Raw genomic sequence first — 200,717 nt, forward strand, 5'->3', positions numbered from 1 at the left:
TTTTGGCTCCTTTGGGCAAAGTGAGGTGCAGCGCAACTTGATATTGATGGGAGTGTTCGATCTCCAATACGTTAATTTTATCGCTCTTGCGGGCTGCGACTAAGTGCGCTGGTAGCCGACAAAATCCAGCGCCTTGCTCTACGGCGTGAAAAGCGTGGTCGAAGTTATCGACGGTAATACGCTGACGTGCGCGTAACCAACCCACATCTCTTTTCGTTTTGTCTGAATCGCCTAAGTCACGGATGACAATTTGGCTGGTGGTTGCAAAATCGTCGATGGAAACATGCGGATTTTTAGCGAGTGGATGGTGTGCTGCGATTACAGGCAGCATGGTTGTTACGCCAAACGCTTCGGCAGGGTAGTTGGTTATCGGTAAGTTGATGATTGCGATGTCAGCGAGCTCATTTACGACCATTTCGGTTGTTTTGCTCAGTGACGTTTCAACCACTTGAACGGAGGTCGTGTTGTTGTCCTCCAAAAATTGACTGAGTGGTGCATAAAGCCAACAAGGGTCACAAAGATGATCTACTGCGACCGTGATTTGAGATTCCACCCCACTTTTTAACTGCTCGCTGATGACTTCCAGTTCCCGCGCTTGTTCAAGCATGGATTGTGCACGACGCAGTATGGTTTTGCCGTGCTCAGTCAAACCTGCTTTGCGCCCTCGTACTTCGATAAGTTGAATACCAAGTTGGTCTTCCAACTTCCTCACCGAGTAGATTAATGTGGTATGGCTCTTGTTGAGCAGCAAAGCTGCGGATTGAATGCTGCCTTTTTGATCAATCGCTTGTAGCGTTTGCCATTGTTCTAAGGTCGTTTTTAGTCTCATGAGTCAATTTTTTAGACAGTTAATGGCAAAATTATGAACTTTTTTGTCAGTTTTATAAAGGTAATAATCTTGTCATCGAAAGCGAGTCAATTAAGAAGAGGAGACTCAAGATGGCGAAATTACTGCAAGTTGATTTTGAATTTCATGGTCCGTTTGGTGAAGAGATGTCGAATGCTCTGGTCGACTTAGCTCAGTCAATTAACCAAGAGCCGGGTATGATTTGGAAAATTTGGACGGAAAGCGAAAAAGACAAACTCGGTGGTGGTATCTATCTTTTTGAAGATGAAGCCACGGCGCAAGCTTATCTCGAAATGCATGCCGCACGCTTACGAAAAATGGGCGTAGTCGAAGTACGAGGTCAAATCTTCGATATCAATGTGCCGTTAACGACGATTAATCAAGGGCCTATTGGAGGATAAGGAGATGATGACCAACCGCACTTTTCTAACCGTTCATGGTGTCATATATACGGTATTCGCTTTTGCGTTGTTTTTTGTACCAACCATGATGTGGCCGATGTATGGCGTACAAATCAACGACCAATACGCGCTGTTTTTATCGCAACATACATCGATCTTTTTAGGTGGAATCGCTGCGGTGAGTTTGATGCTACGTGATGTGGAATCAGGGCATACTGCGAAACAGCTGTTTAAAGCATTATTGATTACTAATGGCTTAGGGGCAGTGATTACTACCTATGCCGGCATTATCGGAGTATTTGTCGGTTGTGGTTGGAGTGACCCAATATTCTTTGTCTTGCTTAGTTTGATTACGTACAAGCAATTAAGAGTGCAATAGAAAAAGCCCTGCTGTTTCTAGCAGGGCTTTGTCATATTTGGTTTAATTAGCGATCTAAATTCAAGTTATGATTCGCTTTTGTACGCGTAGTTATAGTAGCCGTATCCATAGCCGTATGAGTTAGATGCTTTTTTCTCAACTGCATTGAGAATCATACCTTTAACTTCAACGCCTGATTGCTCGAAGCGACCTTGCGCGACTTCAATCTCCTTCAAAGTCGTTTGATCAAAACGAGCGACCATCAGAGTTGTTCCTGCAAGCGCGCCAACAATGCTTGGGTCGGTAACTGCGAGTACAGGCGGCGTATCGATGATGACTAGATCGTATTGTGCAGACATCTCGTCAACAAAGCTCTTGAAGCGAGGGTGCATAAGAAGTTCTGACGGATTTGGTGGTACTTGGCCGCGAGTCACAACATCTAAATTATCAATGGATGTAGATTTAATGATGTTGCTAAGGGATGTCTTACCGCTCAAGTAATCAGAAAGACCGTTGTCCCAACGTAGACCGAAGCATTGCTGCAAATAACCTTTACGCATATCCGCATCAATAAGCAGCACTTTCTGACCGGTTTTCGCAGCGACGGCCGCAAAGTTGGTCGATACAAATGTTTTGCCGATAGATGGTGCAGGACCTGAAATCATAAGAACGTTATTCTTCGCTTCCATCATTGCAAAGTGCAAGCTAGTGCGAAGACTACGTAGAGCCTCAATGGAAAGATCGGCTGGGTTAGCTTCCGCTAGAAGGACTAGCTCATTGTTGCTGCCTTTGTTGCGCTTAAGCTTGTTTGCAAATTCCAGTTGTTGAATAGATTTTGGAACGCTTGCGTAAACTGGCATGCCAATCTGTTCAATTTGATCTGGTGTTTCCACACCACGGTGGAATGCTGCACGAATTAATACGAAAGCAACGCCTGCCATACCGCCAAGCAGTGTTGCTAGCACAACGATAAGCGCTTTTTTCGGCTTAATTGGCTTAGAGAAAGATTGAGCGTTATCTAAGATTCGAACGTTGCCAACTGTTCCGGCTTTAATAATGTTGAGCTCTTGAACCTTGTTCAATAGTTGGATGTAGATTTGTTGGTTTACTTCTACATCGCGTGTCATACGTAGAACTTCACGCTGTGTTTTCGGTAACTTTTGAACTTGTTTATTAAGACGTTCTTTCTCTTTTAGTAGTGTTTCACGTTTATCAAGTAGCGACTTATAAGCTGGGTGATCCTGTGTGAAGCGTTGGCTGATCTCACTTTCTTTGAATGTAAGCTCATTTAGCTGTGCTTCTAACTCAACCATTACTTTCAGCGTTGACTGAGCTTCAAGGCCTAAATCGATAGATTCATTTTCTTGACGGAATCGATTTAAAACGTCTTCAGAAGCGGTCAGTTTTGTTTTGATGTCTGGGAGGTGACCTTTCAAGAACTCGAGGCTTTGCTCGGCCTCTGCAGAATTTCTTTGAACGTTTTGTAAGAAGTAGTTTTGGCTAATGTCGTTCAAGATATCTTGAATCTTAGCGCGGTCTTCACCAGAGAAGCTTAAAGATATAATCCCGGTTTGCTTACCACGTTCGCTAATCGATAAGTTTTCTTGAAGTTTATTAATTGCATCTAATTTACTGATTTTGCTGACCGTGAATGAGTCACCAGTTTGAGCCACAAGTTCAGTCGCCAAAAATTGGTATCCATTCTTCTCAAGCAGTTCACCTACTTTACCTTCTAAAATGACGTTATTGTCATCTTCTAAGAGCCTGAACGTCTGTTTTTCAGAATCAATAACTTCAAGAGTTAAAGGAACGCCAACTGCGTAAGAAGGAGCATTAAATCGTGAAACGCTCAGACTGATTTGCTCACCTTGTAGTCGAGCTAGGCCTTTACCAATAATTGGCATGTAGTTTGGAGAAACGACAGTCGTTAAGTTGAACTTATCAACAGTACCGCCCAAGATCATACGAGATTTGATGATCTCTATTTCTGTTGTCGCTGATGATTCTGCTGAAAACAGCTCTCCCATATCACCAACCATCGCTGAAATACCACCTGAACTCTTACTTTCGATTTGGATAAGAGCGTCAGCTTTATAGATAGGTGTTGATAGAATGGCAACGCCGACGCCTATAATTGAAAATAGGACTACGGTACATAGAATGAGCCATTTGGCATCGAGAATGATCCCAAATAACTTTCCCAAATCGATCTCATCGTCGGCTTGACGTGATTGCTTAATAGTTTGTGTTGTCATTACTTTAACTTCTTAAATACCTTGCCATTGGCGTTTATTTAGCCTTGCGGCTTATAGTTTTTGAGACCACGCTTTTGCTGCTTTTTCTATAAGCGTATATGCATGTTCGAAAGCTTCTCTACTTTGTCTGTATGGATCAGGGATGTTTTGTTCATTTATCCACTGTCCAAACAGCATAGTTTTACCTCGTGCCTCAGGAGCGATTTTGGTTAAGGCTTCTAAATGACCTTTTTCCATAACCAATATCAGATCGTATTGAGCGCAAAGCTCAGGTGTTAATTGTCGTGCTTCGTGTCCATCTAAGCTTACGCCATGTTCGTTCGCGATAGTGGTTGCCATCTCGTCAGCAGCTTTTCCCGTTAGATGGCTCTTATCTACTGCGATTCCTGCTGATGCGACATGTTTGTTTGGTAGTAAAGACTGCAAAAGCCGCTCTCCTGTTGGAGAGCGGCAAATATTACCGACACAGACGACAAGAATATTAGAAAACAAATGCTTACCCTACTTTAAGTTGTATGCTTATGATCTCAACTGAATTGCTGGCTTCTTTATATTGCGCAATTGAGCTGAGTAGCTATCGATTACGTGCCGCAAGAGATAATTTCTTGCGGCACGTTGTTTTACGGCCAAGTGCGTACTCGTAGTACACCTTCAGTTAGTTCATTAAAGCCGGAAATGGTTGGAACGAGCTGAGCAATCACACGATTCCAACGACTAACAGGTGCAGCCGTCACATAGACTATGTCGTAAGGGTTGAGATCAAACTCAGTACCAATCACCAAAGCAGAAGCGTCAGAAACATCTAGCTGATAAATGTCCGCCATTTTAGCTTCTTCTTTTGAACGTCTGATGACAAACACACCGGTAGCATCTGCGGAGATTTCACTGATACCACCAACGCTGCTAAGAGCCTCAGTAAGGCTCATGCCGCTACGATCAATTTTGAGTAATTTCGGATCGTTAACCTCGCCCATAACAAATACTTTTTGCGCATCGTTTCGAGGAATATGAACAATATCGCCAGGCTTTAGAAGGCGGTTTTGAGTTAAATCGCCTTGTTGCATCAGAGCATACAAAGAGACGTTTTCAACAACGCCATTGCGTGTCAGTGTCGCATTACGCCAATCAGCCTCGGCAGCCAGTCCGCCAGCTCTATTCACAGCATCTAGAAGTGTAAGGGGGATGTTTGTAATTGGTTGTTGTCCTGGCTTGTTAACTTCGCCAGTTACATAAGTCTTTTTAGAGCGAAATGCCGCAACGCTTACATCGACCTGTGGGCTCTCAATGTATTTTGCAAGGCGGCTTGCAATGTCTGCACGAATCTGACGTACGTTTTTGCCTTCAACATGTACGACACCTATGTAAGGGTAGAAGATCGTGCCATCCGAATGCACCCAGTTACCCGCTTCGGCTGAGCTTCGGTATGAGCCCGCTGGGATCGTTAGCTCTGGGTGATCCCAAATAGTGATATTTAGGATATCGCCAGGTCCTACTTCGTATTCATATTTTGCGATTTCAATATCTAACTCTGGGTTTGGTTTTGAAAAAGGGTCCACTGAATTTAAAGACGTTACGCGCTCCAAAGTTAAGGGATAAACGGTAACCTGAGACTCTATATCACTCGATTCAGTGCTCATGACTGTTTTGTCACTGACCGAAAGGTGGCTACCAGGCAAAGTACACCCTGTAAGAAGGATAGGAAGTACTGATATCCCCAAAAATTTATTAAATGTGTTCATTGGTTTATAACTACCGAAAGAAAGTTTGCCGACTGAAATTGATTCATTCTAATTGAACTGCATTTCATCAATATTGATGATTTACTGCAGTTTTAAGCCTTTAGAAAGCGAGTCCATTCAGAATTATTTGTGTAATAAACACTCCAAATGGCTGCTAGCGACTTAGAGCTCTTAGTTTCATTAATGAAGGTGTGAAAATCCGACCCACAAAAAATAGTCAACTATTATCCATCTGGTTGCAATAAAGGCAACAAGTTACTTGAAAAAATACTGACGAATACATGACAAAATTGTGTCTATTTAACGTTATTGAGATGAATGCATGATTTTGCACAAGCAAACAGGCAAGAATGTGAAAAAACTCATGCCAAAGTTGTATGCATCCTATTTACACTATATGCAACTGCCGTTATGCTTCCTGTTGCGGTCGGATATAACAACAAATATTGGAGCTAATTTTGAAAATCAAACTTTTAACGGCAAGTGTGGCAGCAGTCCTACTAGCAGGTTGTGGTAGTGACAGCGACCCTGAGGTAAAAAGATACTCAGTTCAGGCTTATGACCCAGCTGTTATCGGCATGAAAGTTCAAGCAGTATGTGGTGGTGAGACATACGACGCGATTGAAAATACAACAAACTATGAAGGTATGGTTGGTAAAGCGCGTTTTGAAAATATCAACGTTGTAAATGCGCCAGGTGATTGTGCTTTCGTATTAACGCACACAGAAGATAGTAAAGACGCGTCAAATGGCAAACCTATTACATCTGACTACAAAATCCCTCAAGGCCTAGCCCAGGCGGATTCATTGGTAACAGGCTCTCCATTTACGACTTTGGTTGCTAACTCTTTAAAAGATGGTGAAGTATACTCTTCTGATATCGCTGAAAAAGTATTCGAGAATTTGGGTATCGATATCAATGCAAGTGGTAAAACAGTTGACGAAATCCTTCGTGATACAGAATCTGTAGTAGCAGGACTTGGCAGTGAGGGTGGTAACAGCGCACTTGCTACTCAGCTAGTTGCAACAGCAAACGTTGTATCAGACATCATCAAAGCGAACCCAACAGCTTCGCCTGAAGCTGTAGCTGTTGCTGCAAAAGCAATAACAGAAGATGTAATCGCGGCGAACCCAAATTATCCTGAGAATGATTCAGGTGACGTTATCTACGTAACGATTCCAGCTGAAGATACTCAGAAAGTTGTTGCTGATGTACAAGAGGCTATCGATAACGACATTCCATTAGAAGATATCGAACCTGACGTACCACAAATTCCAGATGCGGAAGTCGGTGAGCCAATTGAACCTGAAGATCCACCGGGTCCAGGCACTGGCGCGACAGGCGGTAACTAAGCAAGTTTTTGCTGATAAATTCTAAAGGCCTCTTCAGAGGCCTTTTTTGATCCTATCGTATTGTGGTCATCACCTTTTAGTGAGTCCTTTACTGTTTAAGTAAGGCAGGATATGCGGACGTGATTCCCCAGCCAGTTTACTGGTGACTTCTTGCGACCAAGTACTCTGTTTTTGATTGCTCGAACGGTTTGCATAGTAGTTTTGCATAGTTTGGTCATACGTCTGAATATCATCCAAGCTTAGGTCTTGATACTGATTTTCATGCACCACGACATGCTTAGGTAGGCGAGGTTTTACTTCAGGGGCTTGATCTGGATGACCAAGACACATACCAAATAAAATGGCGGTATTTTTAGGTAAACCTAATAATTCGTCTACTTTTTGGGCATTGTTTCGTAAACCACCAATATACACACCTCCTAGTCCCATCGACTCCGCCGCAAGCAAGCAATTTTGTGCCATGATGCCCGAGTCTACAGCGCCTATTAGCGTTAACTCGGTAAAATCAGCTTGAACATCTGGGTTGATACTGGCGTGGCGTTGGTAATCAATGCAAAACACCAAAAACTCAGCCGCGCTTTCTACGTACCCTTGATTTCCGGCATATTGAGCTAATAGCGTACGTTTTTCTTTGTTGGTCACGCGGATAATTGAAACGACTTGCAACATGCTTGATGAGGACGCCGCAAGGCCGGCTTGAAGAATGGCATCTAATTGTTCACTCTCAATCGGTTGTGAGGTGAATTTTCGAATTGAGCGGTGATTGAGAATTGTTTGAATCGTGCTGTTCATGGTGACTTAACATCCCCTGTTACGTTAAAGGCTGAAGACTCACCTTAGCGACATTTGATGAGTCGGTAAACTATCTCAAAAGAAAAACAATGCTTGGTGCATAAGTGTGAAGACGAATCGAGAATACACCACTCGTTCTGTTTGAGAGCGTATATACTGTTTTTAGAATCAATAATTTAAATGCAGTGGAAAATATGAAAGAACTCATTGTTCATACAGTTACGGTGTTTATGGGCTTCTTTGCCATCATGAACCCTATCGCCAATATTCCCATCTTTTTGAGTTTAACTGCTGATGAAGATAAAGAAACCATCCGTTCCATTGCGCTTCGCTCGGTTTTTATTGCATTTATTATCATCGCGATATTTTCTATTGCCGGTAAGTTAATTTTTGATTTGTTTGGTATCACGCTTTATGCATTGCGAATAACAGGCGGTATTTTGGTGTTTTTGATAGGTTTTAACATGCTTCAAGGTGATTCGACGCATCAGAAAACCAAAGAGAAGGCGTATTCACCAGCTCAGCAACGGGCGGCATTGAGTATTGCTGTGTCTCCACTGGCGATGCCAATATTAGCTGGGCCTGGAACGATTGCTACCGCGATGAACTTTGCGACAGCGGGTGGTTTCGATCAAACCATTATTACTATCGTTTCTTTCGCTGTCCTGTGTGTGATCACCTATGTACTGTTTTTATTTGGAGACAAATTGGTCAAAGCGGTTGGACCAAGTGCTCTAAATGTTGTGACTAAAATGATGGGCTTAATTCTAGCGGTTATTGGTACTCAAATGTTCATTGATGGCGCGGGCGAAGCCTATAAAACGGTTTTCTCCTAGATTTCTCTTAGACCTTGCCACCTTGGTTAAGCCCGCAATTACATTTCTAACGGGTACGGATTTTTTGAACTTTAGTTTTCATTTTCTAAGAGAGAAATAAATAGACTTCACCTATTTCAATAATAAGAATATTCAATTGTTGTGATTGCACGAATTTCATTACTCTTTTGGCAAGGAGAATGGGGGAAATATGGCAACAAAAGCAATTGTAGTAGAAGGTGGCGCGATGCGAGGCGTCTTCGCAAGCGGAGTGTTAGATGCGTTTTTAGAGCAGAGTTATAAACCGTTTGATTTTGCAATCGGTGTATCTGCTGGTGCATCAAATTTGATTGGGTATTTGACCGACTACCCGCATCGCAGTATTAACGTCATTACTAAGCTGGCCACAAGCAAACGCTTTTTTGACCCGACTCGCTTCGTTAAAGGTGGGGACCTCATCGATGTGAAGTGGTTGTTTGAAGAATCTAATCGCTTGTATCCCGTCGATGAAAATAAACTGTTTAATGGCGTTCCTTTTCTCGCAGCGACAACAAATGTAGATACAGGGCAGGCAGATTATTACCGCGTGACACGTGATAATTTTCACCATGCGATTGAAGCGACAACAGCATTGCCGATTGCCTACAAGCATACCCCTTGTTTTTCTGGCGGTTGTTATACCGATGGTGGGGTCGCTGACTCTATACCAGTGCGTGAGGCTTATCGTCGAGGGGCTCGCGACATAACCGTAGTACTCTCTCACCCGCTGAATTATGCCAAAAAGCCAGTTAAGACCACATGGCTGATGAAGAAACTTTTTGCGGAGCACCCCAAAATGGCGGATGCGATGTTAAGACGTGCAGATAACTATAATCAATCATTAGAGTTTATTCGTAACCCTCCACCAGGAACACATGTTAGGGTAATTGCCCCACCAGATAATTTTCATGTTCAGCGCTTATCAATGCGACAATCCGTTTTACTAGAAGGGTATGAAATGGGACTGATTGAGGGGCGAGCGCATCTCACTAGTTTATCTGGTGTTCATGGTTTAGACCGGGAAAGCTGTCATTTTTGCGTTTGATTATAAAAGAGCCTCATCGTGAGGCTCTTTTTACTTAACGTTCAAAGGGTGATTTAGTTGACTTTATCCCAAGCCATCTCCCAGTGTGAACCTATTCCAGGCTCGTAATGATTTGCGCTTTCTTTCCACTGCATACAGTAACCAGAGTATGGGAAAGGTTTACATTGATAAATGCCCCCGTCGCTGGCAAGCACTTTTGTGCCCGCCGTGTAGCTAGATAGTCCTTCAGGGAAGACAAAATCGTACTCATCAGATGGTGGTGGAGTAACTGACTCTTCTTTTAAGTGAAAGTCGAGTGTTTGCTGATCCACCAAGTTGCCATCTTTATCCTTAATACGTGTTACGAGCATATGGTGACCCGGCTCCGATTTACTTAAAGCGAGCGATATCGCCTCTACCGAGCCGTCTTTCATTTCGTTTGCCCAACTTGCAAGTGGTTCGCGATGGTGATTGTAAACGGTGAGTTCTGCATTTAAATCGCCTTCAGCAGTTAGTGTCAGATCCAACGTTGTCGGTGTTGACTCAATGATATATTCGTCTGCTAAGCCATCTACTGTGAGTGAGTATTCTGGAACAGGAGTTTCAATGTTATAGCCGATCTCTACTCGCTCAAGGCCGCTATTTGCTTGCAGATACACCGGATTAGTACCATAAACAGGAGTGAATTTATCCTCTGCATACTGCCCGGCTTGCAGTTTTGCTTGTTCTTGGTTTAGCTTAGTCGCGAGTGCGTAAGACCAGTTTTTCGCTTGGCCCATTGCTGCATCGGTAATTTCTAGTTCAGTTCTATACGCTATGTTTTCACCTGCTTGATCAAATACGCGCGTATAAACCGAATCCCCAATATTTAAATCCATTGTAGGAATAATTTGACCGCCTTGCTTCCAATCTGGAATAACGGGACTGTCACCATCAAATTTCACATCGATCACGTTATAAAATGAGGCTGCAGTGTCGCCAACATCCCATACTGCCAGGATGACATGGTATCCCTCGCGAGTAGGCACATTACATTGATGGCTTACCTGTTTCGGGGGTTGAACCATATTGCCGTCGACGACACAGAAAGGAGTTAGATCAAAAGAGTCTCGTGATAGTGAAGCGTTTGGGTTCCAATCAGGCTTGGTGATGTAATATTTCCAGTCGCGCGTCACGTGGTTAGCGGTAAATGTCCATTCAAAAGTTTGTGTACCTGCTTGAATAGGGCGTTTTACCCAACGGTCGGCAGTTTGCTCATCAAGGGCGGCTGCTAAAGCGGTTTCGGCACTCGCTATTTTACCATCGCGAGGCCCTGTTTCGGGAAAGCCATCAGGGCCTTCAACGCTTTGCGGTTCATATTGAATCGCACCGCAGTTATTATTTTTTTCGTTAGTATCTGGCGTTGGATACTTACATAGTGCCGAGCGACTTGCAGCGACACCACCATTGGTTTCTGATACATAACCGTGAGCCGCAGCACCTGAGCTAATGCTTGCAAGTGCTAACGCGAGTACGGATTTGGTTGGAAATGATTTCATCACATGTCCTCTGTTATGGCTGACAAACTAGTGTCACACCCCGGCACATGCTGAGCATAAAGCAACGCTACAGAAATTGGACTTCTGTAACACTGCGTCATGGTAACCCCGCTATCATGAGCATTCTTTTAGATTTTTAAATGCTGACAGACCGGAAGCTTTGCGTCCCACCCTTTCGAATGGTTTGCCGAAATGTGATTGAGCAGCCAAAATTTAGCTTAAGAATTTACATGTGGAAAAGTAAACGTCACTGACATGGAATCCTGTTCTCAAATTGAAAGATAACGATATCTTAACCTCGTCAATATTGTGCAGTGTCGTCTTGCAAGATATTGATTTTAATTTTGTTTTTATCTTTTTTATAGCCACGGTGAATGAATGGAGGTTTGTTGGGGATAAGTGGAGAGGAATCGTGCTAAGGGTGGAAGAAGTTCTGTCTAAAGGGCGGAGTGTCCCGCCCTTTGAATGGTGTTATTTCGGCATGATGACAGTATCAATCACGTGAATGACACCGTTTTTAGCTTTCACATCGGTTGCAATGACATTTGCATCGTTAACCATGACTTTATCGCCCATGGTTTTAATCATCACATCTTGCCCCTGAACCGTAGTCGCTTTGTCTAGCTTAACAACATCGGCAGCCATCACTTTCCCTGGGACGACGTGATAAGTCAAAACAGATACTAACTTGTCTTTGTTTTCCGGCATTAAGAGCATGTCGACTGTGCCGTCTGGCAGTTTTGCAAAAGCGTCATCCGTTGGTGCAAAAACAGTAAATGGGCCTTCCCCTTTGAGAGTGTCAACCAAGCCCGCTGCTTTTACCGCAGCAACAAGCGTATTGAAAGAGCCGTTTTCAGCGGCAACGTCGACAATATCGGCTTTCATCATGCCATGCTCATGAGCCTTGACGGGAAGCATAAAAAATAACGTCGCCATCAGTGTCGCCGCGATAACTAAGATACGTTTGAACATAATGTGTTCCTTACTAGTTGAGGGTACAACGGGTTCCCTGGAGTGTGTTTGCATTTGTACGCATTGTGATTGAGAGATGATCATCGCGTCCTACTTTCTTTTGAGGGTCTAACATGTCGCGCAAGAATTCGTCTGCCTTCTTGTTTCACATCGGCTCGTTTCGGCCACGTCCATAAGCGCTCTCTTGCTGCCTTAGCTGCGTTGTCTGGTGTGATAATAGGTGCAAGGTAACGGCTATCTGGCTGCAACTGATACATGACAGCTTCCATCTGGGTCATTGTCCAAGGCTCGAATAAAAGAGGGGGAGGAACCATTTGCAATTCAGGTACCCACTTGTAGATGAACGTGCCGTCAGGATCATGTTCTTGGGCTTGCTTGATCGGATTATAAATACGGATTGTGTTAGTCCCGGTTACTCCTGCTTGCATTTGGAATTGTGGGTAATGAATTCCGGGCTCAAAGTCGAGAAACAGTTGCGCTAAATGCGTTACACCTACTCGCCAATCCATGTTCATGTGGTGAGTAAGAAAGCTAACCAGCATGGCACGCATGCGAAAGTTAATGTAACCAGTGTGGTGCAAACAGCGCATGCAGGCATCAATCAAAGGTACGCCAGTATGCCCGGATTTCCATGCTGCTAACTTTTCTTCATCGAAAGTACTACTTTGTTTAATCAATGGTTCGTAAGCCCGATTAACGCAGTAAAACTCCATGTCGTATTCCGATTCGAATTTTTGGATGAAGTGACAGTGCCAATGAAGCCGTGAAGACAATGCAATTAAGCTGCGACGAAATCCAGCGACTTGCCAGTGTTTCAAAAGGTATTGATAAACTTCACGCAAGGATATGTTACCCCAAGCGAGGTATGGAGAAAGTCGAGTACAGGCTGTGCGTGAGGCTGTGGGACTAGAAATGCTTCGATAGTAATCACGACCTCGACGATGAAAAAAGTCCTCTAGTGTTTTCCAAGCGAGCCGGCTTCCTCCCGTTTGCATTCCTTTGCATTTTGATAGCCAGGATGATGGTGGCGAAAACGAACAGCCGAGAGCTTCTGCATCCAATGAATGCAATAAGTCGGTTTGGAGCTCAATAGGGCTTATTGAGGCTCTCATGACAGAGTCCCAATGTTTGTCCCAACCTTGCCGGTTTTTTGCACCTCTGATAACAGCACCGTGTTCGAATTCAAACCAGTCGATGTTCTGCTCATACAGCCAAGCGGCAACTTGTTTGTCGCGCTCAAAGGTGCAGTTGAGTCCTATTTCTTGGTGAGAAAAAACAGCGTTGATTTGATATTGCGCTTGAATTGATTGGAAACATGCTAAGGCATCGTCATACAGCACCGTGATTCGATGCCCATAGGCTTTGAGCGTCTCATCCATGTCTTGCAGTGATTGCCAAACAAATCGCCAGTGGCGCTCAGAATAGTGTGGGTTGTTCAATAGCAATGGTTCAACAATATATAAAAGCACAGTTGGGTGCTTTGTTGATAATGCTTGAGTTAGTGGTTGATGGTCAGTCAGCCTTAAATCTCGTTTTAACCACACGACATTGATTGTTTGCATCGGAATCCTCTTTGTTTCCCGATGTTGTACGCAAGTAAACCGAAGAAATCTCATCCAATGATCGGTTTTATTCCACAAAACGTAGAGGTAACTTTTAGGGAGGTGACACATGGCAATAGCATTGAGTAAGTTACAAAAATACTTCTATGTAGACAAATTGGTCATTCATTCGCTTGATCTCGCATTGTATCAGGCATCTGTTGTGATTGATGGAGAAGCGCAATTTATCACTGATGACAACGGTATCTTTTTGAGGGCTCATTCCCTGATCGAGATGCAAAAGAAGTGCAGGAATATCAAAGCAAATAAGCAGGTTTTAGTGCATCAAAGTGCTTATGATGAAATGGTGGGGCTACCCGAAGGCAAAAGAGGCAATCGACTAGAGGTATTGGTGAGGGATACAAAATTGTATTGAAAGAGTATTGGTGCGTAGTAAAAGCGAGCCACCTTACGGCAGCTCGCTAAATATAAGGAGAGTTAGGCTTAGTCTTGTTTACGCTGCGCTTCTTTTTGCGCGTACTTAGCGGCACGTCGGGCTTCTCTTTGCTTGGCACTTTCACCACCAACATGCTGCTCGCCTCGCTGCTCTGCAAGAACAATTTGTTTTTCACGCTCGCGGAATCGAGCAATTTGTTCTTCTGAGTGTGTGCCGTGACATTTTGGACAGCTCACGCCTTGCTCGAACAATTCTGACCGTTTGTCTTCTTCAGTTATCGGTAGACGACAAGCGTTACATAAATCATAATCTGCTTTTTCTAGCTGGTGGTTCACGGCAACACGCCCGTCAAATACGTAACAATCGCCTTCCCACATGCTCTCTTCTTGAGGAACTTCTTCAAGATATTTAAGAATGCCGCCTTCTAGGTGGTAGACCTCATCAAAGCCCTGTTCTTTCATGTAAGCCGTTGATTTTTCGCAGCGGATACCACCGGTACAGAACATCGCAACTTTCTTGTGTTTTGCCGGGTCCATGTTTTCTTTTACATAGTCTGGGAATTCACGAAAGGTTTCAGTATTTGGGTTTACAGCGCCTTTGAATGTCCCGATCTCGATTTCGTAATCATTACGTGTATCGACAACAAACACTTCAGGATCAGCAATAAGATCGTTCCACTCTTGAGGTTTCACGTAAGTACCCACTACGTGGCGAGGGTCTATACCTTCAACACCTAATGTTACGATCTCTTTTTTCAATTTCACTTTGGTGCGATTGAATGGCTGGGTCTCAGAATACGACTCTTTGTATACGGTGCCAGTCAAACGAGGTTCGTTGTTTAGCCACTCCAGTAGCGTATCAATACCTGCACGATCAGATGCAACTGTGCCGTTGATACCTTCACTTGCCAGTAGTAATGTTCCGCGAATATGGTGTTTTTCCATCAACGCAAGTAATGGCTCGCGTAGCTCTTGATAGTTATTCAGCTCAACAAACTTGTACAGCGCACAAACTACATACTGACTCATGAGGTTTCCTTTAAAAATACAGGTGGTCAACGACCTTAAAATTTTAGCGGCAAGAAGTATACCTGACTAAACTAGTCGGAAATACGGACAAATTATACGGATATTATGAGTAGGCGGGGCCTGGCGGTCTTTGATAGGGGGAGCATGTCCGCAGGTGAAGCCGCTATGTGTTCAAATTATAAGCATTAATTATAGTGGGTTAGGTAGGTTGGAGCCGATACTTTTGGTTTAGATTTATGCTGTTATTCTGTTTTAGGCCCTTCAAAAAAGTTAGGCGCAAGAAGCACCAAATAATCACCGGAGTCATTGACAAGGAAAGGACATGTCGCAGTTTTATACATGAGGTGGTGAGGGATAAAGGTTTAGGGACAAAGAGTGAATGACTGATCGCCATTGTTCATAAACCGCTATAAAACGCCTTTTCACCACATACTGAAAAGGCGTTTTTCTAACGTCTGCCGTGCTTATTTCAACGTAGCTGCGGTCTGTTTACCCATGGCTATGAGCCTATCGAGAATACGTTCACCGTCGGCACGTAAACCGTTGTGCTCGTACTCATTGGTGATCCACGCTTTTGAATTTGGTATTAACGCGAGCGTCTCTCGACTGATATCCATTTCAACAAACATATCATCGGCGTAAACGGCGCAACTGACAGGCACTTTGTTTTGAGCCAGTTGTGTTTGATCGTACAGCGCAGCCCAATCTTCTTTCGCGGCTAATATTTCTGCGGCGTCTTTTAGTGGCTTGAGGTTAACGTATTGGTCGAACATCCATGGGAAGACCATTTCCCCCGTAAAGTAAAATGGCTTGCCAGATTCATAATTAAACTCTGATCGGGTTTGGCGAACGCGGTGCGCACTCCAATTCGACGCGAAGCTTTGACAGTAAATCGATTCATGCAAAATGGCGTAGATCGGGTTGGTTTGGAAGTTTTGCTGCGCCAACATATCGTTTAAGAACTCATAACGAAGTTGTGGTTTGCCGTTCACTTCAATCAACGCGCTTTCTAGCCAATAGTAAGTTGGTAAGAAAGTATCACTCACACCAAAGTTGATGCCGATTTGTTGAAATTGTTCCACCGTGAAGCGTTGACCATTTGGTAGGTACTCTTCATTTTCTAGCAAGTGATTCGCAATGTTTTGGCAAAGTTGCTGTGCATTGGGAAATTGTTGGAAGAACGCTTGGTTTTTCTCCATGGTGCGTTTGAAAGTGGCTTCATACACATCGTCGGCATGACGCGAGACTGATGGCACGCCACCTGTGATGTAGCTTTGTAGCAAGCTGTCTGGGAACAAAGACAAATAGGTGAGGGAGCAAAAACCACCAAAGCTTTGACCTAAGATCGCCCATTTTTCGACGCCAAATTGCTCACGAATGTATTCCGCGTCGCGCACGATGTTATCCGCTCGGAAGTGGCTCAAGTAGTCTGCTTGTTGCGCTGGCGTAAGGTGAGCAAGCGTCTGGTGATTAATTACGCTGCTGTTGCCCGTACCGCGCTGGTCGAGAAGCAAAACTCGGTACTCTTGCAGGGCGCGTTTTACCCAGCCGTTATTGCCGTTTTGACGCGGAGAGGGAAAGCCAGGTCCGCCCTGAAAGTAAACCAACCAAGGTTTGGTCGATTCTTCATCGCCAACTAGGCAAACCGCACGGGCGAAGACTTCAATGGTGTCTTTGCTCGCGTCTTGGTAATCCAGAGGAACGGTAAAACTGTGGGGAGTGTAATGCAATCCTGCGTCGATAAATGATTGAGCGTTCATTGTTATCTTTATTTCCTTATTGAGGGGTAGCGCTACTTTACTGCGAATGGCATGAAGAACCAATGCTATTTCCCAATTGCCTCTTCAGTTCTATACCTTGATCAAATCAATGTAAGTTCAAGAAAATGAAACGATTAGCGACTGGTGCAACTGGTTGAGTGAGCTATGCTCAATAGAGTTGCGACAAAGTAAGAGCATGGAGGAAGTCGGATGAAAGTGTCACTGGCTCGATGGACAATTGTGACTTGTTTAATAAGCGTACCTACTTTTGCCGTTGTTACGCCCAACCCACCTCAGTTACAGGCAAAAGGCTACGTATTAATGGACTTTCAATCCGGTGCCATTATTGCCGAGCATAACGGGCGAGCAGGCCTTGCTCCGGCGAGTTTAACCAAGTTGATGACCGCTTATGTAGTTGGACAAGAAATCAAAGCGGGGCGTTTGAAATGGGATGATGTTGTCACCGTGAGTGAAAACGCGTGGTCGGCCAAGTTTCCCGGTTCTTCTAAAATGTTCATCAAACCGAAAGATGAAATTAGTGTTGCGAACTTAATGCGCGGCGTGATCATCCAATCAGGAAATGACGCGTGCGTTGCACTGGCTGAGCATGTTGCAGGCAGTGAACGCGGCTTTGTCGCCTTGATGAATGGTTGGGCGGAGAAATTAGGACTGCAAGACACCTATTTTGTGAACTCCCATGGTCTTGATAGTGATGGCATCCAAACCTCACCAACCGATATGGCAAGACTCATGCAGTCGATCATCAGCGATGTTCCTGATGTGTACGCGCTATACAGTGAGAAAGTCTTCAAGTGGAACGACATTACGCAGTACAACCGCAATAAGTTGTTGTGGGACAATTCCATTGATGTCGACGGGGGAAAAACCGGCTACACCAGCAATGCCGGATACAGCTTGGTGAGCTCGGCCAAAGAAGGAAGAATGCGCCTTATCTCGGTGGTGATGGGTACGCCAAGTAAACAGGCTCGGATCAGCCAATCGAAGAATCTACTCAGCTATGGTTTTCGCTTTTATGACACCAAGCAAGTTGCTAAACAGGGGGAAGTTGAGTCTAAAGTTCGCGTTTGGAAGGGAAATGCTAATCAAGTTGAGGCGATCTTTGCTAAAGATGCCTATCTCACTCTGCCTCGTTCAATGACGGCTGGGCTTGATAAGAGTGTGGTGTTAAATGAACCGTTGATTGCGCCGATCGCGCAAGGAGATGAGATTGGTAAGGTCGTTTGGAAAAGCGATGACAGTACCGTGGCGAGTTATCCCTTGGTCAGCAGCCAAGCGGTAGAAGAGGGCTCGTGGTTTGGTCAGCTTTGGGACAGTTTGGTGCTGTGGGTGAAATCATTCTTTAGCTAGAATAAAAACGAGCAGAAGTTTCCTTCTGCATTCTTTTGTTGATGACCGCCCAGTCATAACGCTGGGCGGTGTCTTATTTAACGGTTTATTCCGACAAGGTGATGATTGGTAAATCGTCCCAAATCTTACTTTCATCCGATGCGCCACCGGAGAAGTTCCAAGGGCCTTTGTTTTGTTCTAGCGGACGGTAAGTTGCTGAAAGACCGTCTAAGTCCCAAGTCGTGACATAGAAACGGATACCATCGAGCGAATCTGGGCGGCCTAGTGCATCGCTAGCAAAGTCCATTGAAATGGTGTTGTTGGCTTTGTCTACTGTCACTGTTGGTGCTGGCGTTACGGCTTCTCCCCATGTCGTCGCATTTGCTCCTTTGGTGTTGTAAATAGAGCTTTGCCAGCCAAAAACAACCGCATTGCGACTCCAGGTTCCGCTTGGCATAGAAGCGTTGATCTTCGGTAGCTCAGACAAGTTGGTTGCGGCTTCTTCAGGTAAATCAATGAAGATGGTGAAACCTACGTGGTCGAAGCCGTTTGGTGGTAACCAAGTGTCGGTGATTTTGTCCATAGTGAAGGTCAAACGTACGTTACTGCCAACGGTAAACACTTCTGCTTTATTGATTGCGAGTTGGCTGTTGTCTTTGTCGAACGTTGGATCAGTTGGTAGCGAGTAGTTACCATTAGGGCCGCCCATGCCGCCCATGCCGTCTTGTGCATCGCCTGCATCATCAATGGTGTCATCCGGTGTGTTTGACCAGCTTAGGTTAGAGACAAAATTCACGTCCTCGATGCCTGCTTTTTTCTCGGTGGAGTAAATCGCGAAGCGGTGTTGCTGTTCGCCAATTGCAAAGTGACGAGTCGACAGCGTGACGCTAAACTGACCATCAGCGCCTACAGTAATGGTTTGTGCTGTTTCCAAGTTACCATCGACGACAAGGTTCAACTTCTCGTTGGCGTTCGCACTACCCGCGATAACAATATCACCAGTGATGGTTTTTCCTTCCCAATCTTGCGCTAGTTGGATGTTGAGGTCTGGCGTATCTACAGATTGATTGCTGCTTGTTTTTGAGTAAATCACTGCAGACTTGGCTGGTAGCTCTAGGGTTACATGACCGTTTTCATCGGCGACTAACTGCTCTGGAGCGTCTGCCCAGTTCGACATGATTTGCTGTTTGAAGACGGTACCGCCCGCTTGCTCTACATCGAGTTGGTTCATCAACATCGGCGAGTTGGATGTGTTCATGACCACCAAGACTTCGTCGGTATCCAACGTTCGGGTAAAGGCGAACACGCCCGCGCCCGCTTTGTCGCTGCCAATCACCTTCATTTCGCCGCGTGTCATGACTTTGTTTTCGGTACGTAACTTAGCAAGCTCTTGGATGAACAAGTACATCTCGCTGTTTTGGTCGAATGAATCTACGTAGTCGCCGTCTTCACGGTAACCGCCAGCAAACATCGCATCGCGCGCTGCTGGCATCGCTTGCTCTGTACCTTGGTAAATCACAGGAATACCGGGTACGCTCATCATGGTGATCAGAGCTTGCTTCATATCGTTGACACTGCCTTGCGATAGAAAACGTGGCATATCGTGGTTATCAATGAAGTTCGGCATGATGTATGGATTTGGGAACATCTCCATCATTTTCTCAAGACGGAAACGTAAGTAATCGGTCGGTTGCCCTGATGCAAATACGCGCGTCATGGTCGCTTGCAATGGGAAGTTCAGTACCGAGGTTAGCTGTTTCGGCGAGCCACTTTCACCGATGTAAGTCAGCATCTTCTCTTCGCCTTCGGTGTGGTAAGGCGTCGATGTTTCGAATACTTCACCAAAAGTGAGGAAGTTGTCACGACCGGTATCAACCGCTTGCGTCATCACACCATCGTCGGCGTGTAGGAAGTCATTCCAGAAATCGTGTTCAACAAACTTCACCGTATCGATACGGAATCCGTCGACGCCGACTTCGCGAATCCATTTTCGGTAGCTCTCTTTTAAGTAAGCGCGCACTTCGGGATCGGACGTATTAAGGTCATCCAAATCAGAGAGTTGCCAGGTTTTTTCTTGTACCGGATCGTTGTGGTCGGTGATGGTTGGCGTCCAGTGGTAGCTGCCTGTGCCGTCTGTTTTACACTCGTTCATGTTGAGCGGGTATGGCAGTTCTTGCCCGGCGTGTAGCGCATTTTCAATCAAACGGAAGCCTTGGCAAGGTAGGCTTGGATCATAACTGTAAGGATCATCGTAGGTGAAGAAGTTGCCTACATGGTTGGTCACGATGTCCTGAATTAAGAACATGTTACGCGCATGCACTTCGCGTGCTAACGCTTGGTAGCTTTCCATGTCGCCAAAGTGTTCATCCACTTTTTGGAAATCGCGCGCCCAGTACCCGTGGTAGCCGCCGTAGTTTTGCTCTGCATCCCACCATTGGTTAGCAACTGGCGGAGTAATCCAGATCGATGTGGCACCGAGATCTTCGATGTAGCTTAACTTATCACTCACGCCAACGAGGTCGCCGCCGCTGAATTTTTTATCCGACGTCGGATCGAATTCGTTTTGCCCTTGATCATTGAGAGCGCTGTCGCCGTCGTTAAAACGGTCGATCATCAGGAAGTAAATGATTTGATCTTGCCAATCAGGAGATGCCACGTGGCTGCCTGTATCGATTGGTGTGGTTTCGTCGCTTCCACAGCCAGAGAGAGCAAGAGCGATCGCTAAAGGAAGTATTTTTATTTTATTCATTGGGTTAGGTAGAGTTTCAAACACAGTTTCTGCCTCCGTTATGCAGTAATGCAGAAACGATAAAGCAAAGGTTTGAAATTGAGAGTGTCATTTCACGCCAAAAAAGACGTGAAATGATGTCACGAAGAGACGATTTTGATCTGACCGACAGTTTTAATTGAGCGGTTGCACAATAGGATATTGTATCGGGTAATGCTCTTTCGCGAGCTCGTTGCCGGATTCATCATAAAGGCGGAAACGGCACTGCTTTGTAGTTTGAGTGAGCGATAATTGCAGCACCCAACAAGCATAATGTAGCGAGTGTTTGGTTAAGCGCATTGCGTGAGGTGTGGGGTCATCATCGGCGTAACAGTCAATCCTCGCAACGTTTTCAAGTCGGCATGCCAGTTCGATAAAGAGCGTATATTGCGCCCCAATGTTAATAAGTTGCCGAGTCGGGACAATATATTCCGTTGCGCCAATTAAAAGCCCCTTAGAAACTACATAATCACGCTGGTGGTTATTCTCAATGTAACGCTCCCCATCGACTTCGTAACACAGGCGAAAGGTAAGGGGATGCGCCACCGGAAGTTCGGTCGTTGCCCAGAGTTCGGTGCCATGACTTAAAAAACGCTCGAAGAAGGCGGGGTAGCGCCGCCATGCGCCATCACGGTCACGGCATTCTACCGAGACCACTTTTTCAAACGCAATATTGTCCACTTCCATCCAGATTTTGCCGACAGGTTGGTCGATGTGGTTATCGTCGAAGGTATTGGCTTTGGCGTAGTACAAGCGGATCGGTTGCTGATTTAGCTGAGTTCGGTTATCCAAACATTGTTGGCGATACTGCATGGGTGAAAACGGATACCAACGACGAAAAGTGCGGTGAAAGTTCGATGGTTCTTCGTAACCAAGTTGATAGGCGATTTGCTGCGTTGTGAGTTGGGTGTCGGCAAGCAAAGTGAGTGCTTGCTTTCTTTTCGCGAAATCAACGCATTGAGAGTAGCTCATTTGCTTCTCTTGCAGTCGACGTTGCAAGGTGCGTTTGGAGACGCCCAGTTGCCTTGCCGCTTGCTCTAACTTGAGCGCGTAATTACTGTTTTTGATGAACAAGGCGTTCAAAACACTCAGCAATTCTGGCTGTTCAATTGGTTGGTGAGAAAGCAGCAAATAAACATGTTTCACCAGTTCAAACACGCTTGAACTCGTTTTAGAATCTCGCGTTTCCTCTAGAAAAATATTGGCCGCGAGTGGATTGTTGGCGTGAACTTGTACCTGTATTGATTCGCTTAACTCAAGCATTTCCAACTGCATTTTGAGCAAGCCAAACACCGACTCCGCCCAATTTGGCATATCGCCCGTTCTACATTCGACTTGCAGATGGATTTGGGCATCACCATGTTGCAATGTGACGTACAAACGGCGGTCGAATAATGAGACACTTTTACTCCACCAAAGCAGCCCTTCTTGGAGGTTAGGCGCTTCTTTCAACATCATGCATTGCAAGGCCACCAACTTCTCAATGTGCCAATATTCGCCGGCAATTCGAAGGTGATTGTGACCGAGCTTTTTGCACAGAAAGGATGTAATAACGTTATCTTGAGGCAGCATGAGTTGAGTTTGGTTGCGAGCAAACATGCATTATTGCCGAAAAGATGAAGAAGTTCAGTGAGAACGCTCAAAGCCTTTCTTATCGTTTTATTTTCAAATTTATTTTGAAAATGTTTTTAATCGAAATCGGTTTTTCCCTTTATCTCATGAGGTTATGCTGTTACTCAGCTTAAACTCATTAATTGGAGAGCCTCATGGATATCGTACAAGCTGCAAAATCTCGTTACTCAACGAAAGTGTTTGACCCAACGCGCAAGCTATCTCAAGAAAAAATCGATGCAGTTAAAGAGCTGATTCGTTTTAGTCCATCGAGTGTGAACTCTCAACCTTGGCATTTCATTCTGGCAAGCACAGAAGAAGGCAAACAGCGCATCGCTAAAGCGGCGCAAGAGAACTACGCATTTAACGCGGCGAAGATTCTCAACGCTTCTCACGTATTGGTGTTTTGTGCGAAAACAGGCATTGATAACGACTACATTGAAGCGCTAATGGTGCAAGAAGAAAAAGATGGTCGATTCCCAACTGAAGAAGCGAAAGCGGCTGTACGCGGTGGTCGTAGCTACTTTGTGAACATGCACCGTTTTGATCTGAAAGATGCAAACCATTGGATGGAGAAACAAGTTTACCTCAACGTGGGTACGTTGCTGTTGGGTGCTTCGACGTTAGAAATCGATGCAGTACCAATTGAAGGGTTTGATCCAAAAGTGCTGGATGAAGAATTTGGCTTGCGTGAAAAAGGTTATACCAGTGTTGTGATCGTGCCGCTTGGCTACCACGCGGAAGATGACTTCAACGCGAAAACGCCAAAGTCTCGCTGGGACGCAGAAACCGTATTCACCGAGATCTAATTCGAGCTTACTTGCAGGTGACGTAGAACCTTGTAATCAATATATAAATCGCAAAAGAGTGATAAAACGATGATCCACTTAGTCGCAGAAGTGAAAGCCTATCCAGATAGTAAGGATCAGGTGGTGAATTTGCTTGCTGGTTTACTAGAGCCAACTCGCAAAGAAGAAGGCTGTTGCCAATACGAGTTGTATCTCGACGAAAAAGTTGATGGCCTATTTATGTTCCAAGAAATCTGGGCATCGCAAGAGGCCTTGGATAAGCATTTGCAAAGCCCGCATATGGCGACGTTTCTTGAAACATTGGAAGAGAATGATTGGGTTGAATATACCCAGATTCGTCCTCTTCGATTTATCGCCTAATGACAGAAGGTTGCCAGCACGTTGGCGCGTTGCTGGCAGCATTTTTGTTGGATAAAGTCGCGGAAAGTCCGAATCGTTGGCGTCAATAATCGACGATCGGCACATACCATGTAGAGCGGCACTGGGCCGCAATCCCACTCTGGTAACACTCGTACCAATCTTCCCTCGATTAAGTCTCGGCTAATGTCCATCAATGATTTATTCGCAATGCCTTTGCCTTTGATCGCTAACCGGTGTGGCAAGTCACTATCGTTGCTCAACAAGTTACCGCTGACCACGATTTGTTCTTTCTCGCTGCCACGAGTGAGCGTCCATTTGTTGTAGACCGAATCCGCGACCATGTAGCACAAGCAGTTGTGTTGCGTTAAATCGACAGGAGAGGCGAGTTCTGGATGTGTAGCTACGTACTCTGGCGATGCACATAATATCCGTTCGTTTGACCCACACAATGCCAATACGACCAGATTGGAGTCGGCCGGTTCGCCGTAGCGAATCGCAATATCGACAGGCTTGGTATACATATCCGTCAAGCTATCGGACAGCTCTAGTTTAATGGAAACATTTGGGTAGAGATCGATGAACTCATCCACCCAATCGAGCAACATATTGCGACCAAAATCGGAGGGTGCAGTAATGTGCAGCTGACCAGATAACTCGCCACGCGCGCTTGAGATCTGATCCAACCCCTCTTGCAATGTTGCCAACGCTTGCATGGTTTTGTCTAAAAACAGTTCGCCCTCTGAGGTTAAACGCAGGCTTCGGGTGGAACGCACAAACAACGGGAAACCGATTTGCCCTTCAAGACGCTTAATCGATGCGCTAATGGCGGCAGGTGTCATGTCCATGCTGTTAGCGGCTTTTGAAAAGCTGCCTTGGCGCGCGGTTTCGACAAAAATATTGAGGTCGTTGAGGGCTTTCATAATGAAAAAGGCTTTTAAGAAGTTTGGGCTACTATAGGGGAGAGTCGTAGGCCAATTCAAGGTTAAAACATTAGGTTGCACGGCGAGTTTGAGTTAGATTAGCGCGCAACTTCACTTTACCGGATCAATAGCATGAGCCAACAGCAGCCGAATAACCCACTTCACGGGTTGAGTTTAGAGAAAATCGTCACCCGACTAGTTGAACACTTTGGTTGGAATGGCATGTATGAGCGCGTTCGTGTGAACTGTTTCAAGAAAGATCCTTCAATCAAATCGTCGCTGAAGTTCCTGCGCAAAACGCAATGGGCCAGAGATAAGGTGGAAGCTCTGTACATCGAGACATTCTGCTAACCGCTCTATGGTCTGCAGCAAGCGGTAAGTAGACTCTTAGTCTCGCTTTGGCTCGCTAGAATGACGCCACTTTTCTTATCGCGTAGGCTAGAAGAGTCGCTCTGCTGTTATGTTTAAAGCGTGATTCAGAATCTACCCTCAGATTGTATTGAGTTTATTCATAGCTCTATGGCCTGCAGAAGCGGTAAGTAGATTCTTAGTCTCGCTATGGCTCGCTAGAATGACGAAGTTTTTCTTATCGCGTAGGCTGGAAGAGTCGCTCTACTGATACGTCTAAAGCGAGATTCCGGATGGTCACATAGGCTTGTCTGGAATCGCTTTTTTAGATGGTTTTGTAGAGGTCAGAGTCAAACTCGAACCGTCATTCTGAACCGCGAGGAACGAGCGTGAATCAGAATCTACCTTCAGATTGTATTGAGTTTATTTATGGCTTTATGGTCTGCAGCAAGCGGTAAGTAGATTCTTAGTCTCGCTATGGCTCGCTAGAATGACGCAGCTTTTCTTATCGCGTCGGCTGGAAGAGTCGCTCTGCTGATACGTCTAAAGCGAGATTCCGAGTGACTCACTTAGGTTCTTCTGGAATCGCTTTTTTGGATGGTTTTGTAGAGATCAGAGCCAATCTCGAACTGTTATTCTGAACCGCGAGGAACAAGCGTGATTCAAAATCTACCCTCAGATTGTATTGAGTTTATTCATAGCTCTATGGTCTGCAGCAAGCGGCAAGTAGATTCTTAGTCTCGCTTTGGCTCGTTAGAATGACGTAGCTTTTCTTATCGCGTAGGCTGGAAGAGTCGCTCTACTGATACGTCTAAAGCGAGATTCCGAGTGACTCACTTAGGTTCTTCTGGAATCGCTTTTTTAGATGGTTTTGTAGAGGTCAGAGCCAAACTCGAACCGTCATTCTGAACCGCGAGGAACGAGCGTGATTCAGAATCTACCCTCAGATTGTATTGAGTTTATTCATGGCTTTATGGTCTGCTGCAAGCGGTAAGTAGATTCTTAGTCTCGCTATGGCTCGCTAGAATGACGTAGCTTTTCTTATCGCGTAGGCTGGAAGAGTCGCGCTGCTGATGCGTCTCAAGCGAGATTTCGGATGGTCACTTAGGCTTGTCTGGAATCGCTTTTTTAGATGGTTTTGTAGAGCTCAGAGCCAAACTCGAACCGTCATTCTGAACAGCGAGGAACGAGCGTGATTCAGAATCTACCCTCAGATTGTATTGAGTTTATTCATGGCTTTATGGTCTGCAGCAAGCGGTAAGTAGATTCTTACTCTCGCTATGGCTCGCTAGAATGACGCTAGTTTTCTTATCACGCGGGCTGGAATGGTACCTCAGCATCATTCCCGATAGCGATGAAGGAGCGCTGTCGGGAACCTCGCCTTTAATCTCTCGTTTCTTGCTACTCCAAATGATGCGTACTACCCACGGTTCCTTCCAAGTCTAAAATCGACTGGCGAACGTGATCTGGAATCGCAGCTTTAACGTTGTTCTTAAAATCAAACATCACACCAGTGGCGGTCGCGATGGTCGCAATTTTCCCCCACTTCTTACTCAGCACTTGGTACTCCATTGTGATGCGATCTTCTTGCATGTCGATTACGCGAGAACCGACTAATAGCGTGTCTGGGTAAGTAACAGGCAATTTGTAGCGGCATTGAGTCTCGCTCAGTACTGGTCCAATTTGCGAGGTCTGCAGGTCGACCAGCAGGTTAATTTTGTTGAAGTAATCTAAACGTGCGGTCTCGAAGTAGCGAAAATAGACCACGTTATTAACGTGTTGCAGAGCATCCATTTCACCCCATGCGACTTTTATCTCTGTGATAACGGGAAAGTCCTTTAACAGTGTGTCCATTTTTATTGCTCCTTTTTCATCTGCTTTGCCACAAATTGCGACGCGACTTATCACTTTGAGCATTTATTCTAGATGTAATCATTTAATATGTAATAAAATTGTTTTTAAAATGTGAAATGAAATAGTGGTTTGATTATGTAAACTAGAAACTTTACATAATTGAGTTGAAGGCGTAAGTTTAACTAAGAGTAACCAGATAGGAGGTGTCTCATGATTGAACTCAAAGGTTTCAACCTCGCAAGAGTTGAGAAACGCATCGATTGGACAGGTGAGCTGTTCAGTTTGAGAATATCTGGCGCGCCTCTTTCCTTTAAAGCTGGCCAATTCACCAAGCTTGCTTTGCTTGATGATGAAGGTAAGCTGATCAGCCGCGCTTACTCTGTGGTTAATGCGCCAAGCGAGCAATTCGATTGGTTGGAGTTTCTAATAGTAGCCGACCCTCAAGGACAACTTTCTCCACGGCTCCAAAAGCTTAAATCTGGTGATAGCATTTATGTCGGTGCCACCGCACATGGCGATTTAATCCATGATTCTATTCCTAAACAGGCTCATGACCTGTGGCTGCTATCTACAGGTACGGGGATTGGACCGTTTTTATCGCTGCTGGATGATATAAACTTACCGCCTCACAATGAGCGCATTGTTCTGGTTCATGCCGTTCGTTTCGAAAAAGATCTGGTTTATAAATACCTAATTGAACAGCTTCAGCAACGATATGAAGGCAGATTAAAGTATATACCGATAGTCAGCAGGGAAGTGGTTGATGGTAAATTACAAGGCCGAATTCCTGAACTCATCGAATCGGGTTTACTGTCCAACGCCGCTGATGCGCCATTCTCAGCTCAGCGTAGCTTTGTCATGATGTGTGGGAATCCACAAATGATCAAAGATACCGTGCCCGTCTTACAAGAGCTAGGCTTGGAAAAGTATCGCCATCAAACAGGGGGAAATATCATTTACGAACGTTACTGGTAGCGTTTTGTTAAATTGATACGGTTATGCTCAAGATGTAATGATTACTTTTGAGATACGACCGCGATTTAGTATGTTCTTAGTTGAATATTATGTTGGCAATACCTAAACTGCGCTCACCATTGCGCGTCTGTACACTCAGTCATTCTCGCTTAACCAATTACATTGAGGTGACTGAAGTCCATGTATGCTTTTATCGCGAGCAAGCAACAGAGAATCATTGCTGGTTTTATCGACCTGCTCTTTACGATGGTGGTCGTGTTAATAATTGCATTGAGTATTAACTCTTTTCTTAACGACTTTCAGCTCTCTTTAGCAGATAACCTCACGCTTGTTCGTGAAACTCAGGCGTTTTACTTGCTTTCTTTACCAACGGTTTTAATGATCAACTGGAATGCATTGAGTCATGGGCAAACCATTGGTATGCGCATGATTGGTATTAAAGTTGTAATGAAAAATGATAGTAAGGCAACGAAAGTTACAGCAGGGTTAAGGCTTGTTATTAGCTACTTAATGGAGATGCTCATTCCGGGGATCCCGTTGGTAAATTTGGCATTGTTGTTCTTTCATCCGGAGCGACGTTTGTTGCATGACTTGATCGCCAATACTAAAGTTGTCCAAGTTTCCTAATTTTTTGATCGAAAAAGCCACGTGAAGTGGCTTTTTTAATATCGATAAAGTTAACCAGATTTACTGTTGATTAACATATTTCTTAAAGCGAGCTTTGGTTTCTGCGTCTGCTTTTTGGTACCAGAAGTGCAGCATCTCTTCAGCTGTCGAATCCGCTTTAACCGCAGTTGCTCTCACTTGCTTCATATCCGCAGGAACCTTTGCAGGAAGCGTGACTGGCTGCATGGTCGCTGCGCCAGCAAAAGCCACGGCTGCTGCACCGCCAGCTTGGTTATAATCTTCGATTTCACGTACGTAATCACGACCGATTTGCATACCCGGTTTGAGCAACTTGTCCTGGTCAACCGCGATTGCGTTGCCTGAATCATCAACCAGTTTCCAATCTAAGTCTTTGATCTTCTCTTCCGCATCACGTAGGTTGCGGTATTCTGGCATTTGTAGAGTGAGTTCGGCATTGGTCGCGTCAAATCGTGTAACGATAACATCGCTTTCAACACTTAAACGGTCATTACCTTGGTTGAAGTAAGGGGCGAAACGAAATACGACTTGGTTAAGGCCATCAGGTAACGTCAGTGTTCTTTCAGAGGCGAAAAAACCACCCGAAAGATCTGCTTTTTCACCGTTAGCCGCTAATACTGAAACGTTGTCAGGAACACTTACGGTTACATCGGCGAATGCCATGCCACTCATTGCGAGAGCAAGCGCACAAGTTAAAGGCTTGATCAATTTCATTGTTTTTATCCTAAGCAAATTAGTGGTCATCGAGAGTGCATCGTTCATTGCCCGATTGCAACTCCCAAGTGTAATAAGTATGAAAATTTAACAAGAACGTCATTTTTATCGCATTTATTACGACGAAACTGTGATCCAAATAGAATCAAACCGCTGAAATGCAGCGGTTTGATATCATAAGTTATAGATTAAGTTTCTTTCTAACTTATTGATTTATTAAATGCCAGCACCGTGTCCAGGTTCTGATTGGTCATCAGAAGCGTCTTGTTGTTCTGCCATTTCTTCTTGCTGTTGTGCTTTCTCAATGCTCAACCACCAAACAAATAACTCATACCAAATTGCTAGGATAACGGCACCTAAGAACAGACCAACGATGCCGTAGAAAAGCATACCACCGATGGCACCGAGCAGAATCACAGGCATTGGCACGTCGACGCCACGTCCCATCAACATTGGTTTGAACAGGTTTTCAGAAAGAGCCGCAACTACGACCCAAACAGTAAACATGGTTGCTGTTGAGGTGTCTTGGGTCATGTACATGAAGCCAATCACAGGTAGCACAGCGAGCAACGCCGGGAGCTGAGCGATACATAAGATCATTAGAAGCAGTGTGAGTAAACCTGCTGCCGGAACGCCAAATACGAAGAAACCAGCACCGATCAACAGTGCTTGAATCGCCGCTACACCGACTACGCCAAGCAGTACGCTTTTAATTGTCGCAGCGATAAGCGTGGTCCAGCTTTTTGCGTTTTCACCAGCGGTACGAATCGCGATGGTTCTTAGGCCTGATGCCGCAGATTCAGAGTACGTCATGAAACCTGCTGCAATCGCAAGTGACAAGATTGAAAGCAGTAAACTTCCCAATACGCCCCCCAGTGTACCCAGTAAAGATGTGAGTCCTGCCTTTATTTGTGGCATAAAGGTTTGAATCGCTTGCTCAAGATTAGTAGCGAATAGGGTCCACACTTCGTAGAGCTTATCACCCACGATAGGCCAATCCGCTACGGAAGGTTTTGGCCCTGGTATTTTCACTTGACCATTTTGTAGTACTTCAAGCGCGTGCGTTGCACCATCCACAATGGAGCCTGATACCATAACAAGTGGCGTGACAAGGAGGGCAATACCAAGTAAAGCAATGGTTGTGGCTGCCAGACCTCTGCGACCACCATATACACGCTGCAATTTTTGGGTAAGCGGCATTAAAGCGACGGCTATAATAGCGCCCCAAATAACCGGAAGTATGAAGGGTTTGATGATGTCGTACGTAAACATCAGCAAGACAAAGATCAAGCCAATGCGTATTGCTGATTCCACCATATTACTGATGAAAAGCTTACTGTCGATTTTTACCGATTGTTTATCCATTTTTGTTTACCTGATGATCAATGTTAGAACTGACGAGACTTGAAACAACAATCGCCATATAAAAAACACCTGTGATGGCCTCTAAATACACCACGACTTGAGCCAGTGGTGTTAGAGGACTAATGTCGCCATAACCGAGCGTGGTTAAGGTAACGAAACTGAAATACGCTGCATTGGAGAAGTTCTGCCCCCAAGAAATCGCTTCCATACCGGTAAAGGCTTCAGGCGAAAACTCAAGCAGAATGAGGTAGGCAATCGCCCACATCAGACCAAGTAGCAAGAAAAGCGCTACCGAGCCAATGACTTTGTTGCTGTTGACATGGCCGGTGAAAAGAATCTGTCTTGCGATGGATTTAAAAGTGCCGAAAAAGAACGCAAAGGTGAGGGCAAGCATCACCACATTCATCTCTCTGATGTTGAAAACGGTCTTGATCACAATCACAAGAACCCAAACACCAAACAGGCTATAGAGGAAACGAGACCAGGTTTTGTCAAAGCGAAGGCTCGCAAAACAGACGATAAACGTCAGAACCGTGAAAGCCTGAAGTATGTGTTCAATCGTCCCTTCACCTACGACTTGTGCCATCGCACTTCCTAACAACAAAATCACTAGCGCTAAGGTTAGATAGAAGAAGTTGTTTTCTTCATTAATGTTTTTGAGGTTTTTACCAATGACCATGGCTCTTCTCACTTAGTTATTGTTCACTTTCTGCGGATGACTCTTTCATCACCATGATGGACGCAGAAAGCCCGAATCGAAGATCAACATCTTCAGGAAGTTCTTGTAGGGAGATTCGCACCGGAATACGTTGTGCTAGGCGAATCCACTGAAAAACAGGGTTTACGTTTGGAAGAAGGTTGTAGCCGACCGTGCCGTCTTTGGGCGCAATACCCCAACCAATCGAGTCAACCGTCGCGTCAATTGGCGTGTCTGGGTGAGACATCAAAGTGACACGCGCTTGGCTGCCAGGTTCGATTTGCGCAAGTTGGTTTTCACGGAAGAAACCAAATACCCAAAAGCTGTTTTTGTCGATCAGTGCGAGCAGTGGTTGGTTTGCGACCGCTTGCGTACCGTTTCTAATATCGAGGTTAGATACAAAACCATCGACGGTCGCATAAACTTTGGTAAAGCTGAGGTTTAGGCGTGCTGATTTTAGTTGTTCTTCTGCAGATTTGATTTGCAGTAGCGATTCTTCGTAAGCGATTTCACGACGAATCAGATCCTTGTGAGAAACCGCGCCACGGTCTTTGGCACGAATGTCTTTTAGGCGGTCATATTCGATTTTTTTACCGCGAGAGCTAACAATGGAGCGATCCAGTGCTACTTCGGCTTGAGATAACGCAACCTGGTAAGTAGCAGGGTCGATTTCAAACAGTAAATCCCCCGTTTTTACTTCTTGGTTGTCTTGCACCGCGACATTTACAATTGGGCCTGAAACGCGAGGAGCCACTTTGATGACGTTAGCACGCACTTGTCCATCTCGTGTCCATGGGTTATTAAAGTATTCCTCAAACTTTTGATAGCCGAGCCAAGCTGCGCCACCAAGAATGACAAGATTGAGTGCGATTACGAATAGTTTTTTCATCTTGTTTGGCACCTAAAATTGAATATAAAAGCTGTCGATGGCCACCACATAACCGACCATGATGGCAATAAACGTCAGAGACGGAAAAGTGATGAAGCGAGACAAACGTGTCTTGTTCAATATCATCACCGTTATCCACGTGGCCGTGACGGCGAGAAAGAGCACCAGTAACGTGGGAGAAAAGTAAACGTCTCCCCAAGAAAGTTCATGAGGCATTAGAGATCCTCCGTTTTGTTTTCATCACTGGTCTCAGCCGGAGTTTCGAGGCGCAAAGGCGGCAATACGCGGTTTTCTTCATTTAAATAACCATCCCAGTCAGTTCGTTCTGTCATTTGCTTGGCAATAGATTCACTGAGGAAGGGTTTGCCTGTTTGGGTTTGCCAGCCTCCACCGAGGGCTTTATAGAGTGCAACAACTTGGTTCGCCACGTTCCCTTTGATCGTTGCGTAGCTGTCTTCCGCACGGGTCATTTTTTCTACCGAGTTAAGCAGACGTTCGAATGAAATTTGTCCGTTTTCGTACTGTGTCATGGATATGTTGAACGCACGAATGGAAGAGTTGACCGATTGCAAGCGTAAATCTTTTTGTTGCAAATACAGGTCATACGCTTCGATTGCATTGGTGACTTCATTAACGGCTTGCAGTACCTTTTTGTTGTAGTTCGTCAGCGTTTCTTGGAAGCGAGCATCTTCGAAACGAATGTTATTTTTCACGCGTCCGTATTGGAAAATGTTCCAACTGAACGTTGGGCCAACCACCATGGTGAGCGAATCGCTAAAACTGAAACTGCTGCCATCGGGAACCGTACTGTCGATACCGATGGAACCGAACAACGAAAAGCTTGGGTACAGAGCGGTTTCTGCCACGCCAATCTGCGCACTTTGCGCGCGAGCTTGCATCTCAGAGACTTGCAAATCCGGACGTCGCATCACTAAGTTAGCATCCACTTGCGTATCCAAAAGCGGTGGACGTGGCACAATGGAGCGCTCGTCGGTGCCCGATAGCGCCGATTTTCTGCCCGTTGATTTGAACTGGGCTTCGTACTCAGCGATTTGCTTGTGCATCCCATCCGACTGTAGCAGTCCATCTACTTCTTCTGGTAACAGACCCAGTAGCAAAGCCAACACAGTACGTGATTGCTTCATTGCCACTTCGAGGCTCGGTAGCGCTGCTTTGGTGGTGTAGAGTTGGTTTTTAGCTTGTTGAACGTCCAATTCTGTAACGTTGCCAGAGTCGAACTGCACCTGTGTAATGCGGACGACACGCTCTTGAATCTCGATATTGCGGCGAGACAGCAAAATACGTTCTTGGAATGTGCGATAGTTGATGTAATTGCGTGCCACTTCGGCGGTTATGGTGACCATGATGTCGTGATACGATGCGATGGATGCGTAGTAACCCGCTTCTGCCGACTCAATACCGCGAGCATACTTGCCCCAAACATCCATTTCCCAAGCAGCATCAAACGACAAAGTGGCGTTATTCACGCCCTGATCATTTACGTAGGCACGCGCTAGGTTTCCTGACACGGTTTGAACTTGTGGGTATTGCAAGCCCGTCGAAATACCAAGCAATGAACGTGCTTGGACAATTCGTAGCCCTGCGGCTTCTAAATCGAGGTTTTGTTTGCTCGCCAACTCAACCAGCTGATTAAGAGTCGAGTCATTAAATTGCTGCCACCATTGTTGTAGCTGTTGCTCTGATTGCTGCGTATCTTTGGCTGCTTTTTGCACCGACCAGTCACTTGGCAGTGGCGCCTGCTTTGGATGAACATAATCTGGTCCTACCGTGGTACACGCACTGAGTCCGAGCAAAGAAAGTATGGCGAGGCTTGGTTTGGTTAGTTTTGGAAGCATCATATCCCCACCTTTAAAAACGCTTCTGTTGTAAGTTCACCCAATCGATATCCTCGTAGGTTTGCTTGCAATGCTTGATTGCTTCGAACACGTTCCGTTTTAAATTCAGCAAGATATAAAAACCGGCTATCTCTGAATAAGCGTAGTCAGATAAATCCAACTCACTAAAAAAATCTTCCAGTTTATCTTCGAATGTTTGGTAATCTTGACTGTATTGGTCGAATACGGAGTCGAGTTCTTGTGTTGCTTGATGGCTGGCTAAAGCGCCCGCCATCAAAGGAATGATGGAATCGCGGTGCTGTTGGCGAAGCTGAGTAATTAGTGGATTGGTCATCAACTTTTTCTCGGCGGCCATTAAGATGTTGATGTGATTACTGAGTACATCACACGCTTTGCTAAACGCGCCAATCGCTTCTGGCGTGGTTTTATCAAAGTGTTTGTGGTTGATTTTCGAACCCCAGACTTTGAGCTTTTTCGATGAGACATTGAGCGTCACCAAGTGCAAGGCCCGTTTGAGCGGCGTAATAACCGAGCTGGACTGCTGTTGATAGGTAGTGAACAGCTCTCGGGTATGTCGGAAGTAGCGTTCTTTTATGGTCAAAAAGAGGTGTTCTGGTCGTGAGCTAAACGGGAAGTAGTGCGCGAAAATAATCATGAACACCACCATGTAGAACAACAGCATGATCGTCATGAGGATCCCGAAGTGATAAAACATGTTGTTGTCTAAACCAAGAACAAACAAGCCAATCATATAGAAAATCGTCACTGGCCCGTTAAACAGATAAAAGCCGATAAAGGTGTAGATAAAGATGAACAGGCCAAGTTCTAACCCGAGATCCAATTGCGGAAGAATGAAGACGTAAGAAGGCACCGCGAACAAGAAGCCGAAAGTGAACAGCACAAGTAACAATATCGGGTGCACAGGCACGAACGACAGCAAAGACATAAACATGGTCGAGAAGACCACGAACGAGTAGCCGCCTGGTGGATTGAAATAAATCCAAATCAGTCCAGCAACCCAATAAGTGACAAAGGTTTTGACCGCAGTTTTAAAGTTTTCTGCGTCCCACCATAGAAACTTGCCTTTCGGTTTCGGCAGTGGCACGTCAAAGGAGACATTGTTCGTCACAGAGTCAATACAGCTAATGCTCTCCGCTAAACGCGACAAGTTTTGATGCATCAGTTCCAATAGGTGACCAAGCGTAAGCGCAGAGCCTTTCTCTAGGTGCGCTGCGTTTTCTAGCAACGCTTGGTTGTATTTGACTTTGAATTCCTGAGCACGATAAGCGGGTTCTTTTTCGTCCCAGACTTGTTGGCAGGTATCAAATAGCGCGTCAATTTCCGCCACGGCTTGATCAAAGTTGCTGATGCTTTCACGGTCTTGTTGGTGGCTAAAGTGGCTGTGCGCCGCAACGGTCAATTGTTGCGTTACTTGCTTGTTCAAATGAACCGCCAAGCGCCACTCTTTCATGTAGGCCGACACGTCGCTGCATTCCACACTGACTGTGGCAAAACGCTGTTCGAGCGCATTTTGGGCGGCAAACATCTGTTCGATGAGAGTGTCCACGCTAGGTTGTGGCTCTTCAGCTTCTGGATTTTCTTCTCCGCCTTCTTGAGGAGAGATTTGCCCTGCCGATTTTTGCTCGAAATTTTGCAAGATAGCGGTGAACAACGCGCGTTGTGCTTGGTTGAGTTGTTCGATGAGCTGCCTTAGGTTTTGTTCTGTTTTGGTCGGGAATAAGAAAGTCCCCACGAGTGTGTAAACCACCACCCCAAACACCGTCATATAGGCGCGGTCAACGCCATAAAGAAACGCACCTTCTGCGTCACCGCCATTGGACATCATCAACGTCATCACGCCGGTCAGCATGAGTAGCGTTGGATCTTTTTGATAGGCATTACGGAAGTAAAAAATGAATGAGACCACAACCGACACGCTCAACATGTACAGCAAGCGGTCTTGAGCAAACAATCCCACCAGTAACAAGCCAACGACGGCGCCAACCAACGTACCGAACACGCGTAAGGTACCTTTGGCGAGGGATTCACGACGACTGCCTGTGGATGCAATCAGCATCACTGTGGTTGCGGCCGTCGATGCTTGCGGCCAACCCATGGCAAACGGGATCAGATAAGCCAGAGTCAGGCTAAGCGATACTTTAATAGCGAATTTTATTTTGTCGTTCATAGTGTCAAAGTTTGCTCAGGCTTATCGTTATAAGTTGATGAATTTCTTATATGAATAATCAGAATCTTGTTCTGAATAAATTCGGGGGGCGGAATATAGCGGGTGAAAAAGTGTGCTTTGTAAACCCTTTGTCAAAACAAAAAGTGCGTATTTGGCTTGATCTCGTGCTAGCCCTTGGCGTTATTGGTGAAACGCCTAAAACGAGCAAATTCGCGATCTGTGATGATTCTCACTTTTGAAACAAAATCGTTGCATTGTGTGAGCCAATGCTCACCTTATATTCTTCGCCTGGTACCAAAGCAGACCACTTATACCATCTGCAATGAGCTTTACTGCTTTAAAAAGCATAGATGATGAATGGGTATTTGAGAGGGAAAGTTATTACTTTTTATCGGCTTGCTGATTGTTCGTTTGTTTTTTTGGATCGAGATAAAAAAACCGAAGCGATCCCACCAAGAATGATGCCGCTGGTTAAAAGAGTGTGCAGTGAAAGAGGCTCGTGGAGTACGACGGTGCCGAGTAGCAAAGCAATGGCTGGCACGGAAAGTTGGCTGACGGCGGCTTGAAGTAAAGAGAGCTTACGCATGACTTGATACCAAAGCGTATACCCAAGGCCAGATGCAATGGCGCCAGACGTGATAGCGAGCAACACTCCGCTCAAAGAAAGGTGGATTGAGGACAAGATTAATGGCGAAAGGAGCACGCCAATTATTGATGCAGCGATGAATCCCCACGTGATCCCACTACTTGGAGAAGGCGCTTGTTTACCGAGCGCAGTAAACGCAGCCCAACAAACGCCAGAAATCAACATGAGAAGTGCAGAGCTAATATCGGGGCGAGTGGCAGATGGCAACATCAACCAAACAAATCCAACAATTGAAAGGCCGATACCGATGATTTCGAGAAACTGAAAGCGCTCACCTTGCAACCAATAGATCGCCAGTAATGTAAGTTGCACGGCACCAAACAAAAGCAAAGCACCAGTTCCTGTCGCCAGTTGTAAGTACGCGAAAGAGAAAAGGGCAGCGTAACCAAATAACGCCACGCCAGCAAAAAAGCGAAAGCGAGAAGTTGGCCGATCGGTTTTCCACTGGCCTCTCACGACAAGCATTGCGATTAAGGTAATCGCGCCAGATATCAATCGAACGAGCGTGAAGCTTCCTGCATCAATTAACCCTTCTGCCAAGGCAATTCGACACAATAATGAATTGGCAGCGAACGCCAGCATTGCAATGGCAGTGAGTAAAAAGGTCGACATCCTTGATCCTTAGCGTGTAAATGAACAGCTAGTGTAGATCCAAAAGAACATTTTTATTAGTTGATAAAGTGATTAGTTATAGCTATCAGAGCAAGAAAGTCATTAAAAATAACCAGAGAAAACCTGACCTTAGCCTGAGTCTTACTGTGGTTGGGAAGGTTGTTTGTACAATGACTTAATGGTGTTTTTCAACCATAGCAATTTGGGATTGTACGCATTGCGTTTATGCCAAATCATGGTAAATGGAATCAGTAACTTGTCTTGTTGAGCTTGGTCTAATGGAATTGGCAAGCACACCAAATCGAGATGCAGCTTTTCTGTGTAACTTTTGCAATAGTGCGGCGCGGTGGTGATCATGTCATGCGTCGGCTGCGCTGCCATAAAAAGAGATTGCTCAAAGTTGGACATCGTCAGCCCGATAGAGCGCTGTAGCCCTAGTTCCGTTAATACTTCATCCAACGCCCAAGTTTCACTTTTTTCCCAAACAATATTGATGTGTTGGTAGCTCAGAAAGGTCTCGAGATTCCACTCTTGCTGTAATGCCGGATGATCTTTATGTAAATACACCATCGGCAGGTCATAAAATAGAATCTCAAAATCCAAGAAATAAGGCAGAAGATCCAACGACTCTTTCGATCTAGGGTGACTTTCTCGGCCGGTAAAACCGATATCCGCCTCGCCTCGAATGATGGCGTCGAGTGAGTCGTAATCCCAGTTACTGGTTTTTACTTTCGCTTCAGGGTATCGCTGGTGGATAGCGACGATGAGTCTGTCCAGCACTGTGAGCACTAATGGCGACTCAATCGTGATATCAAAACGCACTCCTTTAGGCGTAATATCGCTGCGTTTTTCTGCAATCTGGCTGCCAATTTGCAGCCATTCTGCAAGATCTTGCTCCATGCTTTGTGCCAAAGGCGTTGGCGCAAGACCTTTAGGTGTTTTGACAAACAAAGGATCATCGAACCAATGACGAAGTTTGTTGAGCGACTTACTTACGGTAGAGGGCGTAACGTTCAGCTTTTTCGAGGCTTTCGAGACGCTTTGCTCTTGCAACAATAATTGCAGAGTGAACAGTAAGTTTAAATCAAGTCGCGCTAGGGATTTCTTCATAATGGGTATCGTGAACAGGCTTTGGAATCAATAGTATTAGAGCAAGGCTGATTACGCTACCTAGCACTAAGATAAACACCAACATATTCAGTGCAGTAACGCCGATGAAACCCATAAACCAAATATAGAACGCGGAACTACAAACTTGAGCAATGCCCAGTAACGAGCTCGCCACGCCAGCTTGTTGAGAGAATGGGCTGAGCGCTTGGCTCATGGCCACGCCAAAGCCACAAGCGAAGCCTGCGCAAATCAGCCCAAGTCCGAACACATAGTAAAAAGGTTGTCCATCATGGAAATGGGCTGCACTGAGCACGATGGCTGAACAAACGAGCAATACTTGAGAGCTCATCATTAAGGTTCGCTGCTTGAAAATCCCCAATGCCAATGGCGCCGAGAACGAAATCAACATACTGATCGTCGCAGTCCCCGCCATGATGGAAGAATAGCCACCGCGATCAAAACCAAGCATACTCATCACAACAATTGGTGAAGCGTTAACAAAGGTCAGGATGGTGGTCACTCCCAGTGCAGTAATGATCAGCCTACTGATAAAAAATCGCTCGAAGAAAGTCTCTTGATGGCTCTCTGGCGTTGTCTGTTCTTCACCTTGTTGGCTGGGTAGTGATTCCTTGAGAACAAAAATGGCCAATACACTGACGAGAATGCCCATTCCTGCCATCGTGGTAAACAAACTCGGCCAAGGAAATTTCAGCATAATCAAGTGACCAATCACGGGTGCGATCACTGGAATGATACAGGTGATGCCATTGAGCATCGACAATACTTTCGCGCGGCGTTCATCGTCTAACGTGTCGCGTAAAATCGCGAACGCGACGACATAGCAAGATCCAGCACCGATGCCTTGGCAAAAGCGAGCAATCAAGAAAGCGTTTGGTTGCTCAGCCATTCCGCCGAGAAAAGACGCGAGCACGAAGATCATCGCGCCGCCGACGGCAACAGGCTTTCGTCCCACAGAGTCTGCAATTTTCCCCGCGAATAACATCGTCGTAGCCATGCCAGCTAAATAGATCGAAAACGCAATATGCAACTGAGATTCACTGGCGTTGAGATCTGACGCAATTTGAGGCAAACCAACAAGATACAAATCAATGGCAGTAGGGTAGAGTAAGACGAGTGCAAAACTGCAAAGTAAAAAACGGGACATGGAAACCTCTCTATCGAATGGCGAGGATAATAGAGTGCTAAACGTTTGCCTGCGAGTGGGAAATACGACACTAGGTATTTCTATTTACGACATACCCTGTATGAATTGAGCATAAAAACAACAAGGAAGATTATGATTACTATTGAAAAGTATTCGCCTGAGCGACATGAACAAACTTGCGAACTTAGCGTTCTAGAAGAGCAATCGCAGTTTACGGTCGCGGATGTGGGTGAAATGCTTACACGTCTTGAACCCACAGAGCTTCCGCATCTGATTTTGGCAGACGATGACGTGGTTGGCTTTTTTCTATTTGATGCTGCTTACAGCGAGAAATACGATTTTTGCCCGAAAAACAGTTTAGGCGTACGTGCTTTGCTGGTGGATCACCGTCATCAAGGCAAAGGCATCGCCAAGCAAGCCATTCAACAGTTTTCCGATTTCGCCAAACGCCATTATCCCGAGTTTGATGCGCTTTATCTCACTGTGAATTGCCGCAACATACCCGCTTATCAGTGCTATTTAAAAGCAGGGTTTGAAGATACCAATGAGCTTTACCACGGCGGCCCCGTTGGACCGCAACACATTATGAGACAGCCGCTTTAGCTAGGAAAAACCAAGGATGGAAAGATGAGGATTGAAATCGACAATTTAGAACGGCCGCAAGTGATAGCGCTGTTGGAAGGACATTTACAGGACATGTACGCCACGTCACCACCAGAAAGCGTGCATGCGTTAGATTTAGATAAGCTCAAAGCGCCAGAAGTGACGTTTTGGACCGGATGGAAAGGTGAGCAACTGCTTGGGTGTGCGGCGATTAAAGAGTTGGATGACCAACACGCGGAGCTGAAATCCATGCGCACCACGCCTACGGCAAGAAACCAAGGTGTGGCATCTCAATTATTGATTCATGTGATTGAGCAAGCGAAGCAAAAAGGTTTGCAGCGCTTGAGTTTAGAAACGGGCTCGATGGAGTTTTTTAAACCAGCGCGCCTGTTGTATGAAAAGCATGGCTTTGTGTACTGCGAGCCGTTCGGGGATTACGAACTCGATCCGAACAGTCAATTCATGACCCTAGAACTGAGCTAGGGCCATGAATTTTTAGAAGCTAAATCCAATCGATTTAGAAATTCAGATTCAAGTTGATGGTTGGCGACAAGAGGCTTGAACGCTCGTCAGCCAATCGCTTTCTCTTCTCTTTCAGTCTCTTGGCATTATCTTTGTCTGGATTGCCATCAAGCTGATTATCGATGACCGAGATTTCAGTATCGATTTGTTGGATGCGTTGCTGGCGTTGATATTCTTGATGACCTAACTGGTAGTTCTCAATAAACTCTTTGCTGCTGCATACACCGTAATATTCTTTGCCTTCGATACCGACAGTGTACCCATTGTCTGGTGAGCAATATTGGATAGTGCCTTTATCAAAGCCTTCTTTCCATTTCGCTCGGTCGGGTGTCACACCCGCTTCACCACAGTCTTCGGTATAGCTATTGATAATGTTTGGATCGTTGCCATCTCGGCCATCTTGATAACCTACGTTGTACCAGTTCGCCGTTTTGCACTCATCCGGAGACATGCTGGCGCAACCTGAGAGCAAAGTCAGTAAAGCCAGGGGGATTAGCGCTCTTTTCATCAGTGACTGTCCTTTAAATAAAATCGAATTGATAACTTGAGTTTAAAATGAACACTGTTCATATCAATGGTTGAAATCATTGTATTCACAATTGTGGTGACTCATTAATCTAAGTGATAAATTTATTATGCTGAATAGAAGTGTGTTTGATTAGTATTATCCACGAACTGCGCCTTTGCTGCATCAATCCACTAGCCTTGGCCCCAAATTAAGTGATAATACCAACATAAAGATAAACACCGTCAATGAGGCTAAGACATTGAGCGAACAACCCACCGTCCTTATTATCGAGGATGAATCTGCTATCGCAGAGAACCTGATTCATGTATTAGAGATGGATGGCTACCACGCAGAGTGGTTTACAACAGCAGGAGAGGGCTTAGCTTTTTTGCAGCACAACTCCGCAGCGTTACTTGTCTTAGACGTAGGCTTACCGGATGGCAATGGTTTTGAATTATGCAAAACCATCCGTGAGTTTTCTGATATTCCCATAATCTTTCTCACCGCAAGAAGCGATGAAATTGACCGCGTAGTCGGTTTGGAAATTGGCGCGGATGATTACGTGACTAAGCCATTTAGCCCGCGCGAAATGTTGGCTCGCATTAAACTTCGAATCAAAGCTAAAGCGCCAATGATGGAGGACAAACCAGAGCCTGTAGCTGTTCCAGAACAACCTCCATTGAACCATGATTTAGTTGCGCAGAACTTCGACTACGGTGTTGGCGGGCAAATGCTTGGGCTGACCGCGGTGGAGTTCAAAATCCTCGATAAACTGATTTCTGTCTCTTCCAATGTATTGAGCCGAGAGCAACTTATGGTCGCTGCTGACATGGCGCCGGAAGCTGCATACGAGCGTAATATCGATACCCACATCAAAGCCATTCGCCATAAGTTGAAGCCGTTTGAGATGTCTGAACGCATCTGTACCAAACGTGGCTTTGGTTACTTTTACTGCATTAAAGGTGAATGATGAATCGCTGGCCGAAGATCCCGCTTGGACTCAGACTGTTTTTTCTCTACTTCATCTTAGTCGGGATGACGGCTTACATGGTGAGCAAAACGGTTGTCCAAGAACTTAAGCCAACCGTGCGCCAAACCACCGAAGAGACGCTGGTGGATATGGCGAACTTACTCGCGGTATTGGCGGAAGAAGACGTCGCGAATGACAAGTTGTCTGAGAGTCGCTTCTCCAAACTATTAACGGCTTATGGACAGCGAGAGCCTCAAGCGCGCATTTGGGAAATCGGTAAAAAAGCGATTAACCATCGAATTTACATCACCGATAAACAAGGCATTGTGATTGCGGATTCTTGGCAGCAAGACGTAGGCAAAGACTACTCGCAATGGAACGATGTTTATCTCACGTTGCGTGGTCAATACGGCGCGCGCAGTACCATCGAAGACCCGAAAGATCCGCTCTCAACCGTTATGCACGTGGCTGCGCCCATTTACCACAAAGGTGAAATCATTGGCAGCGTAACGGTGGCAAAATCCAATCGCTCAGTACAACCTTTCATCGATCTTTCTAAACGCAATGTATTGTTTTGGATGGTGTGGATGAGTGGTTTAGTGCTATTGGCAGGAGCATTATTTGCTTGGCGAATTCACTCGGCATTGAACAAGCTAGAAGACTACGCGACCAAAATGGGTGAGGGTGAAAAGGTCTCTAAGCCGACATTTCGTATCTTTTATGAGTACGGCACGCTAAGCGACGCATTGGAGAAAATGCGCAATCAGCTCGATGGTAAACAATATGTGGAAGAGTACGTACAGACGCTGACTCATGAGCTGAAAAGCCCGTTATCAGCGATTAAAGGCGCGAGTGAAATATTGCAAATGCCGTTGCCTGAAGAAAAGGTCACGCGCTTTGCTGGCAACATTGAGCGAGAGAGCGATCGCATGCAGTCATTGATTGATAAGTTGCTGGAACTTGCTCGTCTTGAAAAGCGCCCTGAGCTAGAGCAAGTCGAAGCTATCTCGCTAGAACAAATGGTCAATGAAGTGGTTGAGTCGGCGGATGCGCGTTTGAGTGCTAAGTCGGTCACTGCCAACATCCAAATTGATGACCATCTCTCCGTACTTGGTGATGCCTTCTTACTGAAACAAGCCGTTTTTAACCTGATGGACAATGCGCTGGATTTTGTTCATTCAGAGGGATGCATTGAATGGAAAACTGAGGTCACGAAAGAGAAAATGTGCCTGTCGATTTTCAATTCAGGTCCTCACATTCCCGACTATGCAATGCCTCGTTTAACCGAGCGCTTCTACTCCCTCGCTCGGGAAAATGGTGTTAAGAGCACTGGGCTCGGGCTTAATTTTGTTGAGCAAGTGATCAAGCTGCACAAAGGTCAGTTGCAAGTCGAAAACGTCGATGCTGGCGTGAAAGTGACCCTGATTTTACCAACTCCATAGAAACTCCACATTAGCTCCATTCGTTCTCCAAATTGCTGATTTAGATTACTCCCATCAGCAAATGGAGAATGAAACATGAAAAAGATCCTCAATAACCAACTCGGCACGAAGTTCGCCTTCGTGCTGTTTTTGTTTGTCTTACTGCAAATCCCGCTTTCAATGGTCACAGGGCTGATCTCAGAACGCTCATATCGCCAAGATGAAGTCAGAAACGACATCGCACGCAGCAGCAGCGGCGAACAGCGCATCATTGGTCCATTCATCATGGTTAACTACACCGAAACCAGTTACCGAGATGACAAAGTACAGATTAAAGAGCGTCGTAAATTCCTCCTACCTAGCACTTTTGATATGAGCGCGAATCTGGACAGTTTTGAAAAGTACCGAGGCATTTACCGTGCGCGTTTATACAAAGCACAAGTGGCGCTGAAAGGTACTTTTGATGCAGACGATCTCTCGGCATTGCAGGGGCTTGATATTGAAAACATGAGCCTAGTGGTTGGCATTGAAGACAGCCGTGGATTGATTCGTTTGGATGACATGACCATGGCGAGCTCTGATATCGAAGTCGCACCGGGAACAGGGTTAGACCAGTTGCCACAAGGCTTCCATAGCGCTCTGACTCTCGCTGACCTGAACATAGAGCAACCTTTGGCTTTCGATCTTAACTTCTTGCTGCAAGGGATGGGGCAACTTCAAGTCACACCAATCGGCAGTCAAACAACGGTTGAACTCTCTTCAACTTGGGCACATCCAAGCTTTATCGGTGATTACTTACCGGTGTCGTCAGAGGTATCTGAAGATGGATTTAACGCACAATGGGCGAGCAACAACTTCTCTACCAATATCGCGCAGCTGTTCCAAAGCTGTTTGTCATCGAGTCATGCGTGTCACGAGCTTGAACAGCGACAAATGGGCGTAGATTTGATTGATCCCGTTGACCATTACTTGAAGTCTCACCGAGCTGTGAACTATTCACTGTTGGTTATCACATTAGTGTTTGCAAGTTTCTTCTTACTGGAGCTATTACAAGCGCGTCCGGTTCACCCAGTGCAATACGGCTTTATTGGTCTGGCTTTAGCGCTTTTCTATCTGTTGCTGATTTCGATGAGTGAACACCTCGGCTTTAACTGGGCGTATGTGGTGTCAGCAGTCGCATCGACGGGGCTTTTAAGTGTGTACGTGAGTGGTATGTTGAGCAACACCAAACACGGAGCGATATTCGGAGCCTGTTTACTTACTCTCTACGGATTACTGTTTGGCTTGCTACAAGCAGAAAGTTACGCATTAGTCATGGGGACATTACTGTGTTTCGCGATTTTGAGCTTCACTATGGTCATTACACGCAACATCGACTGGTACGCACGAAATAAGAAAGCAGAAGAAAGTGCAAAGGCGAATCATGAAGACGTTTAAGCGAGCAGTTCTCACTGGGCAGCCAAGCGATATGGTGGAAGAGACGTCTGCTATCCGCCTGCAATTTTCTGCAAAAAATGGACTGAAAAGCTTGGTGTGTTTTATCACATTGGTCGTTATTGCGCTCTATGTTCGAGACAGCTTTATTCGCCCGACATTTGGTGATGTTCTCGTTGTGGTTTGGCTCTACTACTTTCTTGCAAGTATGTTCTCTATGCCCGTTAACTGGCTGGTTTCATTGGCGGTGTTGATTGCGTTTGCTGTCGAGTTGGGGCAATTGCTTCAGGTCGCAGCTTGGCTTGGTATCGAATCTTCATCGCCTCTGGCTGTAATTTTGGGTGCCACATTTGATTGGAAAGATCTGCTGGCTTACTGCATCGGAGGTCTACTGTGTTGGTGGATGGAAAAGAAATGAAAACCGAGATGAAAGCTATTGTGCTACCAGACCGACGTCGACATTCCAAACGAGGTATTCGTAAAAGGATCAAAATCAGTTTACTCAAGCGCGTGTACCTTTGGTCACTGACCAATAGAGAACTGCTGTAAACCTCACCTGTTTATATGAAATACAAAAGGGAATCTTAAACTCACCGGCGCACAGGGTGAGTTAAGATTCCCTTTATTAATAGGGTCTATTGAGCTTTCAAGCTGATTTTTGCAGCTGTTTGTGGGTAATTTATATGAGGCAGAGACATTTGAAATGTAGTTGGTGTAACTGATAAGCCGGTAATGAAGTAGAAATGAACCACAAACGCTGCCCGAAGGGTTCGGCTAAAAGCGTTTTACTCTTTGTTGAGAGGTAATTGCTTAGAATGACTAGGCGGCAAACCTCTCGCCGCGATTAAAACGCTTTTATCTCGAACAAAATTTAACCATGAAAGTTCAATAGACCCTAACTAAGACATCTAGCTGCTACTTTTAATTAGCTTTCAAATGAAAGTTTCTCGCCGAACATCTCTTTCCAGTCTTTATCGAACTGTTCAACCGCCGGTTTTACTGCTGGGTGAGCGAACATTTGTGCCGCCACATCAGTTGGTAGAGTAATCGCTTCGATGCCCAGTTTCATCACCTCCATCGCTTGTTGAGTGTTCTTGAAACTGGCTGCCAAAATCTTCGCTGGTAGTTGGTTTTGATCGAGCAACAATTGAAGATCTGCGACCACTTCAACACCGTTGCCGTTCATCGCATCAATGCGGTTTACGTAAGGTGCTAGATAGTCTGCACCGCACAGTGCTGCAAGGAAACCTTGTTGAGCTGAATAGATAGCGGTGGCAAGAACCTGAATTCCCTCTTTTTTCATTAGCTTAATTGCAGCTAAGCCTGTTTCTGTGGCTGGCACTTTTACCACCATATCGTAAGGCAATTCATTCAGTTGGCGCGCTTCTGCCACCATGCCTTCGACGGTTGAACTCACGACTTGAGCGTGAAAGCGAGGTGTACCGCCAAGTGCTTCTTGCATGCCTGCTAGGGTTTCATTCAGTCCCTGTTTTGACTTCGCCAAAATGCTTGGGTTTGTCGTCACGCCTTTTAGCGGTAGGCACTGGTTAAAGCGTTTTACTTCTGCCACATCAGCAGTATCTAAATAAAGTTCAATCATGGTTTCTACCTTAAACAAAATCTTCGTTTTGATGATGGGATCACTATAGATCTGACAATCGAACGAGATCTTGATTTTGATCAATTGAAATTTCATTTGAAACTATAATAATTTCATTAAATGAAAGCTAAGTGAAACTTGTAAATGCTCAAATGAAGCTTTCAGTTCGAACAAAGAAAAGCCGTTCATAAGACTTAACCAGCACAAAAAGAAACGAATTAAGTAAAAGCGGTAGCACAGACCAAGAGGCAAGCAGAGATGTATTTCAATATTCAACGATTCTCTACCCATGATGGCGATGGCATTCGTTCCATTCTTTTTCTTAAAGGATGCAGCTTGTCTTGCCCTTGGTGTCAAAACCCAGAAAGCCGCAGCGAAAAGCATTCACTGCTGTTTGATCAGCGAAGCTGTATGGAAGGTTGCCAGCTGTGCGTTTCTGCTTATCAAGCTATAGCTCAATCTACTGCGGGTAGTGAAACGGTGAGCGATGGTATTCAACGCATCGACAACCAGATCATCATCAATCGCAAAGCCATCAAAGAAGACCAACTGATCGCGCTGCGAAACGTCTGTCCTACGCAAGCACTGACCGTCTGCGGTGAAGAGGCGAAATCAGACATGCTGTTCGACACCTTAATGAAAGACAAACCTTTCTACGACCAAAGCCAAGGTGGCGTGACCTTCTCTGGTGGTGAGCCACTCATGCAAGCAGATTTGGTAGCAGAACTCGCACAGCGTCTGCATGACAACCAAGTCTCTACCGCTATTGAATCGTGCATGCATGTGCCGTGGAAGAACGTTGAAAAAGCCGCGCCACATATCGATTGCTGGTTGGCGGATTTAAAACACACCGACGAAGAAAAGTTTCTTAGTTGGGCGAAAGGTTCACTAAAACGCATCAAAGACAATTTCCGAAAACTGGCACCTATCGCAAAACGCATTGTGATTCGTGTTCCCGTTGTGCCAGGGTTCAATGACACCATCGAAGAGTTGAAAGACATCATCGATTTTGCGGCTTCACTAGAAAGCTGCCAAGAACTTCACTTGCTGCCGTACCACACGCTCGGCATCAATAAATACCGTTTGCTCGATATGCCTTACGAGTGTTCTGACAAGCCATTAAACAAACCAGAACTGCTAGAAAGCGCCATGCAATACGCAAGCGAAAACACCCAACTTAACGTGATTGTAAGAGGTTAACTATGGACCTGAATTACCTTCCTGAGCGTATCAAAGCGCACAAATCGGCACTGGTAAATATCGTAACGCCACCTGTCTGTACCGAGCGTGCAGAGGCATACACTCGTGCTTATCAAGCAAACGAAGACAAACCTGTAATTGTCCAACGTGCGCTAGCACTGCAAGAGCACTTACGCACTCGTACGATTTGGATTAAACACGATGAATTGATCGTCGGTAACCAAGCGAGCAAAGTGCGCGCTGCGCCTATTTTCCCAGAATACACTGTACGTTGGATTGAAGCGGAAATTGATGAGCTAGCCGATCGCCCAGGTGCAGGCTTTGCTGTTACTGAAGAAGATAAGCAAAGCATCCACAGCATCACGCCGTATTGGCGCGGTAAAACCGTTCAAGACCGTTGTTATGGCTTGTTCACTGATGAGCAGCAAGAAATCTTAGCCAGCACCATCATTAAAGCTGAAGGCAACATGACTTCGGGTGACGCGCACCTTGCCGTGGATAACGAGAAAATCTTGAAGCTAGGCATGAACGGCTTGCTAGAGGATGTTCGTCAGCACCGTGCTAACAATGATGTTTCGACCTTTGAAGGCTTGAAGAAAGAGCAGTTCTACAAATCGGTCGAAATTGTACTGCTTGCCATTCAAGACCACATGGTGAGCTACTCTGAATTGGCGGCAAAAATGGCGTTAGAAGAGACACGCCCGCTGCGCAAAGCTGAGTTAGAAAGCATTGCGGCAAACTGTCGTCATGTCGCGAGCCACGCACCAGAAAACTTCTGGCAAGCACTGCAATTGAGCTACTTCGTTCAGTTGATGCTACAAATCGAATCGAATGGTCACTCGGTTTCTTTCGGTCGTATGGACCAATTCCTAAACGAATTTTATGTTCGCGATATCGAAAACGGCGCGATTGAAAAAGACTTTGCACTAGAGCTTTTACAAAGCTGCTGGTTGAAGCTGCTTGAAGTAAACAAGATTCGCTCTGGCGCGCACTCAAAAGCATCGGCAGGTTCTCCGCTGTACCAAAACGTGTGTATCGGCGGTCAGAAGTTGAATGAAAAGGGTGAGCCTGAAGACGCAGTGAATCCACTTTCTTGGGCGATTCTGGAATCTTGCGGTCAGTTACGTTCGACGCAACCTAACTTGAGTGTGCGCTACCACGAAGGTTTGAACCAAGAGTTCTTAATGGGTTGTATCGAAGTGATTAAATGTGGCTTCGGTATGCCAGCGTTCAACAACGATGAGATTGTTATTCCTGAATTCATCAAGCTTGGCGTAGAGAAAGAAGACGCGTACAACTACGCATCTATCGGTTGTATCGAGACGGCGGTTCCGGGCAAATGGGGTTACCGTTGTACGGGTATGAGCTTCATTAACTTCGCTCGTATCCTGCTCGCTTCATTGAACGAAGGTGTGGATGCAACAACGGGTAAAGCTTTCTTGCCGCACGATAAGTCATTAGCAAAAGGCAACTTTGAGAGCTTTGAGCAAGTGACGGCTTCTTGGGCAGAGCAAATCCGCTACTACACCCGTAAATCGATTGAGATTGATACGGTAGTCGACAGCGTACTTGAACAGCAAGCTCAAGACATCTTCTGTTCAACGCTGGTGGATGACTGTTTGGCTCGCGGTAAAACCGTGAAAGAAGGTGGCGCGAAATACGATTGGGTATCTGGCTTGCAAGTCGGTATCGCGAACTTGGGTAACAGCCTAGCAGCAATCAAACATCTTGTTTTCGATGATGCGCAAATCACCCAACCAGAGCTTGCAAAAGCATTGGCTGAAGATTTCGACGGCATGGAGAACGAACAGCTTCGCCAACGTCTTATCAACTTTGCACCAAAATACGGTAACGATGATGATGCAGTAGACCAACTACTGGCAGACGCTTACCAAGTGTACATTGATGAGCTAGAGCAGTTCGTTAATACGCGTCATGGGCGTGGTCCAATTGGCGGCGGTTACCACGCAGGTACATCAAGTATCTCGGCAAACGTCCCATTCGGTGCTTCAACCATGGCAACGCCAGATGGTCGTAAAGCGAAAACGCCATTGGCAGAAGGTGCAAGCCCGTCATCTGGCTCAGACCGTTTAGGCCCAACGGCAGTGTACAACTCGGTCGGTAAGATCCAAGCGAATAAGATCCTTGGTGGCGTGCTGCTTAACCAGAAGTTAAGCCCAGCAGCGGTTGAGTCTGAAGGGGATAAGCTCAAGCTTTCTATGTTGATTCGTACCTTCTTCAACCACCACAAAGGTTGGCACGTGCAGTACAACATCGTTTCTCGTGAGACCTTGCTGGCTGCGAAGAAGAACCCTGAACAATATCGTGATCTTGTCGTGCGAGTTGCAGGCTACTCAGCGTTTTTCACCGCGCTATCACCAGACGCGCAAGACGACATCATCGCACGTACCGAGCACGAGTTGTAAGTACACTCACTAAGTAAAACAAAAGGCACCGATAGGTGCCTTTGGTTTGAATACTTAATTCGCGAATGACTATACCTGACCGCATTACAGCTTGTGCAAAATGGTCACGCATTTCTTCGTGACGTTGTCGTATTCTTTCGTCATGTAAGCGGTAGTGATCGCGCCCTCTTTCATGATGCAAATGGCATCGAGTAATGAAGCGTTGTCTGATTTGAGATAGCGTTGAATTAGCTCTCTGACTTGCTGCTTATGGTAGCGGCAATACGTTGCGATCTCGCCACTGTCGTCACTGAATTCCGCGGACGTATTGATGAAAAAGCAACCGCGAAACTCGCCCAACTTTTCTTCAGAGCCATGAAACCAGCCGTTGAGTGCTGTAAATAACTGATCGATCACTTCCGCGCACGTTTGTGCTGAAGAAAGCTTTTCCTCCAACCATTCCATAAATACTTGGTGGCGTTGTTCTAATGCGGCGATGATAAGCGCTTCTTTGCTCTCAAAATGGTTATATAGCGTGCGTTTAGCCACGCCAGAAACATTGAGGACTTCATTGATGCCAATAGAGTTGATGCCTTGTTTGTAAAACAGTGACAAAGCTGTGTCGATCAATAACTGTTTCTTTTTGTTCATAACTATGTCCTCAAAAAGTTCCATAAACACATATTGACAAAGGTAGACAGATTTGTCTATTTTATTTTGTAGACAATTCGGTCTACTTTGAGGTGTTTATGAATAATTTAATTTTATCGTTGGTTGCCGGGCTTGGCGCTACGTTGGCTATTGGCGTATTGTCCTACGCTGAGGTATCACTGACGGAGGTTGTACTCCTGATGGCACCATTTGGTGCTACCGCAGTACTGGTGTTTGGGGTGCCTAGCAGCCCTCTCGCTCAACCAAAAAACGTGATCATTGGTCACTTCATCACGGCATCTATCGGTATTGCGTTTAGCCAGTATGTTGACGTCACGCCGGTCACGCTCGCGATTGCGACGGGGCTAGGTGTGTCTGCGATGTTGATTACGAAGACCACTCATCCACCTGCGGGGGCAAATCCAATTTTGATCATGGCGTCTGGGCAGGGATGGAGTTTTCTCTTCACGCCTGTCCTGATTGGCGCGGTAGTGATTGTTCTGGTCGGTAAAGGGCTACAGTTGCTCCAAAGTCAGTACTTAAACCCTCGACTGAATGGTCAGAAGACCTAGTCGGATTGTAGTTAGAGCCGCGAAAGGGAGTGATCTCTTTTGCGGTTTTATCTTTTGTCGGTTTGCAAAAACAAAATCTGATTCTCTCTTGGTATTCAGTCGTATACATCAACATGGTAGTTAAATTGGTACAATGCGATGAACAGAATCCACCCTAAGAAACTATTGCACAGTAAATGGACGGCAATTTCACCTAAAAACAAAGAGAAGCATTTTGTCGTGACAGAAATGGAACTAGATGAAGATGGTAACGTTGTGAGATGTGTCATCGAGGCAGTCATGAGTAAACGCGACCGAGAGATGAACTGGCAAGACCTAAAAGACTCTGAGCAATGGATGCAAGGGTGGAAGTGAGTGACGCTTCGTTGTTGGGCGAATCAAGCAGAAACGTGCGTTGCGAGTAGGCAAAAGTGGTGCTATCTGATACGTTGATAATTCGTTCTAACGCCCACTCAAAGGATTAATTATGATTGATTTCGACAATTCCTCTGTATTTAAGCTTAAGCCGATTGACGTTTCTAATGCCAGAGAAGACTTCCTTAAGTTCTTGATTGATGGTGAGACTATTTTCGCTGCTTTTAAAACAGTTCGTGACCAAGTGGTGTTTACGAACAAGCGAGTGATAGCGGCAAATGTGCAAGGGATTACCGGCTCAAAAGTGGATTACACTTCTTTGCCTTACAGTAAGATCAATGCATTTTCTATCGAGACCTCTGGTACTTTTGATTTGGATTGTGAAATCGAGTTCTTCATGAGTGAGGTGGGAAGAGTGCGTTTTGAAATTAAAGGCTCGTTTGATTTGATTTCTTTCAACCGTATGGTTAGTGAGTATGTACTAGGTTAAGGGATTAGAAATGAGAGCTTCGCTGAGAGACAAAATTATAGAGGTCTGTGACAAAAAGATCGCGAGTAAAGGTGAATTGGTTGGTCTCTCATTTTATGCGTTTTTCGCTAATAAAAATGACGACCCAGAGCTGTTGATGGAAGCGGCTACGTGGTGGATTCAGACTCATCAGCTCGACCACTTCGAAAAAGCAGTAAAAATAAAATCAATGGTCGAGTCGGGGAGCTAAATTAAAAAAAAGAAGTAAAGAAAGCAGACAAATGCTAATAACGTTGCGGACAAAACAGGGTAGATAATGTAAGAGTCCTGCTTGTTGGTTCGTTGAAAACATAGCGAAACAAGTAAGACGTTATAAACAACAAGTAACAAGCTGATCATGGTTCCACTGTTTAGTGTCATACTTGATAGCTGAGTTAAGAAAAACGCCAATAAAAGGTAATCGAAGACAATGAGCCATAAAAAGGCTTTCTTCAGTAAGTCGCTTTTTCTTTTTTCGGATGATGTTATGTGCATATAGAACTCAACTAAAAAGTCACAGTAACAGAGGCTTTGGTTAGAGAGGTCACCATCAGAGTGGTGACCTTTTAAGATTATAATTCTTGAATTTTTACTTCGCTGGTGGCGGTATCGCCGGAGTAATTGATGACTTCTTGACGAATGACTGGTTGGTTGAATTCAGCCTTATCTTTCGCTTTTTGCAGTTCACTTTCTTGGTGGTTGCCAAAAAGGGTCTCAAGCACTTTAGCGGCAGGAGTCGTTAAAACAAACAGCTCAATACGACGGTTTTCGCTAGAATCTGGCTCATCAGGATTAAGCAGCGCTCTATCTGACATACCCGTTACCTGCATTACTCTATCATCCGGCATACCGCCTTCAACTAACGTATTTCTTGCTACGTCTGCTCGAGAGGCTGATAACGCCCAGTTAGATTGACGACCAAAACGCTTTTTAAATGGAATTGCATCTGTGTGTCCGCTGATGATCAGAGGGTTGTTAACACGATGAAATACAGGTGCTAGTGCGAGCAGTAAATCTTCAAAAAAAGGAGTAAGTTCTGCACCACCACGGCTGAACATATGCTGTTTGTAATCATCTTGAAGGACGATACGCAAACCTTGTGGTGTCACCGTGACGTTTACATTTCCCTGCGCATTAATTTGGGCAGTCATTTGCTCAATTACTTTCGCTAGTGCGGCAAGTTGCTCTTGAGTATCGAAGTTACCAGGAATCAAAGAATCAATTTCTGGTCCATCCCCATCACCTTTAAAGTAAGAGCTTACTACATGGTTGGAGTTGTGTTTACTTGGCACAGAAGAGTCCTGTGCCAAGTCGATAGGAGAAATACTTTGTGACGTATCAAATGGGTTGCCGTAACTCTTGTCGAATACGCTTGAACTATGCAAGTGGGCAACAATCGCTTTACGCTCTTCTTTGTCTACCACCTGCATAACCCAAAGTACAAGAAACAGCGCCATTAGGGCGATCATGAAGTCAGCAAACGCGACTTTCCACGCGCCGCCATGAGACGACTCATCATGGCTGTATACTTTGGCACGTTTGAACACTACATGCTCTTGTTTTTGCATTATCCCTCCTGTTCAGCTAACCACTTCTCCATTTGGTTGAATGTTGGTTTGATGTCTAGCTGAATATGTTTACGACCAGCGTCAATGGCGAGCAATGTCGGCTTTTTCGCTACGTAGGCAACCAAGGTTGCACGAACGCACTCAAAAGCAGTCATATTACGTTTTACTCGCTGAGCCATGGCGTTACTTAGTGGATCTAAGCCACAGTAACAACCGAAAATACCAATGAATGTACCAACGAGAGCTGCCGCAACGTGATAACCAATCATAGCGATTGAGCCATCAATAGCTTGCATGGTGATAATGATGCCACCAACTGCTGCAAGAATACCGAAGCCAGGTAGTGCTTCTGCTGTACGCTGTAGTGAGCGTGAAGGTAAAAGCATTTCGTTCTGTATTGCTTCGATTTCTTGCTCTAGCAGTCCCTCTAATTCATGAGGCGACATCTGTCCCATTGCCATTAAACGTAAATTGTCAGTAATGAAAGAAATTAGGCGATGATCTTCTGCGATCGTCGGGTAAGCGAGGAACATAGAGCTTTGCTCCGGAGCCTCAATATGAGAATCCAGAAACTTGTATCCGCGGTTTCTCGCTGTCTCTAGCAAGTTGTTGAGTAGTGCCATTAATTCCATGTAGTACTCATGCTCTTCTGTTGGACCTTTAATGGTCGCTGGCACTTGGCGACGCATTTCTTTCAGTACATGAGGCGGATTACCGATGATCAGAGAACCAGCAGCGGCGCCAATAATGATAAGGAATTCGGCTGGCTGCCAGATAGCACCTAAGCTACCACCGGCCCACATATATCCACCGAAGACGCACACCAGGATAGTGAGCACTCCAAAAAACTTTTGCATCTTGTGACTCCTAAGAGGACATTAATTGGTTGAGTTGTTTCAGCGCTTGTTTGTGAAGCTGACATATACGAGGTGGTGTCAGATCCAATACCAGAGCTATTTCGTGTAAGTTGAGTTCATGTTGATAGAACAGAGTCAGGAGCAGTTGATCACGCTTAGGTAACTTACCCAAAGCACTGTCTAAACTACGACGAATATGTTCATGTTCCATGCCATCGTATTGTCCGCCAATGTAGCTATCACCGCTGCTCTCCATCAGTTGATCAAGGCTTTGCATCTCGCCTGCGAGAGCGGCATTTTGACGGTTGTAATAATCTTGCTCATTCGTCCCTAAAGCCTGGATGATTTCGGCATCCGTTGGCATTCGACCTAACGTTCGAGTGAGATCTCGAGTCACGTCGTTGAGCTCGTGGGCTTGTTGACGAGTCTTACGTGAACGCCAATCTAGTCGGCGTAATTCGTCTAAAATAGCTCCCCGAACTCGACAAACGGCGAAAGCAGGAAAGTGAGGATCGTCAACATCGCCATATCGGCGTCCAGCCTCGACTAGAGCGATAAGGCCTATCTGCTGCATATCTTCAATACTACAGTGAGAAGTGGCATGAACGCGCAGCTGGTTAACTACGCGTTTTACCATGACCTGATGACGTTGTAGCAATGCGTTTTCATCAATTGGTCGTGACGGTGTTGTCACTTCCTCTTCTGTGGTGTAAGTGTCTTGTACATTCATGTCTAACATGGTTGTGCTCCGTTATTGCACAACATATTTAGTCAACAAAACATCGTCGATTTCTCGGACGATGTCTGTTTTAGCAAAAGCGAGTAGAAGCGTTTGCTTCACTTCGTCTTGCAGAATATCGATGGCACCCGCTTGCTGTAACTGATCAAACGTTTTGTCGCTAAACAGTTTTAATAGAGAGTTTTGTACCATAGGCATGTATTCATCGATCTCTTTGATACGCTCTGGACGGCGTGTCTCAATTGCCAGTTCTAGCATCACAAAGTGAGTCTGTTTCTTGCCTTTAACGGTCAAAACGACTTTGTCCAAAGGATGGAAGCTAGGACCTTTACTTGTCGGTTGTTCTGTGACCAAAAAAGACAGTGGAGAGTCTTCGATCAGTGAACCAGAGTCAGGTGACTCTTGAGCGTGTTTGTTTAAGTACCAGATTCCGCCCATAATTGTGACGGCCGAAACGAGGGCACTGGTGATGATCATGGCGATAAACAGGGCGATCATTTGTTGTTTGGTCATAACCTTTTTCCTCGAAGATTTACTAAGCTTGAGTGCTTAGCCAGTGTTCTGAATAGTTAGTTGTTGTCGTGGTTTGGAATGCACCAGATTCTCGTGCGGCGAAAATATTGGCGTCTTCTTCGTTTGCATGTGGGTCATTTCGACCTTGGTTTTGATCAGAGCCAACATTGACATCGACATGAACGAAGTTTTGCTCTTGTAACTCAGTACGCAATCGTTCCGAAACTTGCATTAAAGCTTCTCGTGTTGCTGCGGCATTGGCGTTGATGTGGACACTCAATCGGTCACCTTCAACACGTACAAGTAAATCCAATTTCCCTAAGTCTGGTGGGTCTAGGCGGATTTTTGCTTCTTGTACATTTTGTTGAGCTTGGAGCGTCACGCGATCATGTAATACTTGCATCATTTGCTCCCCCCACTTTCCGGCAGTGGTATCAACACGCACCGCTGCCCACTCAGAGCCTTGAGCTTGAACATGACTCGTCGCAACCGGTGAATGTGCAGATTGTGTTGTAGGAGCTTGTGCTTGAAGTAGAGATGCGGTTGGTTGCCCTTGAACAGGTTGATTCAAAAGAGTTTGAAACTCAGCACCGGAGATAGGCAAACGCGAACTCGATGAAGTCGGCAGACTTTGCTTCACATCTTGTTTTGATGATGTGTTTAACATAGCGTTAGACGAATCTTGAGTAACAGACTTAACTTCGCTCGCAGTCATTAAAGATGACGCTTTTCCTAGTTTCTCAGCCTGCTTCTCTGCCATGGTAATCATACCCTGGGTTAAAGCTTGAGCTTGCGCTGCAAGATCAGTCGATTCTGTTAACCCTGGTGTACTGGTCAAGTTGGCATCCGGATCTGAAGCTGAGCGGTCATCAGTATCAAAACCATGACTTTGTACTTTGTTTGCGCTGTTCAAAGTAGAGGCCGTAAGGTGAAAACTCGGTACCGCTGACGCAGAGTTAAAGTCTTGCTCACCATTCTGCTTGTTCCCTGATTTAAAACCATGAGAAAAGCCGTGTACCGAGTTCGCTTGCTTGATGTGACCCTCATTGTTAGCTGGCGAATTACCCGAGTGCTGAGTTGAAGAAGGTATGATCATTGAGTTAGCTCCATGGTCATTGCTAATTGATAGGCCATAGCGCGTTCTTGATGGTCATTGACCATGTTCATCTCTTTTTTCAACTCGTTGGTCGACTTCTCTAATACTGCGAAGGCATTAGCGTGCACTGTTTTCGCTCGCTGGATTTCAGGTGCAAGCTTAGGATCTTTCAAAAAAGGCTTGTGACTGATCAAAAGCTCTCGCAACTGCAAGTCGTACCGCTTGAGCGCATGCCAATCGGCCGTTTTTGCGGCGAACTGGATGAGCTGAGATAAATGACGGAATCGCTCTGGCGATACTTTATGCTTGTTGTCCAAAATTCATCCAACCTTCACGAATGTTACCCATTACACGCTCAACGTTAACCAAGCGATTTGCATCGTTTTGCACGCTAGCGTAATAAAGTTCGACTTGGCAGAAGTCATACAGCTGGCGTAGGTTTTCCGCAATTTCACCGCCGTTTTCATCATCTAAAGCACTTGTTAGTCCAATCAAGATGTTCATGCATTTGTTGATTCCATTCCCTTTCTCGGCCAAACGATTTGCGGCTAGGTGGCCGCGAATACGTTCAACTTCATCGAGTAGGCCATCGATTAGCATGATGACCAATTGGTGTGGATTTGCTGCTGCCGCTTGAGCGTCGAGATCGACTTGTTGGTACGAATCGTAACCAGAATCCATAAGCATGAATATTTCTCCTAAATTTGGAACCAAATGTCTTATTTTTGAGCATTAAACATGGACATGGTTTGGTTCATTTGGGTCATAATTGAATTCATTTGAGTGAATTGTTTGAGATAGCGGTTGTACGACATTTCGTACTTACGCTCTAAATTGATTTGTTTATCTTTGATTCGGTCTAAGCTTGACTGTATTGCGTCTTTACGCGTGCTGAAGGTACCTGATGAGAACTTCAAGAAAGGCTCTACCATCGCGTCAAGAGAATCTAGCAAAGCGTCATCCCCATTAAACAACGCCTCTAAGCCTGCGCTGTTTGTTTGTTGAGCTTCTTTGAACTTTTCTTGATCAACTTTCATTTTACCGTTGCGGTCTAGGCTCACGCCGATTTCGCTTAGGCGCATACCATTGTGTTCACCTCGGATTAACCCCGTTAACTGACTCTCAATAGAACGCAATGTCGAGTCGCTAGCGAGCACGCCGCGTTTCTGATCTTCACCGCCAATTTGGGTGTACTGATCGATAGTCGAAACAAGGGCATTGTAGGTTTCCACAAACTTATCTAGTTGTTCTTTAGTGCCTTCGCTATCAGCTCCAATTTTTAAACCGATTGGCGAATCTCCCGCGGCTTGCGGTTTAGATACGGTAATGTCAACACCGTCGATGACACCTTCAAAAGTATTACTTGCGTTGGTTAGTTTCAGGCCTGAGTCTTTTGCACCTAGCCACATAACCGCATCTTGCGGAGCGTTGATTTGCTTGAGGTTGGTGAAGGCGTCTTCAAACCACGCTTGGCCAGTACCCGATGCAGATACGTTGATCTTATTTTCGACACCAGTTTCAGTGCTCGATAGCATAAAGTGTGTTTGACCATTCGAGCGAACTAGAGTGGCGTTAACGCCAGGGTTATCCGTGTGATTGTTAATCGCACTGGCTAAATCGCTGATCGTTGCAGTGCCGTCACCATTAACATCAACGGAGGACAAGTCTAGAGTCATTGTTTCACCGTTGATGGTGAATTCTAAAGATCCAGTTGTTGGTACTTCTGTCGTTGCCTCAAGGTCTGCAGGCATACCTGTAGATACTTGATGCGCCGTTGCCACTTTTTCTACAAAAATCTGATAGTTACCCGTTAGCGCTTTAGCATCCGCGTTTGCAGTAAAGTTACCTTCTTGAGAGAGTGTCGCACTGTTTTTGATGATGCTGTTTGTGCTGTTATTCATCTCTTTCATTGCAGTACGAAAATCACGTAGTGCGCTTTCAACTTTATTAAAAGCTGACAGTTGTGACTGGTACACATTAGCTTGCGCTTGGTAACGGTTTTTGAATGGGTTTGTGTCCAATTGTGCGAATTGGGTTGCCATTTTTACTGGGTCTAAAGAACTCATGAGGTGTGCTCCTCTCATCTCTTATTGGCTTGAATACTTTGAATGCTACGCCTTAGTTTAATTATCAGTGGCAAGATGCGTGCCGTATATTAAATTCAATTAAAACAAAGGTTTAAAGCTATTTTGTTTTCTTGGGAGGAAGTGGTGTTTCCACCTTGTTTGTTCCGCCTTCCTCCATGGAAAAAGTAATTTCCTTATAAGAAAAGGCGACCTAAACAAAGAAAATATTTAATTGTATTGACGGTTCTAATTAGGAGAGATGTTTTAATTAGACGTTATATTCAGCCTTTACTTCAGCTTGATTCAGATAATTCTTACAGAGTGCATTAATTGCGTTCTGATATTATTTTTGATAGTGCGATGTGCAAGTGTTCTCACTAAAAATTAAATTTTTTACGTTTCAAAGAATGTCAGTTATGAATGAATTTGCGTTGCGATTGATGAAATGTGCTCGTGCATATGAAGAGTTCATTAACAAAAAACTATTAAGTAAACAGAGCATCAATTCTGATGAGATAGCTAGTATCTTAAAGGAAGCTAAGTTCAATTTTCCTGAACTTAGAGATAGTAAAATAGGAAGCAAATTAGAGACGATAGAATTAGAACTGTTTAATAAGGTTTTATTTAATATTATGTTGAAATTCGGATTCAGAGTGCCTGAATCTCACAAAGATAATACGAGCTCTATTTATATTCGTAGATAAAAATAAAGCCTTCCATAGGAAGGCTTTATAATTAAGACGATTTAAATTAAGCGCACTATTAACTAAGTAATTAGCGTAGTAGTGACATTGCCATGCTTGGAAGCTGGTTAGTTTGAGACAGAACAGTTGTACCTGCTTGCATCAACATTTGGTTCTTAGTCATGTTTGAAGACTCTACTGCAAAGTCTGTATCCATGATACGACCTTTAGATGCTGTAACGTTTTCTACCATGTTACCAAGGTTAGCCATAGTGTGCTCAAGACGGTTGATGTTCGCACCGAAGTCTGCACGAGAGCTACCAATTTTTTCTACTAGACCGTCAGCGCCGCTGATTTTGTCTAGTGCTGCTTTTGCTTTAGTCGCGTCATCGATACCATCTGTAATTGCTGCATCAGCAAGAATAGTAGTGATTTCACCGATACCTGCGCTTGCGCTTACAGTCAATGTTTCAGCAGAAGATGCACCGATTTGGAATGTTACGTCACCTGCACCGAAGCCGCCGCCTTTAAGAAGGTTTTGACCACCGAACTTAGTGTTGTCTACGATGTTGTTTAGTTCTGCAGTAAGCTGTGTGAACTCTTTGTTAAGAGACGCACGGTCTGTTGCACTGTTTGAACCGTTCAACGATTGTGTAGCAAGGTCGTTCATACGGTAAACGATGTTTGTCATTTCATCCATCGCACCTTCAGCAGTTTGCATCATAGAGATGCCGTCTTGTGCGTTACGCATTGCTACTGACATGCCGCGTGTTTGCGCTTCTAGACGGTTAGCAATTTGAAGACCAGCAGCGTCATCAGCAGCTGAGTTCACACGGTAGCCTGTGCTTAGACGTTCCATTGCTGTGTTTAGAAGTCCGCTTGTTGTGTTCATTGTGTTTTGAGTTACAAGCGAAGCGTAGTTAGTGTGCATTGATAAAGCCATCTTAGTCTCCTTAGTTAGTCACTATATCTTTCAGGCCTCGGGATATTCCCTTGTCACTAACTAGAGGCGGTCGGTCGGCTTTAATGATTAATTTGAAAATTAAAAAATTTCTAAAAAAGATAAAAATTGATGATTTTTAGTGATTTGTATTCCATGAAAACCGGGAAAATCATCATATAAGCCTAAATTTTTTAGTTAAGTTAAAGAAACTATTGCCCAATGATCTTGTGGTTATCCGTTATAAATAAAAAAACAGCACGAATAAATCGTGCTGTTTTAAATATAAATGGTTGAGTTTCAACTATTCCTCATCAAAAGACTGAAAGGAGAGAGAGGTTGGGATATCGCTGAAATAACCAAAATAATAACTGGCACCCAATAAACGATAACGGTTAAGTTCCGTTTGACTCGCTACACGTCCGGCAACCCAAGTATATTTATGCTTTCTTAAGAACTTAGCAATAGGTAGGAAAGCGTGTCTTTCTTCTTTATCCTCTAGTGTGACTGACAATTTGATCATATCGGGACTAAAGTCTGCGACGCGCTCGAAGTTCACTTGCGATGTCGCGACTTCAAACCAAAGTGAATATGCATTCTCTTTTAACTTTTTGGTGAGTGTGGCGACTTTATCACGATCACATAACGTTTCATCAGCTTGAAGAGAAGGAATCACATGTTGAAAAGCAGAAGAGTGGAATTGAATCGTCTGTTCGAGAAAATAAACCCCAGGCTCCCACAGTAATGCATCCACGCGAATCGGCACGACAACATTACTAATCAAGTCGTGGTGAAAGGCTTCTAACTGAAATTGTGTTTGTCTTAGTGCAAGGTAAAGACTGAACAAATCCAGGCAGTACTGCATTTGTTCAGAGAGTTTGAATTGATAGACACTTTGTTCTCCACGCATACCAAATCTCAACGTCAGGTGTTGGAATTCTACTTCCCCTGATTGAGCTTCCCTAATTGCTTGGCATGCGTGTTGGACATCATTGTGTTTTAAAGCATCAAAGACTAATTGATCGTCATCCGTGACGATATGTTGTACTGCGAGACCAACCAAATGTTCGTACATCGCATGTGTTGAAATAAGATTAACCAAGGTTTCCTACCACATTGATTTGTTTGTTTTCTGGGATTTCGTTGTAAGACAATACTGCCAGCCCTTGTGTAAATGTACGAGCGTAACGCGCTAGAAGAGGGCGCAGCTGTGGCATAACGAGAAGGATCGGAGGTAGCCCCTGTTGCTTAAGCTGTTGTCTGATCAATGGCAAGTTTTGTTGGAACTGACCAAGAATGTTTGGCTCAATTGGGAAGCTATCTAGTGTTACCGTACCAGAAGATTGTGCTTGTTGCAGTGAAGTTAGTAGCATTTGTTCTAGCTCATCAGACAGTGCGTAGACATTTAACTCGTTCTTTTGTCCTGCAATTAAGTTAACAAGCGTACGCTTTAGTGCACAGCGCACATCAGATGCAAGTAGGATCGGGTCCTTTGTATTTTCCGCGGATTCCAACATTGTGTTGGCAATCGTGCGAATATCTTTTAGTGGCACTTGGTCCAATAAAAGCTGACGATATACTTTCAGCTGCTGTGCTGGATTAAGTGCTGCTGCTAATGCTTCTGCTAGTTTCGGGGCTTGTTGTGTCAAACGCTGGGTTATTGCTTCCACATCGTCGTGCGTAAACAATTCTGCAAGGTTTGTCTTCATGATTTTACTAATATGAGTGGCTATAACAGTGCCATCGTCGACAACTTGGTAACCCATATTAAGTGCTTTTGCTTTATCTTGATGCTCAATCCACACAGCTGGCAACTGATAAGCAGGATCGCTACCCAAAATGCCATCTACCTCACCGTAAGTTTCGCCAACCGCTATCGCCATTAAACGCTCTGGTTCAATAAAACCTTGCTCAATGACTTCGCCATTTAGAGAAATTGTGTATTGGTTTGGCTTGAGGCTCAGGTTGTCACGAATACGAACTTCAGGTAATAAAAAGCCAACTTGTTCAGAAAGGTTTCGACGCACACCGCGGATACGTTGTGATAAAGGAGCCCCTTGTTCTTTGTTGACTAGATGGACGAGTCGGTAACCAAGCGCAAGTGATAATGTTTGGACGTGAGGAATATCATCCCATGTCAGCGGTGTATCATCGTCTTGCATTGCTTGTGAAAGTGCTTCGACCTCTTCAATCTGGGAGTCTTGCACTGGCTTCTTGGTTTGACGCCACCCTGCGAACGCTAATGCGCCAGCAAACGCAAAAAAGGCTAGGTGTGGCATACCCGGTACCATACCGATTACCGCCATAATACCTGCGACAGTAAATAGCGTTGCAGGAGTTGCCAGTAATTGCTTTTGCATGGTTTCCGACATGCCATTATCGCTATCATTAATTCGCGTAACGATAATCGCGGCAGCCGTTGCCAATAGTAGTGAAGGAATTTGAGCAACTAGACCATCACCGATTGTGAGTAGGGCATAAGTTTTAAAGGCGTCAGACGCAGCGAGTCCATGCTCGAAGACACCAATACTAATACCACCAATGATATTGATAAACAGAATCAACAAACCTGCGATGGCATCGCCACGCACAAACTTTGATGCACCATCCATCGAACCATGAAAATCGGCTTCGTTGGCGACTTCTTTACGGCGTAAGCGAGCCGTTTCCTGATCGATAAGGCCAGCGTTTAAGTCGGCATCAATTGCCATTTGTTTGCCTGGTAAAGCATCCAACGTAAAGCGGGCTGAAACCTCAGAAATACGTTCACCACCTTTGGTGATTACGACGAAGTTGATGATCATCAAGATGACGAACACCACCATACCAACGACGTAGTTACCGCCAATGACGACTTCACCGAATGCTTGAATGACCTTACCCGCTGCGTCACCACCATTATGTCCTTCTAAGAGTACAATTCGCGTAGAAGCCACGTTCAATGTTAGACGTAATAATGTTGCGACCAGCAAAATAGTTGGAAAAACAGAGAAATCTAATGGTCGCTTTGCGGTTGTGCTGACCAGCAATACTAGGATTGCTAAGACGATATTAAAGGTAAACAGCGCATCCAGTAGCAGAGGAGGCAAAGGAAGAATCACCATTGCTAATATCATTAGCAAGACGATTGGAATGCCAACGTAGCCTTTGGTTGATGTTTGAAGTTGTTTTAACCGGTTAAGCATACTTTCGTGTCCTTGGATAAACGCGGGTTAATCAGTGCTGCAAATGTTTTGGAATCGAAAAATGAGGTAAAGGAATTGGCTCTTTTCCCTCACCTTTACGAAAGGCTTTCAATTGCAAAACGTAAGTAAGAATATGTGCCACTGCGATGTACAGTTGGCTTGGGATTGCTTGTTCAATCGCCGTCGTGTGATAAATCGAACGGGTAAGTGGCGGGGAGTTAATGATTTCCACTTTGTTTTCTCGGGCGATACGTTGAATGTGCATAGCGGTTTCGTCTACGCCTTTTGCGACGACAAAGGGCGCGTCAGAAAGCGAAGGCTCGTATTTCAGTGCGACTGCGTAGTGCGTTGGGTTTGTGATGATCACGTCAGCCGTCGGCACCATTTTATCGATCTTACGGCGCGCAAACTGTTGCTGTATTTGACGAATACGTTGTTTTACTTCCGGACGACCTTCATTATTTTTAAATTCCTCTTTCAATTCTTGTTTCGTCATGCGGAGTTCTTTTAGGTGTTCCCAACGCTGATAAGGAATGTCGATAACCCCAAATAACAACAATGCAAAGCCCATTAAGAGTAAGCCTTCAAACAGAATTGACATTACTAGAGAAAAACCTTGGCTGAGTGGGAGGTTTTGCATGCCAAGTAATGGCTGTAAGTGGTTGTCTAAATAGCCATATAAGATGCCGAAGATCACGGCTACTTTGAACGTCGACTTTAAGAGCTCAACCACTGAGCGGGTCGAAAAAATGCGCTTTATCCCGCTCAAAGGATTAATTTTGCTGAGCTTTGGCATCACGTTCGCGGGACGGAACATCCAGCCGCCTAGCACAAGGCTACTACCACAGGTCACGATAATAATGACGGTAAACAATGGTAATAGCATGTCGATGATGACCGCTAAACTTTGTCCCAATTGCTCGACAAGTTGTTTAGGATTTTCTAGGTCGGCTCGCGTCAGCATCATGTTGTAGCGAAAGATCCCCGACATGCTTTCCCAAATACTATTAAGCTGAGAGTAAAAGTAGAGCGCCACCGCTAGAAATATAACCGCAGTAGTAAACTCTTTCGCGCGAGGAATTTGTCCTTCCTGGCGGGCTTTCTTTACCTTCTGCGGTGAGGCTTTTTCAGTTTTGTCTTGAGAAGATTGATCGCTCATGCTCCCCCCAACATAAAGTTACTCAAGTGTCTAATGGTGTCGTGAACGAGCGCCGTGTAGCGACCAGGAACACCAGAAACTGAGATTAATACGCTGAATAGACCCAGCAGCATCGTCATAGGAAAACCTAACGCATAGACATTAAGTGATGGTGCGGCTCGGTTCATTACACCAAAACTGATGTTGGCTAGAAGCATGGAAACAATAGCGGGCAAAGCCAAAGCGAGTGAAGAGGCAAACATCCAACCGAAAATATTGACAACACCTTGCAGAGAAAGCGATGTGATACCAGATCCGACTGGCCAAACAACAAAGCTTTGAATCACGATATCTATGACGAGTAAGTGTCCTTCTAGCGCAAGAAACAACAAGGTTGAGAAAATCAGAAATATGCGTCCCAAAATGGCGACAGAAAGCCCGTTAATAGGATCATTCATCATCGCCATACCTAAGCCCATTTGCAGAGAAATCACCTGACCAAGCATGGTGAAAACGTTAAAGAGCATGTGCAAAATTAACCCAAACATTACCCCCCAAATAGCTTGCTCAAAAGCAAGGAACAGGGAAGTCATAGAGAATAACTCGACTTGTGGCATGGGTGGCATTAACGGTCCAGTAATGACAACGATCGAGAGGGCCAGTAAAGTACGAACCCAAACAGGAATAATCGCATCACCAAAGAAAGGCATTGAAATAAATACGGCTCCCACACGAAAAAACGGCCACCAGAGTTGACCGAGTATCGCCGAGAGCTCTGCAAATGTGATGGCCATTAGCCAATCATCCCTGGTATGTTGTGGAACAAGAAATCAAACAGTTCCATGATCTTACGGAGCATCCAGTGACCTGCAAAAATCACCATTAATAAGGTAACGAGCAAACGTGGCAAAAAGCTGAGTGTTTGCTCGTTGATTTGTGTGGCAGCCTGAAATACGGCGATACACAAACCGACAATTAAGCCTGGAACAACCAATACGGCAACCATCAAAATGATCAGCCATACTGCATCGGAAAATAACGTTACGGTTAGTTCTGGGGTCATAACTGCTCCTAGTTAACCGAAGCTGGCAGATAAGGTGCCAACTGTCATTGCCCAACCATCCACGAGTACAAATACCACCAACTTAAAGGGAAGTGAGACAATCAAAGGTGATAGCATCATCATACCCATTGCCATCAGGACACTGGCGACAACCAAGTCGATGACCAAAAACGGGATGAAAAGCATAAAACCAATTTGGAAGGCGGTTTTCAGTTCACTAATGACAAATGCAGGCAAGACAACGGCAAATGAAATATCCTCAACGTTTTGGTCGAGAGGCTCATTGGCAATACGTAACATTTGTTCAAGAGAGCTTTGGTGCGTCTGTGCCAACATGAACTCTCTCACTGGTTTCTCTGCAACAGAAAAAGCCTGTATTAGCGTGATTTCGCCGTTGTCGTATGGCTGAAACGCATTTTCATAAATATCGCTCCAGACAGGGCGCATAATCAGTAACGTCAATGCGAGAGCGATCCCGACCAACACTCTGTTAGGTGGGCTTTGTTGAAGACCAAGAGCTTGGCGCAAAATCGCAAGGACAACGACAATTCGAGTAAAGCTCGTCGCCATCAAAATAAATGCTGGAAGAAAACTGAGCGCCGTCATCAACAACAGAATTTGCAGTTTAACGCTGTATTCTTGTTGTGTGTCGCCATCAGAAACGGACAAGATAGTTAAGCCGTTGTCAGCCGCCATTGTTGGGAAAGCAAACAAAAGTGACACCAATACCAAAAGAGGTAACCAACGGTGCCAAGCGCTCAGATTTTTCATTGTGATGCCTACCTAAGATTATTGACCAACGCCACTCAATGCAGAGTCATGTACATCGATCAGACGAAGTCCATACTTATCATTGACAACGACAACTTCAGCGTGGCCCATAAGAGAACCGTTTACTTTCACGTCTAAAGGCTCGCCATTGAGCTTTTCCAACTCGATAACCGTGCCTTCACCCGCTTTCATTAAGTCCCCAAGTGGGATCTCCTTACTCGCAACTTCCAGCGTGACTGTGACAGGAATGCTTTTGAAAAAGCTAAGGTCACGTTCCGCAGTGGCTGGTTCTTGTTGGAGCGTATCTTCGGCTTCAAAGTCTTCTAATTGAAAATCATCAAAGTTCAGTTCTTCTGCGTCGAATGCATTAGTTTCTAGCGCTTCGCTCATCGCTGCGGTTCCTTATCAGGGTTAAAGATCAAAACAAGTTGGCCGTCTTGCTCGGCAATACGACCTGTAAATAGAGATTGGTTGCCAATGCTTACTGGAACCGTGTTAAGAAGCTCAATAGGTAAAATATCGTTGGGTTGTAAGCCAACCACATCACTTAAAGGCATCTTCTTTTTACTTAGAACAACGTTCAGTCGAACGGGGGTCGTCTCTAAAGAACGACAGAAAGGTTGAAACAAATCGGTATCAGGCTGCAGTTCAAGCTGCTCGATCAGCGTTTGAATAAGATGACCATCTAGCTTGAGATGAATTGAGCCTTGATGATCGTCAAACGCAATGTTTAATTGAACGTTAATGCCAATTCCTCTAGGGGTCTCATACTCACCCGTGTCCCACATTTCACCAGGAGCAAGCCAACCGATGATGATTCGACTGATGCGCTCTTGTAAACGTAAGTCACTGGCCGTCAGAGTAGCGGCTGAACGCTCTGCACTTGCACCATAAAATCTATCAGCCAACTTTATTAGCGTGTGAGGGTTACCATGGATGAATACCATGCCGCCTTCCTGATGTTGATAGGTCGACGTTTGCTCTTTGTCCATCTCAACCGATGTAAAGCGGTGCAAGTCTACTGAGGTTAAGCTAGCTTCCACTTTTCCTGTGCTGAGCCAATTTTGTAATTCAGTCGTAAGGTTTGAGCAAGATTCTGAAATTAAATTATCGAGCTTCTCACGAATTATATGAATAGGTTTGCCTAATAATTCTACATCAAGTAGTTGACTATCAGAAATAGGCTCGCTAACTCTATTTTCCATTTATATTTTACCGTGCGTTAACAATCGAAAGTGTTTTAACTTAATGGCGTGTAGTCTACACAGAAATTTTAATGATCTTTTAGCTCCAAACTCTAAGATTGTGACTTTAGTTCACATGTTGCTTTGTTCATATAGTCATAATCTTTTAATGATATTTAAAAAGAGTTAGTTTTCTTTATAAATCGCTTAATAAATAAAATAACAATGTTGAGCGTTTTAGTTGTTATGGATTTTTTAAATTGCCTTTATGGCGTAACAACAACTTCAAATAAATAAATTATAAGATACTGTTTTTTATGCTTAAAGCTTCCGACGGAGGCTAAGCGTGCTCTCTTGAGCGTTTTGTAAACAATTTTAATATTCAGAATAGGTAATTAAAATGATTAGCTATGCCAGTTCTCTCGGCTTGGTGGCATATTTAATTAAACGGTTTAAGTCATGGGAATGTAAGATATACATGAATCATGTCCGTTTGATAATTTGTAACACAATTATTGTTATCAGTTTTATTTTTTCAAAAGTGTCATATTCAGAAGAAGTCTTAACAATCCCTATGGACCTCTCTAAATGGACATATGAGGGAAATAAATTCAAATGCAACTTGTTGCAATCAAATAATGACTATGGGAAGTTTTATTTCCTAGCGGAACCTAATAATAAATTCTATTTTATTTCCGATATAGAATATGAAAACAATAAATGGAAAACGATTGCTTTAACAACTCAAAATGCTCCTTGGAGTGATGAGCTTTATAGAAAAGAATTTGGTTCCCTTGAATTTACTAAGCCGTCTCAGCGTTTCATCTTTAATAAAGGCGCTGAAGAATTCATGGATTCAATTGCTTCGGGTAGTTGGGTGACGCTGTCACTTAAAGGAAGTAATGCTTCCTCTGTTTCAGAGATTGTGATTCCTACTCTTCAAATTCAAAACGCATTGAAATCATTTAATGTGTGTCGCGCGCGATTGCCTAAATTGTCTTTTTCAGAGGCAAGGGATATGGCGCTCTCATTTGAGTTTGGTCAGAAGACGTTAAGTCGTGGACAGAAAGCAACACTAGAAGCGCTGTATAGCTATGTATCTGTGGATGATCGAGTGACCAAAATCCTCATCGACGGTCACACCGATAACGTTGGTTCAAGTTTAACGAACCTTTCTGTGTCACGTACTCGAGCAGAGCAAGTCACCAACGCTTTGATTGAGCTTGGGGTCGACGAGTCGATGATCGAAACACGAGCTCATGGTTCGCGTTACCCAATTGCCAGCAATAACTCGGTTAATGGCCAAGCAAAAAACCGACGTGTCACCCTGCGTTTAGTGAGGGACAACGAGTATACGGCTACGAAACACCACCCAGATCTACAATCACAAAATCAACAAACGAAAGTTAAGGTTCAATGATGACGAAAACGAAAATTTTGTTGGTTGAGCCAAATGAAGCTCTTGCTCAACCAGTATTGGATGTGTTGCAAAATGCAGGTTACACCGCGAAACACACTCGTACTGGTCGAGGCGCTTTGCTTGAAGAGCGAGCAGAAATCACTTTAGTGAGCTCTACGCTGCCGGATATGTGTGTTCGTGAGTTTGTCGCGTGTCACCAAAAGCAGCGAAATTCGGGTGTTGTTATTGCGATTGTCGACCAAGAACAAGGCATCTTGGCTGCTGAGACGATGAAAGCGGGCGCTACTGATTATCTATTACGCCCGTTTGAATCTAATCAGTTGGTTAATCTGCTTAAACGTGTTGAAGCGTTAGGTAAGCCAATGGCCAACATTGTTGCGGAGTCTTGGAGAAGCAAACAAGTTCTGCAATTGGCGCATCGTGCAGCATGTACTAACGCGAGTGTGCTTATTACAGGTGAATCGGGAACGGGTAAAGAAGTGCTGGCGCGATATGTGCACGAGCACTCTCCGCGTATCAATGGTCCATTTGTGGCGGTTAACTGTGCCGCCATTCCAGAGTCAATGTTAGAGGCTGTGCTATTCGGTCATGTAAAAGGCGCGTTCACCGGAGCGACAAATTCTCAAAGCGGTAAGTTTGAAGAAGCAAATGGCGGGACGATTCTGCTTGACGAGATTGGTGAAATGTCACCTGCGGTTCAAGCGAAATTGTTACGCGTCCTTCAAGAGCGTGAAGTAGAACGTGTTGGTAGCCATAAAGCCGTTCAGCTCGATATTCGTGTTATTGCGGCAACCAACAAAGACTTACGTGAGGAAGTTCAAAAAGGCACGTTCCGTGAAGATCTTTATTATCGATTAGATGTGCTGCCTCTGCACTGGCCGCCTTTGCGTGAAAGAAAAGAGGACATTCTACCGATTAGCCAATTCTTTATTGAAAAGTATCAAGATAGCAGCCGCTGTCACCTATCCCAAGATGCGATTAGTGCGCTGAGTCAGTATCACTGGCCGGGCAATATTCGTGAGTTGGAAAATGTCATTCAACGCGCTTTGGTCATGCGTCATGGTGATTACATTACAGCCCATGACCTGATGCTGCCTATTGAGCTTGTCGCGTCAGTTCCTACAGCAGAGCCAACTTCAAGTTTTGGTCATGTAGAAGCGAAGAAGCAAGCTGAATATCAGTTTATTTTGGAAAAGTTACGTCAGTTTGGTGGAAACCGAACGAAAACCGCAAACGCGCTTGGAGTCTCTACTCGAGCGCTACGCTACAAGCTCGCAGCAATGCGAGAACATGGTATTGATTTACAGTCGGCACTAGGCTCGGCTGCCTAATAGGAGAAAAAATAGATGGCAAGTCAACCTACTCATGCGGTCTCGGCAGAGCAACTTATGTTGTCAAAAATGCAGGCGATGCAGGCACAAGTGCAGCCGCCAGAGTTTATCGTGAGTGCAAATCCTTTAGATCAACAATCACTAAACGCACCTTTATCGTTCTCACAAGCGATGACAAATGTGTTGGATACAGTGAATCAACATCAATCAGTGGCTAGTCAAAAAATGACGGCCGTAGAAACAGGAAAAAGTGATGACCTAGTTGGTGCAATGGTCGCGAGCCAAAAAGCCAGCTTGTCCTTTAATGCTTTGATGCAAGTGCGCAACAAAGTCGTGACCTCATTTGAAGATATTATGAAGATGCCGGTGTAATTCATGTCAGAACTAACCCCCCAAGTCGCCGGAAACACAGCTATGGCTACCGGCACAGCACAGACATTTTCTACTGCCAATGGCATGGACGATGTGACAACGAAGCTGAAGCAAATCTGGTCTAGCAGTCAGAGAAACTTAGTGCTATCTGCGGTGTTAGCTGCGATTGTTGCAGCGATTATTGTGGTTGCACTATGGAGTTCCTCGCAGAGCTTTCGTCCGCTTTATAGCCAACAAGAGCGTTTTGATATCGGCGAAATTGTGTCGGTATTAGAAAGCGAAGGCGTAAGCTACCGCATGCAAGAGCAAAATGGACAAGTTCTTGTACCAGAAGGTGAGGTTGCGAAGGTACGCATGTTGCTTGCATCAAAAGGTGTTAAAGCGAAGCTGCCGACAGGTTTGGATTCGCTCAAGGAAGATAGCTCTCTTGGTACGAGCCAATTTATGGAAACGGCGCGTTATCGTCATGGTTTAGAAGGTGAGTTAGTACGTACTATCATGTCTTTGAACTCAGTAGCGAACGCGCGTGTTCATTTAGCAATACCTCGTCAAACTCTATTCGTCCGCCAAAACAGTGAGAATCCATCAGCATCTGTCATGCTTGAGCTCAAACCTGGTGAAGACTTAAAGCCTGAACAAGTCGAAGCGATCATTAACCTAGTGGTCGGTAGTGTCACGGCAATGAAGCCAGAATTTGTTTCTGTCATTGACCAGTATGGCCGTCTTCTTAGTGCGGATGTCGCTTCTGCGGAAGCCGGCAAAGTAAACGCGAAATATCTTGAATACCAGAAGAGTGTTGAAAAACAGATCATCCAACGCGCAGCAGATATGCTTACGCCGATTGTGGGGCCGAGTAACTTCCGCGTACAAGTCGCTGCCGATCTGGACTTTAGCCAAGTTGAAGAAACACAAGAAATTTTGGATAACGCGCCGGTTGTGCGTAATGAGCACACCATTCATAACAACTCGGTTGATCAAATTGCGTTGGGTGTTCCAGGTTCTCTAAGTAACCAACCGCCAGTGACAGGATCTGGTGAAGTGGAAACGAACGATAGCCAAAACACGAATGCGCGATCTGAAGTGAATCGTCAATATGCTGTAGGTAGTAGTGTTCGTCGTACTCAATACCAACAAGGCCAAATAGAAAAGCTTAGTGTCTCGGTTTTGTTGAACTCGAAAGCTTCGCCAGATGGTGTGGCGTGGAGTGAAGCCGATAAAGAGCAAATCTCAAACATGATCATGGATGCTGTTGGTATCTCTGCCACACGAGGTGACAGCTTAAGTTTAATGAGTTTCAACTTCACCCCAATTGAAATTGATGCTCCTCCTGCACTGCCGTGGTGGCAAGACCCTACAGTACAGCAGCCAATACGCTACGTTATTGGTGGCTTGTTAGGCTTGGCGATGATCTTCTTCGTACTGCGTCCATTAATCATGCACCTAACTGGCGTTGATAAACCTGTGCCTGAGCTAAATTTTGCTGAGCCTCAGGAAGAGCCTGACTACGAAAACTTGCAAACGCGTGAAGAGCGCGAGCATGAAGAAGTACTTGATCGCCGCCTATCTGAAAAAGGCATCTCAGCCTCTTCAGGTTTAGATGTAAACAGCGACATGCTACCACCAGCAGGTTCGCCATTAGAAATTCAATTGAAACACCTACAGCTTATTGCTAATGAAGAGCCAGAGCGCGTAGCCGAAATACTGAAACAATGGGTAAACATCAATGAACACAGTTCTATCAAAGCAGACGCTTAGTTATGTTGAACAAACCGCGCTCGTGCTATTAGGCATGGGCGAGGATGCCGCAGCGAAGGTTTTGCAACACTTTAGCCGTGATGAAACCCAGCGTGTGACTCGTGCAATGGCGAAGTTAAATGGCATTAAGAGCGATTCTGCTCGTGGTGTTATTCAAGCTTTCTTCGAAGATTTCCGTGAGCACAGCGGTATTCGAGGAGCCTCTAAGGAATACCTATCTAATACATTGCGTAAAGCATTGGGTAACGATTTGGCAAAAGGGTTATTAAATACCTTATATGGCGATGAAATTCGCAACAATATGCAGCGCTTACAGTGGGTGGAAGCAGAAACTCTCGCTCGTTTCATTGTGAACGAGCACCCACAAATGCAAGCAATTTTTCTAGCGTATTTGCCAGCAGATAGCTCTTCAGCGGTATTGAAGCACTTGCCACAAGATTACCATGACGAAATCTTGTTCCGTATTGCTCAATTGCAAGATATCGATCATCAAGTTGCCGTTGATTTGCATGAACTCGTTGAGCGTTGCATCGAAAAAGTATCCGCAAGTCAAAGCACGCCGTTATCAGGTGTTAAGCAAGCAGCAGATATCATTAACCGCTTTGAAGGTGACCGTGGTTCATTGATGGAAATGCTGAAGTTGCATGATGAAGATGTTGTTAATGCAATCGAAGAAAACATGTTCGACTTTATGGTTCTTGGCCGACAACGCGAAGAAACCATGGACATGTTGGTGCAGCAAATCCCGCTAGAGTTGTGGGCAGTCGCGCTAAAAGGTTCCGATATTACCTTACAGCAAGCTATTAAGCGTTCAATGCCGCAACGTATGGTGAAAGCGCTAGAAGATGACATGGACGCACGCGGCGCTGTTGCGTTAAGTCGAGTTCAAAAAGCACGTCAAGACATCATGCAAATGGTACGTGAGCTGGATGAATCTGGTGAAGTTCAGCTGCTTCTCTATGAAGAGCCAACGGTGGAGTAAGGTCATGCTAGAGACAAAATCAAGTACTATGCGATTGCCTCCGAGCGGGTATCGTTTACACCGTTTTCCGCCTTTAGCGCAACCTAAGACTATCGAAGACGAATTCGGGCTAGATAACCAAGGCTGGCAAGAACCTCAAATTGATATCCAACAGCAACTTGAAGAAGGTTTTCAACAAGGTTTGCAACAAGGACATGAGGAAGGCTTACGCCAAGGTATCGAACAGGGCAAGCAACAAGGTCTGTTGGAAGGCCAAAAAGAAGGTTTCCAAAAAGGCTTTGTTTCCGGTGAGCAGTCTGGAAAGCAAGGCTTTTTGGAGGCGGCGAAGCCTGTCAATGAACTTTTTCACGCCCTTTCTCGTTGGCAGAATGAAAAAGAGCAGCAACAACGCCATATGATTTGTGAACTGGTACAAAAGGTAGCTCAGCAAGTGATTCGTGCCGAGCTCACTTTAATGCCTCAGCAGATCCTAGCTTTGGTGGACGAGACATTGTCTGCCATGCCTGGTAAAGCGGAAACAGTAACTGTGCATTTAAATCCGCAAGATTTAGAGCGCATTACTCACATCAATGCTGATTTGCCGCAATCTTGGAAACTGGTCCCTAATACGGAGCTTCCTATTGGTGGCTGTCAGTTAGTGACTGATGACGCAGAAGCGGATGCGAGCTGCGACTCTCGTTTGGAAGCCTGTATGGACAATGTAAAGCAACACCTTTTGGATGAAGTCAGTATTCCACAGGTAGAGTCTGAGCATGAGTAATACCCTAAGCCATGAACTATTAAGTGAGCGTTTGAGCGAAGCCTTGGCTTCGCTCGATTCAATCCCTGTTGCTCGCGTAACAGGGCGATTGATAAAAGTAAACGGCTTAATGTTACAAGCCGTAGGGTGTCGGTTTAAGCTTGAGCAGCGTTGTCTCGTAGAAACCGCGGAAGGCGATATGATCGAAGCGCAAGTTGTGGGCTTTGAACACACTATTGCTTACCTCATGCCTATCCGCCGTTTAGGCGGTCTGTTTGCAGGTGCAAAAGTCATCCCTCTTGATGGTGACAGTACCGTGCAGCTAAGCTCTCAGTGGTTAGGACGCGTACTGAATGGTTTAGGTGAGCCGTTAGATGATGGGGCACCGCTTAAGGGGGGAGAGCGAGTTTCACTTGAACCAAAACCGATTAACCCACTGAAGCGACGCCCAGTTGATACACCACTCAACGTAGGCGTGCGTGCTATTAATGGACTATTGACGGTAGGCAAAGGCCAACGTATTGGTTTGATGGCTGGCAGTGGTGTCGGTAAAAGTGTGTTAATGGGGATGATCACCAAAAACACGGAGGCCGATGTAATTGTGGTCGGGCTTATCGGTGAGCGAGGCAGAGAAGTCCGTGAGTTCATTGAAAGAAACTTAACCCCAGAAGCGCGCAAGAAAGCGATCATTATCGCGGCTCCTGCTGATGAATCCCCGCTAATGAGGTTAAGAGCGACACTACTTTGTCATCGCGTTTCAGAGTATTTCCGAGACCAAGGCAAAGACGTTCTACTTCTGATGGACTCTCTAACCCGATACGCCATGGCACAGCGCGAAATCGCTCTTTCGCTCGGAGAGCCTCCAGCTTCTCGTGGTTATCCGCCCTCAGTCTTCAGCGTGTTACCTCAACTCCTAGAGCGAGCGGGTAACAGTGAAAATCAACATGGTAGCTTAACGGCAATTTACACCGTATTGGCAGAAGGAGACGACCAACAAGATCCAGTCGTGGATTCCGCGCGCGCCATCTTAGATGGGCATGTCGTTTTATCGCGTCAACTGGCTGAGCAAGGGCATTATCCCGCGATAGATATCAACGCGTCTATTAGCCGTTGTATGAATACTTGTACGCAGGACGCACACAGCACGATTGCGAATAACTTCCGTCAAATGTACTCCAACTACCTTCAGGTTAAAGAGTTACTGCCATTAGGGGGTTATCAACCAGGACAAGATCCTGAGTTAGATCAATCAGTTGCTATGTACCCAAACTTGCGTGCATATCTACAACAAGCTGCCAACGAGTCTGTAGATTACCCAACCAGTTTGACCGAGCTCGCGCAGCTTTTTCAAAGTGCTTAATCAAATGGGAGTGACAAGGCTGAAATGAAATCCAAGTTAAAAGCCGTAGGCAAGTTACAGCAAATGGAAGAAAAACAGCGTGATCGTGTAGGTCAACAACTTGATGCCATGCGTCAGCGTCACTCCCATCTTTCAATGCAATTGGAACAGTTATCGGCGTTGAAAGGCCACGCTGGACAATCAACCCGAACCGGCCCGACGCTGACGAGCGCGGCTTTGATGAACTTTAATCGTGTTGACCAAATGCTACAAAGAATGCTTCGTCACCACGAGCAAGAGCAAGCCGTTATGCAAGCGGAATGTGCATCTGTACAGAAAACACTAGAACACAAGCACGCACGCGTTCAAGGGTTAGAAAAAGTGCTTGAGCGTTGGCGTACTAAGCAGAACTATGAAAAAGCGAAAAAAGAGCAAAAGATGATTGAAGACATCATTAACTCTCGCGTTAAGCGCAAGATATTATGATGTCTTGTTGACGCAACTAGGAGCGCGAATCATTTCTGCGGTGTCTTAGCCAACCAAACCAGCCTCCAAGCATGATCAACCCTGATCCGAGAGCACCGCCGCCGCCGCTGCCGTTATCGTCAAAGCCCGACGTGTTAGTATCTTCTGGTTCAAAGCCGGAATCGCCTTCACTATGATAATCTTCTGTACTTGCTAAGAGGGCGTTATAACGAGTTTTCACTCCCGAACTGGTTTGGGCTTCAATCCACGTTGTATAATTTAAAACCTCAGTAAACACGCTCGGAATCGCAGCAGATTCACAAACAGAAGAACCATAGCTCACAATACCGATTTGCTGATACATGCCATTATTGTCTTGATAAGTGAGGGGACCGCCTGAGTCACCGCGGCAGATACCAGTGTAGCTTCGCTCAGGAAATCCATTGGCACACAAACTTTCCTGAGCGTTAAACCCTGTTACCAACGAAGCGCATTGGGTGTCGGTAAGGGGTTTCACTTCTGCCCAGCGCAAATAGTTTGGCCCGTTTTCATCACTAGTCGAGGTCTGACCTAAACCGAATATCTGATAAACCGTCTTGCTGCTGTAGTCTCCAAAGTCTTGCGGTAAAGTGATGGATTGAACGTTATCGGTAATAGGGCGAGTCAATTCAAGGACAGCGATGTCATTAATCCATAAATCGCTAGGCACATAATCAGGATGAATCGCGATAGAGCGAACATCTTTGAATTCTTCAACAAACACGTCATTCATCGTAGGGTTTTTGACTAGTACTCGTAGATCGTTGATTGTCCACCCGTCAGTGAAAACGCTTGGTTCTACGCAGTGAGCCGCAGTTAAAATGAAGCGGTCGTTTACAATGGTTCCCCCACAAATATTGGCAAACTGATTAGCGCCAGTTTTATGTAGAATAAGACGTGCAAAAAAAGGAAGTTGGTTTTGGGTCGCCTGCTGCCCTCCAATAATTGCCGTGGAGATCCCTTGTTCTGAAAGGCGGTTATCATTTTCTGCTTCTGCGGTCGCACTCAAAGATACTGCAAAACAGAGTGCGCTTAGCCATATTTGATACTGCTTCATAAACCATCCTTGGATGAAAAGTGCTCTTCTAACTTTATACTAGTTTTTCAGTGAATGTGCTTAACAAAAGCTTCTAATAGTTGAATGATTGTTGTAGCCAAGATCGCAACAGATGAAACGATTCAAGCTTTAGCTTGTGTGGCGGGCATACAAAGTAAAGCTGTTGATGAGGATTAATGACGGGTTCACCCAGCTCGATTAGCTGACCATATTTGATGTCATCCTTCACAAACAAGCGATGAGTGACCAATAACCCCAAACGACGAGTTGTGGCCTGGACGGCTTGTATCGACATGTTAAAAGTGATTGGTTTTTTATTTTTAGGTCGCTGGATACCCGTCGCGTCCTGCCACACGTTCCAGTCATTTTTTCTTCGCTCGTTAGTAACTTCAATGATGGGATATTGCTTTAAGAGTTGAGTGATGTTTGAGTCCTTTGTCTTCGCTATCAATTCAGGACTGCACACCAAAACCAGTTCATCTTCACTGAGCTTTTCGCAGTAGTAATCCTGCCATTCTTCGGGATTTCCATGCACCAAGGCCGCGTCGATACCTTCTTGTTCTAAATTGAATCTGCCAGACAGGTTTGATAAACGAACGTCTAATTGAGGAGCAAACCCTTGTAAATCTGACATTCGAGGAATCCACCAGTGAAGAGCCAACGAATTCACCATATTGAGCGTAACACGTTGCAAGTTCTGATCTTGGATGAGTGCTTCCGTTGCATCGACAATTTGCTCTAAAGCGGGTGCCACCTTTCTGTAATACTTTTTACCGTCCGCGTTGAGTTGAACTTGTCTGCCTATGCGATCAAATAGAGGCTTGTTGACTTGACTCTCCAGCGATTTAATCGCCTGACTTACGGCTGAGTGGCTCACACTTAATATCTGTGCTGCTTCTGTCATGCTGCCAGACTCAGCTACTGCAACAAATGCGTAGATGGACTTTAAGGGGACTAGTTTCCGCATAATTTAAAAACCGTAGCTGGTGATAGATAAGTTAAACTGTAAGTTTTTCTTACATCAATGGTTAATATTACTCGCTATTTACGATAAGTGATGTCTTTTAAAATGCTCCATATATTAAGGAGTATTGAATGAATGCTGTAAATAAATCTATCCTTTTCATGTTGATGTCTACGTTAAGCTTATCTGTTACTGGACTGTTAGCAAAGCAGTTGTCAGGCGAACTTTCCGTCACACTATTTAGCTTCTTACGTTTTTTGGTGCCTGCGCTTATCTTGCTTATCTTACTTCGTGTGAAAAACCTTACCTTTCCTAAAGCGGGCACGATAAAGCCTATTTTATTGCGTGCTCTTTGTATCGGTTTGTCACAACTTTGCTTTATCGCGTCATTACAAACGTTAACGCTCGTTGAGGGGGTCGTTTTGTTTGCTACTGGTCCATTATTTATTCCCTTGGTTGAAAAGCTGTTCATGAGGGGGCGCATTCGTGTTTCAACATTGGCGGCTTTAGCAATGGCGTTCACTGGTGTGGTTATGTTGGCGGGCGGTGGAAGTGAGATTACATGGCGAGCGGATTTATTGCTCGGCTTGGCTGGTGGACTCTTCAATTCTGGTTCTCAGCTTACGTTATATAAAGTGAGTAAAACAAATATGTCGCCGCTAGAAATCAACTTTTGGGCGTTTGGATTTGCTGCCGTATTTCTGTTGCCGCTAACTTTGTTTAATGACTTCGACGCGTTACTTAATATGAGTGTTATGACGCCTGAGATTTCTTCAAATACGCTGTGGGTCGGTATGATGTCTCTGATGATCATTAACACCCAAGTTTTTCGCTCCAAAGCATATAAACTGGCAAGCAGTGGCTCTCAACTTGCGCCACTCATTTTTACTAACTTATTGTTCACTGCGGTTTGGCAGAGCCTGTTTTTTGAAGACCGAATGAGTCAAAGTCAAATTGTTGGGATGAGTTTAATAGTGCTCGCAATCATACTGAACACATGTTGGGTTCGCTTTAAGGCGCATCGCAGTGGCGGTTTACAAGCGAGAACTTCTTAGTCTGTCGGAAAATGAAGCGGGCAGGTAGATAAATTGGTCGTGTGGTTTGATTTTTCCTGAGTATGGGCTAGCGTCAAGAAAGGTTCAGGGAGAGAAATCATGCTTACGCTAAATTATTACGTCGAAATTTCGGCGACACCGCAACGAGTGTGGGAAGTGCTAACCGATGTTGAGTTGTATAAACGTTGGGCACAAGCCTTTTCACCGCAGTCTCAATTTGAAGGAGCTTGGGAAGAAGGAGGTGGCATCACTTTTTTTGATCCAGATATGGGCGGGACAAGGGCGATCATAGATACGGTGCTACCGCTTCAAAAACTTGAATTTCATCATGTTGCCATTTTTAATCCGGATAATCGTCAACAACTCGATGCTGACCTAGCATCTAGGTGGATCGGATCGCGAGAGATCTACCAGATCGATACCAACAACGATCGTTTACTACTCAATGTTACCATTCATACTCACAACGACTTTGTTTCCATGTTTAATCACGGATGGGAAAAAGCTTTACCCTTGATAAAAGCCATTAGTGAAGAGCAAGCTTAGGGTTCTTGCTTATCTTGGGCTGACGATGCGTTGCCTGAAGGTATACAATAGCACGCAAGATAGCGCACCTAAGAGAGTGGATGATGGAATTTAAAGTTGATACCCATACACATACGTACGCAAGTGGTCACGCGTACAGTACCTTGATTGAAAATGCAAAGTTGGCAAAAGAGAACGGGCTGGATATGTTCTGCACGACCGATCACGCAGAATCAATGCCGGGTGCGCCTCATTACTGGTTCTTCTCAAACCAGAAAATTCTGCCTCGCTTTCTTGAAGGCGTTGCGATTATTCGTGGCGTTGAATCTAACATTATGAATACCGAAGGCGACATTGATATTCCACTGAGTGTGGACCGCAACTTAGATTGGGTGATCGCGAGTTTTCATGAACCCGTTTTTCGTCCTGCAAACAAGCAAACTCACACGGAAGCACTTGTTAATGTCATTCAGAGTGGTCGTATTGATGCGCTCGGTCATCTTGGTAATCCAAATTTCGACTTTGATTTTCAGACCGTTTTAGCGTGCGCGAAAGAGCACAATGTCGCGATTGAAATTAATAACACCACGCTGAAAGGCAACAGCCGAGTAGGCAGCGTAGACCGTTGCCACGAGATTGCACAAATCGGGAAAGATCTCGGTGTTTTCTTCACCACGGGCAGTGACGCGCACTTCTGTCACGATGTTGGTAATCTGGAGTTGGTTGGAGAGTTAATGGACAAAGTGGGTATTGATAGCAAGAAAGTGATTACTCACACCGCTCAGCAGTTTTTGTCTTTCTTAGCTTTGAGAGGCCGTAAACCAATTGCAGAATATGACAGCATTCTCAACGCATAAACTTGATTACATTTAAGGTATGCACCCGACGCCAGATTGCTTTACACTGCGACCCGGAAATACTCAACTAAGCTAGTTTTTCGCCTTTTATGGCGTAGGTTATTTGGGTGAATAAAGCCGACACAGAATTCGGCACTATAAATGGAGAAGTGAAAAATGTTACGTCCTTTAGTCCTAGGGTGTGCGATTGCGTTTGGCTCAACATACGCAATGGCAGAAGCGGTTGATTTAAAACAAAACATGAAACAGATGAAGATGGAATTCAAACAGGCGGCAGAAGCATCTGATGTCGAAACCATGAAATCTGCGATTGATAGCTTGCAAGCGATTGTTGAACAATCTAAGCGTGGTAATTACCCACCAGAGAAGTTTGATACTTACTTAGAAGGCTTTAACAAGCTGACGGTAACGCTAGATAAGATTGAAGCGGATCTTGATGCGGGCAAGCTACAAGAAGCAAAAGACCAACTGCGTGAAATCGATAGCCTTCGTGAAGAGTACCACGACAAGCGCAATCCAAGCATTTGGAGCAAGTTGTTCGGCTAATTATCTACTGAGCGGAGCATTTGCTCGTGGCAGTGGATTACGCGTTATCTCTAAGTAATGAATGAACACATTATCAGCCTGCCATTTCGGCGGGCTTTTTTGCGCCTGTCAATCGATGCATTCAAGAAAACCTGTGAGGTAGCAACCACTTATTGATACTGTTTTTTGAGCTATCACTCAAAATTGGTTACGCTGTGTGAAATTTGTTAAGTCACCGTTATGCGTAGATTAATTTCCTTTTACCGCTCGATGTTATTTGCTAGTGCTCTCAGTTGGGTGCTAGTGACGCTGATGCCTGTTATCAATGCTCATGGTAACAGCATGGGCGTGTGGGCGACGCTATGTACGCTTAACGGTTTTGAATTGGTCCAAATAGAAGAGGGCGACAATTCGGTCAGCCACAAAGGCAAGCCTTGTCCGTTTAGCCACTTCTCGACTTTTCATCACGATACACTTCCAACGACACCGATACTTTCAAGACAGAGCTTGGTGACTTCTGACAGCTACGCTTATTTGGCTCTAAGTGTGCGATTTGAAACACCTGTTCCTCGAGCGCCGCCAGTTTCCCTTTTCTCATAACGAAAACAATTACAAGTAAATAAAGCCAACAACACTGCCACTTCGAGCAGTGGTACTCCCAAATCTAAGTCAAATAACGCCGCATACGAATGCGTATGTGTAGGATGCGTTTGACTGAATTTGGGTGTTCAACAATGAAAAAAGGAAAATACACATGTTGAGAAACTCGGCAAAGCCTCAACTCAAGGAAGCCTCACGCGCAAAATCCATCTACTTTATGACGTGGCGATGGCACTTCTACGCAGGTTTGTTCGTCATTCCATTTATGCTGATGCTTTCCCTCACGGGGTTGGTGATGTTGTTTGATGATGAAATCGAACTGGCTCGATACGAAGCGACATTACAGGTTTCACCACAAGAGCAAATGGTTCCTGTCTCTGCACAATTGGAAACCGTAAAGCAGGCGTATCCCGATTTTAATGTCACTCAATTTGTACCTGCTAAAACCGCCGATATTGCCAACCGATTCTCGATTCAAAACCAAGAAGGCAGCTCACTGATTGTTGCAGTAAATCCTTATACAGGAGACGTACAAGGTACCATTAATCGTGGTGATAGCATCTATGAACTGATGAACAGCATTCACGGTACGTTGCTCATCGGAGACTTAGGCGACCGTTTAATTGAAATCGCCGCAAGTCTGGGGATTTTGCTGTTGATGTCTGGTTTGTACCTTTGGTTACCGAGAGACAACGCCAGCCGCGCCGGCTTTTTGAAAATCCGCTTTAACAATGGCCCTCGAATTTTGATGCGTGACCTGCATGCGAATTTAGGTGGTGTGCTGTCGATTGTTCTGTTGTTCTTTTTGATTTCAGGTTTGTCTTGGGCAGGGATCTGGGGCGCGAAAATGGTGCAAGCTTGGAATACCTTCCCAACCTATTACACATGGGGTGAGAAACCAGAGTCGACACTGACACACAAAGACCTGAATCATGGTGCATCAGAAGAGATGCCATGGAACTTAGAGCTTGCTGCTGTGCCTGAATCGAAAGACAAACCCGCTCATGATCATGCCAATATGAAGGAAGATATGGCATACGCAGGCAACCATGATGCGCTCTCTATTGATGATATTGTCCTCAAAGCTGAAATGATGGGCTTCACTGGCTATAAGCTGTTTTTGCCACGCTCTGAGACGGGCGTTTACACCGTTGCAGCTAACTCTATGGGCGGCGATATTTCCGACCCAAGACAAGATCGCACCAGCCACTTTGACCAGTATTCCGGTCGCTTGTTGGTGGATGTAACGTGGCAAGATTACAGTTTGTTTGCCAAGTTCATGGCGGCAGGTGTGTCATTGCACCAAGGCGATGTCAGTGTGCTTAACAAAGTGCTCAACGTGGTGTTCTGTCTAGCGTTCATTTTAATCTCAATCACAGGTGTGGTGATGTGGTGGATTCGTAGACCAAGTCGCAGTGCCGCATTGGGCGCACCACCTAAGTTTCAGCAAGACGGTATTTGGAAGCTTGGCTTAGTAACGTTAGTGATATTGTGTCTCGCGTTCCCGATGGGTGGTTTGGCAATTGTTACGGTTCTCGCACTGGATTGGCTGTTGTTCAGCCGCGTCGAGAAGCTGAAAACGGCGTTGAATTAGTAACAGACAAAGAATGGAATAGTAAAAGAGCCAGCGACGTGCTGGCTCTTTTTATTTCTGGTAAATCTCAAGCGGCAAGCCATCTGGGTCTTGGAAGAAGGTAAAGGCTTTGCCTGTGAATTCGTCAATACGAATTGGTTCAACTTCAACGTCATTCGATTCTAGGTAGGCTTTTACTTGCTCAACATCATCAACCAAAAACGCGAGATGTCGTAGCCCTTGTGCTTCAGGAAAGCTCGGTCTATTGGGTGCCCCCGGAAAGCTAAACAGTTCCACTTGGCTGCCGTCAGGTAAAGCGAGGTCAAGCTTGTAGGAGTCTCTGGTTTCACGATAGTTTTCAGCAATGACTTTCAATCCCAACACTTCAGTGTCAAAGCGTTTTGACCTTGGGTAATCGCTGCAAATGATCGCGACGTGATGAATGGCATTAAACATGGTTAGCCTCTTCAAGCATGGTTAGTATCGTCGGAGACTAAATGCTCCTTAACGAAGTCGATAAACACGCGCAGGCGAGCAGGCATGTATTTGGTTTGTGCATACTGCATCGCGATAGCGCCGTGGTAGTTACTCTTGATCATCCAATCCGGCAATACTTCCACCACTTCCCCTTGCTCTAACGCGTCTTTGATCACGAAGTCATGGAAGATCCCAATTCCCAAGCCAGACTTAACCCCGTTCAAGCGCATTTGAGAATGGTTGACGGCGTAGCGCCCACTCACGGCAATCGAATGAAAGGCTTCCTCTTTAAAGAACGACCAGATGTTGTCTTTGTCGTTCTCGGCAAGGTAAATGCAGTCGTGCTGTTCAAGCTCAGTGGGATGCTCAGGCATACCGTGTTTGGTGAGGTAATCTGGAGAGGCACATAAAACGAGATTGGTCTTGCTGATCTCTTTGAGTACCAGATTCTCATCGGGTTTGTCGGTGAGCTTAAACGCGACATCAATACCTTGGCGGAACAGATCGATCTCACCGTCTGCTGCACGCAGCTTAAGCTGTATATTTGGATAACGCTCTAGGAATGGCAACACAAACGGTTGAAGCACCGAATTAAGAAACGCTTCAGGGGCTGCAACTGTGAGCGCACCTGTTGGCTCGGTATGATCTTCTGCAGATAACTCAACGGCTTGCTGCGCGGCATTCACCATTGCGATGCTTTGGTCGTAAACCTTTTGTCCAGCTTGAGTGATGATCAACTTACGAGTTGTGCGTTCAAACAGTTTGACCGAGAGGGCTTGCTCCAACCGTGTGATCAACTTACTTAAAGCCGATGGCGTTACGCCGAGTTGTTTGGCTGCAGCGGTAAAACTGCCTTCGTTTACCACCAAGATAAACGAAGCAAGATCAGGAAGTAGGGCTATGAGTTTTGGATTAACCATAATTGTTCAGTTCTGCGCAGCGGAATAACGATATTGTCTGGTACGGTTTCACGAGGTTCAAGTATAACCGTCTCGCTTTAACTATATTTTGCCAAAAATGCATTGAGTGCAGGCAAGCCAGACTCACCAGTATGGTATTGCTGCCAACAGTGATAAATGGCCGTTTCATGGTCTGTAATTAACTCGATAGCTTCTCGCTCAGCGATTGAATACTGCTGTGAAGCGTTCACTTCTTCATGCCACTCTCGATACTTAACCTCATAAGGTTCTACCCACTTCAGAAGAGTCTCCACCAACTCTTGCCATGGTAAACCAATCCACTTGGTTGCATCTGCCAAGCCTTTATCTAGCATCTCTTGGTGTCGACTTTCGATATCTATGCCATTTGTTTGCAGTACAGGTCTGAGCTTTTCTGCAGTGAGCTCTTCCACTTTAATCAAGGTTTGCCACAGCGTTTGTTGTTCACTTTGGGCGTAATGGCTCAAGTAGTGGTTGAAAAAAGCGTTGCCGTAGATTTCGCCATGGTAGGCAGCCAGTACGTTATGAATCATGGTGAGAATCGTGATTTAAACAGGGAATACTGCATTTTAGGAGGGGAAAGCGCGACGTGTAAATACAAAAAGTGCTGTTGACAGAATTCGAACAGAACTTGTGAGAATTTTATGAGAATTCGATGAAGTTGCTGATAGATTTGCTCGTCATTCTTAGAGGCAAGAACGCAAAACGTTCGAAACGTAATGCTTAACCTACTCAAGTCACGAACAAAGAAGTAAAGCCGTACACATGGGCTTGGGTAGTTCAACCCTCATTAAAGGATGGAATCACAATGAAAAAACGTACCCAACTCGGACTCGTCATGACTTCAGTCGCTATGGCACTAGGCTCTGCATCAGTGAATGCGGCGGAATTGGAAATCACCGTGACAAACGCAACCAAAGGCATCTACTTTACGCCACTTATTGTCGCTGCACATGGTTCTGATCTTCAAATGTTCAGAACGGGTCAAGCAGCAACGCCAGAACTAGAAGCAATGGCAGAAGGCGGTGATATCTCTGGTCTTGCTAGTGTGATTGGTAACGCTGGTGGTGCGGTGGTTGAGAATCCTGCTGGTGGCATTTTGAATCCGGGTGTTGCAACCACCTTCACCTTGGACAGTGGCGACCACGGTTATCTTTCTTTGAGCGCGATGCTGCTGCCAACCAATGACGGTTTCGTCGGTCTAGATAGCTGGAAGATTCCAACGGAAGCGGGTACATACCGAGCAACGCTAAGAAGTTACGATGCTGGTACAGAAGCGAACGATGAGCTTGCGTCTAGCATGCCAAACCCACCTTTCATTACCTTTGGTACTGGCGGCACAGGCGTTGAAGCAACGGTAACTAACGACAAAGTTCACGTGCATCCGGGTAACCTTGGTGATAGCGACCCATCTGGCGGCATCAGTGACCTAGACAGCAGTAGCCATCGTTGGTTAAACCCAGTCGCAACCATCACAATCGTTGTGAAGTAAGGGGGATGTATGAAATACAGAATCTTACTAGTAGCAGCTTCAGTCGGCTTGCTCGCCGGTTGTCCAAGCGATGATGATAATGACGTAGTGAAATCGTACCGCTACACCGTCAACGTGGCGAACTTGACTGCGAATCAACCTATGTCTCCGCTCGCGGTACTCACTCACAATGGTGACTACCAACTGTTTGAAATTGGACAAGCGGCATCTGTTGAACTTGAGCATCTTGCCGAAGGCGGTAGTAACGCTGAGCTGATTGAGTTGATGAACAGCAATGACAGTGTTTACCAAGGTATTTCGGGCAATGGATTGGTGTTGCCTGGCGCATCGGACGAAGTCACCATCACGGTTGACCCTAGTCGTTACGGTTACTTGTCTGTGGCGTCTATGTTTGTGAATACCAACGATGCATTTGTTGGTGAAACGGGGCTATCGCTCAAATCGCTCGCAGTGGGTGAAAGCTACGAAATGAGCATGAACGTTTGGGATTCCGGCACAGAGCTGAACGATGAACTTGCTGCAACCATTCCGGGCCCAGCAGGTGGCGGTGAGGGTTTCAATGCCGCTCGTAATGACAGCAATGACGTTGTTGCATTCCATGCGGGTGTTGTTAGCCAAGATGACGGATTAGCAAACTCAGCACTTTCTGCGAACCATCGTTTCTTGAACCCAGGTGCGAAAGTCACCATCACTCGAGTCGAGTAACACAGGCTCCGATGACGTCTCCTTTCCAAAGCGCTTGTAGCCGAGCGCTTTATCCCTCATGGCGTCATCGGAACCTTTTTTGAAAGAATTTCTAATTTGTTCCGGTCATGTGCAAAGTGAGGATACTCGAAGGCAAGGAAAGGACCATGGAACAACAGGCAATCAATTTAGTCGCGAACATCTTGTTGGTGGAAGATGACGATGATTTGGCAGAACTGGTTCAGATGCATCTCAAGTTTCAAGGACACCAAGTGTCGCGAGCAACAAATGTCGCCGATGCTAAAACGCAATACCAGCAACAACCCTTTGATTTATTGATCCTTGACCGAGGTTTACCAGATGGTGATGGTCTAGACATCTGTCATTATTTGCGTCAGCAACAAGATTGGAGTCCAGTGCTCATGCTGACAGCCAGAGACGGTGAAATGGACAAGGTTGACGGTTTAGAAGCGGGCGTTGATGACTACATCACTAAGCCATTTAGCGTATTAGAATTCCAAGCACGAGTGCGAAACGTGTTACGCAGAGTCAGCCAAACCGCAGAAGCAAAGGTGGCAAATGAAGTCCTCGACGATGCGATGGATTTTGGTCCGCTGAGAATCATTCCGGAGTTGCACCAAGTATCCCTAAACGACAAGGATGTCACTCTTACCGCGACAGAGTTTACTTTGCTGCAGTTTCTCGCGACTCGCCCGGGCAGAGTCTACAGTAAAGATGAATTGCTCGATCACGTATGGAACACCAGTCATTCTGGTTATCACCACACGGTGTGTAGCACCATAAACCGTTTACGTAGCAAGTTGTCGTTGTCTGATTCTGATCATCACTTCATTCAAACCGTGTGGGGTGTTGGATATAAGTTTCAACCAAGACACTAATGCAAGAAAGTAAGTCAAAACATCAAGCCAAGACAGTAAGTCGGCAGTTGTTTTCACCGTCATTTTTCAATCATCACGGGTGTTTCAAAAACACCGCTGTTTAAGGAGGCGATAGGATGAGCTTCAAATCTCGCTTGGTAGTATTTACTAGCTTGTGGTTTTGCCTCGCGGCGGTGGTGATTGCACTGACTTACAATTGGCAAAAAGAAACCATTGAGTTACGCACTAAGCAAAGCCTGCATAAAGAGCTAGCTAGCCATATGCGTGACGATAATCCGCTGATGATCGGGACGGATTACAACCCTAAAGCACTTAAGTCGATTTTTCACACGCTCATGCTGATCGGCCCTGATTTTGAAATCTACTTCCTTGATAGCCAAGGCAACATCACCACTCATGCAGCACCGGAAGGGGCGGAGATCATGGGGAAGGTGGATCTCAATCCCATTAAGCAATTCTTAAATGACCAGCCTTTTCCTATTTTGGGTGAAGACCCACGTAATCGTGGCGAGCACAAAGTCTTTTCTGTCGCTGCGATAGAAGAATTAGGCTCTACGATCGGTTATCTCTACGTGGTGATTGGCAGTACCCGACATGACGCCATTGCCAATGCTCAAGTCGATACTCCTTACATCGCGCTGGCAGGATTGGTCTTAGTGTCCATTTTAGGCTTTGCCCTCGGGGCTTATGTGCTGGTCAAACGTAGTCTATTGAATCCGATTGAACGTGTGACCAAGCAACTTCAACAACAAGCTGAACATGATTTCCGCCTGCAACCTGATTTTACTCACCAAGTGCCAGAACTCGTGCCGATTGCTCACTCTTATCAGATGATGGCGAAGCACATTCAGCAGCAATTTTTACAGTTGGAGTATCAATCGTCTCATCGTCGTCAAAGCTTGTTGCAGCTCAGTCACGATTTAAAAACGCCGTTATCGAGTGTGCTTGGCTATTTGGAAACATGGCGTTTGCAACATCCTGAATCCGATCCTTTGATTGACGTTGCTTTTCGAAATTGTGAGAAGCTCTCAACTCAATTGCACTCTCTATTAGACGCAGCGCGTAAAGAAGCTCCAATGCCAAACTACGAGTACCGCCCCGTGGATCTTGGCACGTTGATGGCAGAATGTGCCGAAACGATGCAGAGCCAGTTTTCTCGTAAAGAAGTGGTGTTGAAAGTGGATATCGATAGCGAAATCCAAACCGTGGGTGATAAGGGGCTATTGGAGCGGTTGGTGCTTAACTTACTTGAAAATGCTTTACGCCACAGCCCAATTGGTTCGGAAGTGCATTGCCAAGCGCATTTGAGTGAGGATAAGTCGCGTATCCACTTTACCTTCGTTAATCATATCGAGGAAGAAGCGGAGGGCGGTTCTTTGGGGATTGGGACGAAGATTGTCCAATCGATCTTAATGCTTCACCACAGCTACCTTGAGACCAATGCAACATCCTCTCAATATCAACAGAAGTTCACACTTCTCGCAATCTAAAGAGAAGTGTGAGACATAAGTTAATGTTTATTCAATAACACCACATACGACGCGAGCGCCGCCACCACCTAGCTTACTTGGGTGATCGGAGTGATTGTCACCACCTGCATGGATCATTAACGCTCGACCTTTTAAATCCGATAATTTTAGGCGAGGCGCGACAACGGGCTGATTGGCATTGCCGTCCATGTCCACATAGAGTGGAGGCAAGTCGCCTAAATGATTGTCATCGGTCCAAGGATAGCCATGCTTCCCTGTGTTGTTAGGATCATAATGGCCACCTGCTGCGCCGCCTAATACGGTTTTGTCATCCTTTTCTATGCTATCGCAAGATGGATTAGTGTGAACATGGAAACCGTGCACACCTGCTGACAAACCTGATAATTGAGGCGTAAAAACAACGCCATAATCACTTTGTGAAATCTCAATGGTACCAGCGCTCTCATTGGTGTTGAGAGCAGTCATTTCTACCGTTTTTGCTAGCGCGTTAGGGGCGGCGACAAGAGCGGATGCAACTGAAATGCATAGCAATCCTTTTAACATGGGACCTCCTTCTTTTAGGGTGTACGCTCAAGCACATATTAGTGAAAACCTGTTTTACTTATGTCTGTTGAGCGGTGAGTTTATGTCATAGAGTGATGTGTATCACTTTATGGTCTTAAACTGATATCTCGATCCGAAATCAGCTTTCTTTTATTTAGTCTTAACATGTTGAGATCGTTAAGATATAAAAAGAATAGACGCCAATCTTAAAATAGCCTGAATATTTTTAAATTAACGCAAAGTTAAATTTTTAATGACTTTATAACAAAGCTCATAATTGTTTTATAAAGAATTTGGTGGAATTGTCCGCAATAAAGAATAATCAAATTAACGAATATATTAATGTGAACATTGTTGTTTATAGATTTGTGGTCAAACTGTTGCTTATATCATCAAATAAGATAAAAAATTGGAACTAAAGTCACTTAATGGCAGAGGAAAAAATTAAACTCTGATTGTAATGGGTAATAATGTTTTAGTAACAGATAGTTACGCACTTAAAATTAATAATATGGCTAATTTCCGACAAGGATTGAAAAAGATGAAAGACAAGGAATCTATTCAGACTAATAGCAGCCGCCGTAATTTTCTGAAAGGCGCAACAGGAGCTGTTGTTGCTGGTGTGAGTGCTTCCGCTTTCTCAGGCGTAGCTCAAGCACGAGAACAGAAAATTGATTGGAGCAGCCGCGGGCTAGGTAGAAAACACGATAAGCGCTTCTGGCGTAAAGTGCGAAGACAGTTCGTTTTGGATAAACGAACCACTTACATGAACATTGGTACAACAGGTTCAATGCCAAAACATGTTCTTGAAGATTACGAGCATAACAACAAGCTGGTGGCTAAATACCCTTGGGATATGAAAGGCAAATTTGGCTCTTGGCCGTATGTTTCTGAGATGGTTAAAGACGTCGCACCAGGTTTTGGTGCTAACCCAGAAGAGATCATTCTCAGCCGCAACACTACTGATGGCTTATGCTCGATCATTAATGGCTTACACTTTGAACCAGGTGATGTGATTCTAACGACACACCATGAACATATTGCTGCAACATCACCTATGAACGTAGCGAAACATCGTTTTGGTGTGGATGTGGTAGAAATTCAACTACCAGTATTTACTGGTACCGAAAACGTTTCTGAGCAAGATTACATTCAAGCGTTCCGAGACGCGCTTGATGCGAATCAAAACGTTCGCCTAATTGTTTTCTCTCATATCACATACAAAACAGGAACCGCGCTACCAGCAAAAGCCATTTGTGCTTTAGCAAAAGAGTATGGTGTACCTACTCTTGTTGATGGCGCGCATACGGTCGGTATGTTTGACCTTGATTTCCACGATATGGATTGTGATTTCTATGCAGGATCTGGTCATAAGTGGCAGTGTGGTCCGGGCGCGACGGGTATTCTGTATGTTCGTGATAACGGTAACCGTTTGAATGAGTATTGGAGTGACCGAGAGAACCCGTTATGGTTGATCAACTCCTCACTTTCTCATGCTGATTACCTGGGTAAACAGCTGCAAATGCAATACATTGGTAACGATAACTATCCTGCGAAACAAGCACTAGTTGATAGTTGCAAAATGTGGGATGAGATTGGTCGAGACCGTATCGAAGAGCGAGTTGTAAGCCTTGGTAGTTTATGTAAAACCTTGCTTCAAGAGTACTTACCACAAGCCAAAATGTATTCACCAAACGTGGAAGGCTTAACCAGTGGCTTAACGACGGTTAACCCGTTCTCCGATGTAACTAATGAAGAGATACTGACGGAATTCCGAGATCGTTTACGTGAAGAGTATGGTTACATCATCCGTACGACTAGCTTTAAGCTGCATAAGGATGATGACTTTGATACTTACGCGCTGCGTATCTCTACGCATTTGTTCCATGACGAACAAGATGTGGAAGGGCTCGTAGTGGCGATGACGAATTTGTATTACTCGTCGTTCTAACATCGTTGTTTATCACAAAGCGCCCATTATTGGGCGCTTTGTGAAAGGTAAGGATATTATTATGTCAGTCATAACATTCAAAAGAACTTTAGCGACGGTGGCGCTCATGGTTACCTCTGTTGCGTCGTCTGCCGCTTGGTCAGACGATTTACAACAAATCCGTGAACGCGGTGTACTGCGTCATATTGGTGTCCCGTACGCTAACTTTGTCTCCTATATTGAACAAGGTGAAGTGGAAACTTTGACTGGCTTGGATGTAGAGATAATAAAAGGTTTTGCCAAGTCGTTAGGTGTTCAGTACCAGTATGTTCCAGCACAGTGGAGCGACGTGGTTGGTAAGTTGACAGGGCAAAATGTGCAATATCACAACAAGCAGGCTGTTGTCGGAGAAAGTGTTCCAATTGAAGGCGATTTGATCGCAAATGGCGTTACTATTCTTGATTGGCGCTCTGAGGTTGTCGATTTTTCACAAGATTATTTTCCTTCAGGTGTATGGTTGGTTTCCAGATCCGACTCTAGTCTGAGCCCGATTAAACCAAGTGGGTCGGTCGATGAAGATGTTAAAAACGTCAAGCAGCTGATCGATGGTCGCGAAGTGTTAGCTTTAGAACATTCTTGCTTGGATCCTAACCTTTATGACTTATATGACACAGGTGCAAAAGTTATATTACCTGATGGGGCGCGTCTCCTTAATGAGATGGTTCCAGCGATAATGAAAAATGATGCGGAAAGCACATTATTAGATGTTGCGGATACGCTAATTGCCCTCGAAAAATGGCCGGGTGAAATAAAAGTCATTGGCCCTATATCTGAAAATCAAAAAATGGCTGTTGCATTCCGTAAAAATTCCCCTGAATTACGCAAAGCATTTGATCGTTATTTAGACTCGATAAAAAAAGACGGTTCATACGAAAAACTAGTAAAAAAATACTATCCATCTATTTACTACTTTTATAACGATTACTTTATAGAAGATAAAAAGAAAGTCCGATGAATAAGGCCGTTAAAAAATTTTCCAGTAAAAGATTTATTACAATAAGCGCAATATTAGTTTCAATTTACTTAGCTATGCTTATTACTGTGACTAGCGTAGGTCAAAATAAGTTAAAAGAATCTCAATACAGAGAACTAGATTTAAAAGTTAAAAGTTATGCAAGCACACTCGATAATTTATTTACCATAGCGAGTGAAGATGTTGATAATCTAGCTACAGATAAAACAATACAAACATTCTTTGGTAATTTAGCTTCTGGCATGTCAATGGAGTATGGATTAGGTGCCAGTCTAATTAATTTAAAGCGTCGCTTCGATGAGAAGATAGACAGTAAGCTAATTAATAGCAGCCAAATCTATAAGAAGCTCACGCTGGTCGGCAGTGATGGAGTCACCATTGTCACCACTGGATCTGAAAACCTTGCCGAGCACAAAATGGACATACAAACCTTAATGACTCAACACGGGCATCCCGAAGAGGTTTGTGCGACGCGATACAATGATGACGTTCGCATTCAAGTCATTAAGCAAGTTAAGTTCTCCGGAAAGCCTGTTGCCTTTTTAATTGCCGATCTTAATAAGAATATTGTTATTGACCAACTTACTAACCAAGAACACGAAGATAGTTATAGCCGAATGGTGCTAAAAATAAAAGACGTGGAAATGGTTGTATGGGATACCATAAATAAAACACCTTCTCACAATAAGGATGAGAACTATTTCGTTTCTGAGGCTATAGACGGAAAAATTTACTTTGAAGTGCCTGTGGATAAACATCACTTCAAATTGATGGCGTGGTTCGAGCCTTTGAGTGAACGAGATATATTTACATCACGGCTCTTTATTATTGGTTTGAGTATTCTCGCCGTTATGATCGTCATTGCTTTATGTTATGCATTCATCACGAACAATAATAGGATTGAATTGAAAATTAAGCTTGAGGAAGAAAAAAAGCGTAAAGATATTCTTTCTCAACAGAATAAAAAATTAACGAACGAAATTGAACGTCGAAAAGCGTCTGAAAAAGAACTCGCCTTCCAAGCTAAATATGACACATTAACCAATTTACCTAATCGTAGTTATGGTTCCGAGCGATTGGCTTTGGAGTTAATTAGGGCATCGCGTAGTGGGTCTAAAGTTTTGGTGATGTTCATCGACTTAGACCACTTTAAGCAGATTAACGATTCAATGGGACACTTTGTTGGGGATGAAATCCTTAAACTCAGTGCTCAGCGACTGTATCAAGTCGCAAGAAAAACAGACTTATTGGCGAGAATTGGTGGGGATGAGTTTTTACTCGTCATCCCTGATTTGCCTGATAATGATACTGCAAAGCGAGTTGCTTCAAGTGTACTTTCGGCGTTTAACGATCCGTTTGTTTGGAGCAACCATGAATTCTTCTTGAGTAGCAGCGTCGGAATGTCTGTGTTCCCGGATGACGGAGACAACGCTGAGCAGCTTCTTGCATGTGCAGATATGGCAATGTATCGGGCGAAACAAGATGGGCGTGATGGCTTTTGTTTTTATAACCATAATATGAACCAAGACTTGCAACGCTACTTAGATCTGGAAAATCGTCTGAGAAGTGCGATCTCCAATCAGTTGTTAGAGCTGTATTATCAGCCAATTATTGAGCTGAGTAGTGGTAAAATCGTAGGGGCAGAAGCGCTAATGCGTTGGAATGATGACAAGTACGGATTCGTAAACCCTGAAGAGTTTATCTCTATTGCAGAGAAAAATGGTTTAATTCATCAAATTGGTGAGTTTGCTATTCAACAAGCGTGTCGACAAGCGGCACAATGGCAAAGTCTGACTCCGTTGTTTGTTTCTGTAAACTTTTCTAGTGTTCAATTTAGGTACTGCGAGCGCTTACTTACGTTTATTAAACACAGCCTTGAGGAGTCTGGTCTTCCGTCAAATAAGTTCGATATTGAAGTGACAGAAAGTCTCCTCTTCAATCACGATTCTGAGCTATTAGACATGCTTAATAACTTACGAGCGTTAGGCACCAAACTTACTATTGATGATTTTGGTACTGGTTATTCTGCGCTGAGTTACTTGCAGAAGTTTCCGTTCGACCGCTTAAAAATTGATCGTAGCTTTATGCAAAATATGTTCGAGAACGACTCAGACCGCGAGCTTGTGAACGTAATCATAGCAATGGCAAAAGCGCTGGATCTTAAGATCGTCGCAGAAGGCATCGAAGAACAGCGTCATGTGGATTACCTGAAAAACCTAAACTGTGAGTTCGGACAAGGTTTCCACTATAGCCGACCATTACCTGCTAAGGACTTTGAAGCACTTTTGGCTAAGCCTACCTGGCTATAATTCCTTTTATAACAACCTCATAGAAAAGCATTAATTGAATTTGTGCCTAGGATTCATTAATGCTTTTCCACCTTAAGGTATAATCCTTCCTCCTTCCTTGAATTACACTACAATTAATTGATGAGTGATAGCCCGTGACGCCCGTCACATAAAGGCTAAGCCTAATTCTAAACGAGTAAATACTCGCCAAAATAACTAGGAAGGAATTTCAAATGTCTTCTGCATTCTACCAACAGATTCAGCAGCAAATCGAAGAAGTAAAGGCGGAAGGCCTTTACAAATCAGAGCGTGTCATCACGTCTCAACAGCAAGCGGCTGTTAAAATCTCTACTGGTGAAGAAGTACTAAACTTCTGTGCGAACAACTACCTTGGTCTTGCTAACCACCCGGCACTTATCGAAGCGGGTAAAGCAGGCATGGACGAGCACGGCTTTGGTATGGCTTCAGTACGTTTTATCTGTGGTACGCAAGACATCCACAAAGAGCTTGAGCAGAAGCTTTCTAAGTTCCTAGGTAAAGAAGATACGATTCTTTACACATCATGTTTCGACGCAAACGCGGGCCTATTTGAAACGATTCTAGGCAAAGAAGACGCAATCATCTCTGACGCTTTAAACCACGCGTCAATCATCGATGGTGTTCGTCTATGTAAAGCAATGCGTTTCCGCTACTCAAACAACAACATGGAAGAGCTAGAGCAACAACTGATCGCTGCGAAAGAAGCAGGTGCTCGCCACATTCTTATCGTAACGGACGGTGTGTTCTCAATGGATGGCGTAGTAGCAAACCTTCCGGCTATCTGTGACCTAGCAGATAAGTACGGCGCGTTGACTATGGTTGATGACTCTCACGCTGTTGGCTTCATGGGCAAAACAGGTGCAGGTACGCACGAGCACCACAACGTAGTTGACCGTATCGACATCATCACTGGTACGCTAGGCAAAGCAATGGGCGGCGCTTCAGGCGGTTACACATCTGGTAAAGCGGAAGTGATTGACTGGCTACGTCAGCGTTCTCGTCCATACCTATTCTCTAACTCTGTTGCACCAGCAATCGTAAGCGCTTCTATCCGCGTTCTAGACCTACTAGAAGAGAGCGGTGACCTACGTGACCGTCTATGGGAAAACGCAGCACACTTCCGTACTCGTATGGAAGACGCAGGCTTCACAATGGGTGGTGCTGACCACGCAATCATTCCGATCATGCTTGGTGACGCAAAAGTAGCAGCAGAATTCGCAGAGCGTGCGCTGGAGAAAGGCATCTACGTAATCGGCTTCTCATTCCCTGTAGTACCAAAAGGTCAAGCACGTATCCGTACTCAAATGTCTGCGGCGCACTCTCGCGAGCAACTAGACCGTGCAATCGACGCGTTCATCCAAGTTGGTAAGGACATGGGTCTTATTTAAGATTCTAGGCCTTAGACAATAGGGCCTTTAATTAAGGTTACATTATGAAAATTAAAGCATTATCAAAGCTAAAGCCTGAAGAAGGCATCTGGATGACTGAGGTTGATAAACCAGAAGTTGGCCATAACGATATTCTGATCAAAATTAAGAAAACCGCTATCTGTGGTACAGACGTACACATCTACAACTGGGACGAATGGTCACAAAAGACAATTCCAGTGCCTATGGTTGTTGGTCACGAATACGTGGGTGAAGTGGTTGCGATTGGTCAGGAAGTTCGTGGCTTTGAAATCGGTGACCGCGTATCTGGCGAAGGTCACATCACGTGTGGTCATTGTCGTAACTGTCGTGGCGGCCGTACTCACCTATGTCGTAACACGATTGGTGTGGGCGTTAACCGCGAAGGTGCATTCGCAGAATACCTAGTGATCCCAGCGTTCAACGCGTTCAAGATCCCTGAAGGCATCTCTGACGATCTAGCGTCTATCTTTGACCCGTTTGGTAACGCAGTACACACAGCACTTTCTTTCGACCTAGTAGGCGAAGACGTGCTTATCACAGGTGCTGGCCCAATCGGTATCATGGCAGCGGCAGTAGCAAAGCACGTTGGTGCTCGCCACGTAGTGATCACAGACGTGAACGAATACCGTCTAGAACTTGCTCGTAAGATGGGTGTAACACGCGCAGTAAACGTGGCTGAAGAGAAGCTAGAAGACGTAATGTCTGAGCTAGGCATGACAGAAGGCTTCGACGTAGGTCTAGAAATGTCTGGTAACCCAGCAGCATTCAACTCAATGCTAACCACAATGAACCACGGTGGTCGTATTGCACTACTCGGTATTCCACCATCAGACATGGGTATCGACTGGAACCAAGTTATCTTCAAGGGCTTGGTGATCAAAGGTATCTACGGTCGCGAAATGTTCGAAACGTGGTACAAGATGGCTTCACTGATCCAATCTGGTCTGGATCTATCGCCAATCATCACGCACCACTACAAGGTTGATGACTTCCAAGAAGGCTTCGACGTAATGCGCAGCGGCATGTCAGGCAAGGTTATTCTTGATTGGGAATAACTTATTCAAGTAAGAAATGCGCTCCTTTTTGGGGCGCATTTTTGTTTCATGAAGATTTTTGTTTCGGGAAGAAATGGTCGCCAATCTTTTCTAAACTTCTCGTATCGTTCTGCTACTTTTTTTAGATTTTTTCCACTCAACTTCACCCTACCTTCTAACTAATTGTCAATTCTGTATTTGGAATAAGATAATAACCATTTGTTTTTAGTGGTTATTATTTGGAATTACATGCTTAAAAATCGTCATTTTTAAGTTTAATGTTTTTATTTGCTGTTCGTCTTTATCCTTATCCTGCTTCTTTTTATTGTTTTACATTTTATATGCATTTGGTTTGTCATAATTGAGCTATAACTAATAAAAAGGTTACCGATATACAGTGGAATGTAAAAATGGAGCTTTATATGAAAAGATTTTATCTGATGATGCCTCTGCTCTTAACCTCATTTAGTTGGCAAGCGAGTGGAGCGTCAGTGAGCGGTACGATTGATGTTTCAATTAACCTTGTACAAGGTTGTGTGATTAATGGAAATAATGCGGTAGATGCAGCTTCTGGCGTTGGCTTTGGCTCACTCGCTTTTGGAGACGTGCCTGCAATCTTCAGTGAACAAGATGGTGTGGTAAATGGTGGTAGTGCGACGGGTATTGAAGTGCTTTGTAGTAATGGTGTGACACCGACGTTTACATTGGGCACCGGATTGTATGATGCAAGTGCGACCGTTGGTACCTACGCGATGTCAAATGGCGCGCAATTTATTGATTATACGTTGTTTACCGACTCAGACCGAAGCACACAAATTATACAAGGTGGGACGGTAGCTCTGTCTGAATTTACTAGTGCAACATCGCAAACTATTGAGCTTTTTGCGAAAGCTTACGGTACGAGCAGCATTGCCGGTACATACTCCGATACCATCAGTGTGACGCTAAGCTGGTAAAACGTGACGCTGGTTGTTAGGGGCTTTTCACTTGTCGCGATGAGTTTGTGCTCTTTAACTGTGCTGGCTGATGCGACACAAACTTTTTAGGTGTCTGCCACCGTAGATACAGGTTGTTTGATTAACGGCGCAGTACAAGAAGAAAGCGCAACCCAAGCCGGGCAAATAGGCACGTTAGATTTTGGTGAGCATTCTTCAGTTTACGCGACGGAAGTACAAGGCAGCATCACTTACAGTTCATCACTCACATTAAGCTGTACTCCGGGTATTACGATGAATGTTTCCGTAAATGGCGGGATGAATGCATCGGATGGTGTACGTAAGCTAAAGCACAGTGAAGAAGCGACAACGGTAGATTACTTTTTGTTCCAGGATCTAAATTACACGCAGGTGCTTGATATTGACACGCAATATTCCGTCGATACTAACCAAGACCCAGATAATATTCAGTTTCCTATCTGGGCAAAGGCGACAATAAATGGGAATGAAATGGCTGGAATTTATATGGATACGCTTACGCTGACATTAGAGTGGTAAGTGAACTTTGGAGGGGTGAAATGGAATTCATACTCAAAAAACTATTATTAATAACCTTCCTTTTTGTTTTTTTCTCAAATGCCAATGCTAACTCATTATTAATTTGGCCGATTTACCCCAAAATATCAGAGGAGAGTAATGCAACATCACTTTGGATGGTAAATAAAGGCAGTGTTGATTCTTATTTACAGGTGAGAATTTTTAAGTGGGAACAAAACGAAGGAGAAGATAGTTATTCAAGTCAAAGCCAGTTAATTGCAACCCCTCCGTTTGTCAAAATTGAACCAGGTGAAAAGCAGTTAATCCGCATCATCAACCAAGATGAGGCCTCTGCGGGTAAGGAGTATGCATACCGAGTGATCATAGATGAATTACCGCCAACTCAAAACCCTCAAACAGAATTGACGGAAAATGAACTCGCTGTAAAAGTCCGAATGCGTTACTCGATACCTTTGTTTATTTACGGGAAAGGGCTGACTGATACTCAAAAACCAAACCGTGACAGTGAATTATGGGGTGATTTACAGGCACAGTTTATTAAGAAAAATAATCAGCGTTTTGTTCACATTAAAAATTCAGGAAAACACCATGTTCGCTTAGTGAATTTACAGTTGAATCTACCAAATAAAGATCCTGTCGTTATTTCCGATGGACTAGCTGGCTATATTCTTCCTGAACAGTATAAGGTTTGGTCTATTCCCCATAGTAATGTCAGACCCTTGAGTTTGAGCGCGAATATTGGAGGTAAACGTTACCAAATACCATTGAAGCAATAATGAATAGATTTAATACAATGAATGCTTTCTTTTGGTTGGTATTACTTAGCGTAACGTGGAGCAGTATTGGTCTTTGTGCAAATTCAGCAAACCACTTCTCTGAGCTACCGAGTCCTGAAAATTTCTCTTTAGAAAAGTTTGAGAATATCAGCCTCAATCTGGAGTTGGTGATCAATCAAAGAGCAACCGGGCTTGTTGCGAAAGTTGAGCGAGTTGGCGATCAGTTCTTTTTGCTCCGGGAGGACCTCATTTCAGTTGGGGTTACCGCCAAGTCGTTGCCTGGAACCGAAGAGAGACTTGAGGTTACGTCTATCCCAGGTGTTAACGTGCGTTACTTGCAATCGTCATTGCAACTTGCAATTGACGTACCGCCTAATTGGTTACCGATGCAGAGCTTATCAGCGCAGGATATGGGGCGATTTTCCCCGGCTCAGTTTGGGCGTGGTGGCCTGCTTAACTACAACGTATTTGGTGTGTACGAGAACGAAAGCCGACAAAAGGAGGTTTCTATAAATCATGAAGTCAGAGCCTTTTCTGAGTTTGGCGTTTTTTCTACTACCGGGATATTTAAATCTAACTTTCATCGCGATGTTCAGTCCCAGCAAAGCAGCCAGTACACTCGTTTTGATACGAGTTACGAGTACGTCAATCAAGAGAAGCGAATTCGTATGGAGGTAGGGGACTATATTGTTCGCCCTTTATCTTGGAGCCAACCAGTAAGACTGGCGGGTATTCAGTTGTCGCATGATTTCTCTATGCGTCCGGATGTCGTGACGACGCCGTTACCTGCATTTTACGGTGAGGTCACAGCGCCCACTACGTTAGATTTGTTTATCAATGGCTTTAAAACTGACTCAATGAATGTTGGGCCCGGTCCTTTCATTATTAACGATATTCCAATGCTCTCTGGTGCTGGGGAAGCAACGGTAATTGCAACGGATGCTCAAGGTAAGCAAACGGTCATGACCAGCCCATTTTTTCTCTCTTCCGATCTACTCAAGACCGGATTTACATCTTACAGTGCGAGTATTGGTGCGATCAGAGAAAATTTCGGTAATGCATCTAACGACTATGGAGACGGTGGCGTGGTTACCGCTCTGCGTCATGGCATGACTGATTGGTTAACATTAGAAGCTCAAGCCGAAGCAAAAGATGACCTGATCGTTGCGGGGCTGGGCTTTGTCACCAATGCTTTCAACTTGGGTACGGTGGATGCCTCGTTTCGTGTGAGTAATTTTCAGGATCAATCTACCTCATATGCGCTAGGTTATAGTTATCAGTCTCGGCTGTTTAGCTTCGCTGCTCGAACTCAAGTAGAACAAGCCGACTTTTATACCTTATCTCATTTACCAAATTACGAAATGCTCGATGAAGGCAAGGACGCTTCACTCGCGTCGCGCCATCTATCACAAATCAATATGGGAGTCCGTTTGGGAGATTGGGGCTCACTTTCTGGTGGGTACTTTGATATTCAACAATCCGACTCAGATTCACGTACCCTAAATCTTACTTATAGCTACGCCCTGCCTTTTAATATCAATATGTCCCTTTCTTACAACCATAGTATTGGTGGTCAGAGTGTTACGCTGGCGCAATTCTCTCTACCTTTCAGTTCTTTGGGGGGAAGTTCGGGGCTAACGCTGAAAAGAGAGGACGATGGCGATGTTAGAGGGCGAGTGGGTTACAGCCGCCTTGCGCCAATACGAGGTGGGTGGGGCGTCAATTTAGCGCATGATATTAACGAACACCCAGAAAACCGTAAACAGGCCGATTTGACCTACCGTGCGTCATGGGCGCAGTTCAGAGCGGGGTTAAATGGCACCAGTGGCGACTATGATTATTTTGCGGAAATGGCAGGTTCGGTCTCTACGTTGGATGGAGAAATATTCCCGGCGAATGAAGTGTATGACAGCTTCGCGGTGGTGAGCACCAGTGGTTTTGAAGGTATTCCGGTTAAATATGAAAATCAAATTGTCGGAGTGACAGACGATGAAGGTTACTTACTTGTTCCTTGGGCTACGGCGTATTACACCGCCAAATATGAAATCGATCCACTTAATTTACCTGCCAATGCTGCGTTTTCTGCAACAGAGCAGTTTGCTTCGATACATTCGGGCTACGGCTACCTGTTAGAGTTCCCAATAGAGCTACAAGTTGCACTGAGCATGACGGTGGTAGACGAAAATCATTTGTTCCTTCCGATTGGTACATATGGCCGCTCAGAAACGGGCTTAACAAGCCAAATTGGTTGGGATGGTTTTACCTACTTTGAAGGCGTTGACCCAGGCCGCTACATTCAGTTTTATCCTCAAGGACAGCCGCCATGTACAGTGTTTATTGAGGGGTTGTATCAGCGTGAGAGTCAAAAAATACAAACATTGCCTGAGCAGGTTTGTATCAAAGCCGAAGAAGAGGCCGCACTATGATTTTGCGCCGCTGGCTTGCTAGCCTACTTTTCTTTTTCTCGTGCTCGACAATGGCTTGTCAGCTCACGGCGGCAACACCTTTAATCTTGTTTGGCAATGTTTCTTCGTTTACTGTTTCAAGCTCTCAGCAGCAAAGCTCAGCTCAGCCTCATGCGGGGATTACGTGTGACTTTTCTACACTTGTGTCTTTGTTAAGTGGCGACTACGTATCAGCAACGTTTAACAGCATAAATAATGGTTTGCTATTAAATGAGGATGATCCGAGTTCGGAGCTCAGCTATCAGATTTTTGGCGATCCAGGTCTTTCACAAGAGTATGTATTCGGCCAAACTTACAATTTTTTTGAAATCGGGTTACTCGATTTACTCGGGTTGTTTGGCACTCAAGCCGAGTTTCCGCTCTATGCTCGGACGGGAGTGGGTAGTAATCTTTCCGCTGGGACTTATAAAGACCAAATCACCGTATCCTGGATTTGGGATTACTGTAAGGGTATCGGGGTTCTAGGGGTATGCATTGGCCGCGCCAATGGCAGCGCTCAAAGCGTGATTACGGTTGAGTTGGAAGTGACCCCTGATTGTATGATCACGGCGCCAGATATTGATTTTGGTTCGTCCCCATTAGTGGCCGGTTTTGAGCCAGTCAGTCAGGTTATATCGTTAACTTGTACCAAGAATAGTTCCTTCTCCATTGGCTTGAATGACGGCCTAAATGCGTCCGGCGGTCAGCGGCGAATGATTTCTAGTGGTCACTATTTGGAGTATGAAATCTATAAGTCATCAACGATGGAGCGCTGGGGAGGAACCAGTTCTGAACGTCGTGAACACAGTGACGTCGATACTGGCGGCTCCATTCCGGATGGTATCACGCCACAGAATTATAATTATCGCGCGCAGATACTAACCAGCCAAACGACCCCTCCTGCAGGTACTTACACCGACTCAATAATCGTTGACGTTCAATTTTGAGCATCATGTCAATTACATCATTAGAGGCTTCTATTCCAAAAATCTTTTGTAATCATAGTTTTCACTCTGTCACTGCTTAATTTTGTGAGATTAGTATGGCTTTATTCTCACGGAATTTAACTTTCAGAAATAAGGAAAATGATGAAGAAGTCACTAACAACATTAGGTTTGGCACTGGTATTTACAGGAACAGCTTATGCAGCAAGCTGGGGCTACGAGGGAAACCATGGGCCAGCTCATTGGGGTGAGTTTGCATCTGAGTGCGCGAAAGGTCAAAACCAGAGCCCAATCAACATTGAATCGGCGACCGAAGCGAAGCTAGAAAAATTGAATTTCGACTACGAAGGTAAGGCAATTTCACTGCTGAACAACGGTCACACTTTACAGACTGGCTTAGAAGGTAAAAACACACTCACCATTGATGGTAAAGAGTTTATGTTGAAACAGTTCCACTTCCATACGCCATCTGAAAACCATGTGGATGGTAAAGAATACCCATTAGAAGTACACTTTGTGCATGCCGACAAAGTAGGTCATCTAGCTGTTGTCGCGGTGTTCTTTAAACTGGGTGACGCGAACCCAGATCTAGCTAAGATGCTAGCTAACATTCCAACTAAAGATCAAGATGTTACCATCAAGGTTCCATTTGATGCTGATGCCCTTATCCCAAGTGATAAAGACTACTACCGCTTTAACGGCTCACTAACGACACCGCCATGCTCTGAAGGTGTACGTTGGTTCGTGATGAAAGAAGCACAAACTATTTCTCCTGAGCAGATAAAATCTTTTTCGGAAGTAATGGGGAAAAACAATCGCCCAATCCAACCGCTGAATGCACGTATGGTGTTAACGCAACAATAACCACTTCATGCAAAGAAAAATAAAAAGCCCGCTTAAACACAGCGGGCTTGATTATTTGGGTATTGGTGAGAACTAGAAGCCGTGATCTTCTTGCTCTTCCGCTTTTACCATTTGTACAGGATCAAGCTTAAGCGTCTGAGTAGGGAACGCGATATCTGCATCGTGTTCTTTAATGATGTTGATTACCTTAAGCAGTATGTCCTGCTTTACCTCATGGTATCTCACCCAATTCACGGTTTTAGTAAAGGTATAGATAAAGAAGTGCAATGATGATGGACCGAATGTATCGAAGTTGACGATAAGTGTTTGGCGTGCATCAATGTCTTTGTGATTTTTCAGCATTTCTTTTACCGCGGTGATAATTTGCGGCATTTTTTCAGCATCGTCGTAACGAAGTCCAATTTTTTCGTAGATACGTCGGTTCAGCATGCGAGATGGGTTTTCTACGACAATGCTGCTAAACACTGAGTTTGGCACATACAGTGGACGCTTATCGAAAGTTCGGATAATGGTCATACGCCAGCCAATGCGTTCTACCGTCCCCTCTATTTGTCGGTCTGGAGAACGGATCCAATCGCCAACTTTAAATGGACGATCGAAGTAGATCATAAGACCTCCAAAAAAGTTAGACAGCAAATCCTTCGCCGCTAAACCGACGATCAAACCACCAACACCACCGAAGGTAAGTAGGCCCGATAGTGACAGACCAAATGCCTGCATTACGGTTAGAATTCCGACGGTAATAAAGAACAGGCGCGCGACCTTAGCTATCGCTTGTACTGTTGTTTCATCTCGGTTCTTTTGTTCGAGAACATGCTCTTCAACATTGGTAATGAGCCGCATAACGGTCCATACGAAGATGCTGATGATTAAAATCAGTTTCAGCGTACTTAACCAGTTTATTTTATCGTTGAGCTCGCTCTCTAATATGATGCCGATAGAGACGGTTGCAGGCCAACACCAAATGAGTGTACTGACTGGCGCTTTTAGCGCATCAAGCAACATGTCATCCCAGTGGAAGGGCGTTTTCTCTACGAGCGCAGCGAGGCGAGAGCGAATCAGCCGCCAAGCTATCCAAGCTATAAAGCTAGCGAGCGTAATGAAAAGGACGCTTCCACTCCAATTTTGATGAGACGTTTCAATGTAGCTTTGTAATTCGGTAAACCACTGTGGCATATGTAACTTATTTCTAGTGAACCATGGAAGGAAAGGTAGCAGATATTACTCCTTCACCCCAGTGATTTCCTTTAAATCATTTACTTATGTCTAAACCGCCGAGATGGACTTTTCCTTCCAATGACAAGAGAGTTACCTTTACGTTTTGCTGAGCGACCGCCTCATGCATGTTCAGAGGTACGCTACCAATGATTGAGGGTTGATATTTGGACGATCAATTATAACTTCTCTGACTTATCGCTAACATTTATCTTAAGTAAGTGTGAGAGTGTATTGACTCTTGAATTAGCGGAGGCAGATATGGAATTTACAGAGCTGGATCGAAACGCGCTCTACGACATCTGGATGTCACAAAAAGCCAAAATGCACATCACTCAAATGGAAATGGCGAAGCGCCTTGGTTTGAGTCTACACGAGTTTTCTGGCTTGTTACGTGGTAATTCTCCACTGACGCTAGGTTTTGTAAAACAGCTATGCGAGCAGCTACATGTACGTCCTGGTCAGGTGATTCCGTCTTTGACGGAGCGTGACCTATCTGCATCTGGTACCGTTTATTTACAAAATCGTGTGACGGTGGATGGCGATATCAGTAACGTGTTTATCGACGGAAACCAAGTCGTGATCGAGTACGTTCACCAAGTTAGCTAGCTTGCTCGTCAAATTATCGGGTTGAAGAGCAATAAAAAACGAGCCACTGTTGGCTCGTTTTTTCGTTTCTGTTTTGCTCGATTGCAAAGATTATGGGATTTTCACTAGCGAATCGCGTGAAAGATCCGCGATAGACTTAGCGCCAGTCAGCGTCATTGCTACACGCATTTCTTTATCGTACAGATCCAGTAGATTTTCAACGCCTGCTCCGCCTTGTGCTGCCAATGCGTACACAAATGAACGGCCAAGAAGCGTACAGTCTGCACCAAGTGCGAGCATACGAACGACATCAAGACCAGTACGAATACCAGAGTCTACGAAGATCTTAAGATCACCTTTTACCGCATCCGCAATGCTTGGCAGTGCTTTAGCACTTGAAAGTACGCCATCTAACTGACGGCCACCATGGTTAGATACCACAATGCCATCTGCGCCGAAACGTACCGCATCTTTCGCGTCTTCTTCATCTAGAATGCCTTTGATAACCATTGGGCCATCCCAAAAATCACGAATCCACTCAAGATCTTTCCAGGAGATAGAAGGGTCGAAGTTTGCGCCTAACCAGCCGATGTAATCTTCTAGCTTTGTTGGTTCGCCACGATAAGTTGAGATGTTACCTAAGTCGTGCGGTTTACCAAGTAGACCCACATCCAGCGCCCAGCTTGGGTGGCGCATCGCCTGGAATACACGACGCATGGCCGCGTTAGGGCCACTCATACCTGAGTGCATGTCACGGTAACGTGCGCCAGGAACTGGCATATCAACGGTAAACACCAGCGTTGTTACGCCTGCTGCTTTTGCACGCTCAAGTACGTTTTTCATAAAGCCACGATCTTTAAGCACGTAAAGCTGGAACCACATTGGACGTTCAATTGCAGGTGCGACTTCTTCAATCGGACAAACCGAAACAGTCGACATAGTAAATGGGATGCCTTTTTTCTCGGCTGCTTTTGCTGCTTGCACCTCGCCTCGGCGCGCGTACATACCAGTTAGACCAACAGGAGCTAGCGCGATTGGCATTGCCAGTTTCTCACCGAAGATCTCGGTTTCGAGGCTCAAATCTGTCATATCGCGTAGGACGCGTTGGCGAAGAGCGACATCACCTAAATCGTCAGTATTACGCTTCAGCGTGCGTTCGTCGTAAGAGCCGCCATCAATATAATGGAATAGAAACGGGGGAAGCTTGGCTTTCGCGGCAGCGCGGTAGTCAGTAGAAGCTGAGATAATCATAATGGTGTCCTAGCGGTTATTCTAAGCAAAGTTGTGGAGCAATTTGCTCTTTCGTTGAGCCTTCATCGCAAAGCAGTGAAGACATCAAAATGAGTATAGTTACCTATGGTTCACTTACGTTTGAACCGGTGATGTTGGTAACCCATTTACATAATTGGTTGAAAAATTTTTTAAATCACTCAATCAGTTATGCAAACTGGAAAGGGTGACACAGCTGTCGGGGGAATTGATGTAGCAAGCTAAATCAACATGTCGGGGTAGTAGTGCAGACAGCTGTGTCAAATTAGGCAGGGCTGCAAACCCTGCGTTTCGCGTTACTTCATTAAGACATCTGTCATTTGGAAGCCATAAATCAGCATCAATCCAATAATGCCTGTCATTACAATGTAGTAGAACGTAGGGATAATCGTCTTACGCAATGTTGCGCCTTCTCGACCAAGCAAACCTACCGTGGCTGATGCGGCAACAACGTTGTGAATCGCAATCATGTTACCTGCAGCAGCACCGACGGCCTGGAGTGATACAACAATCACACTCGAAATAGACAACGTTTGTGCCACTTCGAATTGGAACTGGCTGAACATCATATTTGATACCGTGTTTGAGCCAGCGATGAACGCACCCAGTGCACCAACGGTGGCACTCAGCGCTGGGAACGCAGAACCAACAAGGTCAGAGGCGAAGTTTGCGGTTGTGACGGGCATACTTGCTAGGTCAGCACCGTTGATGCCTGAGTTGATAAAGATACGAACCATCGGAATGGTAAATACCAAGACAAAACCCGCCCCAATCAGTGTTTTGCTTGACTCGCCAAATGCTTCACGCAATGGCTTTACGCTGCCGCTTTGTAACATTGCAGCAAGTAGTGCGACAAACACCAGAATGCCACCAGGAAGGTATAACGGCTGAATCGCAGCGCTAACGCCAGTCTCACCAAGAATGTTGCTGAACGACAAACTTACGCTTTGTACAAAGCCTTTCAGCTCAGGGCTAACGCGGCTTGCGACGAGAATAACTGCCAGCATTACATATGGAACCCAAGCTTTTACGATGCTCATTGGCTTGCCCGGATTGTCGTTTAGATCGACTTTTAGCGAACCTAACCACTCTGCAGGCCATTTGTCTTCGCTTTCGAAATCCCACTTAGTCTTTGGTACTAAGAAGCCTTTTTTCGCTGCGGTAACAACGATAGACAGACCAACCAAACCACCGATAAGTGAAGGGAACTCTGCGCCCAAGAATACGCCGGTTAACGCGTATGGAACGGTGAAAGAGACACCAGCGAATAACGCAAATGGTAGAATATCCAGGCCTTCACTCCAGCTTCTGTTCTTGCCGAAGAAACGTGTTAACATCATCGCCATTAATACCGGGATCATCGTACCTACGACTGCGTGAATGACAGCAACGTGAGCTGTGATATCTTGCAGGTACATTTCCCACGTTGCACCTTGTGCGGCCAACGACTCACTGATGTTATGCGTGTCTAAACCTTTGTTTACACCTACGATGATAGGCGTGCCTACCGCGCCGAATGAAACAGGCGTAGACTGAATCATCATGCCCATAAGGACAGCGGCTAGCGCAGGGAAGCCGATTGCAACCAGTAGTGGTGCAGCGATTGCTGCCGGGGTACCGAACCCAGATGCGCCTTCAATGAACGAGCCAAAGCACCAAGCAATGATGATGGCTTGTACACGGCGGTCAGCCGAAATATCGGTAAATCCATTACGGATTGTGGTGATCGCTCCAGTGTGTTTTAAAGTGTTGAGCAAGAAGATGGCACCAAACACGATCCATAGAACAGAGACAGTAATGCCGAGTCCTTGGAATACGGAAGCCAGTACGCGATTGGCTGACATATCCCAAAACATAAGTGCGATAGCGACGGTTAGACCGAACGCAACAGGCATGGCTTTTTTAGCAGGCCAGTTGAGACCAACCAATAAGATGGCGGCAACAACAATTGGCGAAAATGCCACTAGGGCAAGTAGGGTTTCACTCATTTGTACATCCTTCGTACGCTGACTTCTCGAACGGTGTCAATCCGCTGTAGAGGTGACTTTTTGTTGTAATGGTTTTGTTAATTTGGCGTGAATTTACTCCTTTATTTTTTGTTGATATAGGGAAATAATGAAAATAATTAATTCCAAAAGTGACATAATGGTATGAGAGCAGACGACTTAATCCTATTTTCTCAAGTAATCGAACTTGGCAGCTTTAGTAAGGTTGCAGAGGCAAATAACCTTACAAATTCGGTAGTTAGCAAAAGAATGGCGAGGTTGGAGGAAGAAATAGGGGCTCAGCTATTATATCGAACAACGCGCAAATTAACCTTGACCGAGGCAGGTAAGGTGTTACTCCACAGTGCTAAAAATGTGAAGCAGGCCACTCAGGAGGCTATGGATGCTGTTGCAGGCTTTGGAGAGAATGTGAGCGGTCATATAAAAATGTCCGTGCCGTGTATCTCTGGAGATTTGATACTTGCTGATGCTGTTGCCGAATTTTGTAACCTTCATCCGGGTCTGACCGTGGACATGTCATTGGATAATCGCTTTGTCGATTTAGTGGCTGATGGTTACGATTTAGTCATTCGAACTGGCTACCTAGCCGACTCTAGTTTGATCGCACGACATATTCTCGATTCCCAATGGGTGGTATGCGCGTCACCTTCTTATATTGCGAAAAATGGGAAACCGATCGAGCCGATTGATCTCACCACGCACAATTGTCTGCAATACGCTTACCAAACCACAGGTGCAACGGATTGGGAGTTTAAAGGAGAAGATGGCAATTACATCGTCAAAGTATCGGGCTGCTTTTCTACTGATAACGCGACCGCATTACGTAAAGCCGCTCTGGGCGGCCATGGTATTGCTTACGTCCCGCGCTGTTTGGTGTATCACGATATTCGTAATGGTCAACTGGTGGATATTTTTCCTGAATTAGTAGGTAAAAAGTTGGGTATCTACGCGGTGTATCCGTTTACTCGTCAACCACCGAACAAAGTAAAGCTGCTTATTGAGCACATTCGTGACCGGTACTTAACGATATCTCATTATTTCTAGGTTCTTCATAGATTTAAAACAATGTCGTTGAAATCAAAATTGGGTGCTCTAAGGTAATCACCGCAATAAAACGATTGAAGATAAACAACTTAATAAAAACAACGGAGTAACACGGACGTTATGCATTACCCAAAAACACGTAAAGATTCTGTCGTGGACACTTATTTTGGTCACGACATTGCCGACCCTTATCGCTGGTTAGAAGATGATCGAAGTGAAGAAACCGCACAATGGGTTTCGGGTCAAAATTCGGTCACCTTCGATTTCCTTGGTCAGATACCGTACCGCCAACAAATCCGTGACTTAGTGGCGAACAGTCAAAACTACGAAAAATATTCCCAGCCATTTGTACGTGGTGACTACACCTACTTCTACAAAAACGACGGTTTGCAAAACCAAAGCGTATTGTATCGACGTAAAGGCGAGGGAGAAGCCGAGGTTTTCCTTGATCCAAATACTTTCTCCGAAGAGGGCACGACCTCTCTTGGCGAAGTCAGCTTCTCTAAAGACTATCGTTTGGTCGCGTATTCCATCTCGGAAGGGGGCAGTGATTGGCGTAAGATCTTTGTCATTGATACGGAAACCAAAGAACAGTTAGAGCCTGAGATTGTTGATGCGAAGTTTACGTCGATTTCTTGGCTGGGCAGCAAAGGTTTCTATTACTCAAGCTACGATAAGCCGCAAGGCAGTGAGTTGTCTGCTCGAACTGAGCATCACAAGCTTTATTATCATGAACTTGGTAAATCTCAATCTGAAGACAAAGTGATTTTTGGTGAGTTGGATACGCAAGTTCATCGTTATGTGTCTGGTACGACGACGACAGATGATCGCTTCCTCATTATCTCTGGCGCAGAATCTACATCGGGTAATCGTCTGTTTTATATTGATTTACAGTCTGAGTTACAGGCAATTGTGACGCTGCGCGAGACAACGCAAGGAGACGCCTACTTAATTGATAGCCAAGACGCAACCTTGCTGCTTTATACCAACCTAGACGCGCCGAATGGCAAAGTTGTCAGCTACAACACTCAGACAGAACAATGGGCTGACGTGATTGCTGAACAAGAACAGCCGTTAGAAATCAGCAAAGGTGGCGGTTATCTGTTTGCGACTTATATGGTGGATGTACTTTCTAAAGTGCAGCAGTTTAACTACCAAGGTGAATGGATTCGAGATGTTGAACTGCCGGGAGAGGGTACGGCTTATGGTCTAGCGGGTAAAAAAGAAGAAACCACGCTGTATTACACCTTTACTAACTACGTGACGCCACCGACGATCTTCTCATTTGATGTTGAGTCTGGTGAATCGACGCTGTTTCAAGAATCAAAAGCGCCATTCGCTCGCAGTGAGTATGAATCAAAACAGGTGTTCTACACCTCAAAAGATGGCACGCAAGTTCCGATGACCATCTCATACAAGAAGGGCATCGCGCTTGATGGCAGTGCGCCAACCATGCTGTATGGTTACGGCGGTTTTAACATCAGCCTCACTCCAATGTTTTCTGGCAATGTAGCCAACTGGCTAGAGTTGGGTGGTATTTACGCTGTCGCCAACTTGCGAGGCGGCGGTGAATACGGTAAAGCCTGGCACAACGCAGGCACTCAGCAGCAAAAGCAAAACGTGTTTGATGACTTTATTGCGGCGGCGGAATACCTGATTGAAAACGACTACACTAGCTCCGAGCGTCTAGCGATTCGCGGTGGTTCTAATGGTGGTTTGTTAGTTGGAGCGTGTATGACGCAACGCCCTGAACTATTCAAAGTCGCGCTGCCTGCGGTTGGCGTGCTTGATATGCTGCGTTACCACACGTTTACGTCTGGAGAAGGCTGGAAGTATGACTATGGCACGTCGGAGCAAAGTGAAGCGATGTTCCAATACTTGCTTGGCTACTCTCCTGTTCACAATGTAAAAGAAAACGTGCAATATCCTGCTACCTTGGTGACAACCGCCGATCACGACGATCGTGTGGTTCCAGCACATTCGTACAAGTTTATTGCGGAGCTGCAAGACAAACAGCAAGGCGCTAATCCAGTATTGATACGCATTGATGTTAATGCCGGTCATGGTGCAGGAATGCCGCTGAGTAAGCAAATTGACCTCACCACAGACGTGTATGCATTTACGTTACATAATATGGGTATTGAGTCGATTTAATGCCCTAGTTGTTAGAAACTTCTGAGAATAAAAAATGCCGCGACAGTGTCGCGGCATTTTTCATGGTTGGGGGAACTCAATTCATACTGTTTGCCAGTATTTGAGCCAGGTTGACTAAGTCTGACTCTTGAACCAACCAGTCTCGGCGGCCAAACCGAAAGGCAGCTACGCCATTCTTAAGACAAGATGAAATCATCACCTTTTCTTAATCCTAGTTTATGAATATGAAACTGTGATGAACCTAAGCTGCATTGTGCTGATTTTCACTGTTTTCAAGATCAAATGAGGCATCTATCAGTTTTTTCGTGTAGTCATTTTTAGGGTTTTGGAAAATCTTTTCGGCCGTACCTTGTTCCATGACCTCGCCCTTTTGCATGACTAGAACACGATCAGAGAGTGCTTTAACTACTGATAGATCGTGGCTAATAAACAAGTAGCCAATATTGTGTTTTTTCTGCAAATCTTTCAGAAGGTCAATCACTGTCAGTTGCACCGAGCGGTCTAATGCAGAGGTTGGCTCATCAAGCAGAATAAACGAAGGTTCAAGGATCAGTGCTCGCGCGATAGCAATACGCTGACGCTGGCCTCCTGAAAACTCGTGCGGATAACGGTTGATGGACGCGGGATCTAAGCGGACCTCACGGAGCACGTCGCGCGCTTTCTGCATACGTTCTTTTTTACTCAACATTGGTTGGTGGACAGTTAATCCTTCTGTGATGATCTCGCCGATAGTCATACGAGGAGAAAGCGAACCATAAGGGTCTTGGAATACCATCTGAACGTCTTTTTTCAGCTCAAAACGTTCTTTGTTTGTCAGCAAGGCCATATCTTGGCCTTTGTATTCTATTTTGCCAGTTGAGGGCAGTAGACCTATCAAAGCTCGGCCGAGTGTAGACTTACCTGAACCGGACTCCCCAACGATCCCGAGGGTCTCTCCTTGTTTAAGCTCAAGAGAAATGCCTTTTACCGCTTCGAAGTACTCATTCTTGCTCGCAATAAAATGCGACTTTACCAAGAATTTGACTCGTATATCGTCGGCCTTTAAAAGCTGTGTAGCACTTTCGCTAATAGGCTCCTTACTGCCTTTAGGAATCGAGTTGATTAGCATACGTGTGTATTCGTGCTTTGGGTCCTCGAAGAGTGTTTGCGTTTCGCCTTCTTCGACGACTTCTCCTTTACACATCACAATGACACGATCCGCAAAGTGTTTTACAACGCCTAAGTCATGAGTAATAAATAGGATTGCCATGCCCATCTGAGCCTGAATTTCTTTAATCAGGTGCAACACTTCTGCTTGAACCGTGACATCCAACGCTGTTGTAGGTTCGTCGGCGATCAAAATATCGGGCTCGTTAATCAGTGCCATCGCAATCATGATGCGTTGCAATTGACCACCAGAAAATTCGTGTGGGTACTTGTTGTACGCTTTTTCTGGGTTTGGCATATGAACCAATTCAAACAGCTCTAACACCTTTGCTTTTGCTGTTCGTCTGTCGACCGGGCGGTGACACATGATGGCCTCAGCGACTTGGATACCCACCCGCATGTACGGGTTTAGTGAGGTCATCGGCTCTTGAAAAATCATGCCAATGCGATCACCGCGAATACTTTGCATTTCACGCTCTGTTTTATCCAAGATGGAGCTACCCTCAAACATGATGGATGAGCTTTCATGCAAAATAGCGTTGTCTGGCAATAGTTTCATCAGTGCATTGGTTGATACTGACTTGCCAGAGCCAGATTCGCCAACGATGGACAGCGTCTCGCCTGCTTTTAAATCGAAGCTAACATTCTTTACTGCATCGACGATCCCATCGTTTGTCGTAAAGCTGACTGATAGGTTTTTCACCGAAAGAATGGTTTTAGAAGACATCACAGATCCTTGTGGTTGATAAAGCAAATGATACTCAAGCAGTGGGCAGCACAAACCTAGCTGGCCTCAATGCTTGAGCTTTAGATTAATTATACAGGTGAGAAGGCGAAGATTTTGCCGAACTCATTGCTTGCAAATGTAAGAACTGCTCATGCGCGCGCGTTACGTGCTCGAGTTCTATCATCCATTGAGCATTACGTTGGGCAGAGCAAAATGCCGCCATGTGAGCTAATAAGTCTTCGCTCTGTTGACCAAGTAGGTGACCTACGCGCTCAATCAGTTCATGGCTCTCTAGCTGCAAAAATTGAAATAGCGCGTAAGTTTGATTGAGTATTGAGAACGCATCATGCTGTAAGCCGAGTTTGTTGAGAATCTCTGATTGCGTCACGCTGGCATCTCTAAGCCCCGTAATGAGACATACAAACTGGCAAGGTTTAGTTTGTGCATTTTCTAGCGCTAGATGAATGTGGTTGGGTAGATTGTTGAGCACGTCGTCATATAAACGATGAGCTTCTGGCCAATGGCCTTGTTCCATCAGTTGCTCCGCTTTTAAGTAGCGCATCCAGCATTGCTCAATATTCATATCCATCTCCACAACATTTGATTTGTTTAGATATTAAATGAAATTGATTATCAATTGCAAGTGCGTGTTAATATCACTTATGTGTTCATAAAATGTCCAATCAATCTAGGGTGGAAGGTAAATCACTTAAAATTAAGCAAATAATCTCTACACTCAAATAACGAAAATAAGAAAAAAGGAAGTGGATATGGCAATACTAAGATTGGAAGCTAAGCAGCTATATTCTGTAGCAGATCTAGAGAATATGCCATGTAAGTCGACCAAGGAGTTACCTCCAATTGATGAAATCGTGGGCCAAGAGCGCGCGCAAAAAGCGGTCGAGTTTGCGATGTCCATCAAAGAGAAAGGGTATAACATCTACGCCATTGGTCAGAATGGGCTAGGTAAACGCACCATGATCTTGCGCTATCTGAATCGTCACCAGCACGATGCAGCAGCCCTGTTTGATTGGTGTTACGTTGCGAACTTTGAGGATACCCGTACACCAAAGGTATTAAAGCTGCCTTGTGGTATCGGAAATAAGCTACGTGTTGATATTGAAGCTTTAATGGGCAAATTATTGAATGCTTTACCCCTAGCATTCGACAATGAAATGTACTTTAGCCGCGCTGAGCGATTAAAAAATCAATTGGCAGCTAAGCAACAAAACGAGCTGGATCGTATTAGTCGAGAGGCAAAAGAAAAAGGCATCAGCCTAACACTGACTGCGCAGGGGGATTATCAGTTTGTCGCCATGAACGGTGATGAGCTTCATACGGAAGAGTCTTTTGATGTACTAAGCAAAAAAGAACAAGAGCAATTCAGCGATGCTATTGATGAACTCGAAGTGCGATTGCGCTCGATGGTTCGTGAGCTTACGGAGTGGGAAGAGACATACAGCGATAAAATCAAAAAGCTCAATGATGAAGTGACGCTTGATGTGATTACTCACTTCATCAAAAAACTCAAAGTGGATTACGCGCAATATTCCGAAATCAAAACCTACTTAACTGAGCTGCAAAAAGATATTGTTGAAAACGCAGATATCTTCCTTGACCAAAGTGGCGAGCAAGGCGAAATTGCGACGGCATCCTTGGATAAAAAATTGCCACGTCGTTATAAAGTGAACGTCTTGGTAAGCCGTAAAAGCAGCGAATTTCCTATCGTTGTTGAAGAAAATCCCAACTATCATTCACTCTTCGGGTCGATTGAGACTGCCACTTTCAAGGGAACGGTGTTTACCGACTTCTCGCTGATTCGCGCAGGGAGCTTGCATAAGGCGAATGGCGGCGTTCTATTAATGGATGCTCAGAAAGTACTTGAACAGCCTTACGTTTGGGATGGTTTGAAGCGCGCATTGCGTGCTCGTCAATTGAGTTTTACGTCTCTAGAAAAAGAAGTCACATTGACGGGGGCGGTATCACTCGATCCTGAACCGATTCCGCTTGATATCAAAATTATCTTATTTGGTGATTACCGAACTTACCAATTACTCCAACATTACGATCCAGAGTTCAGCGAGTTGTTCCGTGTGACGGCAGATTTCGAAGACGAAATGAAACGTACGCCGGAGTCTGAGCTGCATTACGCGCGCTTTATCTCTAGCGTGGTGCATGACAACAATATGCTGCATTGCGATCGCAAAGCCATTGCTCGGATCATCGAATACAGCTCACGTTTGTCTGGCGACCAATCCAAGCTATCTCTACATTCGGCTAATATCGCCAACTTGCTTCGAGAGTCGAACTACGTGGCTCGTCAAGCTAACTCTAACATGATCCGTATTGGGCATGTTGAAGAGGCGCTCAATAACCAAGAAATGCGAGTAAGCCGATTACGCGATAACGTAATGGAAACCTTTATTAACGGCACAACGCTGATTCGCACCGAAGGAGAAGCCGTAGGCCAAGTGAACGCACTTTCGGTATTGAGCACTAGTGACTACATGTTTGGTGCACCGAATCGCATCACAGCGACGACGTGTTACGGTGATGGGGATGTTATCGATATCGAGCGAAGCGTGGATTTGGGAGGCAGTATTCACTCTAAGGGCGTGATGATTTTGTCTGCCTACTTATCTTCCGTATTTGGTAAAACGGCACGAGTGCCATTAACGACAACCATTACCTTTGAGCAATCTTATGGTGGTGTTGATGGTGATAGTGCCAGCATGGCTGAGTTATGTGCGGTTGTGTCTGCTTTTTCAAAGCAACCAAACCGACAAGACATTGCGATAACAGGATCGATGAATCAATTTGGCCAAGCTCAGCCTATTGGTGGCGTAAACGAAAAGATCGAAGGCTTTTATGATGTGTGTGTAATTAAAGGTCGTCATGACGGGCAGGGGGTCATTATTCCGCGCTCTAATGTTCACAATCTAATGCTTCGTTCCGACATCGTGAAAGCAGTCGAAAAAGGCGAGTTTAATATTTGGGCGATTGACCATGTTACTGAAGCTATCGAATTGTTTACGGGGAAAGTTGCTGGTGAGCCAACTGATGAAGGTTCTTATCCAATCGATACCATTTTTGGCCTTGCTCAAGCTAAGCTCAATTCGTTGAGAAAATAGGCTGAAACCGTCCTAAATGTGAATGTATCTCATCATAAGTGATCATAATTTATCATAACGACAATATCCCGACGCTACTGTCGGGATATTGTCAATAACAGATTGAAAATGGAGAGTTTTTGTACTAGACAAAAGTGTGATCGACCTCTAATATTCGCCACTTGTTTATTCGTCTGGGATTTATCCCGTCGCAAGGAAGCATAGATATTCAAACTGCCGAAAAGTAACGTTGTTATAAGCACTGCTCGAGTTTGTTTGGATATAGACATCACGCATACAACTGAGGCCCTGTCATGCAGTTATCACTGAAAAATTTGTCAGTACGAACGCAAATTTTGGTTCCGGTATTATTTACCGCGATTGTTTTGTTTATTGCTCTTTGGATTACTAAAAACAACCTTCAAGCAGAGCAAGATGTTATTGCTTCCAACCAAGAATCTTTGGTTTTTCACAAAGACACATTGGCGAGTATTGACGACCAAATTTACCCTCTGCGCATAAGCGCGGTTTACGCTATTTACGATGCTTCTCGTCGTGAGAACTTTCTAACCGAATTGAAAGAAGGCTTAAAGCAAGTTGATGCCGATTTAAGCGCAATTGAAGCCCGAAACCTATTCCGTGACGATGCCGTTAAAGTTCGCCAAGCAATTGAATCCTATGTGCGATATTCAGAGCGCTCAGTTGCTTTCTTCAACCAATACGATCAAGGTTTGAAATCGGATAGCGAGTACCGTGCATTTGTCAAAGAGTATCGCAATGTTGGCCGAGAAATGGTCCAACAAATTAACACGCTATCAAAGCATGTAAACGAGCAAGCTGAACAATCTACTATCAGAAGTCATCAGCAAAATGAACGTGTGCAAAATAACGCTATGTTGACGGTTTTAGCGGTATTTGCTTTCTCATTGATAGGCGCTTGGTTCCTATCTGGCATGATTGTTACACCAATCCAAAAGCTGCAAGAAGTGATGCGTCAGTTAGCAATGGGTAATCTATCAGTACGTGCAGATGTCGATGGGGACAATGAGATCTCTAAGCTGAGCAAAGATGTAAACCAAACCGCAGAGCAGTTATACAACACTGTGGACCAGTTAACCCGTATTAGTGAGGAAGTTGCATCTGCATCGACCGAATTAGCTGCAGTAATGACGCAAGCGGAAGCGAACGCTCAACAAGAGTTGGCGGAGATCGAGCAAGTTGCATCTGCGGTTAATGAGCTTGCAAGCACTGCGAATAATGTGAGTGATAACGCGACCTCTGCTGACGCAACTGCGCGTGAAGCTGATGGACTTGCTCAATCAGGTTTGGCCATCTTCCAAGAAAGTGCGGAAGCAAGTGCGCAAATGTCTCAAGCATTGAACGATGCAGCGCAAGTTGTTTTGCGTCTAAAAGAGCAATCTGTACAGATCAACGATGTTATTGAAGTGATTCGCGGCGTATCTGAGCAGACCAACTTGCTAGCATTGAATGCTGCGATTGAAGCGGCGCGAGCTGGTGAATCTGGTCGTGGTTTTGCGGTAGTAGCTGATGAAGTACGCATGCTAGCAGCGCGTACTCAAGACTCGACACAAGAGATCCAAACGATCATTGAAGAGCTTCAAGCGCAGTCTGGGCTGGCGAATGACAGTATGCAAGTCAGCCTTGATATGCTTAGCCGCAACAACGAGCTGACGCAACAAGCGAATGAAGCGTTGGTTGGAATTACCGAGTCGGTCGCCAACATCAACGATTCAAACACGCAAGTAGCAACCGCAGCCGAAGAGCAGTCTCAAGTTACTCAAGATATCAATCGCAACGTGGTTAACATGTCGGAGCTTGTAAACCAAAACGTAGCGGGCATCAGCCAAAGTGCAAGTGCGAGTACTGAGCTTTCATTACTTGCAGAGAAGCAGAAAGAGCAATTAAGTTTCTTTAAGCTTTAATTCATCATCTACTTATCAAATCTCTAAATCCCTGAGTGAATGCTCAGGGATTTTTTTGTTTGTAATAATCGGATTTATTATCAATAAGTCTATCTAAAACAGTCAGTTAACAAGATTTTTTTGCGGGCAATATCACGTTTTGTGATATTGTTTTTACATTTTTTTCGTCAATTTTTTTTTGACGCGAACATTTTTTTTAACTCAACCGATAACTTGATGGTTGAGAGGTATTCATATCGTCATTTTAAGTGGTGTTTTCTTCTATAAGTGCTGTTTATTCAACACGTTGCGTGAAAAATAACAGCTGCTACTATGCCGCCAGTTTTCTCGTTGGTACAGAAAAGTCCTGTTTTTCTGGTGAGAAAACACATATAAAACAATGATATGGAAAATAACAATGAAATTAAAAACTTTAGCTGTAGCAGTGGCGCTAATGGCATCAGGATCTCAAGTTGTCGCTTCAGAACTATACAACCAAGATGGCACTTCTCTTGAGATGGGCGGCCGCGCTGAAGCGCGTCTTTCTATGATGGATGGTAAGGCAGAAGACCGTACTCGCATCCGTCTTAACTTCCTAGGCAAACAGGAAATCAATGAAAACCTATACGGCGTTGGTTTTTGGGAAGGTGAGTTCAAAACAAAAGAAGAAGGTGCCGTAGATAACAATAGTGATCTTGAAACTCGTTACGCTTATGCGGGTCTGGGTGGCAAATACGGTGAAGTAACTTACGGTAAAAACGACGGCGCACTAGTGGTTCTTACTGACTTTACTGACATTATGGCTTACCACGGTAACACAGCAGCACTTAAACTGCCTGTTTCTGACCGTACAGATAACATGCTGTCTTACAAAGGCCAATTCGAGCAACTAGCTGTACGTGCTAGCTACCGTTTTGCTGATCGCACAACAGATGCACAAGGCTTTACAGACAACGAGGAAGATGGCTTCTCTCTATCTGGTGTTTACGCGTTTGCTAACACTGGTTTTGAACTAGGTGCTGGTTACGCAGATCAAAACGACAGCGATGAGTTCATGCTGGTAGCTGCATACTCTGTAGGTGACTTCTACTTCGCTGGTAACTACACTGGCGCGGATATGGATGTTGCAGGTAAGACTCTTGATTACAAAGGCTACGAACTAGCCGCTGCTTACACTATGGGTCAAACTGTATTCACTTCTACGTTCAACAAAGGTGAACTAGAAGACGCAGATACTGTAGAAAACCTAGCTGTTGATGTAACTTACTACTTCAAGCCTAACTTCCGTGGCTACGCATCATACAACTTCGATCTAATGGATAACGAAGGCGCTGATGAAAAAGATGAGCTAGCGCTAGGTCTACGTTACGACTTCTAAGTCATGACTCTTATCTAAGATACTGCCTTATTCTTAGTAAATAAAAACCCCTTACTGAAAAGTAAGGGGTTTCTTGTTTTCTAGCACTTCAAAGCTTCTTGATAAGCGATAGGGGTTATCAAATCTATCTTTTTAGTGTGAGCTTAGTCCCATCAAATTTGAGGTGACTGAGGAGGTTTTTAGCGTTGTTTTTACCAACCTCATCAAACTCCATTCCGTAGCGAGCATAATGCGTTGATTTTTGTAAATTACAAATACGACCTCGCAACGGCGCTAGCATACGACTTTCTCCGGGCATCGTTAGATCCAATGAAACGTGGTCACCAACCTGAAGTGGTCGGCTCATTGGTGATGTTACAAAACGACAGCCACTACGAGATAAATCTCTTATTTCGCATTCAGTTCGATAGGCTTCTAAACAAACACGCGCTCTCAAATTTACTTCGTAACGCACTTCTTTGCGAAGCTGAAAGACCTGCATAGTGTTGGGTAGGTCTAGCACCAAAATTGGGTACGGATCGCCTAGTCGATGCTGTAATTGGGCCCGAAATGGGATAACGGCCCCTTCACCTCGATGAGAATAGGCTTTTACATTGATCCAAAAGCCTTCTTGAAAATAGAACTTCAAGTCTTCATCGGAGATGTTCGGAACCTCTATCAATGCAGTATTATTTGAGTGACAGCCAACAAATGTGCTGGTTGTAATAAACTTTGTACCAACGGGGGTGGTGACGTTTAAGCTCACTTCACTGCCATGTTCGACCATTGCCATTGCATCGGTGCTATTTAATGTACTTGCCTGACGTTCTGGTGCCTTCTTGCTTTGCAGAGGTAGCTTGCCGTCTCTGGCAATTGGGCTCATATTTCTCATTATAATTGTCGTACCTGATGTAAGAAGGTAATCGCGTGAGGCGAAGCAGCACTCTCGCATGGTATCGATTTTATTCAGTGATATAGTTTGATTCAATCAATCTGTAACAAAAATTAGAGAGCAAGATATGCATAAAGTAACTCATGAGACCACGAATAGTACATTCTGGGTTGATTTAGAGCAGGGTTATAAAGCCAAGGTGATTTATCAGCTTAAGGGTAATGTCATGCACATTACATCAACGGTTGTTCCTGAAGCACTGCGAGGTAAGGGGTACGGAAAAGTGATGATGGAAGCGGTGTTGCCAGAAATTGAATCACTCGGTTATCAAATCAAACCAGTTTGCCCATATGTTATTCACTACATGGAGAAGAACCAAACGTGGTCACATCTGCTCACATGATGAGTAACAACCACCAACGCTACCAAAATATTGGCCAGGAACTCAATCTCGGTAATTACCGCTCTGTAGAAGTCATACAATCGCTATGGGGAGGCTATGGGGAGTTAGTCCGAGTTACTTATTCTACTGGTTCAGTGATCATTAAGCATGTAAAACTCCCTAAGCCTTCAGAGCATCCTAGAGGCTGGAATACGGACCGTTCTCATCAAAGAAAGTTGCACTCTTATCAGGTGGAAGTGAATTGGTATGAGTATTTTTCCGGAGGGGTGGATACTCGCTGCCGAGTACCACAAGGTCTAAAAACGTTCCAATCGGAGAATGAATGGCTCATTGTGGTGGAAGATCTCGCCGAGGTGGGCTTTCCAAAAGTCATCACAGATGCACAGCTAGAGCATCTACAAGCCTGCCTCACTTGGTTGGCGAACTTTCATGCGCGATACATCGATGTTCGTTCGGATAAGTTGTGGCATACCGGAACATACTGGCACTTAGCAACCAGACCCGACGAGCTTGAAGCATTGCAAGACACTGAGCTACAAAATGCGGCTCAATTGATTGATCAAACGCTTTCGCAAGCTAAGTTTAAAACACTAGTACACGGTGATGCCAAATTGGCGAACTTCTGTTTTGATGAAGAAGAATCAAGCGTTGCTGCGGTTGACTTTCAATACGTTGGATGTGGGTGTGCAATGAAAGATGTGGCACTGTTTATGAGTAGCGCCGTTAAGCCAGAACGTTGTGCAGAGATGGAAGTTTGGGTTTTGGATACGTATTTTGCTCAGTTGCAACACGCGCTAATGGTCTATCAACCGAATCTTGACCCTAATGACGTCGAGCGTGAATGGCGTCCTTTGTTTGCTGTGGCTTGGGCAGACTTTCAGCGCTTTGTGAAAGGTTGGAGTTCCGACCACTGGAAGATCAATCCCTACACAGAAGCATTGACTCGCAGAGCGTTGGCTTACTTACGAAAGTGAGTCGAAGTTTAAAAAGAAAAGCCTCCAATTAGTAGGAGGCTTTGTTTTATCTTTGGCCTGGTCTGATGCGCGCCATGTAATAGGTATTGATGAATCCACCATCACGGAAGGAACCGTCAATCGCTTCACCTTCAATTTGAAATCCATGCTTTTTATAAAGCCCAATGGCGGCGTCGTTATCGGCATTGACCTCTATCTGAATTCTTCTCACATTTAACCAGTTATCTGCTAGTTCAGTGACTGTTTCTATCAATTTGCTACCAATACCGAGTCCATGGAAACTATCATGTACTCCGATGCCAAACGATGCCGTGTGCATCGTTCTTGGACGTAGAGAGTGGTGAAAGCCAATATTTCCGACGACTTTACCATCAATTTCAGCGACATAGCTATAAACACCATCAGGTATGTTTGACAATCTTTCCACCCACATCGCGAGCGAAGGCTTTGGGAGTTGCAGGGTTTCACGTTGTGCTTTTGGTTGTGAATAGATTTCTACGAGTGCCGCTGCGTCTTCGACGGTCGTTGGACGTACGATAATTTCCATGCCTCTCTCCTTCGCTTTTTAGTTTTAATTTTTAATCTAACCACAGTTTTCTTATTTGGATAGTGTTTTTTTATGTTTAATGGATAAATGCCTTTTAAATTAGCTTGTTATGATGTCTTTTTTTTAATTTTCAGTAGTGATTTATCATCGAATTGAGCGAATAGATTGCAAAGGTGTTGAATTATTGTACTGAGAATGGCGCGTACTGCAGAGTATCGTGGTGAATTTCATGTCGCAGTAAATAAACGCATTTAGTCAAACTGTGACGACGGCACTGTGCGTCAGTTGACTTGAATCAATAGAGGATGGGGTTACCTCCTATGAGGTATAGGGAAACGACACGTTTAGGGCTATTTATGCTTAACTTGATAAGGGAGTTTTGTTGAGGAAATAGCATGAAATCCTCTCAGTCTAAAATATCGCAAAGTCGGCGCCGATTTTTGCGTGATACAGCTCGGATTGCGGCTGGTGTTGGCGCAGCTGCGTGTGTATTGGGCTTACAATCGCTACAAAGCCAAGCTCGAGAAACCAAAGGTGTGCCTATTCGTCCGCCTGGTGCATTGCCGGAAGGCGATTTCGAATCAACTTGTATTCGATGTGGCTTGTGTGTTCAGGCATGTCCTTACGATACCCTGAAACTTGCGACATTACTTTCACCCGTCGCGACTGGCTCACCTTACTTTACTGCACGCGATATTCCCTGCGAAATGTGCGAAGACATTCCTTGTGTTGTCGCTTGTCCGAGTGGGGCGCTGGATCCGAAACTAACCGATATTGATGATGCTCGAATGGGTACAGCGGTTCTTATTGACCATGAAACTTGCCTTAACTGGCAAGGGTTACGATGCGACGTTTGTTATCGCGTTTGTCCGCTGATTGATGAAGCCATCACGTTAGAGATGGTTCACAACGACCGAACCGGCTATCACGCCAAACTTATCCCTACAGTGAATTCCGAAGTGTGTACCGGATGTGGTAAGTGTGAACAAGCGTGCGTGTTGGATGTCGCTGCTATTAAAGTTGTCCCGACGGATTTGGCGAAAGGCAAAGTGGGCAGCCACTACAATTTTGGTTGGAAAGAGATCGACAAACCACTCGAAAATATCCTCCCTAGTGAGACGCCTGTACCGGAAGGTGCGCTTGAATCGCTAAAAGGAGGTAAGTAATGGCAAAGAATTTAGCTCAAAATGCTGGCAAAGAAGCGCTTGAAAAGCTTGGTTGGTGGCGCGCGCATCGGTTTTTGATTTTACGTCGGCTATGTCAGTTCACCATCATTGCGCTGTTTATGGCTGGGCCGACGCTGGGAATTCTAACTGGTAATCTGTCATCAAGTATGTTGCTCGATACCGTGCCGTTAAGTGACCCGTTAATTGTGCTTCAAGCTTTGGCGACAGGGCATGTTCCGGAGTTTAATGCGTTGTTAGGCGTAGTGATCGTCGTTGCGTTTTACGCGATTTTGGCGCCGCGTGCATTTTGTGCTTGGGTGTGCCCGTTGAACATCGTTACAGACTTGGCGGCGTGGTTGCGTCGAAAGTTCAACATTAAAGCGAGCTATCGTTGGTCTCCCGTGATTCGTTATTGGCTGATCCCTGTTTTGATGTTGGGCAGTGCGCTGTCTGGCGCAATTCTTTGGACATGGTTAGATCCAGTGGCGGCACTGCATCGCGGGTTGGTGTTTGGTATGGGCGCAGGTTGGGTGTTGATCGCCCTGGTGTTCGTGTTGGATTTACTCTTGGTTGAGCATGGGTGGTGTGGGCACTTATGTCCACTGGGGGCTACCTATGGCGTGATAGGCCGAAAAAGCCTGTTGCGCGTTACTGCGGTTCGCCGCGAAGATTGCACCAAATGCATGGATTGCTTTTACGTTTGCCCAGAACCAGAAGTGCTTCGGCAGCCTTTGAAAGAGGGAGATCGTCGAGTTATGGATCAAAACTGCATTAGCTGTGGTCGTTGTTTGGATGTATGTCCAGAACATGTGTTTGAATTTAAAAATCGCCTATCAGTAAAAGTCATTGATTAAGCCACTGAGCACATTTACTCATGCTTTATTTCTCTTGATACTTGAACATCGCGCTTAGCCAAGGAGTTAAGTGCGATGTTTATCTTCATAACAATATCCCTCAGCCATATCTGCTTGCTCTGGGCTGAAAATAATAATGATATTGCGAATTTGTTACATTTAAAGCTATGATGATGCCTTCATATTTAAAGGAAACATCATGACTACCTCATCGCACGGCTGGAGAACGCCGCAAAATTTCCTCCTGTTAATTTCCATTATCGTGCCCATTGCTTTTTCTACCTGGATGGCGTTGTTGAACAACTTTGTTATCGAGAAAGCAAACTTTGATGGTGCAGACATAGGCCTATTGCAAAGTGTGCGCGAAATTCCGGGTTTTTTGGCCTTTACCGCCGTGTTTGTATTGCTGTTTATCCGAGAGCAACGCTTTATGCTCGTCTCTTTGGCGATGCTTACGCTTGGTACGGCATTAACAGGTTATTTTCCCACTTTGTACGGTCTACTTTTTACAACCTTGTTAATGTCCACCGGCTTCCATTACTTTGAAACACTCAAGCAGTCTTTGTCTTTACAATGGCTATCTAAAGAAGAAGCGCCAGAAATGCTGGGTAAGTTTATTTCTGTTGGAGCTTTGGCTTCTCTGTTTACCTACGGCGCAATTTGGGTTTCGCTCGAACAGCTCAAACTTGATTTTAAAACGGTCTATTTAATGGCTGGTGGTTTAGGTTTTGTGCTCATTTTGGTGATGGCATTTGCCTTCCCACAATTTAAGACAAAAGTGCCTCAGAACAAGAAGCTCATCCTGCGTAAACGTTACTGGTTATACTATGCGCTTACGTTTATGAGTGGAGCACGCCGTCAAATTTTTACGGTCTTCGCTGGTTTCTTGATGGTAGAAAAGTTTGGTTACTCCGCCGCAGATATTACGTTGCTGTTCCTGATTAACTATGTCTTTAACTTCTTGTTTGCGAAGCGAATAGGCCGTTTTATCGGCGTTGTAGGTGAGCGCAAAGCGTTGATGTTTGAATACGTCGGTTTGATCTTCGTGTTCGTCGGGTACGGTTTGGTGCAAACGGCTGAGTGGGCGGCAGCATTGTATGTTGTCGATCATTTATTTTTCGCGTTAGCGCTTGCGATTAAAACCTACTTCCAGAAAATTGCCGACCCAGCAGATATGGCGTCGACCGCGGGCGTTGCGTTTACGATTAACCATATTGCGGCGGTTGTAATACCTGTTACGTTTGGTGTGATTTGGCTGGTTTCACCTGCTAGCGTATTTTACATCGGCGCTGGTATGGCAGCAGTGAGCTTGCTGTTGTCACTCAATATTCCAGCGAAGCCGGAAGAAGGCAACGAAACTCGCTTGTTGAAGTGGAGTTAAGTTGGCACTCACTATCTAATCATTAAAGCGAATACCTGTAATTAGACTCGCTGAAAAGGGTGCTTATGCGCCCTTTTCTTTTGATTGCAAATAGATAATCCCCCCAATGGTTGTCAATGCATGCTACGTCCGTTAGGGTTTAGAACTAAGTATTTCGAAATAACTTGGGCATAACTGACGCGAAACAATAAGAGGGGAGCTATACAGTGCAGATACATGGCAGAGAGTTGGATTTAGATCTAGGAAGCCGTCACATCGTTATTCAGCGCCGCTATGAGGCGTTAGGTGCTGCAAACGACCTACTCATTGCTATTTGGTTTTTAATTGGTAGCTTTTTCTTTTTGAATGATTCGTTGATTGAAAGTGGTACTTGGCTTTTCATCGTGGGCAGTGCGCAGTTGATCATTAAGCCCCTGATAAAACTGATGAGTTTAGTTCATGTTGGTCGTTTGAATAAGCAACTTTCTGGCACATCAGCGAGCCGCTGAAATTACCGCTTCTTTTGAATACTTGCAAGCAAGAAGCCAGCAGGCGAGTTATCGAGGGGAAAGACGGAAGATAACGTGGTCACAACACTAACCACGTTATGTTCAGTTTGAAGCTTCAGAATTTAAAACGGATACCAGAACAGTTGTGTGTCCATCACACGCTTGCTGATCGCAGCAATCACTATCACCGCAATCCCAGCCATGCAGATCATATCGGCTTTGGTCAGTGGTTTTAAGCTGTACCAAGTGCGAGAGGAGTGGCGGCCAAAACCACGTAGCGTCATCGCGTTTGAGATTTGATCGGCTCTGTCTAAACTAGAGAAAATCAGAGGTCCAAGAATCTTCGCGACGTTCTTCATACGAGTGAACAACGGAGCCTTCTTGCTCAGTTCTACTCCGCGTGCTTGTTGCGCGTGCATGATGTTAACAAAGTCCTTTTTCACTTCCGGCAAGTAGCGCAGCGTTAAGCTTACGGCATAGGCGATTTTGTAAGGTACACCCAAGCGGTTCAAACTGGCTGAAAACTCCGTCGGGTGAGTGGTAAATACAAACACCAACGCGATTGGAAACATGCTGAAGTATTTCAACGTCACTGTTACTAGGTAAAACAACGTCTCTTGAGTGAGCGAGTAATTACCGGGTAACGAGAGTAAAACCGTTGATGAGCCCATGAACTCAGTACCTTGTTGCGGTGCTAACGCGAACATAAACAGGGCATTGATCAGCAATACCGTGCCTGTACCGAATAACAGCGGTTTGTAGACATGAAAGGGCACTTTGGTCATTTTCAATAAGCCTACACCAAGCACGATCAACAGCGCGATGATTCGCAAGTCAAATGTGGTCAACACCACCGTTACCCAAGCAATGAAAAGCAAGAACTTAGTAATGCCATTCAACTTATGAAGTGGTGATTGGGTATCGATGTAGTTGATACCAAACTTCATCTTATTGTCTTTCATGCCACAGCTTTCTCTGGTTGGTTTACTTCGCCGCTTTTTCGTTGGCGGTGCGCTTTTTCTACATTGATAAAATGCTGCATAAAGCCATTGGTGTCTTCGATGCCAACTTTCGTAGCCAACTCAAACAGACTTGTTGTGGTGAGGTTTGCTTGGTCTAGTAGCTCTGGACTGCTGAATACCTGCGTCATTGGTGCATCCGCGACTAATTTACTGTCTGCAATCACGATAGAGCGCGTGGTGTATTCGAGCACTAAATGCATGTCATGAGAGATGATCATCACGGTTACGCCCAACTCGCGATTGAGCTTTTCGATGAAACTCAGCATAGACGTGTAGTTTCGATAGTCCTGACCTGCCGTCGGTTCATCAAGGATCAGAAGCTCTGGTTCCAATACCAAAATTGACGCAATGGTTACGCGCTTTTTCTGGCCGTAGCTCAATGCTTCGATTGGCCAGTGACGGTATTTGCTCAAACCGCACAGCTCAAGGACTTCAAGTACTTTAGCTTCGATTTGTTTCTCTTCAACGCCACGATTACGGAGGCCGAAGGCCACTTCGTCGAAAATCATGTGATGGGAAATCATGTAATTCGGGTTTTGCATCACCACACCCACTTTCTGGCTGCGCTCGAAGATGGTCAGTTCGTTAAGATCTTGACCATTCATGCTCATTGAGCCGCTATCCGCTTCAATAACGCCCATAATCAGTTTGGTGATGGTCGATTTACCCGAGCCATTTTTGCCAAGTACAGAGACAAACTCGCCACGCTTGATGTCAAAACTCACGTCTTCTAACGCGTTTTTCTCACCGTCGTAAGAATAGGTGAGGCCACGGACTTCAAGCAAAGTCTCGGCTGGCGTTTTGGGCGGTTGTGCTTTTGAACCATCAAACCATGCTTGTACTGCCGGTTTATATTGCTCCAACGGTAAGGTAGTTAAGCTAGAAGGTTTTGCATCGCCCTCAATCGCGCAGCCTGCTTCTTTCAGTGCTGAAATATAAAGCGGTTCGCGGATGCCGTAATCTTCTAGCAGAGGCGACGCTAAAATTTCATCTGGCGTTGTATCGGCAATGATTTTGCCGCTTTCCATCAAGATAATACGGTCAACTGAGCAATGCAGAACGTCTTCAAGACGATGCTCAATGATTACGATGGTTTTGCCCGTTTCGCGGTGTAGATCATCGATGATCTCGATGGTTTTTTTTCCCGTTTTAGGGTCAAGCGCAGCTAGTGGTTCATCAAACAAAAGGATATCGACATCATCGACGAGAATGCCCGCCAAAGAAACACGCTGTTTCTGCCCGCCAGATAAATCGTGGGGTGAGCGTTCTAGCATCTGTTCCAAGTCGACCATTTTGGCCGTGGCTTTGACCAATGGGTACATGTCGATATTTGAAGTTAGCTGGTTCTCCAGCGCAAATGCAATGTCTTCGCCAATGCTCAAACCGACAAATTGGCTGTCCGTATCTTGCAGTACGGTGCCAACTTGCTCAGTGTATTGGTGCATGTCGAAAGGGGCGGTGTCTTGGCCATTGATGGTCAATGTTCCACTGGTTTCCCCTTTGATTGCGTGTGGGATCAGTCCGTTAAGACATTGCCCAAGGGTAGATTTACCACTACCACTTGGACCGATAATGACGATTTTCTCTCCTTTCTCTATCCTTAGATTGATATTTTTTAGCGTCGGTTTGTCCAGCGACTCATATCTAAAAGAGAAGTTAGAAAATTCGATTGTCATTCGACATTAAGCCTCTGTTAAGTTACGGCTTTGCTTGTTACGTTTAGCGACAGATTTAAGAATGAAGAAGCCAACAATAGCAATAAGAATGGTGTTACCGATCGCGATAATAGAAAGCTGGGTAAACACTTTAGTGAACGGTTCTGCGTATAAAATCGTGTCGAGGAATGCAGAGCAACCGTAACCAAATACGTTGCCTAATAGCGCAAGTACTACGAATAACGCGAAGTCTTTCATATTGAAATCACCTTTCTCCAAACGGTAGCGCGTTAGAGAAGGGAATAGACCGATAATCAAACCAACAATACCTGAACCAAGTACCCAAGTGAGCCATACGCCCCAACCTGCAAATAGGTCAGTAACCCAGTGACCAATAAAACCAACCAAGAAGCCAACAAGTGGTCCAAATAGTACTGAGAACAATGCTAATACTGCCATTGCTGGTTTTAGCGTTGTGTTTGCAAACACAGGGATGCCAAACATAGGTAAGCCGCCGATACCGTAAAGAGCAGCACCGATTGCAATAACCACAACAGTTTTAGCGGAAAGATTCATAGATAACCTCAGTTCAATAGTCGATTTTAAAGAACGTTTAATTGTTTTGTCGGAAAGCGTTAGTTATTTGATTGTGTAACATATATTCAAAACAACCAAGCTGCTTATTGTTTGCTCTATTTTTCTTCAGGAAATGTGTGATTTGATTCACGTATCCCTTTGACTGGCTTTGGTTTTAGCAAGCATTAAAAATAAGGCGCGCATTATACAGAATATTAATAAAAGTGGGAATGCTATCTATCTGGATGGCTAGAATGAATCAGGGGCTGATCGTCAGCCCCTGATTACACTGTTTGATGTTATTTTTACCGATAAATGAATGCGCTATATGTTCATTAATGGTCGAGGTATAAATAGTTCTGCCAGCTCTTCATACGAATAAGAACTTTGCGCATCACTGATACGTGAGTAAAGCTGTCTGAATAAACTGCAACTTCAACCGCAGTACCCATTGGTAGGTGGTATCCACTCAAGTCGTCGGTAATTTTCAGCTTCGCAAAAACACGTCCGCTCGTGCGCAAGGCATCAGTCCCAAGCAGAGCGCCTCGCGCTTGAATTTGGCTTTCACCAATGGCTGGAATCACGTCAATGACTTCGCCACGGAACACTTTGCCCGGAATTGCGCGGAACATAAATTCTGCTTCAAAGCCTGGCTTCAAGCGTTGTAATGAGTTCTGTCTGAATGCCGCGGTGTACGTAATGTCTTCGGTATGTACGAAGGTCATTGCCGGGGCAAGTGGCAACGGCACAGCCATAACACCAGGACGCAAAGCCAATTGCGTAACGTAACCATCGGTTGGCGCACGAACGACGGTTTGCTCTAGGTTAAACTCTGCTTTACGCAGCTCGGCAAGAAGTTGCGCGACTTGGGTATTTTCGCCTCCGATTTCAGAGTCCAGAGCGATTTGCGCTTGTTCTTGTTGCAAAATCGCAACGTCTAACATGGCTTCTGCCGCTTTATACGCTTGGCGTCGAGTATCCAAATCTTGTTCAGTAAACGCGCCACGATCAAAGCCCCTTTGATATCGGCTGAATTCCCTTTGTGCTTTATCTCTGTCCGCTTGCGCTTTCAATACAGCAGCTTCTGCCTCTCTTAGATCCGACTCTAAGCCCAACGCACCTTGGCTTGCTTCTTTGACTTTCGCTTCCAGGCGAGCAACTTCTGCTTCAAAAGGCACAGGATCGATTTTGAAAAGAATATCGCCCGTTTTGAGCGGTTGGTTGGCCTGGACTGGCACTTCCACCACGCGGCCACGCACGCCAGAGACGATAGGCGTAGTCGGGAACACTTGGTTACCCAATTGAGTAAATGGGTGGTTGTAGTTCATAAGCAGCACGAGTGTGCCCACTAACACTACGCCGCCAAGTACGGCGGTTGGAACGGTCCATTTGTTTAGAGGAATATTGAAAATTTTAAAAATGGCAATACAAAGAGCTGCGTAAGTCAGAATCAGCAATAAGTCCATTATTCGTCCTCTTTACTTTGTTCAGGCAAAGGCTTTTGCTGAATCTTTTGTTGTTTCAACATCGATACTTCGTTTTTGAGTTCGTTGACTTCATCGATGAGTTCTTCAAGGCGGTGATGAATGTCGTGTGTTTCTTGTTCTAGTTGTTTAAAACCCCAGCCGCGTTCCTTGCGCCATAATGTTGCCCAGATCCATAAAAATGGCCACAGCGCATGCAAAGTGAAAAGGCTGACCCAGCCAGCGTAGTGAATTGCGTCTTGGTGCGGGTGCTCTCTCTCTTTGGCGATTTCATATGGAATATCATGAATGACAATGATTCCGTAAAAGATCACTAAAGCAACGAAGATGAGTAACCCAAGTGCAAAATAGTCTAGAAACATCTTACCTACCTGTGCTTATTGCGAAATGGAAAATCTACGTAAATTAACAATTTAAGTATTTGTCTTAACTACAGATGAATCAAGCGGTTTTTATGTAGGAATTATGTTTATGCGATGTAAGTATCCACTGATGTTTATTGGCAGTTAAGGTGTTGCTGAGTACTTATTTAAACAAACAGTGAAGTGATAGAGGAAGGATAAGTAAAAAGTATAACAAAGCCCCAGATGTCAACCGGGGCATGGTTTAAAGTTCGGTACAGACTTGGTTTCTGCCGTTGGCTTTGGCGCGATAAAGAGCTTTGTCTGCACGATAAAAAGTTCGCTGAGTATTCTCGCCTTCTCGATGCAAGGTAATCCCTATGGATACGGTCAGCCCCCGTTCACCAAGAATATCGTCCCAACCATATTGATAAATCCGTTCACGATAATTCTCGGCATGCATTTCTGCGCGTTCCAGTTGGGTATTCTCAAGGATCACGAGGAACTCTTCACCACCAAATCGTACGCACGATGCGCCTTTAAATCTGAAGTAGGACGCCAGTTCCTGTGACACACTTTTGATCGCTTTGTCGCCCACCAAGTGGCTTAGTTCGTCATTGATGGATTTGAAGTGATCGATATCGATGACCATCAATGCAAATGCAGTATCGTGCAGAAGTAGATCTTTTAGTTTAACTTCTAACCAGCGTCGGTTGTGTAAAGACGTAAGTGGATCGGTAAAGACGTCCTGCTGTAGCTGAGCAACAGTATTTTTATGCTGCTTGGTGGTTTCTTTTAGTTCTTTGTTTTCTAGCTCTGACAAAATGAGTTTGAGTTGTAACTCAAAGCGTGAAAGTCGGCGTAGTTGAGCAGACCCTAACTCACCGATCGGAATATGTTTTACAAGATCAGATTCGATTCTATGCGCTTTTTTTTCACAATTTAATGCTTCTTGATACACCCCTTGAGAGGCGTAAACTTGACTCATCGCGTTATAAAAATGCTGAGTAACGATAGGAGATAGCTGCTTTTGAATCCTTTTACTGATGGAGTCCAGCGTTAAGTTAGCTAAAGAAGTGTGCCCTACACCGTTTAGACAATACGCAGTCTCAATTTTGACCATCGTGGATAACCAGTATGTCGTGGCACTACCCGTTGTATACTGAACATTCGAAATAGCCAGCAACGCATTGGGGTAGTCTTCTTGCAGACGATGTAATTTGGCTCGGTAGAGGTGAATTTGCGCGGCGAGGTTTTTATCACTGACGAGAATGCTCAGTTCTTCACATTCACTCAGCAACTCTTTGGCGTCTGCGGTACGGTTTAAGCTGATATAACATGCAAGCATGTACAGCTTGTAACGAAGGCGTAGGGATCGACTGCCAATAGCGTGATCGATAGCATCTATTTTTTGATAATAACGTAATGCACGTTGGTGATCCCCATAGGCATCGCACAAATTACCCATTCCAATAATGGCCAATACGTACTCATCAATATAGCCGTACTCGACGGCGATATTGGTTGAAGCAACATACTCGGTTAATGCCGCATTGTAGTCACCTAATTCAACTAAACGCTCACTCAAGCTTGCTTTCACAGAAAGAATATCTTCCGCATCTTCTGGTAAAACAAGCAACTCAAGGGCTTGTTTCAATTCACTAATGCTGTCGTTGAGCTGTTTGATCTCTCTTCGATACTCGGCGCTAATGATATAGCAATGCGCTTTCTCACGGTTTGTTGACGCAATATGTAACCCTATGTGTTCCCATAGCGTAATCGCTTCTTCACCTGAAACGGAAGAAGGATCGATACCTGCGTCAGTCACCTTGCTAAGCAGTTGTTCCATTCTTCATTACCTCAATATAACTTTCTTCGAGCTGTTCTAACGTGAATGGGAAGGTCAGGATATCTTGCAAATACAGTATCGGTTTCGGGCCTTTGATTCCGCGTCGCTTCCATGGATAGATGTCTAACATCGCTTGGACAGTGCGGTAGACCTCTTCTGCTGCTTGACCTTTTTCTGCAATTAACATTGCTAGCCTGTTACTGGAAATTCTCGAGATGAGGTCGCTGGAGGTTGTCAATGCATGAACGAGCTCGGTACAAACATCGAGAACTTCGGGGTTTGAATGCTGAATCATAATGATGGCGTGGTTAGAGCGTTTGAGCTCCGTTTTAAACAAAACTAACTGTTCCCACCAGTAGGTCTCAGAAACGACATTAGAGAACTGTTTTTCAGGGTCGTATTCGTGTTGAGAGCGAATATGATTGATCAGCTTACGTGCTCGCTGCTCTAGTTGGCGTTTAGAGCCTCTTGCTTTATCCATGCTGATTCGATGAGTTTGTTCTTTGAGCATTTTGAGTGCGTGCTTACGGTATTTCTTGAACGCGTTAAACGCAGACTCAAAGTCACCTTGTTCTTCAGCGACTCGTGATTGTTGGAAGCAAATTTGGCTGAGTAGCTCACCGTGGTCGAAACTGAGTGCAGACTCTTCTGCTGCAAGTAGCAACTTGGCAGCGCTGTCTGTATTTTGGCGCAAAAGCTCAAGTCTTGCTCGGCTAATAAAAGAGTGTGCTTTCATCCAAACGAGGTCATGCTCAATGGCAAGCTGGTGGGCTTTTTGGGTGGCTTCTTCGGCCGCATCAAGGCGTTCTAGTCCAAGCAGTGCTAACCCTTTAAAGTCCCAGATCTCGGCTTGCCACGTACTGTCATCATGATCTTTTAATACTTCGGTTGCTCCATCCAGTACCGTAAGCATCTCGACAAACTTATTTAGTAAGTAATAGTCCCAAGCTAATAGGATGCGCGCTTTGCCTTCTAACCAAGCAATACGAACATTGTTTGCCACTTTAACGGCTAACTCATGAGTTGAAGCGGCAAGTTGGTGTTCATTAGTGATGCGCCATACATTACCAAGCCCAATTAGAGATTCGATTTGAATTTCAACATCATCAACAAGAGCAGATTGTTCGAGCGCATTAATCCAATATTGTTGCGCGGAATAATACTTTGCTTGGCCCCAATATTGGAGTGCAAAAAGATGGAGAATTTCCGGGAGATTATCGTCGGTTTCAAGCTGTGTTTGTTTGCTGTAAGCGTCTTTGACGAGTTTTAAGCCTTGTCGGTAATCCATTAGGCACCAACAGCATTGCGCCATGATGAGTAAGGCTTTGATCTCTCCGTCCACAAATAAAATTTGTTCCGCGCGGATACGATATTGCTGCGCAATATTAAAGGTATGTTTAGGGGCCGATTTTATTTGGCCTTTAAGCTTAGTGAGATCATCTTCTAGCTGAATTTGGTTTTTATCCAACGTTCACATCCATGACTATCGAACTGGAAATCACACCTAATATTAAGTGGTTAGATGCATGTTTCTTTACCAAAGCGATGCGGATAACGTTTTGGTAAACGATCAGGGGCCGTAATGTATACCGTTACAACCCCTAATTACTACATCTAAATTACCAATAGAATAGCTACGATAGGAGCTGTTTGATTGTCAAAGGTGCATCAGAGACTTCTAACCTTTGTGCAGCGGTAAGACCTTGTTTATCCTGATAGCACAAATTATGCCAAGCTCTGAATATATCTAAAAGAGGTAAAATACCAGCAGGTCGTAATTTGCGACGTGGCTCGTTAATGAAGCTTTCGAAAAGGATCTGAAAGCGGTTTTGATAAAACTTCACATGACGAGTTGTCGCAACGTTAAACCATTTTTCAGGCTCATTTTGATCGCCAGCGAGGTAGCAAATGCCTTTGTGGTTTTCGTTTTGACTAGAGATTGCCCAACGATCGCGCCACCAACTCATATAGGCGATATCGACTTTGCCAAAGGGAGTACTCATGTCCCAACTAGCGTCCTCTTCTACGTACATCAAGTCGACACTTTTCTCTTTAATGCGAGGTAAACAAACGCTCAGTGCAGCCGAACGTAGTAGGGGATCTTGAGGCATGTATAGAGATACACGTTTGTTTGGGCAGCACATATCAAGTACGTGCAAATAGTGTGCATATGAGGTGTATGGTGGACGGACTAATGCCCCTTTTGAAGGGTAATGAAATACAGATAGATTACCAAGAGGGTCTTCTACGTTACCGCGAGCCAAAATTGTTTGGTATTTTTGGTCAATTCGCTCTCTGAGGTGATGAGAAGGTTCCGCAAGCGGCTCACTTGCTTCCGCTACGTACTCCTGGGAAACAAAACGAGACACCTCATCGTAAGGATTATGATCGAGCGTTGCGATTGGCTCTTCATCAGCGGAATAATTGACGTGCTGGCAAAGAATATAGCCAGAATGCGCTTCGCCAGAAACAATCCAATACACACCATTATTGCTGTTCGGTTGCAATGCAATATAGTTTGAGGCCAATTCATAATGCGTTGCGTGGTTTACCCAGCGCGCATCAATGGTTGCCAGCTTACGGCGGCAGCGGCTAGCTATATGGTCAACATGGTCGTAAAAGGTTTTTGGGTTAATACTAAGCTTACGGCAGATTTCTCGTACGGAATATCCCGTAAACAACAAGCCCATCAAGTTCTCTTGAAATTGAAGCTTCTTGTTGGCACCAGACCACTTGTCGACAAAGGTACTTTGACACACTTTACAGCGGTAACGTTGGCGATCGCCACTGTAACCGAAAGCGTGATAGAGGTGTTTGTGAGTGTGGACAGAAAGTCCAAAGTTGTCGCAATCATCATTACGGCAAGCAGGCAACCCGTCACTGTGGACGTGCCGCAGGCGATGAAGTTCGTTCACGACATCGCGATTATTAAGTAAGGGGGGGAAAGCTCCACATTCACGGCATACCATCGCCGGACGCTTAGGGTTCGCATGTTGCAGAACGTAACGCTTTGCATCACTCAATCCAAAGTTGTCACACGCCAATGTTTTACAAAAGTTGAGTTGTAACCCATCTGCGTCTTTTGGCAGTTCGCCGTTAGACACAATCGCCCCCTCGGGATAATTCGGGCAGCCAGCATAACTCTGGCTGCAAATTATTACTTACTATTTGTTCTTAGATGTTGATTGCAGTTTCTAGTGCAACTTTCATCATGTCGTTGAACGACTTCTGACGCTCTTCTGAGCCTAGTTTTTCACCACGGATGATGTGGTCAGAAACTGTCAGGATAGTCAGTGCTTTCGCGCCTAGGTCAGCTGCTACGCCGTAGATACCAGCCGCTTCCATGTCTACACCTAGGATGCCTAGTTTTTCCATCTTCTCGAAGATGTCTGCTTCTGGTGTGTAGAACAGGTCTGCAGAGAATACGTTACCTACTTTTACAGGCACTTCCTGAGCGCGTGCTTGGTTAACTGCTTCTTCTAGAAGACCGTAATCAGCGATTGCTGCGAAATCGTGGTTGTTAAAACGGATACGGTTAACTTTAGAGTCTGTAGAAGCACCCATACCGATAACAACGTCCATTAGTTTCACGTCGTCACGTACTGCACCACAGCTACCCACACGGATAACGTTTTTCACGCCGTATTCAGCGATTAGCTCGTGTACGTAGATACAGCAAGACGGGATACCCATGCCGTGGCCCATTACAGAAACTTTTTTGCCTTTGTAAGTGCCAGTAAAGCCGAACATGTTGCGAACGTCACAAACTTGTTTCACATCTTCTAGGAACGTTTCAGCGATGTATTTAGCGCGCAACGGGTCGCCTGGCATCAGAACTGTTTCAGCGAAATCACCTGGTTGTGCGTTAATGTGTGGGGTTGCCATAAGTGCTCTCCAAAGTTTTGTTTTGATAAAACGCCTCTATTATAGAACGCTATTACCAATTCTGTTGAACTTGTTCGTTTTCGTTGAGGCAATAATATCGGGACGTACAGTAGCCCCTTGAGAGCTTAGTCACAAAAACCACGCATTTAGAAACTGCAACTCCTATTGATAACTAAATCTGTTGAAACCAAAAGAGCAATCGATTTGCTTTTGAGCAGTTTGTCGATTGCGCGCACAAATTCTTTGTTTTTGGGCCAAACTTTTTTCTGAAAGCTGGTTGATCGAAATACTTTCGAGTGAAGTAAAACGATTAAATTGTACAACTTATTTTCTTGTACAATCTGGAAAGGCTTGCTATAAGTTATACAACAAAACTTTTTGTATAGGGATGCGTCATCATGGAATCTTCGATCAAAGTAGGTATCAGTTCGTGTGTTTTGGGTGAACGAGTGCGTTTTGACTCTGGTCATAAGGTGAGCAACTTTGTGACTAAAGAGCTTAGCCCGTATTTTGACTTTATTTCGGTATGCCCTGAAGTCGGCGTAGGTATGCCAGTACCCCGTCCAACCATTCGTCTTGTTTCTAATGAAGAGCGTGTTGCATTGGTTGAAACCAAAAATCCAGAAAATGATCATACCGACAATATGCTCACTTACTCGGCCAATAAAGTAGATGAACTTCAAAGCGAGCAGCTTTGTGGTTACATCGTTTGTGCTAAGTCACCAACTTGTGGCATGGAGCGAGTCAAGGTTTACAGCAAGAACAGTGCTGCGAAAGAAGGTGTTGGCTTGTATACACAAACATTGATGCAAAAAATGCCTTGGTTGCCTGTTGAAGAGGATGGCAGACTTAACGACCCTGTATTGAAAGAAAATTTTATCACTCGAGTATTTTGTCTAAATGACTTTTACGACTCGATGGATGGTGAGCCTACTCGTGGCAAAATCATCGACTTTCATTCGCGCTACAAACTGACGTTAATGGCACACCACCCAGAGTCATACCGCTCCCTTGGCCGCTTAGTCGCTGATGTCGCTAATTATGAAATTGAAGACTTTTACCAAGAGTATCGTTTAGGACTTATGAAGGCGTTAACGAATCGGGCTAGCCGCAAAAATAACACAAATGTGTTGATGCATTTACAAGGATACTTCAAACGCTCACTAACTAAAGAAGAAAAAGAAGAGTTAGCGACAGTGATTCACGACTACCGTATCGGAATGCTGCCTCTGTTAGCACCACTTACATTGATTAAGCATTACTTAAATACTTACCCAGACGAGTATTTAGCAAAACAGAAGTTTTTAGAACCGTATCCGCAGGAGATGAGATTACGCTATGGTTTGTAGTTCAGAAGAAAAACTATACGCGATCCGAGATGTCGCAGAAATCACGGGTGTAAAACCAGTTACGCTGAGAGCTTGGCAACGAAGATACAACTTGATCCAGCCTCAGCGAACAGAAAAAGGACACAGACTCTATCGCCAGCAAGATCTCGATACGATTCGCGAAGTCCAGAGTTGGCTCGCGAAGGGGATTTCGATTGGTAAAGTGAAGGGGCTGCTAGGAAAAAGCGCCGATGTCGAAGTCAAAAACGAGGTTCGCACACTCGAAGAAGTTGAAAACATGCTGCTTGCGCTGTCTACCCTGAATCGAGGAAAAGCAGAGAGTTTACTTGCCTCTGTTCTTAAAGAGTATCCACTAAAACTCGTTATTGATCAGTTTATTAGCCCAGTATTTGATGCGCTAGACATGGTGAAAGGATCGCTGCGATCTTTACAGGTCGGGTTATTTCAGACTTGTTTGATCACTCGACTTGCCCTTGTTATCGATTCTGAAAACAAAGCCGCTTCCAAAGGAAAGTGTCTGCTCATTAGCTTTGAACAAAACAGAGAGTCTGAGAGTTGGATTCAAGCAGCGAAGCTTTGCGAACAAGGGTATCACACGACTTTGATCGATAAGGTTGATGATGTTTCTGGTCTACTAGATCACGAGGTCGTTGAAAATGGTTCGTTTATCTACCTTTTCTCCAACAAAGCGCTAGCTGCTAAACAAGTAGCGTCCATCAAAATGCTTCACGCACAACTAGGTGATCGGATGGGGTGCTCTGAAGTGATAGAGAAATTACACCTAACTTAGTAGACAAAAGATAGGAGCTACCATGATTTTAGTATGGTTTCGACGTGACTTACGTACGTTAGACCACACGGCACTCAAAGCGGCATTGGATTCAGGTCAGCCTGTCGTCGCTTGCTTTATCGCGACGCCAGAGCAGTGGCGGGAGCATCACATGGCGCCGATGCAGGCAGACCTCATTGCTCGTCGCTTAGCTTGTCTTAACGAGGAGCTTGAAAGCCTTAATATTCCCTTTTTGTACAAAGAGGTACCGTCGTTTTCCGATTGTACAGATGTGATTAGTGGGTGGGCGGAAACACTTGAAGCTACGTCTGTCATGGCAAACATTCACTATGAGGTGAACGAACGAGAGCTCGATACACAAGTAAGTGAAGCGTTAGCTTCTCACGATATCGAATTTGAACTGTTTCATGACAAATGTGTGCACGCGCCAACGACGGTTCTTAATAAGCAAGGCGAATATTTTAAGGTGTTTACGCCATTCAAGCGTGCTTGGTTAACGCAGTTCCATATGCCGACGGTAGTAAAACCTCACGAGCAAGCGCCACTCAATAAAAAGGTACTCGAACAATTAGAGTCGGCTCGATTTAATTCAAGCTTCACATTTAGCTATCCTCGAGAATCCAGTGAAGACTGGCTGGCTTCGACTAATGATATTTTGAAGCAGCTTAGGGAATTTGCACGGGAGCGCAGTGACGCGTATCAAAGCGAGCGAGACTTTCCAGCTATTGATGGCACTAGCCAACTGTCTCCATACCTTGCGATTGGCGCGCTATCACCAAGGCAGTGTATTGCTCGTTTGTATGCTGAAAATCAACAAAATGACCTTACAGAAGGGAAAGCAACTTGGTTAAGTGAGATCATTTGGCGTGAGTTTTATCAGCACCTATTGGTTTTCGAACCAAAACTCGTCAAAGGCAAAGGATTTATCGATTGGGAGGATAAAATCCAGTGGTCCTATGATGAGAAAGCCTTTGAGCGATGGAAGACAGGAACAACAGGATACCCAGTCGTTGATGCAGCAATGCGTCAGCTCAATCAAACAGGTTGGATGCACAATCGATTACGTATGATTGTCGCGAGCTTTCTTACCAAGGACTTACATATTGATTGGCGATGGGGAGAAGCGTACTTCATGAGTAAGCTGGTGGACGGCGATTTTGCAGCGAACAATGGTGGCTGGCAATGGTCTGCTTCTACGGGCTGTGACGGGCAGCCATACTTTCGTATTTTCAACCCGATAAGCCAAGGCGAAAAGTTCGATGCTAATGGTGAATTTGTGCGCCACTGGGTACCAGAAATCAAAAGTGTACCGAACAAATACATCCATAAACCTTGGACTTGGGAGGGCTTTTCTTTACTGGAATATCACAAGCCGATGGTTGATCACAAGACAGAAAGAGAGATAACCTTACAGCTCTTTAAAAGTGCCAAGGAATAGAGTGAAATGCTTAGCAAAAAGCGATCAATGAGTTTCGCAAAACGTACCCTGCTATCTGTGTCGTTATCTTTAGTGAGTGGTCTATCATTCGCTAAGATGTACGAATTACCAGAGGATGGAAGCCGTTTAATTGGTCGCCTTGAAAACCACGTCGTGCAAGAAGGCGAAACCATGGCAAATATCGCTAAGCTCTACGATGTGGGTATGCTAGGTTTAATGGCCGCAAACAAAGGCGTGGATCCCTTCTTACCAGAAGAGGGGCATGTTCTTACTATTCCGACACAGCTAATCCTCCCAGACGTACCTTATAAAGGTATCGTTATTAATCTAGCCGAGCTGCGCTTATATTACTTTCCGAAAGGAGAGAATATTGTCCATGTATTTCCTGTCGGAATTGGCCGAATAGGGCGCGATACCCCAGTAATGACAACGCGTATCAGCCAAAAACGACCGAACCCTACATGGACTCCTCCAGCCTCTATTCGTGCCGAGTACAAAGCAAAGGGCATTGACCTACCAGCCGTTGTTCCTGCGGGGCCTGATAATCCACTTGGTATGTTTGCATTGCGTTTAGCTTACGGGAATGGCGAATACCTAATTCATGGTACCAACAAGGACTTTGGGATTGGTATGCGAGTCAGCGCGGGTTGTATTCGTATGGACCCAAGTGACATTGAGTGGTTATTTGACAAGGTTCGTAACGGCGAAGACGTTAACATCATTAACCAGCCTATCAAAATGACACTTGAGCCTGACAGAAGTGTGTTCTTAGAAGCACATGAGCCTTTGACTCGTAGTAATGGCGAGAAAGATGAACTCAAAGTGCCGAAAGAGTTAAAGTGGTGGCTGGATGAATTCGGTATGAAAAACGTGAAGGCTAAAGCAGCAATCGCTGCACAGAATGGGGTTCCTGTCGAAATAACCGCGCCTTAACGGGCGTTAAGACGCGGTATCAAATCTTACTTAGTGTAATCAGTAGCTATTCCTACAGTCCAGTAAAACCAAGGGTTATTTAGTTATTTCAATGTCTTATAAAATGCCTGTTTCATCAATGCTATTCAATATTCATCAATATTAAGAAAATTTGCCGCCATTTTGTCGCCATTTTTATCTAGATTTATGGCTACAATCCCAAAGTAGAAATGGGGTTTAACTCAGCCGCCTGAATTAGGTGATCGGGTGAAAAATGGGAATAACGCATGGTCATTTTGATATCGCTGTGACCAAGGATTTTTTGCAGTACGAGAATGTTTCCTCCGGCCTCCATAAACCGACTTGCGAAGGTATGGCGAAAGACGTGGGTGCTTTGACCATCCGGTAAGTCTGGAAATGTCTGATTCACTATATATGTAATCCCATGAATGCAGTTCTTAAACAACCTGTCCTTTTCTCCCGTTCGCTCAAACGCCATCAGCTCGTTATAGAGCTTTTCTGTGATTGGCACGGTACGGTTCTTTTTGCTCTTGGTATCAAGAAACGTGATCTTATATTTCGTAATCTGTGGAAGACGAAGACTATTGGCTTCTGAAATTCGTGCACCTGTCGATAAGCAAATTTTGCAGACCAGTTCGAACTCTTTGGCCCGTTTACTCTTGCTGATCCTATCGAAGAGCGTAGTAATATCTTCATTTGAGAAGAATCCCATTTCAGATTCAGTTACAGGGATCTGTTTAACGCTGGCAAGTGGGTTTGGTTGAGTCCACTCTCCAAGGGAAGTGAGTTCATTGAAAACCGCACGTAGATATCTCAAGTCGAGATTATTGGTAGGCGCAGATATCACTTTGCCTGCAGTAGTCTCATCTCCGTATCGGTTTTTTGCTTTTCGGCTAGATCGCCAATGAACAAAGTCTTTTGCTGTGAACTTGATTGCAAACGGATTACCCAGCTCTTCAACTATGGTGCATAGTCGAGGGTAAACTTTTTCAGCGGATTTCAGGTGCTGGCCGTGCAGCTTGTGCCAGAGTTCGACTAAGTCTTGAAGTGTGCGCAAGTCCTTACTTTCACCAAGCCAAGGCTTATCATCGACTTCTTTCATCAGAAACTTTTCGTAAGCCAGCGCCTCGCCTTTGGTGGCGAAGCGTTTACGTTTTCTGGCCCCGTTGCGGCCCTGCGGATAACACTCGCAAAGCCACGGTTTTTTTTCACTATTAACAAGTTTTCTGACAGACATAGTTATATGTACGTCTCTACGTATGTATTCACTTCTTCCTGGTAACTACGTATGCTTGCTTGTACTTCGTCAATCATCTTCATTAAAACCTTAGCATTCCTGACTACGTCGTCCGCATCAGGTTTTTTATTAGCCTTTCCCTTTACGGAATAAGTTTTAATCTCACCGTCTTCATTAAGAGTGTAATTAGTTTTACACTCTTGCACTTTGAATATGGGCATCTGTATTTTTGTATGACTTAAAAAACAGATAGCATTATGTAAATGTCTTTTATGTGGATTTATTGTATTTGTATGGAGCAAAAATAAATAAGCATTCCAAAAAGTATCACTGTATTGGATGAATTTTTCCGAATACATATCGAGTTGTTCTAACCAGTGTTCAAACGGCTCTCCTTGTTCAATACCCCATAATAAATTTCGGTACTGAAGGCAGTCAGATAGAAAATCTGAAGTTATTTTGTCTAGTTCGGCTTTCTTAGGCATGAAGTCGTCAGTAAATTTTTGTGTTTTCCAGTCATTTCTGAAAGCAAATGCAAAGTAAGCAACAAAAATGGTACCAACACCAGCGCCCAACGACCCGATAACAGAAAGAATTGAAAATACGGAGACTAACCAATCTGAAAAAACAACTTCTTTGTGATTCTTAACTGATAAAGTATATGGATAGGCTAATGTGAGAATTATCAGTAATATAAATGCAATATAAATCCAAAGATTAGTCTCTTTAGGGTTGTATATTGCTTTATTTATCGCGTTTTTTACTTCAAATGAAATTTCTTTTATTTTTTTTACTATATTTTCAATTTGAGTACTTTCCATTTTTTTGTCCGTTTCCTGCTTATAAAACATCCGAATTTTAGATACTTTAAAATGATTTATTAATCGGTTGTGAAATTTATAGCCTCAATAATTAGGATTGATTACCCTTCTCTCGATGGCTCTTGAGGTTCTGGCATGTTTACACTTTCTAATACTCTTAAGCTCAAGTTGTAATAGTGCATTTCAGCTTGTGCTCTGGTTATTTGTCCCTTTGTTTCCATATCTTTAATTTGGCCAACAGCTGCTTCAATTTTTGGATCGGGTTTGTGGCGGTTTAGGTAAGGTTTGATGTTGAAAGCGATCACCCAAAGGGCGATTAAATGCCAAATTTTTACAGTACCAAAATCTAGGCCAGAGATGGTTTTAAGTGTTGGCATTAGAACCCCAATGACGCCATGGGATAAAACGCCCATCACTACTCCTAGAGAAGTGCCTTGTTTATTTGCAACAAACAGTAAATTGAGCGACTTTCTAAAAAGTTGGGTGGTATCATCGATATGCATCATGCTTTTACCCAGCCATTAAGGTTTTCAGTTTCTTGGTCTTCAACTCGCTCGGGGTCATCCATTAACTTCTTAAGCCCGCCTTCATCATTGAAATCATCCTTGTCAGCGTGAGATAGAATGTATTCAATAATTTCGCGTGCTTCATATTCGTTGCGACCGTACCAGCCCTTTCGAATACGGAAGGTGATTAGGTATTGGTCTGCTTGGAAGGCAAATAATAAAATGCAAGGGAATAATATGACTAACCAGCTAAACTCTATTGCTGTAATTGCACAAAATATCAGATATACAACAACAGTAGCGACAAGAAGCAAGCTGCTTCTATTGGCTTTACTTGCTCGCTCTTTAAGCATCATTCCAACTACAGTATTAGTTTTCTTTTTGCTGGAATCAATAATGCTTTCGACAGATAGCAATATTGATGCTTTGTCATAAGTTATTTCGAAAAATGAGGCGAGACGTTTTGTAAAGGTATAATTTAGTAGCCGCTTTTGTTCGTTAAGCTTGTTAATTTCGTCTTCAATTCTTTGATAGCTTTCATCGTCGGGAGAGACCTTTTTTCTATATGCATCGAGCGTGTTAAGTCTTTGCATTATGGTCTTGCTAGCTAGCTTGTCTGTCCGACGCTGTTCTAATTTTGTAACAAACATAGCTGCTACTGCAAATAATGATAATATCAATGATTTGTATGAGATAATAAAGTTTAATACCTCAGTTCCTATAGATTCCATTATCCTTCCACTTTTTGTTATGCCAACGAGGTTTCTTCGTCTTGAGCAATATCTTCTGGTACTTTCTTCGGATACTTCACTACGAATGGCAGCATTAATTATTACTACTGGTTCAGCACTAATGTTCCATTGTAAATGATTTCATCGGGTGTGTTCTTCGACATGTTGTCCATGCCCTTGGGAGTCGCCACTTCGATTTTTACGCTTTCAAACTTGGATAGACTAAAATCTAAGTTTCTTATTTCTTCTGGAGTGGAGTTACCGACGACAAAGTAGTTGAATAGCCGAGTGGTATAACAGGTTGAGTCCGTATCGTTTGGGTACATCGCTGCAAATGTATTTGTGTAGTGGCTTCTATTGAAATGGTTGCCATCCGAGTCGAGGAGGTCTAAGGAGAAAAGAGTCCCTTTTTTGAAGGGTTTCTCAAAGCAAATTTCAATTTCATCTTCGCTTAATTGCTTCGTGGTCGTTACTTTTGCTGGTTCAGAACACCCAACTAACCCAAAAAGCAAAAATGGCCAGATTAGACTGTATAAGGTGGATTTTGTCGTTTGTTTCTTGATGACAATAGACATAGTTTCTCCATAACCAATTAACGAATTATTATTTTTTCTTCATTTCCATAGCCACGCGGCCAAGCACTTTTATATCTTCTTCGGATACTTCAATCGTTGAATTGCCAAAAGCAATAGCCAATTTTTTACCTGGTAAGCGCTGTAAATAGTTAATCGAAAGGCGGCCGTCTATATCAATCAGGTAATCACCTGATACAGGGTCAGTCGATTCTTTGTTTACGTAGTAAAGACCTGAGTCATCTTCAATCACTTGAGTTAGAGATGGTTTTAGACCGAAGCGGTCTAAAGTCACAAGGTCAAGAACTGTGTTACCCGCTTCAACTAGAGTCCCGTCATTTAATTTGAATATCTGAAGTTCTTGAGATGTAAGTGTATTCGACTCTTTATTTTCGAAAGGTTCGCCTTCCCCAAGAGCCATGTAGCGAACAGACGCTCCTGTGGCTAAATGTTCTCTGATTATTAACTCAAATCCGGTTCGATTATGAGTGTGCCATGTAGAGAACGTTGAGTTAGGTACACCGTAGCGATCGCTCAGTAACTCATAAGTCTTACAACCAGTAACCTTTTTGAGCTTTTCAGTGAAATCTCGACCGCCAAGATAGTCAAAAGCAGGGATTTTTGCTTTCAGTCTGCTCATAAGAGAAAATTTTCCTATTCAAATAGGTTGTTGAATTGCGTCGGATCACTTTAATAGGTTTATTTTCTCTAATGAGTAAATAAATTTTGCAAATAAGAAAAAATGATCGTACGCTTTTCACATACACAAAGATGGCTAACCAATCTCACTCAATCGCCATCAAATAAACACAAACAAGTAGGATACCACTTATGGCAAGTATTCAAATAGCGGTTGACGCACCTTTTTGTACTAAAAAAGAGTTTCTTCGTCGTACTGGCTGGTCTTCGTCTTCCCTTGACCGCGCAATCTCTGCTGGCGAAATCCCTGTCCTAGAAAAAAAAGGTAAAAGCAGCAGCGTTCTCATCAACTTAGTCAAGCTTTACCAACGTGCAGCGGAGCAACAAGTATGAGCTTCGCTGTCCTACCTAAAACCAAACTCACCCAGCAAGATGCGATGAGTGAGTCTTGGGAAGATAAATATCCGAACAAGTGCCCACTCTGGCTAAATATCCTTGGCTGGGCATTCGTTCTCGTACCTTTATTCTTTATTTGAGTATTAGTTATGGACGCAAATAACTCAATGTGCGGATTACGTGAACGCAAACAACAAGCTTTTGATGCGGCTTGCTGTGATTTTGTTGTCAATCACGATGTAGAAGCGATTGCTCGTAAGCTAGAACTTAACGGCACAATGCTTCGCAACATGCTGAACCCAAATCAATCGCACGTACTTAAACCAGTTGTGCTTGCCTCTATCAGCCGTGTTTCGGGTGACTACTCAATCGTAAATACGTTATTTGCCGATGATGGAGTGGTGACTGTCCCACTACCAAAAGCAGAAGATGATCTGAACCTGCTTGAACGATTTCTAAAACTAAACACCCATTCCGGTGAGCTTTCTAGCGATGCGTTGGCAATGTGCACCGCAGAGCGTTTACCGCGATCTACCAAACGCAAAACACTAGCCAAAGCACAGGCGGCTTTAGGCAACTTGGTTTTGCTTATCAATGACCTCGAAAACCGCACCACGGGCTTACAGCCATTAATGCAAATGAGTACAGATTTCCTAGCCAACGGTGCGCCACTTCCAGGTTTAGCCTAAGGAGCAATAATGAGTCAGTTAGCTATTCAACAGCAACAAGAGCGCCAACCGAGTGCTCCCGATGCAAGTGAAAGCATTGCCGCATGCAAAGCGCTTTTCAATGGTTCCGCTACACGCGTCAAGTTGAGAAAAATGTTCAACGAGCTGCCAGACAAAAGCCGTGGTTTGGTTCTTATCGCTGGCGGTATGTCACCAAAAGATTACCAACGTGAGTTTGAGTCGTTCAACGATTTAGAGCTGCAAAAAATCCGCTCAGGTATGCAGTACCTCAAAGAAATGATCGTGGGCTTTGACAACACGCTCGGCGATGTTCGTCGTCTTAAGCACTACCAATTCAGTAACACCAATTAGTCACCAAGCCAGCCTTTGCCCCCGCAGTATTGGGGGGCTTTTTTCGCCTTAGCGTAGGAGCATAGAAGATGAATAAAGACCTTAATGAAGTAGCAAACAAACTCGCGATCCAAGCAACCATCAACAGCCTGTTCGCTTTGGCGTTGGATAGTGCAGACATCATCAGTATTCGTATCGAGTACTCGTCAAAAATGAGCCTTCTGAACGTGATTGTGTTCGATGAAAACACGACGAACCACGCCCACAACGTTGTGTTGATTGATAAGGAACGTGCGCTAGAAGAACTACTGAACATTGAAGACGACCTGATTGAGCGCATTGCTGTTCGCCGTGATGACAAAGAACTGGAGCCAGAACTATGCAATACGCCGCAATAATGCTTTGCCCCGATGGGGGCGTTGTCCGCCATGAAGAAACCCAAGAAGTTGCCAATGTGATGGTAGGCGACTTCGAATCACTAGACCAAGCGATCGAACAGGCATGTGTTTCCCTTAGTTGTACTCACCTAACTAAAGGTGTGTTGAGCAAGGGCAACGGAAAAGGTGGCTTTATGTTGGTGACGACTCAGGAATTGGAGGCGGTATGAAATACAAGAAGATTACCTCACTCTCTGTAGATGAAGACAAGATCCAAGTTTTTGAAGGCAGAACGGCGACATTCGAAAAGTGCGCGGTTGCCTACTTTGCTGGGCCAGAAGGTTGGGGCGTAACCATGAACATTCGAATTGAAGAACTGGAAAGCTTCGTTAATAAGCCTGATTGGCAAAAGCGGTTTGTTGTCTTTGCGAAAGAAAAATTAGGGATGGAGTATGAATCAATCTGATCTTCTCTATATCGGTGGGGCAGTAATGCCCCTTGACCGAATCAGAAAAAATGACGCCAGCTATAATGCTGGTTTTTTAGGTTCCAAAATTTACTCAGACCAGGAACAAGCCCTTTTGGATAGTGGCATGGTCAAAAAAATCCCAATCTATGACCGCATTCCTAACCGAAAATCCAAGCGAGAGCGAGATCTTCAAGAGCGAACGGATTTCTATAAAGCCAAAAATTACCGCTCGGAACACGACCGCGAAGCGGCGGCGAGAATCGCCGAAGAGTATAGGCTAGTCAAAGGGCGCAAAAGTCCGACAGAGAAATTTCGCCACAGAAAAGACAAGCAAATTAGGCAATTGATGAGCCTGAGCAAGTCTCTACGTCCTAAAAGTATCATCAGCAATGCCGACGCCAACTTCAGCCATGATGCATTGTATGAAACGAACGAGCGCTCTAAACCTGCCATTCTCAATCAGAATGGCAAACGAGGGCAAGGCGAACCTAAAAAAATTCCTATTTCAATGCAGCTAATGCATCGGTCTTGGAATGAAACTTATAAGTTTCAGGCAGTAACCGAAACGTCATCTAGTGCTGCGCCAGCAGAAAACAGTGGTGAAAGGTTCTCAGAAAAGCTGACGTCCCGTTCAGTTTCTAAAATATTTGATTCAGGGGCTTACACTGCAGCTTGCCACGGTGGTTTCTCTACTTTTCTGACGCTGACTTTCACCAAGGCACAACGGATGGCCATATTCGGTGGAATGTTGGATGGAAGTGAGTGTGTAAGCATGGGGTCGCATCACCCCATAATCTATAAGCGCAACATGGTGACAGTACATCCCAAGCGTGGCGAAAAGAAAGTTGACCAACCAATCACTGATATTGGTGGAGAATACTGGCTGTTTCCAACCTTAGATAGTAAGCGTATTAAAGCTATGAATCAGGGTAGTGTCATAGCCGGGCCGTATTGCGATCTTAAACAAAAGCCCAAGCAAGAGTTCTCGATGGAAAAAACCTTAGAGACAACGATAGGTAAAGAAGTCTCTCGTTTTCTTGATGGCGCAAAGAAAATGTATCAACGCGGCTGGATTGCGGATCATACCATCCAAGTTGATAACGACAGTGGACGAAAGTACTGTGATTTATCCCAGGATAAAGTTGCTAAATATGTTCAACCTAGCGATGTTGGCCCGACCAACTTGCCTGCTGATTTCCATTACATATGGGTAGCCGAGTGTCCAGCCAACGAAGATGGAGAGCCTAATCCACACGTTCACATTTTGCTACGTTGGACAGTGCCAGAGCATCTATTTAGTCCTTGGGCTAAGCGACTTGAAAAGATATGGGGGCATGGGTTTGCGAAATTAGAGCGAATCAAAAAGCCAAAAGCCGCCGGTTCTTACATTATCAAAGCAGTCGGTTATGCCGCGAAAGGTGAAAATGCTGACCAAGGGCTAATCAAGGGAAATCGATACAATATCGCGAAGTGTTCAAGAGCTCCTGCTTGGGAGACCCTTGCTTCGTTTGAAGCAGGCAATATGACTGCAATTATCAAGGAGCTCGGTTATAAGCTGGAGCAATGGAAGAAGCCAATCAAGCGTCAAATTAGAAATCTAAAAGCGGCGAAAGCTCAAACCATTAAAGCGAAGTCGATAGCAAAGCAGCAGAGTAAGCCAGAGGACTATCAAAACCGTCTGTGCCAACGAATCATCCGTTTGGAGAAACAAGCGGAAAAGCTTAACAAAACTATTAAAGAACGCGGTGTGCATGTGAGCTCAACGAATCGTTTTTGCATTACGTTCGAGGGTGAAGACGCGAAACAAAAGGTGGACGACTTCCTGTTTTGGGCTGCTGGTGCTAGGGGGTGGGCATTACAGTGTCGTGATATTGATTTGAGTGATGTAAAGCACAATGCTGATAACTTTTATCAAAGATCATTCGTAAGGTTCAAAGACAATCAGGCATACTGGCATTCGATACTACTTGATGCCGTACAACCCATTGAAATTGATGAAAATGAGGTGTGCTATTGGCAAAGTATTACCGCTGACTATTTGGAAGGGCGGTTTCAACCCATGTTGAGTTAGAGGCGCATATGCCTAAAACCAAGGCTAGGTGCTTAGTAAGTACTTGCTTTAATTTATCGAGAAAACTATGGCTAATTTAAAACTACTAATTACCCTTATCGACATAGAATCAGCGGCAATGATTAAAAAACAGTCGAATCAAAGTACCGCAGCATTACTAGATGACTTTGATGAGGCTTTTAAATATGCTCAGGGACCATTCTCTCAAAATGTTCTAGACCTAGTAGAAGATCTCGACAAGCTAATTGACGGTGTCAAAGAGGTGTATAATCTGTATTTTAAAATTTAGTGCGTCTGTGATGTTAAATCTTGTTTGTTTAGGGCTTGGGCTCAGACACCAATTGGATGTATTTCGAGGGTTGGGACAACTTATTCGCCCAACCAGAAAAGCAAGAGTATCAACAACCTGATCTGTCGACTTTCCCCGATGGGGACGTTTGGCCGCTGATATGACCTATTGGTCGAGAGATGTTACTAAGCCGTCACATTTATCTTTAAGACGAGTTGCAGCGTTAGCAATATCTTCAGCGTGTTCTTTGGTCACTGTAGCCTCAAGTTTGTAGTCAGCAACCACACGCTTGTCTTTGTATTGAGCCAAAACCATAGCTAATGCTTTGAGAGACATATGATTGTGGCGTTCACTGTGTCTCACGTCATGTGACTTTAAGTATGAGATAAGCGAAGCATGTACCCCTTGACCAATAACACTTGGAGGGGCGTTATCAAGTATGGAAAGAACCGAATGGTACATTCCATAATAGCCTTTACTTATGACGTTACGGTACTCGGCCTCGTTTGAAGCCGAGTTTAGTAGGGAATGCGTATGTGCGATAAGTTCGTCAGTTGTCACTGGCATTAGACCGCTCCTCCTGCAACAAGCTCTGGCTTTGAGCTTTCAATGTCGAAGCGAGCCACAATATTACAATCATCCAAACCGCGCTCGACTAACTTTGAGCTAAGTTCCCAGTTTAGGTCGAAAGCTTCATCAACAGAGCATTGCACTTCGAACACTACACTTAAATGATGTGATTCAGGGAGAATGTAGGTCTTTGAATCGACAGGAACAGCAACATCTAATTTTTCAACAACTTCTGATGCAATCATCGACACATCGAGAAGATCTTGAGCTGTAGTGCCAAAGTGCTCTTGAGCTAATGCGAGGTTTTGTTGCTTTATCGCAAGGTTGAGCGACTCAGGTTCTAGATATTCACTTTCAGAAAGATGTGAAAGTAACTTCTCGGTCAATTGATAATCATTGTAAAAGCGACTTGCAACGACCATATTTTCAATAATGACCTCTGGAAAGAGTTCAAAATTAAACTGAGACATTAGATCATACAGCGACTTGGCAGCACCCACATAATTCATAGCCCAGATCGCATTTGCATAGGATGCGAGTTCGCCTGGCTCTGATAAGCGTAATGCTTCTTGAGCGTGGACAAGAGTAAGTTTCTGGTGACGCAAAGAGGTATACAGCAGAGTAAGGACCAAATGCGTATGTGCCGCATCAGGTAAATTTTCTGCTTCTCTCTTATAGTAAGCTTGCTCGAATTCACTTAACACAGTGTCAGAAGCAATAGCTTCCATTAGTGAGTCTAGTAATTCGTTAACTTTAGTCGCGTGTGCTACTTGCAATTTACACCCTTAGATATCTGCGTAGAAAATATGAGGTACATTTTCTAAGTCATTTTATGACGAGGGATAGGAGTACAAAAAATAATATACACTATTTTTCAGAAACCGGACTATACATCACCCTAAAGTTTCAAACAATCATCACATTGTCAAATCTTAATCAATATGCGTCAATGTTCATCAATATTCTTAGACGTCATTGACTAGTATAGGTCACATCGGCTAACCTACTAGAACACTGGCAAAATCCAGTGCCGGGGATTAGTATCTCGCATTGAACACCTCAGGGTATATATGCGCCATCTTTTGCTGGTTTTTTATATGTATGGCTTCGGCAAATCTAAACATGGTCAATTCGTCTGAGGATTGTGCTATCAAATTATGTTGGGCTGGGCAAGGCAGCTTAGGCTGGCAGTCCTGATTGTGCGGTAGTACCAACCTTATGACTTCAACAGCACTTCCTTTCCAAAACACTCATTTCGACGTTATCGAATACCAATAAAAGCTTTGGTTGACTGCTACTGAGCTAGCGCACGCACTTGGTTACTCTAAGTCAGATGCGGTAACCCAAATTTACGAACGTAATTATGATGAGTTTTCGTCTGAAATGAACGAGTCCCTCAATTTGAGTGTCTCGGGGAATTTACAAAAAACAGTTCGTATTTTCTCACTCAGAGGGGCACATTTAGTAGTCGCTATGTTTAGTCGAGCTAAAGTGGCTAAACGATTTAGAAAAGGGTGCTTGATGTACTCGAAAAAGAATCTTCTCAGCCTGTCGCTATTTTTCCTCCTCAATCAACGCTACAACTCCCAAAGCACACCTACCCAAATTTTTACGACTCTGGCTGGATACCGGCTCACTATCAACGCTGCCAATCTGAAACCCATTGGACATACCACAACAAATTCAATGTAAGGCCAAGAGGCGGTAAGTTCTCAGCCACCTTTGAATTGGGTATCGGTTGCAAAGGACAAGCGCAACCGAATTTCTCATCAAGTGGTTCGCAGTTTGTCGACAGCAACTTCTATTTGGAATATCGAGATTTGAACGAGCTTTGGGACTATATCTCTAAAGTGTTAGCAAAGTATGGAGCGATAAGTCCGTTTTAATGTGACTTTTGTTGTTTTTTTTAGTGCAATTTTATGTAATTAAAGAAAAGGAATTTTCATTTATCCACAACATAATTAAGGTGGGTTGAAACGACGGTTATCCACAGCCGTCGTTTTTTTTCGTCTATTGACAGCGAATCTGCTTTTCGCAACTATAAATACACCCTCCTTCTTTATCCCTTACCACTCATTCTTTTTATTAAGCACCATTGCGCCTTTTTTCAAATCGTAGCCGAGACCAGCTAGATTAGTTTTGAGACGTATATGGTGGCAAATAACGGGCTCAGCTTTGCCATCATGGGCACTTTGGAAACATTAAAACCGTGATTGCTTGATAAATGTATGAGTCATAACGTGCCGGGTCAGATGTGCTGGCTGTTTAACTGAACAATGTGAAACCGACGTTCTTAAAGAAGGAAAATGACATATGAGTGAAGCAGGTCTAAGAATACAGCTAGAAACCTGTATGTACATACAGTATATTGTCAGTGTCACTGGTAAGGGTATTGATATGTCTAAAGAAAAGCAGCTATTTCAATCCGCTCTGGATGTAATCATTGATGGTGTGGCCGTCAGTACGGTAGGCGAGGGAAGAGAGGAAGCAGGGAGAGTGTTACTTGAGGGAGTGTTACCGAGGTTTGCTCACCTACTGGACGATGAAAAAATAAAAGCCATCGAGACAATAATCAGGATGGCTGATGAGGCAGAGAGCCCAACGTTTAAGTTATAGAATGGAAAGTTGCTGCTTTAATTCTTCTCTATGTTCTGGTGCTAAAGCCTTAACCATATTAAACGCTAGTTGCGATGTGGTTTTAGCACTAGGGCTAAGAGTGTGACTATAAGACAAGTTCATCACAAAGGTATGCCCACATTCTGAGTCATTGCACGAGCAATACAAATCTGCGTACTTCGTGCTCATTCTATTCGATTTCTGGATGCGGCTTTTCTCGCCGCACTCCGGGCAAAACACTCTCATTACATTGACCTAATTTAACTGACTGACAGCGTAATATTACGTCAATGTCTGTGTTTTTGTACAGTCTTATGCTGTTGTTACCGTATGGGTATCAAACTTCAAATGGAGCCGTTTGGGAATCTCTGGGTCGCTGTTCACTTCATCCATAATCAGTTCACATACTGGAATAATTTCATCTTTGGCGTATTCGCTGCCAATCTTAATCGGGTCACCTAAACTGGTGGTACCCTGCGGGATAATGCCTGCTTTGCCTACTGGGAAGCGATGGCCCACTAGAATGTCTTGCGCCGTAATATTTTTGATGCGCTCAAATTCATCTTTGGTGCCGATATCACCGACCGGAATCAATTGAATTCCTTTCTCTTTACCATTCGGAATGTTTACGAACATACTGCGGAAGTTACCCACGCCCTTAGAGCTGGCAATCTTCTCCTTCAACATTTCTTCATCGTCTTCACTAAGGTTTGGATCGGTGGCATAGAAGATAAAGCCCATGTGTGCGCCGTTCTTGTAGTAGCGGCGGCGGAACAAGGTAGCATCTTTGTTCAGCAAGCTGCTCTGAATGCTGCCCAAGTAATCCGCTAAACCGTAAATTTGTTGCTGCGGGTCGTACTGAGGTAAGAAGATAACATCTTCCTTTTTGTATTCTCGTTGTCGGTTGTCGCGCTCTAGTATGACGAAATTGCCGTTTTTACGTCTACGAAGGTACATGCCAGGTAATGGGTGTAAACGAACCACACGTTTGAAACCATCGCGGATTTTAAGAAACGCTGCATCGCCAAAGGTAAAGTAATCTCGGCAAAAAGCTTGTATATGTCTGCGTCGAGTTGCACCGCCACTTTGGAAGCGTCCCGCTACATAGTTTGCTCGAGCGATAAGCAGTGAACCATGATAGGCGTTTGCTCGAGCAATATCGGCCAAGCCACTGCGGGAAATTGGTGGCTCCCAATAGTCGTCACCATCGTTGTAAAACAAATCTGAATAGGTGGTCATCCAACTGTTTGAATCGATGGACTCTGGTGAGGAGTCGAGGTGATAGACCGACTCTGGCGCGTGTTCTTCTTGTTTGACTAAAGTGTTCATTTGCTCGGTCATGCTGCAGTGGTCCAGGTTGATTTAGTTGGTGTGGAGTGATCTAACGGCTCGTTAATGATGGCGTGAGAGATTGCCCAGAATGCATCGGCGTGTCCGGTCGTTTCGCTGCGTTCTGCTTTAAAGGTCATGGCGTTACCGCTGGCCGTTGGGACGCGCTTAATCGCCATAAACGCCATCGCAATGTCTTTGTGTTCGGCATCAAACTGCAGGCGTTTGGCTTCTACGACGTCAATCATCTTCATTACCAAGCGGTTTTTGTTTTCGTTGCTGTAATGGATGGCGTGTGCTTCACGTGGGTATTTCTTCGAAATTAAGTCCCAAACACCGCCGCCAATACCCGTGGTGTCGACGCCGATGTAAGTCACTTTGTAGCGCTGAAAGACTTTCTCTATTTCTGACACGTGATATTGGAAGTTCAGCCCTTTCCAATAGTGTTTTTCCAGTACGCGGAAGCGTTCACCCGCTACGGCAGGTGGAGCGACAACCACCAAGCAGGCATTGTCTCGGGTTCGGCTTGGGTCGTAACCTAACCAAACTTCTCGAGTGGCAAAAGGTCGTTTGTTGTTTGGCTTGAAGTCTTGCCAGTGAGCGGCATCCACCATGCCTTTTTCAAGGTCAGAGAATTTAAAGACAGACAGCGAACCGTCGACAAACACGCACATGAATAGGTTTTTGAAGTCTTCATCGCTGTATTCTTCGCGCAGTTCGTCAATGTCGAATAGGTCACAACCACCATTCGCGGCATCTTCAATGGTCACAACATAACGCCACTGTTTGTCTGGGCAAAGTCGGCCACCGTCTCGGAATTCATCAAAAGTCGGGAATTCGATATGGGCGCGTGAGTCTTTGCCTTTACGCCACTGGTCACCAGTCCAGAACGGGTACGCCTGGTGCATTTTAGAAGATGGTGTTGAGAAGTAAGTTTTTCGCCACTTCTTATGTGTTGCCATTGCCGAAGCCAGTTTGTTCAGCTCGTCGAACTTAGGTATCCAGAAATATTCATCGACATAAACGTGGCCGTGATAACTCTGCGCGGTTTTGCTGTTTGTGGACAAAAAGCGGAGCTCGGCACCATTGGAAAGAATAATAGGGTTGCCGGTTAACTCAATGTCTAAGAACTCTTTACCAATCGCAATGATGTAGCTGCGGAAAACTTCAGCCTGTGCGCGTGATGCAGAAAGAAAGATTTGGTTGTCACCAGTCAGAATCGCATCTTCTAAGGCTTCACCACTGAAATAGTAGGTAGCGCCTATCTGGCGAGACTTCAGAATATTACGAATACGCTGTTTGATGTTGTTACGCATCGTGTGCTGGTATTTGAACAGAGATTCGTGCCAGCCTTTAAAGTCATCTTCTGTTAGGTGCTCAATGCTGTTTTTCTTACGGCTTCTCTTACGCTCGCCGTTACTGCTGCTTTGTTTTGATGAGCCACCATCACTTTTTGGTGAGCTGCCTAGCGAAAGGTGCCGCTCTACTTTGGCTTTTGCATCAGCGTGAGCTTTTAACAGCTTAACGTGGTGATCGATAAGCTTGTCCATTTCCTTGAGCTGCTGATCGGTTTTCTCATCCTTATCTATCAACACCGCCAAACGGCGATTAATCATTTCCTCAACAGAAAGTTCATTAAGCAACAAAGCCCAGCCGAATTTCTCCGCCCAGGTATAAATGATGCGCTCGCTATTGAGGTTCAGCTGCGCTGCGATTTCTTTTGGAGTAGCGCCGCGTAAATAGAGCTTTTTCGCGGCTTCTCTTATTTCATCTGAATATGCCATATCTGCATCATACGCGCCGAAAACTCGCAAATGACTAACTAAAATTCGGATGAAATCGGATATGGACAAAATCCGAATTTCTAGGAATTGAAGTGGCTGAAAGCCGTTATTCAAAGGCGTATTGTTTGCTCAAACCGAAATGTGAATGACAAGCTTGAGTACGAAAATGCCAAAGATTAGTGACTGGAAAATCATTGCTACTGAGGGACCAACCGTTGACGGACGCAAAATTACCCGTGAATGGATTGAGCAAATGGCATCGAGCTATGACCCGAAAGAATACACCGCGCTAATCTGGCCAGAACATAAACGCTTTAGTGGTTATGGTGATAACTGGGGCAAAGTTATTGAGCTTAAAGCCGAAGAAGAAAACGGCAAGATGCGTCTGTTTGCCAGGCTTGAGCCTAACGATTATATGCTTGAAGCCAACCGCAGAAAACAAAAGCTATTTACATCCATCGAACCGAATCCCGATTACAAGGGCGAAGGGCGTTGCTATTTAACGGGCCTAGCTGCGACTGACTCCCCAGCCTCCACAGGTACCTCGCTCCTTCAATTCTCTCGCCAATCTGGTGAAACCACCGAGATTAAAGCAAGTCATTTAGAAGAGGTGGACTTTTCAGAATGCTTTACTCGTAAAGACCGCCTATTCGCGGCATTTAATGAATTTTTCTCTTCTGGCGATGAAGTGCCAGAAACGACATCAACAGCTGAGGATAACGAAGTGACTGAAGAGCAACTTAAAGCCGCTCTGCAAGAACAGTTTTCTGCATTCAAAGGTGAGTTCAAGAAAGAACTTGCTGAAGAATTCAACTTGCAAAACGAACCAGAAACACCAGAACCAAAAGGTCAGGGGGCAACCATTGAGCAGTTCTCTGCCTCTTTGGATGAAAAGTTAAAACCGTTGCTTGAGAAGGTAGACGGACTGGAAAGCAAATTCGCTGAACTTTCACAGGAAGTTCCTGGGCAAGAGCCGGAAGGCGAGGGTGATGGCACTACTATGGAGTTCTACTAAATGAGCAAGACACATTTTAAAACTTATCTAGCAGAGTTTATCAGTGGCACTCTTCAAGCAGCGAATGCCGAAGCCGACGAGAAAATGTTTTCTATCACTCCGGTAATGGAAACCAAACTTCGTGAAGCATTAAAGCACTCCCATGCATTTCTTGGCATGATCCATACCGGGCTGGTTGACCAAATCCAAGGTCAAGTGGTTGATGTAGGTGACGATGGTCTCTCAACGGGTCGTGCAGATGGTCGCTTTAGCGTGGAAGTGGGTCAAAATGGCAACACTTATCAATTAGTCAAAACCGATTCAGGAGCGCACATCCCTTGGGAACTCATGACTCAATGGATCAACTCTGGTAGTAAAGGCCAATGGATGAATCTAATGAAAAGTGCCATCACAAAACGCTTTGCATTAGATATGTTACGCATTGGCTTCAATGGCACAAGCGTTGCTACCACAACCGATCCAGTGGCTAATCCATTGGGGCAGGATGTGAACAAAGGCTGGCTGACTATCGTCAAAGAGAAGAAAGCCGCTCAAGTACTAGCAGATGCGAAGCTCGATCCTACAGGCGCTACAGCTGACTCATACAAGAACTTAGATTCATTGGTTCAGGACTTAATTAACACAACCATTGCAGAGCAGTATCGTCAAGACGATGACCTAGTCGTAGTGATCGGCTCTAACTTGGTCGCTGCTGAGCAGCACCGCTTATTGGAATCAGCTAATACACCAACTGAGCATAAAGCAGCTCAATCTTTGGCGAAAACCATTGCGGGTAAAAAAGCCTACACTCCACCGTTCTTTCCAGCCAATGCGGTTTGGGTCACGAGCTTGAAGAATCTACAGATTCTGACGCAGTCAGGTACCCAATGGCGCAAGCAAGAGAACAATACGGATCGTATGCGATTTGAGAGCAATCACATCCGTATGGAAGGGTATGCCGTGGGCAACCTGAGTAAGTTTGCCGCGATTGAATCAGTCACGGTTGTTGAAGCAGCAGGTTAAAGGGTGACGCATGGTTAGCCCATTAGCAAAACAGCGCCGAAAGCTCATTGAACAGCAAGCTAACCAGTCTGCACCGGAAGCCGTTTCCGGTCCAGATACCGACAGCCTGCACATCAAGCTGATTGAGTTTGAAGAAGACCGCAAGTATTTGCGCTCATTTAACGCCATCGCTGATCGAATTAAGCACAAGCGTGAAGTGCTGGTACCGAAATACAAGCCGTATGTTCAGGCCTATTTAGAAAGTGGCGAAGCGTTCGAAAACCCAATCTTTACCAACATGGTGGTTTGGCTATTCGACATTAAAGAGCTGGATGCCGCGATTGAGTGGTGCATGAAAGCCATTGAGCTAGATTTGCCTACGCCAGAAAACTTCCGCCGTGACTGGCCGACGTTCTGTGCTGACGAAGTGTTGGCATGGGCGGAGAAAGAATCCGAACGTGGTCATTCCATTGAGCCTTATTTCTCCCAGGTGTTCGACAAGGTCGAGAAAGAGTGGCGCTTGCACGAGAAGGTTCACGCCAAGTGGTACAAGTTCGCGGGTTTATACCTAATCCGAAATGAAGAAGGCCAGCCGCAAGCCACAGCGGTTGGCAACGTAGAAACGCTAGAAAAAGCCTTGGCTCTGCTTCAACACGCGCACGATAAGAACAGCAAAGTGGGGGTAGGTACCCAAATTAAGAAGATTGAAGCCCGAATTCGCGCCATTAACGAAGGCAAGAACCTGTAAAGACTCCTACGCCACCGCGCCTCGACTGGTGAGGTAAGAGAAGCCAACCGGCTAACTCGATACCGTCGACCCAGTGGCTAGAGGCGCCCTAATTTAAATAAGCAAGGAACCGTTATGAGCTTTGGCGGAAATGTTAACAGTGCAGTCAATATCGCCATACCCGGTGAAGGATGGCCGGATTTATCCACGGCTGAATTTCGCAGTTTACGCCGTGTTCCCCATACGTTTGATAACGACTCTTTGAACTACGCGGTGGCCATCGCCGCGCTGAATATTCAAGAACGATTAGAAAGCTTGATTGTCGGTGGTGAAAAGCCAGTGCTGAGCAGCCCGAAAATCATGCTCTACAAGCGTGCGGTTTATGGTCGGGCTCACGCCGAACTGATGAAAGAGTTTGCGACTCAAGACCGCCGCAAAGAAGGTGAAAGCGTGGCAACGGATGAACCGGAACAAGAGGCACGTTTTCTCGCCCAGAGTAACAAAGATGTGCGTGCGCTCCTTGGCCGCAGTGCAAATGGGATTGACTCGATATGAGCGAAACCACTTACAACAAAACCAAGCTGGAACACCTGACGGATTACATCGTCAATCACCTGAATTCCAATGTGCTCGATAACAAAATTGATGCCTGGCAGGAAAACGGCTCCATCGTGCCAAACGGTGAAGATCGAGGTAACGGCGGTTATATCGCCTGTCACTGGAAGTACAACGCGGTGATCAGTATTGAAGAGTTTCCACACCGACTTCTGGACCCTCGCTGTTTACTTGCTTTGGTTGCCTGTTGGCTGAGCGATTACGACACCACGCGTAATGAAGATGAGTTAGGCGACCCAGACCTTTCGGTTGATGTGATCAGTAGTGAGGTAGCCGACGTTTTTATTGAATTGGAAATGATGGAGCCGATTGAGCTTATTCCTGACCCAGCGGGAATGATTACTTGGCGAGGGGAAACCTACCGAGTGCAGACCGTTGAAATCTACACCGCAGAAGAAGCGGAGTTGGTGAATGAAGCCGCAAATTAAGGTCAATGAGCGCGATGTGCTCAACATGCAGGAAAAGCTGGCCATACTGGCTCTGCCACCTAAAAAGCGAGTCTGGATACTGAAAACCCTTGGCCGCTGGGAAACGACCAATACCAGAAAGCGCATTCGCTCCCAAAAAGACGTTAACGGACGCGCTCTGCAACCAAAGAAAGGAAAGAGGAAAGGCAAGGTTTTAAAGCGGATGGCAAAGGGCTTAACGCCTTATGTGAGAAACGCCAACCAGCTTGATTTGACTTGGAGTAACAAGTTAACCGCAAAAATCGCAGCAAGGCACCACCTTGGTCAAAAGCAAAAAATGACCAAGCGCCAAATGCAAAAGCGATGGGGCAAACCGGATTACTCAGCACCTTGTACCAAGGGGCAAGCGAGAAAGCTAAGAGAACTGGGTTACACGGTACCGAGAAAAAGCGGCAAAGGACGAAAGAAAGCCAGCTTACGTGAGTTGATGGTAACCATCACCCACGGACAAGCAGGACAGCTCATTCGAGAACTCTCTAATCAGCCAAATATCACCAGTTGGGATATTCCATTAGCAGAGCGTCAGATTCTCGGTAGTAAAGAACGTGAAGTGAACCGCCAGCTCATCAAGATATTTGAGCAGGCAAAACAGAGGAAATAACCAATGGCAACCGGAAAGGTAGAGGTTAACAATCTCAATTTGGCACAAGGCGGTATCCCTGAGATAGAACGTCACGTGCTTTTCATCGGGCGTACTGACAAGGCCGAACTGCAAGGCAAAGTGACCCGTATTAATAACATGACCAACCTTGACGAAGTTGTTGCCGATGATGCGCTTGGTCTGAACGTGAAAGCCGCCCAGCTTAACGGCAAACAAAACTGGACGGGTGCGATTGTTGGCTTAGATGCAGACGATACCTGGCAAGACGCTGTTGATCTGGCGAACCGGACTGACTCATTCGAAGGCATTGCTATTTGTGACCCAGTCACGGTCAAAACTCAGTTTGATGATATGCAGTCGAAAGCAACCGAGCTGACTAGCAAACTTGGTCGTTGGGTGTTCTTCCTCGCCGCTTGTGCGGGCATTGATTCAACCCCTGATACTGGCCAAACGTGGGCAGAGTACGAAACCGCCATGCTTGACCTGGTGAAAGATGTTTCTGCAAACCTCGTGACGCCCGTTCCTCAGCTTAACGGCAATAACGTGGGTGTACTTGCTGGTCGTCTATGTGATCGAAACGTCACGGTAGCAGACAGTCCGATGCGTGTCGCAACAGGCTCAGTATTGAGCTTGGGTGACATGCCAACGGACAGCGCAGGCAAAGCATTAGAGATGAGCACCATCGCAACGCTAGCCGACGCACGTTACTCACTGCCGCAATGGTACGCCGATTTAGAAGGGGTGTACTGGTCGGACGCAACCACATTGGAAGCCAAAGGCGGTGATTATCAGTACCTCGAATACGTTCGCCCGGTGCACAAGCTTAACCGCCGTGTGCGTATCAAAGCGATTCGACGTATTGCCGACCGCATTCTTAACTCAACGCCTGCAAGCATTGAGCTGAACCGCACTTACTTTCGCAAAGATATGCGTGATATGTCGAAAACGACAGAAGTTGGCGGCATTACCTTCCCTGGTGAAATCATGCCGCCAGAAGATGGTGACGTCACCATTCAGTGGGTAACCAAAACCAAAGTGTCGATAGGTTTGATGGTTCGTCCTCATAACTGCCCGAAACACATCGTGGTCAACATCGCGCTTGATCTTACTAACCCTGCAGATTTGGAGGCGTAATCCATGAGAATTTCTGGCAAGAACATGCATTTCTCTTTGGGTGACTACAAGCTCAAAGCACAAAAAGTCTCGTTATCCATCACCGATAATTCCGCCGTCAATAAAACCTCTGGTGTGCCAGATGGTTACGTCGACGGAGATGTTGAGGCTAGCGGTGAGATGGAGCTGACCACTCAGCAATTTAACTTACTAAGCAAAGCAGCGAAACAAGCCGGCTCTTGGCGAGGAATGCCTGATTTTGACGCGTTGTTCTACGGCAAGATTGATAAAGATGAGCTCAAAATTGAAGCCTTCGGATGTCGTATCAAAATCTCTGACCTACTTGATGCCGATTCGAATGGCGGTAGTGCATTGGTTCACAAGCTGCCATTCGAGGTGACGAGCCCAGACTTTGTCAGCATCAACGGTGTGCCGTACCTACGTCCGGATGAAACCGAAGATTTGGTTCAATAACAAGGAGGCATGATGGCAGATGTTATCGACCATGCCTGCGGTATTGAAACCCAATTCACAGAAGTGGCGCTTGCCAACCAACTGGCAAGGGCTAAGCGAAGTGAAGAACGGGAAAGCGCACATGAATGCGGCGAATGTGGCGACCCAATCCCAGAAAAACGCCGCCAAAAAGTACCAGGTTGCATCTACTGCACCCAGTGTCAAAGCGAATTGGAGCGAATGACCCGATGAATTTAGCAAAGCTCTTTGTTGAGAAAATCATGAAGCCAGTCCTTGACCACTTAGACATGGCATCCGGTGGTAAAGGCACAATGAACACTCAAGCGGCCATTAATCTGATCCTGATGATTATTGCCCATGAGTCTGGAAAGTTTACTTACTCAAAACAAGTGCGTGGTCCTGCATTGGGCTTTACCCAAATGGAGCCAGCCACCTTCAACTGGCTTGTCGAGTGGTTAGGTAACAGCCGCCCCCACTTGTTGGATGCATTGTCGATGTTTTGCCCCGTTGAGCACTTAGACCCTCGTTACATGGTGATTTCACCCGAGTTCGCAGTGGCAACCGCACGACTCAATTTAATTCGGTTCCCGGAAGCCTTGCCTGAAGCCGATGACCTAGAAGGCTTGGCTCGGTACGCGAAGAAGTACTGGAACACGAGCGCAGGGAAAGCAACCGCAGAAGATTATCTGCAAGCATATCAATCGCTAATCGGAGAAGCAGCATGAGTTTCATAACTGGAATCGTTGGCAAGACATTGTTGGAAGTACTGAAAGGTCTGTTCTTTCAAATCAGTTGGTCAATCATCCTTGAACGCTTCGCCACACGTCTTGTGGTATGGGGCTTGGAAACCTTGAAAGGCCTGAGCACAAACGATGTTCTGCAAGAAACCGTGGATGACATCATCAACGCTTTACAAGGCAAACGCTTGAAAGAAGTGCCACTGAAGGAATAGCGATGGATTCATCATGGATATCGGCGATTGTGGCAACGATAGCGCTGCTTATCGCCATCATCAATGTGGTTTTCGGCAGAACGGATAAAGGGCAAAGCACCGCCCGAGATCATGATCGTCGTATCCATGCCAATGAGCTAGCCACTGAGCGACTGCGTGGTGATGTCGCTGAAAAGTACGCCACCAAGCACGAACTACGGGAAGCCGTAGATGATTTGAAAGATTCAATTAACGGACGGTTCGACCGTTTGGAAACCAAGCTAGATAAAGAGAGAGATGTAGCATGAGCAAGCAAATTGTATTAACGGTCGGTGATGCAGATATCACGTTCGTCCCAACAGAAGCGGATTACAACGACTACATGAACGCGTTGGCACAGGGGGAAATCGTGAACTCTGCGCATAACTTTCTGATGAACACCGTTACAGAAGAAAGCAAAGAAGTATTCCGTGAGCTGACGAACGAGAACCCAGGTGCAGCGATTCAGGTTGTGGGTGAAGTTCTCAAGGAATACACGCCGAAGCTGCAAATCAAAGTAAAAAAATAGATGCCCTTGTTCGGGCTATGGACTCCAACGAGCTCGAACAAATGCTTACCTGGCGCCGTAAGTGGTTGCCGGGTGAGACAGACAGCGAAGAGAACCTTGCAAGGGCAATTTGGTTAGAGCGTCAGTATTGGGAAAACATGCAAGCTGCCACCGCCAATGGGGTTGCCAGGGCGTTTAGCTGATAAGGAACACGATGTTACCAGAAGCACTCAGATTTCAAGTTGGATTGATTGACCAGATTTCTAAACCTCTGGGCAATATTCAACGCAATTTGCATGATGTCACCAATACCTACCGTCAGGGTACTCATATCATGATGGCTGGCGCGGCAGGCATGGTGGGTGCTGGCTTTGCATTGCAACAAGCCTTGATGCCAGCAATTGAGATGGACAGGGCATTAGGTGAAGTGAAATCACTTGGTGTTGCCGATGACCAACTAAAAACCCTTACCCAAACCGCAATGAAGTTTTCGGTTGAATATGGTAAGTCGGCCACTGAATTTGTGGCGGCTTCGTATGATATCAAATCTGCTATGGGAGATATGACAGGTGATGAACTGGCGGGTGTCACAAGAAGCTCGGCTATTTTAGCCGCTGCGACTAAAGCAGATACCGCCACCATTACCAACTACATGGGTACCATGTACTCGGTTTTTAAAGACCAAGCCGATCGGATTGGTAAAGACAACTGGGCTGAACAAGTTGCAGGTATGACCGCAAAATCTGTCGAGAGGTTCAAAACCACGGGTCAAGGCATGTCGGATGCGTTTAAAGGTGTTGGCGCATTAGGTAAAACTCACGGCGTAGCCATTCAAGAGCAAATGGCCGTGCTTGGCCTACTACAAGGCTCTATGACTGGTAGTGAAGCGGGGACTCGTTACAAAGCTTTTATGAACGGTGTTGTCAAAGCACAAGACAAGCTTGGTATGTCGTTTACCGACAGCAACGGAAAAATGCTGCCCATGTTCGACATTATGTCGAAACTACGCAACCAATTCGGTGATTTAGATTCACTGGAAATTGATCAGATTAAGCAAGCTTTCGGCTCGGATGAAGCCGTGCTGCTTATCACCGACTTGATAGGCAAAACGAATGAGCTGCAATCCAGCGTCAAAGACCTAAATGATGCTAGTAACTTAAATACGGCAATTAACATGGCCGGAGCGATGACCGACCAATGGGAACGACTCGAACAAGGCGTGTTTGCAGTTCGCACTGCTTTTGGTGCCGCGTTGTTGCCTTCTCTCTTGCCTGTGATTTCAAGCTTGGCTGATGGTGCGATAGAAATCATCGAATGGACAGAGATGTTCCCGAACCTGACCAAGTACATTGGTTTTGCTGCCATGGCGATTTTAGGTGCAGCAGCAGCAGGTGGTGTTTTTACCTTAATGATGGGTGTCGGTAAACAAGTCATGGCGACTTATATGCTCACCATGAAGATGTTTACAGGGGTGAACTTTTTACTAACCAAAGGAATGGCAGCGCTTCGCGTTGCAATGCTAGCGGTAAACATCGCAATGATGGCGAACCCAATAGGATTCATTACTGGTGCTGTCGTTGCCGCAATCGCCGCAGTGGGTGCGCTGATCTTCTACTGGGATGATCTGAAAGCCTCGTTGGGTGACACAACCTGGTTCCAAGTACTAGAAGGGGCAATCACTTTAATCACACTTCCATTCAGAGCCATGTTTGAGTTCATCAAGGCAGGTTGGCAATGGGCCATGAGCGGCTTTACCGACACTAGTGGATTTGCCTTTATCGGTGATATGGCCAACTCAATTAAGGAGGTTTTTTCCGGAGTGTTCAATTGGATTACCCAGAGCCTAGCGGGAATTTGGGATTCCGTGAAAGGACTCATTGATTGGATACCGGGCTTCGGTAGTGATGATGAAGCGACTCAAGTGAAATCTAAGTCCGTTCAAAGTGCTACGCCTCGAGCACAAATTCAACCTGGGGGCGCAGCCAAGAACATTGCCAGCTATCAAACCAGTTCGACGAACTACGGTGGTGTGGCGATTTATCCAACCTACATGAACAGCCCGCAAGACATGGCGAGTGAAATAGAAATGGCGGCAGGCTAATGGCGGATTACAAATACCAAGACATTTTGATTGAGAACGGGGATGTGGTGCTCGATGCAGGCCGCAACCCAATCTTGATTCAAGACCGAGCGGTTATTGCCCAAGACATCAAACACGCCATCATCGAGAGCAACTTAGCGGTGGATTTAATCGCTGAGCGAAGCCCATCCAAGAAAGCCGATATCCGCACCAAGCTGGAATTGCTGGTTGAAGAAGATGTTCGATTGGTACCGGGTACCGTGCGTTTGGATGAACCGACTGAGGGCACGATTTACGTGTTTGCCGACACCATGGACTTTGGCGAGTTGAAATTAGAGATAGTGAATAACGGAGAGCGTTAATGACTGATATTCCAAAACCGGATTATTCCGAACTGGTGAAGCAATCCGGTATCCCAACCGATGAAGCAGGGTGGAAGAAAGTACTCAAAGAGGAGATGGATAAAGAAGGTTCCATCATCTCAAACGACTCGCCGTTTTCTCCATTTTGGCGACTCATTGAAGCCACCGTAGTGAAAGTCACGATGTGGCTCATCAATACCTTATTGGTTGGCTATGTCTTGCCGAATATGTTTGTTGCGACCGCTGTAGACCAATGGCTCGACTTGTTGGCGTGGCAATGCAAACTCACCCGAAAAGGGGCAACCAAAGCCAAAGGAATGATCGCTTTTCAACGTTCTGCGGTTAAAGGCCCTGCGTTGGTGATCCCCAAAGATACGTGGGTACAGACCGAACCGATTAACGGCACGATTTACCGGGTGAAGGTGCTTGCTGATACCACGATGCCTGAGAACGACACCATGGTGATGGCAGAAGTCGAGGCAGAGAACGAGGGCGCGGCTTACAACCTAGGTGAAGGGTATTACCACATTTTACCAACAGCCATTCCGGGCATTGGCGCAGTGACCAACCCTGCTGAATGGTTGAATGAAGCTGGGGCAGACAAAGAGAGTAATGACGAACTCCGCCTACGTATTCGTAACCAATGGAGCGCAGTAGCAAGATGGCACATTGACGCAGCTTACCGTTCACTGCTCACCAGTCGCGCAGGTATCAATGACGATAATGTCTATTTTGAGCACAACGCTCCGCGTGGTCCAGGTACCGCCAACGCGTTCATCCTTTTAGATACGGGGGAACCATCGGCAGAAATGTTGGCGGATTTGAATGAGTACATCCGTGTCGAAGGTCAGCACGGACATGGTGATGATCTGCAAGTCCTCGCCATGCCAGAAACAACCCACGATATTGTCTGCCGGGTTTGGCCACTTCGTTCATTAACGATGGAACACCGAGATGCGTTGAAAATGAAAGTGGAGCAGTTTATTAGTGCGGCTTTCCGTGAGAACACCGATTACTCGCCAACAGTTACTAGTCCGGTGCTTCGATTCAGTTTCTCAAGATTAGGGCAAGAGCTGCATGAGCAGTTTTCGGAGATTGAATCGCTCGAATTCGATAATGCCGACATCATCAATAACTTGACGGTACCGCGCATTAATTCTCTGGGGGTGACCGTTGAAAATTCCTGAGATTAATCTGCGTTACTGGATGGGACGTGGCGAACTGGCTAAGTTCGCCCGAGCCATGCGTAACTACTGGGAACATGTGAGGTCGGCATTCGAAATGCCATTGCAGCAGCATGACCCACTTACTGCACCAATAGCACTGGTGAATATCCTTGCCTGGCAACGCGATATAGAACGCCTAGGCCAAGAGCCGGAAGCGTTATTTCGAACCCGTGTGGCTCACGCTTATGGCTTCGCACGTGACGCGGGCACGATAGCAGGCTGGGAAGATATGTTTGCCAAGTTGGGTTATCCGCACATTGGACAAGATGAGCGTTTGGCTAATGTGGATTGGGATGTGATCAGCGTAAAAATCCGCGACGGTGACCTAACCAATGTCCCTAAGTTGTTAGATACCGTCATTAGACAGTACGGGCGCACTTGCCGCCGATATCAATACACCAGTTATGTTGAAATGCCGTTGGCCGCTCGAAGCAAGAACGTCGAAGCGCAATACACCACGTCTCACGTTAAGACCAGGCTCAACGTTGGCATGCTTCCAAGTGTGCTGAACGTCGACTGCGAATATTACCAAGCCACAGTGAAGGGTTAAGGAATTACTAAACATGGCAAATACCACTGACAAGTCAATTTTAACTGCCGCAGGTAAAGCACTGTTGGCACAGCTCAACGCTGAAGAAAAGCCGCTTATCATCGACAAAATGATATTTGCGAATATTCCCAACCGCCCAGAGCTCCCACAGCCAGATGATGTGGTACCAACTGACGACATTGTTCATCAAGAGCAGGTTGAGCAACGCGGCCGACTTTCTGCTGACTCGGTGATTTACAGCACCACCTTGACCAGCGATGTTGGTCCGTTTGAGTTCAGCTGGACAGGCGCATACTGCTCTGAATATGGCGTATTAGTCACGATTGACCATCACGCGCTAACACCAAAGACGGCAGATGAACCAGGTGTTGCGGGTAATACCTTGGTGCGTTCGGTCGTACTTGAATACAAAGACATCGCGGAAATCACCAACATCACGGTGGATGCATCCAGCTGGCAATACAACGCCACTGATCGAATGAAGAAGATGGACAGTGATGTGGCGCAATCCATCATCGACCAGAACGGCAAAGACTGGTTTATCGAAGATGGTTTCTTGGTGACGCCATCAGGCAGTGCATACAACATCAAAGCGGGTGCCGGTTATGTATCAGGTAACCGAGTGAGCATGGAATTTGACCGAAGTATTCAGGTACCCAATAAGCCCTCGTTCATCTACATCGATGCGTACCGCGAAGGTACACCAACAGGTGAGCAGGTGACTCTGTTTGATTTCGTTATCACGGCCGAAGAGAAAGACGATTACATCGATTCATCGACTGGTAAAGATATCTCGCATTTCGTGTGCAAAATTGCCAAGGTGCTGGCTGATGGAACAGTGAGTGATTTGCGAGGCATTGGTGGCACGAAAATGATGACAATGTCATTACCAACTTTTACGTCATTCACTGATAGAAGCTTGGACTGTGAACATGTCATCACCAGAGGCTACTATTCGCCAGGCGATAAAGGTTCAGCAGAATTTACATTTACAGGGAACGTTAAGCTTGAAGAAGCGGGTAAGTCGCATCTCGACATTGGGTTAGTCTACGATTCGAAGGGTAGGGAATTTGAAATTGTCAGCAGCCCTTTGAATTATCGCCAGTTTGGTGCGGTATTAGACGGTCAAACTTCGGTAATGCAGCAAATTAAAGACTGTCATGATTGCGCGAATCTAAAGCTGGTTCCAGTTCAGAATGAAGATGGGAAAGCACTGATTGATGATAGCCACTTAGTGGTTATTAACACGAATGTGGATTGGGGAATGACAGAATTCATCATTGATTCAAGTGTTGGTAACCCGGCGACTTGGAGCATGCCCGTCCTATTTCGAGCGGAAGGAAACCCGCTGGAAACCTTCCTTTTGCCGCTGAATAAAAGTGAGTTCTACGAATCGTCAAGTTGGTTGCCATCACTGGCGACTCTTCATAACGCGTTTATATTCATTGATTCTGATACGCCTCATATCAAGCGTTACCCATCATCATCTACGTTTGAAAATAAACGAGAGCCAAACCGAGTGGGTAAAAACGGTGAGTTGAATAAGCCTTTACGATTTGATTACACGCAATCTGAATCACTGACCGTTCAGTATCGTAATATGGAGCAGTGCTACATTACCATTAAGGGAGGGTTCCTCGACCAAAATGGCAGTCCTAGCCATATCTTCTTAGAAATAGCGCGCAACAATACGATTTGGCACCTGGTTGGTTTCAAAGATAAAACCAATTCAGACCAAAAAAATATCCGTGCTCCAATGAGCTATTCAATGTGTGCTGACGTTCGTCTCATCGACGTCAACGCAGAAGCACCGACTCGTTTGGATGGGACAGATGGCACTTATGGCCTTTCCGGAACGGGCGTCGTGGACTTATATCTGGAAAACCTGAACGCCTATTGTGGTTATGGTTTCGCGGGTATGAACCTCGTCAATGGGGTGACGTTGAAGAGTTGTAAAATCAACCGATTTGATGGGCACTTCGGTCTTTGGGACCTCTTAGCAGAAGACACCCATTTTAAAGAATGGGGGATATTGGTTGGTTCTGGAGGCGGTTACCTCAAGCTAAAGAACTGCTCTAAGTTCTTTGGAAAGTCGACCAAGCTTAATTCTAAAGATTACGGTTTTAGTGATGTAGTTCAGTTGCGTCCTGACTATGCAAGTGAATGGCGAGGTACCATAGAAATTGATGGTCTGAGAATGATTGTGGATACCAGCATGTCGCGTGATATTGGATTGCAGATAGTTAAGTTCCATTGTGATGGCGACTATGGAGCAAGCCATATCGTCGAGTGGGCAAGAAATATCATCATTAAAGACGTGGTGATTGAAGCTCCGGACTCTCATCTCACTTATCAGGCGTTTGGTGTTGTTTGTGTCGATTTCTCAAACAATGCCATTACTACAGGGACTCGACTTCCTGCGCGAGTCATTATCGACAACGTCAACTACTCAAAAGAAAACCCTAATGCCTACATATCTGCCGTGAACGGACCTAAGGATTTGTATGTCAAAATGAATGCTGAAGCGGGCGATGCTGCGGATGGGGCGCACAATGCGGTTTGGTCTGTTTCTCGAATTTTTAATGCGAACCGTAATCCAAGGTATAACGAGGGTAATTCTCCTGGTGCAGAAACGCTGGTTCAATATGCTCCAAATACTAATGAAAGAAACATTGGTGCGGATAGAATCAAGCTTCGTATTTTGATTAGCCAGTGCACCATGTTTGATGTTGAAATTACGGTATCCCATTACTTGGAAGTTCACGGTGGATCATGTGTGGCTTATGATCAATATTCCGGCTCATTTGCTTCAGACGGTATCGCTTGGTTTCACAATTGCCAAATCATGCCATTACCCGTTGATAGTACCGGAAAGCCAGAGTTTGGTCCGCATCATCTCAGAGGGTGTAGCATTTTAAAAACGGATGCAGGATACACCGCGAGTTATTTACGCAGCTCTCAAGGAGTGCTAGTTGAAAAAGATGTGGTGATAACAGGTAGTGTTACGCCTTCCATGATGTTTAATGGGTATCTTTCAGATAGCCGTTTTGAGCCAGTTGCCTAGGAAGTGGACTAAAGATGCTAACCCTAAACGGCACTCAAATCTCACTCAAGAACCTGCGCATTAGCGTTCGCCAACAGCTCGCCGGACAAGATATGTCCGGCCAGTCCTCATCGACTGACCAAGCTGAAACGGGCAACAAAGGCAAAGTGTTGTCCGTAAGTGGCGTGATCCCATTCAATAAGAGTGAAACCCTAAGCAACCTTTTCACCTTGGCAGGCGGGCAAGATAACAGTGCCCGCCAGATTTACCGCATCAGCAACAACACGGCTGCGGCACTCAAGATTCGCCAGGTGAAGTTCCAAGGCACTATTCGAGCCGATGAGCAAGAGAGCAACCGACAATGGAACGTGGCTTTTGAGTTAGTCGAGCACTTGTCTGTCCCTGAGCGTGTTGAACAGCGTCAGGAAGATAAGCCAGCAACACAGCAGCAGGTGCAAGGGGTAACCACTCCGGTTGAAACGGGTCAAAGTGAAGACGTTCCGCCGGATACCAGTGTCGAACTCACAGGCATCATGAAGTTTCTCAAATCACTAGACGAAATATTGTCATAGGGGGAGGTAATGGAGCCAAACCACAAATTTGTGTGTCGAGCCTATCTTGGTAGTCAAAAGATTAAAGCAAAGAATCATCGCATTCTCTTTGATGTGAATACACCTGGTCGCTGCTCGATTTCCGTTGAAGGTTCTCCGAAGGTTAATACCATTATCGCGGTGGATATCGGGTGGGGTGAAAGCATCTCGCGGGTATTTCTTGGTTATATCGAACGGGTTCAAGCATCAGAAAAAGGATGGTCAGAACTGTTTTGTCGCGAGTTGGCGGCATTGTTGTTTAAGCCGCTCGATATCACGCTTCGCCACCCAACGTTAATGCAATTACTCAGCGATGTGACCAACAAAACTGGACTGCAGTTTGTGGTACCAGAAGCGGCCTATAGTAAAACATCAATCCCTTGCTTTTACAGTGATGGTAATGGCTATCGAGTGATGGACGAGCTGTCTCAAGCCTTCGGTATTGAAGACCTGTTTTGGCAACAGCAGGGTAACGGCCAAATCTATGTGGGCACTTGGAAGGATTCTTACTGGGCAGATAAGCCGGTAACTATTCCTGATAGCCTAATGACGGGGCACACTGCGGCCAAGTCCGTGAAAATACCCGCAAGCCCTAAGTTAAGACCGGGTGCAATCGTCAATGGCCTGCGTTTGGTCGGCGTTGATTTCCAAGGAACAGAGGTGAAGCTAACATGGACGTAAATGCAATTAAGAGGATCATCTTCCGATTGTTTCCAGAACTAACTGGACGTTGGCACTTACCGCGATGGGGTAAGGTGGTTGCGTTACCTGAGCTGCCAGAAGAGGGCGACATGTCTGATCGCTTTTATCCGCATTACGCGGTGGACGTTCAGCTGCTTGATGAGAAGGGCGTGGAGTTCAAAGACAAATCACCACTTCAGGCGGTACCACTTCCAATACCAGGTGTTGGTGAATATGCAGGAAGACTGGAGCCACCGGCAATCGGAAGCATTGTAGAAATAGGCTTTATGTTCGGCCAACCGGATAAGCCTTTTATTCGTTGTGTGTTGCCATTGGGATTCAAGCTACCAGCGATTAAGCAAGGCGAAAGCCGATACCAACAACGCCAAGGTGTTTACCAGTTGGTCGACGAAGAAGGTAACTTTGAAAGCAAGACCGACAAAGACAACATCACCGAATGTTTAAACCAACGCATCAAAGTACTAGAAGACAAAATTGAAGAAATCACAAACAACAAAACCACAACGGCTAAGAAAATCATAGAAGTCGCTGACCTCATCACAATGAATGGTGGTAAAGGTGTTGTGCAAGGTGACTGCATTTGTGCTTACACAGGCAAGCCTCACTCTGATTTATCATCGACTGTTAAGGCAGGTAAATAAACATGGCAATGAGTAAAGCATCCCTCAAAGAAAAGTTAGAAAGCGAACTCCAGGCACAAGGGTTCGTTCTAAAAGGTGAATTCGCCATGGCAGGAAAGATGGCAGAAGCGATCGCCAATGCTGTGTATGACGAAATCACACAAAATGCCAAGGCAAACATATCGAGTGGCAGTTCTGCCGGAGAGCATCCAATAATCTAGAAACCGATTCTAGCCATACCAAGCGCCTACCAAAGGCGCTTTTCTTTTATCTTGACCATATTGCCTTAATTCAACGACCGATTAAGCTCCGTGAAGCCTAAGCGACAGCGGTGACGTAAATCAGCCTCTGGGTGACGGAATCCGCACTCCTCCTCCCCACCTGCGAAGTTTTCGATCTGATATTTTAGAAATTTTGATTCAGTGAAAATTTATGAAGTATGAGAAACCTAGAACGCGTAATGAGCTCTTTTGCTATAAGGAGTTACAGTGATCCAGAAAATCTCTTAAAGGACCTATATTTCATCTAGCAGAATTTCAAAAAATGCGTTTTTTTTCGATAAATTGCAATATTTACGATCTGTAAGGATCTTGGATTTGATTTTAAGTGTTTGATTTTTAATTGCATTGTGTGTTTTTTGTGAGAGTTTTAAAGATCGAATAGGTAAAGTTAAAGATCTCTTTCCTTAGAGGTTAAGCCTCACAGAACAAGGGGTTGCAGACAGTTTGGTAGGAATTATATTTTTTCGAAACTGTTCAAGACATTAGGCTAAAAAAGAGATTAAATTTATGAGTTAAAATGTGATTCTAATGGGTACCTGTAAATAACAGTGCTAGGCTAAACAGCAGAAACAGAGACTTCAAACGACCGTCTAATAAGATATAACTATAAATTTCACGTCATATAATATTGGACAACTTTAACGATATCTGAGGGTGTGTTTATACACTCGAAAATGTCTAGTTGTAGATTTATGTTTGGATATTTGGCTATCTGCACCATATCAATTAGAAAACTTGGAGAACAAGATGTTTTGGTGGGTAAACCATAAACAGACACACAAAGAAGAGATTGAAGGTGGCTATATTTGGTCTCCTAAGAAGAATGCCAATGGAGCTAGAAATCATAGCTATGACAACATGCCCAAAACTTCGGTCGGTGACACTGTGTTTTCTTTCGCTTTTGCTGAAATTAGGGCTATCGGCAAGGTTGTTGAACAATGTAGGTCTGCATCTAAACCAGATGAGTTCGGTGATAAAGGAGGTTATTGGGGCAATGAAGGCTGGTTAGTTAAGGTTGAGTGGACAACCTTAGATAAACCATTTCGCGCTAAAGACAACATTTCCGCAATCGCCCCTCTACTTTCTGATAAGTATGCTCCTATCCAAAAGAATGGAAATGGCAATCAAAGTTGTTACTTGGCTAATATTTCAGAGAAGTTAGCTAACCTTCTTTTTGAGCTTTCAGGCGAAGCAGTTGCGACTAAAGAAGAGCTAGGTTTTGATGAAGGTATCAATGAACTAGATAACGAAATAGAACAGCAATTAGAGTATGATGATTCTATTAGCGAAACAGAGAAAGAGCAGTTGATAAAAGCACGACGTGGCCAAGGAAAATTCAGAAAGAATCTGGAAGCTATTGAATCTAAATGTCGTGTTACAGGTTTGTCAGACAAACGCTTTTTGATCGCAAGTCACTGTAAACCTTGGCGTGAATCCAATAACCAAGAAAAACTGGATGGAAACAATGGCTTACTTCTTTCTCCTCATATCGATAAGCTCTTTGATAAAGGGTGGATATCATTTACTGATGATGCTGATTTAATCATTTCAGATCACTCCGTAATTTCATTATTGAATTGTTGGGGCATACCATACCCTCTAAACGTGGGCTCATTTAGTGAGCCGCAAAAGGCATTTATTAAATATCATCGAAATAATGTCTTAAAAAGTTGAGTCGCTTGAGCCAGCCTACGGGCGTCCGCGATGTTTAGAGTTGTATGTAATTAACATGTTAGTCAGTTCGTGACAGTTTTAACTTAAGCACAAAAACACGTTTGCCTCGTTGACCGGGTGCGCTTATAGGGTGGAGCATTATTCTTTTTGAAGGTTTGAAAAGAAAATGGAAAAAGTAATTTTGGGTAAGTCTCCCGTTCTGAAGCTCCCTTTAAGGCCAAAGAATCCGTCAGGCTTGGAGATGGCGATATATAGATTTCAGGTTAAAGCGTACAAGCATTACCATAAGATAAAGGATTTAGATAAAACCTCGCCTAAAGAAGTTAAAGAAGCAGAGGAAACAATTGCTCATTTGAATCGAGAGCGTGCCAAGATTAACGCGCATGCACAATTGCAAGAGCAGTTGCTTGCAGATTTGGAAGCCTATCGAGACGACAACAAAGATAGCTCTCATACCGAATTGGCCAAGGAAAAACATCATCCTACAACACGCTTGGTAAGTAATTTGTATGCCATTGCAGAGCCACAGCCGTCACCAAATCATGCAGCGCATCATATCATTATGGGGAATGGGCGTGTTAGGGCCATGACCAACGCTCGGTTGCAAATGTTCATGTACGGGATAGGCATTAATGATTCAATTAATGGAATTTGGCTCCCTCGTTCTACCGCCTACAAAGGGCATTACACTACGCCAAAAGCGCCGACGCACTCGCGCATACATGGCGATAACTATCAGAGGTGGGTTGGCAGGTTGGCGGTCATTCGCAACAATGAAAGTGCATTTAGGGCGAGACTTGTGACTATCAAATCTCAATTAAAGGATGGTTCTCATCCTCCCCAAATTCTTATGAAGAAAGATCCATCTTGGAAGCCAGCTTAATGAGTATATATCAGGTAAGAAACCTCAATCGTTACTTTAAAGTTCTTGAGCATGATCCGTTTCAAAGGGCCATAGATGCGGGCGATGATGCCCTGTTGGATAGGCTTTTCAATGAGCCAGTAAGAGCAAAGGGGCTATCTGATGTTTGGGTAGAAGAGAGTGTTGAATTTACCGCTCACTATAAGACATCGGTAAAAATCCCGGACATATCCGTTTGGGGTGTTTGCTTGGTGCTAACGCCGCGAGCGGTTGAAGTGTTAAAGCCATACATTGAATCAGATGGTGAGTTTTTACCTATCGTGATTGATGGCGAGAAGTTTCAGGTTTTCAATGTCATGAGTTTTGGCGAAGAAGACAAGGAACACACGAAACACGAATACATTGATGAGCATCCGGTTGGCTTGGAGTCGCTTAAGTTTGTTGAGTCTAGCGTTGTAGATAAGTACGTTTTTAAGTCATTGATGGAAGGGTGTGAGTTGTTGTATTGCGATGACAAGCTAAAGAACTTGTGTAATGAACATGGCTTACGTGGTGTTGAATTCGATTTAGATCTATTGGATATATTCGACTACTAGTCAACGGTTTTAGTGTGACTCATCATTTAGTGCTTCACATCGCTTGGTCACATCAGTGACAGCAACAATAAAACAAAATGGCGACATAGTACATGTCGCCATTTTATCGCCATTTTGGTTTGTAATGGCCGCTAACTAACTGATAGTCAGTGATATTTTTATCTTGTTTATCTTACTTAGTGTAAGACTGAGCGATGTTATCGATACGCTCGTTAGCACGCTCAGCTTCTTCTTGAGCAGCCATTGCTGCTGCGCCTGATTTTTGAACGTCAGATTGAAGAGCTTGTACGTCTTGGCTTAGTTGGCTAACTTGGTTGCTTAGTTCGTCTAATTTTGCTGCATTTGCTGTAGCTGCGTCATCAGAAGAAGCACAACCGGCTAGTAGAAGTACTGAAGTTGCTGCAGCTGCGATCAACGTTTTGTTCATATAAGAACTCCTTGCTTATAGTGAAAGTCTCGCCACTAACTATTATTTTATACAGTAGCGAGGTTAAATGTGGTTACATTTTATCAGTACATGATGTAGCAAAAGTCAAAAAAACCCAAGAATTTCATGGAGTACCTGACGTCAACTTTTACCTGAACTTAACAAAGTTTAACTACCTATCCTTTATTTCGTTCTCACAACAGTTTTCATAGCAGGTGTATTTGCCACGTTCCTGATATCAATAATTTAGACGATATTGACACAAATGAAAGTTTATTGGCCCAAATAACTGCTATTTACGTCGTTTTGTTGAAGAATAGAAGACATATCTGAAAGGCCTTTCATTAAACTTCACGTTCAGATGCACATCAAAAAGGCTAGGGTTTACTCTGAACTGAGCCACAAATGATGTTTTACCGTCACCACAGGGAATTAGTTTGTGTGATCTCTATCTATACTCCTATGATTTGCGGTATTATACCGAGCTTTATTTTTTTGCTGCGTTAGAGCGGAAACGACACTACAGAGCGCTCAGACGCTGACTGATTTATTGGAGAATACTTTGCAATTTAAAGATCTAGGCCTAGACAACCGATTGTTGAAGAACCTAAAACACTACGATTTTAAAAAAGCGACTGACATTCAGCAGCAGGCGATTCCTGTTGCGATTGCAGGCAAGGATCTATTGGCATCTTCGAAAACGGGTTCGGGCAAGACTTTGGCGTTTGTATTGCCAATGCTTCATAAGTCTTTAAAGACAAAATCGTTTTCTGCGAAAGACCCTCGCGCGGTTATCCTTGCTCCTACTCGTGAGTTAGCGAAACAAGTATATGGTGAGCTTCGTTCTATGCTAGCTGGCCTATCTTATGAAGCAGCACTGATTTTGGGTGGTGAGAACTTTAACGATCAGGTAAAAGCTCTGCGTCGTTACCCGAAATTTATCGTGGCGACACCAGGACGTTTGGCTGATCACTTAGATCATCGTTCGCTTTATCTGGATGGTTTGGAAACGCTGATTCTTGACGAAGCAGACCGTATGTTGGATTTGGGCTTTGCACCAGAGCTTCGTCGCATTCATAAAGCAGCCAAGCATCGTCGTCGTCAAACGTTGATGTTCTCTGCGACATTAGATCATGCAGACGTCAATGAAATCGCGGCTGAAATGCTCAATACGCCAAAGCGTATTGCTATCGGCGTTTCTAACGAAGAACATAAAGATATTACGCAAAAATTTTACTTGTGTGATCACCTGGATCATAAAGAGGCAATTTTAGATCGTGTTCTTTCTGAGGCTGAATACCGTCAAGTTATTATCTTTACGGCAACGCGTGATGATACTGAGCGACTAACAGAAAAGCTGAACGAAAAGAAACTGAAGGCTGTAGCACTAAGTGGTAACTTGAACCAGACTCAACGTAACACCATTATGAGTCAGTTTGAGCGCGCAGTGTTTAAGATCCTTGTAACGACTGATGTTGCTTCCCGCGGTTTGGATATTGCAACTGTGACACACGTCATCAACTTCGATATGCCAAAGCATACCGAAGAATACGTACACCGAGTTGGTCGTACTGGTCGTGCTGGAAATAAAGGGGATGCAATCTCTCTTGTTGGTCCAAAAGACTGGGATAGCTTTAAACGTGTAGAAGCATACCTACAACAAGATCTTGAGTTTTCATTGTTCGAAGATTTGAAAGGTAAGTTTAAAGGCCTTAAGCCACTTAAACCAGATTTCCGCAATAAGAAAGCGACCGCAAAGAAAGCTCGCCCTCAAGCGAAAAAATCGGCGAAAAAACCAGCTAAGCGTGACAAGAGCTTCTACAAAAACGTATCTGTGGGTGATGATGTCTTCATCCCTAAGAAAAAACCAGCGGCACCGAGCTCTGAAGAGTAAAAGCTGCTGTAGTTTCCCATTGATTTTAGTTCTTAAAAATCCGAGTGTTCGCACTCGGATTTTTTATGTCTGTCGCTAGGTGAAATAGCGTCTTTCCATACTCACTCGTTAGTCAGCTTTTATATCTGTCTGGTTGTATATAAACAGCATAGAACGCTAATTTAGGAAGTTATTAAGTTTTATAACCTCGGTCAAAGCAAACGTTTTTCCTCACACACTAGATAAAAATCTAACATGATTATGAAAATGATAATTGATCTCATTTTTATTTAAGGGCAGAATACGCGCCATTGTATTAATCCTATAAATGAATTCGCTCTCTATATGAAATTTACTCATGTTTTTTTAGGGCTCATAATTACCTCTAGTTCTGGCTTTGCTGCTGATGATTTCAACTGGCTTCGAGATGATGCTCGTAAAGATGAGCGAGTTCTTACCTACCTAACAGAACAAAACCACAAAACTGAACAGCACCAAAAAAGTTATCAGACGTTGACAAAAAACCTACTAACGCAGTGGGATACCATTGTGGCAGACAAAGGTGATAAGCCATGGTCGATCGTGAGTGGAAGAGAGTGGACGCTAATGCGTCGCGATGGTCGTTACTTACTATTATCCCGTGCGAGTCAACATGCACCAGAAAACGTGGTGTTCGATTTCGATGAACGACAATCTGCGCATCAGTACTACCAACTTGGTCAATGGCAAGTGAATGGTGACACGCTACTTTTCACGGAAGATATCGACGGCAGCGAACAATATCGTGCTGTGGTTGTTGATTTACTCTCCGGTCAATCTACGGAACTGGCGACGCACGTCGATAGTGGCGTATTGTTGTCACCTAACGGGAAAGTGGCATTCCTCGTTGCAAAAGAAAAGCGCACCCAGCGACCTCATCAGATCTTACGTATCTCCACTGAATCTTTAGCAAAAACAGTCCTATGGAATGAACCCAAGTCAGATTGGTTACTTTCTTTCTATCGTGCGGCAGATAGCCGTTATGCTGTGCTGCAAAGCAACAACGAGTCAACAACAGAGCAGAAGCTTGTCGACCTAGAAACGGGCACTGTCTCAGATTCATTGCGAAAGCCTGAAGTGGGTGTGGAATATTACGCGGATGTGGCGAAAGGTTACATTTATCTTAAAAGCAACCTGGAAGGAAAGTTCGCCCTTTACCAAGCCGAACTCGCACCGCTTGGCGCAACATGGCAACGCTTTACCAATCCTCGTGAGCCGCTTGAACAGTTCTACCTTTATGATGCAGGAGTTGTGGCACTTAGTAAGCCAAACAACTTGTCGACATTGACGGTGTATTCTTACCAAGGGCAGGAAAAAGTGATACTGCCATTGGAACACGATGGTAATGTCGCTTGGCTAAGCACATTGGGCGATTTTGAATCAAACAAAATTCGTATCCGAAGCATGTCGATGACTACGCCTCCTCAGTGGGAAGAGTTCGATGTAAAAACGCTGAATAAATCCTTGTACTCTCAAGATGCTTACCAAGACTTTGATAGTCAGCGTTATGTATCCCAACGTATTTTTATTAAGCACGACGGCGTTTCTGTCCCGGTCTCTTTGGCGTATCGCAAAGACAAATTGCACCCACAATCTCCTGTGATGATTTACGGTTACGGCGCGTATGGTTTTACGATGAAACCGTACTTTATGCCTCAGGTTATCAGTTTACTCGACCAAGGTGTGATTTACGTTATCGCCCATGTCCGTGGCGGTGGGTACTTTGGCGATGAATGGCACGAGCAAGGCCGTGGTGTGCGAAAAGCCAATTCTATTGGTGATTTTGTCGCGGCCGCGAAGGCGCTGCAAACATTCGAACGTGGCAATAGAGAGGTTTTCGCCATCGGTTCTAGTGCTGGTGGCACGTTGGTGGCCGGAGCGGTTAATCAAGATCCTAAATTGTTTTCAGGTGTCGTACTTAAAGTGCCTTTTGTTGATGTGGTTGCAAGTATGTCGGATACCTCACTTCCGCTTACCACACAGCAGTATGGCGAATGGGGTAACCCAACCAAACCTGAACAATTGGCGTTAATGAAGGCGTACGATCCGATTCTCAATATCCATAAAAACGCTTACCCACCCATGTTGGTTCAAGTCGGTTTAATCGATCAGCGCGTGCCATATTGGGAAGGTGCAAAGTATCTCGCTAAAGTTTCAGCGTTAAGTGAGCGCAACGGGCCGTACTTGTTGCAAACTGATTTTAATTCGGGCCACCAAATGGACCCACGACAAGCGCAAGAACAACAAGCAAAAGAATACGCATTTCTACTATCACTCATTAAAACATCTAAAGCGGAGCAGTAAATGAAGCTTACCCCAGTGTCAGCGGCAGTACTTTCGGTACTTGCTGCCAGTCAAGTGCACGCCGAATCTAAGGTTTTCTCAATGGAAGAGGTGGTGGTAACCGCCAATAAAATCGATCAGCCATTGTCAAAAGTGGCAGGTAGTGTCGCGGTTATCACAAACGAGCAAATCGAAGAAAGAGGCGAGACCGAGCTATATGACGTGCTGCGTAACGAACCTGGTGTAAGCGTGACGGGCGGTGCAGGACGTCCGCAAAACATTACCATCCGTGGTATGACGGGTAACCGCATTATGATCGTTCGTGATGGCATTCGTTCTGCGGATGGCTTCGGTGCGAATGACATTAATGATGCCGTTGGGCGAGATACTTTTGATTTATCCAATTTTGAATCGCTGCAAATCATTAAAGGGGCAAGTTCTTCGGTGCATGGCTCTGGCGCGATCGGCGGTGTGGTGATTTTAGAATCCAGCCAGCCGGGTGATTTCTTAAAAGACAAAGACTTCTACACCGATGTTTCCGGTACTTACACCGATATCAGCAACAAGTACAAAGGCACGAGTAATCTAGCTTTCCGTTCCGGTGATACAGAGAGTTTGTTTAACGTTTCATACTGGCAAGGACAAGAGACACGTAACTTTGATGAAGATTTGTATAACCGCGACCTCGATGGTTACAGCGGTGCTTATACGATCAACCACTTTTTCAATGAAGAGGTGATGTTGAAAGCCAAAGCGGAACTCTACACCCAGAACCAAGAGCGTTTGGAGGGTTCACCGTCCATTCAACCTGATGGAATTTGGCATATTGAAGACTTTGCTGAGGATGAAACCACAGAAGAGTACAGCGCTTATATTGGTGCAGAGGTGACTCCGATTAATCCAACTTGGTTCGAAGAGTTGGATACCAAAGTTTACTGGCGTCACACCGAAGTGGTGGAAGACACCAACCGTTTAATGCGCCAAGTGGATCACAATGGTTTGATCACCAAGCGTCGCGAGCTGGAACACAAAACCTTCATTGACGAAACAATTGGCTTCCGTGGCGATTTCACTAATACGATTTATGCAGCAAATGCTGAGCACCAATTGGCTTACGGTGTCGAGCTTTCTACTGACTATTACGAACGCACAGATAGCGACTCCAAGATTGATTGGAACGGAGTAACACCTTCGACCAAACAACCTTTCGCTCCTGCTCGTGCTTATAACATTGGTTTGTACGTTCGAGACATGGTGGAACTGGATAAATGGACCATCACAGGTGGCCTACGCTTTGATGCGCACCGTCTCACGCCAGACGGTGCGGGTGAAGTGGGCGGCTTCCCATTAAAAGACATGGATAGCTCAGAGGTATCTCCAAGTCTTTCGGTTTCTCGTGAAGTATTTGCCAACAACATTGCTTATGTATCTTATAACCATGGTTACCGTGCTCCGGAATACGATAAAGCGTATGGCTTCGTAAGCCACGACTTTGTGCCGCTCACGCCGTTTGTCATTGCACCAAACATGGATCTAGAAGCTGAAACTTCCGACTCATTTGAAATCGGTAACAAGTTCGATAACGGTCGTGCGTATGTCTATGCGTCTTTGTTCTACAACAAGTTTGAAAACTTCATCGACGTTGTGACCACGGGCTTTGACTCAAGCAATGGTAATTACATTAAACAATACCAAAACCTCGATGGTGTCGAGACGTATGGTGCAGAGCTTTCTGCGGGTTACGCGATCACCAAACAATGGGACATCAGCACTAAGTTTGGCTACGTAGATGGCAAAGACGCGGAAGGTGAATACGTTCGAAGCATTACGCCATTCGAAGGTAACGCTCAACTGAAATACGCCAACCAAGACTTCAATGCTTACGTGGCTTGGAACTGGGCCGCGGCAATGGATCGCGTTCCTAAATGCCAGACCACGCTTGGTCTAGCGACAGATTGCGCGCAGACAAGTGCGTGGAATACGTTTGATATTGGCGCAACTTACCACGTTTCCAAAGACCTTCGTGTTAGCGCAAACATCATCAACCTGTTCGACAAAGAATACATCCGATACCAAGACGTAGCGGGTATCGCTGAGGAAAGTAAGCGTTACTCAACTGAGCCAGGGCGCTACTTCACGCTGACTGCAAAATACGAATTCTAGGACGAAATCATGAAGCTAAAACCATTGGCGTTTTCGCTGCTTATTGCTTGTACCCCTGCGGCACAGGCTGCAGAGTGGGATTATCCCGTAACGGACTCTGTGGTAACGAATGAAGCGCAAGCGAAAACTTATCTAGACAGCCACTACTCAGAAGCGGGCGAGTTTAAGTTCCGTTACAAAACCCAATCTCAGCTTGGTGAGCATTACAATTTTGATGTTTGGGTAAACGGTGAATATCAAGCACAGCGCACCCTAGTAGTAACAACCGATAAAAATCATCACGTTGTGCGAGCGTTTAAGAGCCTTGAAGATACGATCATTCGCAACGGTAAACCAACGGTTGCAATGGAATTGGAATCGCCTCGCCAACTGCAAGCACAAGAGCCACCTGCTTTGAGCTCTGGAAGTCTGGTTAATGTTGAGGTTTCTTTATTCAACCCAGATCTTCGCACCATGCAACAGCAAGCGGCACCAGAATCGACGTGGTCAGCACTGTCTGATTACCCTCAGCCGATCGAGTACGTCACCAAGTCGATTGAGGTTTTAAAGTCGGGAGGTAAGTTCTATCTCTCTAACCCAAGATTAAAGCAAGTGGATGCGACGGGTTTATTTGCAGCCCCAGCACCTGGTGAAGCGCCTGTACTCGATACGTTGGACTTTCTCAGCGCAGAAGGAGTTCAAGCGTTTGACAGTGTTGATGAGATGCAAAGCACCGAGTTTGGTGACAATGCGTTCCCACAGTTGATGGCTTTTTATCATCTTGATAGCTCGATCCAATATCTGACAAGCCTGACTTACGACTTGTTTGACGAACCGCTTCGTTTTGACGCTCGCGGTTTATCAAAAGATAACTCTACTTACTATTACGGTCCGAAAGCACTCATGCTAGGTGTCGGTGGTGTTTCTCCGGATGCAGTCGATGCTGATGTAGTGATACACGAGCTTGGGCATGGCATTCATTACCAAATCGTACCGGATTGGGCGTACGGTCACACTGGTGCTATCGCAGAGGGTTTTGCTGATTACTGGGCGGGCAGCGCGAGCTACCGCACTCAATATTTGGATGCTTCGCGTCGTGGTCAAGAGTTCGAGTTAGATACGGTGTTCAACTGGGACGGTGTGTTCGGAACACGCAAAACAACTCGTAGCTTATGGAACCAAAGAGCTCGTTACTTCGAGGGTTCAGAGTATCCAGCGCACGTTAGTGTGGGCGGTGAACTAGGCGACGAGTTATGGTCAACGCCACTGTTCCAAGCACTTAAAGCATCGGTTGAACGATACGGTGATGATACCGATAACGTGTTCCGCGAGTTTGACGCCATTGTACTTGAAGGCATGTACGGCATTGGTCGTGGCGTGAAAATGCATGATCTGGCGGAATCGACCGTGTTTGCCGCAAAAACTTTGTTCCCAAATAAAGACTACGCCCAATTCCTGACGGACAGCTTCAACAGACACAACTTACTTAAAGCGCCTCTTCGTGTTCGCTATGACGCTCGATACATCGCACAAGGTCAAGACGTTGGTTTGAGCCTGAGCCAAACTGGCCGCGAAGCGAGCATCAAAGGACAATGGCAGCTAAACAACGCATCCGTTTTCGACTTTGATGAAACGCTTTCTGACTCGACCTCAATGAAGGTGGCGTTACCAAGCGGTCTAACATGTGGCACGCAATTCGATTCCTCTATTTCATTGGATTATCAATTTGCTGAAGGCCTAAAGACTCACCAGTGGAGTGAAAAGGTGATGCTGGTTAATGGTACGCCAGAGCTCGATATCCAGCCTCAATCAGTGAATTCCGCTTTACCGGAGCAGGGCGACAGACTGTTCTCTCAGACGCTATCGGACAAGTCACGCACGATTGATGATTCGTTTGCGGTTTACCTGAACATCGAACATGACTCACTGCAAGATCTGCAAGTGACGCTTGTGTCTCCACAAGGCAAATCGGTCGTGCTACTTAGCCATCAATCAAGCAATACCAAAGGATTTAAAGGTTACTTCACCGCTCAGTATGACGAGGAGTTACAAGCACTTGTCGGTCAACCGAGTTGGGGTACTTGGCGTCTCGAAGTGTCTGACCGCGTGTCAGGGAACTCTGGGGTGTTGAAAGAGTGGGGTGTGAGTCACTTTGCTCAGTATCAGTGTAGTGCTGATACCACTAAAGAAAGCAGTGGCGGTGGTTCAGGTGGCAGTGGTTCGCCTTGGACCTTGTTAGGACTTTTCCTGCTTTCAATGGTGAGAGTGATTCGCTCTCGTTAATTAAAATCAAAAGAAGATAAAATCTATGAAGTTTCAATATTCTTTCGTTGCTATGTCACTAGCCCTTGCTGGCTGTGGCGGAGGTTCTGGTGGTGACACGTCGGCACCGACCTATGATGTAGCTGGCACCATCGTTTCTGCAGGTACACTTCTTGATACGCCAGTATGTATCGATTTAAACCAAAACTACGTTTGTGATTCCACTGAACCGAGTGCTAAAACGGATAATGCCGGTAAATTTAGCCTGACTTCAAGCGACAAAAACGTACTAACCAGCACCATTCTTGCTCAAGTTGATCAAGGTTCAAACCAAACGTTGCGTCTTGCGGCTCCGGGTCAAAATTTAGCAACGGGTAACACGGTCAATGGTGTAACAACGTTGCTCGCGGGTCTTGTAATTGACGGTAAAACCGTTGCTCAAGCTGAAGAGATTGTGAAAGCGCAACTCGCCGATGCCGGCGTTTCTCTTTCTGGTACGGTGATGTCTAACGCAGAAGCTAGCGAGCTAGACAAGCTAGAGCAAAACACGGTTGTGCTATTAGCTGCGATGCAACCAAAGCAAATGATCAAAGGCGTAGCGCTGCTTGCTCAAAGTCTTAGCTTCCAAGGTAAATCGTTGGCCTCTGATCTTCTGTCTGAAGCGGAAGTAAGTGCATTTGCTGAAGAAATTGTAGCGGTTGCTGAACAAACGGTTGGTAGTAACGATACGGGCGCCGTTCTTTATTTTGCTGAAGGAGCAGCAGACGTTGCTGAGGTTCAAGCGTCTTACCCTGGTCAAGATGCGGAATACGGCTTCGACAAAGAGGACAAGCAAACGTCGACAGGCGCTGGCTTTAAGTTCGTTAAGCTAGATTCACAAGGTGCAGCTTTAGCAGCAGATGCGACTAAGTGGGCTTGTACTATGGACGAACGTACTGGTCTTGTTTGGGAAAATAAGAGTGCGGATGCGAGCTCGGTTCAATTTAAAGATCGCCTATTTGCGTTTGAGTCTGAAACATTTAAGCCATTTAGCAAAGATGTAGAGCTTGCAGGTTGTAAAGACGCTGGTGATGAAGTTTGTACCACTAGCCAATATGTTGAGTACATAAACAAACAATCGTTATGTGGAATCAATGGTTGGCGCTTGCCTACTTACCGTGAAACATATGACTTATTAGATTTTGGTGAACAAACGCGGTTCGCTCCGAACGAGGAATATGCGCCACACAACGTGTATGGTTTCAATGTTAAATACTTCCCACAGCAAACGATAGGCAGTCCTTATTTAGAGTATGGTGCGTTTTGGCATAGCGACTTTACGTTTGTGAATACATCATCACAGCTCGTTGATGCTGAGGTTTATTTTCCTGCAATTATCTCTCGGGGCGTAGATAGAGGCACTATTTCACTCGTCGATATTCGCTCAAGCAACACAAGTGCAGACGCCGATGACTCATACCAATTCCCAATCCGTCTAGTAGCAGTAAAGGGCCAATAAGATGAAGAAATTAATAACTGTACTATCTCTTGCTTTGGCTTCTCAAACTGCAATGGCTGCACAAGAGTGTTCTACTGACTTTGCTAAAACGGCACCTAACACGCGTTATACATATTCTGATAACGGTACCGTAACTGACTTAAAAACAGGTCTTACATGGATGCGCTGTCCAGTTGGTATGACATGGAATGTAGGAAATCAAGAATGCCAGGGGACGCGATCTACAATGTCATGGCAACTCGCTCTCTCCACAGCCAAACAAATTCGTAATAAGGACGGCAACCATCCTCTTCACAATTTTGCTGACAAAAAAAATTGGCGACTAGCAAATATCAAAGAGCTGGTATCTCTAACTGAGCGAGCTTGCCACAGCCCAGCCATAAATAGTACAGGGTTTGCTAGCGGCTATAGTCTGACAGATGGAGATGATGTGCTAGGGCGTTATGTCTGGAGCAACACACCTAATGGCGACGGTAAGCATGTTGCAACTTTTGATACGACTAATGGTGAGGTTTTCAATAGAGATCCGTTAAACTCAAGTTTCAAAAGTTCTCTCTTGTTAGTGACAGATGAATAATAATTATTACGTTAATAAGGGTTGATAGCTTTGCCTTTATAAGAAGCTCCACCAGTGCGGAGCTTTTTCTTTTCTGACCTTTGGAGCTTATCGTGTTGTTCAGAGATTTAAACTTGGAACTGCTTAAGCTGATGTTTTTGGTTTTCTGCTAAACCAGACAACTCTTGCGCTGCCGCGGCGGATTGAGTGATACCAGTTACGTTCTGGCTCACTAGTTCATAGATGTTCGTTAAGTTGTTGTTGATATCAGCCGTGACCTGTTTCTGCTCTTCTGATGCGGTTGCAACTTGAGTATTGATTGAGTTCAGATCGGCGATAGCATTACTGATATTAGCAAGTGATTGGCTAACTTCTTGTGTAAGAGCTTGGTTGTCTGACAACATGGCTAAGCTGGAATGCATACTTTCATTTGCGTGACCAGATTGTTGCTGTAGCTCTTCTATAATGGTTTGGATCTCTTTGGTGGACTCCTGAGTTCGTGCTGCCAGCATACGTACTTCATCGGCGACTACCGCAAAGCCTCTGCCACTTTCGCCCGCCCGTGCAGCTTCAATCGCTGCATTCAGTGCAAGTAGATTCGTTTGCTCAGAAATACCTTCAATCACTTCGATCACGCGACCAATGTGTTCTGATTGATCTTTTAGTGAAGTCACGACGGCAGCGGCTTCGTTAAGTTGTTCCGCCATCTTTTCACTTGCGCGAGTGCTTTCCCCAAACATGCTTATACTTTGTGAGGTTAACGTACGTGCTTGATTTGATGCACTATCGGCTTCTTGTGCATTGGTCGATACTTCAGCTGCGGTCGACTCTAGCTGATTGATCGCCGAGGCTACTTGCTCAACTTCTTGCTTTTCTTGATCCGAGTTGACGCTGCTTTGAGTCATAACAGTTGCTAACTCGGTTGATGCTGATGCCACATCTTCACTAATGCGAACCAATGCGCTTACAGTTTCACGCAGTTTTTCTATGGTCTGGTTTACATCTCGAGCCAGCTGAGACACTTCGTTTTTCCCGATGGCTTCGGTCTTAACTAGTAGGTTTCCCTTCGCGACTTCCTGCATCGTTACTTGAAGGTTACGAATCGGCGCAACGATGTAGCTGGCGAGTACCCAACTAATAAGTGAAGCGGCACTCAAGATCACCGCAAGCGAGACGGCGCTGTAAGTTAGCGTGGTTGAATGTTGTTCGCCATTCGTTTCGACTTCATCGGTGACGATTTGATTCAATTGTTTAGATAGTTTGTCGATGGCGTTGATCATCGCTTCGCCAGCTAATCGATACTCAGCCATTGCAGATTCGTACTTTTGATTGAAATCAGAGGTGGTGTAATCAGAAGAGTGTTTAGTGGTGAGCAGAGGTGTCATGGTAACGCGAGTGAAATCAACATAGTGATTCATGGCCTTACGCATAGCATTGACTTCATTTTGAACGCCAGGGAGATTGTCGATGGAGTTAAGAAAATCGCGGTTTTTGTTTTGTCGCTCAGAAAGCTCTTGGTTGAGAGACTGAACATCTTCGGCTCTAAATAGACTATAAATGGCTTTGATGCGCATGGCGTAAGTATTGTCTACGATGCCGCTAAGTTCCTCTTTGTGAATGATTAGCTTATGGGTGGAAGCCGAAACCTTATTGAATGCTTGATCGAGTTTACCGATTCCGACACTCAGTCCAATGATGAGTAATATAACTGTGAATAGAACAGGCAGAAAAACCTGAAGTTTAATAGAAAGCGTACTAAGAAATTGACGCATGAGATTGACCCTCTATCGGTTTAATTATTATCTTTTTTATAAATAAGCATTTCGATTTTAATTGTTATATTTGCCAAATCAATGAGTTACTCATATCTAATTGTTATGAAATGTACCAAAATCGATGGGGTTATCATCTTGAACATGAGGCAACGTTATAAAAACGTTACGTTCAAATTGAGAGAGGGATAAGTCGCGGAATTAATAGTTAGAAATGACAACGTGTCATAGAGGGTTCAACTAAGTGAAACACAACTGTCATATTCAAATTCTAAAGTGAGCACCGTTCAAGTGAAACACAACGGCAATAAAGCCACTTAAGGAAATTGTGATGAAAAAGACAGTAATCGGTGCAATCGCACTTCTAGGCGCAATGGCAGTGACTCCTGTTTCTGCTAAAGAAACTATCTCTGCAGTGGGTTCTAGCAGCGTAACTCCACTGATGGAAGTTTTCTCTGAAACGTACATGAAGAAGAACCCTAACGTATTTATCGAAGTTCAAGGTCCTGGTTCTTCAGCTGGTGTAAAAGCAGCGAAAAATGGTTCAGCAGACCTTGGTATGTCTTCTCGTAATCTAAAAGACTCTGAAAAAGAATCAACACTAATCGAAGAAGTGGTTGCTCGTGATGGTATCGCAGTGGTTGTTAACCCACAAAACAAACTGCCAGGTCTAACAGCCGAGCAAGTGACTGCAATCTACAAAGGCGAAGTATCAAACTGGAAAGAAGTCGGTGGTGCAGACAAGCCAATCGTAGCCATTACTCGTGACACAGCTTCTGGTACTCGTGGCGCATTTGAAGACATCATGTCTCTAAAAATGAAGATTTCTGGTAAGAAAGTATCAGCTATCTCTCAACGTGCTCAAGTTGCAAACGGTAACGGCGCACTGAAAACAATGGTTGCATCTAACCCATACGCAATCGGCTACATTTCTCTTGGTACTGTAGACAACACTGTTAATGCGCTAGCAATTGACGGCGTTGATGCAACGGTAGCTAACGTTAAAAACGGTTCTTACAAAGTAGCGCGTCCATTCCTTGTTCTTTACAAAGAAGGCAAGCCATCAACAGAAACGCAAAAATTCCTAGACTGGATGCTAACTGACGAAGCGCAAGCGCTAGTTGACCAAAAAGGTTACATATCAGTTAACTAATCCCATCGGGACTCTAAAGTTTGCTCAGCCCAACGTTTCGGGCTGAGCCTTTTCTATCCATTGTGTTCAACGGCATTGCCCAGAACCGTGAGATTTTTAAATGACCATCGCAACAAATAGTGAAAAGCTTATGAATACTGACGCTAGAGCTATCAGCAAGTCAGGCCTACGCGAGAAGCGTCGTGTAGACTGGAAAGAGCGCATCTTCCACGGCTTGTTCCTAACGAGTGCCGTAATCGGCATTGTTTCATTAGCCGTTATTGCATACTTCATCGTTCGAGAGAGTATTCCGGCATTCCAAGAAGCAGGCGTATCGGGCATTGTCTTAGGACAAAACTGGTTACCACCTGCGCTTTACGGTGTCGCCACCATGATTGTGGCATCTATCGTATCGACGGCTGGTGCTGTCATTGTTGGGGTTCCAATTGGTGTTCTGACCGCCATTTTTATCGCTGAAATCGCACCAAAGCGATTAGCAGACATTATCCGTCCAGCGGTTGAGCTGCTAGCCGGTATTCCTTCAGTGGTCTACGGTTTCTTCGGTCTGGTTATTATCGTTCCATTGATTCAGAAGGTATTTGATGTACCTGCAGGTAACACTATCTTGGCCGGTATTATTGTTCTTGGTGTGATGATTCTACCAACAGTAATTACGGTATCTGAAACGTCTATCCGCGCTGTCCCTCGTACTTATAAAGAAGGTTCTTTGGCACTGGGCGCATCGAAAATCTACACCATCTTTAAATTGCTCGTTCCAGCGGCTCGCTCAGGCATCATGACAGGTGTGATACTGGGTATCGGTCGTGCATTAGGTGAGACCATGGCGATCATTATGGTTATGGGTAACGCACCGGCAATGCCAGAAGGCATCTTGGATTCGGCTCGTACACTAACTGCAAACATCGCTATTGAAATGTCTTACGCAAGTGGTGTTCACGCGAACGCACTTTACGCTACAGGTGTAGTACTTCTGGTCTTCATCATGTCGTTGAACGCTGTACTACTGTACCTAAACCGAGAAAAAGCGAAGTAATCGCTCGTTAAAGGTGACTATTATGGATCGCGCAAAACTAAAAAAAGCACGCCAGTTCAAAGATAATGTCTTTAACGCATTTGTCTGGATCTCGGCAGCACTAACGGTAGGTTTCTTGTTCTGGATTATCTGGTACATCCTATCAAACGGTCTACAACACGTAGATTGGAACTTCATTACTGATAACTATACGCGCACAGGTGAAGAGCACGGTATCTTCCCAATGATTGTGGCGACCATTTACATGGTTATCGCTTCTATCGCAGTGGCAGCGCCACTCGGTATCATGACGGCAATCTACTTGACCGAATACGCGAAAGTGGGCAGTCGTTTGGTGAAAATCATCCGATTCTGTACCGAGTCATTGGCGGGTATCCCGTCGATCATTTTCGGCCTGTTTGGTATGACTTTCTTCGTGGCGATTCTTGGCCTTGGCTTCTCGATTCTGTCGGGTGCATTGACGCTAAGTATCCTAATCCTGCCAGTGATCATCCGTACAACGGAAGAAGCGCTGATGGCAGTACCACAAACGTACCGTGAAGGCTCTTATGGCCTCGGTGCTTCTAAGATTTACACTATCTGGCGTTTGATTCTTCCGAGCGCAATGCCAGGTATCTTAACCTCGGTCATTCTGAGTATTGGTCGTGTCATTGGTGAGTCTGCTCCAGTATTCCTGACAGCAGGTATGGTTGCACGTATTCCGGATTCTTTATTAGATTCAGGTCGTACGCTAACCGTCCACCTATACAAACTGACTACCGAACTGTTTACCGTTGAAGAATGGAATCAGGCTTACGGTACGGCAACAGTGCTTATCGTGGTTGTTCTCTTGATCAACATGGTAACGAAACTGATTGCACGACGTTTTAACACCGCAACTTACTAACAACACTAATTAAGAACGCACGTTAAAAGACACGAATTCAAGAATTAAGAGATTAAGACAATGAACAAATTTGATATTGAAAACCTAGACCTATTCTACGGTGACAACCAAGCACTGAAATCGATCAACTTACCAATTCCAGTTCGCCAAGTGACGGCGCTTATCGGCCCGTCAGGTTGCGGAAAATCAACGCTTCTACGCTGTTTGAACCGAATGAATGATCTAATCGAAGGCGTGAAAATTACAGGTAAATTGGCGATGGACGGCGAAGATATTTACGGCAACATTGATGTTGCTGACCTTCGCATCAAAGTCGGCATGGTATTCCAAAAGCCAAACCCATTCCCGATGAGCATTTACGAGAACGTGGCTTACGGATTACGTGCTCAAGGTATCAAAGACAAAAAGACAATTGATGAAGTGGTAGAGCGTTCGCTGCGCGGTGCTGCACTTTGGGATGAGGTGAAAGATCGCCTTAAATCACACGCATTCGGTCTTTCTGGTGGTCAGCAGCAACGTTTATGTATTGCACGTACAATCGCGATGGAGCCGGATGTGATTCTGATGGATGAGCCAACGTCGGCACTTGACCCAATTGCGACACACAAAATCGAAGAACTGATGGAAGAGCTAAAGAAGAACTACACCATCGTTATCGTGACTCACTCAATGCAACAGGCGCGTCGTATCTCTGACCGCACTGCGTTTTTTCTAATGGGTGAACTGGTTGAGCACAACGATACGCAAGTGATCTTTAGCAACCCTCAAGACGACCGTACTCAAGGCTACGTAAATGGTGATTTCGGTTAATCCACCGTATTTACAAGCATAACTAAATAACTATAAGCGATGGTAACTTTGCCCCTCTTAATGAGGGGCCTTTTTCTTTTTAAGTCGTAGGCTTATAACGCCTACCAACACAAAAAATCTTGTAAATAAGCACAACTTTCCTCCCCAGTTTATAAAGCATGTAACTTATGTGAAACATGGCTTTAAAAGTGCTGAAGAGCTCTCGAATGTAACACTAAGTCTGATAATTTTGCGAATGACTTAACAGCTCAAATTTGAACGTATTGATTGCATATCATGGCCTAAGTAGCTTTTTATCGAGGATAAAAAAGTAGATTAGGTTGGTAGGGTGAGTTTAAGAAGTTTTACAAGAAAAGTGTCTTCAACAAGGGACCATCGGTTGCTAGCGGAGGCAATCTTTGATCATTTAGAGAGTCTGTTTTCCCCTCAAGCCCTCGCTATTTTTGAAGATCCTTCAATTAACCCTCGTCATTCGATGAGCTTCTCTCGCGGAGAGCTTTACCCAACCCAAAACTATCCTGAGACATTCTGGGAGTGGGCAAGTCAGTTTGATACCTCTGAAAGCATCATACCTCTGGCGATCAACACTTGTAACTGGAACCACACCCGAGATTTAGGGGGTGACAGTTACATCATGATGCTCGACAACACGCCTATCAAACGTACCTACCTACTGATTCAATCTGTACATGCTCGCACGGCACATAATATCTATGAAGAAAGTTACGACGCAATGCAACTCGCAGCGGCGCGTTGGCAATGTATTCGTGCTGAAAAAAATGCCTCGAAAGAGATCAGGCACAGAGATATTCGTGAAGCGCAATATGTTGATGAGATTAGCCAACGCGAGCGCTTTATCGAAAATATGAAGTTAGTTCAGCAAGTTGCACTCGAAATCTCTAATCCTGATTCTTTAAAGGACTTGTACTACAAAGCCGTCGAAGCGCTACGTGAACGATTGGGGTTTGATCGCTCTACACTGATGCTTCTCGATATGAAAAAGCGCAGCTTCAGTGGTACATACGGCACGGATGAGTCAGGAATTACGATTGATGAATTTCACACACAATACGATTTACATCAACTTAGCGAGGAGTATATCACCGCGTTATCTAGCCTTGAGAGCAACTTAGTGATTGTAGAAGACGCGCCAATATACACAGCAGGCAAGGTCATCGGGCAGGGCTGGAATGCGATGTTGATTTTACGCGATGGCAATGAACCGTTTGGGTGGTTCGCGCTAGATAACTTTATTCATCGTAAGCCGATAACGGCATATCAAAAACAGATGTTGGACTCGTTTGGTTCACTTTTCTCTCAAATTTACATTCGTAAGCGCCAAGAACAAAACGTACGCATGTTGCATTCAAGCATGGTTGAGTTATCACGTTGCACTACTGTCAGTGGAGTATGCAAATCGGCCGTCACTTTCGCCATTAAAAATCTTGGTATTGATCGAATGGCGGTGTTTTTAACTGATGAAAATTGCTCTTACATGCAAGGAACGTGGGGTACCGATATTCAAGGTAACGTGGTGGATGAATCTTACTTCTTTGGCGAAACCCAAGATTTCTCTCTTATAAATCTGGCTCGCTCAATGCCAAACGAAGTCGCATTTGAAGAATCAGTGCCTATTTATCATGACTGTAATATTGTTGGCTTTGGTTGGGCTGCGATGACGGTATTGACTTCAAATAGCAGTGGTCCTATCGCCTTTATCGCTGTTGATAATTTGCTGACACGTGCGCCCTTAACTTCTCAGTTACGTGAAGTGATTCGTATGTTCGCGTCCAGCTTAGCTGAAGTATTGCAACGTACTCAAGCTCAAGAGGCGATTCGCGAACTAAACGAAAACTTAGAGCTGGAGGTTCAGAACCGAACAAAAGAGTTGGAGGAAGCCAATCGACAGCTTGAGGTACTTTCTAAGCTCGATCCTTTGACGCGTCTTGGTAATCGCCGCATGTTAGAACATGTGATGCAAAAATATTGCGCCCTAGAGTGTGAAGACGACATGTCGTTTGGCCTGATCCTGATTGATATTGACCATTTTGGCTTATTCAATAATCACTATGGTCATCTCGAAGGCGATATTGCATTGATGCGAATTGGCTATATCTTGGATCATCATACCAAAGGTGAAGATGAAGTTTTTTGCCGTATCGGTGGTGAGGAGTTTGCGTTGCTCATGATTGGTTCTGAGCAAGAGGAGGTTCGATTGAGAGCAGAGTGCATTCGTCAGTGCATCGAGGGCGAGGGGATAAAGCATCGACATAACCCAGACGGGGAGTTACTTACCGTTTCAGTCGGTTATTCTTGTTATAAAGCGAAAGGCAAAGACTTTAATTTCGACCACTTATATCAGTTGTCGGATAAGGCACTCTATCAAGCGAAGAATCATGGGCGAAATTGTGTAAGGCGATACTAGCAAAATGCTCAATCAAATACTGTTGTGACGTGAACAACAATTTGCCTACTATTATTACTTTTATTTATAAATTTATTGCTGGCATCTATATAATCAACTACTTTTATATTGCAGTGTGCAGCTTGATCAGTATGGATGTGATTATGAAAAAAGGTAGTGTGGTACTAGCAATGCTGGCGTTGAGTTTCACCGGAGTATCTCAAGGAAAACAATACAATAATGTAAGTGAATTTGAACCTTTTGGATACTTGGGAGTAGGTTATCAATACGCTGACGCCGATATAAATCTTGGATCTTTGGGATCGTACTCGTTGAATAACTCTCTGCTAGGTGCGATGTTTGGCTATAGGTTTCATCAAAACTTTGGTGTTGAAGTCCGAGGCTATGGAAGCATATCTGATGATGAGTTATATGGTACTTCAGTAGAGGTGGAACGTAATTTTGCTTTGTTGGCAAAAGGTTTGGTTCCTTTGGGTGAAAATGTAGACCTGTATGGGTTATTAGGATACGGGAAAATAACAGCGTCAGTGGATGGAATCTCTGACAGTGATGAAGATTTGCAATATGGGGTTGGATTTGCATTTAATAAAGGAACACCATTAGAGTTACAAATTGAATGGATGAAGCTTTATGACGACAAAGGACTAGATTTAAGCGGCTTTAATTTAAATATTGTTTATCGTCTATAAATGTATTTGGATTCTTTGAAGATAACAATGGCAGCTTTTAAAACGCTGCCATTGTTATTTATAACTTTTCGAGTTGGTGGTCGGTTTTCGTTACGTTTGCTTTGCCAAGGTTTTGAATTTTCGCTAGCAGCGAATCAGGGCTCCAAGGTTGTTGGTTAGCACTAAAACGCGCTTGATTCATGGCATTAAGCTCTTGCTTAATTACTTGTACGTCACCAGGGTTTAACCTGTCTTGATGAGTGGTTAAATACTCATTTACAGAGCGTTCAATTTTCGCAGCATCGCCCTCTTCGATGACTTTTTTTAGCGCGTCGATGCAAAGTGGTTGTTCAGTATTTGAAACCGTTCCACTCGCTGTTATTGGGCGCTTTTTCCATGCCCAAATTGCGATTCCTAATGTCATTATCCAAAGCCCTGAGAAAACAAAGGTTAACGTTCGCCAGAGACTGTTTACACCGCCGCTTGATTCAGGACTAGGGGCTGGCACTAAAGGCGCTGAAAGAGGCGATTCCGGCAACGTGATTAGCCCAGTGTCATTTTTCTCTACGTCTAATGTTAGCTCTGGTAACGTTGTTTTCTTCGCTTCATCATTTTGACTGTCCCACCAGTTTAAGTCGTATCCTGGTAAGGTATATTTCCCGGCCTCTGTAGGAATAATGACTTGCTTCACCGTCATGGTAACGGTGCCATCTCTCGCGCTATCGAACTTAGGTTGTTCGGGATACACGCGCAGTGAACTCGGGTAACTAATATTGACTCGTGGCAGATATTCGGCTTGTGTACCGCGAGCCTTAACTTGAATGGTTCGAGTGAGTGAAGAACCTTGCTTTACTGTGTTGATCGCGTTAGTCGACAGTAGATTACCTTGATCGTCTTGCCAGCTCTGTGTCATTTCTAACGCTGAAGCAGGAAGCCATTCACCTTTAAATTCGCTCGGAATCGGTTTGACCGTGATTGGCATGCGTTTCGCTTTGGTGTTGATAGGCATTATTTTGGTTGAGCCCGTCAAGCTGTCGCCATAAATATAAGAACCGGTCAGTTTAGGACCTATCAAGGTATAAGTGCCTGGTTGATTGGCCGTTAAGCGAAACGACTGCTCTATGACCGCTACTTCTAACCCATTTGAGATCTTCTGTCTTTGTTGTAAGCCACCCAGTGCCTCAAGCTTCATGCCTTCAATCTGCGGAGGTACTATTTGCGGGTTATCTAGGCGTCGAGTGTCCGCTTTAATTAGAAGTTGTATACGTAATGTTGCAGATTGCTGAGGGTAGAGCGTACTGTTGTCGACCGTAATATTGAAGCTAAATAGATCATCAAGATTGGGGTCTGTTTGGCTCGCGTTGACACGTAGTTTGATCGGCTCCGTTTTCATGCCATCAGCGGAAAAACTTGGAATAGTCAGAACACCTTCTTTCATTGGTGCAATTGAGATACTCCACTCGGTACGCACTGATTTTCTTCCGTTAATGTTATTGCTAGAGCGGCCATAACGAGGTTGACCTAAGAAGAAGTCTTTCTCTAGAACATTGAAGTCGATTGAGTCTGAGCTGAGCTCAGTATCTGAAATGATTCTGAGGTTAATCACTTCATTCTTGGCTACTTGTGTTTTATTCACACTAGCTTGAAGTGTCTGTGCCATCACCGAGAAACTGGATATTAGGCTGGCCACAAAAATAAAGACCAGTTTTACGCCTTTGTTCATCACAGGCTTACCACTCCTTTTGAGATTGTTGTGGAGGTTGTTTTTGTTGCGCTTGAAGTTGCATTTGCGCACGGATCAAAAAGCTTGGGTCGCGAGCACTTTCTACTGCTTCTAGTCGACGGAACTCAGGATCATCCTGATGCATTTTTTCGGGATGCGCTTTAGCCTGTATTGGTTCACCTTGATCCTTCACTTGCTTGTCATCTCGTTGCGGTTGATGTTGTTCCGTTTTTTGTTTTTCTTTTTTATTTTCAGAATCTTGCTGATTTTGTGACTGTTGTCCTTGCGCTTCTTTCCCTTCGTTTTGAGACTTTTGTTGCTGTTGCTGTTGCTGTTGCTGTTGCTGTTGCTGTTGCTGTTGCTGTTGCTGTTGCTGTTGCTGTTGCTGTTGCTGTTG

General features: G+C 44.9%; 201 protein-coding genes, 2 pseudogenes and 1 riboswitch (1 of these 204 only partly in view). Of the genes and pseudogenes, 121 read left to right on the forward strand and 82 right to left on the reverse strand.

Annotated features, from left to right (window positions below):
- Window positions 1-829, reverse strand: partial view of a LysR family transcriptional regulator gene (locus R7P64_RS01260; protein ID WP_318118646.1) — the 5' portion only. 62 nt of this gene lie to the left of the window's left edge; the window shows 829 of its 891 coding nt (coding positions 1-829); the start codon lies at window positions 827-829; its stop codon lies beyond the left edge, outside the window.
- A gap of 110 nt (window positions 830-939) precedes the next feature.
- Here R7P64_RS01260 and R7P64_RS01265 point away from each other — a divergent pair, with 110 nt between their 5' ends.
- Both R7P64_RS01265 and R7P64_RS01270 read left to right on the forward strand, forming a co-directional pair.
- Window positions 940-1,248 (forward strand): monooxygenase, encoded by a 309-nt coding sequence (locus R7P64_RS01265; protein WP_021484133.1) that lies wholly within the window; start codon window positions 940-942, stop codon window positions 1,246-1,248.
- Window positions 1,249-1,255: 7 nt separating this feature from the next.
- On the forward strand, window positions 1,256-1,627 hold the full coding sequence (locus tag R7P64_RS01270; RefSeq protein WP_318118718.1) for a hypothetical protein: 372 nt from the start codon (window positions 1,256-1,258) through the stop codon (window positions 1,625-1,627).
- A gap of 65 nt (window positions 1,628-1,692) precedes the next feature.
- On the opposite strand, the gene R7P64_RS01275 is transcribed toward R7P64_RS01270, so the two are convergent.
- The 3 genes from R7P64_RS01275 to R7P64_RS01285 form a co-directional block, all read right to left on the reverse strand.
- Window positions 1,693-3,861, reverse strand: coding sequence for a polysaccharide biosynthesis tyrosine autokinase (locus tag R7P64_RS01275; RefSeq protein WP_318118648.1), 2,169 nt, complete (start codon window positions 3,859-3,861; stop codon window positions 1,693-1,695).
- 51 nt (window positions 3,862-3,912) lie between these two features.
- Window positions 3,913-4,353, reverse strand: coding sequence for a phosphotyrosine protein phosphatase (locus tag R7P64_RS01280; protein WP_017820138.1), 441 nt, complete (start codon window positions 4,351-4,353; stop codon window positions 3,913-3,915).
- Between the two features lie 128 nt (window positions 4,354-4,481).
- Entirely contained in the window at window positions 4,482-5,600 is a 1,119-nt protein-coding gene (locus R7P64_RS01285; RefSeq protein WP_017820139.1) for a polysaccharide export protein, read from the reverse strand.
- A gap of 458 nt (window positions 5,601-6,058) precedes the next feature.
- Between R7P64_RS01285 and R7P64_RS01290 the strand changes: the two genes are divergently transcribed.
- Window positions 6,059-6,952, forward strand: coding sequence for a hypothetical protein (locus tag R7P64_RS01290; protein ID WP_031780904.1), 894 nt, complete (start codon window positions 6,059-6,061; stop codon window positions 6,950-6,952).
- 69 nt (window positions 6,953-7,021) lie between these two features.
- Here the strand turns inward: R7P64_RS01290 and nfsA are convergent, their stop codons facing one another.
- The gene (gene nfsA / locus R7P64_RS01295; RefSeq protein WP_213973086.1) at window positions 7,022-7,744 is read right to left on the reverse strand and encodes an oxygen-insensitive NADPH nitroreductase; all 723 of its coding nucleotides are present in this window, start codon (window positions 7,742-7,744) and stop codon (window positions 7,022-7,024) included.
- Window positions 7,745-7,938: 194 nt separating this feature from the next.
- Between nfsA and R7P64_RS01300 the strand changes: the two genes are divergently transcribed.
- Together R7P64_RS01300 and R7P64_RS01305 are read left to right on the forward strand one after the other, a co-directional pair.
- Complete coding sequence (locus R7P64_RS01300; RefSeq protein ID WP_005374889.1) at window positions 7,939-8,580, forward strand: MarC family protein; 642 nt, start codon at window positions 7,939-7,941, stop codon at window positions 8,578-8,580.
- Window positions 8,581-8,770: 190 nt separating this feature from the next.
- Window positions 8,771-9,643, forward strand: a complete 873-nt coding sequence (locus tag R7P64_RS01305) for a patatin family protein (protein ID WP_005374891.1) — start codon at window positions 8,771-8,773, stop codon at window positions 9,641-9,643.
- 53 nt (window positions 9,644-9,696) lie between these two features.
- Here R7P64_RS01305 and gbpA read toward each other — a convergent pair whose 3' ends face one another.
- The 3 genes from gbpA to R7P64_RS01320 all read right to left on the reverse strand — a co-directional run bounded on the left by gbpA (window position 9,697) and on the right by R7P64_RS01320 (window position 13,694).
- Window positions 9,697-11,160: an N-acetylglucosamine-binding protein GbpA gene (gbpA, locus tag R7P64_RS01310; protein ID WP_137283003.1), complete on the reverse strand. Its 1,464-nt coding sequence runs from the start codon at window positions 11,158-11,160 to the stop codon at window positions 9,697-9,699.
- 98 nt (window positions 11,161-11,258) lie between these two features.
- Window positions 11,259-11,359, reverse strand: a riboswitch (cyclic di-GMP riboswitch).
- A 272-nt stretch (window positions 11,360-11,631) separates the two neighbouring features.
- Complete coding sequence (locus tag R7P64_RS01315) at window positions 11,632-12,132, reverse strand: fasciclin domain-containing protein (protein WP_062730898.1); 501 nt, start codon at window positions 12,130-12,132, stop codon at window positions 11,632-11,634.
- Window positions 12,133-12,212: 80 nt separating this feature from the next.
- Complete coding sequence (locus R7P64_RS01320) at window positions 12,213-13,694, reverse strand: deoxyribodipyrimidine photo-lyase (protein ID WP_318123068.1); 1,482 nt, start codon at window positions 13,692-13,694, stop codon at window positions 12,213-12,215.
- Window positions 13,695-13,803: 109 nt separating this feature from the next.
- Here R7P64_RS01320 and R7P64_RS01325 point away from each other — a divergent pair, with 109 nt between their 5' ends.
- Window positions 13,804-14,109: a DUF6482 family protein gene (locus R7P64_RS01325; RefSeq protein ID WP_318123069.1), complete on the forward strand. Its 306-nt coding sequence runs from the start codon at window positions 13,804-13,806 to the stop codon at window positions 14,107-14,109.
- A gap of 68 nt (window positions 14,110-14,177) precedes the next feature.
- Here the strand turns inward: R7P64_RS01325 and R7P64_RS01330 are convergent, their stop codons facing one another.
- Together R7P64_RS01330 and R7P64_RS01335 are read right to left on the reverse strand one after the other, a co-directional pair.
- Entirely contained in the window at window positions 14,178-15,158 is a 981-nt protein-coding gene (locus tag R7P64_RS01330) for a rhodanese-related sulfurtransferase (RefSeq protein WP_318123071.1), read from the reverse strand.
- A 464-nt stretch (window positions 15,159-15,622) separates the two neighbouring features.
- The gene (locus tag R7P64_RS01335; protein WP_213912049.1) at window positions 15,623-16,918 is read right to left on the reverse strand and encodes an alpha/beta fold hydrolase; all 1,296 of its coding nucleotides are present in this window, start codon (window positions 16,916-16,918) and stop codon (window positions 15,623-15,625) included.
- A gap of 210 nt (window positions 16,919-17,128) precedes the next feature.
- Between R7P64_RS01335 and R7P64_RS01340 the strand changes: the two genes are divergently transcribed.
- Window positions 17,129-18,286 carry a D-alanyl-D-alanine carboxypeptidase family protein gene (locus R7P64_RS01340; protein ID WP_029803147.1) on the forward strand — a complete coding sequence of 386 codons (1,158 nt, stop codon included), beginning with the start codon at window positions 17,129-17,131 and terminating at the stop codon, window positions 18,284-18,286.
- Between the two features lie 85 nt (window positions 18,287-18,371).
- On the opposite strand, the gene R7P64_RS01345 is transcribed toward R7P64_RS01340, so the two are convergent.
- Window positions 18,372-21,038 carry an alpha-amylase family glycosyl hydrolase gene (locus R7P64_RS01345; RefSeq protein WP_318123072.1) on the reverse strand — a complete coding sequence of 889 codons (2,667 nt, stop codon included), beginning with the start codon at window positions 21,036-21,038 and terminating at the stop codon, window positions 18,372-18,374.
- 129 nt (window positions 21,039-21,167) lie between these two features.
- On the reverse strand, window positions 21,168-22,631 hold the full coding sequence (locus tag R7P64_RS01350; RefSeq protein ID WP_318118656.1) for an AraC family transcriptional regulator: 1,464 nt from the start codon (window positions 22,629-22,631) through the stop codon (window positions 21,168-21,170).
- Between the two features lie 167 nt (window positions 22,632-22,798).
- Between R7P64_RS01350 and R7P64_RS01355 the strand changes: the two genes are divergently transcribed.
- Window positions 22,799-23,452, forward strand: a complete 654-nt coding sequence (locus tag R7P64_RS01355; protein ID WP_005384588.1) for an oxygen-insensitive NAD(P)H-dependent nitroreductase NfsB — start codon at window positions 22,799-22,801, stop codon at window positions 23,450-23,452.
- Window positions 23,453-23,521: 69 nt separating this feature from the next.
- A complete protein-coding gene (locus R7P64_RS01360) occupies window positions 23,522-23,812 on the forward strand; it encodes a putative quinol monooxygenase (protein ID WP_005374925.1) in 291 nt (96 codons plus the stop codon).
- Here R7P64_RS01360 and R7P64_RS01365 read toward each other — a convergent pair.
- Window positions 23,809-24,732: a LysR family transcriptional regulator gene (locus R7P64_RS01365; RefSeq protein WP_318118658.1), complete on the reverse strand. Its 924-nt coding sequence runs from the start codon at window positions 24,730-24,732 to the stop codon at window positions 23,809-23,811. The two genes, R7P64_RS01360 and R7P64_RS01365, sit on opposite strands and share 4 nt — an antisense overlap.
- 132 nt (window positions 24,733-24,864) lie before the next feature.
- Here R7P64_RS01365 and R7P64_RS01370 point away from each other — a divergent pair, with 132 nt between their 5' ends.
- Window positions 24,865-25,083 carry a VF530 family DNA-binding protein gene (locus tag R7P64_RS01370; RefSeq protein WP_005374929.1) on the forward strand — a complete coding sequence of 73 codons (219 nt, stop codon included), beginning with the start codon at window positions 24,865-24,867 and terminating at the stop codon, window positions 25,081-25,083.
- Window positions 25,084-26,481: 1,398 nt separating this feature from the next.
- On the opposite strand, the gene R7P64_RS01375 is transcribed toward R7P64_RS01370, so the two are convergent.
- Window positions 26,482-26,934, reverse strand: a complete 453-nt coding sequence (locus R7P64_RS01375) for an acyl-CoA thioesterase (protein WP_005374933.1) — start codon at window positions 26,932-26,934, stop codon at window positions 26,482-26,484.
- A 210-nt stretch (window positions 26,935-27,144) separates the two neighbouring features.
- On the opposite strand from R7P64_RS01375, the gene R7P64_RS01380 reads away from it, so the two are divergent.
- Together R7P64_RS01380 and R7P64_RS01385 are read left to right on the forward strand one after the other, a co-directional pair.
- Window positions 27,145-27,909, forward strand: coding sequence for a ferredoxin--NADP reductase (locus R7P64_RS01380; RefSeq protein WP_318123075.1), 765 nt, complete (start codon window positions 27,145-27,147; stop codon window positions 27,907-27,909).
- A gap of 180 nt (window positions 27,910-28,089) precedes the next feature.
- Window positions 28,090-28,536, forward strand: a complete 447-nt coding sequence (locus tag R7P64_RS01385) for an RDD family protein (protein ID WP_258480525.1) — start codon at window positions 28,090-28,092, stop codon at window positions 28,534-28,536.
- Between the two features lie 60 nt (window positions 28,537-28,596).
- Here R7P64_RS01385 and R7P64_RS01390 read toward each other — a convergent pair whose 3' ends face one another.
- The 10 genes from R7P64_RS01390 to R7P64_RS01435 all read right to left on the reverse strand — a co-directional run bounded on the left by R7P64_RS01390 (window position 28,597) and on the right by R7P64_RS01435 (window position 39,796).
- Window positions 28,597-29,268 (reverse strand): DUF2057 domain-containing protein, encoded by a 672-nt coding sequence (locus R7P64_RS01390; RefSeq protein ID WP_017634411.1) that lies wholly within the window; start codon window positions 29,266-29,268, stop codon window positions 28,597-28,599.
- Between the two features lie 216 nt (window positions 29,269-29,484).
- A complete protein-coding gene (locus R7P64_RS01395) occupies window positions 29,485-30,633 on the reverse strand; it encodes an AI-2E family transporter (protein WP_005386936.1) in 1,149 nt (382 codons plus the stop codon).
- Complete coding sequence (locus R7P64_RS01400; protein WP_047102392.1) at window positions 30,626-31,312, reverse strand: potassium channel family protein; 687 nt, start codon at window positions 31,310-31,312, stop codon at window positions 30,626-30,628. Before R7P64_RS01400 ends, R7P64_RS01395 begins: the two co-directional genes overlap by 8 nt.
- A 16-nt stretch (window positions 31,313-31,328) precedes the next feature.
- Window positions 31,329-32,219 carry an HlyD family secretion protein gene (locus R7P64_RS01405; RefSeq protein WP_285385281.1) on the reverse strand — a complete coding sequence of 297 codons (891 nt, stop codon included), beginning with the start codon at window positions 32,217-32,219 and terminating at the stop codon, window positions 31,329-31,331.
- Between the two features lie 12 nt (window positions 32,220-32,231).
- A complete protein-coding gene (locus R7P64_RS01410; protein ID WP_285385280.1) occupies window positions 32,232-32,435 on the reverse strand; it encodes a DUF1656 domain-containing protein in 204 nt (67 codons plus the stop codon).
- Complete coding sequence (locus tag R7P64_RS01415) at window positions 32,435-34,078, reverse strand: TolC family protein (protein WP_318123076.1); 1,644 nt, start codon at window positions 34,076-34,078, stop codon at window positions 32,435-32,437. The genes R7P64_RS01410 and R7P64_RS01415 overlap by 1 nt, the downstream gene beginning before the upstream one ends.
- Window positions 34,079-34,088: 10 nt before the next feature.
- Window positions 34,089-36,263 (reverse strand): FUSC family protein, encoded by a 2,175-nt coding sequence (locus tag R7P64_RS01420; RefSeq protein WP_262579714.1) that lies wholly within the window; start codon window positions 36,261-36,263, stop codon window positions 34,089-34,091.
- A 388-nt stretch (window positions 36,264-36,651) separates the two neighbouring features.
- The gene (locus R7P64_RS01425) at window positions 36,652-37,521 is read right to left on the reverse strand and encodes a DMT family transporter (RefSeq protein WP_262579713.1); all 870 of its coding nucleotides are present in this window, start codon (window positions 37,519-37,521) and stop codon (window positions 36,652-36,654) included.
- A gap of 141 nt (window positions 37,522-37,662) precedes the next feature.
- Window positions 37,663-38,631: an HTH-type transcriptional regulator YidZ gene (yidZ, locus tag R7P64_RS01430; RefSeq protein WP_005374957.1), complete on the reverse strand. Its 969-nt coding sequence runs from the start codon at window positions 38,629-38,631 to the stop codon at window positions 37,663-37,665.
- On the reverse strand, window positions 38,606-39,796 hold the full coding sequence (locus R7P64_RS01435) for an MFS transporter (protein WP_054576593.1): 1,191 nt from the start codon (window positions 39,794-39,796) through the stop codon (window positions 38,606-38,608). The genes yidZ and R7P64_RS01435 overlap by 26 nt, the downstream gene beginning before the upstream one ends.
- A 132-nt stretch (window positions 39,797-39,928) precedes the next feature.
- Between R7P64_RS01435 and R7P64_RS01440 the strand changes: the two genes are divergently transcribed.
- Window positions 39,929-40,399, forward strand: a complete 471-nt coding sequence (locus R7P64_RS01440) for a GNAT family N-acetyltransferase (RefSeq protein ID WP_318118667.1) — start codon at window positions 39,929-39,931, stop codon at window positions 40,397-40,399.
- Between the two features lie 24 nt (window positions 40,400-40,423).
- Window positions 40,424-40,882 carry a GNAT family N-acetyltransferase gene (locus tag R7P64_RS01445; protein ID WP_005386911.1) on the forward strand — a complete coding sequence of 153 codons (459 nt, stop codon included), beginning with the start codon at window positions 40,424-40,426 and terminating at the stop codon, window positions 40,880-40,882.
- Window positions 40,883-40,916: 34 nt separating this feature from the next.
- On the opposite strand, the gene R7P64_RS01450 is transcribed toward R7P64_RS01445, so the two are convergent.
- The gene (locus tag R7P64_RS01450) at window positions 40,917-41,429 is read right to left on the reverse strand and encodes a DUF2799 domain-containing protein (RefSeq protein ID WP_005374970.1); all 513 of its coding nucleotides are present in this window, start codon (window positions 41,427-41,429) and stop codon (window positions 40,917-40,919) included.
- A gap of 259 nt (window positions 41,430-41,688) precedes the next feature.
- Between R7P64_RS01450 and R7P64_RS01455 the strand changes: the two genes are divergently transcribed.
- From R7P64_RS01455 to R7P64_RS01475, 5 genes are all read left to right on the forward strand, one after another.
- Window positions 41,689-42,399 carry a response regulator gene (locus R7P64_RS01455; protein WP_213967489.1) on the forward strand — a complete coding sequence of 237 codons (711 nt, stop codon included), beginning with the start codon at window positions 41,689-41,691 and terminating at the stop codon, window positions 42,397-42,399.
- Window positions 42,399-43,841 carry a two-component system sensor histidine kinase CreC gene (creC, locus tag R7P64_RS01460; protein ID WP_318118719.1) on the forward strand — a complete coding sequence of 481 codons (1,443 nt, stop codon included), beginning with the start codon at window positions 42,399-42,401 and terminating at the stop codon, window positions 43,839-43,841. Before R7P64_RS01455 ends, creC begins: the two co-directional genes overlap by 1 nt.
- 75 nt (window positions 43,842-43,916) lie before the next feature.
- Entirely contained in the window at window positions 43,917-45,257 is a 1,341-nt protein-coding gene (gene creD / locus R7P64_RS01465) for a cell envelope integrity protein CreD (RefSeq protein WP_318118669.1), read from the forward strand.
- On the forward strand, window positions 45,244-45,672 hold the full coding sequence (locus tag R7P64_RS01470; RefSeq protein WP_318118670.1) for a DUF2809 domain-containing protein: 429 nt from the start codon (window positions 45,244-45,246) through the stop codon (window positions 45,670-45,672). Before creD ends, R7P64_RS01470 begins: the two co-directional genes overlap by 14 nt.
- Window positions 45,669-45,803: a hypothetical protein gene (locus R7P64_RS01475; protein WP_318118671.1), complete on the forward strand. Its 135-nt coding sequence runs from the start codon at window positions 45,669-45,671 to the stop codon at window positions 45,801-45,803. The genes R7P64_RS01470 and R7P64_RS01475 overlap by 4 nt, the downstream gene beginning before the upstream one ends.
- Window positions 45,804-46,179: 376 nt before the next feature.
- On the opposite strand, the gene R7P64_RS01480 is transcribed toward R7P64_RS01475, so the two are convergent.
- Window positions 46,180-46,854 carry a fructose-6-phosphate aldolase gene (locus R7P64_RS01480; protein ID WP_222712110.1) on the reverse strand — a complete coding sequence of 225 codons (675 nt, stop codon included), beginning with the start codon at window positions 46,852-46,854 and terminating at the stop codon, window positions 46,180-46,182.
- Between the two features lie 258 nt (window positions 46,855-47,112).
- Here R7P64_RS01480 and R7P64_RS01485 point away from each other — a divergent pair, with 258 nt between their 5' ends.
- Both R7P64_RS01485 and R7P64_RS01490 read left to right on the forward strand, forming a co-directional pair.
- Window positions 47,113-48,054: a glycyl-radical enzyme activating protein gene (locus tag R7P64_RS01485; RefSeq protein ID WP_318118672.1), complete on the forward strand. Its 942-nt coding sequence runs from the start codon at window positions 47,113-47,115 to the stop codon at window positions 48,052-48,054.
- 2 nt (window positions 48,055-48,056) lie between these two features.
- Window positions 48,057-50,480, forward strand: a complete 2,424-nt coding sequence (locus R7P64_RS01490) for a formate C-acetyltransferase/glycerol dehydratase family glycyl radical enzyme (protein ID WP_318123077.1) — start codon at window positions 48,057-48,059, stop codon at window positions 50,478-50,480.
- An 84-nt stretch (window positions 50,481-50,564) separates the two neighbouring features.
- On the opposite strand, the gene R7P64_RS01495 is transcribed toward R7P64_RS01490, so the two are convergent.
- Window positions 50,565-51,110 carry a TetR/AcrR family transcriptional regulator gene (locus R7P64_RS01495; RefSeq protein ID WP_054574902.1) on the reverse strand — a complete coding sequence of 182 codons (546 nt, stop codon included), beginning with the start codon at window positions 51,108-51,110 and terminating at the stop codon, window positions 50,565-50,567.
- A gap of 98 nt (window positions 51,111-51,208) precedes the next feature.
- Here R7P64_RS01495 and R7P64_RS01500 point away from each other — a divergent pair, with 98 nt between their 5' ends.
- The 4 genes from R7P64_RS01500 to R7P64_RS01515 all read left to right on the forward strand — a co-directional run bounded on the left by R7P64_RS01500 (window position 51,209) and on the right by R7P64_RS01515 (window position 52,755).
- A complete protein-coding gene (locus tag R7P64_RS01500; protein WP_005374998.1) occupies window positions 51,209-51,682 on the forward strand; it encodes an HPP family protein in 474 nt (157 codons plus the stop codon).
- Window positions 51,683-51,820: 138 nt separating this feature from the next.
- Entirely contained in the window at window positions 51,821-52,036 is a 216-nt protein-coding gene (locus R7P64_RS01505; protein WP_005374999.1) for a TIGR02450 family Trp-rich protein, read from the forward strand.
- Between the two features lie 112 nt (window positions 52,037-52,148).
- Complete coding sequence (locus R7P64_RS01510; protein WP_005386881.1) at window positions 52,149-52,526, forward strand: PH domain-containing protein; 378 nt, start codon at window positions 52,149-52,151, stop codon at window positions 52,524-52,526.
- A gap of 10 nt (window positions 52,527-52,536) precedes the next feature.
- Window positions 52,537-52,755 (forward strand): DUF6500 family protein, encoded by a 219-nt coding sequence (locus R7P64_RS01515; RefSeq protein WP_017634431.1) that lies wholly within the window; start codon window positions 52,537-52,539, stop codon window positions 52,753-52,755.
- Here R7P64_RS01515 and R7P64_RS01520 read toward each other — a convergent pair.
- The 9 genes from R7P64_RS01520 to fliD all read right to left on the reverse strand — a co-directional run bounded on the left by R7P64_RS01520 (window position 52,752) and on the right by fliD (window position 59,383).
- On the reverse strand, window positions 52,752-53,039 hold the full coding sequence (locus R7P64_RS01520; RefSeq protein WP_005375002.1) for a hypothetical protein: 288 nt from the start codon (window positions 53,037-53,039) through the stop codon (window positions 52,752-52,754). The genes R7P64_RS01515 and R7P64_RS01520 overlap by 4 nt on opposite strands.
- Window positions 53,040-53,116: 77 nt before the next feature.
- The gene (locus R7P64_RS01525; RefSeq protein WP_005375003.1) at window positions 53,117-54,112 is read right to left on the reverse strand and encodes a flagellar motor protein MotB; all 996 of its coding nucleotides are present in this window, start codon (window positions 54,110-54,112) and stop codon (window positions 53,117-53,119) included.
- Window positions 54,112-54,969: a flagellar motor stator protein MotA gene (gene motA / locus R7P64_RS01530; protein WP_005375006.1), complete on the reverse strand. Its 858-nt coding sequence runs from the start codon at window positions 54,967-54,969 to the stop codon at window positions 54,112-54,114. Before motA ends, R7P64_RS01525 begins: the two co-directional genes overlap by 1 nt.
- Window positions 54,970-54,979: 10 nt before the next feature.
- Window positions 54,980-55,708 carry a FliA/WhiG family RNA polymerase sigma factor gene (locus tag R7P64_RS01535; RefSeq protein WP_005375008.1) on the reverse strand — a complete coding sequence of 243 codons (729 nt, stop codon included), beginning with the start codon at window positions 55,706-55,708 and terminating at the stop codon, window positions 54,980-54,982.
- 12 nt (window positions 55,709-55,720) lie between these two features.
- A complete protein-coding gene (gene fliL / locus R7P64_RS01540) occupies window positions 55,721-56,221 on the reverse strand; it encodes a flagellar basal body-associated protein FliL (RefSeq protein WP_005375011.1) in 501 nt (166 codons plus the stop codon).
- A gap of 22 nt (window positions 56,222-56,243) precedes the next feature.
- On the reverse strand, window positions 56,244-57,317 hold the full coding sequence (locus tag R7P64_RS01545) for a flagellar hook-length control protein FliK (protein ID WP_170889965.1): 1,074 nt from the start codon (window positions 57,315-57,317) through the stop codon (window positions 56,244-56,246).
- Complete coding sequence (locus R7P64_RS01550; RefSeq protein WP_005375013.1) at window positions 57,314-57,634, reverse strand: hypothetical protein; 321 nt, start codon at window positions 57,632-57,634, stop codon at window positions 57,314-57,316. The genes R7P64_RS01545 and R7P64_RS01550 overlap by 4 nt, the downstream gene beginning before the upstream one ends.
- Entirely contained in the window at window positions 57,618-58,004 is a 387-nt protein-coding gene (fliS, locus tag R7P64_RS01555) for a flagellar export chaperone FliS (RefSeq protein WP_005375014.1), read from the reverse strand. The genes R7P64_RS01550 and fliS overlap by 17 nt, the downstream gene beginning before the upstream one ends.
- Before the next feature lie 32 nt (window positions 58,005-58,036).
- Window positions 58,037-59,383, reverse strand: a complete 1,347-nt coding sequence (gene fliD / locus R7P64_RS01560; protein WP_213962318.1) for a flagellar filament capping protein FliD — start codon at window positions 59,381-59,383, stop codon at window positions 58,037-58,039.
- A gap of 416 nt (window positions 59,384-59,799) precedes the next feature.
- Here fliD and R7P64_RS01565 point away from each other — a divergent pair, with 416 nt between their 5' ends.
- Window positions 59,800-60,087: a hypothetical protein gene (locus R7P64_RS01565; protein ID WP_005375016.1), complete on the forward strand. Its 288-nt coding sequence runs from the start codon at window positions 59,800-59,802 to the stop codon at window positions 60,085-60,087.
- 70 nt (window positions 60,088-60,157) lie between these two features.
- On the opposite strand, the gene lafA is transcribed toward R7P64_RS01565, so the two are convergent.
- The 9 genes from lafA to R7P64_RS01610 all read right to left on the reverse strand — a co-directional run bounded on the left by lafA (window position 60,158) and on the right by R7P64_RS01610 (window position 68,368).
- Window positions 60,158-61,009 (reverse strand): lateral flagellin LafA, encoded by an 852-nt coding sequence (gene lafA, locus R7P64_RS01570; RefSeq protein ID WP_005375019.1) that lies wholly within the window; start codon window positions 61,007-61,009, stop codon window positions 60,158-60,160.
- Between the two features lie 301 nt (window positions 61,010-61,310).
- Window positions 61,311-62,081: an EAL domain-containing protein gene (locus tag R7P64_RS01575; protein ID WP_005375023.1), complete on the reverse strand. Its 771-nt coding sequence runs from the start codon at window positions 62,079-62,081 to the stop codon at window positions 61,311-61,313.
- Between the two features lie 19 nt (window positions 62,082-62,100).
- Entirely contained in the window at window positions 62,101-64,191 is a 2,091-nt protein-coding gene (gene flhA, locus R7P64_RS01580; RefSeq protein ID WP_005375024.1) for a flagellar biosynthesis protein FlhA, read from the reverse strand.
- Between the two features lie 31 nt (window positions 64,192-64,222).
- Entirely contained in the window at window positions 64,223-65,350 is a 1,128-nt protein-coding gene (gene flhB / locus R7P64_RS01585; RefSeq protein WP_005375025.1) for a flagellar biosynthesis protein FlhB, read from the reverse strand.
- Window positions 65,347-66,123 (reverse strand): flagellar biosynthetic protein FliR, encoded by a 777-nt coding sequence (fliR, locus tag R7P64_RS01590; RefSeq protein ID WP_005375027.1) that lies wholly within the window; start codon window positions 66,121-66,123, stop codon window positions 65,347-65,349. Before fliR ends, flhB begins: the two co-directional genes overlap by 4 nt.
- Window positions 66,123-66,392: a flagellar biosynthesis protein FliQ gene (fliQ, locus tag R7P64_RS01595; protein ID WP_005375036.1), complete on the reverse strand. Its 270-nt coding sequence runs from the start codon at window positions 66,390-66,392 to the stop codon at window positions 66,123-66,125. The genes fliR and fliQ overlap by 1 nt, the downstream gene beginning before the upstream one ends.
- A 12-nt stretch (window positions 66,393-66,404) precedes the next feature.
- Window positions 66,405-67,163: a flagellar type III secretion system pore protein FliP gene (gene fliP / locus R7P64_RS01600; RefSeq protein ID WP_005375037.1), complete on the reverse strand. Its 759-nt coding sequence runs from the start codon at window positions 67,161-67,163 to the stop codon at window positions 66,405-66,407.
- A gap of 18 nt (window positions 67,164-67,181) precedes the next feature.
- Window positions 67,182-67,553 (reverse strand): flagellar motor switch protein FliN, encoded by a 372-nt coding sequence (fliN, locus tag R7P64_RS01605; protein ID WP_005375038.1) that lies wholly within the window; start codon window positions 67,551-67,553, stop codon window positions 67,182-67,184.
- Window positions 67,550-68,368 carry a FliM/FliN family flagellar motor switch protein gene (locus R7P64_RS01610; protein WP_005375039.1) on the reverse strand — a complete coding sequence of 273 codons (819 nt, stop codon included), beginning with the start codon at window positions 68,366-68,368 and terminating at the stop codon, window positions 67,550-67,552. The genes fliN and R7P64_RS01610 overlap by 4 nt, the downstream gene beginning before the upstream one ends.
- A gap of 379 nt (window positions 68,369-68,747) precedes the next feature.
- On the opposite strand from R7P64_RS01610, the gene R7P64_RS01615 reads away from it, so the two are divergent.
- From R7P64_RS01615 to fliJ, 8 genes are read left to right on the forward strand one after another with little or no spacing between them, the layout of a single operon-like run.
- On the forward strand, window positions 68,748-69,767 hold the full coding sequence (locus tag R7P64_RS01615) for an OmpA family protein (RefSeq protein ID WP_158173237.1): 1,020 nt from the start codon (window positions 68,748-68,750) through the stop codon (window positions 69,765-69,767).
- On the forward strand, window positions 69,767-71,098 hold the full coding sequence (locus R7P64_RS01620; protein ID WP_031778880.1) for a sigma-54 interaction domain-containing protein: 1,332 nt from the start codon (window positions 69,767-69,769) through the stop codon (window positions 71,096-71,098). Before R7P64_RS01615 ends, R7P64_RS01620 begins: the two co-directional genes overlap by 1 nt.
- Before the next feature lie 15 nt (window positions 71,099-71,113).
- The gene (fliE, locus tag R7P64_RS01625) at window positions 71,114-71,470 is read left to right on the forward strand and encodes a flagellar hook-basal body complex protein FliE (RefSeq protein WP_005375045.1); all 357 of its coding nucleotides are present in this window, start codon (window positions 71,114-71,116) and stop codon (window positions 71,468-71,470) included.
- Between the two features lie 3 nt (window positions 71,471-71,473).
- The gene (gene fliF / locus R7P64_RS01630) at window positions 71,474-73,225 is read left to right on the forward strand and encodes a flagellar basal-body MS-ring/collar protein FliF (protein ID WP_005384024.1); all 1,752 of its coding nucleotides are present in this window, start codon (window positions 71,474-71,476) and stop codon (window positions 73,223-73,225) included.
- Entirely contained in the window at window positions 73,194-74,207 is a 1,014-nt protein-coding gene (locus R7P64_RS01635; protein ID WP_054702013.1) for a flagellar motor switch protein FliG, read from the forward strand. The genes fliF and R7P64_RS01635 overlap by 32 nt, the downstream gene beginning before the upstream one ends.
- A gap of 4 nt (window positions 74,208-74,211) precedes the next feature.
- The gene (gene fliH / locus R7P64_RS01640) at window positions 74,212-74,967 is read left to right on the forward strand and encodes a flagellar assembly protein FliH (protein ID WP_213873782.1); all 756 of its coding nucleotides are present in this window, start codon (window positions 74,212-74,214) and stop codon (window positions 74,965-74,967) included.
- Window positions 74,960-76,306 (forward strand): flagellar protein export ATPase FliI, encoded by a 1,347-nt coding sequence (gene fliI, locus R7P64_RS01645; protein ID WP_053350026.1) that lies wholly within the window; start codon window positions 74,960-74,962, stop codon window positions 76,304-76,306. Before fliH ends, fliI begins: the two co-directional genes overlap by 8 nt.
- Before the next feature lie 24 nt (window positions 76,307-76,330).
- On the forward strand, window positions 76,331-76,771 hold the full coding sequence (gene fliJ / locus R7P64_RS01650; RefSeq protein ID WP_005384016.1) for a flagellar export protein FliJ: 441 nt from the start codon (window positions 76,331-76,333) through the stop codon (window positions 76,769-76,771).
- Between the two features lie 16 nt (window positions 76,772-76,787).
- Here the strand turns inward: fliJ and R7P64_RS01655 are convergent, their stop codons facing one another.
- Window positions 76,788-77,846 (reverse strand): S1 family peptidase, encoded by a 1,059-nt coding sequence (locus tag R7P64_RS01655; RefSeq protein WP_213912052.1) that lies wholly within the window; start codon window positions 77,844-77,846, stop codon window positions 76,788-76,790.
- A gap of 73 nt (window positions 77,847-77,919) precedes the next feature.
- A complete protein-coding gene (locus R7P64_RS01660; RefSeq protein ID WP_053307935.1) occupies window positions 77,920-78,813 on the reverse strand; it encodes a LysR substrate-binding domain-containing protein in 894 nt (297 codons plus the stop codon).
- A 128-nt stretch (window positions 78,814-78,941) separates the two neighbouring features.
- Here R7P64_RS01660 and R7P64_RS01665 point away from each other — a divergent pair, with 128 nt between their 5' ends.
- The 6 genes from R7P64_RS01665 to R7P64_RS01690 all read left to right on the forward strand — a co-directional run bounded on the left by R7P64_RS01665 (window position 78,942) and on the right by R7P64_RS01690 (window position 83,966).
- Window positions 78,942-79,865, forward strand: a complete 924-nt coding sequence (locus tag R7P64_RS01665) for a DMT family transporter (RefSeq protein ID WP_318118678.1) — start codon at window positions 78,942-78,944, stop codon at window positions 79,863-79,865.
- A 99-nt stretch (window positions 79,866-79,964) separates the two neighbouring features.
- Window positions 79,965-80,411, forward strand: coding sequence for an SRPBCC family protein (locus R7P64_RS01670; RefSeq protein ID WP_005375065.1), 447 nt, complete (start codon window positions 79,965-79,967; stop codon window positions 80,409-80,411).
- 83 nt (window positions 80,412-80,494) lie between these two features.
- Complete coding sequence (locus R7P64_RS01675) at window positions 80,495-81,247, forward strand: phosphatase (RefSeq protein WP_033906857.1); 753 nt, start codon at window positions 80,495-80,497, stop codon at window positions 81,245-81,247.
- Window positions 81,248-81,403: 156 nt separating this feature from the next.
- The gene (locus R7P64_RS01680) at window positions 81,404-81,793 is read left to right on the forward strand and encodes a cytochrome b562 (RefSeq protein WP_005375067.1); all 390 of its coding nucleotides are present in this window, start codon (window positions 81,404-81,406) and stop codon (window positions 81,791-81,793) included.
- A gap of 219 nt (window positions 81,794-82,012) precedes the next feature.
- Window positions 82,013-82,372, forward strand: coding sequence for a hypothetical protein (locus R7P64_RS01685; protein WP_318118680.1), 360 nt, complete (start codon window positions 82,013-82,015; stop codon window positions 82,370-82,372).
- Between the two features lie 154 nt (window positions 82,373-82,526).
- Complete coding sequence (locus tag R7P64_RS01690) at window positions 82,527-83,966, forward strand: PepSY domain-containing protein (RefSeq protein ID WP_318118681.1); 1,440 nt, start codon at window positions 82,527-82,529, stop codon at window positions 83,964-83,966.
- Between the two features lie 51 nt (window positions 83,967-84,017).
- On the opposite strand, the gene R7P64_RS01695 is transcribed toward R7P64_RS01690, so the two are convergent.
- From R7P64_RS01695 to R7P64_RS01705, 3 genes are all read right to left on the reverse strand, one after another.
- On the reverse strand, window positions 84,018-84,401 hold the full coding sequence (locus R7P64_RS01695) for a VOC family protein (RefSeq protein WP_318123078.1): 384 nt from the start codon (window positions 84,399-84,401) through the stop codon (window positions 84,018-84,020).
- Window positions 84,402-84,412: 11 nt separating this feature from the next.
- A complete protein-coding gene (locus R7P64_RS01700; RefSeq protein ID WP_318103726.1) occupies window positions 84,413-85,342 on the reverse strand; it encodes a LysR family transcriptional regulator in 930 nt (309 codons plus the stop codon).
- Between the two features lie 77 nt (window positions 85,343-85,419).
- A complete protein-coding gene (locus R7P64_RS01705; protein WP_318123080.1) occupies window positions 85,420-85,893 on the reverse strand; it encodes a hypothetical protein in 474 nt (157 codons plus the stop codon).
- A gap of 275 nt (window positions 85,894-86,168) precedes the next feature.
- Between R7P64_RS01705 and R7P64_RS01710 the strand changes: the two genes are divergently transcribed.
- From R7P64_RS01710 to R7P64_RS01725, 4 genes are all read left to right on the forward strand, one after another.
- A complete protein-coding gene (locus R7P64_RS01710) occupies window positions 86,169-86,852 on the forward strand; it encodes a spondin domain-containing protein (RefSeq protein ID WP_151515308.1) in 684 nt (227 codons plus the stop codon).
- A 9-nt stretch (window positions 86,853-86,861) separates the two neighbouring features.
- Window positions 86,862-87,557 carry a spondin domain-containing protein gene (locus tag R7P64_RS01715; RefSeq protein WP_005383999.1) on the forward strand — a complete coding sequence of 232 codons (696 nt, stop codon included), beginning with the start codon at window positions 86,862-86,864 and terminating at the stop codon, window positions 87,555-87,557.
- A gap of 146 nt (window positions 87,558-87,703) precedes the next feature.
- Entirely contained in the window at window positions 87,704-88,435 is a 732-nt protein-coding gene (locus R7P64_RS01720) for a response regulator transcription factor (RefSeq protein ID WP_041053947.1), read from the forward strand.
- 116 nt (window positions 88,436-88,551) lie between these two features.
- Window positions 88,552-89,925 carry a sensor histidine kinase gene (locus tag R7P64_RS01725; RefSeq protein ID WP_167415870.1) on the forward strand — a complete coding sequence of 458 codons (1,374 nt, stop codon included), beginning with the start codon at window positions 88,552-88,554 and terminating at the stop codon, window positions 89,923-89,925.
- Window positions 89,926-89,952: 27 nt separating this feature from the next.
- Here the strand turns inward: R7P64_RS01725 and R7P64_RS01730 are convergent, their stop codons facing one another.
- A complete protein-coding gene (locus tag R7P64_RS01730; RefSeq protein WP_005375091.1) occupies window positions 89,953-90,468 on the reverse strand; it encodes a superoxide dismutase family protein in 516 nt (171 codons plus the stop codon).
- Between the two features lie 541 nt (window positions 90,469-91,009).
- On the opposite strand from R7P64_RS01730, the gene R7P64_RS01735 reads away from it, so the two are divergent.
- The 11 genes from R7P64_RS01735 to R7P64_RS01785 all read left to right on the forward strand — a co-directional run bounded on the left by R7P64_RS01735 (window position 91,010) and on the right by R7P64_RS01785 (window position 104,722).
- Entirely contained in the window at window positions 91,010-92,419 is a 1,410-nt protein-coding gene (locus tag R7P64_RS01735; protein WP_005375092.1) for an aminotransferase class V-fold PLP-dependent enzyme, read from the forward strand.
- Window positions 92,420-92,480: 61 nt separating this feature from the next.
- Window positions 92,481-93,413, forward strand: coding sequence for a transporter substrate-binding domain-containing protein (locus R7P64_RS01740; protein ID WP_005375093.1), 933 nt, complete (start codon window positions 92,481-92,483; stop codon window positions 93,411-93,413).
- Window positions 93,410-95,740 (forward strand): putative bifunctional diguanylate cyclase/phosphodiesterase, encoded by a 2,331-nt coding sequence (locus tag R7P64_RS01745; protein ID WP_318118693.1) that lies wholly within the window; start codon window positions 93,410-93,412, stop codon window positions 95,738-95,740. Before R7P64_RS01740 ends, R7P64_RS01745 begins: the two co-directional genes overlap by 4 nt.
- Before the next feature lie 212 nt (window positions 95,741-95,952).
- Window positions 95,953-97,146, forward strand: a complete 1,194-nt coding sequence (locus tag R7P64_RS01750; RefSeq protein ID WP_053307923.1) for a glycine C-acetyltransferase — start codon at window positions 95,953-95,955, stop codon at window positions 97,144-97,146.
- A 44-nt stretch (window positions 97,147-97,190) separates the two neighbouring features.
- On the forward strand, window positions 97,191-98,222 hold the full coding sequence (gene tdh, locus R7P64_RS01755; RefSeq protein WP_132936289.1) for an L-threonine 3-dehydrogenase: 1,032 nt from the start codon (window positions 97,191-97,193) through the stop codon (window positions 98,220-98,222).
- A 389-nt stretch (window positions 98,223-98,611) separates the two neighbouring features.
- The gene (locus R7P64_RS01760; protein ID WP_005375099.1) at window positions 98,612-99,157 is read left to right on the forward strand and encodes a spore coat U domain-containing protein; all 546 of its coding nucleotides are present in this window, start codon (window positions 98,612-98,614) and stop codon (window positions 99,155-99,157) included.
- A gap of 90 nt (window positions 99,158-99,247) precedes the next feature.
- The gene (locus R7P64_RS01765) at window positions 99,248-99,694 is read left to right on the forward strand and encodes a spore coat U domain-containing protein (protein WP_318123081.1); all 447 of its coding nucleotides are present in this window, start codon (window positions 99,248-99,250) and stop codon (window positions 99,692-99,694) included.
- Between the two features lie 20 nt (window positions 99,695-99,714).
- Window positions 99,715-100,470, forward strand: coding sequence for a molecular chaperone (locus R7P64_RS01770; RefSeq protein ID WP_025768578.1), 756 nt, complete (start codon window positions 99,715-99,717; stop codon window positions 100,468-100,470).
- Complete coding sequence (locus R7P64_RS01775; RefSeq protein WP_411912782.1) at window positions 100,470-102,896, forward strand: fimbria/pilus outer membrane usher protein; 2,427 nt, start codon at window positions 100,470-100,472, stop codon at window positions 102,894-102,896. The genes R7P64_RS01770 and R7P64_RS01775 overlap by 1 nt, the downstream gene beginning before the upstream one ends.
- The gene (locus R7P64_RS01780; protein WP_318118696.1) at window positions 102,893-103,861 is read left to right on the forward strand and encodes a spore coat protein U domain-containing protein; all 969 of its coding nucleotides are present in this window, start codon (window positions 102,893-102,895) and stop codon (window positions 103,859-103,861) included. The genes R7P64_RS01775 and R7P64_RS01780 overlap by 4 nt, the downstream gene beginning before the upstream one ends.
- Window positions 103,862-104,002: 141 nt before the next feature.
- Window positions 104,003-104,722 (forward strand): carbonic anhydrase, encoded by a 720-nt coding sequence (locus R7P64_RS01785; RefSeq protein WP_262665821.1) that lies wholly within the window; start codon window positions 104,003-104,005, stop codon window positions 104,720-104,722.
- A gap of 72 nt (window positions 104,723-104,794) precedes the next feature.
- Here the strand turns inward: R7P64_RS01785 and R7P64_RS01790 are convergent, their stop codons facing one another.
- Window positions 104,795-105,898, reverse strand: a complete 1,104-nt coding sequence (locus R7P64_RS01790; protein ID WP_262665810.1) for a mechanosensitive ion channel family protein — start codon at window positions 105,896-105,898, stop codon at window positions 104,795-104,797.
- A 300-nt stretch (window positions 105,899-106,198) separates the two neighbouring features.
- On the opposite strand from R7P64_RS01790, the gene R7P64_RS01795 reads away from it, so the two are divergent.
- Window positions 106,199-106,546 carry a helix-turn-helix domain-containing protein gene (locus R7P64_RS01795; protein ID WP_005375109.1) on the forward strand — a complete coding sequence of 116 codons (348 nt, stop codon included), beginning with the start codon at window positions 106,199-106,201 and terminating at the stop codon, window positions 106,544-106,546.
- A gap of 90 nt (window positions 106,547-106,636) precedes the next feature.
- Here the strand turns inward: R7P64_RS01795 and lldD are convergent, their stop codons facing one another.
- Together lldD and R7P64_RS01805 are read right to left on the reverse strand one after the other, a co-directional pair.
- Window positions 106,637-107,776: an FMN-dependent L-lactate dehydrogenase LldD gene (gene lldD, locus R7P64_RS01800; protein WP_005383962.1), complete on the reverse strand. Its 1,140-nt coding sequence runs from the start codon at window positions 107,774-107,776 to the stop codon at window positions 106,637-106,639.
- 314 nt (window positions 107,777-108,090) lie between these two features.
- Window positions 108,091-109,782: an L-lactate permease gene (locus tag R7P64_RS01805; protein ID WP_318123083.1), complete on the reverse strand. Its 1,692-nt coding sequence runs from the start codon at window positions 109,780-109,782 to the stop codon at window positions 108,091-108,093.
- 162 nt (window positions 109,783-109,944) lie between these two features.
- Here R7P64_RS01805 and R7P64_RS01810 point away from each other — a divergent pair, with 162 nt between their 5' ends.
- Both R7P64_RS01810 and R7P64_RS01815 read left to right on the forward strand, forming a co-directional pair.
- Window positions 109,945-110,844, forward strand: coding sequence for a LysR family transcriptional regulator (locus R7P64_RS01810; protein ID WP_005375112.1), 900 nt, complete (start codon window positions 109,945-109,947; stop codon window positions 110,842-110,844).
- A gap of 120 nt (window positions 110,845-110,964) precedes the next feature.
- Window positions 110,965-112,998, forward strand: coding sequence for a prolyl oligopeptidase family serine peptidase (locus tag R7P64_RS01815; protein WP_318123084.1), 2,034 nt, complete (start codon window positions 110,965-110,967; stop codon window positions 112,996-112,998).
- Window positions 112,999-113,239: 241 nt separating this feature from the next.
- Here the strand turns inward: R7P64_RS01815 and R7P64_RS01820 are convergent, their stop codons facing one another.
- Window positions 113,240-114,871 (reverse strand): ABC transporter ATP-binding protein, encoded by a 1,632-nt coding sequence (locus tag R7P64_RS01820; RefSeq protein ID WP_318123086.1) that lies wholly within the window; start codon window positions 114,869-114,871, stop codon window positions 113,240-113,242.
- Window positions 114,872-114,956: 85 nt separating this feature from the next.
- Window positions 114,957-115,454 (reverse strand): hypothetical protein, encoded by a 498-nt coding sequence (locus R7P64_RS01825; RefSeq protein ID WP_005375116.1) that lies wholly within the window; start codon window positions 115,452-115,454, stop codon window positions 114,957-114,959.
- Window positions 115,455-115,641: 187 nt separating this feature from the next.
- Between R7P64_RS01825 and R7P64_RS01830 the strand changes: the two genes are divergently transcribed.
- From R7P64_RS01830 to R7P64_RS01840, 3 genes are all read left to right on the forward strand, one after another.
- Window positions 115,642-118,002 carry an ATP-binding protein gene (locus R7P64_RS01830; protein ID WP_318118703.1) on the forward strand — a complete coding sequence of 787 codons (2,361 nt, stop codon included), beginning with the start codon at window positions 115,642-115,644 and terminating at the stop codon, window positions 118,000-118,002.
- A 293-nt stretch (window positions 118,003-118,295) separates the two neighbouring features.
- Window positions 118,296-119,924: a methyl-accepting chemotaxis protein gene (locus R7P64_RS01835; protein WP_005375120.1), complete on the forward strand. Its 1,629-nt coding sequence runs from the start codon at window positions 118,296-118,298 to the stop codon at window positions 119,922-119,924.
- A gap of 397 nt (window positions 119,925-120,321) precedes the next feature.
- Window positions 120,322-121,281, forward strand: a complete 960-nt coding sequence (locus tag R7P64_RS01840; protein ID WP_151515316.1) for a porin — start codon at window positions 120,322-120,324, stop codon at window positions 121,279-121,281.
- A gap of 124 nt (window positions 121,282-121,405) precedes the next feature.
- Here the strand turns inward: R7P64_RS01840 and R7P64_RS01845 are convergent, their stop codons facing one another.
- Window positions 121,406-122,152: a flagellar brake protein gene (locus tag R7P64_RS01845; RefSeq protein WP_042521645.1), complete on the reverse strand. Its 747-nt coding sequence runs from the start codon at window positions 122,150-122,152 to the stop codon at window positions 121,406-121,408.
- 127 nt (window positions 122,153-122,279) lie between these two features.
- On the opposite strand from R7P64_RS01845, the gene R7P64_RS01850 reads away from it, so the two are divergent.
- Together R7P64_RS01850 and R7P64_RS01855 are read left to right on the forward strand one after the other, a co-directional pair.
- Window positions 122,280-122,555 (forward strand): GNAT family N-acetyltransferase, encoded by a 276-nt coding sequence (locus R7P64_RS01850; RefSeq protein WP_005375124.1) that lies wholly within the window; start codon window positions 122,280-122,282, stop codon window positions 122,553-122,555.
- Window positions 122,552-123,529 (forward strand): phosphotransferase, encoded by a 978-nt coding sequence (locus tag R7P64_RS01855; RefSeq protein ID WP_318123213.1) that lies wholly within the window; start codon window positions 122,552-122,554, stop codon window positions 123,527-123,529. The genes R7P64_RS01850 and R7P64_RS01855 overlap by 4 nt, the downstream gene beginning before the upstream one ends.
- Before the next feature lie 46 nt (window positions 123,530-123,575).
- On the opposite strand, the gene R7P64_RS01860 is transcribed toward R7P64_RS01855, so the two are convergent.
- Window positions 123,576-124,076, reverse strand: coding sequence for a GNAT family N-acetyltransferase (locus tag R7P64_RS01860; RefSeq protein WP_151515317.1), 501 nt, complete (start codon window positions 124,074-124,076; stop codon window positions 123,576-123,578).
- Between the two features lie 395 nt (window positions 124,077-124,471).
- On the opposite strand from R7P64_RS01860, the gene napG reads away from it, so the two are divergent.
- The 4 genes from napG (at window position 124,472) to R7P64_RS01880 (ending at window position 127,965) form a co-directional block, all read left to right on the forward strand.
- Window positions 124,472-125,242 (forward strand): ferredoxin-type protein NapG, encoded by a 771-nt coding sequence (gene napG / locus R7P64_RS01865; RefSeq protein WP_151515318.1) that lies wholly within the window; start codon window positions 124,472-124,474, stop codon window positions 125,240-125,242.
- Entirely contained in the window at window positions 125,242-126,096 is an 855-nt protein-coding gene (gene napH / locus R7P64_RS01870; RefSeq protein WP_151515319.1) for a quinol dehydrogenase ferredoxin subunit NapH, read from the forward strand. Before napG ends, napH begins: the two co-directional genes overlap by 1 nt.
- A gap of 199 nt (window positions 126,097-126,295) precedes the next feature.
- Complete coding sequence (locus R7P64_RS01875; RefSeq protein ID WP_005375129.1) at window positions 126,296-127,477, forward strand: MFS transporter; 1,182 nt, start codon at window positions 126,296-126,298, stop codon at window positions 127,475-127,477.
- A gap of 206 nt (window positions 127,478-127,683) precedes the next feature.
- Window positions 127,684-127,965 carry a YrhK family protein gene (locus R7P64_RS01880; RefSeq protein WP_025768568.1) on the forward strand — a complete coding sequence of 94 codons (282 nt, stop codon included), beginning with the start codon at window positions 127,684-127,686 and terminating at the stop codon, window positions 127,963-127,965.
- Between the two features lie 122 nt (window positions 127,966-128,087).
- Here the strand turns inward: R7P64_RS01880 and R7P64_RS01885 are convergent, their stop codons facing one another.
- From R7P64_RS01885 to deoD, 9 genes are all read right to left on the reverse strand, one after another.
- A complete protein-coding gene (locus R7P64_RS01885; protein WP_033906719.1) occupies window positions 128,088-128,927 on the reverse strand; it encodes an energy-coupling factor transporter transmembrane component T family protein in 840 nt (279 codons plus the stop codon).
- Window positions 128,924-130,663, reverse strand: a complete 1,740-nt coding sequence (locus R7P64_RS01890; RefSeq protein ID WP_213986949.1) for an ABC transporter ATP-binding protein — start codon at window positions 130,661-130,663, stop codon at window positions 128,924-128,926. Before R7P64_RS01890 ends, R7P64_RS01885 begins: the two co-directional genes overlap by 4 nt.
- Window positions 130,664-130,669: 6 nt before the next feature.
- On the reverse strand, window positions 130,670-131,218 hold the full coding sequence (locus tag R7P64_RS01895; protein WP_005375133.1) for an ECF-type riboflavin transporter substrate-binding protein: 549 nt from the start codon (window positions 131,216-131,218) through the stop codon (window positions 130,670-130,672).
- A gap of 335 nt (window positions 131,219-131,553) precedes the next feature.
- Window positions 131,554-132,684, reverse strand: coding sequence for an HlyD family secretion protein (locus R7P64_RS01900; RefSeq protein ID WP_005375134.1), 1,131 nt, complete (start codon window positions 132,682-132,684; stop codon window positions 131,554-131,556).
- On the reverse strand, window positions 132,684-133,064 hold the full coding sequence (locus R7P64_RS01905; protein ID WP_005375135.1) for a DUF3302 domain-containing protein: 381 nt from the start codon (window positions 133,062-133,064) through the stop codon (window positions 132,684-132,686). The genes R7P64_RS01900 and R7P64_RS01905 overlap by 1 nt, the downstream gene beginning before the upstream one ends.
- 244 nt (window positions 133,065-133,308) lie before the next feature.
- Window positions 133,309-134,892, reverse strand: coding sequence for a GGDEF domain-containing protein (locus tag R7P64_RS01910; RefSeq protein WP_149191631.1), 1,584 nt, complete (start codon window positions 134,890-134,892; stop codon window positions 133,309-133,311).
- The gene (locus R7P64_RS01915; protein WP_149191630.1) at window positions 134,876-136,360 is read right to left on the reverse strand and encodes a hypothetical protein; all 1,485 of its coding nucleotides are present in this window, start codon (window positions 136,358-136,360) and stop codon (window positions 134,876-134,878) included. Before R7P64_RS01915 ends, R7P64_RS01910 begins: the two co-directional genes overlap by 17 nt.
- A gap of 166 nt (window positions 136,361-136,526) precedes the next feature.
- Window positions 136,527-137,996 carry a hypothetical protein gene (locus R7P64_RS01920; protein WP_005383936.1) on the reverse strand — a complete coding sequence of 490 codons (1,470 nt, stop codon included), beginning with the start codon at window positions 137,994-137,996 and terminating at the stop codon, window positions 136,527-136,529.
- Window positions 137,997-138,066: 70 nt separating this feature from the next.
- Complete coding sequence (gene deoD, locus R7P64_RS01925; RefSeq protein WP_226082797.1) at window positions 138,067-138,777, reverse strand: purine-nucleoside phosphorylase; 711 nt, start codon at window positions 138,775-138,777, stop codon at window positions 138,067-138,069.
- Between the two features lie 398 nt (window positions 138,778-139,175).
- Here deoD and R7P64_RS01930 point away from each other — a divergent pair, with 398 nt between their 5' ends.
- Genes R7P64_RS01930 through R7P64_RS01945 form a run of 4 tightly spaced genes read left to right on the forward strand, consistent with a single transcriptional unit; the run spans window position 139,176 to window position 143,287 of the window.
- Window positions 139,176-140,126 carry a YbgA family protein gene (locus R7P64_RS01930; RefSeq protein WP_017635475.1) on the forward strand — a complete coding sequence of 317 codons (951 nt, stop codon included), beginning with the start codon at window positions 139,176-139,178 and terminating at the stop codon, window positions 140,124-140,126.
- On the forward strand, window positions 140,116-140,916 hold the full coding sequence (locus tag R7P64_RS01935; protein ID WP_033906723.1) for a MerR family transcriptional regulator: 801 nt from the start codon (window positions 140,116-140,118) through the stop codon (window positions 140,914-140,916). The genes R7P64_RS01930 and R7P64_RS01935 overlap by 11 nt, the downstream gene beginning before the upstream one ends.
- A gap of 22 nt (window positions 140,917-140,938) precedes the next feature.
- On the forward strand, window positions 140,939-142,354 hold the full coding sequence (gene phrB / locus R7P64_RS01940; RefSeq protein ID WP_047104510.1) for a deoxyribodipyrimidine photo-lyase: 1,416 nt from the start codon (window positions 140,939-140,941) through the stop codon (window positions 142,352-142,354).
- Between the two features lie 6 nt (window positions 142,355-142,360).
- Entirely contained in the window at window positions 142,361-143,287 is a 927-nt protein-coding gene (locus R7P64_RS01945; protein ID WP_017820509.1) for a L,D-transpeptidase family protein, read from the forward strand.
- 190 nt (window positions 143,288-143,477) lie between these two features.
- On the opposite strand, the gene R7P64_RS01950 is transcribed toward R7P64_RS01945, so the two are convergent.
- From R7P64_RS01950 to R7P64_RS01975, 6 genes are all read right to left on the reverse strand, one after another.
- A complete protein-coding gene (locus tag R7P64_RS01950; RefSeq protein ID WP_318123089.1) occupies window positions 143,478-144,524 on the reverse strand; it encodes a tyrosine-type recombinase/integrase in 1,047 nt (348 codons plus the stop codon).
- Window positions 144,525-144,526: 2 nt separating this feature from the next.
- Window positions 144,527-145,345 (reverse strand): hypothetical protein, encoded by an 819-nt coding sequence (locus tag R7P64_RS01955; protein ID WP_318123091.1) that lies wholly within the window; start codon window positions 145,343-145,345, stop codon window positions 144,527-144,529.
- Between the two features lie 101 nt (window positions 145,346-145,446).
- Window positions 145,447-145,851 carry a hypothetical protein gene (locus R7P64_RS01960; protein ID WP_318123093.1) on the reverse strand — a complete coding sequence of 135 codons (405 nt, stop codon included), beginning with the start codon at window positions 145,849-145,851 and terminating at the stop codon, window positions 145,447-145,449.
- Window positions 145,848-146,582: a hypothetical protein gene (locus R7P64_RS01965; protein WP_318123095.1), complete on the reverse strand. Its 735-nt coding sequence runs from the start codon at window positions 146,580-146,582 to the stop codon at window positions 145,848-145,850. The genes R7P64_RS01960 and R7P64_RS01965 overlap by 4 nt, the downstream gene beginning before the upstream one ends.
- Window positions 146,583-146,686: 104 nt before the next feature.
- Window positions 146,687-147,157 (reverse strand): hypothetical protein, encoded by a 471-nt coding sequence (locus R7P64_RS01970; RefSeq protein ID WP_318123097.1) that lies wholly within the window; start codon window positions 147,155-147,157, stop codon window positions 146,687-146,689.
- Window positions 147,158-147,185: 28 nt separating this feature from the next.
- Window positions 147,186-147,794, reverse strand: coding sequence for a phage repressor protein CI (locus tag R7P64_RS01975; RefSeq protein WP_318123098.1), 609 nt, complete (start codon window positions 147,792-147,794; stop codon window positions 147,186-147,188).
- 191 nt (window positions 147,795-147,985) lie between these two features.
- Between R7P64_RS01975 and R7P64_RS01980 the strand changes: the two genes are divergently transcribed.
- From R7P64_RS01980 to R7P64_RS02020, 9 genes are all read left to right on the forward strand, one after another.
- A complete protein-coding gene (locus R7P64_RS01980) occupies window positions 147,986-148,186 on the forward strand; it encodes a Rha family transcriptional regulator (protein ID WP_276461443.1) in 201 nt (66 codons plus the stop codon).
- Window positions 148,183-148,329, forward strand: a complete 147-nt coding sequence (locus R7P64_RS01985) for a hypothetical protein (protein ID WP_318123102.1) — start codon at window positions 148,183-148,185, stop codon at window positions 148,327-148,329. Before R7P64_RS01980 ends, R7P64_RS01985 begins: the two co-directional genes overlap by 4 nt.
- A gap of 9 nt (window positions 148,330-148,338) precedes the next feature.
- Complete coding sequence (locus R7P64_RS01990; protein WP_318123104.1) at window positions 148,339-148,878, forward strand: phage regulatory CII family protein; 540 nt, start codon at window positions 148,339-148,341, stop codon at window positions 148,876-148,878.
- Window positions 148,879-148,887: 9 nt separating this feature from the next.
- The gene (locus tag R7P64_RS01995) at window positions 148,888-149,229 is read left to right on the forward strand and encodes a hypothetical protein (protein WP_318123106.1); all 342 of its coding nucleotides are present in this window, start codon (window positions 148,888-148,890) and stop codon (window positions 149,227-149,229) included.
- Window positions 149,230-149,297: 68 nt separating this feature from the next.
- A complete protein-coding gene (locus R7P64_RS02000) occupies window positions 149,298-149,606 on the forward strand; it encodes a hypothetical protein (protein ID WP_318123108.1) in 309 nt (102 codons plus the stop codon).
- Complete coding sequence (locus R7P64_RS02005) at window positions 149,588-149,815, forward strand: hypothetical protein (RefSeq protein WP_193233261.1); 228 nt, start codon at window positions 149,588-149,590, stop codon at window positions 149,813-149,815. Before R7P64_RS02000 ends, R7P64_RS02005 begins: the two co-directional genes overlap by 19 nt.
- Window positions 149,812-150,051: a hypothetical protein gene (locus R7P64_RS02010; protein ID WP_318123110.1), complete on the forward strand. Its 240-nt coding sequence runs from the start codon at window positions 149,812-149,814 to the stop codon at window positions 150,049-150,051. Before R7P64_RS02005 ends, R7P64_RS02010 begins: the two co-directional genes overlap by 4 nt.
- A complete protein-coding gene (locus R7P64_RS02015; RefSeq protein WP_318123112.1) occupies window positions 150,038-152,125 on the forward strand; it encodes a hypothetical protein in 2,088 nt (695 codons plus the stop codon). The genes R7P64_RS02010 and R7P64_RS02015 overlap by 14 nt, the downstream gene beginning before the upstream one ends.
- A 67-nt stretch (window positions 152,126-152,192) precedes the next feature.
- The gene (locus R7P64_RS02020) at window positions 152,193-152,414 is read left to right on the forward strand and encodes a hypothetical protein (protein ID WP_225461317.1); all 222 of its coding nucleotides are present in this window, start codon (window positions 152,193-152,195) and stop codon (window positions 152,412-152,414) included.
- A gap of 165 nt (window positions 152,415-152,579) precedes the next feature.
- Here R7P64_RS02020 and R7P64_RS02025 read toward each other — a convergent pair whose 3' ends face one another.
- Window positions 152,580-152,981 carry a hypothetical protein gene (locus R7P64_RS02025; protein WP_225461316.1) on the reverse strand — a complete coding sequence of 134 codons (402 nt, stop codon included), beginning with the start codon at window positions 152,979-152,981 and terminating at the stop codon, window positions 152,580-152,582.
- Window positions 152,981-153,760 carry a hypothetical protein gene (locus R7P64_RS02030; protein WP_225461315.1) on the reverse strand — a complete coding sequence of 260 codons (780 nt, stop codon included), beginning with the start codon at window positions 153,758-153,760 and terminating at the stop codon, window positions 152,981-152,983. Before R7P64_RS02030 ends, R7P64_RS02025 begins: the two co-directional genes overlap by 1 nt.
- Window positions 153,761-154,271: 511 nt before the next feature.
- On the opposite strand from R7P64_RS02030, the pseudogene R7P64_RS24820 reads away from it, so the two are divergent.
- The 3 genes and pseudogenes from R7P64_RS24820 to R7P64_RS02040 all read left to right on the forward strand — a co-directional run.
- A pseudogene (locus tag R7P64_RS24820) lies at window positions 154,272-154,436 on the forward strand (phage repressor protein); the annotation flags it as partial.
- A gap of 62 nt (window positions 154,437-154,498) precedes the next feature.
- The gene (locus tag R7P64_RS02035) at window positions 154,499-154,870 is read left to right on the forward strand and encodes a hypothetical protein (RefSeq protein WP_225461314.1); all 372 of its coding nucleotides are present in this window, start codon (window positions 154,499-154,501) and stop codon (window positions 154,868-154,870) included.
- Between the two features lie 427 nt (window positions 154,871-155,297).
- Window positions 155,298-155,600 carry a hypothetical protein gene (locus R7P64_RS02040; protein ID WP_318123113.1) on the forward strand — a complete coding sequence of 101 codons (303 nt, stop codon included), beginning with the start codon at window positions 155,298-155,300 and terminating at the stop codon, window positions 155,598-155,600.
- Here R7P64_RS02040 and R7P64_RS02045 read toward each other — a convergent pair.
- From R7P64_RS02045 to R7P64_RS02055, 3 genes are all read right to left on the reverse strand, one after another.
- Window positions 155,595-155,846 (reverse strand): ogr/Delta-like zinc finger family protein, encoded by a 252-nt coding sequence (locus R7P64_RS02045; RefSeq protein WP_225461312.1) that lies wholly within the window; start codon window positions 155,844-155,846, stop codon window positions 155,595-155,597. The two genes, R7P64_RS02040 and R7P64_RS02045, sit on opposite strands and share 6 nt — an antisense overlap.
- A gap of 66 nt (window positions 155,847-155,912) precedes the next feature.
- Complete coding sequence (locus R7P64_RS02050; RefSeq protein ID WP_225461311.1) at window positions 155,913-156,941, reverse strand: phage portal protein; 1,029 nt, start codon at window positions 156,939-156,941, stop codon at window positions 155,913-155,915.
- Window positions 156,938-158,713: a terminase large subunit domain-containing protein gene (locus R7P64_RS02055; protein WP_318123115.1), complete on the reverse strand. Its 1,776-nt coding sequence runs from the start codon at window positions 158,711-158,713 to the stop codon at window positions 156,938-156,940. The genes R7P64_RS02050 and R7P64_RS02055 overlap by 4 nt, the downstream gene beginning before the upstream one ends.
- A 166-nt stretch (window positions 158,714-158,879) precedes the next feature.
- On the opposite strand from R7P64_RS02055, the gene R7P64_RS02060 reads away from it, so the two are divergent.
- The 26 genes from R7P64_RS02060 to R7P64_RS02185 all read left to right on the forward strand — a co-directional run bounded on the left by R7P64_RS02060 (window position 158,880) and on the right by R7P64_RS02185 (window position 178,770).
- Window positions 158,880-159,728 carry a GPO family capsid scaffolding protein gene (locus R7P64_RS02060; protein WP_225461309.1) on the forward strand — a complete coding sequence of 283 codons (849 nt, stop codon included), beginning with the start codon at window positions 158,880-158,882 and terminating at the stop codon, window positions 159,726-159,728.
- Window positions 159,729-160,730, forward strand: a complete 1,002-nt coding sequence (locus R7P64_RS02065; RefSeq protein WP_225461308.1) for a phage major capsid protein, P2 family — start codon at window positions 159,729-159,731, stop codon at window positions 160,728-160,730. It abuts the gene before it with no gap.
- 10 nt (window positions 160,731-160,740) lie between these two features.
- Window positions 160,741-161,457, forward strand: coding sequence for a phage terminase small subunit (gene gpM, locus R7P64_RS02070; RefSeq protein WP_318123117.1), 717 nt, complete (start codon window positions 160,741-160,743; stop codon window positions 161,455-161,457).
- 114 nt (window positions 161,458-161,571) lie between these two features.
- Window positions 161,572-161,991, forward strand: a complete 420-nt coding sequence (locus tag R7P64_RS02075) for a head completion/stabilization protein (protein WP_225461306.1) — start codon at window positions 161,572-161,574, stop codon at window positions 161,989-161,991.
- Window positions 161,988-162,479 (forward strand): phage tail protein, encoded by a 492-nt coding sequence (locus R7P64_RS02080; protein ID WP_318123119.1) that lies wholly within the window; start codon window positions 161,988-161,990, stop codon window positions 162,477-162,479. Before R7P64_RS02075 ends, R7P64_RS02080 begins: the two co-directional genes overlap by 4 nt.
- A complete protein-coding gene (locus R7P64_RS02085; RefSeq protein WP_318123121.1) occupies window positions 162,463-163,119 on the forward strand; it encodes a virion morphogenesis protein in 657 nt (218 codons plus the stop codon). The genes R7P64_RS02080 and R7P64_RS02085 overlap by 17 nt, the downstream gene beginning before the upstream one ends.
- A gap of 3 nt (window positions 163,120-163,122) precedes the next feature.
- Window positions 163,123-164,253: a DUF2586 domain-containing protein gene (locus R7P64_RS02090; protein ID WP_140345058.1), complete on the forward strand. Its 1,131-nt coding sequence runs from the start codon at window positions 163,123-163,125 to the stop codon at window positions 164,251-164,253.
- Between the two features lie 3 nt (window positions 164,254-164,256).
- Window positions 164,257-164,706, forward strand: a complete 450-nt coding sequence (locus tag R7P64_RS02095) for a phage protein (protein ID WP_025605246.1) — start codon at window positions 164,257-164,259, stop codon at window positions 164,704-164,706.
- A gap of 12 nt (window positions 164,707-164,718) precedes the next feature.
- A complete protein-coding gene (locus R7P64_RS02100; RefSeq protein WP_133280148.1) occupies window positions 164,719-164,937 on the forward strand; it encodes a TraR/DksA C4-type zinc finger protein in 219 nt (72 codons plus the stop codon).
- Window positions 164,934-165,431 carry a hypothetical protein gene (locus R7P64_RS02105; protein ID WP_065302674.1) on the forward strand — a complete coding sequence of 166 codons (498 nt, stop codon included), beginning with the start codon at window positions 164,934-164,936 and terminating at the stop codon, window positions 165,429-165,431. Before R7P64_RS02100 ends, R7P64_RS02105 begins: the two co-directional genes overlap by 4 nt.
- The gene (locus tag R7P64_RS02110) at window positions 165,428-165,658 is read left to right on the forward strand and encodes a hypothetical protein (protein ID WP_031856782.1); all 231 of its coding nucleotides are present in this window, start codon (window positions 165,428-165,430) and stop codon (window positions 165,656-165,658) included. The genes R7P64_RS02105 and R7P64_RS02110 overlap by 4 nt, the downstream gene beginning before the upstream one ends.
- Window positions 165,659-165,660: 2 nt before the next feature.
- The gene (locus R7P64_RS02115) at window positions 165,661-165,945 is read left to right on the forward strand and encodes a hypothetical protein (RefSeq protein ID WP_045607483.1); all 285 of its coding nucleotides are present in this window, start codon (window positions 165,661-165,663) and stop codon (window positions 165,943-165,945) included.
- Complete coding sequence (locus R7P64_RS02120) at window positions 165,942-166,205, forward strand: putative phage tail assembly chaperone (RefSeq protein WP_025517572.1); 264 nt, start codon at window positions 165,942-165,944, stop codon at window positions 166,203-166,205. The genes R7P64_RS02115 and R7P64_RS02120 overlap by 4 nt, the downstream gene beginning before the upstream one ends.
- A gap of 41 nt (window positions 166,206-166,246) precedes the next feature.
- Complete coding sequence (locus R7P64_RS02125) at window positions 166,247-166,387, forward strand: DUF6890 family protein (RefSeq protein ID WP_164673212.1); 141 nt, start codon at window positions 166,247-166,249, stop codon at window positions 166,385-166,387.
- A gap of 11 nt (window positions 166,388-166,398) precedes the next feature.
- On the forward strand, window positions 166,399-168,285 hold the full coding sequence (locus R7P64_RS02130; protein ID WP_318123125.1) for a phage tail tape measure protein: 1,887 nt from the start codon (window positions 166,399-166,401) through the stop codon (window positions 168,283-168,285).
- Entirely contained in the window at window positions 168,285-168,626 is a 342-nt protein-coding gene (locus tag R7P64_RS02135; protein ID WP_065302671.1) for a DUF2590 family protein, read from the forward strand. Before R7P64_RS02130 ends, R7P64_RS02135 begins: the two co-directional genes overlap by 1 nt.
- Entirely contained in the window at window positions 168,626-169,813 is a 1,188-nt protein-coding gene (locus tag R7P64_RS02140; RefSeq protein ID WP_318123127.1) for a baseplate J/gp47 family protein, read from the forward strand. Before R7P64_RS02135 ends, R7P64_RS02140 begins: the two co-directional genes overlap by 1 nt.
- Window positions 169,800-170,402, forward strand: a complete 603-nt coding sequence (locus R7P64_RS02145) for a phage tail protein (RefSeq protein WP_085342824.1) — start codon at window positions 169,800-169,802, stop codon at window positions 170,400-170,402. The genes R7P64_RS02140 and R7P64_RS02145 overlap by 14 nt, the downstream gene beginning before the upstream one ends.
- Before the next feature lie 13 nt (window positions 170,403-170,415).
- Window positions 170,416-173,466: a phage tail protein gene (locus R7P64_RS02150; RefSeq protein ID WP_318123129.1), complete on the forward strand. Its 3,051-nt coding sequence runs from the start codon at window positions 170,416-170,418 to the stop codon at window positions 173,464-173,466.
- Window positions 173,467-173,480: 14 nt separating this feature from the next.
- The gene (locus tag R7P64_RS02155; protein ID WP_206958090.1) at window positions 173,481-174,017 is read left to right on the forward strand and encodes an adenine glycosylase; all 537 of its coding nucleotides are present in this window, start codon (window positions 173,481-173,483) and stop codon (window positions 174,015-174,017) included.
- Window positions 174,018-174,026: 9 nt separating this feature from the next.
- A complete protein-coding gene (locus R7P64_RS02160) occupies window positions 174,027-174,716 on the forward strand; it encodes a hypothetical protein (RefSeq protein WP_225461299.1) in 690 nt (229 codons plus the stop codon).
- On the forward strand, window positions 174,707-175,378 hold the full coding sequence (locus R7P64_RS02165) for a hypothetical protein (RefSeq protein WP_025518650.1): 672 nt from the start codon (window positions 174,707-174,709) through the stop codon (window positions 175,376-175,378). The genes R7P64_RS02160 and R7P64_RS02165 overlap by 10 nt, the downstream gene beginning before the upstream one ends.
- A gap of 2 nt (window positions 175,379-175,380) precedes the next feature.
- A complete protein-coding gene (locus tag R7P64_RS02170) occupies window positions 175,381-175,578 on the forward strand; it encodes a hypothetical protein (protein ID WP_078230707.1) in 198 nt (65 codons plus the stop codon).
- Between the two features lie 807 nt (window positions 175,579-176,385).
- On the forward strand, window positions 176,386-177,312 hold the full coding sequence (locus R7P64_RS02175) for an HNH endonuclease (protein ID WP_213961722.1): 927 nt from the start codon (window positions 176,386-176,388) through the stop codon (window positions 177,310-177,312).
- A gap of 166 nt (window positions 177,313-177,478) precedes the next feature.
- Window positions 177,479-178,195 (forward strand): AHH domain-containing protein, encoded by a 717-nt coding sequence (locus R7P64_RS02180; protein WP_225461298.1) that lies wholly within the window; start codon window positions 177,479-177,481, stop codon window positions 178,193-178,195.
- Entirely contained in the window at window positions 178,195-178,770 is a 576-nt protein-coding gene (locus R7P64_RS02185; RefSeq protein ID WP_213961724.1) for a hypothetical protein, read from the forward strand. Before R7P64_RS02180 ends, R7P64_RS02185 begins: the two co-directional genes overlap by 1 nt.
- Window positions 178,771-178,942: 172 nt before the next feature.
- Here the strand turns inward: R7P64_RS02185 and R7P64_RS02190 are convergent, their stop codons facing one another.
- A complete protein-coding gene (locus R7P64_RS02190) occupies window positions 178,943-179,197 on the reverse strand; it encodes an Lpp/OprI family alanine-zipper lipoprotein (protein ID WP_005375145.1) in 255 nt (84 codons plus the stop codon).
- A gap of 550 nt (window positions 179,198-179,747) precedes the next feature.
- Between R7P64_RS02190 and R7P64_RS02195 the strand changes: the two genes are divergently transcribed.
- From R7P64_RS02195 to R7P64_RS02220, 6 genes are all read left to right on the forward strand, one after another.
- The gene (locus R7P64_RS02195) at window positions 179,748-181,091 is read left to right on the forward strand and encodes a DEAD/DEAH box helicase (protein WP_213986951.1); all 1,344 of its coding nucleotides are present in this window, start codon (window positions 179,748-179,750) and stop codon (window positions 181,089-181,091) included.
- A 324-nt stretch (window positions 181,092-181,415) separates the two neighbouring features.
- Window positions 181,416-183,413, forward strand: coding sequence for a prolyl oligopeptidase family serine peptidase (locus R7P64_RS02200; protein ID WP_213986952.1), 1,998 nt, complete (start codon window positions 181,416-181,418; stop codon window positions 183,411-183,413).
- The gene (locus R7P64_RS02205; RefSeq protein WP_064376394.1) at window positions 183,414-185,555 is read left to right on the forward strand and encodes a TonB-dependent hemoglobin/transferrin/lactoferrin family receptor; all 2,142 of its coding nucleotides are present in this window, start codon (window positions 183,414-183,416) and stop codon (window positions 185,553-185,555) included.
- Between the two features lie 9 nt (window positions 185,556-185,564).
- Window positions 185,565-187,817 (forward strand): proprotein convertase P-domain-containing protein, encoded by a 2,253-nt coding sequence (locus tag R7P64_RS02210; protein WP_213986953.1) that lies wholly within the window; start codon window positions 185,565-185,567, stop codon window positions 187,815-187,817.
- 25 nt (window positions 187,818-187,842) lie between these two features.
- The gene (locus R7P64_RS02215; RefSeq protein WP_213986954.1) at window positions 187,843-189,294 is read left to right on the forward strand and encodes a DUF1566 domain-containing protein; all 1,452 of its coding nucleotides are present in this window, start codon (window positions 187,843-187,845) and stop codon (window positions 189,292-189,294) included.
- 1 nt (window position 189,295) lies between these two features.
- On the forward strand, window positions 189,296-189,871 hold the full coding sequence (locus R7P64_RS02220; protein ID WP_053307911.1) for a DUF1566 domain-containing protein: 576 nt from the start codon (window positions 189,296-189,298) through the stop codon (window positions 189,869-189,871).
- A gap of 107 nt (window positions 189,872-189,978) precedes the next feature.
- Here the strand turns inward: R7P64_RS02220 and R7P64_RS02225 are convergent, their stop codons facing one another.
- Window positions 189,979-191,622, reverse strand: coding sequence for a methyl-accepting chemotaxis protein (locus tag R7P64_RS02225; RefSeq protein ID WP_213968267.1), 1,644 nt, complete (start codon window positions 191,620-191,622; stop codon window positions 189,979-189,981).
- Between the two features lie 331 nt (window positions 191,623-191,953).
- Here R7P64_RS02225 and R7P64_RS02230 point away from each other — a divergent pair, with 331 nt between their 5' ends.
- The 6 genes from R7P64_RS02230 to R7P64_RS02255 all read left to right on the forward strand — a co-directional run bounded on the left by R7P64_RS02230 (window position 191,954) and on the right by R7P64_RS02255 (window position 198,618).
- Window positions 191,954-192,775, forward strand: coding sequence for a phosphate ABC transporter substrate-binding protein (locus R7P64_RS02230; protein ID WP_005375153.1), 822 nt, complete (start codon window positions 191,954-191,956; stop codon window positions 192,773-192,775).
- Window positions 192,776-192,875: 100 nt separating this feature from the next.
- Window positions 192,876-193,808, forward strand: coding sequence for a phosphate ABC transporter permease subunit PstC (gene pstC / locus R7P64_RS02235; RefSeq protein ID WP_005375154.1), 933 nt, complete (start codon window positions 192,876-192,878; stop codon window positions 193,806-193,808).
- Between the two features lie 22 nt (window positions 193,809-193,830).
- On the forward strand, window positions 193,831-194,694 hold the full coding sequence (gene pstA / locus R7P64_RS02240; protein WP_005383923.1) for a phosphate ABC transporter permease PstA: 864 nt from the start codon (window positions 193,831-193,833) through the stop codon (window positions 194,692-194,694).
- Between the two features lie 60 nt (window positions 194,695-194,754).
- Window positions 194,755-195,504, forward strand: coding sequence for a phosphate ABC transporter ATP-binding protein PstB (gene pstB, locus R7P64_RS02245; protein ID WP_005375156.1), 750 nt, complete (start codon window positions 194,755-194,757; stop codon window positions 195,502-195,504).
- Window positions 195,505-195,832: 328 nt separating this feature from the next.
- Entirely contained in the window at window positions 195,833-197,929 is a 2,097-nt protein-coding gene (locus R7P64_RS02250) for a GGDEF domain-containing protein (protein ID WP_005383921.1), read from the forward strand.
- 143 nt (window positions 197,930-198,072) lie between these two features.
- Window positions 198,073-198,618, forward strand: coding sequence for an outer membrane beta-barrel protein (locus R7P64_RS02255; RefSeq protein ID WP_246542882.1), 546 nt, complete (start codon window positions 198,073-198,075; stop codon window positions 198,616-198,618).
- Between the two features lie 58 nt (window positions 198,619-198,676).
- Here R7P64_RS02255 and R7P64_RS02260 read toward each other — a convergent pair whose 3' ends face one another.
- Window positions 198,677-200,323: a BatD family protein gene (locus tag R7P64_RS02260; RefSeq protein ID WP_213968268.1), complete on the reverse strand. Its 1,647-nt coding sequence runs from the start codon at window positions 200,321-200,323 to the stop codon at window positions 198,677-198,679.
- Between the two features lie 4 nt (window positions 200,324-200,327).
- A pseudogene (locus tag R7P64_RS02265) lies at window positions 200,328-200,717 on the reverse strand (hypothetical protein); the annotation flags it as partial.

This window comes from Vibrio sp. 2304 (assembly GCF_033339475.1).
GTDB classification, from domain to species: domain Bacteria; phylum Pseudomonadota; class Gammaproteobacteria; order Enterobacterales; family Vibrionaceae; genus Vibrio; species Vibrio alginolyticus.

Excerpts from the sequence above, each read along its gene's own strand:
- R7P64_RS01265 (WP_021484133.1), top strand. The coding sequence starts at position 940 with ATGGCGAAATTACTGCAAGTTGATTTTGAATTTCATGGTCCGTTTGGT.
- R7P64_RS01270 (WP_318118718.1), top strand. The coding sequence starts at position 1,256 with ATGACCAACCGCACTTTTCTAACCGTTCATGGTGTCATATATACGGTA.
- R7P64_RS01275 (WP_318118648.1), bottom strand. The coding sequence starts at position 3,861 with ATGACAACACAAACTATTAAGCAATCACGTCAAGCCGACGATGAGATC.
- R7P64_RS01285 (WP_017820139.1), bottom strand. The coding sequence starts at position 5,600 with ATGAACACATTTAATAAATTTTTGGGGATATCAGTACTTCCTATCCTT.
- nfsA (WP_213973086.1), bottom strand. The coding sequence starts at position 7,744 with ATGAACAGCACGATTCAAACAATTCTCAATCACCGCTCAATTCGAAAA.
- R7P64_RS01300 (WP_005374889.1), top strand. The coding sequence starts at position 7,939 with ATGAAAGAACTCATTGTTCATACAGTTACGGTGTTTATGGGCTTCTTT.
- R7P64_RS01305 (WP_005374891.1), top strand. The coding sequence starts at position 8,771 with ATGGCAACAAAAGCAATTGTAGTAGAAGGTGGCGCGATGCGAGGCGTC.
- gbpA (WP_137283003.1), bottom strand. The coding sequence starts at position 11,160 with ATGAAATCATTTCCAACCAAATCCGTACTCGCGTTAGCACTTGCAAGC.
- R7P64_RS01315 (WP_062730898.1), bottom strand. The coding sequence starts at position 12,132 with ATGTTCAAACGTATCTTAGTTATCGCGGCGACACTGATGGCGACGTTA.
- R7P64_RS01320 (WP_318123068.1), bottom strand. The coding sequence starts at position 13,694 with ATGCAAACAATCAATGTCGTGTGGTTAAAACGAGATTTAAGGCTGACT.
- R7P64_RS01325 (WP_318123069.1), top strand. The coding sequence starts at position 13,804 with ATGGCAATAGCATTGAGTAAGTTACAAAAATACTTCTATGTAGACAAA.
- R7P64_RS01330 (WP_318123071.1), bottom strand. The coding sequence starts at position 15,158 with ATGAGTCAGTATGTAGTTTGTGCGCTGTACAAGTTTGTTGAGCTGAAT.
- R7P64_RS01335 (WP_213912049.1), bottom strand. The coding sequence starts at position 16,918 with ATGAACGCTCAATCATTTATCGACGCAGGATTGCATTACACTCCCCAC.
- R7P64_RS01340 (WP_029803147.1), top strand. The coding sequence starts at position 17,129 with ATGAAAGTGTCACTGGCTCGATGGACAATTGTGACTTGTTTAATAAGC.
- R7P64_RS01350 (WP_318118656.1), bottom strand. The coding sequence starts at position 22,631 with ATGTTTGCTCGCAACCAAACTCAACTCATGCTGCCTCAAGATAACGTT.
- R7P64_RS01355 (WP_005384588.1), top strand. The coding sequence starts at position 22,799 with ATGGATATCGTACAAGCTGCAAAATCTCGTTACTCAACGAAAGTGTTT.
- R7P64_RS01360 (WP_005374925.1), top strand. The coding sequence starts at position 23,522 with ATGATCCACTTAGTCGCAGAAGTGAAAGCCTATCCAGATAGTAAGGAT.
- R7P64_RS01365 (WP_318118658.1), bottom strand. The coding sequence starts at position 24,732 with ATGAAAGCCCTCAACGACCTCAATATTTTTGTCGAAACCGCGCGCCAA.
- R7P64_RS01370 (WP_005374929.1), top strand. The coding sequence starts at position 24,865 with ATGAGCCAACAGCAGCCGAATAACCCACTTCACGGGTTGAGTTTAGAG.
- R7P64_RS01375 (WP_005374933.1), bottom strand. The coding sequence starts at position 26,934 with ATGGACACACTGTTAAAGGACTTTCCCGTTATCACAGAGATAAAAGTC.
- R7P64_RS01380 (WP_318123075.1), top strand. The coding sequence starts at position 27,145 with ATGATTGAACTCAAAGGTTTCAACCTCGCAAGAGTTGAGAAACGCATC.
- R7P64_RS01385 (WP_258480525.1), top strand. The coding sequence starts at position 28,090 with ATGTATGCTTTTATCGCGAGCAAGCAACAGAGAATCATTGCTGGTTTT.
- R7P64_RS01390 (WP_017634411.1), bottom strand. The coding sequence starts at position 29,268 with ATGAAATTGATCAAGCCTTTAACTTGTGCGCTTGCTCTCGCAATGAGT.
- R7P64_RS01395 (WP_005386936.1), bottom strand. The coding sequence starts at position 30,633 with ATGGATAAACAATCGGTAAAAATCGACAGTAAGCTTTTCATCAGTAAT.
- R7P64_RS01400 (WP_047102392.1), bottom strand. The coding sequence starts at position 31,312 with ATGGTCATTGGTAAAAACCTCAAAAACATTAATGAAGAAAACAACTTC.
- R7P64_RS01405 (WP_285385281.1), bottom strand. The coding sequence starts at position 32,219 with ATGAAAAAACTATTCGTAATCGCACTCAATCTTGTCATTCTTGGTGGC.
- R7P64_RS01410 (WP_285385280.1), bottom strand. The coding sequence starts at position 32,435 with ATGCCTCATGAACTTTCTTGGGGAGACGTTTACTTTTCTCCCACGTTA.
- R7P64_RS01415 (WP_318123076.1), bottom strand. The coding sequence starts at position 34,078 with ATGATGCTTCCAAAACTAACCAAACCAAGCCTCGCCATACTTTCTTTG.
- R7P64_RS01420 (WP_262579714.1), bottom strand. The coding sequence starts at position 36,263 with ATGAACGACAAAATAAAATTCGCTATTAAAGTATCGCTTAGCCTGACT.
- R7P64_RS01425 (WP_262579713.1), bottom strand. The coding sequence starts at position 37,521 with ATGTCGACCTTTTTACTCACTGCCATTGCAATGCTGGCGTTCGCTGCC.
- yidZ (WP_005374957.1), bottom strand. The coding sequence starts at position 38,631 with ATGAAGAAATCCCTAGCGCGACTTGATTTAAACTTACTGTTCACTCTG.
- R7P64_RS01435 (WP_054576593.1), bottom strand. The coding sequence starts at position 39,796 with ATGTCCCGTTTTTTACTTTGCAGTTTTGCACTCGTCTTACTCTACCCT.
- R7P64_RS01440 (WP_318118667.1), top strand. The coding sequence starts at position 39,929 with ATGATTACTATTGAAAAGTATTCGCCTGAGCGACATGAACAAACTTGC.
- R7P64_RS01445 (WP_005386911.1), top strand. The coding sequence starts at position 40,424 with ATGAGGATTGAAATCGACAATTTAGAACGGCCGCAAGTGATAGCGCTG.
- R7P64_RS01450 (WP_005374970.1), bottom strand. The coding sequence starts at position 41,429 with ATGAAAAGAGCGCTAATCCCCCTGGCTTTACTGACTTTGCTCTCAGGT.
- creC (WP_318118719.1), top strand. The coding sequence starts at position 42,399 with ATGAATCGCTGGCCGAAGATCCCGCTTGGACTCAGACTGTTTTTTCTC.
- creD (WP_318118669.1), top strand. The coding sequence starts at position 43,917 with ATGAAAAAGATCCTCAATAACCAACTCGGCACGAAGTTCGCCTTCGTG.
- R7P64_RS01470 (WP_318118670.1), top strand. The coding sequence starts at position 45,244 with ATGAAGACGTTTAAGCGAGCAGTTCTCACTGGGCAGCCAAGCGATATG.
- R7P64_RS01475 (WP_318118671.1), top strand. The coding sequence starts at position 45,669 with ATGAAAACCGAGATGAAAGCTATTGTGCTACCAGACCGACGTCGACAT.
- R7P64_RS01480 (WP_222712110.1), bottom strand. The coding sequence starts at position 46,854 with ATGATTGAACTTTATTTAGATACTGCTGATGTGGCAGAAGTAAAACGC.
- R7P64_RS01485 (WP_318118672.1), top strand. The coding sequence starts at position 47,113 with ATGTATTTCAATATTCAACGATTCTCTACCCATGATGGCGATGGCATT.
- R7P64_RS01490 (WP_318123077.1), top strand. The coding sequence starts at position 48,057 with ATGGACCTGAATTACCTTCCTGAGCGTATCAAAGCGCACAAATCGGCA.
- R7P64_RS01495 (WP_054574902.1), bottom strand. The coding sequence starts at position 51,110 with ATGAACAAAAAGAAACAGTTATTGATCGACACAGCTTTGTCACTGTTT.
- R7P64_RS01500 (WP_005374998.1), top strand. The coding sequence starts at position 51,209 with ATGAATAATTTAATTTTATCGTTGGTTGCCGGGCTTGGCGCTACGTTG.
- R7P64_RS01505 (WP_005374999.1), top strand. The coding sequence starts at position 51,821 with ATGAACAGAATCCACCCTAAGAAACTATTGCACAGTAAATGGACGGCA.
- R7P64_RS01510 (WP_005386881.1), top strand. The coding sequence starts at position 52,149 with ATGATTGATTTCGACAATTCCTCTGTATTTAAGCTTAAGCCGATTGAC.
- R7P64_RS01515 (WP_017634431.1), top strand. The coding sequence starts at position 52,537 with ATGAGAGCTTCGCTGAGAGACAAAATTATAGAGGTCTGTGACAAAAAG.
- R7P64_RS01520 (WP_005375002.1), bottom strand. The coding sequence starts at position 53,039 with ATGCACATAACATCATCCGAAAAAAGAAAAAGCGACTTACTGAAGAAA.
- R7P64_RS01525 (WP_005375003.1), bottom strand. The coding sequence starts at position 54,112 with ATGCAAAAACAAGAGCATGTAGTGTTCAAACGTGCCAAAGTATACAGC.
- motA (WP_005375006.1), bottom strand. The coding sequence starts at position 54,969 with ATGCAAAAGTTTTTTGGAGTGCTCACTATCCTGGTGTGCGTCTTCGGT.
- R7P64_RS01535 (WP_005375008.1), bottom strand. The coding sequence starts at position 55,708 with ATGTTAGACATGAATGTACAAGACACTTACACCACAGAAGAGGAAGTG.
- fliL (WP_005375011.1), bottom strand. The coding sequence starts at position 56,221 with ATGACCAAACAACAAATGATCGCCCTGTTTATCGCCATGATCATCACC.
- R7P64_RS01545 (WP_170889965.1), bottom strand. The coding sequence starts at position 57,317 with ATGATCATACCTTCTTCAACTCAGCACTCGGGTAATTCGCCAGCTAAC.
- fliS (WP_005375014.1), bottom strand. The coding sequence starts at position 58,004 with ATGCTTATGGATTCTGGTTACGATTCGTACCAACAAGTCGATCTCGAC.
- fliD (WP_213962318.1), bottom strand. The coding sequence starts at position 59,383 with ATGAGTTCTTTAGACCCAGTAAAAATGGCAACCCAATTCGCACAATTG.
- R7P64_RS01565 (WP_005375016.1), top strand. The coding sequence starts at position 59,800 with ATGAATGAATTTGCGTTGCGATTGATGAAATGTGCTCGTGCATATGAA.
- lafA (WP_005375019.1), bottom strand. The coding sequence starts at position 61,009 with ATGGCTTTATCAATGCACACTAACTACGCTTCGCTTGTAACTCAAAAC.
- R7P64_RS01575 (WP_005375023.1), bottom strand. The coding sequence starts at position 62,081 with ATGTACGAACATTTGGTTGGTCTCGCAGTACAACATATCGTCACGGAT.
- flhA (WP_005375024.1), bottom strand. The coding sequence starts at position 64,191 with ATGCTTAACCGGTTAAAACAACTTCAAACATCAACCAAAGGCTACGTT.
- flhB (WP_005375025.1), bottom strand. The coding sequence starts at position 65,350 with ATGAGCGATCAATCTTCTCAAGACAAAACTGAAAAAGCCTCACCGCAG.
- fliR (WP_005375027.1), bottom strand. The coding sequence starts at position 66,123 with ATGGCCATCACATTTGCAGAGCTCTCGGCGATACTCGGTCAACTCTGG.
- fliQ (WP_005375036.1), bottom strand. The coding sequence starts at position 66,392 with ATGACCCCAGAACTAACCGTAACGTTATTTTCCGATGCAGTATGGCTG.
- fliP (WP_005375037.1), bottom strand. The coding sequence starts at position 67,163 with ATGAAAAATCTGAGCGCTTGGCACCGTTGGTTACCTCTTTTGGTATTG.
- fliN (WP_005375038.1), bottom strand. The coding sequence starts at position 67,553 with ATGAGCGAAGCGCTAGAAACTAATGCATTCGACGCAGAAGAACTGAAC.
- R7P64_RS01610 (WP_005375039.1), bottom strand. The coding sequence starts at position 68,368 with ATGGAAAATAGAGTTAGCGAGCCTATTTCTGATAGTCAACTACTTGAT.
- R7P64_RS01615 (WP_158173237.1), top strand. The coding sequence starts at position 68,748 with ATGATTAGCTATGCCAGTTCTCTCGGCTTGGTGGCATATTTAATTAAA.
- R7P64_RS01620 (WP_031778880.1), top strand. The coding sequence starts at position 69,767 with ATGACGAAAACGAAAATTTTGTTGGTTGAGCCAAATGAAGCTCTTGCT.
- fliE (WP_005375045.1), top strand. The coding sequence starts at position 71,114 with ATGGCAAGTCAACCTACTCATGCGGTCTCGGCAGAGCAACTTATGTTG.
- fliF (WP_005384024.1), top strand. The coding sequence starts at position 71,474 with ATGTCAGAACTAACCCCCCAAGTCGCCGGAAACACAGCTATGGCTACC.
- R7P64_RS01635 (WP_054702013.1), top strand. The coding sequence starts at position 73,194 with ATGAACACAGTTCTATCAAAGCAGACGCTTAGTTATGTTGAACAAACC.
- fliH (WP_213873782.1), top strand. The coding sequence starts at position 74,212 with ATGCTAGAGACAAAATCAAGTACTATGCGATTGCCTCCGAGCGGGTAT.
- fliI (WP_053350026.1), top strand. The coding sequence starts at position 74,960 with ATGAGTAATACCCTAAGCCATGAACTATTAAGTGAGCGTTTGAGCGAA.
- fliJ (WP_005384016.1), top strand. The coding sequence starts at position 76,331 with ATGAAATCCAAGTTAAAAGCCGTAGGCAAGTTACAGCAAATGGAAGAA.
- R7P64_RS01655 (WP_213912052.1), bottom strand. The coding sequence starts at position 77,846 with ATGAAGCAGTATCAAATATGGCTAAGCGCACTCTGTTTTGCAGTATCT.
- R7P64_RS01660 (WP_053307935.1), bottom strand. The coding sequence starts at position 78,813 with ATGCGGAAACTAGTCCCCTTAAAGTCCATCTACGCATTTGTTGCAGTA.
- R7P64_RS01665 (WP_318118678.1), top strand. The coding sequence starts at position 78,942 with ATGAATGCTGTAAATAAATCTATCCTTTTCATGTTGATGTCTACGTTA.
- R7P64_RS01670 (WP_005375065.1), top strand. The coding sequence starts at position 79,965 with ATGCTTACGCTAAATTATTACGTCGAAATTTCGGCGACACCGCAACGA.
- R7P64_RS01675 (WP_033906857.1), top strand. The coding sequence starts at position 80,495 with ATGGAATTTAAAGTTGATACCCATACACATACGTACGCAAGTGGTCAC.
- R7P64_RS01680 (WP_005375067.1), top strand. The coding sequence starts at position 81,404 with ATGTTACGTCCTTTAGTCCTAGGGTGTGCGATTGCGTTTGGCTCAACA.
- R7P64_RS01685 (WP_318118680.1), top strand. The coding sequence starts at position 82,013 with ATGCGTAGATTAATTTCCTTTTACCGCTCGATGTTATTTGCTAGTGCT.
- R7P64_RS01690 (WP_318118681.1), top strand. The coding sequence starts at position 82,527 with ATGTTGAGAAACTCGGCAAAGCCTCAACTCAAGGAAGCCTCACGCGCA.
- R7P64_RS01695 (WP_318123078.1), bottom strand. The coding sequence starts at position 84,401 with ATGTTTAATGCCATTCATCACGTCGCGATCATTTGCAGCGATTACCCA.
- R7P64_RS01700 (WP_318103726.1), bottom strand. The coding sequence starts at position 85,342 with ATGGTTAATCCAAAACTCATAGCCCTACTTCCTGATCTTGCTTCGTTT.
- R7P64_RS01705 (WP_318123080.1), bottom strand. The coding sequence starts at position 85,893 with ATGATTCATAACGTACTGGCTGCCTACCATGGCGAAATCTACGGCAAC.
- R7P64_RS01710 (WP_151515308.1), top strand. The coding sequence starts at position 86,169 with ATGAAAAAACGTACCCAACTCGGACTCGTCATGACTTCAGTCGCTATG.
- R7P64_RS01715 (WP_005383999.1), top strand. The coding sequence starts at position 86,862 with ATGAAATACAGAATCTTACTAGTAGCAGCTTCAGTCGGCTTGCTCGCC.
- R7P64_RS01720 (WP_041053947.1), top strand. The coding sequence starts at position 87,704 with ATGGAACAACAGGCAATCAATTTAGTCGCGAACATCTTGTTGGTGGAA.
- R7P64_RS01725 (WP_167415870.1), top strand. The coding sequence starts at position 88,552 with ATGAGCTTCAAATCTCGCTTGGTAGTATTTACTAGCTTGTGGTTTTGC.
- R7P64_RS01730 (WP_005375091.1), bottom strand. The coding sequence starts at position 90,468 with ATGTTAAAAGGATTGCTATGCATTTCAGTTGCATCCGCTCTTGTCGCC.
- R7P64_RS01735 (WP_005375092.1), top strand. The coding sequence starts at position 91,010 with ATGAAAGACAAGGAATCTATTCAGACTAATAGCAGCCGCCGTAATTTT.
- R7P64_RS01740 (WP_005375093.1), top strand. The coding sequence starts at position 92,481 with ATGTCAGTCATAACATTCAAAAGAACTTTAGCGACGGTGGCGCTCATG.
- R7P64_RS01745 (WP_318118693.1), top strand. The coding sequence starts at position 93,410 with ATGAATAAGGCCGTTAAAAAATTTTCCAGTAAAAGATTTATTACAATA.
- R7P64_RS01750 (WP_053307923.1), top strand. The coding sequence starts at position 95,953 with ATGTCTTCTGCATTCTACCAACAGATTCAGCAGCAAATCGAAGAAGTA.
- tdh (WP_132936289.1), top strand. The coding sequence starts at position 97,191 with ATGAAAATTAAAGCATTATCAAAGCTAAAGCCTGAAGAAGGCATCTGG.
- R7P64_RS01760 (WP_005375099.1), top strand. The coding sequence starts at position 98,612 with ATGGAGCTTTATATGAAAAGATTTTATCTGATGATGCCTCTGCTCTTA.
- R7P64_RS01770 (WP_025768578.1), top strand. The coding sequence starts at position 99,715 with ATGGAATTCATACTCAAAAAACTATTATTAATAACCTTCCTTTTTGTT.
- R7P64_RS01775 (WP_411912782.1), top strand. The coding sequence starts at position 100,470 with ATGAATAGATTTAATACAATGAATGCTTTCTTTTGGTTGGTATTACTT.
- R7P64_RS01780 (WP_318118696.1), top strand. The coding sequence starts at position 102,893 with ATGATTTTGCGCCGCTGGCTTGCTAGCCTACTTTTCTTTTTCTCGTGC.
- R7P64_RS01785 (WP_262665821.1), top strand. The coding sequence starts at position 104,003 with ATGAAGAAGTCACTAACAACATTAGGTTTGGCACTGGTATTTACAGGA.
- R7P64_RS01790 (WP_262665810.1), bottom strand. The coding sequence starts at position 105,898 with ATGCCACAGTGGTTTACCGAATTACAAAGCTACATTGAAACGTCTCAT.
- R7P64_RS01795 (WP_005375109.1), top strand. The coding sequence starts at position 106,199 with ATGGAATTTACAGAGCTGGATCGAAACGCGCTCTACGACATCTGGATG.
- lldD (WP_005383962.1), bottom strand. The coding sequence starts at position 107,776 with ATGATTATCTCAGCTTCTACTGACTACCGCGCTGCCGCGAAAGCCAAG.
- R7P64_RS01805 (WP_318123083.1), bottom strand. The coding sequence starts at position 109,782 with ATGAGTGAAACCCTACTTGCCCTAGTGGCATTTTCGCCAATTGTTGTT.
- R7P64_RS01810 (WP_005375112.1), top strand. The coding sequence starts at position 109,945 with ATGAGAGCAGACGACTTAATCCTATTTTCTCAAGTAATCGAACTTGGC.
- R7P64_RS01815 (WP_318123084.1), top strand. The coding sequence starts at position 110,965 with ATGCATTACCCAAAAACACGTAAAGATTCTGTCGTGGACACTTATTTT.
- R7P64_RS01820 (WP_318123086.1), bottom strand. The coding sequence starts at position 114,871 with ATGTCTTCTAAAACCATTCTTTCGGTGAAAAACCTATCAGTCAGCTTT.
- R7P64_RS01825 (WP_005375116.1), bottom strand. The coding sequence starts at position 115,454 with ATGAATATTGAGCAATGCTGGATGCGCTACTTAAAAGCGGAGCAACTG.
- R7P64_RS01830 (WP_318118703.1), top strand. The coding sequence starts at position 115,642 with ATGGCAATACTAAGATTGGAAGCTAAGCAGCTATATTCTGTAGCAGAT.
- R7P64_RS01835 (WP_005375120.1), top strand. The coding sequence starts at position 118,296 with ATGCAGTTATCACTGAAAAATTTGTCAGTACGAACGCAAATTTTGGTT.
- R7P64_RS01840 (WP_151515316.1), top strand. The coding sequence starts at position 120,322 with ATGAAATTAAAAACTTTAGCTGTAGCAGTGGCGCTAATGGCATCAGGA.
- R7P64_RS01845 (WP_042521645.1), bottom strand. The coding sequence starts at position 122,152 with ATGAGAAATATGAGCCCAATTGCCAGAGACGGCAAGCTACCTCTGCAA.
- R7P64_RS01850 (WP_005375124.1), top strand. The coding sequence starts at position 122,280 with ATGCATAAAGTAACTCATGAGACCACGAATAGTACATTCTGGGTTGAT.
- R7P64_RS01855 (WP_318123213.1), top strand. The coding sequence starts at position 122,552 with ATGATGAGTAACAACCACCAACGCTACCAAAATATTGGCCAGGAACTC.
- R7P64_RS01860 (WP_151515317.1), bottom strand. The coding sequence starts at position 124,076 with ATGGAAATTATCGTACGTCCAACGACCGTCGAAGACGCAGCGGCACTC.
- napG (WP_151515318.1), top strand. The coding sequence starts at position 124,472 with ATGAAATCCTCTCAGTCTAAAATATCGCAAAGTCGGCGCCGATTTTTG.
- napH (WP_151515319.1), top strand. The coding sequence starts at position 125,242 with ATGGCAAAGAATTTAGCTCAAAATGCTGGCAAAGAAGCGCTTGAAAAG.
- R7P64_RS01875 (WP_005375129.1), top strand. The coding sequence starts at position 126,296 with ATGACTACCTCATCGCACGGCTGGAGAACGCCGCAAAATTTCCTCCTG.
- R7P64_RS01885 (WP_033906719.1), bottom strand. The coding sequence starts at position 128,927 with ATGAAAGACAATAAGATGAAGTTTGGTATCAACTACATCGATACCCAA.
- R7P64_RS01890 (WP_213986949.1), bottom strand. The coding sequence starts at position 130,663 with ATGACAATCGAATTTTCTAACTTCTCTTTTAGATATGAGTCGCTGGAC.
- R7P64_RS01895 (WP_005375133.1), bottom strand. The coding sequence starts at position 131,218 with ATGAATCTTTCCGCTAAAACTGTTGTGGTTATTGCAATCGGTGCTGCT.
- R7P64_RS01900 (WP_005375134.1), bottom strand. The coding sequence starts at position 132,684 with ATGGACTTATTGCTGATTCTGACTTACGCAGCTCTTTGTATTGCCATT.
- R7P64_RS01905 (WP_005375135.1), bottom strand. The coding sequence starts at position 133,064 with ATGTTTCTAGACTATTTTGCACTTGGGTTACTCATCTTCGTTGCTTTA.
- R7P64_RS01910 (WP_149191631.1), bottom strand. The coding sequence starts at position 134,892 with ATGGAACAACTGCTTAGCAAGGTGACTGACGCAGGTATCGATCCTTCT.
- deoD (WP_226082797.1), bottom strand. The coding sequence starts at position 138,777 with ATGGCAACCCCACACATTAACGCACAACCAGGTGATTTCGCTGAAACA.
- R7P64_RS01930 (WP_017635475.1), top strand. The coding sequence starts at position 139,176 with ATGGAATCTTCGATCAAAGTAGGTATCAGTTCGTGTGTTTTGGGTGAA.
- R7P64_RS01935 (WP_033906723.1), top strand. The coding sequence starts at position 140,116 with ATGGTTTGTAGTTCAGAAGAAAAACTATACGCGATCCGAGATGTCGCA.
- phrB (WP_047104510.1), top strand. The coding sequence starts at position 140,939 with ATGATTTTAGTATGGTTTCGACGTGACTTACGTACGTTAGACCACACG.
- R7P64_RS01945 (WP_017820509.1), top strand. The coding sequence starts at position 142,361 with ATGCTTAGCAAAAAGCGATCAATGAGTTTCGCAAAACGTACCCTGCTA.
- R7P64_RS01950 (WP_318123089.1), bottom strand. The coding sequence starts at position 144,524 with ATGTCTGTCAGAAAACTTGTTAATAGTGAAAAAAAACCGTGGCTTTGC.
- R7P64_RS01955 (WP_318123091.1), bottom strand. The coding sequence starts at position 145,345 with ATGGAAAGTACTCAAATTGAAAATATAGTAAAAAAAATAAAAGAAATT.
- R7P64_RS01960 (WP_318123093.1), bottom strand. The coding sequence starts at position 145,851 with ATGATGCATATCGATGATACCACCCAACTTTTTAGAAAGTCGCTCAAT.
- R7P64_RS01965 (WP_318123095.1), bottom strand. The coding sequence starts at position 146,582 with ATGGAATCTATAGGAACTGAGGTATTAAACTTTATTATCTCATACAAA.
- R7P64_RS01970 (WP_318123097.1), bottom strand. The coding sequence starts at position 147,157 with ATGTCTATTGTCATCAAGAAACAAACGACAAAATCCACCTTATACAGT.
- R7P64_RS01975 (WP_318123098.1), bottom strand. The coding sequence starts at position 147,794 with ATGAGCAGACTGAAAGCAAAAATCCCTGCTTTTGACTATCTTGGCGGT.
- R7P64_RS01980 (WP_276461443.1), top strand. The coding sequence starts at position 147,986 with ATGGCAAGTATTCAAATAGCGGTTGACGCACCTTTTTGTACTAAAAAA.
- R7P64_RS01985 (WP_318123102.1), top strand. The coding sequence starts at position 148,183 with ATGAGCTTCGCTGTCCTACCTAAAACCAAACTCACCCAGCAAGATGCG.
- R7P64_RS01990 (WP_318123104.1), top strand. The coding sequence starts at position 148,339 with ATGGACGCAAATAACTCAATGTGCGGATTACGTGAACGCAAACAACAA.
- R7P64_RS01995 (WP_318123106.1), top strand. The coding sequence starts at position 148,888 with ATGAGTCAGTTAGCTATTCAACAGCAACAAGAGCGCCAACCGAGTGCT.
- R7P64_RS02000 (WP_318123108.1), top strand. The coding sequence starts at position 149,298 with ATGAATAAAGACCTTAATGAAGTAGCAAACAAACTCGCGATCCAAGCA.
- R7P64_RS02005 (WP_193233261.1), top strand. The coding sequence starts at position 149,588 with ATGCAATACGCCGCAATAATGCTTTGCCCCGATGGGGGCGTTGTCCGC.
- R7P64_RS02010 (WP_318123110.1), top strand. The coding sequence starts at position 149,812 with ATGAAATACAAGAAGATTACCTCACTCTCTGTAGATGAAGACAAGATC.
- R7P64_RS02015 (WP_318123112.1), top strand. The coding sequence starts at position 150,038 with ATGAATCAATCTGATCTTCTCTATATCGGTGGGGCAGTAATGCCCCTT.
- R7P64_RS02020 (WP_225461317.1), top strand. The coding sequence starts at position 152,193 with ATGGCTAATTTAAAACTACTAATTACCCTTATCGACATAGAATCAGCG.
- R7P64_RS02025 (WP_225461316.1), bottom strand. The coding sequence starts at position 152,981 with ATGCCAGTGACAACTGACGAACTTATCGCACATACGCATTCCCTACTA.
- R7P64_RS02040 (WP_318123113.1), top strand. The coding sequence starts at position 155,298 with ATGAGTGAAGCAGGTCTAAGAATACAGCTAGAAACCTGTATGTACATA.
- R7P64_RS02045 (WP_225461312.1), bottom strand. The coding sequence starts at position 155,846 with ATGAGAGTGTTTTGCCCGGAGTGCGGCGAGAAAAGCCGCATCCAGAAA.
- R7P64_RS02050 (WP_225461311.1), bottom strand. The coding sequence starts at position 156,941 with ATGACCGAGCAAATGAACACTTTAGTCAAACAAGAAGAACACGCGCCA.
- R7P64_RS02055 (WP_318123115.1), bottom strand. The coding sequence starts at position 158,713 with ATGGCATATTCAGATGAAATAAGAGAAGCCGCGAAAAAGCTCTATTTA.
- R7P64_RS02060 (WP_225461309.1), top strand. The coding sequence starts at position 158,880 with ATGCCAAAGATTAGTGACTGGAAAATCATTGCTACTGAGGGACCAACC.
- R7P64_RS02065 (WP_225461308.1), top strand. The coding sequence starts at position 159,729 with ATGAGCAAGACACATTTTAAAACTTATCTAGCAGAGTTTATCAGTGGC.
- gpM (WP_318123117.1), top strand. The coding sequence starts at position 160,741 with ATGGTTAGCCCATTAGCAAAACAGCGCCGAAAGCTCATTGAACAGCAA.
- R7P64_RS02075 (WP_225461306.1), top strand. The coding sequence starts at position 161,572 with ATGAGCTTTGGCGGAAATGTTAACAGTGCAGTCAATATCGCCATACCC.
- R7P64_RS02080 (WP_318123119.1), top strand. The coding sequence starts at position 161,988 with ATGAGCGAAACCACTTACAACAAAACCAAGCTGGAACACCTGACGGAT.
- R7P64_RS02085 (WP_318123121.1), top strand. The coding sequence starts at position 162,463 with ATGAAGCCGCAAATTAAGGTCAATGAGCGCGATGTGCTCAACATGCAG.
- R7P64_RS02090 (WP_140345058.1), top strand. The coding sequence starts at position 163,123 with ATGGCAACCGGAAAGGTAGAGGTTAACAATCTCAATTTGGCACAAGGC.
- R7P64_RS02095 (WP_025605246.1), top strand. The coding sequence starts at position 164,257 with ATGAGAATTTCTGGCAAGAACATGCATTTCTCTTTGGGTGACTACAAG.
- R7P64_RS02100 (WP_133280148.1), top strand. The coding sequence starts at position 164,719 with ATGGCAGATGTTATCGACCATGCCTGCGGTATTGAAACCCAATTCACA.
- R7P64_RS02105 (WP_065302674.1), top strand. The coding sequence starts at position 164,934 with ATGAATTTAGCAAAGCTCTTTGTTGAGAAAATCATGAAGCCAGTCCTT.
- R7P64_RS02110 (WP_031856782.1), top strand. The coding sequence starts at position 165,428 with ATGAGTTTCATAACTGGAATCGTTGGCAAGACATTGTTGGAAGTACTG.
- R7P64_RS02115 (WP_045607483.1), top strand. The coding sequence starts at position 165,661 with ATGGATTCATCATGGATATCGGCGATTGTGGCAACGATAGCGCTGCTT.
- R7P64_RS02120 (WP_025517572.1), top strand. The coding sequence starts at position 165,942 with ATGAGCAAGCAAATTGTATTAACGGTCGGTGATGCAGATATCACGTTC.
- R7P64_RS02125 (WP_164673212.1), top strand. The coding sequence starts at position 166,247 with ATGCTTACCTGGCGCCGTAAGTGGTTGCCGGGTGAGACAGACAGCGAA.
- R7P64_RS02130 (WP_318123125.1), top strand. The coding sequence starts at position 166,399 with ATGTTACCAGAAGCACTCAGATTTCAAGTTGGATTGATTGACCAGATT.
- R7P64_RS02135 (WP_065302671.1), top strand. The coding sequence starts at position 168,285 with ATGGCGGATTACAAATACCAAGACATTTTGATTGAGAACGGGGATGTG.
- R7P64_RS02140 (WP_318123127.1), top strand. The coding sequence starts at position 168,626 with ATGACTGATATTCCAAAACCGGATTATTCCGAACTGGTGAAGCAATCC.
- R7P64_RS02150 (WP_318123129.1), top strand. The coding sequence starts at position 170,416 with ATGGCAAATACCACTGACAAGTCAATTTTAACTGCCGCAGGTAAAGCA.
- R7P64_RS02155 (WP_206958090.1), top strand. The coding sequence starts at position 173,481 with ATGCTAACCCTAAACGGCACTCAAATCTCACTCAAGAACCTGCGCATT.
- R7P64_RS02160 (WP_225461299.1), top strand. The coding sequence starts at position 174,027 with ATGGAGCCAAACCACAAATTTGTGTGTCGAGCCTATCTTGGTAGTCAA.
- R7P64_RS02165 (WP_025518650.1), top strand. The coding sequence starts at position 174,707 with ATGGACGTAAATGCAATTAAGAGGATCATCTTCCGATTGTTTCCAGAA.
- R7P64_RS02170 (WP_078230707.1), top strand. The coding sequence starts at position 175,381 with ATGGCAATGAGTAAAGCATCCCTCAAAGAAAAGTTAGAAAGCGAACTC.
- R7P64_RS02175 (WP_213961722.1), top strand. The coding sequence starts at position 176,386 with ATGTTTTGGTGGGTAAACCATAAACAGACACACAAAGAAGAGATTGAA.
- R7P64_RS02180 (WP_225461298.1), top strand. The coding sequence starts at position 177,479 with ATGGAAAAAGTAATTTTGGGTAAGTCTCCCGTTCTGAAGCTCCCTTTA.
- R7P64_RS02185 (WP_213961724.1), top strand. The coding sequence starts at position 178,195 with ATGAGTATATATCAGGTAAGAAACCTCAATCGTTACTTTAAAGTTCTT.
- R7P64_RS02190 (WP_005375145.1), bottom strand. The coding sequence starts at position 179,197 with ATGAACAAAACGTTGATCGCAGCTGCAGCAACTTCAGTACTTCTACTA.
- R7P64_RS02200 (WP_213986952.1), top strand. The coding sequence starts at position 181,416 with ATGAAATTTACTCATGTTTTTTTAGGGCTCATAATTACCTCTAGTTCT.
- R7P64_RS02205 (WP_064376394.1), top strand. The coding sequence starts at position 183,414 with ATGAAGCTTACCCCAGTGTCAGCGGCAGTACTTTCGGTACTTGCTGCC.
- R7P64_RS02210 (WP_213986953.1), top strand. The coding sequence starts at position 185,565 with ATGAAGCTAAAACCATTGGCGTTTTCGCTGCTTATTGCTTGTACCCCT.
- R7P64_RS02215 (WP_213986954.1), top strand. The coding sequence starts at position 187,843 with ATGAAGTTTCAATATTCTTTCGTTGCTATGTCACTAGCCCTTGCTGGC.
- R7P64_RS02220 (WP_053307911.1), top strand. The coding sequence starts at position 189,296 with ATGAAGAAATTAATAACTGTACTATCTCTTGCTTTGGCTTCTCAAACT.
- R7P64_RS02225 (WP_213968267.1), bottom strand. The coding sequence starts at position 191,622 with ATGCGTCAATTTCTTAGTACGCTTTCTATTAAACTTCAGGTTTTTCTG.
- R7P64_RS02230 (WP_005375153.1), top strand. The coding sequence starts at position 191,954 with ATGAAAAAGACAGTAATCGGTGCAATCGCACTTCTAGGCGCAATGGCA.
- pstC (WP_005375154.1), top strand. The coding sequence starts at position 192,876 with ATGACCATCGCAACAAATAGTGAAAAGCTTATGAATACTGACGCTAGA.
- pstA (WP_005383923.1), top strand. The coding sequence starts at position 193,831 with ATGGATCGCGCAAAACTAAAAAAAGCACGCCAGTTCAAAGATAATGTC.
- pstB (WP_005375156.1), top strand. The coding sequence starts at position 194,755 with ATGAACAAATTTGATATTGAAAACCTAGACCTATTCTACGGTGACAAC.
- R7P64_RS02255 (WP_246542882.1), top strand. The coding sequence starts at position 198,073 with ATGAAAAAAGGTAGTGTGGTACTAGCAATGCTGGCGTTGAGTTTCACC.